Annotated in this window: 215 protein-coding genes, 1 tRNA gene and 1 other annotated feature (2 of these 217 cut by a window edge); of the genes, 170 read left to right on the top strand and 46 right to left on the bottom strand. The window is 41.2% G+C overall.

From position 1 onward, the window contains the following. The 11 genes from FZC79_RS03035 to pepF all read left to right on the top strand — a co-directional run. Nucleotides 1–1388, top strand: the 3' portion of a protein-coding gene (locus FZC79_RS03035; protein ID WP_148945382.1) for a peptide ABC transporter substrate-binding protein. It extends 301 nt beyond the left edge of the window; 1388 of the gene's 1689 nt are visible here — the last part of the coding sequence; the start codon falls outside the window, past its left edge; its stop codon occupies nucleotides 1386–1388. Nucleotides 1389–1569: 181 nt separating this feature from the next. Then, complete coding sequence (gene opp3b, locus FZC79_RS03030) at nucleotides 1570–2499, top strand: oligopeptide ABC transporter permease (RefSeq protein ID WP_148945381.1); 930 nt, start codon at nucleotides 1570–1572, stop codon at nucleotides 2497–2499. Further along, complete coding sequence (opp3C, locus tag FZC79_RS03025) at nucleotides 2499–3521, top strand: oligopeptide ABC transporter permease (RefSeq protein WP_148945380.1); 1023 nt, start codon at nucleotides 2499–2501, stop codon at nucleotides 3519–3521. Before opp3b ends, opp3C begins: the two co-directional genes overlap by 1 nt. A 17-nt stretch (nucleotides 3522–3538) precedes the next feature. Continuing rightward, nucleotides 3539–4609: an ABC transporter ATP-binding protein gene (locus FZC79_RS03020; RefSeq protein ID WP_148945379.1), complete on the top strand. Its 1071-nt coding sequence runs from the start codon at nucleotides 3539–3541 to the stop codon at nucleotides 4607–4609. Then, on the top strand, nucleotides 4609–5544 hold the full coding sequence (locus tag FZC79_RS03015) for an ABC transporter ATP-binding protein (protein ID WP_148945378.1): 936 nt from the start codon (nucleotides 4609–4611) through the stop codon (nucleotides 5542–5544). The genes FZC79_RS03020 and FZC79_RS03015 overlap by 1 nt, the downstream gene beginning before the upstream one ends. A gap of 227 nt (nucleotides 5545–5771) precedes the next feature. Next, on the top strand, nucleotides 5772–6971 hold the full coding sequence (locus FZC79_RS03010) for a putative glycoside hydrolase (protein ID WP_252183225.1): 1200 nt from the start codon (nucleotides 5772–5774) through the stop codon (nucleotides 6969–6971). A 408-nt stretch (nucleotides 6972–7379) separates the two neighbouring features. Then, the gene (locus FZC79_RS03005) at nucleotides 7380–7952 is read left to right on the top strand and encodes a GNAT family N-acetyltransferase (RefSeq protein WP_148945377.1); all 573 of its coding nucleotides are present in this window, start codon (nucleotides 7380–7382) and stop codon (nucleotides 7950–7952) included. 921 nt (nucleotides 7953–8873) lie between these two features. Further along, complete coding sequence (spxA, locus tag FZC79_RS03000) at nucleotides 8874–9269, top strand: transcriptional regulator SpxA (RefSeq protein WP_113930503.1); 396 nt, start codon at nucleotides 8874–8876, stop codon at nucleotides 9267–9269. Nucleotides 9270–9720: 451 nt separating this feature from the next. Then, entirely contained in the window at nucleotides 9721–10389 is a 669-nt protein-coding gene (gene mecA, locus FZC79_RS02995; protein WP_148945376.1) for an adaptor protein MecA, read from the top strand. A gap of 185 nt (nucleotides 10390–10574) precedes the next feature. Then, nucleotides 10575–11684, top strand: a complete 1110-nt coding sequence (locus FZC79_RS02990; RefSeq protein ID WP_148945375.1) for a competence protein CoiA — start codon at nucleotides 10575–10577, stop codon at nucleotides 11682–11684. Nucleotides 11685–11807: 123 nt separating this feature from the next. Next, nucleotides 11808–13625 (top strand): oligoendopeptidase F, encoded by a 1818-nt coding sequence (gene pepF, locus FZC79_RS02985; protein ID WP_148945374.1) that lies wholly within the window; start codon nucleotides 11808–11810, stop codon nucleotides 13623–13625. Nucleotides 13626–14639: 1014 nt separating this feature from the next. Here pepF and FZC79_RS02980 read toward each other — a convergent pair. The 4 genes from FZC79_RS02980 to FZC79_RS02965 form a co-directional block, all read right to left on the bottom strand. Next, nucleotides 14640–15506, bottom strand: a complete 867-nt coding sequence (locus FZC79_RS02980; RefSeq protein WP_252183224.1) for a ClpXP adapter SpxH family protein — start codon at nucleotides 15504–15506, stop codon at nucleotides 14640–14642. Then, nucleotides 15503–15901: a globin gene (locus tag FZC79_RS02975; protein ID WP_187442616.1), complete on the bottom strand. Its 399-nt coding sequence runs from the start codon at nucleotides 15899–15901 to the stop codon at nucleotides 15503–15505. The genes FZC79_RS02980 and FZC79_RS02975 overlap by 4 nt, the downstream gene beginning before the upstream one ends. A 360-nt stretch (nucleotides 15902–16261) precedes the next feature. After that, on the bottom strand, nucleotides 16262–16918 hold the full coding sequence (locus FZC79_RS02970) for a lytic transglycosylase domain-containing protein (RefSeq protein ID WP_148945373.1): 657 nt from the start codon (nucleotides 16916–16918) through the stop codon (nucleotides 16262–16264). Between the two features lie 31 nt (nucleotides 16919–16949). After that, nucleotides 16950–17576 (bottom strand): CYTH domain-containing protein, encoded by a 627-nt coding sequence (locus tag FZC79_RS02965; RefSeq protein WP_353733597.1) that lies wholly within the window; start codon nucleotides 17574–17576, stop codon nucleotides 16950–16952. A gap of 122 nt (nucleotides 17577–17698) precedes the next feature. On the opposite strand from FZC79_RS02965, the gene FZC79_RS02960 reads away from it, so the two are divergent. The 4 genes from FZC79_RS02960 (at nucleotide 17699) to FZC79_RS02945 (ending at nucleotide 20595) form a co-directional block, all read left to right on the top strand. Continuing rightward, nucleotides 17699–18079, top strand: a complete 381-nt coding sequence (locus FZC79_RS02960) for a hypothetical protein (protein ID WP_148945372.1) — start codon at nucleotides 17699–17701, stop codon at nucleotides 18077–18079. 116 nt (nucleotides 18080–18195) lie between these two features. Beyond that, nucleotides 18196–18846, top strand: coding sequence for a GTP pyrophosphokinase (locus tag FZC79_RS02955; RefSeq protein ID WP_148945371.1), 651 nt, complete (start codon nucleotides 18196–18198; stop codon nucleotides 18844–18846). Nucleotides 18847–18897: 51 nt separating this feature from the next. Continuing rightward, entirely contained in the window at nucleotides 18898–19695 is a 798-nt protein-coding gene (locus FZC79_RS02950; protein ID WP_148945370.1) for an NAD kinase, read from the top strand. Between the two features lie 12 nt (nucleotides 19696–19707). Next, nucleotides 19708–20595 (top strand): RluA family pseudouridine synthase, encoded by an 888-nt coding sequence (locus tag FZC79_RS02945; protein ID WP_148945369.1) that lies wholly within the window; start codon nucleotides 19708–19710, stop codon nucleotides 20593–20595. 120 nt (nucleotides 20596–20715) lie between these two features. Here the strand turns inward: FZC79_RS02945 and prpE are convergent, their stop codons facing one another. After that, nucleotides 20716–21462: a bis(5'-nucleosyl)-tetraphosphatase PrpE gene (prpE, locus tag FZC79_RS02940; RefSeq protein ID WP_148945368.1), complete on the bottom strand. Its 747-nt coding sequence runs from the start codon at nucleotides 21460–21462 to the stop codon at nucleotides 20716–20718. Nucleotides 21463–21861: 399 nt separating this feature from the next. Here prpE and mgtE point away from each other — a divergent pair, with 399 nt between their 5' ends. From mgtE to FZC79_RS02920, 4 genes are all read left to right on the top strand, one after another. Continuing rightward, nucleotides 21862–23238: a magnesium transporter gene (gene mgtE / locus FZC79_RS02935; RefSeq protein WP_148945367.1), complete on the top strand. Its 1377-nt coding sequence runs from the start codon at nucleotides 21862–21864 to the stop codon at nucleotides 23236–23238. A gap of 17 nt (nucleotides 23239–23255) precedes the next feature. Beyond that, nucleotides 23256–25118, top strand: a complete 1863-nt coding sequence (locus tag FZC79_RS02930; protein WP_148945366.1) for a monovalent cation:proton antiporter family protein — start codon at nucleotides 23256–23258, stop codon at nucleotides 25116–25118. A gap of 267 nt (nucleotides 25119–25385) precedes the next feature. Continuing rightward, a complete protein-coding gene (gene fabI / locus FZC79_RS02925; RefSeq protein WP_148945365.1) occupies nucleotides 25386–26159 on the top strand; it encodes an enoyl-ACP reductase FabI in 774 nt (257 codons plus the stop codon). Nucleotides 26160–26336: 177 nt separating this feature from the next. Next, nucleotides 26337–26885 (top strand): CotO family spore coat protein, encoded by a 549-nt coding sequence (locus tag FZC79_RS02920; protein WP_187442615.1) that lies wholly within the window; start codon nucleotides 26337–26339, stop codon nucleotides 26883–26885. A 53-nt stretch (nucleotides 26886–26938) separates the two neighbouring features. Here the strand turns inward: FZC79_RS02920 and FZC79_RS02915 are convergent, their stop codons facing one another. Next, nucleotides 26939–27436, bottom strand: a complete 498-nt coding sequence (locus FZC79_RS02915; protein ID WP_148945363.1) for a CotY/CotZ family spore coat protein — start codon at nucleotides 27434–27436, stop codon at nucleotides 26939–26941. Between the two features lie 468 nt (nucleotides 27437–27904). Here FZC79_RS02915 and FZC79_RS02910 point away from each other — a divergent pair, with 468 nt between their 5' ends. The 10 genes from FZC79_RS02910 (at nucleotide 27905) to FZC79_RS02860 (ending at nucleotide 35428) form a co-directional block, all read left to right on the top strand. Further along, the gene (locus FZC79_RS02910; RefSeq protein ID WP_148945362.1) at nucleotides 27905–28243 is read left to right on the top strand and encodes a DUF1360 domain-containing protein; all 339 of its coding nucleotides are present in this window, start codon (nucleotides 27905–27907) and stop codon (nucleotides 28241–28243) included. Between the two features lie 462 nt (nucleotides 28244–28705). Next, a complete protein-coding gene (locus tag FZC79_RS02905; protein ID WP_148945361.1) occupies nucleotides 28706–29176 on the top strand; it encodes a YhcN/YlaJ family sporulation lipoprotein in 471 nt (156 codons plus the stop codon). A 13-nt stretch (nucleotides 29177–29189) separates the two neighbouring features. Continuing rightward, nucleotides 29190–29660 carry a stage V sporulation protein AC gene (spoVAC, locus tag FZC79_RS02900; protein ID WP_148945360.1) on the top strand — a complete coding sequence of 157 codons (471 nt, stop codon included), beginning with the start codon at nucleotides 29190–29192 and terminating at the stop codon, nucleotides 29658–29660. Next, nucleotides 29660–30676, top strand: coding sequence for a stage V sporulation protein AD (gene spoVAD / locus FZC79_RS02895; RefSeq protein WP_148945359.1), 1017 nt, complete (start codon nucleotides 29660–29662; stop codon nucleotides 30674–30676). The genes spoVAC and spoVAD overlap by 1 nt, the downstream gene beginning before the upstream one ends. A 23-nt stretch (nucleotides 30677–30699) precedes the next feature. Next, entirely contained in the window at nucleotides 30700–31056 is a 357-nt protein-coding gene (gene spoVAE, locus FZC79_RS02890; protein WP_148940614.1) for a stage V sporulation protein AE, read from the top strand. 6 nt (nucleotides 31057–31062) lie between these two features. Continuing rightward, on the top strand, nucleotides 31063–31755 hold the full coding sequence (locus tag FZC79_RS02885) for a DUF421 domain-containing protein (RefSeq protein ID WP_148945358.1): 693 nt from the start codon (nucleotides 31063–31065) through the stop codon (nucleotides 31753–31755). A 74-nt stretch (nucleotides 31756–31829) separates the two neighbouring features. Then, nucleotides 31830–31949: a YjcZ family sporulation protein gene (locus FZC79_RS02880; RefSeq protein WP_148945357.1), complete on the top strand. Its 120-nt coding sequence runs from the start codon at nucleotides 31830–31832 to the stop codon at nucleotides 31947–31949. A gap of 655 nt (nucleotides 31950–32604) precedes the next feature. Then, nucleotides 32605–32868, top strand: coding sequence for a stage VI sporulation protein F (locus tag FZC79_RS02875; RefSeq protein WP_148940608.1), 264 nt, complete (start codon nucleotides 32605–32607; stop codon nucleotides 32866–32868). A gap of 1373 nt (nucleotides 32869–34241) precedes the next feature. Next, nucleotides 34242–34511 carry a hypothetical protein gene (locus FZC79_RS02865; protein WP_148945356.1) on the top strand — a complete coding sequence of 90 codons (270 nt, stop codon included), beginning with the start codon at nucleotides 34242–34244 and terminating at the stop codon, nucleotides 34509–34511. A 23-nt stretch (nucleotides 34512–34534) separates the two neighbouring features. Beyond that, nucleotides 34535–35428: an MBL fold metallo-hydrolase gene (locus FZC79_RS02860; protein WP_148945355.1), complete on the top strand. Its 894-nt coding sequence runs from the start codon at nucleotides 34535–34537 to the stop codon at nucleotides 35426–35428. A gap of 40 nt (nucleotides 35429–35468) precedes the next feature. On the opposite strand, the gene FZC79_RS02855 is transcribed toward FZC79_RS02860, so the two are convergent. From FZC79_RS02855 to FZC79_RS02840, 4 genes are all read right to left on the bottom strand, one after another. After that, nucleotides 35469–36143 (bottom strand): DUF421 domain-containing protein, encoded by a 675-nt coding sequence (locus FZC79_RS02855; protein WP_148945354.1) that lies wholly within the window; start codon nucleotides 36141–36143, stop codon nucleotides 35469–35471. Between the two features lie 122 nt (nucleotides 36144–36265). Continuing rightward, nucleotides 36266–36685: a GNAT family N-acetyltransferase gene (locus FZC79_RS02850; RefSeq protein WP_435873893.1), complete on the bottom strand. Its 420-nt coding sequence runs from the start codon at nucleotides 36683–36685 to the stop codon at nucleotides 36266–36268. 11 nt (nucleotides 36686–36696) lie between these two features. Further along, the gene (locus FZC79_RS02845; RefSeq protein WP_148945352.1) at nucleotides 36697–37212 is read right to left on the bottom strand and encodes a YjcG family protein; all 516 of its coding nucleotides are present in this window, start codon (nucleotides 37210–37212) and stop codon (nucleotides 36697–36699) included. A 280-nt stretch (nucleotides 37213–37492) separates the two neighbouring features. Further along, a complete protein-coding gene (locus FZC79_RS02840; RefSeq protein ID WP_148945351.1) occupies nucleotides 37493–38218 on the bottom strand; it encodes an alpha/beta hydrolase in 726 nt (241 codons plus the stop codon). A gap of 240 nt (nucleotides 38219–38458) precedes the next feature. On the opposite strand from FZC79_RS02840, the gene FZC79_RS02835 reads away from it, so the two are divergent. After that, on the top strand, nucleotides 38459–39013 hold the full coding sequence (locus FZC79_RS02835; protein WP_148945350.1) for a phosphatidylglycerophosphatase A family protein: 555 nt from the start codon (nucleotides 38459–38461) through the stop codon (nucleotides 39011–39013). 142 nt (nucleotides 39014–39155) lie between these two features. Here the strand turns inward: FZC79_RS02835 and FZC79_RS02830 are convergent, their stop codons facing one another. After that, complete coding sequence (locus FZC79_RS02830) at nucleotides 39156–39386, bottom strand: WYL domain-containing protein (protein ID WP_148945349.1); 231 nt, start codon at nucleotides 39384–39386, stop codon at nucleotides 39156–39158. 152 nt (nucleotides 39387–39538) lie between these two features. On the opposite strand from FZC79_RS02830, the gene FZC79_RS02825 reads away from it, so the two are divergent. Then, nucleotides 39539–39610 (top strand) — tRNA-Val (locus tag FZC79_RS02825). 322 nt (nucleotides 39611–39932) lie between these two features. Here FZC79_RS02825 and kynA read toward each other — a convergent pair. Continuing rightward, entirely contained in the window at nucleotides 39933–40775 is an 843-nt protein-coding gene (gene kynA, locus FZC79_RS02815; RefSeq protein WP_148945348.1) for a tryptophan 2,3-dioxygenase, read from the bottom strand. Between the two features lie 201 nt (nucleotides 40776–40976). Here kynA and FZC79_RS02810 point away from each other — a divergent pair, with 201 nt between their 5' ends. From FZC79_RS02810 to FZC79_RS02795, 4 genes are all read left to right on the top strand, one after another. Then, nucleotides 40977–42029, top strand: coding sequence for a M42 family metallopeptidase (locus FZC79_RS02810; RefSeq protein WP_148945347.1), 1053 nt, complete (start codon nucleotides 40977–40979; stop codon nucleotides 42027–42029). 243 nt (nucleotides 42030–42272) lie between these two features. Further along, nucleotides 42273–42665, top strand: a complete 393-nt coding sequence (gsiB, locus tag FZC79_RS02805) for a glucose starvation-inducible protein GsiB (RefSeq protein ID WP_148945346.1) — start codon at nucleotides 42273–42275, stop codon at nucleotides 42663–42665. Between the two features lie 165 nt (nucleotides 42666–42830). After that, nucleotides 42831–43856: a P1 family peptidase gene (locus FZC79_RS02800; protein ID WP_148945345.1), complete on the top strand. Its 1026-nt coding sequence runs from the start codon at nucleotides 42831–42833 to the stop codon at nucleotides 43854–43856. Between the two features lie 99 nt (nucleotides 43857–43955). Continuing rightward, entirely contained in the window at nucleotides 43956–45425 is a 1470-nt protein-coding gene (locus FZC79_RS02795; protein ID WP_148945344.1) for a UDP-N-acetylmuramoyl-L-alanyl-D-glutamate--2,6-diaminopimelate ligase, read from the top strand. 266 nt (nucleotides 45426–45691) lie between these two features. On the opposite strand, the gene FZC79_RS02790 is transcribed toward FZC79_RS02795, so the two are convergent. After that, entirely contained in the window at nucleotides 45692–46762 is a 1071-nt protein-coding gene (locus FZC79_RS02790; RefSeq protein ID WP_148945343.1) for an aromatic acid exporter family protein, read from the bottom strand. Between the two features lie 140 nt (nucleotides 46763–46902). Beyond that, nucleotides 46903–48120, bottom strand: coding sequence for a NupC/NupG family nucleoside CNT transporter (locus tag FZC79_RS02785; RefSeq protein WP_148945342.1), 1218 nt, complete (start codon nucleotides 48118–48120; stop codon nucleotides 46903–46905). Between the two features lie 481 nt (nucleotides 48121–48601). Here FZC79_RS02785 and FZC79_RS02780 point away from each other — a divergent pair, with 481 nt between their 5' ends. From FZC79_RS02780 to FZC79_RS02730, 10 genes are all read left to right on the top strand, one after another. Continuing rightward, on the top strand, nucleotides 48602–48838 hold the full coding sequence (locus FZC79_RS02780; protein WP_148945341.1) for a YueH family protein: 237 nt from the start codon (nucleotides 48602–48604) through the stop codon (nucleotides 48836–48838). Nucleotides 48839–48923: 85 nt separating this feature from the next. Further along, nucleotides 48924–50492 carry a peptide chain release factor 3 gene (locus tag FZC79_RS02775; protein ID WP_148945340.1) on the top strand — a complete coding sequence of 523 codons (1569 nt, stop codon included), beginning with the start codon at nucleotides 48924–48926 and terminating at the stop codon, nucleotides 50490–50492. A 282-nt stretch (nucleotides 50493–50774) separates the two neighbouring features. Next, nucleotides 50775–51674 (top strand): nuclease-related domain-containing protein, encoded by a 900-nt coding sequence (locus FZC79_RS02770; RefSeq protein ID WP_252183235.1) that lies wholly within the window; start codon nucleotides 50775–50777, stop codon nucleotides 51672–51674. 1079 nt (nucleotides 51675–52753) lie between these two features. Next, the gene (locus tag FZC79_RS02760) at nucleotides 52754–53773 is read left to right on the top strand and encodes an EAL domain-containing protein (RefSeq protein ID WP_148945337.1); all 1020 of its coding nucleotides are present in this window, start codon (nucleotides 52754–52756) and stop codon (nucleotides 53771–53773) included. Between the two features lie 388 nt (nucleotides 53774–54161). Further along, nucleotides 54162–57242: an efflux RND transporter permease subunit gene (locus FZC79_RS02755; RefSeq protein WP_148945336.1), complete on the top strand. Its 3081-nt coding sequence runs from the start codon at nucleotides 54162–54164 to the stop codon at nucleotides 57240–57242. A gap of 309 nt (nucleotides 57243–57551) precedes the next feature. Beyond that, complete coding sequence (locus tag FZC79_RS02750; protein ID WP_148945335.1) at nucleotides 57552–58634, top strand: SDR family oxidoreductase; 1083 nt, start codon at nucleotides 57552–57554, stop codon at nucleotides 58632–58634. 125 nt (nucleotides 58635–58759) lie between these two features. After that, complete coding sequence (locus FZC79_RS02745) at nucleotides 58760–59221, top strand: hypothetical protein (protein ID WP_148945334.1); 462 nt, start codon at nucleotides 58760–58762, stop codon at nucleotides 59219–59221. Nucleotides 59222–59628: 407 nt separating this feature from the next. Next, nucleotides 59629–60828 carry a DUF5667 domain-containing protein gene (locus FZC79_RS02740; protein WP_148945333.1) on the top strand — a complete coding sequence of 400 codons (1200 nt, stop codon included), beginning with the start codon at nucleotides 59629–59631 and terminating at the stop codon, nucleotides 60826–60828. A gap of 163 nt (nucleotides 60829–60991) precedes the next feature. Continuing rightward, the gene (gene sigI / locus FZC79_RS02735) at nucleotides 60992–61744 is read left to right on the top strand and encodes an RNA polymerase sigma factor SigI (protein ID WP_148945332.1); all 753 of its coding nucleotides are present in this window, start codon (nucleotides 60992–60994) and stop codon (nucleotides 61742–61744) included. After that, nucleotides 61741–62925 carry an anti-sigma-I factor RsgI family protein gene (locus FZC79_RS02730; protein WP_148945331.1) on the top strand — a complete coding sequence of 395 codons (1185 nt, stop codon included), beginning with the start codon at nucleotides 61741–61743 and terminating at the stop codon, nucleotides 62923–62925. Before sigI ends, FZC79_RS02730 begins: the two co-directional genes overlap by 4 nt. A gap of 48 nt (nucleotides 62926–62973) precedes the next feature. Here the strand turns inward: FZC79_RS02730 and FZC79_RS02725 are convergent, their stop codons facing one another. After that, nucleotides 62974–63165: an alpha/beta-type small acid-soluble spore protein gene (locus FZC79_RS02725; protein WP_148940557.1), complete on the bottom strand. Its 192-nt coding sequence runs from the start codon at nucleotides 63163–63165 to the stop codon at nucleotides 62974–62976. Nucleotides 63166–63345: 180 nt separating this feature from the next. Between FZC79_RS02725 and FZC79_RS22935 the strand changes: the two genes are divergently transcribed. After that, entirely contained in the window at nucleotides 63346–63522 is a 177-nt protein-coding gene (locus tag FZC79_RS22935; RefSeq protein ID WP_187442614.1) for a hypothetical protein, read from the top strand. Next, nucleotides 63509–63655 carry a hypothetical protein gene (locus FZC79_RS22930; RefSeq protein WP_187442627.1) on the top strand — a complete coding sequence of 49 codons (147 nt, stop codon included), beginning with the start codon at nucleotides 63509–63511 and terminating at the stop codon, nucleotides 63653–63655. The genes FZC79_RS22935 and FZC79_RS22930 overlap by 14 nt, the downstream gene beginning before the upstream one ends. 194 nt (nucleotides 63656–63849) lie before the next feature. On the opposite strand, the gene FZC79_RS02720 is transcribed toward FZC79_RS22930, so the two are convergent. Together FZC79_RS02720 and FZC79_RS02715 are read right to left on the bottom strand one after the other, a co-directional pair. Next, nucleotides 63850–65607, bottom strand: coding sequence for a B12-binding domain-containing radical SAM protein (locus tag FZC79_RS02720; protein ID WP_148945330.1), 1758 nt, complete (start codon nucleotides 65605–65607; stop codon nucleotides 63850–63852). 253 nt (nucleotides 65608–65860) lie between these two features. Beyond that, complete coding sequence (locus FZC79_RS02715) at nucleotides 65861–66913, bottom strand: acyltransferase family protein (protein ID WP_148945466.1); 1053 nt, start codon at nucleotides 66911–66913, stop codon at nucleotides 65861–65863. Nucleotides 66914–67347: 434 nt separating this feature from the next. On the opposite strand from FZC79_RS02715, the gene FZC79_RS02710 reads away from it, so the two are divergent. The 10 genes from FZC79_RS02710 to FZC79_RS02665 all read left to right on the top strand — a co-directional run bounded on the left by FZC79_RS02710 (nucleotide 67348) and on the right by FZC79_RS02665 (nucleotide 78232). Next, nucleotides 67348–69513, top strand: coding sequence for a PAS domain-containing sensor histidine kinase (locus tag FZC79_RS02710; protein WP_148945329.1), 2166 nt, complete (start codon nucleotides 67348–67350; stop codon nucleotides 69511–69513). Nucleotides 69514–69518: 5 nt separating this feature from the next. After that, complete coding sequence (locus FZC79_RS02705) at nucleotides 69519–69980, top strand: methylated-DNA--[protein]-cysteine S-methyltransferase (protein ID WP_435873885.1); 462 nt, start codon at nucleotides 69519–69521, stop codon at nucleotides 69978–69980. A 1003-nt stretch (nucleotides 69981–70983) separates the two neighbouring features. Further along, nucleotides 70984–71568, top strand: a complete 585-nt coding sequence (locus FZC79_RS02700) for a metalloregulator ArsR/SmtB family transcription factor (RefSeq protein WP_148945327.1) — start codon at nucleotides 70984–70986, stop codon at nucleotides 71566–71568. Between the two features lie 212 nt (nucleotides 71569–71780). After that, nucleotides 71781–71981 carry an aspartyl-phosphate phosphatase Spo0E family protein gene (locus FZC79_RS02695; RefSeq protein ID WP_148945326.1) on the top strand — a complete coding sequence of 67 codons (201 nt, stop codon included), beginning with the start codon at nucleotides 71781–71783 and terminating at the stop codon, nucleotides 71979–71981. Between the two features lie 470 nt (nucleotides 71982–72451). Then, nucleotides 72452–73408 carry a phosphate/phosphite/phosphonate ABC transporter substrate-binding protein gene (locus FZC79_RS02690; RefSeq protein WP_148945325.1) on the top strand — a complete coding sequence of 319 codons (957 nt, stop codon included), beginning with the start codon at nucleotides 72452–72454 and terminating at the stop codon, nucleotides 73406–73408. A 130-nt stretch (nucleotides 73409–73538) separates the two neighbouring features. After that, nucleotides 73539–74312: a phosphonate ABC transporter ATP-binding protein gene (phnC, locus tag FZC79_RS02685; RefSeq protein WP_148945324.1), complete on the top strand. Its 774-nt coding sequence runs from the start codon at nucleotides 73539–73541 to the stop codon at nucleotides 74310–74312. Then, complete coding sequence (phnE, locus tag FZC79_RS02680; RefSeq protein ID WP_148945323.1) at nucleotides 74309–75115, top strand: phosphonate ABC transporter, permease protein PhnE; 807 nt, start codon at nucleotides 74309–74311, stop codon at nucleotides 75113–75115. The genes phnC and phnE (FZC79_RS02680) overlap by 4 nt, the downstream gene beginning before the upstream one ends. Then, nucleotides 75115–75912 (top strand): phosphonate ABC transporter, permease protein PhnE, encoded by a 798-nt coding sequence (gene phnE, locus FZC79_RS02675; RefSeq protein ID WP_148945322.1) that lies wholly within the window; start codon nucleotides 75115–75117, stop codon nucleotides 75910–75912. Before phnE (FZC79_RS02680) ends, phnE (FZC79_RS02675) begins: the two co-directional genes overlap by 1 nt. A gap of 265 nt (nucleotides 75913–76177) precedes the next feature. After that, nucleotides 76178–77752, top strand: a complete 1575-nt coding sequence (locus tag FZC79_RS02670) for a bifunctional metallophosphatase/5'-nucleotidase (RefSeq protein WP_148945321.1) — start codon at nucleotides 76178–76180, stop codon at nucleotides 77750–77752. A gap of 21 nt (nucleotides 77753–77773) precedes the next feature. After that, nucleotides 77774–78232: a MarR family winged helix-turn-helix transcriptional regulator gene (locus FZC79_RS02665; protein WP_286365350.1), complete on the top strand. Its 459-nt coding sequence runs from the start codon at nucleotides 77774–77776 to the stop codon at nucleotides 78230–78232. A gap of 395 nt (nucleotides 78233–78627) precedes the next feature. Here FZC79_RS02665 and FZC79_RS02655 read toward each other — a convergent pair whose 3' ends face one another. Continuing rightward, the gene (locus FZC79_RS02655) at nucleotides 78628–80727 is read right to left on the bottom strand and encodes an ATP-dependent Clp protease ATP-binding subunit (protein ID WP_148945318.1); all 2100 of its coding nucleotides are present in this window, start codon (nucleotides 80725–80727) and stop codon (nucleotides 78628–78630) included. Between the two features lie 273 nt (nucleotides 80728–81000). On the opposite strand from FZC79_RS02655, the gene FZC79_RS02650 reads away from it, so the two are divergent. Further along, entirely contained in the window at nucleotides 81001–82041 is a 1041-nt protein-coding gene (locus FZC79_RS02650) for a YkvI family membrane protein (RefSeq protein WP_148945317.1), read from the top strand. 63 nt (nucleotides 82042–82104) lie between these two features. Beyond that, a complete protein-coding gene (locus FZC79_RS23530; protein ID WP_252183223.1) occupies nucleotides 82105–82230 on the top strand; it encodes a DUF6254 family protein in 126 nt (41 codons plus the stop codon). A gap of 125 nt (nucleotides 82231–82355) precedes the next feature. Here FZC79_RS23530 and FZC79_RS02645 read toward each other — a convergent pair whose 3' ends face one another. Then, on the bottom strand, nucleotides 82356–82535 hold the full coding sequence (locus FZC79_RS02645; protein WP_148945316.1) for a YkvS family protein: 180 nt from the start codon (nucleotides 82533–82535) through the stop codon (nucleotides 82356–82358). Nucleotides 82536–82815: 280 nt separating this feature from the next. On the opposite strand from FZC79_RS02645, the gene FZC79_RS02640 reads away from it, so the two are divergent. Both FZC79_RS02640 and FZC79_RS02635 read left to right on the top strand, forming a co-directional pair. Further along, nucleotides 82816–83010: a hypothetical protein gene (locus FZC79_RS02640; protein ID WP_148945315.1), complete on the top strand. Its 195-nt coding sequence runs from the start codon at nucleotides 82816–82818 to the stop codon at nucleotides 83008–83010. Nucleotides 83011–83129: 119 nt separating this feature from the next. After that, complete coding sequence (locus tag FZC79_RS02635; protein ID WP_148945314.1) at nucleotides 83130–83870, top strand: SDR family NAD(P)-dependent oxidoreductase; 741 nt, start codon at nucleotides 83130–83132, stop codon at nucleotides 83868–83870. Nucleotides 83871–84125: 255 nt separating this feature from the next. On the opposite strand, the gene FZC79_RS02630 is transcribed toward FZC79_RS02635, so the two are convergent. After that, a complete protein-coding gene (locus FZC79_RS02630) occupies nucleotides 84126–84503 on the bottom strand; it encodes a PilZ domain-containing protein (protein ID WP_187442613.1) in 378 nt (125 codons plus the stop codon). Between the two features lie 266 nt (nucleotides 84504–84769). Here FZC79_RS02630 and FZC79_RS02625 point away from each other — a divergent pair, with 266 nt between their 5' ends. From FZC79_RS02625 to FZC79_RS02585, 9 genes are all read left to right on the top strand, one after another. Further along, a complete protein-coding gene (locus FZC79_RS02625) occupies nucleotides 84770–85702 on the top strand; it encodes an AAA family ATPase (RefSeq protein WP_286365349.1) in 933 nt (310 codons plus the stop codon). Between the two features lie 2 nt (nucleotides 85703–85704). Next, nucleotides 85705–86898: a DUF58 domain-containing protein gene (locus tag FZC79_RS02620; protein ID WP_148945312.1), complete on the top strand. Its 1194-nt coding sequence runs from the start codon at nucleotides 85705–85707 to the stop codon at nucleotides 86896–86898. Beyond that, nucleotides 86868–88145 (top strand): hypothetical protein, encoded by a 1278-nt coding sequence (locus tag FZC79_RS02615; protein WP_148945311.1) that lies wholly within the window; start codon nucleotides 86868–86870, stop codon nucleotides 88143–88145. Before FZC79_RS02620 ends, FZC79_RS02615 begins: the two co-directional genes overlap by 31 nt. Nucleotides 88146–88373: 228 nt before the next feature. Continuing rightward, nucleotides 88374–89012, top strand: coding sequence for an ABC transporter ATP-binding protein (locus FZC79_RS02610; protein WP_148945310.1), 639 nt, complete (start codon nucleotides 88374–88376; stop codon nucleotides 89010–89012). Further along, on the top strand, nucleotides 89005–89787 hold the full coding sequence (locus FZC79_RS02605; RefSeq protein WP_148945309.1) for an ABC transporter permease: 783 nt from the start codon (nucleotides 89005–89007) through the stop codon (nucleotides 89785–89787). Before FZC79_RS02610 ends, FZC79_RS02605 begins: the two co-directional genes overlap by 8 nt. Before the next feature lie 119 nt (nucleotides 89788–89906). Next, nucleotides 89907–90161 carry a hypothetical protein gene (locus tag FZC79_RS02600; RefSeq protein ID WP_148940523.1) on the top strand — a complete coding sequence of 85 codons (255 nt, stop codon included), beginning with the start codon at nucleotides 89907–89909 and terminating at the stop codon, nucleotides 90159–90161. Nucleotides 90162–90760: 599 nt separating this feature from the next. Next, a complete protein-coding gene (locus tag FZC79_RS02595) occupies nucleotides 90761–91027 on the top strand; it encodes a phosphocarrier protein HPr (RefSeq protein ID WP_148940522.1) in 267 nt (88 codons plus the stop codon). Then, nucleotides 91027–92745, top strand: coding sequence for a phosphoenolpyruvate--protein phosphotransferase (gene ptsP, locus FZC79_RS02590; protein WP_148945308.1), 1719 nt, complete (start codon nucleotides 91027–91029; stop codon nucleotides 92743–92745). Before FZC79_RS02595 ends, ptsP begins: the two co-directional genes overlap by 1 nt. Nucleotides 92746–93214: 469 nt before the next feature. Further along, a complete protein-coding gene (locus FZC79_RS02585) occupies nucleotides 93215–94093 on the top strand; it encodes an NAD(P)-dependent oxidoreductase (RefSeq protein ID WP_148945307.1) in 879 nt (292 codons plus the stop codon). 580 nt (nucleotides 94094–94673) lie between these two features. Here FZC79_RS02585 and FZC79_RS02580 read toward each other — a convergent pair. Continuing rightward, the gene (locus FZC79_RS02580; RefSeq protein ID WP_148945306.1) at nucleotides 94674–95843 is read right to left on the bottom strand and encodes an aminotransferase A; all 1170 of its coding nucleotides are present in this window, start codon (nucleotides 95841–95843) and stop codon (nucleotides 94674–94676) included. Between the two features lie 370 nt (nucleotides 95844–96213). Here FZC79_RS02580 and corA point away from each other — a divergent pair, with 370 nt between their 5' ends. After that, nucleotides 96214–97209, top strand: coding sequence for a magnesium/cobalt transporter CorA (gene corA / locus FZC79_RS02575; RefSeq protein WP_148945305.1), 996 nt, complete (start codon nucleotides 96214–96216; stop codon nucleotides 97207–97209). Nucleotides 97210–98079: 870 nt separating this feature from the next. Then, nucleotides 98080–98985 (top strand): chemotaxis protein, encoded by a 906-nt coding sequence (locus FZC79_RS02570; protein ID WP_148945304.1) that lies wholly within the window; start codon nucleotides 98080–98082, stop codon nucleotides 98983–98985. A 148-nt stretch (nucleotides 98986–99133) separates the two neighbouring features. Here the strand turns inward: FZC79_RS02570 and FZC79_RS02565 are convergent, their stop codons facing one another. After that, a complete protein-coding gene (locus FZC79_RS02565; RefSeq protein WP_148945303.1) occupies nucleotides 99134–99601 on the bottom strand; it encodes a YkyB family protein in 468 nt (155 codons plus the stop codon). 299 nt (nucleotides 99602–99900) lie between these two features. On the opposite strand from FZC79_RS02565, the gene ppx reads away from it, so the two are divergent. The 7 genes from ppx to FZC79_RS02525 all read left to right on the top strand — a co-directional run bounded on the left by ppx (nucleotide 99901) and on the right by FZC79_RS02525 (nucleotide 110042). Beyond that, a complete protein-coding gene (gene ppx, locus FZC79_RS02560) occupies nucleotides 99901–101442 on the top strand; it encodes an exopolyphosphatase (protein WP_252183221.1) in 1542 nt (513 codons plus the stop codon). Between the two features lie 83 nt (nucleotides 101443–101525). Beyond that, nucleotides 101526–103625, top strand: coding sequence for an RNA degradosome polyphosphate kinase (locus tag FZC79_RS02555; RefSeq protein WP_148945301.1), 2100 nt, complete (start codon nucleotides 101526–101528; stop codon nucleotides 103623–103625). A 207-nt stretch (nucleotides 103626–103832) separates the two neighbouring features. After that, nucleotides 103833–104048 carry a hypothetical protein gene (locus FZC79_RS02550; protein WP_148940505.1) on the top strand — a complete coding sequence of 72 codons (216 nt, stop codon included), beginning with the start codon at nucleotides 103833–103835 and terminating at the stop codon, nucleotides 104046–104048. 904 nt (nucleotides 104049–104952) lie between these two features. Then, on the top strand, nucleotides 104953–105711 hold the full coding sequence (fadH, locus tag FZC79_RS02545; protein ID WP_148945300.1) for a 2,4-dienoyl-CoA reductase: 759 nt from the start codon (nucleotides 104953–104955) through the stop codon (nucleotides 105709–105711). A 1573-nt stretch (nucleotides 105712–107284) separates the two neighbouring features. Further along, a complete protein-coding gene (locus tag FZC79_RS02535; protein WP_148945298.1) occupies nucleotides 107285–108505 on the top strand; it encodes an EAL domain-containing protein in 1221 nt (406 codons plus the stop codon). A 64-nt stretch (nucleotides 108506–108569) separates the two neighbouring features. Beyond that, the gene (locus FZC79_RS02530; RefSeq protein WP_252183220.1) at nucleotides 108570–108812 is read left to right on the top strand and encodes a hypothetical protein; all 243 of its coding nucleotides are present in this window, start codon (nucleotides 108570–108572) and stop codon (nucleotides 108810–108812) included. A 579-nt stretch (nucleotides 108813–109391) separates the two neighbouring features. Then, entirely contained in the window at nucleotides 109392–110042 is a 651-nt protein-coding gene (locus FZC79_RS02525) for a DUF3993 domain-containing protein (RefSeq protein WP_187442612.1), read from the top strand. A gap of 24 nt (nucleotides 110043–110066) precedes the next feature. Here FZC79_RS02525 and FZC79_RS02520 read toward each other — a convergent pair whose 3' ends face one another. Both FZC79_RS02520 and FZC79_RS02515 read right to left on the bottom strand, forming a co-directional pair. Then, nucleotides 110067–110318, bottom strand: coding sequence for a glutaredoxin family protein (locus tag FZC79_RS02520; RefSeq protein ID WP_148945296.1), 252 nt, complete (start codon nucleotides 110316–110318; stop codon nucleotides 110067–110069). A gap of 3 nt (nucleotides 110319–110321) precedes the next feature. After that, entirely contained in the window at nucleotides 110322–111269 is a 948-nt protein-coding gene (locus FZC79_RS02515) for an MBL fold metallo-hydrolase (protein ID WP_148945295.1), read from the bottom strand. A 284-nt stretch (nucleotides 111270–111553) separates the two neighbouring features. Between FZC79_RS02515 and FZC79_RS02510 the strand changes: the two genes are divergently transcribed. The 4 genes from FZC79_RS02510 to FZC79_RS02500 all read left to right on the top strand — a co-directional run bounded on the left by FZC79_RS02510 (nucleotide 111554) and on the right by FZC79_RS02500 (nucleotide 114431). After that, on the top strand, nucleotides 111554–111811 hold the full coding sequence (locus FZC79_RS02510) for a YkuJ family protein (RefSeq protein WP_113928979.1): 258 nt from the start codon (nucleotides 111554–111556) through the stop codon (nucleotides 111809–111811). A gap of 200 nt (nucleotides 111812–112011) precedes the next feature. Further along, complete coding sequence (locus FZC79_RS22925; RefSeq protein WP_187442626.1) at nucleotides 112012–112167, top strand: hypothetical protein; 156 nt, start codon at nucleotides 112012–112014, stop codon at nucleotides 112165–112167. Nucleotides 112168–112425: 258 nt separating this feature from the next. After that, nucleotides 112426–112863 carry a cyclic-di-AMP-binding protein CbpB gene (cbpB, locus tag FZC79_RS02505; protein WP_148945294.1) on the top strand — a complete coding sequence of 146 codons (438 nt, stop codon included), beginning with the start codon at nucleotides 112426–112428 and terminating at the stop codon, nucleotides 112861–112863. Nucleotides 112864–112934: 71 nt separating this feature from the next. After that, a complete protein-coding gene (locus FZC79_RS02500) occupies nucleotides 112935–114431 on the top strand; it encodes an MDR family MFS transporter (protein ID WP_148945293.1) in 1497 nt (498 codons plus the stop codon). 465 nt (nucleotides 114432–114896) lie between these two features. Here the strand turns inward: FZC79_RS02500 and FZC79_RS02495 are convergent, their stop codons facing one another. After that, nucleotides 114897–115628 (bottom strand): sulfite exporter TauE/SafE family protein, encoded by a 732-nt coding sequence (locus FZC79_RS02495; protein WP_148945292.1) that lies wholly within the window; start codon nucleotides 115626–115628, stop codon nucleotides 114897–114899. A 160-nt stretch (nucleotides 115629–115788) separates the two neighbouring features. On the opposite strand from FZC79_RS02495, the gene FZC79_RS02490 reads away from it, so the two are divergent. From FZC79_RS02490 to FZC79_RS02480, 3 genes are all read left to right on the top strand, one after another. After that, on the top strand, nucleotides 115789–116655 hold the full coding sequence (locus FZC79_RS02490; protein ID WP_148945291.1) for a LysR family transcriptional regulator: 867 nt from the start codon (nucleotides 115789–115791) through the stop codon (nucleotides 116653–116655). A 95-nt stretch (nucleotides 116656–116750) separates the two neighbouring features. Beyond that, a complete protein-coding gene (dapD, locus tag FZC79_RS02485) occupies nucleotides 116751–117461 on the top strand; it encodes a 2,3,4,5-tetrahydropyridine-2,6-dicarboxylate N-acetyltransferase (RefSeq protein ID WP_148945290.1) in 711 nt (236 codons plus the stop codon). 303 nt (nucleotides 117462–117764) lie between these two features. Further along, nucleotides 117765–118886: an N-acetyldiaminopimelate deacetylase gene (locus FZC79_RS02480; protein WP_148945289.1), complete on the top strand. Its 1122-nt coding sequence runs from the start codon at nucleotides 117765–117767 to the stop codon at nucleotides 118884–118886. Between the two features lie 47 nt (nucleotides 118887–118933). Here the strand turns inward: FZC79_RS02480 and FZC79_RS02475 are convergent, their stop codons facing one another. After that, on the bottom strand, nucleotides 118934–119800 hold the full coding sequence (locus FZC79_RS02475) for a mechanosensitive ion channel family protein (protein WP_148945288.1): 867 nt from the start codon (nucleotides 119798–119800) through the stop codon (nucleotides 118934–118936). 570 nt (nucleotides 119801–120370) lie between these two features. On the opposite strand from FZC79_RS02475, the gene FZC79_RS02470 reads away from it, so the two are divergent. The 5 genes from FZC79_RS02470 (at nucleotide 120371) to FZC79_RS02450 (ending at nucleotide 127936) form a co-directional block, all read left to right on the top strand. Beyond that, nucleotides 120371–122125 (top strand): ABC transporter ATP-binding protein, encoded by a 1755-nt coding sequence (locus FZC79_RS02470; protein WP_148945287.1) that lies wholly within the window; start codon nucleotides 120371–120373, stop codon nucleotides 122123–122125. A gap of 8 nt (nucleotides 122126–122133) precedes the next feature. Next, nucleotides 122134–123957 (top strand): ABC transporter ATP-binding protein, encoded by a 1824-nt coding sequence (locus tag FZC79_RS02465; protein ID WP_148945286.1) that lies wholly within the window; start codon nucleotides 122134–122136, stop codon nucleotides 123955–123957. 834 nt (nucleotides 123958–124791) lie between these two features. Continuing rightward, on the top strand, nucleotides 124792–126132 hold the full coding sequence (locus FZC79_RS02460) for a cytochrome ubiquinol oxidase subunit I (RefSeq protein ID WP_148945285.1): 1341 nt from the start codon (nucleotides 124792–124794) through the stop codon (nucleotides 126130–126132). Nucleotides 126133–126197: 65 nt separating this feature from the next. Beyond that, nucleotides 126198–127211 carry a cytochrome d ubiquinol oxidase subunit II gene (locus FZC79_RS02455; protein WP_148945284.1) on the top strand — a complete coding sequence of 338 codons (1014 nt, stop codon included), beginning with the start codon at nucleotides 126198–126200 and terminating at the stop codon, nucleotides 127209–127211. Nucleotides 127212–127276: 65 nt separating this feature from the next. Beyond that, nucleotides 127277–127936, top strand: coding sequence for a potassium channel family protein (locus FZC79_RS02450; protein WP_148945283.1), 660 nt, complete (start codon nucleotides 127277–127279; stop codon nucleotides 127934–127936). 204 nt (nucleotides 127937–128140) lie between these two features. Here the strand turns inward: FZC79_RS02450 and rnjA are convergent, their stop codons facing one another. Together rnjA and FZC79_RS02440 are read right to left on the bottom strand one after the other, a co-directional pair. Next, nucleotides 128141–129808 (bottom strand): ribonuclease J1, encoded by a 1668-nt coding sequence (gene rnjA / locus FZC79_RS02445; RefSeq protein WP_148945282.1) that lies wholly within the window; start codon nucleotides 129806–129808, stop codon nucleotides 128141–128143. Nucleotides 129809–129812: 4 nt separating this feature from the next. Continuing rightward, on the bottom strand, nucleotides 129813–130022 hold the full coding sequence (locus tag FZC79_RS02440; RefSeq protein WP_148945281.1) for a DNA-dependent RNA polymerase subunit epsilon: 210 nt from the start codon (nucleotides 130020–130022) through the stop codon (nucleotides 129813–129815). A gap of 1989 nt (nucleotides 130023–132011) precedes the next feature. Here FZC79_RS02440 and FZC79_RS02435 point away from each other — a divergent pair. Next, the gene (locus FZC79_RS02435; RefSeq protein WP_148945280.1) at nucleotides 132012–132782 is read left to right on the top strand and encodes a Cof-type HAD-IIB family hydrolase; all 771 of its coding nucleotides are present in this window, start codon (nucleotides 132012–132014) and stop codon (nucleotides 132780–132782) included. A 247-nt stretch (nucleotides 132783–133029) separates the two neighbouring features. Here the strand turns inward: FZC79_RS02435 and def are convergent, their stop codons facing one another. Continuing rightward, nucleotides 133030–133584: a peptide deformylase gene (def, locus tag FZC79_RS02430; RefSeq protein WP_148945279.1), complete on the bottom strand. Its 555-nt coding sequence runs from the start codon at nucleotides 133582–133584 to the stop codon at nucleotides 133030–133032. Between the two features lie 448 nt (nucleotides 133585–134032). On the opposite strand from def, the gene FZC79_RS02420 reads away from it, so the two are divergent. From FZC79_RS02420 to lpdA, 5 genes are all read left to right on the top strand, one after another. Further along, nucleotides 134033–134692 carry a YkyA family protein gene (locus FZC79_RS02420; RefSeq protein WP_148945278.1) on the top strand — a complete coding sequence of 220 codons (660 nt, stop codon included), beginning with the start codon at nucleotides 134033–134035 and terminating at the stop codon, nucleotides 134690–134692. A 556-nt stretch (nucleotides 134693–135248) separates the two neighbouring features. Further along, the gene (gene pdhA / locus FZC79_RS02415) at nucleotides 135249–136364 is read left to right on the top strand and encodes a pyruvate dehydrogenase (acetyl-transferring) E1 component subunit alpha (protein ID WP_148945277.1); all 1116 of its coding nucleotides are present in this window, start codon (nucleotides 135249–135251) and stop codon (nucleotides 136362–136364) included. A 3-nt stretch (nucleotides 136365–136367) separates the two neighbouring features. Beyond that, entirely contained in the window at nucleotides 136368–137345 is a 978-nt protein-coding gene (locus FZC79_RS02410; RefSeq protein WP_148940463.1) for an alpha-ketoacid dehydrogenase subunit beta, read from the top strand. Between the two features lie 99 nt (nucleotides 137346–137444). Beyond that, the gene (locus FZC79_RS02405; RefSeq protein ID WP_148945276.1) at nucleotides 137445–138827 is read left to right on the top strand and encodes a dihydrolipoamide acetyltransferase family protein; all 1383 of its coding nucleotides are present in this window, start codon (nucleotides 137445–137447) and stop codon (nucleotides 138825–138827) included. 4 nt (nucleotides 138828–138831) lie between these two features. Continuing rightward, nucleotides 138832–140241: a dihydrolipoyl dehydrogenase gene (gene lpdA / locus FZC79_RS02400; RefSeq protein ID WP_148945275.1), complete on the top strand. Its 1410-nt coding sequence runs from the start codon at nucleotides 138832–138834 to the stop codon at nucleotides 140239–140241. Between the two features lie 98 nt (nucleotides 140242–140339). On the opposite strand, the gene FZC79_RS02395 is transcribed toward lpdA, so the two are convergent. Continuing rightward, nucleotides 140340–140720: a hypothetical protein gene (locus FZC79_RS02395; protein WP_148945274.1), complete on the bottom strand. Its 381-nt coding sequence runs from the start codon at nucleotides 140718–140720 to the stop codon at nucleotides 140340–140342. Between the two features lie 552 nt (nucleotides 140721–141272). Here FZC79_RS02395 and FZC79_RS02385 point away from each other — a divergent pair. Both FZC79_RS02385 and FZC79_RS02380 read left to right on the top strand, forming a co-directional pair. Continuing rightward, a complete protein-coding gene (locus FZC79_RS02385; protein WP_148945272.1) occupies nucleotides 141273–142142 on the top strand; it encodes a polysaccharide deacetylase family protein in 870 nt (289 codons plus the stop codon). A gap of 1083 nt (nucleotides 142143–143225) precedes the next feature. Continuing rightward, nucleotides 143226–143345, top strand: coding sequence for a GapA-binding peptide SR1P (locus tag FZC79_RS02380; RefSeq protein WP_113928954.1), 120 nt, complete (start codon nucleotides 143226–143228; stop codon nucleotides 143343–143345). 471 nt (nucleotides 143346–143816) lie between these two features. Here the strand turns inward: FZC79_RS02380 and FZC79_RS02370 are convergent, their stop codons facing one another. Further along, nucleotides 143817–145289, bottom strand: coding sequence for an aminotransferase class I/II-fold pyridoxal phosphate-dependent enzyme (locus FZC79_RS02370; protein ID WP_148945270.1), 1473 nt, complete (start codon nucleotides 145287–145289; stop codon nucleotides 143817–143819). Nucleotides 145290–145539: 250 nt separating this feature from the next. On the opposite strand from FZC79_RS02370, the gene FZC79_RS02365 reads away from it, so the two are divergent. Both FZC79_RS02365 and FZC79_RS02360 read left to right on the top strand, forming a co-directional pair. Further along, a complete protein-coding gene (locus FZC79_RS02365; protein WP_148945269.1) occupies nucleotides 145540–146511 on the top strand; it encodes an NAD(P)H-dependent flavin oxidoreductase in 972 nt (323 codons plus the stop codon). A gap of 80 nt (nucleotides 146512–146591) precedes the next feature. Then, nucleotides 146592–146861: a UPF0223 family protein gene (locus FZC79_RS02360; RefSeq protein ID WP_148945268.1), complete on the top strand. Its 270-nt coding sequence runs from the start codon at nucleotides 146592–146594 to the stop codon at nucleotides 146859–146861. 68 nt (nucleotides 146862–146929) lie between these two features. Here the strand turns inward: FZC79_RS02360 and FZC79_RS02355 are convergent, their stop codons facing one another. Then, nucleotides 146930–147550 carry a YktB family protein gene (locus FZC79_RS02355; protein ID WP_148945267.1) on the bottom strand — a complete coding sequence of 207 codons (621 nt, stop codon included), beginning with the start codon at nucleotides 147548–147550 and terminating at the stop codon, nucleotides 146930–146932. 182 nt (nucleotides 147551–147732) lie between these two features. On the opposite strand from FZC79_RS02355, the gene FZC79_RS02350 reads away from it, so the two are divergent. After that, nucleotides 147733–147927 carry a hypothetical protein gene (locus tag FZC79_RS02350; RefSeq protein ID WP_148940446.1) on the top strand — a complete coding sequence of 65 codons (195 nt, stop codon included), beginning with the start codon at nucleotides 147733–147735 and terminating at the stop codon, nucleotides 147925–147927. Nucleotides 147928–148190: 263 nt separating this feature from the next. Further along, a complete protein-coding gene (locus FZC79_RS02345) occupies nucleotides 148191–148997 on the top strand; it encodes an inositol monophosphatase family protein (protein WP_148945266.1) in 807 nt (268 codons plus the stop codon). Between the two features lie 72 nt (nucleotides 148998–149069). Here the strand turns inward: FZC79_RS02345 and FZC79_RS02340 are convergent, their stop codons facing one another. Further along, entirely contained in the window at nucleotides 149070–149255 is a 186-nt protein-coding gene (locus FZC79_RS02340) for a YlaF family protein (RefSeq protein ID WP_148945265.1), read from the bottom strand. A gap of 806 nt (nucleotides 149256–150061) precedes the next feature. Between FZC79_RS02340 and typA the strand changes: the two genes are divergently transcribed. Together typA and FZC79_RS02330 are read left to right on the top strand one after the other, a co-directional pair. Further along, a complete protein-coding gene (typA, locus tag FZC79_RS02335) occupies nucleotides 150062–151903 on the top strand; it encodes a translational GTPase TypA (RefSeq protein WP_148945264.1) in 1842 nt (613 codons plus the stop codon). A gap of 25 nt (nucleotides 151904–151928) precedes the next feature. Beyond that, nucleotides 151929–152240: a YlaH-like family protein gene (locus FZC79_RS02330; protein ID WP_148945263.1), complete on the top strand. Its 312-nt coding sequence runs from the start codon at nucleotides 151929–151931 to the stop codon at nucleotides 152238–152240. Nucleotides 152241–152360: 120 nt separating this feature from the next. Here FZC79_RS02330 and FZC79_RS02325 read toward each other — a convergent pair whose 3' ends face one another. Together FZC79_RS02325 and FZC79_RS02320 are read right to left on the bottom strand one after the other, a co-directional pair. Continuing rightward, nucleotides 152361–152807, bottom strand: a complete 447-nt coding sequence (locus tag FZC79_RS02325; RefSeq protein WP_148945262.1) for a hypothetical protein — start codon at nucleotides 152805–152807, stop codon at nucleotides 152361–152363. Beyond that, entirely contained in the window at nucleotides 152797–152997 is a 201-nt protein-coding gene (locus FZC79_RS02320; RefSeq protein WP_148945261.1) for a YlaI family protein, read from the bottom strand. The genes FZC79_RS02325 and FZC79_RS02320 overlap by 11 nt, the downstream gene beginning before the upstream one ends. A gap of 253 nt (nucleotides 152998–153250) precedes the next feature. Between FZC79_RS02320 and FZC79_RS02315 the strand changes: the two genes are divergently transcribed. Then, nucleotides 153251–153703, top strand: a complete 453-nt coding sequence (locus FZC79_RS02315) for a pyridoxamine 5'-phosphate oxidase family protein (protein WP_148945260.1) — start codon at nucleotides 153251–153253, stop codon at nucleotides 153701–153703. Nucleotides 153704–153886: 183 nt separating this feature from the next. On the opposite strand, the gene FZC79_RS02310 is transcribed toward FZC79_RS02315, so the two are convergent. Further along, nucleotides 153887–154516: a YhcN/YlaJ family sporulation lipoprotein gene (locus tag FZC79_RS02310; RefSeq protein WP_148945259.1), complete on the bottom strand. Its 630-nt coding sequence runs from the start codon at nucleotides 154514–154516 to the stop codon at nucleotides 153887–153889. Between the two features lie 178 nt (nucleotides 154517–154694). Here FZC79_RS02310 and FZC79_RS02305 point away from each other — a divergent pair, with 178 nt between their 5' ends. Continuing rightward, nucleotides 154695–156023 carry a PhoH family protein gene (locus FZC79_RS02305; protein ID WP_148940432.1) on the top strand — a complete coding sequence of 443 codons (1329 nt, stop codon included), beginning with the start codon at nucleotides 154695–154697 and terminating at the stop codon, nucleotides 156021–156023. A gap of 184 nt (nucleotides 156024–156207) precedes the next feature. Here FZC79_RS02305 and FZC79_RS02300 read toward each other — a convergent pair whose 3' ends face one another. After that, on the bottom strand, nucleotides 156208–156714 hold the full coding sequence (locus FZC79_RS02300) for a peptidyl-prolyl cis-trans isomerase (protein ID WP_148945258.1): 507 nt from the start codon (nucleotides 156712–156714) through the stop codon (nucleotides 156208–156210). Nucleotides 156715–156854: 140 nt separating this feature from the next. On the opposite strand from FZC79_RS02300, the gene glsA reads away from it, so the two are divergent. The 4 genes from glsA to pyc all read left to right on the top strand — a co-directional run bounded on the left by glsA (nucleotide 156855) and on the right by pyc (nucleotide 163563). After that, nucleotides 156855–157781 carry a glutaminase A gene (glsA, locus tag FZC79_RS02295; RefSeq protein WP_148945257.1) on the top strand — a complete coding sequence of 309 codons (927 nt, stop codon included), beginning with the start codon at nucleotides 156855–156857 and terminating at the stop codon, nucleotides 157779–157781. A gap of 547 nt (nucleotides 157782–158328) precedes the next feature. Beyond that, the gene (locus tag FZC79_RS02290) at nucleotides 158329–158610 is read left to right on the top strand and encodes a YlaN family protein (RefSeq protein ID WP_148940427.1); all 282 of its coding nucleotides are present in this window, start codon (nucleotides 158329–158331) and stop codon (nucleotides 158608–158610) included. Nucleotides 158611–158750: 140 nt separating this feature from the next. Continuing rightward, complete coding sequence (locus FZC79_RS02285; RefSeq protein WP_148945256.1) at nucleotides 158751–159971, top strand: FtsW/RodA/SpoVE family cell cycle protein; 1221 nt, start codon at nucleotides 158751–158753, stop codon at nucleotides 159969–159971. 151 nt (nucleotides 159972–160122) lie between these two features. After that, nucleotides 160123–163563, top strand: a complete 3441-nt coding sequence (gene pyc / locus FZC79_RS02280) for a pyruvate carboxylase (protein WP_148945255.1) — start codon at nucleotides 160123–160125, stop codon at nucleotides 163561–163563. A 47-nt stretch (nucleotides 163564–163610) separates the two neighbouring features. On the opposite strand, the gene FZC79_RS02275 is transcribed toward pyc, so the two are convergent. Beyond that, nucleotides 163611–164516, bottom strand: coding sequence for a COX15/CtaA family protein (locus tag FZC79_RS02275; RefSeq protein ID WP_148945254.1), 906 nt, complete (start codon nucleotides 164514–164516; stop codon nucleotides 163611–163613). A gap of 567 nt (nucleotides 164517–165083) precedes the next feature. Between FZC79_RS02275 and cyoE the strand changes: the two genes are divergently transcribed. From cyoE to FZC79_RS02235, 8 genes are all read left to right on the top strand, one after another. Beyond that, a complete protein-coding gene (gene cyoE, locus FZC79_RS02270) occupies nucleotides 165084–165998 on the top strand; it encodes a heme o synthase (RefSeq protein ID WP_148945253.1) in 915 nt (304 codons plus the stop codon). 99 nt (nucleotides 165999–166097) lie between these two features. Then, the gene (coxB, locus tag FZC79_RS02265; protein ID WP_148945252.1) at nucleotides 166098–167177 is read left to right on the top strand and encodes a cytochrome c oxidase subunit II; all 1080 of its coding nucleotides are present in this window, start codon (nucleotides 166098–166100) and stop codon (nucleotides 167175–167177) included. 28 nt (nucleotides 167178–167205) lie between these two features. After that, entirely contained in the window at nucleotides 167206–169077 is a 1872-nt protein-coding gene (gene ctaD, locus FZC79_RS02260; RefSeq protein ID WP_148945251.1) for a cytochrome c oxidase subunit I, read from the top strand. Continuing rightward, on the top strand, nucleotides 169077–169706 hold the full coding sequence (locus FZC79_RS02255) for a cytochrome (ubi)quinol oxidase subunit III (protein WP_148945250.1): 630 nt from the start codon (nucleotides 169077–169079) through the stop codon (nucleotides 169704–169706). Before ctaD ends, FZC79_RS02255 begins: the two co-directional genes overlap by 1 nt. A gap of 4 nt (nucleotides 169707–169710) precedes the next feature. After that, a complete protein-coding gene (ctaF, locus tag FZC79_RS02250) occupies nucleotides 169711–170043 on the top strand; it encodes a cytochrome c oxidase subunit IVB (RefSeq protein WP_148940412.1) in 333 nt (110 codons plus the stop codon). A 436-nt stretch (nucleotides 170044–170479) separates the two neighbouring features. Next, the gene (gene ctaG, locus FZC79_RS02245; RefSeq protein ID WP_148945249.1) at nucleotides 170480–171397 is read left to right on the top strand and encodes a cytochrome c oxidase assembly factor CtaG; all 918 of its coding nucleotides are present in this window, start codon (nucleotides 170480–170482) and stop codon (nucleotides 171395–171397) included. Between the two features lie 39 nt (nucleotides 171398–171436). Beyond that, entirely contained in the window at nucleotides 171437–171898 is a 462-nt protein-coding gene (locus tag FZC79_RS02240) for a DUF420 domain-containing protein (RefSeq protein ID WP_148945248.1), read from the top strand. A gap of 105 nt (nucleotides 171899–172003) precedes the next feature. Then, nucleotides 172004–173149, top strand: coding sequence for a GNAT family N-acetyltransferase (locus FZC79_RS02235; protein WP_148945247.1), 1146 nt, complete (start codon nucleotides 172004–172006; stop codon nucleotides 173147–173149). A 267-nt stretch (nucleotides 173150–173416) separates the two neighbouring features. On the opposite strand, the gene ytvI is transcribed toward FZC79_RS02235, so the two are convergent. Together ytvI and FZC79_RS02225 are read right to left on the bottom strand one after the other, a co-directional pair. Beyond that, nucleotides 173417–174475, bottom strand: coding sequence for a sporulation integral membrane protein YtvI (gene ytvI / locus FZC79_RS02230; protein WP_148945246.1), 1059 nt, complete (start codon nucleotides 174473–174475; stop codon nucleotides 173417–173419). A gap of 462 nt (nucleotides 174476–174937) precedes the next feature. Beyond that, complete coding sequence (locus FZC79_RS02225) at nucleotides 174938–175297, bottom strand: YugN family protein (protein ID WP_148940400.1); 360 nt, start codon at nucleotides 175295–175297, stop codon at nucleotides 174938–174940. Between the two features lie 225 nt (nucleotides 175298–175522). Between FZC79_RS02225 and FZC79_RS02220 the strand changes: the two genes are divergently transcribed. Next, nucleotides 175523–175939 carry a CBS domain-containing protein gene (locus FZC79_RS02220; protein WP_148945463.1) on the top strand — a complete coding sequence of 139 codons (417 nt, stop codon included), beginning with the start codon at nucleotides 175523–175525 and terminating at the stop codon, nucleotides 175937–175939. 816 nt (nucleotides 175940–176755) lie between these two features. Then, nucleotides 176756–177655: a CAP domain-containing protein gene (locus FZC79_RS02215; RefSeq protein ID WP_148945245.1), complete on the top strand. Its 900-nt coding sequence runs from the start codon at nucleotides 176756–176758 to the stop codon at nucleotides 177653–177655. Nucleotides 177656–177967: 312 nt separating this feature from the next. Here FZC79_RS02215 and FZC79_RS02210 read toward each other — a convergent pair whose 3' ends face one another. After that, nucleotides 177968–178456, bottom strand: a complete 489-nt coding sequence (locus FZC79_RS02210; protein ID WP_148945244.1) for a PaaI family thioesterase — start codon at nucleotides 178454–178456, stop codon at nucleotides 177968–177970. A 523-nt stretch (nucleotides 178457–178979) separates the two neighbouring features. Here FZC79_RS02210 and FZC79_RS02205 point away from each other — a divergent pair. The 4 genes from FZC79_RS02205 (at nucleotide 178980) to FZC79_RS02190 (ending at nucleotide 180642) form a co-directional block, all read left to right on the top strand. Continuing rightward, nucleotides 178980–179381 carry a YlbD family protein gene (locus FZC79_RS02205; protein WP_148945243.1) on the top strand — a complete coding sequence of 134 codons (402 nt, stop codon included), beginning with the start codon at nucleotides 178980–178982 and terminating at the stop codon, nucleotides 179379–179381. Nucleotides 179382–179395: 14 nt separating this feature from the next. After that, nucleotides 179396–179635, top strand: coding sequence for a YlbE-like family protein (locus tag FZC79_RS02200; RefSeq protein ID WP_148940393.1), 240 nt, complete (start codon nucleotides 179396–179398; stop codon nucleotides 179633–179635). Nucleotides 179636–179741: 106 nt separating this feature from the next. Next, entirely contained in the window at nucleotides 179742–180137 is a 396-nt protein-coding gene (locus tag FZC79_RS02195; protein ID WP_148945242.1) for a hypothetical protein, read from the top strand. 61 nt (nucleotides 180138–180198) lie between these two features. Continuing rightward, complete coding sequence (locus tag FZC79_RS02190) at nucleotides 180199–180642, top strand: YlbF family regulator (RefSeq protein WP_148945241.1); 444 nt, start codon at nucleotides 180199–180201, stop codon at nucleotides 180640–180642. A 517-nt stretch (nucleotides 180643–181159) separates the two neighbouring features. Here FZC79_RS02190 and FZC79_RS02180 read toward each other — a convergent pair. Beyond that, on the bottom strand, nucleotides 181160–181474 hold the full coding sequence (locus FZC79_RS02180; protein WP_148945240.1) for a hypothetical protein: 315 nt from the start codon (nucleotides 181472–181474) through the stop codon (nucleotides 181160–181162). Nucleotides 181475–181561: 87 nt separating this feature from the next. Here FZC79_RS02180 and FZC79_RS02175 point away from each other — a divergent pair, with 87 nt between their 5' ends. Continuing rightward, entirely contained in the window at nucleotides 181562–181837 is a 276-nt protein-coding gene (locus FZC79_RS02175) for a YlbG family protein (protein ID WP_148945239.1), read from the top strand. A gap of 290 nt (nucleotides 181838–182127) precedes the next feature. Here the strand turns inward: FZC79_RS02175 and FZC79_RS02165 are convergent, their stop codons facing one another. Then, entirely contained in the window at nucleotides 182128–182517 is a 390-nt protein-coding gene (locus FZC79_RS02165) for a DUF7147 family protein (protein ID WP_148945237.1), read from the bottom strand. A 1042-nt stretch (nucleotides 182518–183559) separates the two neighbouring features. Between FZC79_RS02165 and FZC79_RS02160 the strand changes: the two genes are divergently transcribed. From FZC79_RS02160 to coaD, 5 genes are all read left to right on the top strand, one after another. Next, the gene (locus FZC79_RS02160) at nucleotides 183560–184087 is read left to right on the top strand and encodes a sigma-70 family RNA polymerase sigma factor (RefSeq protein WP_148945236.1); all 528 of its coding nucleotides are present in this window, start codon (nucleotides 183560–183562) and stop codon (nucleotides 184085–184087) included. Then, nucleotides 184080–185408, top strand: a complete 1329-nt coding sequence (locus tag FZC79_RS02155; protein ID WP_187442611.1) for a DUF4179 domain-containing protein — start codon at nucleotides 184080–184082, stop codon at nucleotides 185406–185408. Before FZC79_RS02160 ends, FZC79_RS02155 begins: the two co-directional genes overlap by 8 nt. Nucleotides 185409–185570: 162 nt before the next feature. After that, nucleotides 185571–185792, top strand: a complete 222-nt coding sequence (locus FZC79_RS02150; RefSeq protein ID WP_148945234.1) for a hypothetical protein — start codon at nucleotides 185571–185573, stop codon at nucleotides 185790–185792. Then, nucleotides 185773–186324, top strand: coding sequence for a 16S rRNA (guanine(966)-N(2))-methyltransferase RsmD (gene rsmD / locus FZC79_RS02145; RefSeq protein WP_148945233.1), 552 nt, complete (start codon nucleotides 185773–185775; stop codon nucleotides 186322–186324). Before FZC79_RS02150 ends, rsmD begins: the two co-directional genes overlap by 20 nt. Before the next feature lie 179 nt (nucleotides 186325–186503). Then, nucleotides 186504–186986 (top strand): pantetheine-phosphate adenylyltransferase, encoded by a 483-nt coding sequence (gene coaD, locus FZC79_RS02140; protein WP_148940375.1) that lies wholly within the window; start codon nucleotides 186504–186506, stop codon nucleotides 186984–186986. Between the two features lie 152 nt (nucleotides 186987–187138). Here coaD and ylbJ read toward each other — a convergent pair whose 3' ends face one another. After that, the gene (gene ylbJ, locus FZC79_RS02135; protein ID WP_148945232.1) at nucleotides 187139–188362 is read right to left on the bottom strand and encodes a sporulation integral membrane protein YlbJ; all 1224 of its coding nucleotides are present in this window, start codon (nucleotides 188360–188362) and stop codon (nucleotides 187139–187141) included. 191 nt (nucleotides 188363–188553) lie between these two features. Between ylbJ and FZC79_RS02130 the strand changes: the two genes are divergently transcribed. Then, on the top strand, nucleotides 188554–189342 hold the full coding sequence (locus FZC79_RS02130; RefSeq protein ID WP_148945231.1) for a patatin-like phospholipase family protein: 789 nt from the start codon (nucleotides 188554–188556) through the stop codon (nucleotides 189340–189342). Next, nucleotides 189343–190380 carry a SepM family pheromone-processing serine protease gene (locus tag FZC79_RS02125; protein WP_252183219.1) on the top strand — a complete coding sequence of 346 codons (1038 nt, stop codon included), beginning with the start codon at nucleotides 189343–189345 and terminating at the stop codon, nucleotides 190378–190380. 624 nt (nucleotides 190381–191004) lie between these two features. Here the strand turns inward: FZC79_RS02125 and FZC79_RS02120 are convergent. Then, nucleotides 191005–192222, bottom strand: a complete 1218-nt coding sequence (locus tag FZC79_RS02120; protein WP_148945230.1) for a nucleotidyltransferase — start codon at nucleotides 192220–192222, stop codon at nucleotides 191005–191007. Between the two features lie 150 nt (nucleotides 192223–192372). Between FZC79_RS02120 and FZC79_RS02115 the strand changes: the two genes are divergently transcribed. From FZC79_RS02115 to FZC79_RS02100, 4 genes are all read left to right on the top strand, one after another. After that, nucleotides 192373–192915 carry a YceD family protein gene (locus FZC79_RS02115; protein WP_148945229.1) on the top strand — a complete coding sequence of 181 codons (543 nt, stop codon included), beginning with the start codon at nucleotides 192373–192375 and terminating at the stop codon, nucleotides 192913–192915. A gap of 63 nt (nucleotides 192916–192978) precedes the next feature. After that, entirely contained in the window at nucleotides 192979–193152 is a 174-nt protein-coding gene (gene rpmF / locus FZC79_RS02110) for a 50S ribosomal protein L32 (protein WP_148945228.1), read from the top strand. A gap of 499 nt (nucleotides 193153–193651) precedes the next feature. Next, nucleotides 193652–194413: an enoyl-CoA hydratase/isomerase family protein gene (locus FZC79_RS02105; RefSeq protein WP_148945227.1), complete on the top strand. Its 762-nt coding sequence runs from the start codon at nucleotides 193652–193654 to the stop codon at nucleotides 194411–194413. Between the two features lie 149 nt (nucleotides 194414–194562). Next, nucleotides 194563–195192, top strand: coding sequence for an RsfA family transcriptional regulator (locus FZC79_RS02100; protein WP_148945226.1), 630 nt, complete (start codon nucleotides 194563–194565; stop codon nucleotides 195190–195192). A gap of 79 nt (nucleotides 195193–195271) precedes the next feature. On the opposite strand, the gene FZC79_RS02095 is transcribed toward FZC79_RS02100, so the two are convergent. Continuing rightward, nucleotides 195272–195748 carry an N-acetyltransferase gene (locus FZC79_RS02095; protein WP_148945225.1) on the bottom strand — a complete coding sequence of 159 codons (477 nt, stop codon included), beginning with the start codon at nucleotides 195746–195748 and terminating at the stop codon, nucleotides 195272–195274. Nucleotides 195749–196002: 254 nt separating this feature from the next. Here FZC79_RS02095 and FZC79_RS02090 point away from each other — a divergent pair, with 254 nt between their 5' ends. The 33 genes from FZC79_RS02090 to ileS all read left to right on the top strand — a co-directional run. Then, entirely contained in the window at nucleotides 196003–197349 is a 1347-nt protein-coding gene (locus FZC79_RS02090; RefSeq protein ID WP_148945224.1) for an acetyl-CoA carboxylase biotin carboxylase subunit, read from the top strand. 26 nt (nucleotides 197350–197375) lie between these two features. Beyond that, entirely contained in the window at nucleotides 197376–197588 is a 213-nt protein-coding gene (locus tag FZC79_RS02085) for a biotin/lipoyl-binding carrier protein (RefSeq protein WP_148945223.1), read from the top strand. 445 nt (nucleotides 197589–198033) lie between these two features. Continuing rightward, nucleotides 198034–199572: an acyl-CoA carboxylase subunit beta gene (locus tag FZC79_RS02080; protein WP_148945222.1), complete on the top strand. Its 1539-nt coding sequence runs from the start codon at nucleotides 198034–198036 to the stop codon at nucleotides 199570–199572. Between the two features lie 441 nt (nucleotides 199573–200013). Then, nucleotides 200014–200907, top strand: a complete 894-nt coding sequence (locus FZC79_RS02075; protein ID WP_148945221.1) for a 2-dehydropantoate 2-reductase — start codon at nucleotides 200014–200016, stop codon at nucleotides 200905–200907. Next, complete coding sequence (locus FZC79_RS02070) at nucleotides 200908–201294, top strand: DUF3397 domain-containing protein (protein ID WP_148945220.1); 387 nt, start codon at nucleotides 200908–200910, stop codon at nucleotides 201292–201294. It abuts the gene before it with no gap. Nucleotides 201295–201515: 221 nt separating this feature from the next. Then, nucleotides 201516–203135, top strand: a complete 1620-nt coding sequence (bshC, locus tag FZC79_RS02065) for a bacillithiol biosynthesis cysteine-adding enzyme BshC (RefSeq protein ID WP_252183218.1) — start codon at nucleotides 201516–201518, stop codon at nucleotides 203133–203135. Nucleotides 203136–203745: 610 nt separating this feature from the next. Next, nucleotides 203746–204177, top strand: a complete 432-nt coding sequence (mraZ, locus tag FZC79_RS02060) for a division/cell wall cluster transcriptional repressor MraZ (RefSeq protein WP_148945218.1) — start codon at nucleotides 203746–203748, stop codon at nucleotides 204175–204177. A 79-nt stretch (nucleotides 204178–204256) separates the two neighbouring features. Continuing rightward, entirely contained in the window at nucleotides 204257–205189 is a 933-nt protein-coding gene (gene rsmH / locus FZC79_RS02055; protein ID WP_148945217.1) for a 16S rRNA (cytosine(1402)-N(4))-methyltransferase RsmH, read from the top strand. A gap of 27 nt (nucleotides 205190–205216) precedes the next feature. Beyond that, nucleotides 205217–205579, top strand: a complete 363-nt coding sequence (gene ftsL / locus FZC79_RS02050) for a cell division protein FtsL (protein WP_148945216.1) — start codon at nucleotides 205217–205219, stop codon at nucleotides 205577–205579. Further along, nucleotides 205576–207789, top strand: coding sequence for a penicillin-binding protein (locus FZC79_RS02045; protein ID WP_148945215.1), 2214 nt, complete (start codon nucleotides 205576–205578; stop codon nucleotides 207787–207789). Before ftsL ends, FZC79_RS02045 begins: the two co-directional genes overlap by 4 nt. A 275-nt stretch (nucleotides 207790–208064) precedes the next feature. Beyond that, nucleotides 208065–209981, top strand: coding sequence for a stage V sporulation protein D (locus tag FZC79_RS02040; RefSeq protein WP_286365347.1), 1917 nt, complete (start codon nucleotides 208065–208067; stop codon nucleotides 209979–209981). A 266-nt stretch (nucleotides 209982–210247) separates the two neighbouring features. Next, nucleotides 210248–211711 (top strand): UDP-N-acetylmuramoyl-L-alanyl-D-glutamate--2,6-diaminopimelate ligase, encoded by a 1464-nt coding sequence (locus FZC79_RS02035; protein ID WP_148945214.1) that lies wholly within the window; start codon nucleotides 210248–210250, stop codon nucleotides 211709–211711. Further along, nucleotides 211708–212154 (top strand): hypothetical protein, encoded by a 447-nt coding sequence (locus tag FZC79_RS02030; protein ID WP_187442610.1) that lies wholly within the window; start codon nucleotides 211708–211710, stop codon nucleotides 212152–212154. Before FZC79_RS02035 ends, FZC79_RS02030 begins: the two co-directional genes overlap by 4 nt. Next, nucleotides 212151–213125: a phospho-N-acetylmuramoyl-pentapeptide-transferase gene (mraY, locus tag FZC79_RS02025; RefSeq protein ID WP_148945212.1), complete on the top strand. Its 975-nt coding sequence runs from the start codon at nucleotides 212151–212153 to the stop codon at nucleotides 213123–213125. Before FZC79_RS02030 ends, mraY begins: the two co-directional genes overlap by 4 nt. Next, nucleotides 213126–214478, top strand: a complete 1353-nt coding sequence (murD, locus tag FZC79_RS02020) for a UDP-N-acetylmuramoyl-L-alanine--D-glutamate ligase (RefSeq protein WP_148945211.1) — start codon at nucleotides 213126–213128, stop codon at nucleotides 214476–214478. It begins immediately after the preceding gene. 110 nt (nucleotides 214479–214588) lie between these two features. After that, the gene (gene spoVE / locus FZC79_RS02015) at nucleotides 214589–215689 is read left to right on the top strand and encodes a stage V sporulation protein E (RefSeq protein ID WP_148945210.1); all 1101 of its coding nucleotides are present in this window, start codon (nucleotides 214589–214591) and stop codon (nucleotides 215687–215689) included. 939 nt (nucleotides 215690–216628) lie between these two features. Beyond that, complete coding sequence (locus FZC79_RS02010) at nucleotides 216629–217417, top strand: cell division protein FtsQ/DivIB (RefSeq protein WP_148945209.1); 789 nt, start codon at nucleotides 216629–216631, stop codon at nucleotides 217415–217417. Then, complete coding sequence (locus tag FZC79_RS02005) at nucleotides 217395–218102, top strand: DUF881 domain-containing protein (protein ID WP_148945208.1); 708 nt, start codon at nucleotides 217395–217397, stop codon at nucleotides 218100–218102. The genes FZC79_RS02010 and FZC79_RS02005 overlap by 23 nt, the downstream gene beginning before the upstream one ends. A gap of 47 nt (nucleotides 218103–218149) precedes the next feature. Further along, a complete protein-coding gene (locus FZC79_RS02000; protein ID WP_252183217.1) occupies nucleotides 218150–218866 on the top strand; it encodes a DUF881 domain-containing protein in 717 nt (238 codons plus the stop codon). A gap of 4 nt (nucleotides 218867–218870) precedes the next feature. Then, a complete protein-coding gene (locus FZC79_RS01995) occupies nucleotides 218871–219233 on the top strand; it encodes a small basic family protein (RefSeq protein WP_148940297.1) in 363 nt (120 codons plus the stop codon). Nucleotides 219234–219349: 116 nt separating this feature from the next. Continuing rightward, nucleotides 219350–220657 carry a cell division protein FtsA gene (gene ftsA / locus FZC79_RS01990; protein ID WP_148945207.1) on the top strand — a complete coding sequence of 436 codons (1308 nt, stop codon included), beginning with the start codon at nucleotides 219350–219352 and terminating at the stop codon, nucleotides 220655–220657. Between the two features lie 41 nt (nucleotides 220658–220698). After that, on the top strand, nucleotides 220699–221856 hold the full coding sequence (gene ftsZ / locus FZC79_RS01985; protein ID WP_148945206.1) for a cell division protein FtsZ: 1158 nt from the start codon (nucleotides 220699–220701) through the stop codon (nucleotides 221854–221856). Nucleotides 221857–222105: 249 nt separating this feature from the next. Beyond that, the gene (spoIIGA, locus tag FZC79_RS01980; RefSeq protein WP_148945205.1) at nucleotides 222106–223032 is read left to right on the top strand and encodes a sigma-E processing peptidase SpoIIGA; all 927 of its coding nucleotides are present in this window, start codon (nucleotides 222106–222108) and stop codon (nucleotides 223030–223032) included. Between the two features lie 55 nt (nucleotides 223033–223087). Further along, nucleotides 223088–223807, top strand: a complete 720-nt coding sequence (gene sigE, locus FZC79_RS01975; protein WP_148940292.1) for an RNA polymerase sporulation sigma factor SigE — start codon at nucleotides 223088–223090, stop codon at nucleotides 223805–223807. Nucleotides 223808–224105: 298 nt separating this feature from the next. Next, a complete protein-coding gene (sigG, locus tag FZC79_RS01970) occupies nucleotides 224106–224882 on the top strand; it encodes an RNA polymerase sporulation sigma factor SigG (protein WP_148945204.1) in 777 nt (258 codons plus the stop codon). Nucleotides 224883–224970: 88 nt separating this feature from the next. Continuing rightward, a complete protein-coding gene (locus FZC79_RS01965; RefSeq protein WP_113929821.1) occupies nucleotides 224971–225249 on the top strand; it encodes a YlmC/YmxH family sporulation protein in 279 nt (92 codons plus the stop codon). 71 nt (nucleotides 225250–225320) lie between these two features. Next, a complete protein-coding gene (pgeF, locus tag FZC79_RS01960; RefSeq protein ID WP_148945203.1) occupies nucleotides 225321–226139 on the top strand; it encodes a peptidoglycan editing factor PgeF in 819 nt (272 codons plus the stop codon). Nucleotides 226140–226144: 5 nt separating this feature from the next. Then, a complete protein-coding gene (locus FZC79_RS01955; RefSeq protein ID WP_148945202.1) occupies nucleotides 226145–226819 on the top strand; it encodes a YggS family pyridoxal phosphate-dependent enzyme in 675 nt (224 codons plus the stop codon). A gap of 14 nt (nucleotides 226820–226833) precedes the next feature. Further along, a complete protein-coding gene (locus FZC79_RS01950) occupies nucleotides 226834–227280 on the top strand; it encodes a cell division protein SepF (protein ID WP_148945201.1) in 447 nt (148 codons plus the stop codon). A gap of 5 nt (nucleotides 227281–227285) precedes the next feature. Continuing rightward, nucleotides 227286–227546, top strand: a complete 261-nt coding sequence (locus FZC79_RS01945) for a YggT family protein (RefSeq protein ID WP_148945200.1) — start codon at nucleotides 227286–227288, stop codon at nucleotides 227544–227546. Between the two features lie 455 nt (nucleotides 227547–228001). After that, on the top strand, nucleotides 228002–228778 hold the full coding sequence (locus tag FZC79_RS01940; protein ID WP_148945199.1) for an RNA-binding protein: 777 nt from the start codon (nucleotides 228002–228004) through the stop codon (nucleotides 228776–228778). A gap of 91 nt (nucleotides 228779–228869) precedes the next feature. After that, nucleotides 228870–229388 (top strand): DivIVA domain-containing protein, encoded by a 519-nt coding sequence (locus FZC79_RS01935; protein ID WP_113929827.1) that lies wholly within the window; start codon nucleotides 228870–228872, stop codon nucleotides 229386–229388. Nucleotides 229389–229423: 35 nt separating this feature from the next. Further along, nucleotides 229424–229656, top strand: a binding site (T-box leader). 159 nt (nucleotides 229657–229815) lie between these two features. Further along, nucleotides 229816–230686, top strand: the start of a protein-coding gene (ileS, locus tag FZC79_RS01930) for an isoleucine--tRNA ligase (RefSeq protein ID WP_148945198.1). 1892 nt of this gene lie beyond the right edge of the window; only the first 871 of its 2763 coding nucleotides appear in the window; it begins with the start codon at nucleotides 229816–229818; its stop codon lies off the right edge, out of view.

The raw sequence follows: 230686 nt of genomic DNA, 5'->3' as shown, positions 1-230686 counted from the left end.
CGGTGCTTGGTATGGCAGCTGAAGAGCCTACAGTCTCTGAAGATGGAAAAACATACACTTTCAAAATCCGTGACGCTGTTTGGTCCAATGGAGATGCTGTAACAGCAAACGACTTTGAATTTGCTTGGAAAAAAGCTTTGAATCCTGATACTGCTGCTGAGTATGCATACATCATGTATGACCTTAAAAATGCAGAAGCAGTTAACGCCGGCGATCTTCCTTTGGATGAGCTTGGTGTTAAAGCAATTGACGAAAAAACTCTTGAAGTTCAGTTGGAAACAGCTGTACCTTACTTCAAAGAATTGCTTTCTTTCGCAACTTTCTACCCGCAAAATGAAGCATACGTAACTGAGCAAGGCGATCAATACGGATTAGAAGCTAATACTTCTATCTACAATGGTCCTTTCGTTATGAGTGACTGGAAACATGAGCAAAGCTTCCAGGTTAAGAAAAACCCTGATTACTGGGAAGCTGATGCAGTACAGCTTGAAGAAATCAACTGGAACATTGTTAAAGACACTGCTACAGGTGTAAACCTTTATGAAACTGAGAAAGCGGATATCGCAGGACTTTCTGCTGAATTCGTTGACCAATATTCAAATGACGAAAACTTCAAAACACGTTCAGCTACTTCAGTATTCTTCCTTCGTTTTAACCAAGGAAATGAAACTCTAGCTAACGTTAATGCACGTAAAGCAATCGACATGGCTTGGGATAAGCAAGGTATGGTTGACGTTCTTCTTAACAACGGATCTATCCCTGCGTACTTCCTAGTACCACAAGAATTCGTTTACGGTCCTGATGGAACTGATTTCCGTGAAGCTAACGGCAACTTCAATGAAACTAACGTAGAAGCTGCTAAAGAAGCATGGGCTAAAGCTAAAGAAGAAGTAGGATTCGAAGAAGTTTCTCTTGAACTATTGAACTATGATTCTGAAAGCTCTAGAAAAATCGGTGAATACTTGAAAGAACAGTTGGAGACTAACCTTGAAGGTTTGACTGTAACTATCTCTCAACAGCCTTTCGCTCAAAAACTTGATCTGGAAACTGCAGGCGACTATGACTTCTCATTCGCTGGCTGGGGCCCGGATTATCCAGATCCAATGACATTTGTTGACATGTTCGTAACGGATGGCGCTCATAACCAAATGGGCTACTCTAACCCTGAGTATGACCAATTGATTGAAGATGCTAAGACTACATTGCTTGGTGACCCAGAAGCTCGTTGGGAAGCAATGCTTAAAGCAGAACAAATCTTGTTCGAAGATGCTGCGATTTCTCCAATGTACCAAAGAGGAAGTGCTTACCTAGAGCGCCCTTATGTACAAGGAATCCTTCGTCACGCTTTCGGTGCTGACAATTCTTACAAATGGGCACACATTGAGTAACATATAATCGCTCAATGAGACAAACTTTCAAAAGGAGAGTGTATGCATTGGCATATGCTCTCCTTTTTCCCTGATTACCTGAAAGAAATTGTAATTTAAGAAATAGATTGAAAATTTGTCGAAATAAGATATAATATGTAAGGTAGCCAAAAAAAATAAAAAGAAAAAGGGGGGCTAAAGAGTGATCAAATACACTTTAAAGAGACTAGCTTATATGTTTTTAACATTAATCATCATCGCAACAGCCACGTTCTTCCTGATGAAGCTCCTTCCTGGATCGCCGCTTTCAAACCAAGAAAAGCTGACACCGGAACAGCAGGAAATCATCCTGGAAAAATACGGTTTGAATGATCCTCTCCCAGTACAATACGTAACTTATATGACAAACTTAGCACAAGGTGATTTAGGTTTGTCATTCCAATACGACAACCGCCCGGTTACACAAATTATCGGTCAGCGTATTGGTCCTTCCGCACAACTTGGATTCCAAGCAATCGTACTAGGAACAATTGTTGGATTAGCTTTAGGAATTATTGCCGCACTTAGGCATAATTCATGGGTAGATTACGGTGCAACTACTTTGGCCGTACTCGGTATCTCGATTCCTGCCTTCGTTTTCGCAGGCCTATTGCAATATTGGGTCGGTGTAGAACTTGGCTGGCTGCCAGTAGCATTATGGGGAGGATTTGAATACACCATACTGCCTACACTCGCATTGACTGTTGGGGTCGTGGCTACGATTGCCCGTTTTATGCGTACCGAAATGCTGGAGGTTCTTGGCTCAGACTACATTCTTCTGGCCAAAGCTAAAGGTATCACAAAAACAGCGACAGTTTTAAAGCATGGAGTCAGAAATGCAATGATTCCAATTATCACAATTTTGGGGCCAATGACAGTTGGTATCATGACAGGTACGCTTGTAATCGAGCAGATCTTTGCTGTGCCAGGTCTTGGATTCCAATTCGTCAACTCAATCAACACAAGTGACTATACAGTAATCATGGGTGTAACTTTATTCTATAGTGCCTTGTTCATTGGAGTAATCTTCCTTGTGGACATCCTGTATGGAATAATTGACCCTCGTATTCGTCTGGCTGGAGGGAAGAAATAATGGATACTAACAATAGAAAAGACCTAGAAAACATTAACCCTGACCTTTTCCAACCACGACAAGCAAATGAGTCTGAATCAGAAGTCATAGGAAGACCCAGCCTCAGCTTTTGGCACGATGCATGGCTGCGCCTTTTCAAAAATAAAGGTGCTATAATTGGGTTAATTATTATGATCGTCATAATCCTTATGGCTATAGTAGGGCCTAATATGACTGAAATGTCTTATAAAGATCAAAATATCCGTCATGCTAAGCTGCCTCCTAAAATTGAAGCCCTTTCATGGTCTTCGTGGTTTGATGGAATTGATAAGAATGGAAACAATGTTTATGAACAGCGTCAAGTTGAGAAGAGTTACTGGTTCGGTACAGATGATTTGGGACGTGACATTTGGACCAGGACTTGGCAGGGCACACGTATTTCCTTATACATCGGAGTCCTTGCTGCCGTTATCGACTTAATTATTGGTATCGCGTATGGTGGAATCTCCGGTTACTATGGCGGCCGAGTAGATGATTTCATGCAGCGTATCATTGAGATACTAGTAGGAATTCCAAATCTGATTGTTGTAATCCTGTTTATCCTTTTATTTGAGCCAGGATTATTTACGATAACTATGGCGATGGTTATAACCGGTTGGACTGGTATGGCCCGGATAGTCCGTGGACAGATCCTGCAGTTGAAAAATCAGGAGTTCGTCCTGGCTTCCCGTACATTGGGTGCAACAAGCAACAGATTGATATGGAAACACCTGCTTCCTAACGTAATGGGACCTGTTATCATTACAACAATGTTCACAGTCCCTGGTGCAATCTTTACTGAAGCATTTCTGAGCTTTATCGGATTGGGTATCGCTGCACCTCAAGCATCTCTTGGTTCACTAGTAAATGACGGATACAGATCGATTCAATCATATCCGCATATGATGTTGATTCCTTCTGTCGTTATCTCACTAATTATTTTGAGCTTTAACTTGCTTGCTGACGGATTGCGTGATGCGCTCGATCCTAAGATGCGTAAATAGTGGAAGGAGTAGAAAATATGAATAGAGTATTAGACGTTAAAGATTTACAAGTCTCCTTCACGACTTACGGGGGAGAAGTTAAAGCCGTCCGCGGTGTGGATTTTCACTTGGATAAAGGTGAAACATTGGCAATCGTGGGTGAATCAGGTTCTGGTAAATCAGTTACAACAAAAGCCATCATGAAACTTTTGCCTCATCCTGCAGGATTCATCAAGAGTGGAGAAATTAATTTCGAAGGCAGAGATTTAGCAAAAATTAAAGAAAAAGATATGCAAAAAATCCGCGGAAAAGACATTTCAATGATTTTCCAGGATCCGATGACATCTCTTAATCCTACAATGACAGTTGGCAAGCAGATCATGGAGCCGTTGTTGAAGCATCAGAACATGAGTAAGTCCGATGCTAAAAAACGTACGATTGAATTATTAAAGCTTGTTGGACTGCCGAATCCTGAAGGCCGTTTCAAGCAGTACCCTCATCAATTTTCAGGCGGACAGAGACAGCGTGTTGTAATTGCTATCGCGCTTGCTTGTAACCCGAAAATTCTTATCGCTGATGAGCCGACTACTGCATTGGATGTGACCATTCAGGCGCAGATCCTTGAATTGATGAAAGATCTGCAAAATAAAATTGATACATCAATCATCTTCATCACCCATGACCTTGGCGTCGTGGCAAACGTGGCAGACAGGGTAGCTGTTATGTACGGTGGACAAATTGTTGAATCGGGTACAGTGGATGAGATTTTCTATGATCCAAGACATCCTTACACTTGGGGACTTGTAGCATCCATGCCGACACTGGACACAGAAACAGGGCAGCAGCTTCAGGCGATACCTGGTACTCCTCCTGATTTAATGAACCCTCCTAAAGGGGATGCGTTTGCTCTTAGAAGTGAGTATGCTCTGAAGATTGATTTCGAACAAGAACCACCGACTTATAAAGTGTCTGATACACACTTCGTCAAATCTTGGTTGCTGCATCCGAATGCTCCTAAAGTTGAGCCGCCGGAAGCTGTTAAAGTAAGACAGCGTACAATGCCTTCCAACTATGATGAGCCGGTATTATTTGAGGAGGTTCGTTCATAATGGCTGAAAAATTACTTGAAATCAGAAATCTAAAGCAATACTTTAATCCTGGGAAACCTAATATGGTTAAGGCAGTTGATGATATCTCTTTTGATATTTATAAAGGAGAAACATTAGGGCTGGTTGGTGAGTCTGGATGTGGTAAATCCACAACAGGAAGAACAATTATCCGCCTTTATGATGCAACTGATGGACAGGTTTTATTTGAAGGTGAAGATGTCCATGGTAAAAAATCGCGTAAAGAGCTTAAAAAGTTCAACCGCAAAATGCAAATGATTTTCCAAGATCCATACGCGTCTCTAAACCCTCGTATGAAGGTGGCGGATCTGATTGCAGAAGGAATTGATATACACGGATTGGCTGCTTCTTCAGAAGAGAGATTGAAAAAAGTTCATGACCTTTTGGAGACAGTCGGCTTGAATAAGGAACATGCCAACCGTTATCCGCATGAGTTCTCCGGCGGTCAGCGCCAGCGTTTGGGAATTGCCAGAGCTCTTGCCGTTGATCCTGATTTCATCATCGCGGATGAACCGATTTCTGCTTTGGATGTATCAATCCAAGCCCAGGTCGTTAACCTGATGAAGGAGCTTCAGAAAGAAAAAGGATTGACGTACTTGTTTATTGCTCATGACCTTTCAATGGTTAAGTATATCAGTGACAGAATCGGAGTTATGTACTATGGTAAGCTTGTAGAACTTGCTCCTAGTGATGCTTTGTATAAGAACCCGCTTCACCCTTATACCCAATCACTTCTCTCTGCGATTCCATTGCCGGATCCAGACTATGAGCGTTCTCGTAAGCGTAAAACCTACGACCCTGCAGTTCATAACTATACAGAAGATGACCAATTAGAACTTCGTGAAGTTGCTCCTGGACACTTCATCTATTGTTCTGAGAAGGAATTCGCTCAATATAAAGCACAATATAAAAACTAACACTCATAAGACCTCAGTATATTCTGAGGTCTTTTTTAGTTTTTCCCCTCATTAATACTGCTAAACTCTGCTAAACTCTGTTAAAATCATTTCCCTGGAAATTTCGACAATTTCCTAATTAAAATCCTTCCATTTTATGTACTTCCATTGTTAAAATAGGGTATAGAACATAAGAATAGAAGAAAAACATTTCTTATAGAATAATTGTCTAAGAGGAGAGGTTAATATTGAATTTCAGAAATGTACTGACTGCTGTTGGAATTTCAGCACTTTGTCTCCTTCCGGTCAATACTGCGGGCGCTGAAGAGGCACAGGACTCAAAAGTTCTAGAACATCACACATTGGATTTGAGTTTGAAAGAAAAGGTAATCCCTCAGCAGCTATCTCGTTTTTTTTATGACACTGGCTTGGAATTTACATATCCGGATGCTGTAAGAGGAATCTATGTGACGGGTCATTCAGCTGGCGGAAGCAGGTTTGAGAGCTTGATTGACTTAATGAATAAAACGGATTTGAATTCCATGGTAATCGATATTAAGGATGATTGGGGAAATATCACGTACCAAGATGACCAATCTCAGTACAAAGACATTGGCAAGTCCTATATTAAAGATCCCAGAGCAATGCTTGAAAGATTGGAAGAAGAAGAGATTTATCCTATTGCACGTGTAGTTGTGTTCAAGGACTCTGTGTTGTCTAAGGCTAAACCTGAGTTGTCGTACTTAGAGGGTAATGAGGTATGGGCAAATGGAAGCGGAGAATCTTTCGTTAATCCTTTCTTAAAGGAAGTATGGGATTACAACGTAGGCATTGCCATTGAAGCTGCAAAAATGGGTTTTCAAGAGATCCAATTTGACTATGTTCGTTTTCCCGAAGGATTTGAAAAGAGAGATACAGAATTAAAATATAGTATGGGTGAATACGCTGAGATGGATGAAGATAACGTTCAAAAAAGAGTTCATGCTGTTACGGACTTTGTTGCCTATGCCAAAGAACAGCTGAAACCATATGATGTTGATGTATCTGTGGATATATTCGGCTATACGGCAACATTGCCAGAAGCACCGGGAATCGGCCAGAACTTTACAAAGATTTCAGAGCACGTTGATGTCATCTCATCCATGATTTATCCAAGTCATTGGACTTCTTACTTTGGAATAGCAAAACCTGACCTCGAACCGTATAATTTAATTGCTGAATATGCCAAGCTGGAAAACAAGAAATTAGGTGAGTTAGAAAACCCTCCTGTTTCCCGTCCATGGCTGCAGGATTTCACAGCTTCATGGCTGGGCTCAGGAAATTATAAGCAGTATGGTAAAGCTGAAGTGGAAGCACAAATTAAAGCTCTTCAAGATCAGGGTATTAATGAATATCTACTTTGGAATGCGGGTAACAGCTACACGGAAAGTGCTGATTTTACACCTTAAACCATTAAGACAGCAGGAAGTCCTGCTGTCTTTCTTCGTATTCAAAACAGCTATTGAAGTTACAGGAAGTTGGCTTGCTTCATTGTAAAAAAGGTACAGTATATAACGAAGAGAAGTATCAAAGGTGTTATATGATGGGAAGGAAAAGCAGTACTTGAGGCAATGCTTCTCATTTGACTTTTGTTCTCACTACGATACAATTAAATTGGTAAGAATACCGCTTAACATCCACTTTTATCCACCTACGCTTTCGTAACTTCTTGGAAGCACTCTAATATCCCAAAAAACAATTAAGGACATGACTTAGCTGCTGTTGTTTATTAACTTTAAGGGCATAGTATGTATGATTCTAGTATGAAATTATATGGCGAAAATAGTTGACTTAATTGAAAACAAAGGAGTAGATCAATGCATTGGTATGAGAAGTTAAATCAATATTTCCCCGTAGAAGAAATGAAATCCAAGGAACACATGGAAACCCTGTTGAAAGAGCGCAGTGACATTTATCATAAGGATGAAGATGATCTTCATGTTTTGATGTATGCAGAGCTGGAAAAATTCATCTTTATTGATTATCTGTTTGTCTCTTCCAAAGCCAGAGGGCAGGGTTTGGGACATAAGTTGATCGAGAAGCTGAAACAGAAAGGCAAGGCGATCATTTTAGAAGTGGAACCAGTTGATTATGATGATACTGATACTGAAAAACGGTTGAAATTCTATAAAAGAGAAGGATTTGAACACGCTTCGAGCATTGGTTACCGCCGCAGGTCTCTTGCGACGAATGAAATTAATGAGATGGAGATCCTTTATTGGGCACCCGGCAATGAATCAGAGGAACTGGTATATGAGTCCATGGTAAAAACCTATGAACTGATTCATACCTATAAAGACACTAAATTTTATGGAGCTTCTTACCAGCCGGCTGAAGAAGTATTGAATATTGAAGACGATAGAAATAGGGATATACTGAAAGATATTTAAATGATTTTGGCCTTATTGTTCATAACAATAAGGTTTTTCGTATCTGCAGCAGTTTTTTAGAGAGCTGGAAATCTTGCAATAAATTTTTTGCTATGCATATCGCCAACCACTACCTTTACGCATAGCTCTTTTCGTAAACTTTGTTGCTATTTTTTATGAACTTCGTTAGAAATCCTTTACCAAAATATTCTGGTGAGCAAGAAGAAAAGAGCTGCTCCACAGTTTAGAGAGAAAAAACCTAATATCTGCGGGAAATCCTGTCATTGGGAGTTTCCTGAAATAAAAAATGAGTAAACCTCCTTTTATAGACTTTTTCTAAAAAATTATTACATTAGAATGTGAATTCGCCTTCACCCCAATTGCCGTAGGAGGATCTTCGCTGCAGGCGTACGATCTCCTGCGGGACTAGCGGGACAGGTGAGACCCCCAATCTAGTTCCAGCGCCTAGCCCCTCGGGGTCAAATAACCTCAAGAGAATAAAAGGAAAGATCGCCTTTTATTCTCTTGAGAACATTTGCCTGTCGGGGCTGACCTAGGCGCTTCCACTTCATATACAGGCGCAGCCGAGGAGGCTCACCGCCCGCCCCGCGGAGTCGTGCGCCTGAAGCGGAAATCCATTAGTACTCAAAAACCACAATCTTTGCCAAAACAGCCTTACGCAAACAAAGAAAAATAATCTTTTTCGTTTTTATGGTTTATATGTTTCAATAACGGGTATTTGTTAAGTAACACGATTTATTTGTTTAACTTTTGTATTAAAAGTTGACAATTTATTTAAAACTATATTCAACCAAATGTTTTTCATGTATAATACATAATAGAGATTTCTTCTTTAAACTAATTATTAAATGAGAAAGTTAATTAGGGAAAACTCTACTTGTGAATAAAAGTCTTAATAATATAAGGGAGTGTGAATGGTTCATGGTAACTTTGTTCACTTCACCTAGTTGTACATCCTGCCGGAAGGCGAAAGCTTGGTTAGAAGATCATGAAATTCCATATAAAGAGAGAAATGTATTCTCAGAACCATTGAGTATTGACGAGATTAAAGAAATTTTAAGAATGACTGAAGATGGTACGGATGAAATCATCTCTACACGATCTAAGACATTCCAAAAATTGAATGTTGAACTTGACGCTCTGCCTTTGCAGAACCTTTTCGAATTGATTCAGCAAAATCCTGGATTGCTCCGCAGACCGATCATCATGGATGAAAAGAGACTTCAAGTAGGATATAACGAAGATGAAATCCGTCGTTTCCTGCCTCGAAAAGTGCGTACCTTCCAATTGCTTGAAGCTCAACGCATGGTCAACTAATATATCAACCCATCTCCTTCATGCTCATGCATGGAGGTTTTTTTTATTCAGGGTAATTAAAGGTTTTAAACTGCTATTCTAAGGATATTCATTAATATAGGCAGAAACTAAAAACTTGAATTCTCAGTGTGTATGAGCTAAAATAACCAAAACACTGGAATGTATATTAGTATCTCTTGGAGTGAAAAATAGGCACATTTTTAATTCCATTTCTATATGTTTTATCATAAAATAGGAGTACAAGGTATAAACTAACTCAACATTCATTAGTCAGAAGCTTCTTTTATGGAAAGCTTTGCGGTAGATAGTCCATTATTTCTGCCGGAGAATAAGGAAAAGCGGTTTCTATATAAGAACAAGTATCATAGTGAACAGCCTACATCAATTATCAGAGCTAATGCTCAGGGGTGCAGTCCCTTCACCAACATTGAACAGAAGGGAGAGGTGTTTGATGGAGATAGAACGTATAAATGATAACACTGTAAAGTTTTATATTTCATATGGCGATATAGAAGAAAGAGGCTTTGACCGGGAAGAAATATGGTACAACCGGGAACGGAGCGAAGAATTATTTTGGGAAATGATGGATGAAGTTCACCAGGAAGAGAACTTTACTATAGAAGGTCCCTTATGGATTCAGGTACAAGCTCTTGATAAAGGACTTGAAGTCCTGGTGACAAGAGCCCAGGTCACTAAGGATGGACAGAAATTTGAACTGCCGATTCCTGAGGATAAGATCAAGGATCTCCCTGTAGATGAACGGATAGAAGACTTCCTGGATCAGCACTTCCAGATGAAGCAGGATCAGACCGAAGATGAAGGAGCATTGGAATTCACTATAAAATTTAAGGATTTCGAAGATGTTATCTCTTTATCACATAAAATGATCACTACAGATTATGAACATTTATCCACCAAATTGTTTTCCTTTGAAGGGACATATTACATCCATATTGAATTTTCTGATGAGCACTTTACAGAAGATGAAATCGATAATGTGTTAAGTATCATGCTTGAGTACGGAAATGAATCCACCCTCACAGTACATCGATTGAACGAGTATGGAACAACGGTCATGAATGAGAATGTCTTCCATACGGTTACTAAACATTTCAGTTAATTTTACAGACAATGCGCATTCTCATTTGAGGATGCGTTTTCTTACTATTAGCAGCTTTGATTGAGGCCATTTCATTTGTTTTTCTAACTAAATCTATAATCCTTTTAATTAATATTAATTTAAATTATTATAAAAAGGAATATAACCCTCCTGCACCGAAGAGTATGATTACAGGAGGTGACTAAATGCTGACCGCATTAAATAAACAACAGCAGTTGATTACATTAATCCGATATTCCGATGAAGAGGTGGCAGGTTTAAAGGGCAGTAAGTTCTATTGTCCTGTATGTCTGGCCCCCTTAATCATCAAAGCTGGCAAGATTAAGATACCCCATTTTGCACATGTCTCTAACATAGGCTGTAAAGGCAGCGGTGAACCAGAGACTGCTATTCATCTTAGAGGTAAAAAACTTCTTTTTCATCACTTTTCTTCATTAATCCCAACTGTTGAGCTGGAACATTATCTGCCGTCTGTCCAGCAGAGACCGGATGTTTATATCTTATTGAAGGATAAAAGGTATTCTGTTGAATTTCAATGTGCTGCTATCAGCATTGATGATTTTCTGGCCAGAACAATAGGCTATCAAAATGAGGGTATTGAACCAGTGTGGATCCTGGGCAGCAGAATTGATCAGAAAGGGATAGGTCCAAGAATTTCACTTACACATTCTCAGCAGCTCTTTATCCGATACAGTCCCCATGCCGGCTACTGGCTCTCCTACTTCGATACGGAGAATGAAAAGATGCACTTTTATTACAACCTTCATCCTCATTCCGCAAAACTCTTTTCTTCTGAAACATTTACTCTTACTCTCAATTCTGTTCCTTTTCCTTTTAAGCTTCCTTTAAAGATGAACAACCCTCCTAATAAGTACTTTAAAGCTTCAAATGATTCCTGGATAAAAAATAAACTCATGTATAATAACGGAGTAAATGACCGGTTTTTAAAAGCCCTTTATTTAAACGGCGACCATTTATTGAGCTTACCTGATTATATCGGCATTCCAACAGAACATATGCTTCTTTTCAAAAGCCACCCAATCGAGTGGCAGTACTTTATTTGGTATGATGGATTAAAAAAGAAGCCAGCAGGTTCCAGTGTCTCCTTCGCCGAAATATTTAACAGTCATCAAAAGAGAATAAGCACAGGTTTCATTCAATGCAGGATTCTCCCTCTTGTGAAGAAAGACCTGCTAGTGGAAGCACTGAAAGAATACTTAATGATTCTTCTCAAAAGAGACATAATAAAGGAGGTGAAATCTGAAGTATATTATGTAACAGGAAAGCATACTTAATAAAGTTAAAGGGTTTTTATTGATTTCATATTGAAAACATCCAATTCTTGCAGGATTTTCTTTTTTATTGGAGAATGTAAGAAGGAAAGATTAATTCGTATAACGAAAGAATGGAGGATACATATGACAAATGAAACAGCTGTAAAAAGTCTTCCGAACCGCAAGGATATCAAGGAAGAATTAACATGGAGACTTGAAGATATTTTTGCTGATGATAATGTGTGGGAAAAAGAGTACAAAGAGGTGCAGGAATTAATAAAAAGTGCCGGTGACTTTAAAGGTACGCTATCTGAAAGTGCTGAACACCTCTATAAAGCGTTGAAATTTCAGGATGAAGTTTCCGAGAGAATGGGAAAGCTGTATGCCTATTCTCACATGAGATATGATCAGGATACGACCAATTCCTATTATCAGGGGCTTGATGACCGAGCGAAAACTTTATATACTCAGCTTTCTAGTTCATTTGCATATCTTGTGCCGGAAATCCTTGCAATTGATGAAGACAGGCTGAGCAGCTTCCTGGAGGAAAACAAAGATCTTCATCTTTACAAGCATGCTCTTGAAGAAATCAACCTTCAGCGTCCCCATATTTTATCAGCAGAGCAAGAGGCACTCCTTGCGCAGGCGTCTGAAGTGCTGGGCGCATCAGCGAATACATTCGGAATGCTGAATAATGCAGACATGGAATTTCCGTCAATCACAGATGAAAATGGTGAAGAGGTTGAGATTACACACGGCCGCTATATCCGCTTCCTCGAAAGTGATGACCGCCGCGTAAGGGAAGAGGCATTCAAGGCTGTTTATAAAACCTATGGAAAGTTCCAGAATACTTTCTCAAGCACATTAAGCGGTACAGTGAAAAAAGATAACTTCAGCGCAGACGTAAGAAACTATGATTCTGCCCGCCATGCTGCACTGTCTGCGAATAACATCCCTGAAACGGTTTACGAAAATCTTGTTAAAACCGTAAATGATAATCTGCACCTTCTTCATCGTTATATCAAGCTGAGGAAAAAGGTACTGGGGCTGGAAAAGCTTCACATGTATGACTTATACACCCCGCTGGTTAAGGAAGTAAAAATGGAAATTCCTTACGAAGAAGCAAAGAACATGATACTAAATGGCCTTACTCCGCTTGGAGAAGAATACATGAACGTACTGAAAGACGGTTTTGAAAACCGCTGGGTAGATGTTGTAGAGAACAAAGGAAAGAGGAGCGGGGCCTATTCTTCAGGAACATATGGCACGAATCCTTATATCCTTATGAACTGGCAGGACAACGTCAATAATCTGTTCACGCTTGCACATGAGTTCGGACATAGTGTGCATAGTTATTACACGAGGAAGGCACAGCCTTATCCATACGGCAATTATTCAATCTTTGTTGCTGAGGTGGCGTCTACTTGTAATGAAGCGCTATTAAATAATTATCTAGTGAATAATATTGATGATGAGAAAAAACGTTTATACCTTCTAAATCACTACCTGGAAGGTTTCAGAGGCACTGTTTTCCGTCAGACAATGTTTGCTGAATTCGAACATATCATCCACAAGAAGGCTCAAGAAGGCGAAGCGCTGACGGCAGAGATGCTTTCAAAGGAATACTATGAATTGAACAAGAAGTATTTCGGGGAAGAAGACATTGAGATTGATGAAGAAATCGGTCTTGAATGGGCACGTATCCCGCACTTCTATTACAATTATTATGTGTATCAGTATGCGACAGGCTTCAGTGCGGCGACTGCATTGAGCAAACAGATTTTGGAGGAAGGACAGCCGGCAGTTGAAAGATACATTGAATTCCTTAAGTCCGGAAGTTCAGATTATCCGATAGAAGTATTGAAAAAAGCTGGAGTGGACATGACTGTTTCACAGCCAATCGAAGAAGCGATGAAGGTATTTGAAGAAAACCTGAATGAAATGGAAAAGATGCTTTCTTAAGCGTTTTGTTCACCAGACAAAACTAAAAGGCAGCCATGATTATTACATCATGGCTGCCTTTTCTGATCTTTTAAATTCATAGTGCTGCAAAGACTGCTTTGGTTGATTGAAAGCTGTATCTTATTAATAGGTAGTTTAAAGAAAAAATCAAACTGGGTTTCAGAAGCAATCAGAATCCTCTGAATCTTTTTCGATTATTAATATACTGCATTAGCAGCAGGAGCGATAGGAAGAGCAATGGAGAGGTCACATAAATGGGGTAAAGATACATTAACCCAAAAATATTTAGAATGAATGACAGGAGTATAAACGAGATTAATAAGATGAACTTGAGATTGGGTCTCATAATAATGAGCCTCCTTAAAAGAATATCTATAAATTATATGAGGAACATCGCTGAAAATACATGCTGTCTTCACTGAATATCTGAAAAATACTGAGTGGATGTACGTACAGCTTTCTCATAATTCTACTTAAACCTGAGTTTACTTGGCTATGAGAGCTTAATTTTGGGCTCTTTTCGTAACAGGAATAGAAAAGAGCTGTTCTCCCCGATTAGAAGGTAATACCTCAGTATCCAGGGGGAATAATCCAGCCCTTGGGATTTTCCGAAAGCAAGAATGTATGCGAAAAGAGCCTTTTTCTTAAGCGCCTTTCACAAAGAATATGGCTCCTTTAAAGGAAATGTATATCTCTCCAGCTTCACGGCTCGAAGGAGCAGGTCACAGGAGACCGATTGACCGCTGTCCCAATCCTCAGGCGTAAAGCACGTGAGAAATAAACTATATGACAATATTGTGAAATAATAAACAAACAACTTGCACATACAAGTTCCCTCATGCTATATTAAGTACAAGAAGTTGATCACAACAAACATATACCCCTTTGTTTGACCGTGAAAAATTTCTCCCATCCCCTTTGTTTGTATTAGAAAACCCGTTGTCCTCGGACAACGGGTTTTCTTTTTATTCTTATTTTAATATATCTTATTAGAGGATATCTCCATTATTACAATCAAGAAGAGAGATATCTCCAGAACGTACCGTGTTTGACAGATACTTTCTCAACTTTCTTTTGGAGAATCCACTTCTTCATATTCTTTTCAACTTGAAGCATGCTCATGTCATATACCACTGAAATTTCTTTAGTGGCAACCATTTGGTAGTATTCTAGAAAATGTTCCAAAGGCGGCAGAGGCTGCGGTTCCGGAATACTGGAAAGCATTTCTTCCAATATTTGAACATACACCTCGAAGGAGTACATTCCGGTCACTTTTATTCCTTCATCTTCAATGTTTTCATTAAAAAAGACAAGGGTCGGTATTTCTTCAACATCCATTTCAGCTGTAATTCTTAAATCGCATTGAAGGGCTTTAGCAGCTGATTCAGAATGGATGTCGCTCTGGAATTCCTTTAAGTCAAGCTTGCTGTTAGAGGCTATTTCGGTCAGCACTTCAAGATTGGATACATCTTGTTTTCCAAGAAAAAGAGTTTCCTGCAGTTTTCTGAAAAAACGGATACCTGCATGCCTTCCTTGCAATTCTGCAGCCTTAATGGCGATGGAAGCCAAATATGGAGAATCGATAGGGTTCTCATACCATAGATTACCGTCGCAGGACATTCCAGACCGGCTTGCGGTCTTTTCCCATTGGGTTGCGATGTTTTCCTGCTTCTTTTTATTGGACAAATTCAGAGAGGTCAATTTTCCGCTCAAAACATTCTTGATCCTGAAATACTGTCCATATTGAATCTGCAGCTTTTTAAGAATAGGTTCCAATGCCCAGCACTCGGGGCATAGAGGGTCGATGAACATATATATTTCTAAAGGCTTTTTATCAGGCTTGCATCCTTGAATGGTTTTATTATTATTCAGGCTGCTCAATTTTCTTCACCTTGCAGGTTGTCTGATGAGTTCACCATATGCCTGGCTGTCAGTACAAGCCTGGAAAAGAATTCTTCTCGGAATTGACCCTCAAGACCGATTTCATCCATGGACTCACTCATGCACTTCAACCATGCTTTTGCTCTTGTTGGCGTTATTTCAAAAGGTAAATGTCTTGCGCGCATCATTGGATGGCCGTGTTCTTCAGTATATAAAGGTGGTCCGCCCAAATACTGGGTAAGGAACTGCTTTTGTTTTCTGGCAGTTTCAGACAGGTCGTTTGGAAATATCGGAATTAAATCAGGATGGTTCCCCACTCTTGCATAAAAAGCATCTACAAGCATTGAGAGCTTTTCTTCGCCAATTGTTTCATACGGCGTCTTATGTTTCTCCATAAGTAGACTCCTTTTTGCATTGATTGTTTGTTTTATTTTAGCAATCGCTGAAAAATATCTCAAACAAATAGCATTCATCATACTCAATTTCAATTAGTATCTGCCAATGCAGGCGTAACATTCCGGTGAGGATTATGTTTTCTGCCATGGCGCAGCAAGAGTGCTTGAACAGAAATGAAAAGGATAATTATGAATTAAGCACTAAAAAAGCTCACATGGACTGTGAGCGGCTGAAGAATTCATTTGTTTAGGCATATTGCTCCCGGAGAAATCCCAAGAGCCGGATTTTTCCCTCGTTTATAGCTCTCGTTTTCGAATTTTATAAGAAATAGTAATTAAGCTTACGAAAAGAGCCATTATTTAAGAATAAAATCTTTCAGATACTTTTTGTACATACTGCATCGTTTCTTTAAAAGGGGGGATCCCATTATACTTATCGACGTTTCCTGGGCCGGCATTGTAAGCTGCAAGCGCCATTTCAAGGCTGCCGTTATATTTGTCCATCATTTGCCGAAGATATTTAGTACCCGCAAATACATTTTGTTCGGGGTCGAAAATGTCTGTTACTCCTAGTCCGCGGGCAGTGGCAGGCATGAGCTGCATTAAACCGGAAGCACCAGCATGGCTGACAGCATCAGGGTTGAAGCCAGACTCCTGGCTGATAACGGATGAAATTAATTTAACAGGCAGGTTGTACTTTTGGGCTGCCCTGCTGATAATTTGTTGAACCGAACTGTCAGGAGCCTTGCTTGACGAAACGGATGCTGCATTTGAGACATAAGATGCTGCATTTTTAGTAGCAAGACTATTTCCATTTGATAATAGGGGGATCATTTGGCTGACAGAGCCAAGTTTTGAAAGCTGAGGATGATTCGATTGGCTCACAAGGGTTTCGGTAAGCAATTGCTGAAACAAGGAAGAGCCGGTGCCTGTTACCGGCTGATCAGATTTTGAATTTGAATTGAGCCCCTGCAATGCTTGTAATTCCATCATCGTTTTTAACGCTTGCACGTTCATTGCTGTATGTCTCCTTTATAAGAACCGTTTATTAGTCTGTTTTTACAGTTCTTAAAAATCTTTTTATTTTATTATCGGCATGGCGAATTGGAATGTTCATGGTCTTAAGAAAATCGAGGAATATTACCTGTCCGGATTCTCTCTCCTTCACTTCATATTCTAACTCAAAATCTTCATTGTTTAAATAAAAACTGTAATCGAGCACCATTAATCCATCTTTATAAAGTGATTCCGCCCTGTTGGTAGAAAGAGTTCCGAAATGGCGGAATTTTTTTGTCTCAATGCCCAATTTTTGGAGTGCTGATTCTACCTCTCCTGGTGGAAGAGAGCCTTCAGCCAGCATCTTCTTGGTCTCCTCCTCCGTCACGGCCTGGTTAGTTTCGAGTAACCCCTCATCAGCAGGTTGTTTCAAAGTAAATTCAAATTTTTCATTCTTTTCTCTGATGCGGAGAGCACACTGCTTCTCCCTCAAATCATTAGCAGGGGTATCAAAGTAATGATTTTTTTGCAGGGTGAAGTCTTTATCTGTAAAGGAGAAATGTTCCTTAATGCAGTTAAATTCTCCTTGAGTGAGCATGTTTTTAAATTCTATTTCAAGTTCTTCCGGCATAGCACTCTTCCTTTCCAAGGTTAATGTGATATTTTTCTCTTCAATCAAAGGATTTCTGCTTCCTTATACATTATCTCCTTCTCTCCGGCTTACTTCAATCTTTAGATAGTTGAGGGGATAGTGTGTTAAAATAGGAGGCATAAAGCAGTGAAAGGAGCACCACACTTCATATGAGAAAAAATATATATTTAACGAAAGCTGAACTTCTTGAAGATTCATTAATATTACATAGCAGCGAAAAATCCAGTGAACAAAATTTACAGCCTGCCGGTCAGGTAATTGTTGACTCAGAAAATTATTCATTCGTGTATTTGGCGGAATCTCACGATGATTATGTACTGCTTCACATTCAAGAAGGGTGCTGGCCCGCATTGAAGGAAGGGATCAAGCAGAATATCAAAGTAGTTGCAGACCTTGGGGAGACAAACTTCGAATTAGAAGGGCTTCACCATGAACTGGCCTTCCTGATTGAAAACATAGAAGGCAACAGCAACTATGGAGATGAGATGGTTAAAAAAGTAGAATCGATTTTTTTAGAAAAAGCGGAGTAGGTTAGAACATAAGCGATGACGTATCTAACTTCCTAAGCTGAAAGAACCTTTCTAAAAGACTTTGATCAATAGCTTTTAACTTACCTGATAAGCCATCGTAAGAAGAGGTGAACGTTGTGAATCATTGGGAACAATTTTTGGGACCGTATAAACAGGCTGTAGATGAACTGAAGATCAAACTAAAAGGAATGAGAGGACTATACGAACTTGAGCGGGAGCATTCTCCGATCGAGTTTGTCACCGGAAGGGTCAAGCCTATTGCGAGTATATTGGATAAAGCGAACCAAAAAGGAATTCCGCTGGATAAACTGGGAACAGAGATGCAGGATATTGCAGGCATCCGGTTAATGTGCCAATTTGTGGAGGATATCCATGCTGTTGTAAACTTACTGAGGGCGAGAAATGATTTTCACATAGTGGAAGAAAGGGATTACATATCACATAAAAAACCGAGTGGATACCGCTCTTACCATGTTGTGATTGAGTATCCTGTCCAGACCGTTCATGAGGAGAAAATCATCCTCGCTGAAATACAGATAAGGACCCTGGCCATGAATTTTTGGGCTACAATCGAGCATTCGCTTAATTATAAATACCGCGGCCAATTTCCTGAAGAAATCAGAACCAGATTGATGAGAGCTGCGGAGGCGGCATTCAGACTTGATGAAGAAATGTCCCTCATCAGGGAAGAAATCCAGGAAGCTCAAAGGTTCTTCTCAAACAAGAAAGATCAGGATGAAAAAAGCCGGAAACCCAAAGGCCCGTAAGTTTTGGTCTTGCGGGAGAGGGAAAAGAAACTAAAAAAGGGTGTATCCTATATGAAATTTGCCATCACTTCTAAAGGAGATTCAAAGTCAAATACACTTATGCATAAGATGCGTACATATCTTCAGGACTTTGAGTTGGTTTATGATGAAGAGGAACCGGATATTGTCATTTCAGTTGGCGGAGACGGAACACTGCTGTATGCATTTCACCGCTATAGTTCAAGGCTTGATAAGACCGCTTTTGTTGGAGTGCATACAGGCCACCTTGGATTCTACGCAGACTGGGTCCCTGAGGAAATAGAAAAGCTTGTCATCGCCATAGCGAAGACGCCTTACCAGATTATTGAATATCCCTTGTTGGAAACGATCATCCGTTATCAAAATGGCGGAAAGGAAACAAGATATCTTGGGTTGAACGAATCAACGGTTAAAAGTGTGGAAGGAACACTTGTCATGGATGTTGAAATCCGAGGCCAGCATTTTGAACGGTTCAGGGGAGACGGCCTCTGCCTTTCCACCCCATCGGGCAGTACCGCTTACAATAAAGCACTAGCAGGAGCGATACTGCATCCATCCATTCCTGCCATACAGCTTGCAGAAATGGCATCCATCAACAACCGGGTTTTCAGAACAATCGGATCCCCTTTAATTCTGCCGGCACATCATACATGTATGCTTAAACCGGTCAGAGTACCGGATTTCATGATTACGATCGATCATTTAACGCTGCTTCACAAAGATGTGAAATCGATTCAGTACAGGGTTGCTGATGAAAAAATTCGTTTTGCGAGATTCAGGCCGTTTCCTTTTTGGAAAAGAGTCAGAGATTCCTTCATCGCTGATGATTGATATATTCTAATCATGTACAGAATGGAATGGAACATCCCAAAGAGCGAATCAGATAAAGATATCAAAACGTTTTTGAATGAGAAGAACATTTCAAAGCGTATGCTGACAGACATCAAATATGCTGGTGGAAAGATCATGGTGAATCAAAAGGAAGTCACTGTCCGCTATGTCCTTCAGCAAGAGGACCATCTGCTGATCGTTTTTCCTCCTGAACCTAAAAGCTCAGCTTTAGTGCCGGAAAACCTTCAGTTGGATATCATTTTTGAGGACAAAGATGTCCTGGTTGTCAATAAACCCTCAGGCATGAGCACAATTCCTTCCAGGGAGCATCCTGAGGGAAGCCTTGCTAATGGCATTCACGGATATTATCTGAGGCATGACATAGATACTGCCATTCACATTGTGACCAGGCTTGACAGGGACACCTCGGGGCTGGTCTTGGTTGCCAAGCATAGGCATGTCCATCATTTGATGAGTCTTCAGCAGAAGAAGCGGGAGATTAAGAGATCATACCAGGCATTGGGCCAAGGAGTTTTTGCAGTAAAGGAAGGAACGGTAGATGAACCTATTGGAAGAAAAGAAACGTCAATTATTGAAAGGGAAGTAAGGAAGGACGGGAAACCTGCGGTTACTCACTACAGTGTCATTAATCAGTATGCCGGTTTTGCACACCTCCGACTTGACCTGGAGACTGGGAGGACGCATCAGATCCGGGTCCATATGTCTTATTCGGGGCATCCGCTGCTTGGTGACACTTTATATGGAGGAAATACAACGGAAATTCGAAGGCAGGCCCTTCATTGTTTTTCCCTTTCATTTCTTCATCCAATGACAAATGATCCGCTTCATTTTGAAGTCCCGCTGCCTGAAGATATGAAAAGGCTTCTCAGAGAAACTTAAAAACAGCCGGCTGCCTGTACAGCCGGCTGTTTATTTAGAGGTGGATGACAGGTATGAGATAGTGCCTGCATTCTTTGTGGGCACTTTTCTAAGTGACTGAGGTAAAAGAATTTCCTGCTTTTATTTATCAGGATTTACATCCCGGAATTTTTCTGCCACAAAAGGCATCCTTGACTTAACACTTTCTGTTGTCATCTCAGGGTATGAAAGCGCGGACAGTTTTCCGCCGAATACGGCACCGGTATCAATATTATACGTCCGGTTAATGTTTCTTACTTCTGAAAAGGGTGTGTGGCCATACACAATATAGGCTTCTCCTTTGTAATTGAATGCCCAGTCCCTTCTGACAGGGGTACCGTCGTCATTTGTTTCCCCGGTAATGTCTCCATAGAGAACAAAGGTCTTCACTCTCTTACTCTGCTTGCCAATGAGCTCCTCCGTAATCCCGGCATGGGCAATGATTAAGTTTCCTGAATCCAGCTGCTGGTAGAGGGGGGAATTTTCATAAAGCTCAATGAACATCTTCTTGTATCTCTTCATTTCTATTTCCGAAAGCCGGCCTAATTCTTCGACGGTAGTCTCAAGTCCGTGAAGAATCTTGACTTTGTTACCAAGGAAATAACGATACAATTTGTTGCAGTGATTTCCTGGAACGTAGTAAGCCAGTTCGTTTGTAACCAGCTTCCAAACGGTTTCAATTACTTTTAGGGATTTCGGGCCGCGGTCTGTTAAATCTCCGACAAAACCCAGCAGCCTTCCCTCAGGGTGGATTGGGATTCCAAAATCCCAACGGTATCCAAGTTTGTCTGTCAGCTCCTTGAATTCATCGAAACACCCGTGAATATCACCGATAATATCGATTTTCATAAGTCCTCTCCTTTCTGATGAAACAAAAATTATTAATATTTTTAATTCAGCGAATAATCTTTTGGGGGCGACATTTTTTTTAGAATTTGCTAGTATAATTAGGACTGCTGCCGTAACCCTTTAAGAATTCACAGTACAGAAGTACTAAAAGAGATGTGAGTGAGACTTCTCTTATAATAATTCTCTTATCAAACATTTTTAAACAGCTCTTTTCTTTATTTATACCTTTCAGCCTGCTCGTAAATAAAAGAATAATCGCATCCTGAATGAAAAGTAATTGGAACGTATGCTGAAGTTTTATTTTTTTAAAATTAATACTTTTTTAACTGAATCATAGAATCGAAAATTTATAAAAAAACACACTAAAAGGATGGAAACCGCAAGAAGGAGGGTATGCCGATGGCTGCAGAAAACCAAGATAACCGAGAAGTCCAGCTTGATGAAGAGTACTTGACCTCTGCCCTTCAAAATGAAGAATTGGAAAACTTTCGCGAAGAATTCAATTCGCTTCACTCGTATGACCGGGCTAAATTCTTTGAAAGAACAGATGATGTTCTGCGATTAAAAATGTATCAATATTTATCTCCTGAAGAAATGGCTGAGTTATTTGAAAGCCTTGATAATGATGAAACAGAATATCAAGAGATACTTGCCGAAATGAATCCGGCTTATGCTGCGGACATGCTGTCTAATATGTATGCTGATGATGCTGTTGATGTTCTGAATGAATTGGATAAAGACCAAGTGGCAAGTTACCTGACCATCATGGACCAGGAATCCGCTCAGGAGATCAAAGAGCTTCTTCACTATGAGGAATATACAGCAGGAAGTATCATGACCACCGAGTTTGTAGCCATTTCCGCCAACCAGACGGTTCGTTCCGCAATGACCATTTTAAAGAATGAAGCTCCTAACGCTGAAACTATCTATTATATCTTTGTTGTTGACGAAACAAAGAGGCTGGCCGGGGTCATTTCCCTGAGGGACTTGATCATCAGTGACGATGATGTAATGATTGCCGAAATCATGAGTGACCGGGTTGTATCTGTTTCTGTTGGTGAAGACCAGGAGGCGGTTGCCAGGACGATGAGAGACTATAACTTCCTTGCGCTGCCTGTTGTGGATTTCCAGCAGCACCTTTTGGGAATCATAACAGTCGATGACATCATTGACGTCATTGATGAAGAAGCTTCTGATGACTATTCAAAGCTTGCAGGTATATCGGATGTTGACTCAGTGGACCGCAGCCCATTCACTGCAGCTAAGAAGCGGCTTCCATGGTTAATTGCGTTGTTATTCCTGGGCATGTTCACGGCGAGTTTGATAGGAAGATTTGAAGAAACCCTTGATAAGGTAGCCATATTGGCTGTATTTATTCCTTTAATAGCAGGTATGGCAGGAAATACAGGGACACAGGCACTCGCAGTGGCGGTAAGAGGAATTGCTACAGGAGATTTGGAAGAAGAAAGCAAATGGAAGCTGGTTATCCGTGAAGCCGGAACAGGGGTGATAACTGGAACTGTTTGTGGAATAGTTGTCATGATTACTGTATACGTATGGAAAGGGCAATTATTTTTAGGGTTTCTTGTAGGTGTATCCATCATGGTCTCCTTGATTGTTGCAACTTTGGCAGGATCGCTCGTTCCGCTCCTGATGCACAAACTAAAGGTAGATCCTGCAGTGGCTTCCGGTCCGTTTATCACAACTATAAATGATATTATCAGTATCATGATCTATTTTGGCATGGCCACACTATTCATGAACTATTTAGTATAGAAGAGGGGGAGAAGGGTATGGAACATGGTGCATCAGTAGCATCACTTGTTATTGTAATTCTTGCAGCATTTATTACACCGATATTGCTTCATAGACTAAAGCTTAACTTTATTCCGGTAGTAATTGCTGAAATCATTGTCGGCCTGATTATTGGAAGGAGCGGTTTTGACCTCGTTCACCAGGACATGTGGCTGGAGACTCTGTCCACTCTTGGTTTTATTTTTCTGATGTTTCTAAGTGGATTGGAAATTGATTTTACTGCTTTTTCCAGTAATGGAAAGAAGAAACAGATCCTTCCAAACGGAAAGCCTGAACCGAATAGACTCAAGGTATCAATGTTAATCTTTGCAGGAATCTTTTTTGTTTCATTGGGATTATCTTATATGTTTGTTTTGGCGGGCTTAATTGATAATGCATTCTTAATGACACTAATCATCTCAACAATTTCTCTTGGCGTGGTCGTTCCTACGTTAAAAGAAGCCCACATCATGAAAAGCAACATCGGACAGATCATCCTGCTGGTTGCGGTTATCGCGGATTTGGTGACGATGATCCTGCTTGCAGTATTTGTGTCACTTTACGGGGAAGGCCATGGAAACATGTGGCTTCTGCTGCTGTTATTCGGAGCAGGGGTACTGCTGTACTTCCTGGCTAAACGATACAAAAATAATGCTCTAATGAAGACACTCTCAACCGGTACGACTCAAATCGGTACGAGAGCCATATTTACACTGATCATTTTACTAGTCGCTGTCTCAGAATCCGTTGGTGCCGAAAATATCCTCGGTGCGTTCTTGGCAGGAGTGCTGGTATCGCTTCTTTCTCCTAATCAGGAAATGGTTCACAGGCTCGATTCCTTCGGTTATGGATTCCTGATTCCGATTTTCTTTGTCATGGTTGGAGTTGAATTGGAATTATGGTCCTTGTTGAGCGATCCTAAAATGCTCATATTGATTCCGTTGCTGATGCTGGCATTCTTATTGTCTAAACTTCTGCCGGTCTTCCTTTTAAGGAAATGGTATGATAACAAAACGACGATTGCTTCAGCATTCCTGTTGACATCAACCTTATCACTAGTCATCGCTGCAGCAAAAATTGCTGAGCGAATGGGAATCATTACAGCACAAATGAGCGGTACGTTGATATTGGTTGCTGTTATTACTTGTCTAGTGACACCGATTGTATTTAAGAAGCTTTTCCCTAAAGAAGCGAGTGAGGAAAAGCAAATAAAAGTATCCTTCCTGGGAGCCAACCAAATGACGCTTCCAGTGTCCAGGGAGTTAAAATCATCTCTATATGTGCCTGTTTTGTATCATACAAAGCAGGAAAAATCGAACAGAAGCATATCTGACTCTTTGTTCGAAATCAATGAAATAGAGAATTTCAGCTTGAAAACGATTGAGGAACATAAAGTTTTTGAAACGGATATCATTGTCATTTCCACAGGTGATGAAGAACAAAATGCTACACTTGCGATAGCAGCGAAAGAATACGGTATCGAACGTGTAATCGTTCGAGTGGAAAGTCCTGATCTTGAGGAAATGCTGAGAGAGAACGAAATAGAGGTATTTTCGGTCATGCTTTCTACGAAGGCGCTGCTGAAAGCTCTTATTGAGTCTCCTTCCGTAATGAATATCTTTACGAACCAGGAAACATCACTTTATGAAATCAAAATGATGAACATCCAGTTTGAAGGGATGACATTGAGGGAATTTCCTTTTACCGGGGACGTCATCTTTGTACGTATATTCAGAGGAAAAGATTCAATCGTCCCGCATGGAGATACAGAACTGCACATGAATGATCGATTGATCGTCACAGGCTCCAAAGAATATGTTGATGAACTGAAACGTGAATTGGAATTCTGTGAGTATTGCTGATTAAGTTTAGTCGTATAGTGTGGGTGCCTTCCCAGCCTGCTTGAAAAAAGGGTACTGGTACACTAAGTTTACTATCGCGTATTGGCAATGATAATTGAGATTGAATGAGACAACAATTAGAGGACGAAACCAATTATGGTTTCGTCTCTTTTTTTATCGATATGAAAAGTAAATATATTTTTACGGTAATCACTTTCTTTCCAGAAAGAAATGGGATAAAATTAGTATCAGGTACTAATAACATGTAATAAAATCAGGAGGATGAATATGACTCTTTCATTACAGGGAAAAACATATGTGGTAATGGGTGTAGCGAATAAACGAAGTATTGCCTGGGGCATAGCAAGAAGCTTACATCAGGCTGGAGCGAGATTGATTTTTACATATGCAAGTGAAAGATTTGAAAAAAGTGTTAAGGATTTGGCCGGAACGCTAGAGGGAAGCGATCATCTCTTCCTTCAATGTGATGTCACTGATGATGAGGATATTGATAAATGCTTCCAGACAATCAAGGAGGAAGCAGGCATCATTCATGGAATTGCACATTGTGTCGCTTTTGCTAAAAAAGAAGAATTAGCCGGTGATTACCTGAACACGACAAGGGACGGTTTCCTGCTTGCACATAATATCAGTTCTTATTCACTGACTGCTGTTGCAAAAGCCGCGAAAGACCTAATGACTGAAGGCGGAAGTATTGTAACGCTTACGTATATTGGCGGAGAACGAGTTCTCGAGAATTATAATATCATGGGCGTTGCAAAAGCTTCCTTGGAGGCAAGTGTTAAATACCTTGCGAGTGACCTTGGGAAATCCGGTGTACGTGTTAATGCTATATCGGCAGGACCAATCAGGACTCTTTCTGCAAAAGGAGTAGGGGATTTCAATTCAATTCTCAAACAAATCGAAGAGAGAGCACCACTGCGCAGGAATACAACACAAGAAGAAGTCGGGGATACAGCTGTATTCTTGTTCAGTGACATGAGCCGGGGCATTACAGGAGAAAACATCCATGTGGATTCAGGATATCATGTACTAGGTTAACAACCGATAAAAGTAAAAACACACAAAGTTCAAAGGCAGCCGCCTTTGGACTTTTTTATTTTGAAAGACAGTTTTTATTAAATGAAAGCTCAGCAAAATAATTCGGAAACATTCATGAAACCTATAGGCATTTGCTGCATACATTGTAAAAGGAATGAACCTCTGGAGGTGCAGCTTATGAAAAAAAATTCTAAAGAACCTAAAAAAACACCCTTATTATATATCCAGCAGCCTGCTTTTAAAGAATCAAGAGCCAATATGCAGCAATCCTATTCTTCAAGGGATGTGAAAACCACACCTGTAGAAAAACCATTCGCTGAAGCTGGAGTCAAAAAGCCAAGAAGAAAGAAACGTTCATATTTTGAAGATGAACTTGGGACTTTGTATGGAGAAGATGGGGCCCAAGAGAATCATGATGCCATTGAAGGCACAAAAGCTGAAACAACAGAGACGGTTGATAGTATTCAAGAACATAAGGAGAAAACATACTCTTTCAAACCGCTGAAACCATTCAGAGATATGGAACTGGATGAGAAGATTACTTATCTTTCACGTTATATTAACGGTAAAGCTCCTTTTCCTTGTGAATTTATTACTGCAGAAGAAAGGTATAAGGGGATTTTGCTGAGTAGTGAAGGAGACCTGCTGGTGTTAAAGACTTTTCAGGGTGATGAGATAGAGATTAATCGCAATTCTCTCCGCGGCATTAAGATTATAGGTTTATGATCAGCAAAAGAAAAAAGCCGGCCGGATGGAAAATCCGGCAGGCTTTCTAAGAATTATTCACAGATATCAAGGTCAACATCGGCGATACATTGAATAGCACAGAAGCAGTTCAGGTCAACAGTGATACAGTTGTTTGTTCTGAACCATTCGTCCACCTTGCAGATTGCACCATAGTCCAATTTTCCATAGTCATTGATGATATCTTTGTTCGGTCTTAGTGCTCTCAATGTTGCACAGCAGTTATCAAAGATTTCTTCCACACGGAAATAAATAGTCACACAGTTTGCATCACACTGGCCATCTTTTTGTTTGAACAACGCTTTGAATAATTCACCGTTTTTATTAGTAAGGGTGAACACGCGCGTGTCTGCACGGCGTCTCATAGCAGGACTGTTCAAATCGCCAAGCGGCTCAAGGAAACAGCTGGTAGTACAATCCAGACAATCATCAGCTACTGCAGCATCCTGGATGTCTTTGATTGCGCGTACTACTTCACATACACAGTTATCTGTACGGATTCCACCTACATCATCTCTTTTTCCACAACCCATATTAGAAAATCCTCCTTTTAATTGTTTATCGCTACACTAATAACATATTGTAGCCAAGGAGTTTAAGTTACGGATAATAGCCCTTTTTTCGTCAAAATAGGCGAGGTATCATATATGTGATGATGCTGTTATTCTGGGAAAACATTAAGGACAACTTTGTAAACACTGCGCTAGCCAAGTACAGCTTCAGCGTGAGTCTTTTCTCCTTATTGACGTCTGCTTGCCGAAGCTGTAATAGCCATTTTACGATTTGATCAAAAGAGAAAAAATTTAATCAGTTGAAAGTAGGGAGCATCTCTGAATCATCCAGCTTCAGCGTTTAGGATGCTTATCACGAGAACTGAGTTAGCCTTAATGTATGGAAAAACCGCCTTTTTTTCTCTCAGGAACATTTGCCTGTCGGGGCTGACCAAGGCGCTTGCGCTTTTGTTCATTAAAATTCCAACTCAACGAAAAGGAGCTAAAGAAGTGGATCTGACTTTCATGCAAATGGCCGTATTAGGAGTAGCTGTATTCCGTCTGACACACTTAATTGTATATGACAAAATCACGGAGTTCTTGAGGGCTCCTTTTTTTGAGGAAGAGGAAGAGAAAGATAAATCAGGGAATGTAGACGTTTATTTGGTCCCGAAAAACTGGATTGGCGAACTTCTCAGCTGCCACTGGTGCACAGGCATATGGGCAGCTGGAGGACTTTATGGGTTGTATTTTTTCTTTCCTGGCATTGCTTATCCGCTAATTACAATTTTAGCGGCAGCAGGTGTCGCTTCCATTATTGAAACCTTGATACAAAAGTGGATTTCTTGAAATAAGAGAACAAGCGTATTTCCTGCTGCATAGAATGGTATATATATCTGCTTTGTGAACATTTGTCAGAGGGAAACGCTGCTTTCTGAATTTCCATCATTAGAGGAGGAAGAATTGTGATGATGAAGAAATCCGCTTCACAAATTAAACCTGTAAAAACGAAAAGAAAGAAAAAAGGCTGCAGCTGCGGCAAAAATAAAAAACAAAAATAAAAGATCCATTTTACTGTAAATTTTTCCAAAAAAATATATAAAGGCTGTGAGCTCATTAGATTAAGGAATTATAGTTAATGAGCTTCAGTCTTTTTTTATTCATAAAACGAACCCTCTTTGCAGAATATAAGACTACATATAAGTAACTTGTGAAGAAATGGCCCAGTGCTGATTCCCAGAGGGCGAAGATTCACATGTTCATTCGCTGCTAACTATGGTTCAGAGGCATATTAAAAACAGAGGGGATACTATGAACAAATTATTGGTCGGTCTATTAGTAATAACAGTATATCTATCCGCCTGCGCGGCAAACAAAGAAGATGGTGCAGACAGCAGAGGAGCATTGATTAAGGTAACAGATCCTCCTCCAGTTGAACTGATGGAAAACCCAGAGACAGATAGTATTGGACATGCAGTCAAAAAAGAAATTGCCAAGCTGGAAGAACTGTACGATGTGGCAGTCATACAAGGAAAAGAAGAAATTCTTGTATCTTACAAGGTAAAGCATTCCCACCGGTTTCATATGAAAAAGATTGAGAAAAAAATGACAAAGAAACTGGAAAAGAAATATCCGAATGAAAAATTCATAGTTTCCAGTGATTATAAGATTTTTCTGGAAACAGTCAGGCTTAAAGATAAAATGAAGAATAAAAATATCTCCAATAAAGAGGCTGAAAAAAGATTTCAGGAAATCATTAAGCTGAAAGAGGAGCTAACCTAGAAAGGAGCATTATATGGGAAAGAAACCCAAAACCCCGCAGCAGAAGAAATATGAACAGCTTGAGCAAAAGCATGAAACAAAAAGGCCTGTGCTTATCAATTGCGTTAAGGCTTTTTTCGTGGGAGGTCTTATTTGTCTATTTGGCCAGGCGGTAACCTATTTCTATATCTACTTTTTCAACTTTACAGAACAGACTGCAGGAAATCCCACAGTGGCAACCATGGTCTTTTTTTCAATGCTGCTGACCGGGTTTGGCATCTATGATCATCTTGGACAGTTTGCCGGTGCAGGAAGTGCCGTTCCAGTGACGGGATTTGGTAATGCGGTTATATCTGCTGCCATTGAACATAGAACAGAGGGACTTGTTCTTGGAGTGGGAGGAAATATATTCAAGCTTGCAGGTTCCGTCATTGTGTTTGGTGTGTTTTCTGCTTTCGTTATAGCACTTATCAAAACTCTTCTTATAAAATGGGGGGTGATCTAATGTTACAGGGTACGCAGTCTTGGGAATTTCAAAAAAAGCCAGCCATCCTTTCTACCGGAGTTGTAGGAGGGCCATTTGAAAAAAATGGCAGGTTATCTGAAGACTTTGACCACTTCTATGATGATTTATGGATGGGGGAGGATACTTATGAGAAAGCGAACCGCTTAATGATTGAAGATGCCGTTAAGCTGACCCTTGAAAAAGCCGGTCTGCAGGAAAATCAAATTCAATTTTTTCTCTCGGGAGATTTGATCAATCAGATCACACCTTCATCTTTTGCAGCCAGGACGAATGAAATACCTTATCTGGGAATATTTGGGGCATGCTCCACTTCTATGGAAGGGCTGGCGTTAGCTTCTTATTTGGTTGATTCAGGGGGAGCAAACTATGTCATGACGGGTGCCTCAAGTCATAATTCCGCCGTTGAAAAGCAGTTTCGTTATCCAACAGAGTATGGCGGCCAAAAGCCTCCTACCGCTCAATGGACGGTCACTGGAGCAGGGTATTCGGTAGTAGGAAGTGGTACAGATGTACAGGGCCCTGTTCCAAGGGTCACCTCTGCAACGATTGGGAAAGTCATTGATATGGGGCTCTCAGATCCGTTTAATATGGGAGGGGCAATGGCACCGGCGGCAGCAGACACGATTGCCTCCCACTTTCAAGACTTAGGAAGAGATCCGTCATACTACGATTTAATCATTACAGGAGATCTTGCTAAAATCGGCCGAAAAACCGCTCAGGAGTTACTTCAGCAAAAAGGGTTCCACCTGACGGAAAGCCAGTTTCAGGACTGCGGTTTGCTGATTTATGGACAGGATCAGCCAGTACAATCGGGTGCAAGCGGACCAGGCTGTTCTGCAACGGTATTTTATGGACACCTGCTTAACCAGATGAAGCAGGGAGTATACAAAAGAATTTTGATGGTTGCGACTGGTGCACTATTGTCTCCGCTGACGTTTCAGCAGGGTGAGTCAATTCCATGTATAGCCCATGCAGTTTCAATTGAATACAGCTAAGTCGTTGAAAGGAGGAAAGCACCATGTTGGCAATGTTTTTTTGGGCATTTTTAATAGGGGGGAGCATCTGCGTAATTGGTCAGCTCTTATTTGATATAGCTAAATTGACACCTGCTCATACATTAAGTCTGCTGGTAGTGATCGGTGCAATTTTAGCTGGATTTGGTCTCTATGAGCCATTGATTGACTTTGCCGGAGCAGGGGCAACGATTCCGATCACATCTTTTGGTAATGCATTGGTCCAGGGCGCTATGCAGGAAGCGGAACAGCATGGTCTGGTAGGAGTTCTTACGGGAATGTTTGAAGTGACAAGTTCAGGTATTTCAGCAGCCATCATCTTCGGGTTTATTGGTGCCTTAATTTTTAAACCGAAGGGATGAGGGTATGTGTCGGAGTATACTGAAGTAGCCCTTAGAAGCCTTTTTGTTCTGATTGCCTTATTTCTTATCACAAAATTACTCGGAAAAAAGCAGCTTTCACAGCTATCTTTCTTTGAATACATTACCGGCATTACCGTGGGAAGCATCGCCGGGACCCTTTCAATGGATCTTGACGTGAAACTGCTCGAAGGATTGATGAGTATTCTCCTGTGGTTCTCTGTGCCATTCATTTTCTCTTTCATATCCCTCAAAAGTGTAAAGTTCAGGCATTTTGTCGAAGGAACCCCGACAGTGTTCATAGAGAATGGAAATATCATAGAGCAGGCGTTGAAAAAAGAAAAGTTTTCCTCGGACGAGCTGCTTGAACAGCTGAGGAAAAAGAACATTTTCAGGGCCTCTGATGTGGAATTTGCGACTCTTGATACAAATGGAGAACTGAGTGTCATGCTTAAAAAAGAAAAGCAGCCATTACTCTACGAAGACATCTTTCAAACGTCCTTAAACATATATCCAATCCACTCTGTCATCAGTGACGGAAAAATTGAAAGAAAGGGTTTGAAAAGTGTGGGAAGGACAGAAGAATGGCTGGTGAATCAGCTAAAGCAGCGGCACATCAATTTAGACAATGTATTTTTTGCCCAGGCAGACACATCCGGCAAACTAACTATTGATTTATATGATTGGCAGCCATCAAGGTGAACACTCAAAGCCCATACATAGGTAATCATCTCGACATATACTGTAGCATTCAATTATAAAGAGAGGTGATAACTATGTATGGATATGGTTATGGCTGTGGAAATCAAGGATACGGCGGGGGATATGGATCAACATTTGTGTTGATTGTTGTTCTATTTATCCTTTTGATTATCGTCGGCGCAAGCTTTTGCTAATTGCCGGATAAGCAGGTTCCCAAGGGAGTCTGCTTTTTTGATGGTCTTGAAAACCCTAGGGCAGGGGTTCCAGAGAGCTTATAGCGTGGTATAGAACACCCTCTTTCTATAGAAAAAGCCGGTTCCTTAGCACTACATGCCAATACAGCAGGAGGGGAGGTATCCTTGCTGATAGGCATTAAAAAACCTAAAATAAGCGGAATTTTTCCGGTTAAGCTTAAAAATTGAATGTGATTTAGGGTATATAAGCGGAATTTTTCCGCTTAAGCACAGCGAAACGAACCATTTTCGCATCTTTTATACAAATAAGCGGAATTTCTTCGCTTATTCTAGCTGTTTTTCGAGCTAAGACTTTTATAAGCGGAATTTCTCCGCTTATTTCTCCATGTTTTTTCAGCGGAATAAATAGCCAGAGAAAATAATCTATTGGGTCTTTTAGGCCGAGGCTGGTAAGGAAGGCTTCCAGCTGCAGAGCAAACCACCAGTTTAATCTGGTAGTTTTAATTAGTACTTTAAAGCACGACAAGGGCCAGTCCCTCTTCGTGCTTTCAAGAACTTAAGAGTAATCTCATGAAATGAAACCTCATCCCTGGGCCATGCACCATTTTTTGACCGCCTCATACAATATATTAGCTGTAAAGGAGGCGTTTACCCAATGAACAATAATAACTTCTTTAAAAACATTGAAAAGAAAACCGGTGTCAATATGAACGATGTTATGGAATTGGCTACCTCTTTGCAAAATGCCAATTTCAAAGATGAAAGCACTGTGCGCGGGGTAATCAAGAGGGTATCTCAAATTGCTAACAAACCAGTAAACAAAGAGATGGAAGATAAGATCGTCAAATCAATTGTAAATGATGGTAAACAATTGGACTTTGGAACGATATCAAACATGATTAATAATGGTAAAAAATAATAACACCATGACCATTGGGAATGCTTACAATAAAGCAGGCCTGATGGTTTGTTTTTTTGTTAATTTTTAAAAGTCTGTTCTCGTAAAGATCTTGGCTGTTTTAAACGAAATGGATCTCCGCTTCAGGTGGACGACTCCGCGGGGCTAGAACTAGACGTCCCCCTAGTCCCGCAAGATATCATCATACGCCTTCCGCTTCAATCCTCCTACATAAAGAGGATGGAGGTGAAATCGCATTCTAAATCAGCAATTAATCAGAAAAAAGCCTATTAAATAGTAACGGGTTCTGTTCTGAAGTACAAACTCCTATTTAGCTAAAGAAATGGTTGAGTGATTCGCCCCAAAATACAAAATGTCTATTGATTTCCACTCCAGGTGCGTGACTCCGCGGGGCGTGCGGTGAGCCTCCTCGGCTTCATAAAAAGCGGAAGCGGCCGTTCAGCGACGTACAGATTTTAGGGCTCTCGTATGAGATAAAGGAATCACGAAGAGCGTAAGCGATTCGATGATGACTTATCGCAAGGAGAGAGACCGAAATCTGCTAGTCGCTGGCCGCAGGAGCTAGATTCGCCTGCGGGGTCTCACCTGTCACGCTAGTCCCGCAGGAGGTCACGCTCCTTCCGTTCCAATCAAATCATTGTTACATTTTTAATAAACAACTCTCCTTCATATTAATATTTGGATTGAAAGTGTATAAGAATTTGTGCCACTAATTTTGAAGAACAAAAAGTTCTGTCACTTGTCAATTAGGGTGCATTTTGTATTACCAATTGAACAGATTCACCAGGGAAAATACTATTAAATCAAAAATAGGAGTGTCAAAAGCGAGATGATTTAACACTCCTTTTGATGAGTAATTGTTAATTTGTATTCGAAAGCAGAACCCGTTAATTAAATAGAATGTTCTCTCATTATTTTTGCATTCAGCAGTATTTCCCCTCCAGTACTAAGACTTTTCTCTCTATACGGGGAGCAATTTATTTATTTTGGCTAAGCAGTATATAAACCGTGATCTTACGAAATTATTATAAAGTAGCAACATAGTTTACTTAAAATGTCTTTTAAAAAGATTGTGGTTGATGAAATAATCGATTTCCGCTCCCGCACCACGTGTCTGCGGGGCAGGCGCTTTTGCTTTTGATTCGTCCAGCTTCAGCGCCTAGCCCCTCGGGGTCAAATAACCTCAAGAGAATAAAAGGAAAGGCCGCCTTTTTTTCTCTTGAGAACATTTGCCTGTCGGGGCTGATCAAGGCGCTTACGCTTTTGATTTCACCCCCTTAAAAGCATATTTTTCATCGAAATTAATAGTATTACAGTCAAGTGTTTACAATTTTTACTGCAGGGGAAATGGTAAGAAAAGAGAGGTGAACAGTATGGGATATATTGCACCCGTCCCGCATTATCAATATATGCAGTACGCCGAACGTGAAGCAAATAAGGATTATGATCCTTTTAAATTTGTTCCGGTCAACCGGATTCAGCCCCTTTTCAATCAAGAACGGTTTGCAGAAGAGGACATTGAAACAGACGTCAATTCATTAAGATACAATAAAAGAAAAAAGTTCAGTGGAGCGGATACTGTTTCTGCTGAATTTTTAGCGGATATCACAGGAAAAGGGAAGTACATTAACGAATATGTATAAAAAAAGGAAAGGATGTATTTCCCTTGGAACTAAAAAAAATTAATGATAGCTGCTTCTACTTTTCCTCTGCTGTCAATGTCGGATATTTAATGACACAGGGAAAGGGATTACTCATAGATACTGGAATTGATGACTCTTCAATTAAAAAGATCATTAGAATCCTTGAAAATGAGAATCTGCCTTTAGATTACTGCATCATTACACACGCACATACAGACCATTTTGGCGGAGCATCCTTCTTAAAGAAAAAGGCCGGCATTAAGCTGTATGCTCCCAAGTTGGAAAGAGCTATCATTGAAAACCCAATCCTGGAGCCGGTGTATTTATGGAATGGAGCTTATCCGCTGAAAGAATTAAGAAATAAATTTTTGGAAGGAAAACCGGTGGATGTGGATGTCTCGATAGTACCTGGTTTCTTGGAGGTTGGACCTTTCGCTCTGGAAGTAGTTTCTCTACCCGGACATTCAGTGGAACAGGTGGGAATCATCCATAATGAACTCCTTTATACAGCAGATGCTTATTTTGGTAAAGAAGCCTTAAAAAAACATCTAGTTCCATTTATAACAGATGCAGAACAGACCTTACAAACCTTTGAAAAATTAAAAAATATTGCTGTGAAAGGTTCTGTACCCGGACATGGGGAGTTTGAAGAGGATTTTTCAGAAAGCATCGCAGCCAATATTGAGGTACATATGAAAAAGATAAAACAGATTGTTAAAATATTGAATGAAAATCAGGGCAGGATGCCATTTGACCTTCTGCTCCAAGAATTCCTTAATGGGAACGGCATTGAATCGCGTTCAATTGGCCAGTTTCTTTTGTTTCGGACAAGTTTTACAGCGTACATAACAAAACTGGTACATGAAGGATCAGCCAAGGCAGTGATGGAAAATAATCAGCTCTATATTACCTGCTGAAAAGGGCCTGAGAGGCCTTTTTTGCATTCTCGCTTTTAGATCAATATCCTTGCAGCAGTAATTCCTCTCCATCTGTCCACTCACCAAATAATATCTCTTTTGAGGAAGAAAAGCCTTTTTTACTGATTTCATTTAACAGCCATTTTTCATCTAGTTCAATCATTTTCAAATTATCATAAATGATTTCTCCATCCATTATGATAGATATGGGGATGGAGGCAGGTGCGGGAGCAATATTAAGGTCCTGCTTTTGAACGGCAGCATAATTTGGTTTCTTTATCACACTGAGGCTGCCGTCTGTCTCAAGGATGGCATATTCACACTCCCTGATAGAGAAGATATCCTTCGCTCTCAGCAGCTGCTGCATCTGGTTTAAGTCCAGATGATTATTTTTGATTGCTTCGTATTGAATTTGTCCCTTTCTGATGATAATGGAAGGGGTGTTTTCAAGAAAGTGTCTCACCCTTCGTGAGCGCTGGGTCATGATTTCTGTAAAAAAGATTAAAGCTCCCCATAGGGATATGGCGAATAGAATCTCTAATACTCCGCTTTTATCATCATATAATGAGTTTCCTACTAATTCCCCAAGGATGATGGCGGAAATAAAATCAAATGGCGTTATTTGCGAGATTTGGGTCTTCCCCAATATCCTGGTTAAGATAAGCAATGCTGCAAAACCTACAATTAATTCAGAAGCGATAGCCAAAAAGTTCATAATATTTCTCCTGCAATTCATAAGAATGGTATTAATCCATTCTAAACAAGATAAGGAAGAATTATTCTTTTTCAGCCAGACGAATAAAACCGTCTCCACGAAAGTCTGGAGACGGTTTTCGGTTATTTCAATATTTTTTTCATGGATTTGTGAGGGATGCCTGCATCAAGGAACTCATCAGATGTGACCAAGTAGCCCAAACTCTCATAAAAAGGGATAGCATGAGTCTGTGCATTCAGAATCAACGCCGGAACATCTTTACTGCGGGCATGCTCCTCAATGTAATTCATGATGATCTTTCCAGCGCCTTTACCCCGGGCCTTTGCCAATACACAAATTCGCTCGACCTTTCCAAGGCCATCTTTCAAGCGGAATCGTCCTGCGCCAGCAGGTTCATTTTCATCGTATAAAACGAAATGGTCAGATATATTTTCAAATTCATCTATTTCTTCTTCGAGTGGGACGTTTTGTTCTTGTACAAAAACTTCTTTACGCACATCCATTGCCTCTTGAAGTTGTTTATCAGTTTCAGCCAGGATCATTTTCAAAGCAATTATTCCTTTCCTAATCGGAATGTTTCATAGACAGTCCAAGAGCCATTTTCAAGCTGATAGAGCAGGTGGAAACGGTCCACTGTTTCTTCATGGTCTATGCCTAACATGCGCAGAGACCCAAAAACATCCGAATGTTCGTCATCTGAAAGATTTTGAGCAACTGTTATATGAGGCACAAATGCATATTCGGGTTCCTGTTCATTGAATTCAGCCGTATGCATGGCTTTATGCAGACCTTCCAGTTCAGGGTTAGGCTCAACTTTAAAATAGATTACATTATTGACAGGCTGAAATGAACTGATTTTGTAAACTTTCATATTGAATGGATCATATTGTTTGGCAATCTGCCTAAGCTTGTCTGCAATATCCTTAATTCCACTGTCATCTGTGGTAAAAACATTCTTCAGAGTCAAGTGGGGCGTGATCAAAGCATAATGGGGATCGTAACGCTTACGATAAGCATTTGCTTTATCTTGGAGCGATTTAGATGGAAAAATAACGATACCATAATTCATATAAATGTTACCTCCCTAGTCATGAAGTTCGATAAATTCAAAATAATTAAATATATCAGTTATTATAGCACAAAAAAAGATGAGATGCCTTGAATGGATTTTCTGAATTAGGCTCATTCCGCCAGTGTGAGAAGCTGCCAGAAGCAAATTCATTTGCTATAGAGCTGCTTCTCACACTGGCTGCTTTTCAGCATAGCTGAAAAGCGGGAGAAACCCGAGGGTTTCTCCCGAATGAGCCAAAATAACGAGTTACCTTCTATTATGCCATATTTCGGTTTTCCTATGAGAACATATGCCTCAATGCCCGCTTCAAGTCAGGCTGCCAATATTTCCATGTGTGGCCGCCGTCGAATTCCTCATAGAAAGAAGAAAATCTTTCTTTTTCAAACACCTCGTGAAGCTCTCTATTCGGTGTGAGGAAATCAGCTGTTTCCCCATTAGTCGTTTTAACCTCGGTTTCCCCTTTGCCGATAATATGGTAAAGGTTCAGCAGGTGAGGCTGGCCATTCCGTTTCACTGCTTCAAGAACCCTGTCATTGACAAAAGGAGACTGCATGATAACCTTGCCGAACGTATTAGGGTACTTCAAGGCTGTCATCAAAGATACAGAGGCGCCTAAAGAACTTCCCATTAACGCTCTCCCCATTCCCATATGGTAAACCGGGTATTGATCGTCCAGGAAAGGCACAAGTTCGTGAGCGAGGAAGCGGATATATGCAGCATTCTGCTCGCCTTCGGGATGATATTTTCTTCTCCGGTCCTGAACATCCTTATAAGGAATCCCGACAATGATCATATTTTCAACTTCCTGATCACCGATTAATTCATCAGCCAGCCGCGGAAGTCTTCCAAGCTGAAAGTAATCCTTGCCATCCTGACAAATTAATAAGGCGTGCTTATAGAGTGGTGAATAAGAGGGGGGCAAATAGACAAGCATATTAATTTCTTCATTCAATTCCTTGCTGAAGAGGCTGATTTCGTTGATTGTTCCTCTAGAAGAAGTCATTTTAATACCTCCAATGATTAAATTGTCCATATTTCAATTGCGGCTAATAAGCCTTCCAAAAAAGATTGTACCATACTCTTTTTCTAAAATCCCTGCAACCGCTCACAATTGAAAGTATTCGAGCGGACAGGTTTCAAAACCCCTCAGCTGGAGAAAACAAAAGAGACAGATAGTTTAATAATGGGTTCATTGTCAGTATAATATGAAAAAAGAGATTCGCAGACTTAGGAGGAGAGAAAAATGTCAAAAATTGTACATTCGAAAGATGTTACATATGCAGCCAGACAAAAGCTAGAAGAACGAGGGGTATCGATACAAGATATAGCAGAGATCGTCTACCAGATGCAGTTCCCTTATCATCCAGAGCTGGAAATGGAAGACTGCACTGCAAGTGTTGAAAAAGTCCTGCTTAAGAGGGAGATCCAGCATGCGATCCTCGTCGGTATCGAGCTTGATGTTCTTGCAGAAAATAAGCAGCTTTCAGAACCGCTCCAATCCATCGTGGAATCGGATGAAGGTTTGTTTGGGGTCGATGAAACCATTGCCCTTGGAGCTTCATTGGGATATGGAAGCATAGCCGTAACTACATTCGGACACCTTGATAAAAATAAGATTGGTGTCATACGGAAGCTGGATACAAAAAACGGAAACGGTGTGCATACCTTCCTCGATGATATGGTCGCAAGTATTGCAGCCAATGCAGCATCAAGGATTGCCCACCGCCTGCGTGACATTGAAGAACAGTTTACAGATGAGGAAATTAAAGCCCATGATGAGGAAGAGATCATCGGGTAGAGGTCATCCCGCTAATGGATAGCGGGATTTTTTTATCTTTTCAACACTGTCTTGAATTCTCTATTAAACAGTACAATAGATTTCTGCGGCGTAAAGAGTTTGTTGCTGAGAAGGCAGGGCACTTGCCGTAAACGGTATTGACTTATGAGGAGATGTTTCGAGTGGAGGAGCAGCTGCCGGCAGGATGGGCGGCTAAAATATTTTCTATGTTAAATGTCCGGAACTGTTTTCTGAAATAACAATAGGCAATAATATAATTGCTCTCTTCTCTGATAATGAATATGGTTCTTTTGCTGAATTCTTCAAGTTCTGATTGATAAATGATTGTAACAGGAGTACGGTTTTTATAAGCTTTCTGTAAAATCTTTTCCATACAGCCTTCTCCTTTAAAGGGATTTAATAAAAGTAGTATACGCGAACGTTTGTTCTTTTATACTTATTTTTTTAAAAAAAGTTTCTTGTGTTATTGACAAGCTATGAATTTTTCATATAATAGAATATGTAGCTTAAATACATTGACTTCGTGATCTGATAGTTCAGCGGGAGAATACATCCTTGACAGGGATGGGGTCGGGGGTTCGAATCCCTCTCAGATCATACAAAAAAGCGCTGCTTCTTGTGAAGCAGCGCTTTTTATTGTTATGAATTAATAATAATAAAGCCATGATTAGCTTTAACTTTGTTATCCTCATCCAGCTTCAACAACAACCCTAAGAGATCAAAGGAGAATCCCCTTTATTCTCTTGTTAAACATTAGCTTTTCTGGGCTGAGCAGACTGCTTACGCTTTTGATGCGTCCAGCTTCAGCGGCCAGCCCCTCGGGGTCAAATAACCCAAAGAGAATAAAAGGAAAGAGCGCCTTTTTTTCTCTTTGGAACATTTGCCTGTCGGGGCTGAACGGGCCGCTTACGCTTTTGGTTTATAATTTCGTCCTGACATCCCAAAGCTCAGGGAAAAATCGATGATCTAATACCTTCTTTAGATAGCCTACTCCTGAAGACCCTCCTGTACCCATCTTATGCCCAATGATTCTTTCGACTGTTTTCATATGGCGGAAACGCCACTGCTGAAGCCAGTCTTCAATATCAATCAGTTTCTCGGCCAATTCATAAAGGTCCCAGTATTCATCAACATTTTTATACACTGTAACCCATGCATCCTCAACGGAAGGATGAGAACCATAGGGAGCAGTGTAATCCCTATTCAGAACTTCATCTGGAATTTCGAGGCCGGCCCGGGCTAAAGCATTGATGGATGCATCATAAATCCCAGGCTTCTGGTATGCATCAAGGAGATCCTTATGCAGTTTGGGATCCTTTTTATAGATTTCCAGCACATGTTTGGTTTTGTATCCCAGCATGAATTCAATCATGCGGTACTGATAGGACTGAAATCCTGAAGCTTGTCCCAGCTTTTCTCGGAACTCCATATATTCAGCGGGGGTCAAAGTGGACAGTACGTCCCACGCCTGGATGATTTGAGATTGTATTTTAGATACTCTCGACAGCATTTTAAAAGCCGGTGACAGTTCGCCTTTTTGAATCGAATCGATACTTGCATCAAGCTCATGCAATATAAGCTTCATCCACAATTCACTCACCTGGTGAATGATGATGAATAACATTTCATCGTGATGTCCCGACAGCCTTTTTTGACTGGACAGCAGGGAATCCAATTGCAGATAATCCCCGTAGGTCATTTTTTCAAGAAAGTCCATATGAATATCCTTATCAAAAATATCTTTATTCTTTTTATCTCCCATGTTGTACCCTCCTGATTTGGTGAAATCTTAAGTTTGGTTCCTTTATTAACAACTTTCGATTAAAACCTTGGAACTCCTTTAAAAGATTGAATTAATTACCTGGTGAACCAGAGTGCTGTAATGCTGTAAGAAGGCTTAGAGATTTATACCGGACTGCATTTAAGCTATAATAAAACAAAAGGGGAAAGGAGATTGAAAAATATGAATACATATCCGAACACAAAAAATACAATGGAACTCATTAAACAGCTCGTATCCATTCCAAGTCCTTCAGGAAATACGAATACAATTATTTCTTTTGTCGAGGACTACTTAAAAGAAACAGGCTATCATATGTACAGAAACAGAAAGGGCGGTTTGATCCTCACCATTCCAGGAGAGGATCACAGCAGGCATCGGATGCTGACTGCTCATGTTGATACATTGGGGGCAATGGTAAAAGATATTAAAGCTGACGGCCGCTTGAAGTTGTCCATGATCGGAGGTTTCCGCTGGAATGCAGTGGAGGGAGAATATTGCACGATTGAAACTGCATCCGGGAAGACATTTTCCGGTACCATCCTTATGCATCAGACCTCTGTCCATGTTTATAAAAATGCAGGCGAGGCTAAGCGTGATGATGTGAATATTGAAGTCCGCATTGATGAGAAAGTTTCAAATGCAGCAGAAGTAAGAGAACTGGGAATTGAAGTAGGGGACTTTATTTCCTTTGATCCCCGTGCTGAAATTACAGAGAGCGGCTATATTAAATCCAGACACCTAGATGATAAAGCAAGTGTAGGGATGCTTCTCCAATTAATCAAGAAAGTTAAGGAAGACAACATTAAATTACCATACACTACCCAATTCCTTATCTCCAACAACGAAGAAATCGGCTACGGAGGAAACTCCAATATCACTCCTGAGACAGTTGAATACCTGGCAGTGGATATGGGCGCATTGGGAGATGGACAGTCCTCTGATGAATATACCGTTTCCATTTGTGCAAAAGACTCAAGCGGTCCTTATCATTTGGGATTAAGGCAGCATCTGGTCAATCTGGCTAAACAAAATGAGATCGAATACAAGGTAGATATCTATCCTTATTACGGATCTGATGCCTCTGCAGCAATCCGTGCGGGCCATGATATTGTCCACGGACTAATCGGTGCGGGAATTGATGCATCACATGCTTATGAACGAACACATGAATCTTCTATATACCATACCGAAAAACTGCTTTATCATTATGTTCAGTCTTCAATGGCAGAATGATCAATTGAATGACGAAAAATATGGAGGGAGCCCGCTAATGAGGGCTTCCTCTTATTTAGTTCCGCTGGTTCTTCGGTTTTTCAATCGACAAATTCCGGGGCGTGACTGTCACTGATGGGTGGTAAAACCTTGAAATCAGCAATTTTTCGACATATTTTGTTTATATCTGTTTAAGAAGGATAATACATTAATGTAAGCTTCTTAAAGCTAAATACTAAACTTTTTAAAAGGAGAGTGTTTAGAATGGCAAATAACAATAATAACTCTAACAACAATGGCAAGATGTCACGCGAGGAAGCTGGACGAATGGGCGGTAATGCGACAAGCCGCAATCATGACAAAGAATTCTATCAAGATATTGGTGAAAAAGGCGGCGAAGCAACAAGCAGCAGCCACGACAAAGAATTCTATCAGGACATCGGCGAAAAAGGCGGCGAAGCGACCAGCCGAAGCCACGACAAAGAATTCTATCAGGACATCGGCGAAAAAGGCGGCGAAGCAACAAGCAGCAGCCATGACAAAGAATTCTATCAGGACATCGGTGAAAAAGGCGGCGAAGCGACCAGCCGAAGCCACGACAAAGAATTCTATCAGGAAATCGGCAGAAAAGGCGGAAACCGCAACAGCGGGTCCTGATGGATCGTTCAACTAGTGAATGAAATAAAAATATTCCAAACTGAAGTGATCTCTGCCAGTATTGGCAGAGATCTTCTTATTAGAACTAAATGAAGGAAAAAAAGGGTTTGTGCAGAAATAGTAAGAAGATGGAAATATACCGTAAAGGCATAAAGGGGTGGCAGCATGAATAATCTGTTTTCAATAGGTGATTTACCGAAAGGCAAAAATAATTGCATTACTGATGTCCATGGTGTGAGAGTTGGGCATGTCACTTTAGTGAAGGCTTATGAAGACGGAGAAAAAATACAAACAGGCGTGACATCCATCCTTCCACATGGAAAAAATTTATTTTGTGAAAAAGTACGCAGCGCAAGTTATGTGATTAATGGGTTTGGTAAAACCACCGGCCTCATCCAAATCGATGAGCTGGGGCTGATCGAATCGCCAATCATGCTGACGAATACATTTTCAGTAGGAAGTGTATGGCAGGGCACCCTGCAATATATGCTGGATCAAACTCCTGAAATTGGGGAGAGTGCCGGATCTGTTAACATTGTGGTTGGTGAATGTAATGACAGCTATCTTAACTCAGTAAGGCTTCAGGCCGTGCAGCCAGCCCATGCCGTGCAAGCCATTGAATCGGCAAGCACAGCTCCTTCTGAAAATGGAGCCGTAGGCGCAGGGGCGGGAACGCTTTGTTTAGGTTTTAAAGGGGGAATCGGAACTTCTTCAAGAGTTATTGAAGAAGAGGGAGAGACTTTTACTGTAGCCAGCCTTGTACAAACCAATTTTGGAAGAAGAGAAGAAAATAAGTTTCTGAATGAACCTCTTATTCCAAGTCTAGAAAAGTTTCCCGACGGATCCATTATAATTATTCTTGCTGTTGATATCCCTATGTCAGACAGACAGTTAAAAAGATTAGCCAAAAGAGCTGTTGTAGGGCTCTCCAGATCAGGAAGCACTATCCACCATGGAAGCGGGGATATTGTCATTGCTTTTACTACTGAGAACAAAGTAAAACATCGGCAAGAAGGGCTTTTTGATACAGTGAAAATGATCAGGGAAGATCATCCAGTTATGAATAAGATTTTTCAGGGAGCCGCAGAAGCAGTTGAAGAAGCCATTTTTTCATCTCTTTATTTCGCGGAAGAAACTGGTGGAAGGAAAGGCAGGAGTGCTTCTTCTTTTAACAAGTACTATAATGGCTGAAAATGCCTCTAGGAAAGAGTGCTCTTTTTCTTCTCAATTTCCCGATGGTAATATACAATAGTAGGTAATTGATTTCAACACATTGTGAGGTTAGTAGAAATGAATACATATGAATTATTATCAACTTTAAAAGTGAAGACGATTTATGGTGAGCTTCCTTCAAATATATCTAATTTGCACGTTGATTCACGCAAGGTCCAGGCGGGCGATATTTTTATTTGTACCAGGGGCTTCACAGTAGACGGCCATGATTATGCTCTGGATGCCGTTGAAAAGGGTGCTGTATTGATTGTTGCTGAGAAGCAGCTTGATATCAATCTGGAAAAAGCAGCACTGGTAGTTGTAAAAGACACATTTAAAGCGATGGGACAGCTTGTTAATAAATACTATGACTATCCTTCAATGAAAATGAATGTTTTTGGTGTGACAGGGACGAATGGAAAAACATCTGTGACAAACCTAATTCATTCCATCTTGAGAAAAGACGGCCAGAGCTCAGCCCTTTCAGGAACAATTGGATTTGACCTGAATGGTGAGCTGTTCCCGAGTGAAAACACGACTTGTGATGTCATGACCAATCAAGAAATGATCCAGAAGGCATTGGACAGGAATATAGAGAATATGGTGCTTGAAGTCTCCTCACATGGACTCACACTTGGCAGGCTTTGGGGAGTGGATTTTGATGTGGTCACTTTCACCAATCTCAGTCACGATCATCTCGATTACCACCAGACAATGGAGCATTATGGATATGCGAAAGGCTTGCTTTTCTCCCAGTTAGGCCAAGATCTATCCAGGCCTAAATATGCTGTTCTCAACAGCGATGATGAGTGGTATGAAAGATATTCCAAAATGACAGCTCACGAGATCATCAGCTACGGACTTGAATCTTATGCAGACTTTAAGGCTGAAAAAATCAGCTACTATAATGATTTGACTGCTTTTACGCTTCATTCCCCTGAAGGGACATTTGCGGTGGAATCCAAGCTTCTTGGTAAATTCAATGTGTATAATCTTCTTGCTGCCATGGCGACACTGTTCGCAAAAGGGATGTCAGTAGAGAAACTGGTGAAAATCATCAAGGAACTTCCTCCTGTCAATGGACGGATGGAAAAAGTAACTTCGGAAGCACCGCTGTCCATATATATTGATTACGCACATACTCCAGATGCAATTGAAAATGCGATTCAATCTGTTCTGCCATTCAAGGAGAATAAGATTATCTTCCTAGTCGGAACCGGAGGAAATAGAGATAAGTCCAAACGACCGGCAATGGCTGAAAAGGCATCCATAGCTGATTATGTGATCCTGACAACGGATGATCCGCGCTATGAAAGCTATGACAGTATTGTCAATGACCTTGGAAAAGGGATGATCCATAACGACTTTGCTTTGATTGGTGATCGAGAAGAAGCGGTTAAGCATGCGATCGATGTGAGCGAACCGGGCGATATCATCATTTTTGCCGGAAAAGGCCACGAGGATTATCAAATCATTGAAAATACAAAATATCCACACAGCGATAAGGAAATTGCGATTCAGCGCTGTAAAGAAAAATACAACTTATAAAAAAGCCAAAGGATTAGCTTCCTTGGCTTTTTCTCTTGTTTCTTTTTAAAGGGCTCTATTAGTAGTTGCTATTCCATACCAATTTCGAAAAAATTCACATGAATAACCTGGTAATCATGCAAAGAAAAGAGCTGCTCTCTCCGATTTGTGAATAGCCTTAGTATCTGGGGAAAATTCGGCTCTTGTGATTTTTTAAACCCACGATGTCTTTTAACTAGAATGGTGCCCGTAATAGGGGTGTGCTGTTGCTGCACAGTACTGTTTATTTAACTGTGGTCTTGTATCAAAGCAGTATCATTTCTATGCTGCATGGCATGGATATGTGATAACTCCTCAGTTAAATCCTGAATAGAGAGCAATTCATAAAGAAGTACAGTTTCAGTCGAGAAAAAGTGGTGATGGTCTGTTTCTTTGACTTCCTTTAATTGAGAACGGATATCCCAGAATTCTTCCAGAAGATCCTTGTATTTATGGTAGTGTTCATTCGATATGAAATGCTTAGGATCCTGAATAATTTCCACCAGTGATTGTACAGCTGCAGTGACCTTTTTCTGCTTCTCCTCATCCCAATTAATATTGTGCTGAGGGAGAAGGATGAGATTGCCGAGATGATAATGAATTTGTCTAAGGATACTCATTTTTTTATTCTCATAATGGAATATTTTCATATCCTTCCGGCTGTGGCGGTGGTATTTCCACTCTTTGCGCTGATACCGGCAGAGCTTTTCGATAGTATCCATTGATTTATTCACTTCCTGAAAAGATTGACGGGACTTGGCTTCCGTCTGTTTATCAAGAACAAGCTCGATGACCCTTGTTTCAAGAAGGTTACCTGTTTTTACGAATAAATTATGTACCATCGTAGTGATCCGCGGAGAATAATTTGGAGGAAGAACAAAGATGTTGACAAGTGTGGAAATGATAAGACCGATGCTGGTTGAACCCAATCTTGATACAAATGAGAGAAAGTAATGGTCATTTGTAGTGGGAATCATTGCGACGGCAGTCAATGTCGCCACAAGCATGCCGTCTTCCAGGCGCAGTCTATGGCATATGACAATGGTAAACAGGGTAGCCAGAGTATAAGTTACCGGGGTATCGCCAAATAGAAACGTAAAGAGAATGGCCAGTGCAGCCCCTATTGCGGAAGCAGGAAAACGCACAAGACCTTTTCTAATGGAATCCGCAGCGGTTGGTTCAACGGTGACAATGGCTGTTATCACGGCAAATGCAGCTGGGAGGTTAAACCAATAGCAGATGAGAGCTGTCAAAAAAACAGCGATGGCCGTCTTGATCACCCGTCCGCCAATAATATTGAATTTCTTTATTTTAAGCATATAAAATCTCCTTTTTCTCCTGCTTTCAGTATAGAAAAAGTTATGATAGAAAGCAAAAAAACGAAAAAAGAATCACAGCAGGCGCTGCGATTCTTTTTGAACTTCATGGTTTGATTGATCTGTGTTTCAATCAGCTATAATTAGACAAACATTCCCGCGATTGCCGCGCTCAGCAGTGAAGCAAGTGCTCCAGCTGCGATGGCTTTCAAGCCGAGCCGTGCAATATCTTTCCGGCGGTTTGGAGCAAGGTTTCCAAGTCCGCCAAGAAGGATGCCAAGTGAAGAAAGGTTGGCGAATCCGCATAGTGCAAAACTGATGATGGCAACGGTTTTAGGTGATAGATCCTCTATTTGAGGAGCGAAGTTCGAATAAGCAACAAATTCATTGATGACGAGCTTCTGCCCAATGAAGTTTCCTGCGATAACTGCCTCACTCCATGGCACTCCGATAGCAAAGGCCAGTGGAGAGAAGACATAGCCTAGAATCAATTCAAGAGAAAGGCTGTCTATTCCGAAGAATCCGCCAAGAAAGCCTAGAATACCGTTGATCAATGCTACGAGTGCGATGAAAGCAAGAAGCATGGCTCCTATATTTAAAGCCAGCTGAAGGCCGACAGAAGCACCTCTTGCCGCAGCATCGATTACGTTTGTGGACTCAGAGTCCATCTCCATTTCAAACTCTTTAGGCTCAGGCTTATCATCCGTTTCAGGTATAAATAGCTTTGCCATGACCAATCCGGCAGGAGCTGCCATGAAACTTGCGGCAAGCAAGTATTCCAGAGGTACGCCAAGCAATGAATAACCGATCAGAACTGAACCCGCTACTGAAGCTAATCCTCCAGTCATGACGGCAAACAATTCGGATTCTGTCATTTTAGGAAGAAATGGACGTACCACTAACGGAGCTTCCGTCTGTCCGACAAAAATGTTGGCAGCGGCAGACATGGATTCCGCTTTCCTTGTTCCAAGAAGCCAGGAAAGCCCTCCCCCCAAAATGTAAATGAACACCTGCATGATTTTCAGATAATACAAAACTGAAATTAGTGATGAAAAGAAAATGACTACAGGCAGAACGTTGAACGCAAACACAAAGGCAATATTGGAATCATCTGTAAACAGTCCGCCGAAGAGGAAGTTGATTCCTTCATTTGAATAGTTGATAATATTATTGACTACTTTTGTAAATTCTTCCAATACCGTTTGTCCCCAGCCGGTTTCCAAAACGATAAAAGCAAAAAACAGCTGAATAGCTAGACCGCCAAAAACCGTCCTCCAGTTGATGGAACGTTTATGTGTTGAAAAGCCGAATGCTATGGCCATGACGACCAAAATACCTAAGATACCCCAAATAAACTGCAAACTCTCTCACCTCTTATGTAATATTCTTGCTAGGATAGTAAGATTACTTTAAAATTTTCATCATGTAAACCCTTTATCTGCACTTTCTGCTGAAATCCTTCTTAGTATGATGAATTTAATGGATTTTATCCCAGACGTTGAATAATATGAGTCTAAATCTGGAAAGCGGCAGTCATCTTAAAGGAAGCAAGTTGAAAACAGGAAGCTGATACATATTATTCTTTACCCATATAAACAATTAAAAACACAAGGCTTTTTTCGAAAACTTTGTTGCTATTTGATACTAATTCCGAAAAAATAACCATATTAAGAGGTGTGAAAACTGGTAACACCGAAAAGTAAAGAGCTGCTCTCCCTCGATAAGAGATAAAAGTCTTGTTATCCGGAGAAAAAACCGGCTATTTGGGATTTTGCCGCAAACAACAAGATATGCCAAAACAGCCAAATACTAAGAATCTTAAAAAAGAAAGGAAGATGCACAATGAAAATAAGAAAAAGCTTAGCTGGAGGCAGGGAACGGAAGGTTTTTATATACGAAAATAAAAAAGAAGAGTACTTCATGGTGGCCATTCCGGACATTGGCTGGTCAATCGATTTTACATACGAAACTGACAAACTGCAGGAAAAACTCGCGGACTCGCTTGAAACAAGCGGGATGACAGTTGAGGAAACTTCTGAAATAGCCTCCGGGATTTATCATTGGACAAGAGAAATGTAGTTTTGATTTCAGTTTATATTGCAAACCACAGCAGGAAAGAATATGATGAAGAGTGAGATTTTAAAGATGAGAGGGTTATATTTTCATGACTAAATTAAAGGATGAAGTTCTTTCCAGAAGAACGTTTGCTATTATATCGCATCCCGATGCAGGGAAAACCACTTTAACTGAACAGTTGCTGCTATTCGGCGGTGCCATCAGGGACGCTGGTACAGTTAAAGGAAAAAAAACAGGAAAGTTTGCGACCTCCGATTGGATGGAGATTGAGAAGCAAAGAGGGATATCCGTCACATCTTCCGTTATGGCTTTTGATTATGATGGATACCGGGTCAATATCCTGGATACTCCTGGTCACCAGGATTTCAGTGAAGATACATACCGCACACTGATGGCTGTAGACAGTGCAGTTATGATCATTGATTCGGCAAAGGGGATAGAAGCCCAGACAATCAAGCTGTTTAAAGTCTGCCGGATGAGAGGTATTCCTATCTTCACCTTCATTAATAAACTTGACCGCCAGGGAAGGGAACCTCTTGAAATTCTTGAAGAATTAGAAGAGGTACTGGAGATCGATTCCTATCCTATGAACTGGCCGATTGGAATGGGGAAAGAGTTTCTTGGTATTTACGACAGACATTATAATCGGATCGAGCAATTCAGGGTAGAAGAAGAGGAAAGATTCCTTCCGCTTGATGAAAACGGTGAACTGATTGGAGATAAAGAGCTGAAGTCATCAGGACTTTATCAGCAGGCCCTGGAAGATGTTCAGCTTTTGAATGAAGCAGGAAACGACTTTTCAAATGAGAAGATTGCCAATGGAACATTGACACCTGTCTTCTTCGGAAGTGCATTGACCAACTTCGGTGTCCAGACATTCCTTGAAACTTATCTGCAGTTTGCTCCTTCACCTCAACCGAGGAAAGCGGACGTCGGGCCTGTGGATCCGGTAAAAGAAGAATTCTCAGGGTTCATTTTCAAAATCCAGGCCAATATGAATCCTGCCCACCGGGACCGCATCGCATTTGTGCGGATCTGTTCAGGCAAGTTCGAAAGAGGCATGAGTGTCACACTTTCACGGACCGGGAAATCAATCAAGTTGTCGCAGTCCACTCAGTTCCTTGCGGATGACCGAAGCACGGTGAATGAAGCGGTCAGCGGGGATATCATCGGACTGTACGATACAGGCACATATCAGATTGGCGACACAATTGTAGAAGGAAAAGAGCTGCTTCAGTATGAAAAGCTCCCTCAATTTACGCCAGAGCTGTTCATGCGGGTAACAGCCAAGAATGTCATGAAGCAAAAACACTTCCACAAAGGAATTCATCAGCTTGTCCAGGAAGGTGCCATTCAGTTATACAAAACATTGAGAACAGAGGACATCATCATTGGTGCCGTTGGGCAGCTTCAATATGAAGTATTTGAACACCGCATGAAAAACGAATACAATGTTGACGTCATTATGGAGAACATCGGAGGAAAAATTGCGCGCTGGATTGAAAACGAAGCAGATGTAAAAGATTCTATGTCCAGTTCCAGAAGCCTTCTTGTTAAAGACAGGCATGACCGTCTGGTATTCTTGTTTGAAAATGATTTTGCCATGAGATGGTTCCAGGATAAGAATCCTGAAATCAAGTTGTACAGTTTGTTATAAGTGTCAGTGGTTAGAAGCAGAGGGAGATTGTTTGCCCTCTGTTTTTTTGTTGTGTTTTAAGTGAGAGATGGGATCCGGTGATATTGTTAGGACCCATCTTGCTTTTTCCGAATCCAGGGAGAGTTAATGTCCAAGAAACCTTTCAAGTTCAACGGCATACCTCCCCTGCGCAATAGTATTTAATCAACCGTCCAAAAATAATAAAATTTTTATGAAGAAAGCCATATGAAGAAAAATGAAGATGTTATAAAATAGACAAGAAAGGAGAGATGCTATTTGATAATGAAGGGCCGAGTTGAATCTGATGAACTAAGATTGCTGAAAATACTGAATGCCAGAACTACACTCCCTGAAAAAGACTTGAAAAATTTAATTGCTTCAGAAAAAGGATACCTGGGAGAATTGAAGTTTGATGAATGGGCCATCCCTCTGGTAAATGAGATGGTTTTCTTGAATGATTTGATGCTGGAACATCAAGGTTCAAAATTTCAAATTGACTCCTGCGCCTTAGCCTCTAAAACAATCTTCCACTTTGAAGTGAAAAACTTTGAAGGAGACTACCAGATTAAGAACGGCAACTGGATCAGCCCATCCGGAGAAGAGAAGAAAGATCCCTTGATTCAATTGAAGAGAACTGAATCCCTTATTCGCCAGTACACCCAGCAACTTGGATTTCACTGTAATGTGGAGTCATACCTCATTTTTATTAACCCCGAATTCTATCTTTATAACCCACCGAATAACCCATTCATCATCTATAACCCACAATTAAACAGATTCATGAAAAAATTTCAGAACAGGTCTCTAAAGTTAAATAAATTTGACCTCAAACTGGCTGAAAAATTGTGTTCGCATCATATTGAGGAATCTCCGTATTTGCGGCTTCCCCATTATAGTTTTGAGGATCTGCGTAAGGGGATTCTCTGTACTAAGTGTCATGGATTTTATGAAGCATCGTTAGGGAAATCGCTTGTTTGTAAGTCATGTGGTGGGAGCGAACTAAAATCGCCGGCTATTTTAAGGACAGTAGAGGAATTCAAGCTGTTATTTCCCGATGAAAAAGTGACGACAAAGAGGATTCAGATAATGTGTGGAGGTATTATCGATATAAAAACTATTAGAAGGAATCTCTCTGGTCACTTTATAATGAAAGGTTTTGGAAAACATTCATATTATGTATGAATTTATTTTTACTACTGAGTGGTTGGTGGATAAGTATAAGGAGCAAGAGCCTCTAAAGGCCAGCGTGCAGTTAAATTTACAAAGAAGTGGTGCCAAGGAAGCTTCTAGAGACCAAAAAGCTTTTGGAATTGAGCCGAAGTGGTGTCAAGGAAGCTTCTAGAGACCCAAAGGCGTTTGGAATTGAGCCGAAGTGGTGTCAAGGAAGCTTCTAGAGACCCAAAGGCATATGGAATTGTGCTGAAGTGGTGCCAAGGGAGCTTTTAGAGACCCAAAGGCGTTTGGAATAGCAGTGAAGTGGTGTCAAGGGAGCAGAGACCCAAAGGCGTTTGGAATTGTGCTGAAGTGGTGTCAAGGAAGCTTCTAGAGACCCAAAGGCGTATGGAATTGAGCCGAAGTGGTGTCAAGGAAGCTTCTAGAGACCCAAAGGCGTATGGAATATGCGCTGAAGTGGTGTCAAGGAAGCTTCTAGAGACCCAAAGGCGTATGGAATTGCGCTGAAGTGGTGTCAAGGAAGCTTCTAGAGACCCAAAGGCGTATGGAATTGCGCTGAAGTGGTGTCAAGGAAGCTTCTAGAGACCCATAGGCGTATGGAATTGCTCTGAAGTGGTGTCAAGGGAGCTTTTAGAGACCCAAAGGCGTTTAAAATTGCGCCGAAGTGGTGTCAAGGAAGCTCTTAGAGACCCAAAGGCGTTTGGAATGGCGCTGAAGTGGTGCCAAGGAAACTCTTAGAGACCCAAAGGAGATTGGAATGGCAGTGAAGTGGTGTCAAGGGAGCTTTTAGAGACCAAAAGGCGATTGGAATGGCGTTGAAGTGGTGCCAAGGAAGCTCTTAGAGATCCAAAGGCGATTGGAATGGCGTTGAAGTGGTGCCAAGGAAGCTCTTAGAGACCCACAAACAGTAGAATATGCGCTGAAGTGGTGTCAAAGAAGCTCTAAAAAACCCAAAGTCACTCATCCACTAAAAAAATTAAAAAACTTAAGGGAATATATTATGTCTACTCAGCACATTAATGTTAGACTAAATAGGTAAAAAGTAGTATGAGCACATTATAAATTGACTGGACAGGAGAAGAGTGCTGATGAAAAACACATGTGTCAACTGCGGAATTTCGATTCCTTTCTATGAACGAGGATTTCTGGCAATCCAGGGAGAAACAGAACTCAATATTGGCAATCTCTCCTTTTCTGGTGAAAAAACAGGAATATTTACATATCATTTCAATTTCAAGGAATTTAAAGAGCTGCTGGAAATGCTGGAGGAACTGGAGAACGCTATTTCTGAAGGAGAATGGAATGCAGGAGTTTCGGCTAGACGCCAAAATATCAGGATGATCCCGTTTGCAGATTTAAAAAAGCGGATGGATAAGCGTGATGAGGTAGAATTCATTCAAAATGGAAAGTTGGTCAGTTACTTCCAGCCTATAATTGAATTGAAGAACGAAGAGCTTTTTGGTTATGAATCTCTGTTAAGGTCCGGAGACCAAGAGAAGGAAATTTCCCCGGGATCCTTATTTCAAACAGCGGATGAGACAGGACTTCATTCATTTTTAGACCAAAGGGCAAGAGAGACAGCAATCAGGTGTCGGAAAGACCACCTTCAAAGAGGTATCAAAAGCTTTATCAATTTCCTTCCGTCTACAATTTATAACCCGGAGTTCTGTTTACAGCATACCTTCAGTTACGTGGAAAAATATGATGTGGATCCTGCAGATCTGGTCTTTGAGGTAGTGGAAACCGAACAGATAAAAGATGTGGCTCATTTGAAAAAGGTTTTTGATGTATATAGGAGAGAAGGCATGAAAGTGGCACTGGATGATGTAGGTGCAGGATTCTCTACCTTGGAGATGCTGAGCAAGTTGAAGCCGGATTATGTGAAGATTGACCGTTCTTACATTCAGAACTGTGACCATAACAAAGCCAATCAGTCATTCCTCAAAGATGTTACCCGAATATCCAGGGAATTGGGGATCAATGTGCTGGCAGAAGGAATAGAAAGAAAAGAAGAGCTTCAATATTGTAAGTCATTGGGCGTAGAACTTGGACAAGGTTATTATATTGGCAAACCATTGAGTGAACCAAAAGTTCCTGTAATGGTATGACCATTTTTTATGGAAGAGGCATATTTTACAGCCTCTTCTTTTTTTGACCTTTTATGAACTGCTCTTCATTAAATTATGGGTGGTCTGAGAACAGTGTTCCTTTATTGGCGGGGGCACCTCCATCATCAGTAATAGTATCCAAAGGGGTTCTCTTGTCAGTTTAGTTCCAGTCCAACAAAGCAGCCCATATCGAGCCGGCGTTCACAAAATCATGATTGAGAATGACTGGTATCTTTTTCTAATTTTTTTCCGATACTAATCAGGCTTAGAACACTTGAAAAGCTTAAATGTTGATACTCAATGGGACAAGAATTATAGTAAGTGTAACTAAAAAAGTCAGCTGTGTTTAAGGATGGAGCTGCCCGTTAGTCAGGGAAGGAGAAAATGGATGAAATTAAGTGATTTTTCTATAAGAAGACCGGTTTTTACTATAGTTACAATGTTTTTGATACTGATTTTGGGAGGGGTTTCTCTGCTGAGGATCCCCCTTAAGCTGATACCGGATATCAATCCGCCAGTTGGGGTTGTGGTGACTACATATGAAGGAGCCAGTCCGACTGAGGTTGTGGAAAAGGTGACAAAGCCATTGGAAGATACCTTGGCAACCCTGCCGGGAATCAAGAGCATCCAATCAACCTCCAGGGAGGGTTCCAATTTTATCTTGCTGGAGTTTTCCTGGACCACTTCCATAGATGATATACAAGATGAGGTCCTGCAAAGGCTGAATGGAGCACCTCTTCCGGATGATGCACAGGATCCGCGTTTTTTAAAATTTGATCCTTCTCAGTTTCCGATTATCCAAGTGTCGATAAAGGAAACAGGAAGTGAGGAGAATCTGCAGGACCTTGCTCAGGATTTGGAGCTGGAGTTGACTAAAGCTGAAGGCGTAGCAAGTGTCAATGTATCGGGTGTGAATGAGCAGGAAATAGCCATCGACCTGGATCAGGAAGAGCTGAAAAACTTCGGACTGACCCAGAACGACATCGTCAATAGCATAAGAGCTAATAACATAACTATGCCGGGGGATACCATCACAACGGGTGAAAAAACCCTGACGACAAGGGTAGTAAGCCAGCTGCAGGATGCAGAAGAAATTGCAGGATTAGTGATCGGAAAGAATCCCCGGACTGGCGATAATATTGCTCTTGAGGATGTTGCCAATGTAGAGCAAAGGGAACAGGAAAGCAACACGATTACAAGAGCTGACAGACAGGATGCGGTCCTTCTTAGTGTCCTCCAGGAATCTGATGCGAACACCGCGGACGTTTCTACTGCTTTTCAGGAGAAGCTCAATCAGCTGCTGGATCAGGAACGGTATCAAAACATAGAGGCAGATATCCTTTTTGACCAGGGAGATTATATTAAAGATGCTATCGGCAATATTGCAACCTCGCTGGTCCTTGGTGGAGCATTTGCCATGCTCGTATTGTTTTTGTTCCTGAAAAACATCAAAAGTCCGCTGATTATCGGGGTTGCCATACCTTATTCCGTGATTGTCACTTTCGTCCTCATGTATTTTGCAGATTTTGCATTGAATATCATGACGCTTGGGGCACTGGCACTGGGTATAGGTATGCTCGTGGATAATGCCATTGTGGTAATTGAAAATATTTACCGCCACCTTTCCATGGGAAAAGACTCCAAACAGGCAGCAAGGGATGGCGCTAAGGAAGTAGCTGCAGCAATAACCGCTTCAACTCTGACAACTGTTGCTGTTTTCCTTCCAGTTGTATTTATTTCAGGGCTGATTGGACAGCTGTTTACAGAGTTTGCCTTAACGATTTCATTTAGTTTGTTTGCATCGCTGGCGGTCGCCTTGACGGTCATCCCTATGCTCGCAAGCAGAATGCTGAAAACACCTAAAGGAAACCATGAGGCCATAAGAAGGCGCTCTAAATCAATGAATTCTTTTGAGAGGAGCATTCATTGGTCTCTGAAACACAGATGGGCGGTTCTGTTGATTACAACGATTTTCCTGGCAGGGGGTGCATTCGGTCTTACGACAGTCGGCACTCAATTCCTGCCGCCGACCGACGAAGGGTTTTTCAATATGAATGTTAAGCTTGAAAATGGTTCTTCTTTAGAAGAGACGAATAGTGTCGTAGAAGCAATAGAGGATGAATTAGAGAAGGAAGAAGCAATTGACGTTTACGTTTCATTGACGGGCACTAACCAGGAACAATCCTCCCGGGGCCAGTCTAACAGGAATATTGCTGAAGTGTATGTGAAGTTGAAGCCTCTTGAAGAGAGGGACATTTCCGTCTTTAAACTTGTGGATGATTTAAAGCCGAGGCTGGAGGAAGCTGCGCTCGCTCAAAATGAAACAGCGAGTATAGGTTTCAATCTGCAGTCGACATCAGGCCAGAGTCCCCAGACCCTGACTTTCAGTGTGAGAGATACTGACAGTACAAGGCTTGAGGAGGCTGTTGGGAAAATTGAGGAAGGACTTCAATCCGCTCAATACGTAACAGATGTGGAGACAGATCAAAATGAGTTGATTCAGGAAGTTCAGATGAAAGTGAATCGTGAAGCTGCCTTAGATGAAGGGTTGATGCCGGCCGGGATAGCACAGACCGTCAACGATATTACCCGAGGCGTTCCGGCAGCTCAAATTGTGGCTGAGAATGATGATGTCTATACGATATTTGTACGATATGACAGGGAAATCACAGAGAATCTTGACAGTTTAAAAAAGTTACAATTAAAAAATGCGCAAGGAGAATATATTGCGCTTGATGAAGTTGTGGATTTCAGTATAGAAGATGGGCCTGTCAGCATTCAAAGAATAGACCAGCAAGGATCTGTGCAATTCACGTTGAAATATTCATCTGAGACAAACCTTGGATCCATTTCTGAAATAGTCGATGAGGAGATTGCCTCTCTGGATCTTTCTCAAGAGACCCAGGTAGTATTTTCAGGAGACAGGGAGCTTCTTGAAGACTCAATAGATGACATGATACTTGCGATCGGTCTTGCCATCATCCTGGTATATATTGTGATGGCGGCTCAATTTGAGTCGTTTAAGTATCCATTCGTCATCATGTTCACAGTCCCATTGATGGTTATTGGAGTAGCGTTGGCGCTGGCACTTACAAGGACACCAATCAGTATCTCGGCTGTCATAGGGGTGATTGTTCTGGCGGGTATTGTTGTTAATAACGCGATAGTGATAGTGGATTATATCAACCAGAAGAAGGAAAGCGGAATGGATAGTTATGAATCCATTGTTGAAGCTGTAAAAGACAGGGCAAGGCCAATACTTATGACGGCCTTGACGACGATCCTTGGGCTGCTTCCGCTGGCACTGGGGATCGGTCAGGGAACAGAAATCAATCAGCCTATGGGAATTACAGTCATAGGTGGGCTGGTCAGCTCCACCCTTTTGACACTTTATGTCATTCCTGTTGTCTACAGCCTTTTTGATAAAAATACTAGAAGAATGAAGAGAAGACGAAGAGCATATAAATAAGTATGAATTAACACTCATGATTTTTCACCACCTCAAGATTGGACACTTGCCGTCCGTTCAGTCTTGAGGTTTTTTGTTTTCTTTTAGGCTGTTTCGTAAACTTTGTTGCTATTTGATACTAATTCCAAAAAAACTAATCATAATTCATCTGAATAACCTTGTGATCATGAAAAGCAACGAGCTGCTTTTCCCGATTAGAGAGAAATCCCTTAGTATCCGGTGGAAAATCCGGCTCCTGGTATTTTTCCCGAAAGCAACAATCTATGCGAAAACAGCCTTTTAAAAAAATGTGAGAAAAGGAGCGGGAGCATGGCAAACTATTTTATAACAGGTTTTCCAGGGTTTATATCCAGTCAATTAATCAAGGAAATGTTAAGCGGTAAGGATACCTTTTATTGTCTTCATGTACCATCCATGAAGGAAAAGGCATTCCTTGAGGCGAGTAAGATTGAAAAAGAAAAGGGAATCAGCGGGAGGATCATTTTAATTGAAGGAGATATCACACAAGAAGGATTGAATTTATCTTCTTCTATTGTGGCAACATTAGAAGCGGAAATTGAATATGTCTGGCATTTGGCCGCGATTTACGATCTTTCTGTTGCCTATGAGGCAGCTTATAAAGTGAATGTAATAGGAACTGAAAATATGAATCGTTTTTGTTTGAGTCTGCCTCACCTGAGAAGATATGTGTATTTCAGTACAGCTTTTATTGCCGGAGACAGGGAAGGCAATCTCTTGGAAACAGAATTGATAAGACCAGGGACCTTTCACAATCATTATGAAGAAACAAAATATGAGGCAGAATGCCTCGTGGACTCTCTTAAAGAAAGGCTGCCCATCACCATTTTCCGTCCAGGTATTGTAAAAGGAAGATCAGATTCTGGTGAAACAAGTAAGTTTGACGGACCTTATTTTATTATGAACATGCTTAGCCGGCTTTCTTTTTTACCGATCATTCCCTCTATAGGAAAAGGTCAAAGTTTTGTGAACATCGTTCCGGTAGAATATATCACAAGTGCTTCCATTTATCTTGGGCATTCACCTGAGGCGGCCGGCAAAACCTATCATCTGACGGATCCCCGCCCATACAAAGTGAAAGAGATTTACAGCTCTATCCTATGGGAGTTGAACAGAAAAAAACCGGTAGGGACTTTCCCATTAAGCTTGGCTTCAGCGTTACTGCAAATCTCATCTGTTAGAAGATATTTGAGAGTTGAAAAGGAAGCACTCGATTATTTTAGTTGGAATGGATTATTTGACTGTACAACTGCATTGAAGGATTTAGGGCCTGCAGGAATCGTCTGCACTGACTTTTTGGAAACGATGGGGAGCATGGTCAAATTCTACAAAGAGAATCGAGATGACCAGAAATATCATGTGGCGGTGGATTAGAAAATAGAAAAAGGATTAAAGGGACATTTTCTTTCTCTAATAATTGTAAATAAAAGTAATAAGACTTCCATCTCTGTGCAAACTATGGATAGTGAAACATTTTGGAGGAGATGGAATGAGAGTGGATGCCTAATAAAACGATAAGTAAGCTCGAAGCCATCTTATGGAGTATTGCACTTCCAGGTTTTCCACAGCTATTAAAAAATTCACTCATCAAGGGAATTTTCTTTGTGGCACTGGAATTTTTAATTAATGTGCAAAGCAATTTTAATGAAGCTATCCGGCTAAGTTTTCTTGGGGAAACCCGCTTATCTGCACAGGTCGTTGATTACCAATGGCTTATGTTTTATCCATGTTTATATATGTTTGCCATGTGGGATGCCTTTAAGAGTGCTGAGGGAGCAAGAGGGAAGTATTCTTATCTGCCTTTTGTATTTACAGCTTATACGGTCACCACAGGGTTGATGGTATCGCCTAAGGTCTTCATCAACGAAATTTTTATCGGACCGATCTTTTTTCCAATGCTTTGTGTATTGCCGGGTGTAGGGGCAGGCTTGCTGCTAAAATACTTTCTGCTTCGAACCTGAAGATAGTACTGGAAACGATGAGAAGCTGCTTTTATAAGACTTAATTACCATAGGTGAAGGTGTCATTATACTGCAGCTGCACCGATAAAGAATGAAAGCCTACGACTTATGTCTGAAGTGGACATAGGTCTTTTTTCTTGCCTCAAACCCTAAAAAAAACAGCTGCTGTTTTTGCGTAACCCTGGTTGTACTAATTTTAATAATCACTACAGGCTATTTTTGAGATTACTCTAAATGCTTCAAGCAAGAAAATCCTAAGAGTAATAAATAGCTGCGGAAGTGTAAACGGCCATCAGACTAACTGCCCAAAACAAAGTAATGCAGAAAAACACCCCCACAAGTTACCTTCTGTTTCCGTAACCTTGTAATGAAGCGATCGCTCGAAAACAATCTATGAGGTGAACACATTGTCAAAACAATCTAAAGTAAGAAGAACGTCATTAGCTATTCTCACAGCAGGAACCCTATCATTTTCCAGTACATACGCGAATGCAAACGAAAATGATACTGAAACTTTCGAAACAGTTGATTTTCAAGACGTTTCTAAGGAACAACCCGATACCATTATGAATGATGAAGCTGTTATGGGTTCAGTCCAAGAAAAACGGAAGTCTTTGGATGATGTAAAAGAGTCCCCGTCGCTACTGCCGGGAGATTTCTTTTATTTTACTAAGGTTGTTTTAGAAAAAATACAGCTTGCTTTTACAGCGGATGATGTAAAAGAAGCTAAACTATTAGCTGGATTTGCTGCGGAGCGCCTGTCAGAAGCCCTGGCATTATTAGAAGAGGGTGAAGAAGAGAAGGCGATAGAAATGATTGAAAAAGCACTTCAAGGAATGGAAGATGCTGATAAGGATGTAGACGAGCCTGCTGAACTAGAGGCCGAAGAGGACAGACAAAAGGATGAAGTAACTGAGAATGCTGGACAAGGTGAAGAAGCTGAATCAGATGACACTCTTGTTGAGCTGGAAGAAATCATGGCTCGAAACATCATTGCCCTCAAAGCAGCGATGGAAAAAGTGAAAAATCCTACAGCGAAAGCGGCACTTAAGAAAAATATAGGAAAAAGCTATGCGAAGCTGGCAGAAAAAATCGCAGAGTCAGCAGAAATAAAGGAAGATGAAGAATTGGGCCTTGAAGAAGAACCTGAAGCAGTAACAGAGCCAGAGACTGTTGAAACAGAGGTTACAGAAGAGGCAAGCGAAGAACCAGCAGTTGAAGAAGAAGATACAGCAGCAGTAGATTCAACAGAAGAAACACAAGCTTCAATACCAGTTCCTTCTGTGAAAAAGGCAGAAAAAGAGCAGAAAAAAGCCCATCAAAAACAAGAAAAAGCACAGCAGAAAGCTGATAAAGAGAAAAATAAAGCAGAGCGTGAAATGGAGAGAGTAAGGCTCAAAGCAGAACGTGAAGCAGAAAAAGAAAAAATCAAGGCAAACCATGGAGCACAGAAAGAAAAAGTGAGAGCAGAACGGGAGAAACAAAAAGCTGAGCGTAAAGCGGCAAAAGAGGCAAAAGAGGCAAAAGAGGCAGGCAAGAAGGAAGATAAAGAAAATAAAGGCAAGGGCCATGGAAACAAAGAGAACAAAGGCAACGGCAATCAATAAAGGTTATCGCATCACTATCCAGAATTTACTGCGCAGACATTAGTCCAGGAAGACTGCCTGCCCCTGCTGGTAATCTGTGGCGGCAGGCAGCTTTTTCCATAACCAATTGCCTTCAGCTTTGCTTTTGACATGATATAATAAAGGCCGGAGCGGGGTGAGGCTAATGCTGAATGTATTATTGATCTTTTCGGCAAAAAGAAATAAAAAAGAGACATTGGAAGCTTCCGCAGCACAAATTCAAAATGGGAACGAAGAATTATTGAATCAGGTGCTGCGAGATTACAAACCATTTATAAAGAAAACGGTGTCTTCTGTGTGTAAAAGATACATATATGAAAGTGATGACGAGTTCAGCATTGGTCTTATAGCCTTTCATGATGCTATTTACAAATATAACAGCGAGCGCGGAACATCGTTTCTAAGCTTTGCAGAAGTAATTATAAAAAGAAAAGTCATTGACTATATCAGAGCCAATGGCAGGCATCAAAACATCAGTGTGGATGCAAACGTCGAAAGTGATGAAGGAGAAACCCGGAACACAATTACTGACGCGTTGTCCCTTGAGGAGTATACCAGGGGAAAAGAAGCTTGGGATAGAAAAGATGAGATTGCAACTTTTACAAAAAAGTTAAAAGAGTATTCCCTCAGCTTTGATGATCTTGTCAGCCATTCTCCAAAACATGAAGACGCTAGAATCAATGCCATATCAATAGCTAATACAGTGGTGTCCACACCCGCATTCATCCAATATCTGCAAGAAAAGAAGAGGCTGCCGATAAAACAGCTGGAGAAACAGGTCGGCTTCAGCAGAAAAACGATTGAGAGAAACAGAAAATATATTATTGCTATTTCCATAATCATCAAGGAGGACTTCTATTTTTTAAAGGACTACTTAAAAGGGCGGATGAATCAATGAAAAAAGGGATTGTTATGGAGGTTAAACCTAATACCATAGTCATGATGACGCCTGAAGGCGAGTTTATCAAAACCAAGAAGCAGCCATCTGTACAGTATGAGCTCGGTGAGGAATTGACCTTTTTTCCTCAAACCTGTGAGGGAAGCAGCCCCGGAATTTTTAAAAAATTGAAAGAGATTCGAATGCAACCCGTTATCTCTGGTGCGGCAGCTTTATTGATGCTATTATTCATTTTTCTACCAATTTTAAAAGAGCCGGATGTCTATGCCTATGTCTCGGTTGATATCAACCCCAGTTTTGAATTGAGCATAGATCAAGACAAAGAGGTGGTGGATGTCAAAGCATTTAATGAAGAAGCCCGGAAAATGCTGCAGCAAATGACTGATCCCGAAGGAAAGTCAATCGTCGCTGTTACAGACGAAATCATTGATCTCAGCTCTCAGGAAGGGTATATGGATGACGATAAAAAGGTAACTGTAACGACAGTATTTACTAAAGAAGCAAAGACAAGGGATAAGAGTTCCATTGAAGAAGCAATCAAGCGCTTTTCTACAGAAAAATTAAAAGAAGACACTGTCGCGATTTCTCTAATCGACTCCAATTTTGAAGTGAGAGAAGAAGCAGCAGCAGCGGGTATGACGGCCGGGCAGTTAATAAAGAAAAAAGAAGAAGCACAAATGAAAAAAGTGCCTAAAGAAGTAAAAGAAAAAGCTCCCGCTACTCCTTCTAAGACAGAAAATTCAAAAGTGGAAGACCGTAAAGAGCTGCCGAAAGAAATACCATCAAAAGAAGATAAAAAACCCCCTCATGCTAAAGAAAAACAAGCAGAGAAGGGGAAAAGCGGAGCAAATCCTGCGGCGAAGGGTACTAAATCCAATAACGGAGCTTCTGAAAAGAAGAAAGAGGATAGTAATAAAAATAATGGCAGTGGCAAAGGACGTAACCCTAATGCTTCTGAAAGCAAAGCTTCCCCTCCTTCTCATAACGAAGAGAAAAGAGGCAATGGCAGTTCACATAATCAAAAAGAACAGCAGAAAAGCAATGGAAGTTCCAGCAGCCACCCAAAACAGAAAGAAGAGCAGAGAGGCAAGGGAAAAGAGAATCGAAATGAGCGGAATAATGATGGAAATGAACATCACGGTCCCTCTAAAAATGATAAGGAAAAAGGAAATCGAAACTAAACAAGGCTGCCAGCGCAGCCTTGTTTTTCTATCCACATCTATATTGAATTATTGACCTTTAAGCTGTGTTTGAGCTTGTTTTACAAGACGTTTAGTAATTTCGCCGCCTACAGAACCATTTGCACGGGAAACTGTATCAGAACCAAGTGTTACCCCAAATTCTTCAGCGATTTCATACTTTACTTGATCCATGAATTGTTCTACACCAGGAACTAATAATTTATTTGAATTTCTAGCCATTATGGATTCCCTCCTCACTAATTTATTTTGTTTCTATCATTATCTTTTCTAAAAGTTCAAAGAAAATGAGTGGTAATTTTTCGCATGTCTATCTTATAAGGGTGGGCGGTTTCAGTTTGCATGAAAAAAGGCCGAACGGAAAAACTAAACACTAGTTCACAAATAAAGGAGCTGACCATAATGGCTAAGAGAAAAGCTGAATACGATGCTGCAGAGAAAAACAATAAAACACCGAGAAAGAACCTGGCAGAACAGAAGGACTTCAGCGCTGAGTTTGCACAGGAAGAGAATCCAGCAAAAGCGAAAAACAGAAATTCAAAGCATGGAAGAGAAGGCAGGATGAATGATGAAAGATAACAGTAAACCGAAATCATCTGAAAAGCAAAGTTTTCAAGAGGAATTCGGAATGGAGTTCGGCGATTTCAATGCAGCCAAACATTTTGAAATTCCAGAGGCAAATAAGAAACAGGAAAACAAGAAGAAGTGCTAGGTAAGCAGGTACTCCTGAGCTGGTAGAAAGGCATGTGAAGATTCTAAACTGAAATAGCTGGTTTAACTTTCGTGCGCTAAAGCACTAAGAGGGACTGTCCCTTTCAGTACTTTAAAGTGGTAAAGAATATACGTTTTGTTATACAAAAGCCCCGCAATCAACCGAAAGAAGAGTGCGGGGCATTAAATGATATATTATTTTTGTTCTTGAAGCAGTGAAGATTCATGGGCAGTAAAAAGTTGTGCCGCTCCTGTGGCTGGATTATAGTAAGCCAGAAGGTAGCAAGGCTCAGGCTTAAACCCGGAAACTGCAGGTGTAACAGGAAGCTTTTCAAGAAGGGTATGCTTATGCAAATCTTTCTCATTAAGGTCCAATGTAACGAATTCGCTTCCGAATGCAGATGGATCCCTCAGGATCAACTGATAAATCTCAGAGCGGCTGCGTTTATCCAGCTGTGACTGCCACCATGCCTTTCTTGGTTTATAACGCTGATTTTTTAAATAATCGTATTTCATGATCGCTTCGAGAGTCGGAAGTGACTCTGGATTATTCACCGAAAGGAATTCCTGCAGCCTCTTAAACAAGTCCTCAAGCTGGTGCCCGATTCTGGACCAACCCTGCTCCTCCCAATACGAACCAAAGCTCTGGAATAAATCAAAAGGAGTCTCGAACACATGAGTGACAAGATATTCGATTGTTTGATCCATACGATGGTCATTCCAGTACTTTTCTAAAACATCTTCCACTTGTTTGATCCTCACAATATCATCGAAGCTGAGAACATTATTGCCAAGTATTTCATATGGAGCATTGTCCATATAAATATAGTCATGCTTATCAGCGTTGATCCTTAAGCCTGTCCCGCGGAGCATCTTAAGAAAACCAAGCTGAAGTTCTTCCGGCCTCATAGCAAACACATCATTGAAGGTTTTGCGGAAGGACTGGTAATCTTCCTCAGGAAGCCCCGCAATCAGATCAAGATGCTGATCGATTTTCTCCCCTTCTTTTACCATGGTCACCGTTCTGGTCAGCTTGCTGAAATTCTGCTTTCTCATAACGAGGTCATTTGTCTCATCATTAGTTGATTGGACGCCAATTTCAAATCGGAACAAACCAGCTGGTGCCTCTTTATTTAGGAAATCAATGACTTCTGGACGCATGATATCTGCTGTAATTTCAAATTGAAATACAGTTCCAGGAAGATGTTCGTCAATCAGAAAACGGAACATTTCCATCGCGTAACTTCTGCTGATATTGAACGTTCTGTCAACAAATTTAATAGTCTTCGCGCCATGTTCCATCAAGAACCTGATGTCCTCTTTGACTTTTTCTCTATCAAAGTAGCGGACGCCTACTTCAATGGAGGAAAGGCAGAATTGACAGCGGAAGGGACAGCCTCTGCTCGTTTCAATATATGTGACACGCTTCGAAAGGTCTTTCAAATCTTCCTCGAACCTGAACGGGGATGGCAGTTCTCTTAAATCCAGCTTATTTCGCTGCGGATTAATTTTCACTTTGCCATCTAATAAATAGCCGATCCCATTGACTTCAGTCCAATTTTTTTCTCCATAAATCTGATGCAGTAACGTTTTGAACGTTTCTTCACCTTCTCCGATTACAAAGAAATCAACTTCTGGCAGCCGTTCAATCCAGTAAGGCACATCATAAGATACCTCGGGACCGCCGAAAATAATGACCGTTTCAGGTGCTATTTTTTTCAGCATTTTAACCACAGCTATCGTCTCTTCAATATTCCATATGTAACAGCTGAATCCAATTACATCTGCATTTCTTGTATAAAGGTCAGACACGATGTTCATGAGAGGATCTTTAATGGTGTATTCTGTGATTTCCACATGGTGTTCGGGCTCAGCAAATGCCTTGAGGTTTCTGATGGCAAGATTCGTGTGGATGAACTTGGCATTTAACGTACTTAATACAGCTTTCTTCATTTATAAACTCCTTTATAGATCAACTATTTCATCAATTTTTTATCATTAATTGCAAATCATAGAGGCGGCGGGCGCAGCCTGTCGCCAAAAGCTACTTTAACATTGTACCCAAGCATGAACCCAAACTCAATGTTATTCAGTATTTTGTCCTATTTCCAAAATATATGAAGGAATTTGGGAGGGAGAATGAGAATATGTATAAAAATAAAGACCGGCATAGGCCGGTCTTAGTTTGATGCTGCTGAAAGGACAATTAATATTTCATGTCCTCAGTATATTTCTTTTTATTGTTCTTAAGGTCATTCAGCAGCCGGGAGAGTTTACTGGTTTCCAATTCTATCAGCGGCTGGGTTAAAGAGGTTAAAGGCCTGCTTGATAAAAGGATGGTCAGTATAAATGATGCGGCTGTAAGCAGGAAAATCGACTGGATCGGAGGCAACAGGTCCGTATAAGGGCTCTCTCTGAAAAACTTAACGAAAAAGCCGTGTATCAGATAAACATAAAGCGTGCTTGCGCCCCATTTAGTAAAAAAGTGCCTGCTCTTCGGAACAAATGAGAAAAAACTGAAAGCCATGATGATATTTAGGAGATAGACACCTGATCTTGACAATGGACTGAAAATATCTTTTCCGCCAAGCTGCTCGTATGATTTTGAGCCCAGCAGCCACTTATCTGAAAACTCCGGGACTGCGAACATGAAAATGAATACCGCTGCCGGTATGATTGCCGAAGCAATTCGGACTTTATTCGACCTGAGCATTGTAAAGTGCTCTTTCTTCAAATAGTAGCCGACGAGAAACATCGGAAAGAGTACAAAAGTCCTTGAAAGGCTGAGGTAATTTGAGATGTTATCAATAAATCCTATGGCAATCCCGACGGCGAAAGCTATAAATAAAGCATTGTTTCTGGTTAAGTTTAACTTCCGGACAAAGAGATACAGGAGGATGTTCCAGCAGAATAAGCTCAGAAGAAACCACAGGGACCATTGAGGGTCATAGATATCAATAGTCAGGCTGTTCCTATTGTATAGGAAGTAATAATAAATAGAATAGATTACCTGAAAAAGCAGATAAGGCAGTATCAGTTTTTTAAACAGCTTCGGTATATAGCCCTTTTTATAAAATCCTTTGGCAAAGAAGCCCGAAACAATTATAAAGGCTGGCATGTGGAAGGTATATAACGTTTTATATAATGCCAAAACATAGGGATCGTTCTCAATGAAAGAACGGATAAAATGGCCGAATACGACCAGGAAAATCAGGATGACTTTGGCATTATCAAAGTAATAATTTCTGGTTGTCTGCATGCTGTTCACCAACTTTGAAGTATTTAGGCTCTTTTCATATTTGCTGCTATTTGATACTCATTCCAAAGAGATATCTGTATCCAGAAAGAAAAACACTGTACTATCGAAAAGAAAAAGTACTCAATAAGATAAAACTCTAAGTATACGGGGATATCCGAAAGCAGCAATATATGCGAAAACTGCCATTATTTGAAGAATGATTTAATAGATGTTTTTAGTTATTCCACTCTGGATATCAAGCAAAGTGCGCTTGGTAAGAGAAAACTCCTTCATAACGATACCAAAAATATAACTAGAAAATACCCTTTCAATCCTTTCTTAAACTATTAATAATGCAATCGATATATTCTGAAATTCCCTTGTAAACTAACTGACACAGAAGAAAGATACTATTATTGAAGGTAAAGATGTATGGTAAATAGGAGGAAAGAGCAATGACCAACAAACAAACATTCAAATCTGATGAAGAAATAAGTCCGCTGGATACAATAAACTTCAGGGGAATACTGGCTGCATCCCCCAACCCGATACTGATAGTGAACAGTGATTTAATTATTATAGAAGCTAACTCATCAGCACTGGATTTATTTGAAATGGACCGAAGCGGTCTTCTTCATCAATCGTTCATCAGATTTTTTCAAGCGGTTCCGTCTCCTATCCTTTCACATTATGAAAATGCTGTGAGGGAAGGAGGGGAGATAGAAGATGAAACCTTGATGACGACAGAAGAAGGGATCATTAAACATATCGAGTTGAAAATAACCAAAATCAAACAGAGTGATTTTGCCTTCTTTTTTCTCAGAGATATAACCAGTGAACGAGAGAAGCAAAGAAATGATCATATGAATCTGCACATGTTAAATAATATCTTCCAGCAGGCAGCAGAAGGAATCATCCTTTTTGATAAGGAGGGAAACATAAAAGAAGTCAATCAGGCATTCTGCAAGCAGGTGAAACTCCAAAAAAGAGATGTCCTGAATAGAAGGGTTGCCTCTTTTATTCCAGAAAACTTTCACTTTAAAGTTGTAAAAATAAAGGAACTTCTAGACTCAGGGAGGCAGGCACGGGGCGAGATGCCAATAATACATTCCGAAGGTGTATCTGTTGTAGAGTTTACAACGACTCCTTATGTGAATCACGAGCTTCATATGGCAATTCTGCGGGATATTACAGAGAAGAGACAGATGGAAATTCAGCTGAAACGCAGTGAGGAATTGTTTAAAGATCTGTTTGAAGAAGCAATTGATGCCATCGTTCTTTGGGATCATGATGGCAGGGTACTCCGTGCCAACCGTTCGGCTTTGAAGATTTTTGAATGTACACTCTCTGAAATTTTGACGAAGAAAATCGAGGATTTTGTCTACCCCCTGGAAATGGACAAGTTTGAATCAGTCACCCATGAACTGAAAGCAAAAGGAGCTGTCCGTGATGAGATTTTGTTCTTAATGCCCAACAACCAATTGAAGCACCTGGAATTCACTTCAAAACTTCATTCGGTGGATGGATATAATATGACCATATTCCGGAATGTTAGTGAAAGGCATCAGATGGAGAAGAGTCTCAGAGAAAGTGAGGAAAGATTCAGGAAAATTTTTGAAGGGACTCTGGATGGAATGGTGCTTACCAACCATTCGGGCCAAGTGGTCGATGCCAACCCGGTAGCCTTGGAAATTCTTTCTATAGGGAAAGAAAGACTGATCGGAAGTGATATTAAAGATATTTTTATGATAAAAGAGAATGAAGACGAAGAATATCTTGACTATCAGTTAAAGTTGAAGGAAGAAGGCCATGCAAATTATATCAAATTGATTAAGATAGATGAGGAACGACTTCAACATTTAGAGCTTTCTTCCAAATATAATTTGCTTTCCAACTTGAATCTTACCGTTATAAGAGATATAACAGAAAAAGTGGAACTTCAGGACCAGCTGAGAAAATCGGACACTCTGTCTGTTGTTGGAGAACTTGCCGCAGGGATCGCACACGAAATCAGAAATCCTATGACGGCATTAAAAGGCTTTATTCAGCTTCTCGAAAGCAGTATGGGAAAAGACCATGAAATGTATTTTCATGTTATTAAATCAGAACTTCAAAGAATTGATTCCATCATTACGGAATTTTTAATTCTGGCCAAGCCTCAGGCTGTGCAGTATCAGGAAACAGACCTTGCGAAGATCATGAGGGACACGTTGGAACTTCTCAATGCACAGGCAGTTATGCATAATGTTCAATTCAAGGAACGGTATAATACTGAGATTCCAAGCATTTTTGCAGAACCCAACCAGTTAAAGCAGGTATTTATCAATATCGTGAAGAATGCGATCGAGGTGATGCCGAAAGGCGGGACTATTTCCATTGCTATTTCAGAAATAGACGAAAATAAAGTGCGAATTTCCATTTCCGATGAAGGAATTGGTATACCCAAAGAAAAAATCAAGAAACTCGGAGAACCATTTTACACCACAAAAGAGAGGGGCACGGGTCTCGGATTGATGGTGACCTTCAAGATTGTGGAAGAGCATGAGGGTACAGTGGAAGTGGAAAGTGAATTGGGAAAAGGAACAACTTTTCACATTGACTTTCCTATCAAGAAAGGATGAGTTTGTTGAAGTCGGAAAGCATGGTGGTTTCAAGCCCCATCGGTAATTTAAGGATTACATCAGAAGAAGATTTTCTTGCAAAAGTAGAATTTGTTACTGATAAGGAATCCAACAGCGGGAATAAAATTCTCCAAGAGACAGCAGAACAATTGAGGCAGTATTTTGCCGGAAGCAGGCAGACATTTGATTTGCCTGTTAAACTGAACGGGACGCCTTTTCAGGAAGCGGTTTGGGCAGCTCTGCTCGAAATTCCATTCGGAAGTACCTGCACCTATAAAGATATTGCAGATAAGATTGATAATCCAAAAGCTGTAAGGGCTATAGGACAGGCCAACAAGGCTAATAAACTGCCAATCATTATCCCATGCCACAGGGTGATTGGAAAGAATCGGACACTGACTGGCTATGCGGGGAAACAGGTGGACAAAAAAGAAGTATTGCTGCAGGTTGAAAAGATTATATTATAAATATTGTAGGCTCTGAAAAAAAAAAGACCTACGAAATCTAAAAGGCAGAATCGTTCATTTCAAAGAACGATTCTGCCTTTTTCTCGTCAGGTATTATTTAAAGGTGTTGGTTTCCGTTGAGATGCACGACTCCACTGGCTGGCTCACAATGGTGTGGGATTTCTGGTGATAGCGGCTTGTCATTTTCTTAATTAAGTATCCAGCGGTAAAAATAAGGGGAGTTTTTCCCGTTAATGGCACTTTCTAAGCTCATGTTAGAGTAAATAGAGGGAGCTTTTCCCCTTATACGAAGAAACAGCACCTATTTTCTAATGTTTTAAGTCAATTAAGGGGAAATTCTACCGCTATTCAAGCTATTTACACATACATTTTAGTAAATAAGGGGAATTCTTCCCTCTATATTACTAGCCAAAGTGCTGAAAATGGCTGTTCGTTACCGCTGGTCCCTATTCTAAATCCTGCAATCGACATCTTTCCAACCACTAGTTGAGAAAGTAACTTCCAAGGCCCGGCAGACGAATGTTCCAAAAATCAGTAAAAGACTCTAAGCCCAATGGGATAAAAAGAGTAACAAATTCAGTGGGTTTTAAGAATAAAATCAACCCTTCTTCCGATTTATGGAAGTGGAATTGATTTTTTCTTTGTAAAAAAGAATCCAATACTAAAATCGGTATATTTTCAGTCTCCTTCAGATGATTAAGTCTCTTTTAGAGGCTTTTTTTATTTCTTCACTATGATCTTAAAGCTGCGCCTTGCAGACTATTCTCTTTCCCGCTGCCCTAAAAAAAGTCCTTTATTTATCGTGCATCCAGCCGCACCAGCCAAAACGAAAACATTGTTTAATTTAGTTCTGTTCTAACGGGAGAGAGATCGGTGTTCCTGGATGAAAACTCTGTTAGGGTAATTGTCACTGGTTTAAAAGTAAGAAGAAAATCATTGACAATTTCATCTAATTAGATGAGTATTGAATTAGATAAATATCTAATTAGATAGGGGGATTATGTTGCAGCTTGATAAACAAGTTTCTTTCTATAAAACAATGGGAGATCCAACAAGGCTTAAGATCATCACACTTCTTAAAGAAGGGCCTCTTCATGGTTTGGCGATTGCCGGCAAGCTGGGGCTTACTGCGCCGACAATTTCACATCACTTAACAAAATTGAGGGAAATCAACCTCGTATATTCTCTCAGGGACAAAAATTCTCTGTATTATCACTTGAATAAAAAGGTCATCAAGCATCATGGAAATGTGCTAATGAATATGGCCAAAGAAAAAAAGGGGGATGAAGAAGAAATGGAGAAGAGGCAAAAAGAAAAACAAAAGGTCTTAAATAACTTTTTTATGAATGATGGAACATTAAAGGGAATTCCTGCTCAGAGGAAAAAGAAATTATTTGTATTTGAGCATCTGATGGAAGGATTAAAGCCTGGTGTAAAATATGAAGAAAAGGAGATTAATGAGTACATTAAAAAATTCCACGAAGATTATGCGACCATTAGAAGGGAATTTATTATAAATCATTATATGTATAGAGAGAATGGTATCTATGAAGTGAATCCCAAGGAAATGTGGGCAACTATTGACTGACTGTTTGAATCCTCAATCTGAGAAATGATTGAGGATTTTGTCGTTTATCGTCATATCGATGCTCCCCAGACGAAGAAGACTGGGGATTTTTGTCTTGTTTTAGCGATTCTATTTACTTTTATCCCTGAAGTTGGCATACTTCAAAAGTACATTTAATTATGAATAGGAATTCAATTTGTGAAAATTCATAGAGAAGAAAGGTGAGAAACTCAATGATTACTACCCGTGAAACAGCCTCTGAAAAAGTTATTTTACATAAAATTTCCATAAAACAAAAAACCATGTTGAGAATAGGTGCCCGTTATGGATTGAACGATTATAGAACAGTTAGGATCAGCCAGGAGCTGGACAAGCTGATCACTAAGTATCAGGAGTTAAATATTATTAAAAGTGCGGAATGTCCCCAAAGATAAAAGTGGGGACATTTTAATTTGCATAAAAATTCAGCGGTTATTCTCCTAATAAATAAAGAGCATCTATCACTGGATATTGAGGGCAAGTGAGTTACTTGAATATTCTCTCGCATGAAATTTCTTCAATCTGGAAGGTGGCAGATTCACTGCTTACAAAGAATCTTTAAAAAACTTCATAACTTCTTTGTGGCAAGCCTAGCCAACGAAATCAGAAATCTCTCTATACTTTTCAATGAATCATTCTCTGTTTTAACCTTCTCCCTAATAATGTAAAGAAAATATGAAGGCTGCGTAAAAATAGATCGAAATAATTGCATTAAACTGTAGTTTTTATCGGCATAAACCTATATCTCGACAAAAATTATAAAGAAATTGTAAAAAAAATCAAAATAGTATAGCGGAAATTACAGTTGTAAGTCATAATAAATTTGTAACGTGATAGAAAAAGTTTTCTAGGGAGGAAAAAGAGAATGAAAAAGCTTTTCAGTTTTTTGCTAGTACTTTTGTTGGCTGCAGGACTAGTTGCTTGCGGAACTAACAACGGCGGTAACAATGCTTCAAATGAAGGCAGCACTGGGAACAGCGGTGAAGGTGATACAGCAGGCCAGGAAACTCCAGATAGTATAGTTATGGGATTTGTGCCTTCTCAGGACTCTGAAACCATCGCGGATACCGTTCAACCTTTAGCTGATCGTTTAGGGGAAGAATTGGGAGTAGAAGTAGAAGGAAAAACGATGACTGATTACACTGCTCTTATCGAAGCAATGGGTTCTAACGAAGTTCAAGTTGGATTCATTCCAGCTTTCGGATATGTTTTAGCCAATGAGCAATATGACGTAGAAGTTATTCTTAAATCAGTTCGTCATGGCAGCGGAACTTACAAAGCACAATACGTTGTTCAAGCTGATTCTGGAATTGAATCTCTTGAAGATTTGGAAGGGAAAATCTGGGCTTACCCTGATGCTGCATCCACTTCTGGATTCTTATTCCCTGCTGCACAATTGATGGAAGAATTTGATATCGAAAGTGCTCAAGCGTTACAAACAGAATTCTTCTCTGACGGAATTCAAGCAGGCGGACATGATTCAGCAGCTATCGCTGTTTATGAAGGTGATGCTGATGTTGCCACTACTTTTGATGATGTTCGTACGACTTTAACTGAAGAATATCCTGATATCGAGGAAAAACTTAAAGTTATCGGACATACAACTGATATTCCAAATGATACAATTTCCGTTACTAAAGAGTTGGATGATGAGTTCCAACAAAAAATTAAAGAAGCATTCCTTTCATTTAACGATGATCCGGAAATGATCGAAATCATGAATGAAGTATACAGCTGGGATGAAATCACGGAAGCTAGTGATGAAGAATATCAAGTAGTTAAAGACACTTACGAAAAATTCAAAGATTCTATCTCATTCTAATATAGAATCTTCAACTTAATAGAATTGCAATCTAGGGGGAGGTTGCTTCCCCCTTTTTTATGTCTAAAACAAGCACTTATACTATATTACTCATATTACTCTATTTTTCAGGATTGAAGGGGGTCTCATCATGATTGAGTTCAAAGACATTTCACTAGTGTATCCAAATGGAACCAAAGGGCTTAAGAATGTTAATGTCAAAATCAATGAAGGTGAATTTGTAGTGATTGTAGGTCTGTCCGGGGCAGGAAAATCTACATTCATTCGAAGCATCAATAGATTGGTTACACCTACAGAAGGTGAACTCTTGGTAGATAAACAGAACATTCTAAAGTACAAGGGCGGAGATCTCCGAAAGCTTAGAACAAAAGTAGGCATGATCTTTCAGAATTATAACTTAGTGAAACGCTCGAATGTTTTGAAGAATGTTATGGCAGGCAGATTGGGATATACAGGGACACTTCGTTCCATCTTCAATCTATTTAAAAAAGAAGACCTCGCGCTTGCTTATGAAAGTCTTAAGCGTGTCAATATAGAAGAAAAACTATATAATCGAGCTGACGAATTGAGCGGCGGCCAGCAGCAAAGGGTAAGTATTGCGCGTGTTCTTACGCAGAAGCCAAAGTACATCCTGGCTGATGAGCCAGTCGCTTCACTGGATCCTCCTACTTCTCATCAGGTAATGACTTATTTGAAGAAGATCAATAAAGAGGATAATATCACGACTATCGTCAACCTTCACTTTATTGATATGGCAATGGAATACGCTGACCGTATCATTGGTATGAGGGCCGGGGAAGTAGTATTTGACGGTCCGGTTTCAGAAGTAACGGAAAAAACCTTTGAGCAAATTTATGGTCGTGCGATTCGCGAGGACGATTTGCGCGGAGGTGTAGAAGAGTGAAAAATGTTCAGGAAAAAGGAACTTTTTCGCCTTCTCTTCTTCCGGGAAAGGCAAAAGCACGTTTAACTGCCATCTTTGCAGTCATATTAGGGTTTTATATCCTAAGTACAATTAAGACAAATGCGACATTACCTGATTTAATTGAGGGAATCCCTAATATGGGAAGGGTTATCGCAAAGTTCTTCCCTCCAAATTTTGCTGTGTTCGAACATATTGTCGAACCTATGGCAGAAACCATACAAATGGCAATTGTAGCTACAACAGTAGCAGCAATCCTTTGTGTGCCTTTGAGCCTGCTTGCTGCCCAGAACATTACGACGAATAAAGTTCTTTATACATTCGTAAGAAGTGTTTTGAATATCTTGCGGACGGTTCCGGATATGGTCCTCGCTGTCATTTTTGTTGGATTATTCGGAATAGGAATCTTCCCAGGGATTGTAGCACTAATCATTTTCTCCTTGGGCATCCTTGCTAAATTGATCAGTGAGACAATTGAGTCTGTTGATATGAATCCGATTGAGGCTATGCAGGCATCCGGAAGCAATACTTTACAAAGTATAGCTTTCGCCCTTGTTCCGCAGGTTCTTCCTCAATTTACGTCATTCGTTTTGTATGTGTTCGAAATTAATATAAGGGCTTCGGTAGTATTAGGCCTTGTAGGGGCTGGAGGTATCGGTCTGGTGCTCAGCCAGCAGCTTAAGTTTTATAATTATCCTAATGCAATGTTGATCATCCTGGTCATCTTTGCAGTGGTAGTTATTATTGAATACATTAGTACCAAGATTAGGGAGGCGATTGTGTAATGGAAATGATATTACCTCCTAAGAAAAAGCGTTCGCCTGTAAGTTTGATTAAAAAATGGGCTGCCTTTATAGCAGTTGTTCTTCTATATGTTTGGACTTTCATGGGAATCGACATCGATTGGGGAAGAGCATTTGAGCGTATGACCAGCAATTTCACTAGAGTCATACCCAAGCTTTTTAATCCCGATTGGTCTGCAATAGGGAAAGTATGGACAGCGATGGTTGAAACATTATACATTGCTTTCGCTGGCTCTTTGATGGCTGCTATCATAGCCATTCCCCTTGGATTCCTTGCTGCTTCCAATATGACGAACAGCAAGGTTCTTACAACAATAGGTAAATGGATTCTGAGTGCAATCAGGGCTTTCCCTGACTTGATTCTGGCGATTCTATTTGTAGTAGCGGTAGGGCCGAATCCGTTTGCAGGGGTCCTTGCCATCGCAATCGGCTCTACTGGGATGCTGGGCAAGCTGTATTCAGAAGTGTTAGAATCAATCGATTTCAATATCGTTGAAGCTATGGAAGCAAGCGGAGCCAATAAAATTCAGATTTTATTTCATGGAATCATTCCGCAAATCATTCCTGAGTTTCTTTCCTATGCTATCTACCGATTTGAAATCGACGTTCGTGCTTCTACGATCCTTGGAATTGTAGGTGCAGGCGGAATCGGTACGTTGATTCAATTTGCCCAGATGAACAGAAACTGGGAACAAATGGGTCTGATACTGCTTGTCATTATCATTGTGGTTACCATCATCGATTTTGTTTCGTCAGCCATCAGGAGACGAATCGTTTAAGAATAAAGGCTGTCCAAAAAGGGTAAACCTTGGGCAGCCTTTTTTATATTGGTGCTATTGAAATTGGTATTATTAATAATGGACTCTATCTTCAGCTTGCAGTTTGTTTGTAGATGGCTCTTTTCCCTAGAGAGTGAACTCTTAGTAAGCGGGGTTACCCGAAAGAAGTAATATATGTGAAAACAGCTTTTAGATCCAATTAGCTGTATAGTACAATCGGGGAGAAATTTGATACAATATGATTATGAGAGAATGCTGGAGGTAAATGATGTCACAAATAACCTTAACGATATTAGAAACAAGTGATGTTCATGGGAATATTTTTCCTGTTAATTATGGTACAAATGAAATTCAGCCTCTGGGCTTGGGCAAGGCAGCAGCAATTATTAAAAAATTTAGAAGTAGAAATGATCACGTTTTAACTATAGACAATGGTGATATCATCCAAGGGACTCCGCTTACCTATCATTATGTTAAATATAGGAGTTCTGAACCTAACCCTATGATAGAAGTACTTAACCATCTTCAATATGATGCAGCAGTAATCGGGAATCATGAATTTAATTACGGACTTCCCATCATGCAAGGAGCTGCCGAACAATCTTCCTTTCCGTGGCTTTCTGCAAACATCCTCGATAAGTCTACAGGAAGGCCGTACTTTGGGACGCCCTATATCATAAAGGAATTCGGCAGCGGGCTTAAAGCAGCAGTACTCGGTGTAACCACTCACTATATACCCAATTGGGAAAATCCAGAGCATATTCCAGATCTGGATTTTGCGGACGCATTTGAGACAGCAAAGAATTGGGTGAATCATATAAGGGAGAAGGAAAACCCCGACGTGCTCATTGTTTCCTATCATGGAGGTTTTGAAAATGATCCTCAATCAGGAAAGCCCACTGAGTCACACACGAGTGAGAATCAAGGTTATAGGATGTGTACAGAGATAGAGGGCATTGATGTCCTGTTAACCGGGCACCAGCACCGCCAGTTAGCAGGAACGATTAATAATGTTTTAATCCTGCAGCCAGGGTTTAATGGTGAATATGTGGGTAAAGCAGATATAACATTTGAAAATAGTCAAGGCAGATGGCATATTGTTGAAAAAAAATCAGAGCTTCTTCCAGCAGGGTATGAAGAAGAGGACGAAGAAGTACTTCAACTGGTGAAAAAGTATGAAACCAGCACCCAGGAATGGCTCGACCAGCCAATTGGCTTCATAGAAGGTGATATGACGATCAAAGATCCTCTTCAGGCAAGAATGGTTGAACATCCGCTTGTCGAATTTATCAATAACGTTCAAATGGATGCTCTGGGTGTGCAGATTTCCAATACAGCGTTGTTTAATAACTCGGCAAAAGGGCTTCCGAGTACAGTCACCATGAGGGATATTGTATCAAACTATGTATACCCCAATACATTGACCGCTATCGAAATCAGCGGGAAAGATATGAAGGAAGCTTTGGAGCGTTCCGCTTCATATTTTCTGGTTGGCGAAAATGGAGAAGTCATTGTGAATCCTGCATTCTCAGTGCCAAAGCCACAGCATTATAACTATGATATGTGGGAAGGTATTGAATATAGAATCAACATCAGCAATGAAATTGGAAAACGGATAGAAGGGCTGCAGTATAATGGCAAGCCGGTTGAGATGAATGAAAAATACGAAGTAGTTATGAATAATTATCGTGCAGGCGGCGGAGGAGAGTATCCTATGTTCAAAAACCGGCCAATCACAAAGTCCAGCCAGATTGATATGGCGGAAATGCTTGCGAACTATTTTCTGAAGCACAAGACAGTCAAGGCGGCTGTAAACCATAACTGGAAAGTAGTAAAATAGGTACAACTATAATAGAAGGAAATGATAGCTATGGAAGACAGAAAAGATATTGAACAATCATTAAAGCTTTTCATTGTATTGTCACGTGCCTATAAGGCGATCAATGAGGATGTACAGGTATTCATACAAAACAATGGGTTGAACATGACGGAATTTGCCGTTCTGGAATTGCTTTACCATAAAGGGGATCAGCCTCTTCAGCAAATCGGCGGAAAAATCCTTCTGGCAAGCGGGAGTATCACTTATGTAGTGGATAAGCTTGAGAAGAAAGGGTTAATCAGGCGGGTGGCTTGCCCCAATGACCGCCGGGTGACCTATGCCCAGATCACAGAAGAGGGGAAAAAATTCATCGGAGAGCTTTTTCCTCGCCATGAACAGCAGATTCATAAGCTCATGTCCGTTCTTGACACAGGAGAAAAGGACACGGCAATCGAGCTGCTGAAACGAGTAGGCCTATCTATTAAAGACTTATCTTATTAAAAGAGGCTGTATTATCAATGAAAGATATAAAAGAGGTACCTCCCATTGAATTGGGAGGTACCTCTTTTGTTAAAAAAGTTAATAAATCAGTGTTCACGGCTAACTTCAACTATCGCCTCTGCGTTCCGTTTCAGCACCCTGGGGTCCGTACTGGAACGCACTTAGCCCCTCGGGGTCAAATAACCCCAAGAGAATAAAAGGAAGAGCACCTTTTTTTCTCTTGAGAACATTTGCCTGTCGGGGCTGAACAGGGCGCTTCCGCTTTTGTTGCATCCAGCTGCAGCGCCCAGCCCCTCGGGGTCAAATAACCCCAAGAGAATAAAAGGAAGAGCACCTTTTTTTCTCTTGAGAACATTTGCCTGTCGGGGCTGAACAGGGCGCTTCCGCTTTTGTTCTTACCTTACGATTATTTCACCTTGTTCCAGGACTGCTTTCATTTGTTTTTTGTCAGGGTGATCCAATATAAAGTCTGCAATTGCATCTTCGAGCTTTTCCTGGATGATCCTGCGCAGTGGACGGGCCCCGAAGTCAGGGTGATAACCATCTTCCACAAGCTTTTCTTTAACTTCATCCGTAACCGTTAGAGTAATGCTTTGTTTTGCAAGAACAGAGTAAAGCTCATTCAGAAGGATATCGATAATTTTCATAAGAGACGAGGTATCCAATGAATTGAACTCCACGATATTGTCAAATCGGTTCAGAAACTCCGGTTTAAAATAATCTTTTAAATTATCCAGAATGGAAGTTTCCTTCATGGTGTGGCTCGTAAATCCTACGTGTTTTTCTTTGAATCCGACACCTGCATTGCTTGTCATAATGATCACAGCATCTTTGAAACTGACAGTTCTGCCTTGGCTGTCTGTTAATCGCCCATCTTCAAGGATCTGCAGGAACATGTGCTGGACATCAGGGTGTGCTTTTTCAATTTCATCGAGAAGAATGATGCTGTATGGATTTCTGCGCACCTTCTCTGAAAGCTGCCCTGCCTCTTCATGCCCTACATAGCCAGGAGGAGAACCTATCAGTTTGGATATACTGTGTTTTTCCATGTACTCACTCATATCCAGCCTGATCATACTGTCGGAAGTGCCAAACAATTCCTTGGCGAGCGTTTTGGATAATTCCGTTTTACCAACCCCTGTAGGGCCGATGAACAAGAAAGAGCCAATCGGACGGTTTTTGTTTTTAAGGCCGGCTCTGCTTCTCCTGATGGCTTTCGCAACCGTTTTTACAGCTTCCTCTTGGCCTATGACCTGGTTATTAAGATGCATTTGTAATTCTTTCATCTTTTGCTGTTCATCTTCTTGAAGCTTGCCCACGGGAATCCCTGTTTTCTTTTCAATCAATTCATGAATCAATTCTGCTCCTACAACAGAATAGCCCTTGTTGTCCTGTGCTTCTAAAGATTTTTCCAAGTCCAATTCTTCATCTCTTAACTTGGCTGCAAGCTCATAGTTTTCTTTTGAAAGAGCCTTTTCTTTATCTGCTGCTATTTGAGAAAGCCTGAGGCGGACATCATCATTGTCTTTTTTCCCCTGGCGAAGGTTCTCATGCGAGCCGGCTTCATCCAGCAGATCTATGGCTTTATCAGGTAAGAAGCGGTCCTGGATATACCTTTTTGAGAGAACGACGCAGCTCTCAATGGCTTCATCGCTGTATTCTACTTCATGAAAGTCTTCATATTTATTTTGAAGTCCTTTAAGTATCTTGATTGCCTCTTCAGCAGAAGGTTCTTTTACTTGAATAGGCTGGAAGCGTCTTTCTAAGGCTGCATCTTTTTCAATTTGTCTATATTCCTTGAGAGTTGTAGCTCCAATTAATTGCAATTCACCACGGGCCAAAGCAGGCTTAAGGATATTTCCTGCATCCATGCTTCCTTCAGCAGATCCGGCTCCAACTATCAGATGAATTTCATCTATGAACAGAAGAATATTTTTTCGGTTTTGAAGTTCTTCAATCAGAGCTTTAATCCGCTCTTCAAACTGACCTCGGATGCCTGTGTTGGCCACTAAAGAGGCAACATCTAGAAGAAAAACTTCCTTATTTAGCAGTTTAGACGGAACCTGACCTTTGGCAATTTTGATGGCAAGTCCTTCAGCTATTGCTGTTTTTCCGACACCAGGTTCACCGATTAAAACTGGATTATTTTTATTCCTGCGGTTTAAGACCTCTATCATTCTATCCAGTTCTTCATTTCGTCCAATTACCGGGTCGATAAGGTCTGCCTTGGCGAGGTGTGTTAAGTTTCTGCCGTATTGGTTCAGGAAAGATTCCTCTTGCACCTTTTTAGAAACGGCAGGATTGGTAGATCCCTTGTGATTTTCACCCGATCCTTGGCTTCCAAAAAAGTTATGGAAAGGGCTGTGGCTCGAATTAATCAATTCTTTCTCTTGTGAGTAGCATTCGTGACAGAGAAATAAAGACTTTTGATGTCCATTTACATTAAAGTGCAGATTCACTTTTGCGGTGTTTTCGTTACAATTTTGACAAATCATAAATTATTCCTCCTGTATGAAAATTTGGATTAAATATCTATATAAAAAAGTAATGAGTTAAAAGTGTTTGATCATTTCTGACCTTAAACAGATTATACTTTGACTATTTTTGACTTTCAAGAGTTATGCTTTGGAAATTATCTCCTTCAGCGTGGATTTAGTACTTCTTAATCAACCTGCTTGTACATAAGGTTAAATAGCGACCTAAGGTTGGACAAGGAGCGTCCATGAAATCTTTTAGAAGTACAGCAAAGTAAATGTGGGGTGGGATAAATGAAGAGAGGGAGCGGCATTTTTCAATTGGCTGCCGTATATGTAGGAACTATTATTGGAGCGGGTTTTGCTACCGGGAGGGAAATCGTCGAATTTTTTACAAGGTTCGGCTTCATAGGCCTGGTAGGAATTTTGATAAGCGGTTATTTGTTTATTTTTCTCGGGGCAAAGATTATGGTGAAGGCGCATCAAATTAAAGCTAAATCTTATGAAGAATTCAATGAGTATCTGTTTGGAAAATGGTTTTCCAAGTTCATGAACATCCTGATGATGCTTATGCTTCTTGGCGTCACGGCGGTCATGTTATCCGGGGCAGGGGCGGTTTTTGAAGAGCAGCTTGCGATGAGTAAACAAACAGGGGTGCTGCTATCCATTTTCCTGGGGTTCATCGTTATGATGATTGGCATGAAAGGGTTATTTGCAGTTAATACCCTTGTAGTACCAATTATGATCCTATTTAATATTTCGATCATGCTTGCAAACATTTTTCAGCCTGGTTTCCTCGAAGCCTTACTAAAAATACCTCACGCAGATGATGGCTGGAAAGCAGTCATAAGTCCTTTTTCTTATGCAGCGTTCAACCTTGCTATGGCGCAGGCGGTTCTGGTACCTGTCGCAGCAGAAATCAAGGATATTAAAACCGTTAAGTATGGCGGCATCCTGGGCGGAGTGCTTCTTACCATTATCTTAATATCAAGCCATTTTACTCTCGTTATGATACCGGATGTTACCTCGTATGAAATTCCCATGGCTATCGTTATGAAAAGCATGGCTGGCAGTTTGTATGGGATTTATATCTTCATTATTTTTGGTGAGATATTTACGTCTATTATTGGAGGGGTATTTGGTTTAGAGAAACAGATGGCCAATTATTGGAATGGAAGAAGAATTTTCATCACTTTCGTTATTTTCATTATCATTTATCTCCTCAGTTTCTTTGAGTACAGCCAGCTGCTGTCTTACTTATACCCGCTGTTTGGCTATTTAAGTCTGCTGTTCATCATCCTGCTGTGGATGAAGCCGTCAGGGAACAAATCTTAATGTTTTGTATGAAATCTCAGAGAAAAAGCCACTCTATAGGAGAATAAAAAGGAGGAAGAACACATGACAAAATCTAAGCATGAAAAGGAAAGACAATGGAATGTAAGAAAACAGGATCAGCATTCTCACGGGAAAGTTGAGTCTTTCAAGGAATTAGAAGGTGATAGCATTTCGAAGAATAACAAATAGAAGAGTGAATATTTTATCACTGGTCCTGAACAATATCCTATAATACTATTGTTCAACGAAAGAGAACTATAGCTGGGAAACACAGCCTGGTATTTAACTCGGGTATACCAGGCCTTTTCATTACTCTATGCCTCAAGGATTTTATAATTTTTGTGGTTAACTACAGTTTTTTCTTCCAGTTCCAAATCACGGAAGTTTTCCATGAAAGTCAAATCGACAATGACGGAGTTTTCATTCACTTTCTCAACGACCCCTTTTAGTCCATTTTTAAATTCTATTAAGTTACCTACTTCTGCTTTTTTCACAAATCTCTCTCCTTTGTCAAAAGTTTCAGAAACAATTAATTACAGTTTGCCTTAAAACAGCGAAAAGGTAAAGAACTTTATCAAAATATTATAATAATAGTCTGTTAACGGGTATCACGCTTTTTCTTACAAAACCGCAGATCTTGAATTCATCAAAATGAAATAAACAGGAACTTCCCCAAGTGAATTTTCCGTGCTACTATATTATTTGTGTAAAACTATATCAGACTAACAGTTGGCAATCCGGAAAAAGCGGTTTGTCGTTTGAAAGGGGATTTGTATGGAAGAACAAGAAATAGCAGCGGTTCTGGATGAATTAAGAAACAAAGGGATTGATGAATATAGGGTCAGTAAGTCGGATTTCCTTCAATTCAGGAATGTCTTAATTACACAAGATGATTTTAAGTTCTTTCGCGGGATAGCCCAGCAGGGTGGAGACATCATTTATACATATATGGAAAAACCGAGAAGTTAAGTCTGCCCATTCAGGCAGGCTTTTTTATTAACCGCAATTCGCTTATTCAAAGCTGAAAATAAGGACAAAGTTTAGCGGGTAAATTATTTGGAAAGATTACTCTAAAAGGAGGAATATAAATGGAGGAGAATAAAATTGCTATTGTGACCGGAGGAGCGAACGGAATCGGAAAAGCTATTGTCAATAGGTTTTGCAGGGAAGGCTATACCGTGATACTGGTAGATAAAGAGGAAGAAGAAGGGATTAGAGTATGCCGGGAACTTACAGATGAAGGGAAGTCTGTCATTTTTAAGAAATGTGATGTAGGCAATTATCAGGAAGTGAAAACACTTTTCACAGAAATAAAAAGCAGTTACCCAAACGTGGATGTCTTGATCAACAATGCAGGCATTTCAAAGTTCAAGAATTTCTGGGACATGGAAGCAAAAGACTGGGAAGAAGTGATTTCCACCAATTTAAGCAGTGTGTTCTACCTTTCCAAGGAAGCTGCGGTGCTCATGAAAGATTTCGGCGGAAGCATCATCAATATGGCTTCGACCAGAGCAGCGATGTCTGAGCCCCATACAGAGGCCTATTCTGCAAGCAAAGGCGGGATTGTTTCATTGAGTCATGCTTTAGCAATTACGCTCAGTGATTACAATATCAAGGTGAACAGTATCAGTCCTGGCTGGATAGAAACGGGTGATTATGGCAGCCTGAGGGAAAAAGATCATTTCCAGCACCCTTCTAACAGGGTCGGCACCCCTGATGATGTGGCAAGGGCCTGCCTGTTTTTATGTCATGAAGAAAATAACTTTATCAATGGTGAAAATTTGGTAATAGACGGCGGAATGACAAGAAAAATGATTTATGAACATTAATCAGCTACTGTTTTTTGAGCAGGATGATATTAAAGGTGCCGATCACGGCAACATAAATGATGCATATAACAATATTCCAAAACATATTGAGTTCCTCCTATGATGGTTTATTACATCATATAGAAGGAATGTTTATGGAAGTGCATAATTGTTTTAATACTTTGTAAATTATAACAATACCTAATCTTTCCTTGATTAGTGTTAAATTAGCAGCAAAGTTTACGAAGAGAGCCTAATAAAAAGAAGCAGCTGTCCTTACTGCTTCTTTTTATCTTTTTTTGAGTATGATTTCAGAGTCTCTATAATCAGCTCCTCTGTTTCAGCATCTTCCACCGAAGTAAACCCATAATATATGTCCTTCCCCGCACCCTTTCTCCAAATTGGGCGGCCTGCCATAGTGATCTGCTGGTCCATTAATTCAAAATGTATTTCCATTTCAAAATCAAGCCGGTCAACGGGCAAAGTGTATTCTGTCCTGAACCGCATGCCTTTTGGACTAATGTCCTTAATAAGTAAAGCACCTTCTTTTGTTGAAGCACGTTCCTTTCCTTGATCCATATGTAACTTAAATCTGCCTGGAAGAGGGTTCTTAAATGTGTAGCGGAATGATTCCCCGCGTTTAAAAGGTTTCAATTTTATCACCTGCTTTATCTAGTACTTAGTGTGTTTTATTGGGAATTTTTGCTTTTGAAAATACCTGGACAGGGAGTGTCTCTCTGTACAGTGAAACCAGCTCTTTTCGCCATATTCTGATGAAATGTTTAAGGAAAGTCAATACTTAAGTCCATTCTAACGAAACATTTTTTTCCTGTATAGAACTGTTTCGAGGATTTAGAATATTATGTAATCATTAATGCTCTTTTGATATAATGAAAGAAAGATAGAAATGGGGGAGTAATGTGTTTGTCAACAAGTTGAAAGAAGAAATGGGAAAAGTAATGATCGGTATGGATCATGAAATTGAATTGTTAAGTATCGCTCTCCTGCAGGGTGGACATGTACTATTTGAAAGTGTCCCGGGAACGGGGAAAACCATGCTGGCGAAAACGTTTGCGGCCTGTATTCAGTCAAGTTTCTGCAGAATCCAGTTTACACCTGACGTGCTGCCGAGTGATGTGACAGGTATCCACTATTTTAACCCAAAGGAAAACGAGTTTGAACTTCGTCCGGGCCCGGTAGTGACGAATGTGCTTCTTGCCGATGAGATCAACAGGGCAACTCCGAGGACTCAATCAAGCCTTCTGGAAGTCATGGAGGAAAAGCAGGTGACCATCGAAGGTAAAACTTTGAAGCTGGAGGAGCCGTTTATAGTCCTTGCTACACAGAATCCCGTCGAATCACAGCAAGGGACCTTCCCACTGCCTGCAGCGCAGCTTGATAGGTTTCTAATGAAGCTGCCCATTGCCTACCCAGAGTTTGAAGATGAGAGAGAAATACTGAGAAGATTCAAGGGAAAACAGCCTCTAAATGATCTGCGTCCTGTTATTACTCCTGAAGAACTAAAGAAATGTGCAAGAGAGGTCAAAGGAATTCACGTCTCAGAAGACATAGAATCTTACATATTGCAGATTTCGAGGAAGACCCGTGACCATGAGATGATTGAATTGGGAGTGAGTCCCCGCGCAAGCCTTGCTCTAATGCGTGCTTCTCAAGGAATGGCTTATGTCCACGAAAGAGAATATGTAACACCTGGTGATATAAAAAAGGTTGCCAAATTTGTCCTCAGCCACAGGATTTCTTTGACTCCGGAAGCTTCTTTGACTAAAACAAATGAACGTGTCATGGAAGAGCTGATAGAAGAAATAGTGGTTCCTGTCGAATCGAGGGTGTGATTGTGGAGTGGAAAAAGGAGACGACTGAATTACAATCAATAACAGTTTGTACCTTCATAAGCCTGATACTTGCATTACTTGGGCTCTTTTTTCAAAATTTGCTGCTGCTGCTGATCTTCCTAGTCTCGTTTCTATTATTCTATAGTGCACAATTATACATAAATAAAGCAGGAGAGAAGCTTACTTTTCAAAATAAAAGATCCAGAGAGAGGCTTAATAAAGGAGACTGGAATGAGTGGTCTTTCACCTTCAAGAATAGCGGGCTGCCTATTTTAAATGGGTCATTGATTCTGCGGTTTAATGATGTGGTCCATCCGGCAGGAGTCGACTATGATGTGTTTCCAGGCGGTATCATAGAGATGAAAATTCCATTTTCCATTGATAAGAATGAATCCGTATGCATTAAATTTCCTGTAGAAGCGCAACGGAGAGGGCTGGCGAAAATTGATAAGATGTTCGTGGAGATACCTAATCTGTTTGGAAGCGGCGAGGTTCACATGCAATATACTAAACCTGTCAAAGCAGAACTGCTAGTGTTTCCACAGAAAAAAGCAGTGGATGGTTTTAGTTCCGCCCATACCAAAACCCAAGGTGTATTTGCTGTTCATGACTCTCTTTTCAGGGATCCATTTCAGCCTGTTGGAACAAGAGATTACTCACCAGGCGACAGCTTTGCAGATATCAATTGGAAAGCGACGGCAAGAATGCAGTCTCTGCAGACAAAAGTCAACTCTCCCGCAACAAGCAGGAATTGGCTGATTACCCTTAATATATCTTCAAAGTATTCAATCACTGGAGAATTGGAAGAACTGATTGAACGGACAGCGTTTATCATTGAAACGGCAGCCAAAAACGATATCCCTTATTCTCTAGCCATCAACGTTCGTTCATTGAACAGAACACCTTTTTACTACCTTCCGATTGGAGAAGGCAAAAAGCAGCGGCAAAGAGCGCTGGAAATGCTTTCAGTCCTTTCAGTTGAGGATGTAACTTTTCCATTCAGCATCATGTATCAATATTTGATTCTGCATCATCAAATTCCTCCGGTGCTCATCTCTGCCGGAATACAGGATAAAGAAAGTGAAAAGTTATTATCGATAATTAGCCATAAGGATGTTTCAGTCTTCCTATTGGAAAATACACATGACCAAGGAGTTTTGAGAGCATGGAAGCAGCACAGCAGGAAATTCGCGTAAAGGAAAAATCAGCTTACGTTACCCGGGTTTCAGTGAAATTACTGGCGGATACTTTGTTGCTGCTGGCAGTTCTCACTTTTTTTACAACCCAGAGTTCTTTTTTGGGACGAGCACTTCCTTTCCTATCACTAGCTATTGTAATAACGTTGCCTTTAGTTTGGGCAGGGATTGAATCGAGTAGGAAATTTAATGGCATCTTCCTTGGGATAGGTGTTACTTTATTCCTGACCGCGCAGTTTTTTTTAGGCCTGCCGTGGTGGTCCTCGCTTTTACTGTTGTTCTTGCTGCACTGGAGAATTTCGACCCATCTGGAGGAGGAAAGAGACTCACGTTATGAGGTGAGCGGCGGGTATATGCTCTCTTTCTTGATTATCACTCTTTCTTCTTATGTTTTTCAAAATATTTATGATAGACAATCTCCAGCAATCATTCTGTTCCTCTTTATGAGCGGAATGATTCTTTACAGTGGAGGTACATATATAGTAAGGTTCGCAGAAAGTGCAGTGCATTCTAAGAAGGCGGCTAGATTTAAATCGGCTAAGCTTCCCCTGCTTTTTACTGTACTCCTAGCCGGATTGGCCGCTTTGCTTGCTGCAGTGAATGATACAGTTTACGGGTCCATCAATTACGTGATGGGCGGTGTATTTTGGTTATTGTCTTTTCTGGTAACTCCAGTATGGCAATTGATCAATTGGTTTTTGGGACTGCTGCCCAAGGATATCTCAGAAGGTCTTCAATCTATAGGGAGACCGGATATGCCATACGACATAACGTCAGAACAACTTGAAGATAGCAGCAGCAGGCTCTTCCTTTCGTGGTGGAATGAAGTGCTGATTGCTGTCTTGGTTCTTATCATTCTGGTATATGCATGGAAGCGTTATAAGGACAAAGGGTGGGTGGCTGAAGAAGGGCCTAAGAGGTTCGCGGGCTTTTCATCCTTTAAAGCATCCGGCATAGCAGAGAAAGCTATTCAATCGACCAACACAAAGTATTCAGCGGCAGACAGTGAAATAAGGAAGGATATTTTTTCATTGGAAAAGCTGGCTGAAAAGAATAGAGTGTCACGGTTGAATGGTGAAACTCTTGAAGAGTGGCTGTGCAGACTTGGTGTTCAGGAGGATAAGGAATTCTATCGTCTTTATGAAGAGGTCAGATATGGAAACAAGGATATTGCGATTGATAAAACAGCCTGGTTCAAGCAATCCGTAAAGCAAGTAGAAGCCAAGATCACTGGTAAAAAGCCATGAAGGAATGAATTGCTTAAAATCTGAGTGTGCCCCGTCCGCATATCCAGTTTATTTGAGCAGGGTTAGGTAACCCGGGGGACTTTGCCGGCGGGGGCAGTTGGTAATCGGTGTACAGTGCAGCTGACTAATTCCTTACCAACATACTTTAATTTCTTATCATTCAAAAAAAGAGCATAACTGCTCTTTTTTTTGGGTAAATTTTCATTTAAGTGTCCAGGAGGCGAGTAAATGTTCAGATTAGAAAATGTTTCATATTATTCTATACTGAATTCCATTAACATGGAATTTGCAGAAGAAAAAGTTACTTGCATTACTGGTAAAAGCGGTGCAGGTAAATCAACCATTCTTAAATTTCTCAATAAAATGCTCATTCCTACAGAGGGCCGGATATTTTATAAAGAGAGGCCCTTGGAATCAATTGATTCAGTAGAGCTGCGAAGGAAGGCCGTCATGCTTCAGCAGGATCCAGTCTTATTTGATGGAAGCATTGAAGAAAATTTACAAATCGGTTTGAAGTTTTCAAAGCGAGCCCCGGCTCCGCCTGAAAGGTTAAAAGAAGCTTTGGAAATTGTCCTCCTTGAAAAAGCTTTGAGTGAGCCTTCTGAAAAACTATCGGGCGGTGAAAAACAGCGCCTGGCATTGGCAAGGGTCCTCTTAATGAATCCTTCCGTTTACCTTCTTGATGAACCGACATCAGCATTGGATACAGAAACTGAAGAGGCAGTGATGGAAAGATTCATCCAATCGGTGAAGGAGAGGAACGGCACTGTCATCATGGTCACTCATTCCGAAAGCGTCGCTGACAGGTTTGGAGAGGATAAGATTCACTTACCATACAGAAAAAAAGCAGGTGAACACATTGAATGAAGGCATAATAGATATTGAACTCACTAGGTTGATCGCAGCTTATATATTTGTTCTTGTTCTTATTTTTATTGTTAAAGTGAGGAAGATATCCAGGGAAAAACAAATTGCCATCGCCACTATGAGAATGACTATTCAATTGATACTTGCTGGTTATGTCCTCACATATATATTTGACAATCCCCATCCACTTCTTACGGTATTGATCATACTGATCATGGAAATTTTTGCGATACGAAATGTGTTCAAGCAAGTCAGGGAGAAGCTTTCTATGCAGATGAAAAGTATCATCACCGTCTCCATGTTATCAGGGAGCCTGGCGAGTCTCTTATATTTCAATATGATCGTCATCCATTTCTCTCCATGGTATGATCCACGCTACTTTATCCCCATTGCGGGAATGATCATCGGAAACTCCATGACAGGTATCACACTGGGTGTTAAAACGTTGATACAAGGGTTTTCTGCCAGCAGAGCCAGAATCGAGGGAGCCCTTATGCTCGGGGCAGAACCGCAGGCGGCAGCAAAGCCATATGTAGATAATGCATTTGATTCTGCAGTTCTTCCGACCATCAATAATATGCTGGGAATGGGGATTGTCTTTCTTCCGGGTATGATGACAGGGCAGATTCTTTCCGGTGTCAGTCCTCTTCTCGCGATAGAATATCAAATAGCCATTCTTCTTGGGATATTGGGAAGTGTGTCACTCACTGTAATCATATTCATTCTGCTGGGGTACAGGACCTTTTTTACAAAAGACAGCCGGCTTCTCGATTGATATTCTGAATGATTTCTGACGTTCAGGCATTGGGTCACTAATCTATCTCTATCAGTTCTATTTTTCTATGCGGGCACATAGGCTTTAGTAGAATCGATTGATAGGAAGGGGCAGGAAGAATGAAAATTGAAATGGAGCAGGCATTGAAAGTGAAGAGCATCGCACTGGATATAATAGAGGAATTATTGAAAGATGATGTACATTATAAAGAAAAAGATTTGAAGCATACTGCAGAGATGCTTTCCAGATGTATTTGTGATCTAGTTAATGTTTATACCGGTATTACAGACGCTCATGAATCCGCATTACAAGGAACCATTTCCAAAGCGAAAATCAGCTATAATGCAATCCTTGCCAATAAGCAGAAGGTATAAATTCCAAGGAAGAAAATCGAACCTTAAAAAAACATCATGAATAAAAAACAGGTTCTGTTCCCGTATATAAACTTCTGCCAGTGGAACGAAGTACTGGCAAAAATACCGTTAAATCAAGAAAAAGAAAAAAGGAGTGACAAATCGATGCGGTTTGGCACTCCTTTTTATGTGGAATTTTAAAATATGAACTCGATAACAGATCCTGTACTGAATGAACTTTTTTTATAAGCTTTCACAAGCGTTTAATTCAGGCTTTTGAGGGAAATCTAAATATAGACGTGATGAGAAGCAAAAATCGTACAGGATATGGACAAAGGGAACAGCCGCTGCAAAACAATACATCCTATAGCGGAATGCTTTATGGAGCTGAAAAAAGATTTAAAATATAGCCGGCAAAATGCCTGATTTTGGACATAAGATGTCTAATTTATGAAAATAATAAAAATATCATGCTTTACAATTGTTAAACTTTAAATTGCATGCTATTCTTTTAAATTGAAAAGGCTTATATCATTCCGTACTATCGCGGTATTTAATTGGGGATTTTCCACCCGGTTAAAAAGCTGAAAAATAAACCTATGTTAAGGAGTAGATTAATTATGGCACAAAAACAATTTACAGTAATAGCTGATACAGGGATTCATGCCCGTCCGGCAACACTTCTTGTTCAAACAGCAAGCAAATTCGATTCTGAGGTTCACTTGCAGTATAAAGAGAAGAAAGTCAATCTTAAATCAATCATGGGTGTTATGTCTCTAGGTGTAGGCAAAGGTGCTGATATCACAATCATCACTGAGGGAAGCGATGAAGAAGAGGCATTGAACAGCCTTGAAGAAACACTGAAAAAAGAAGGACTTGCAGAGTAATGTCTAGTATGCTTAAAGGAATAGCAGCTTCAAATGGCATTGCCATCGCAAAAGCCTACCGCCTCGTGGAACCTGACCTTTCTATTGAAAAAAAGGAAGTAGTGGATGTTGACGCTGAGGTAAACCGTTTCAGTGAAGCCCTCTCGACTTCAAAGTCTGAATTGGAAGCAATCAGAGAGAAAGCACATGAAGACCTCGGTGCCGACAAAGCAGCGATATTTGATGCTCACTTACTTGTTCTCAGTGATCCTGAGTTGATATCACCTATAGAAGATAACATCAAGAATGAAAAAGTTAATGCAGAGGCTGCTCTGAAAAACACTGCAGATATGTTCGTTTCCATGTTTGAAGGAATGGACAATGAGTACATGAGAGAGCGTGCAGCAGATATACGTGACGTAACGAAACGTGTACTGGCACATCTCCTTGGTGTTCAAATCTCCAATCCGAGCATGATTTCAGAGGAAGTCATCATCATTGCAGAAGACTTGACTCCTTCTGATACAGCCCAGCTGAACAGGGAGTTCGTAAAAGGATTTACGACCGACATTGGAGGAAGAACTTCTCACTCAGCCATCATGGCGAGGTCAATGGAAATTCCTGCGGTTGTAGGGACGAAGGATGTTACTTCAGAAATCAAAAACGGAGATCTTGTTATTGTAGATGGGTTGAATGGGGAAGTACATATCAATCCTACTCCTGAAGTGGTAGAGCAGTACAAGAAAGAGCATGAGCAATATGAAAAGCAGAAACAAGAGTGGGCAAAACTTGTCAATGAGAAGACGGTTTCTGCAGATGGTACTCACGTTGAGCTTGCTGCCAATATCGGTACACCTAAAGACTTGGAAGGTGTAAGAAATAATGGCGGTGAAGGAATCGGTCTTTACCGGACTGAATTTCTTTACATGGGCAGAACAGAATTGCCCAGCGAGGATGAACAATACGAAGCATACAAGGCTGTTCTGGAAGGAATGGGCGATAAGCCTGTAGTTGTCAGGACATTGGATATCGGAGGAGATAAAGAGCTTCCTTATCTTGACCTTCCAAAAGAAATGAACCCTTTCCTTGGTTATCGTGCAATCCGTCTCTGCCTTGATGAACAGAGCATTTTCCGTACTCAGTTGAGAGCACTGTTAAGAGCCAGCATTTATGGAAACCTAAAAATCATGTTCCCGATGATTTCCAATCTGAATGAATTCAGAGAAGCGAAATCTATCTTGGAAGAAGAAAAATCAAACCTCGTCGAAGCGGGCGAACAAGTATCACAGTCCATTGAGCTGGGTATCATGGTCGAAATTCCATCAACAGCCGTAATGGCCGATGTGTTTGCTAAAGAAGTCGACTTCTTTTCAATTGGAACAAATGATTTAATCCAATATACGATGGCTGCGGATCGTATGAATGAACAGGTCTCTTACCTGTACCAGCCATACAATCCTGCAATCCTTCGTCTAGTCAAGATGGTTATCGATGCAGCTCATAAAGAAGGTAAGTGGGCCGGAATGTGCGGTGAGATGGCAGGAGATGAAATTGCCATACCTATCCTTCTTGGCCTTGGCCTTGACGAATTCTCAATGAGTGCCACTTCAATCCTGAAGGCGCGTTCTCAAATCAGGAATCTGAATAAATCGGATATGCAAGCCCTTGCTAATGAAGTATTAGCGCTTGACACGAACGACAGTGTCATGGAAGCAGTAAAAAAAGTTATTAACTCTTAAAAATATGATTCAATGGGGGAAATGAGGGTATATAAGTACTACATCAGCGGTGACTTACTCAGCCTTTTCATTCTCATTTCCCCCTATTAGCCAGGTGTTCACGCACCTGGCTTTTCTTTATTGCATAAGAAATTCATCTAATCCATCTGAGTGGTAACTCTTAAATGTATTATCAGCAGCGCCCCCGGGTTTGACCAGGGTACTTACGTTATGATGCGGCCATTAACCATTATAAAACATGTAAGCGCTTTTTTAAAGGGTGAAATTCATAAAATCTTTTTCGAAATAGAGGTTTAATCATTATAAAAGAGGGAATCCTATTATTAAGCATAAAGTTGGAGATTCTCTTTTTACAACCCCCTTTTCTTTGAGGGCCTGCATAGCAGGTCCTCTTTTTTTTCGTACCAGACAATAAAGTATTGTTAAAGCAGAAAATTTATTATAATGGCAGTAAACTATATGAAGGGGAATGGTAAGAATGAATATATTAAAAGCAGGTTTCATCGGAACAGGAGTAATGGGTAAAAGCATGGCTCTTCACCTTTTGCAGAAGTACGAAAATTTATCTGTCTATACTAGAACGAAAGAAAAAGCAGGAGAGCTGTTGAAAGCTGGTGCGACGTGGAGCGAGTCTCCAGGAGAACTGGCCGCAAAGGTAGATATTCTATTCTCGATTGTGGGCTACCCTCATGATGTATCAGAAATTTATTTGGGAGAGAACGGGATACTTCATAATGGCAGAGAAGGCTTGATTGCGGTGGATATGACAACTTCTAAACCTGCTCTTGCGCAAGAAATATATAATTCCGCTAAACTAAATGGAATACATACACTCGATGCCCCGGTCTCGGGAGGGGACACGGGTGCGAGAAATGGAACTCTTTCGATCATGGTGGGTGGAGATGAAGGTGTTTATGAAAAAGCCCTGCCTTATATGAAGGCGTTTGGTTCTAACATCAGATATCATGGAGGAGCTGGTTCAGGACAGCATACCAAAATGGCCAATCAAATCGCCATCGCCAGCAATATGATTGGAGTATGTGAGGCCCTTGTCTATGCAAGGAAAGCGGGATTGGACTTGGAGGCAGTCCTTAAGACCATTTCAGGAGGAGCTGCCGGCAGCTGGTCACTGTCCAATCTTGCGCCAAGGATGGCTGCATATGACTTTGAGCCAGGCTTCTATGTTAAGCACTTCATTAAAGACATGGGAATCGCTCTGGAAGAAGCTGAGACTATGGGATTGGCACTGCCTGGATTATCCTTGGCAAAAGAACTGTATGAAGAACTTAGTTCAGCTGGTGCTGCTAATGATGGGACTCAGGCTTTGATAAAAATATGGAATGAATAATTATGTTCCTACCTGCGGGAGATACTATCTGCTGCTCTTAAGGTTTTTGTTCCCGGGAGAATTTTACAAGATAAGTGTGCTGTCCGGGAATTCATCTCAAAAGTGGAAGCACCTTGATCAGCCCCGACAGGCAAATGTTCTCAAGAGAAAAAAAGGCGGTCTACCTTTTTATCTCTTGGGGTTATTTGACCCCGAGGGGCTAGGTGCTGGAACTAGACGCACGCTAGTCCCGCAGGAGGTCACGCACCTTCCGTTCCAATCGAATCATTGCTAGATTTTTTATAATTAACTATGATTAACAACTCTCCTTCAGATTAATATTAGGATTGAAAGTGTATAGGAAATTGTGTCACAAATTTAGAAGAACAAAAAGTTCTGTCATTTGCTATTCAGGGTGCATTTCGTTTAACCAATTGAACAGATTTACCAGCAAGAATACCGCTAAAACAACCAAAAAAGGAGTGTCAAAATCAATGCGATTTGACACTCCTTTTGATGTGTAATTGTTATTTTTGTACTTCAAAACAGACCCGTTACATTGTCTGCTCCTTTGTCTATATTTGCAGACGATGAGAACTTCCTACTTCTTTATAAAGGCTTGAGCATCTCGCACGTATGCTTGAATTCTGTTCATACCTTTTTGAAGTTCTTCCATCGAACATGCATAAGACAGGCGGAAGAATCCTTCTCCAAAAGAAGAAAAACTATTGCCGGGAACCACGCCTGCTTTGTACTTTTTAGCCAATGTAAGAGCAAATGTAAATGAATCCTCGTTAAAAAAGTCTGGAATTTTAACAAAGAAATAAAAAGCCCCATCGGGAAGGATCACGTCAAATCCCATTTCCTTTAATTTTTCAGAAACATAATCCCTTCTGATTTTATATTCATCCCTCATGATATCTGAATCATTAATTCCCTCTGTTAAAGCTTCAAATGCAGCTTTTTGTGATATTGATGAAGCACATGAGACATTATATTGATGAACTTTAAGTATATGTTTAGCGATATTTTCAGGTGCAAAGACCATGCCTATTCTCCAGCCTGTCATGGAATGGGACTTGGATAAGCCATTAATAACAATGGTTTGGTCTTTAAGGAATTCCGAAATGGAAGTATGATTCCGGTCGTAAGTCAGTTCGCTGTAAATCTCATCAGCCAGTATAAATATATCCTTCCCTTTAATAAGGCTGGCAATTTCTTTTAACTCACTGGCTGTCAAACTTACTCCTGTCGGGTTTGAAGGATAGGGCAGAATGATGCACTTGGTTTTTTCTGTTATGTATCGGCTTATAGTTTCAGCATCCATTTTAAAGCCATTTGACACCGTATCGGCAAAGACAGGTAAAGCGCCGCACAATTTTATGATTGGTTCATATCCGGGATATACCGGCCCCGGTAGAATCACTTCATCCCCGGTACTCAAAAGGGTCCTTAGAGTGGAGTCAATTCCTTGTGAGGCTCCATTTGTAATGATAACTTCATTTGCCGGGTCAAAAGAGACATTATACTTTTTTCTATAAAAATTGGCGGCGGCTTCTCTTAATTGGGGGAAACCTGCATTATGGGTATAGTTTGTGTAACCCGCATCAATTGCCTTTTTGGCAGCTTTCTTAATATGGCCGGGAGTCGGAAAATCGGGCTGGCCAAGGGTAAGGGATACCATATCTTCAATATCTGAAACCATATTGAAAAATTTACGGATCCCTGATATTTCGATATTTTGAACTTGTTGATTAATTAAATGGTCCATTATTTATAACACCTTCTCTTTCTAACTTGCTTCATATTTTACCATGTTATCGGCATTAAAACGACATTAGGAGATTAGCTTGTTTGGAGAAGGGGTAAAAATATAAAAGCCCTCTTAGCCTGGCTGCTTTTGTATATGCTGCCGCTTTCGGATTTCCCTAATACTAAGGTTGTCCCTCTACGGCGAGAGCAGCTTATAAGGGTATCACCGCTCAATTATGGTGTTATTTTTGGGGGGATTGTATGGAATAGCAGCAGTTTACAAAAAGCCCGCATAAAAAGTGGATCAGTTCCTGTGATAAGCAATAAATCGTACTGGTGAAGGGCAAGTGAATTCTACAAAAGAGAACACGGAGTCTGGGGAGAACGTTATGATAAGGACTATAGTTGTGAAGGAAAATGGGGATGTAAGACGCGATATTCCCTTAGAAGAAGTAAGCAGAGAAGATAATCAATGGTTTTGGGTGGACTTTGTCCAGCCAGACAGCAATGAAACTCAACAGCTGCATGATTTTTTTCAATTCCATCCTCTGGCCATAGAGGATTGTATAGAAGAGTTCAGTGAACGACCTAAACTTGATTTTTATGATGATTACTTTTTCCTGCTCATGCATACGATTGATCATAAGACACTCGACTTTCATGAAGTGAATATGTTTGTCAGTGATAAGTTCATTGTCACTTTCCATAAACAGCCTGTTGATATTGTGGAGAGTACTTGGAACAATACAGATAAGATGAAAAGCGGGAAGTATACTACATATAATATTATGCATGAAATAATAGATGGCCTGGTGGATGACTTCTTTCCGCTTGTTTACAAGATTGAAGACAGCTTGAACCAAATTGAGGATGTTCTCGAAAATACGAATACTTCAGCAATCATGGAGCGCCTTTTTGATATCAGGCATGATATGTCCAAACTTCGCAGATCACTCGTTCCAATGAGGGACTTGATGTACAGGATCTTGAACACAGGTAAGCTGAACTTTCTTAAAGATCACCATCTTTATTACAATGACGTTTACGATCACTTGTTGAAGCTGGTGGAAATGCTTGAGTCATACAGGGAATTTTCATCCGATATCCGTGATAATTACCTTTCCATCAATTCAGATAAAATGAATAATATAATGATGACCCTTACTGTCATCACAACCATTTTTATGCCGTTAACATTTATTGCGGGCCTGTACGGCATGAATTTTGTTTATATGCCTGAACTGGAAGAGAGGAATGGCTATTTTGTTGTTCTTGGAGTAATGGGATTAATAGCAATGGGGATGTTTCTATTTTTCGTAAAAATTGGCTGGCTTCACTTTGGTATAAGAAAAAGGAAGAAAAGACGTAAAATACGTTTGAAGTAATGAAATATGCATTAACGTTCCTTAAAACTATTTGGTTCAAATAGCAGGGATGGTTATATTCCACTGACGAAATCAATTGTAGATTTCGTCTTTCTTATTGACTGTTTTCGTAAACTTTTGGGATTTTAAAAGGAAATACATAATGTATTAGGAATTTTCTGGTTTGCAAGAGAGAAAAGAGCTGCTATTCCTAGAAGAATCCAGCTTTTGCTTTTTTCCAATAGTAAAAATTTATGCGAAAAAAATCTTTAGAAGATAGCTTTTTAAATAGTGGAATAAACCTCCCTTAATTACTAAATAGCACCCATAATAGCTTTAATAGAGGAAAAATCCTCTTTTAATAAGTTATAATTCCAAAAAAGGAGGCTTTTTTCAAGTAAGGGAAAAATCTTCTCTTATTCATCAGCAAAATGAGCTGAAGACTGCATCTAAAGGTAAAATGTTCCCTTATTTAAAACCCTCTGGTTCTTGTAGTAAGGATTGGGCCTTCAATCCCGCTTTTTTTATAAAGGTTGTTGGGTAATACCGCCCTCGTGTGAGCAGAGTCATCCAATTCTTGAAGTTTTTCTGAAAGCAACAATATATGCGAATACAGCCTTTTCAATTTATGCTTATGTCTTCAAGAGCACTATTTTTCTGTATCACGAAATTAACTTTACAAAATGCAGCTGCAGCCTTTAGAAAAAGGGGTCTGCTGCCGATATACTTATAGAGAATCATCGCTGTATTGAATTTTTCGTCAGCAGTACCGTCTTCTGTAAAATCAGTTGAAAGAAATCTGCTGCCACACTAATCTAACAGCGATAAAAGGTCTTAAAGATGTACCTGCAGTCTTGTACAGTATCGACAAAAGGAAAGGATGCTGAAATTATGAATGAAGATAAAGGAATCCTGCTGGAATCAGGTACCAACGAATTGGAAATCGTCGAATTTGAAGTAGGCAGAAATAAATACGGAATCAATGTGATCAAAGTGAAGGAAATTATACAGCCCTTGCCGGTCACATCAATCCCGCATGCTCATCCATTCATGGAAGGGATCATCCAGTTAAGAGGGGAAGTCCTCCCTGTTATTGATATGAAAAAAGTGCTTGGTGTAGAGGATGGAGTACAAAATAAACAAGATAAATACATAGTAGCGGAATTCAATCAATTAAGAGTTGTATTTCATGTGGAAAATGTTACTCAGATTCACCGTATTTCATGGGAGCAAATTGAAAAGCCCTCGAATATGTACCAAGGAGGCGGCTCCCAGGTCCTAGGAGTCATCAAAAAAGGAGAAGACATGCTGCTTCTGCTGGATTTTGAAAGCATCATGGCTGAAATAAACCCTGACTCAGGGATACAGGTTGAGCAAGTAAGGAAATTAGGAAAGAGAACCAGGTCGGAAAAAAGGATCGTGGCTGCGGAAGATTCACCTCTTCTAAGAAAATTATTGAATGATACTTTGTCAGAAGCAGGTTATGATCAGGTTGAGTTTTTTGAAAACGGAAAAGATGCCTATGATTTCCTTGAGTCTCTGGCTGTTTCCAAGGGAAATATAGAAGATGCTGTTAATCTTGTATTAACAGATATCGAAATGCCGCAGATGGACGGGCATCACCTTACAAAACGCATCAAAGAGCATCCAGGGTTGAAAAAGCTGCCTGTCATCATCTTCTCTTCGCTGATTACAGATGATTTAAAACATAAAGGGGCAAGAGTAGGAGCGGAGGACCAGGTGAGTAAACCCCAAATAAATGAACTGGTTTTAAAAATAGACAAGTATATTTTATAGAGCTGCCAATCATGTGCAGACTGAAAAAGAAGCAAAGCTGAGTTATTGTTCAGCCTTGCTTCTTTTTACAGAGAATATATCAAATTGATTTCCAGTATGCACTGCGTTCAGTTACAATGCCCTTGCCAGGGAGCTTACGATTTCATTCTTAATAACTATCACCAAGTTTTTTAAATACAGGTTTCTGGTAACTGCGTCCGTAGGCACCCTGTGAAGCTTCTTTCTTCTCTTTCATGCCCGTATATTTTTCCAGGATCACTTTGGCTTCCCCCAGGCTCATTCTGCACTTGGGATTACGGGTTGTTTTATCCAGCGTTCCAAGGTGTGGAAGGTTTTCAAAATCGGATTTAGCAGGAGGAATATGGAAAGTATACATCCCGCAATCAACCAGGACATCGGACTGCTGTTGACTGAAACGTGGATTATTGGAAAAGTGCAATCCTACTTTCATTGCTTTACCTTCATTAATCATTTTTTGGAGGGCTTGTTTTTTCAATGAATATAAGTACTTCGGATTGATAGCAGTTTTGGCGTGGCGATTCACCGTAAAAACAGCTTGGGAGAGGCTTTCTACTGTAGTAGTATGGGGGGATGAATCTTGGGATTTTCGCAAAATATTGACTCCTTCCTTAAGTTGGGAATAGGTTTATTCTATTATACCTTTTTTTTCTGTGATTGGAAAGTTCGGAAAATATAAAATGGGTAAATGAAATGAATGAGAATAACTAATTTTCAACATATATATATATCCTTGTAACTTTTAAGATTAAATTTACCCTAAATCAGGTAAATAATATATGGTATGGATAGTAAGTTTCAATTAAGATTATCAAGATAAGCATGGTACATAAGCAAATAAGGAATACTTGGGAAAAAAATGACAGCCATACTATAATTTTAATTAGGATGATGAAAATGAGTAAAAGCGCAATAGTAGATATAGGGTCTAACACAATCCGCCTGGTTATTTACAGCCACTATTCAGATGGCAGGTATAAAGAGATAGAAAATGTTAAAGCCGTGGCGAGATTAAGGACCTATTTAGGGGAAGACATGAATTTATCCAGCGGGGGAGTTAATAAACTCCTTAAGATATTAAAAAGTTTCAGTGAAATCCTCGAGTTTCATGAAATTCCTGCAGCAAGGTGTGTCGCAACGGCCACTATCAGGCAGGCTCGTAACAGGGAAGAGATTATTTCTGCAGTCAAGAGGGAAACGGAGATGGATATCGAAATATTATCAGAAGAGCAGGAGGCTTTTTATGGGTATCTCGCTGTTATTTCCACAACCCCTGCCGATACAGCCCTTACAATAGATATTGGGGGAGGAAGTACTGAAATCACTTTTTTTGAAGATAGAAAACTGAAGCAGTCACACAGTTATCCTTTTGGTGTCGTTTCATTGAAACAACAGTTTATAAAAGGTGATTCTATCACAGAAGAGGAAAGAAGAAATCTTATCCAATTTTTACAGGGTGAATTCTCTAAACTTCCCTGGCTGAAAAATAAAAGAGTCCCAATCGTTGGGGTTGGGGGAAGTGCAAGGAATATCGCTCAGATCGATCAGCAGCAAAGGGACTATGAAATAGCAGGGGTGCATCAGTATATCCTCTCAGGCAATACCATCACATCCATACGTGATCAGCTTTTTCCCTTGAACTATCAAGAAATTGAAAAAGTTGAAGGACTTTCAAAAGACAGGGCTGATATCATACTTCCTGCTGCAGAAGTTTTCCATCAGCTGTTCAACTATACAGATGCCTCTTATTTTATGGTCAGCAGGAAAGGACTCAGAGATGGCCTGGTAATAGAGATGGCAAATGAAACCGGTGAGAAGATGCTGAACCGCGATAGTGTCATTGAATTGAGCATAAAAGAACTATGCCATGAGTTCGGCATCAACGAATCTCATTCAAAGCAAATGATTTTCCTGGCGGGAGAAACATGGAAACAGCTGTCAAAATCAGGTTACTGGCAGCTTGAAGCGGAAGATCTAAAAATACTTCAGTATGGTGCCGCTTTATATTACCTGGGTGAATATATTGATTCTGAGTCCAGTTCACAGCATACATTCTATATCATGGCGAATCGATCGATCAATGGGTTTTTTCACAAAGAAAGAGTGCAGCTTGCAAGCATTTCTTCTTTTAAAAACAAGTTATCCCTAAAGCAATACCTTAAGTTATTCTCTGAATGGTTCACAAAAGAAGAAATGAAGAAGATAAGAGAAATGGGTGCTGTGCTGAAGCTGGCCTACAGCCTGAATGCGACGAAAAGAAATATTGTTAGAGAACTGAATATCACGAAAATCGGCGGCTCTCTAAACTTCTCTGTGCATTGTCAAGGTGATTTTCTTGCAGAACAATATCAGACAGAAAAGCAAAAGAGGCATTTGGAAAAAGCTCTTAGAACTGATATAAACATTGACTTTAAAAAGACTAACTTAACAAAAATTTAACTGTTTCTTAATAAATGCCAATTCTGCATTTGCTAGGATAAAAAATGATAGATAAAAAAAGTAAGAGAGGGGGAGACGACGAGATGAAGGCAGAACAATTTGATTCGCCTCACTATTATAATAACAGGGAACTGAGCTGGCTGGCTTTTAATGAAAGGGTATTGGAAGAAGCTTTGGATGACCATAACCCCCTTCTGGAAAGAATGAAATTCCTGGCGATTTTCAGTTCCAATCTAGATGAGTTCTTTATGGTCAGAGTAGCCGGGTTAAAGGATCAGGTGAAAGCCAACTATAATAAACCAGAAAATAAAGCGGGATTAACGCCGAAACAACAGCTTGAAGCGATTTCAACCAAGAACCATGAGCTGGTGGAACTTCAGGATGAGACATTTACCAACCTGATCATTCCTCAGTTGAATGATGAGAAGATTCACCTCATGAATATTGAGGACTTGAACCTTGAACAGATGACTTTCCTGGAAATCTTTTTTGAGGAACAAATCTTTCCTGTTCTTACTCCCATGGCAGTGGATGCCTACCGTCCATTTCCCATGCTATTGAACAAGAGTCTTAATCTTGTGGTGATCCTGGAGAATCCAGAAGCGGAAGATGAGGAAGAGAGGGAAAAGGTTGCGCTTGTTCAAGTGCCTTCTGTACTGGACAGAGTAATCTCCCTTCCTTCCGAAGCTGGGGAAGAAATGTACATTTTGCTGGAGAAAGTGATCATCCATTTCATTGATAAAGTTTTCAAGGGGTATAACGTCAGATCAGCAAGTGCTTTTAGAATCACCAGGAATGCGGATATGACGATACACGAAGAAGGCGCCAGAGATTTGCTGCTGGAGATTGAGAAAGAGCTGAAAAAAAGGAAATGGGGAGCAGCGGTACGCCTGGAGGTTCAAGAAGGAACCATGAATGAAAAAGTCCTTAAGTACCTGCTGGAGGAGCTTGAAATCCACAGCAAGGATGTCTATAAGGTCAAGGGGCCTCTTGATTTGACATTTCTATTCAGTTTTATCAGCAAATTAAAGAAAAAGAGGGATAACTTATCCTTTGAAGTATTTATTCCCCAGCCTCCAAGGGATTTGCAATCTTACGAAAATCTTTTCGAAAAAGCCTTTCATGAAGATCTGTTCTTCCATCACCCCTATGAATCTTTTGAACCGATTGTTGATTTTGTTTCATTGGCTGCAGATGATCCCAATGTACTTGCAATAAAGCAGACATTATACAGGGTCAGTGGCGATTCCCCTGTCATTGATGCATTAAAAAGGGCAGCGGAAAATGGAAAACAAGTAACAGTACTGGTCGAGTTAAAAGCCAGGTTTGATGAGGAGAATAATGTTCAATGGGCTAAAGAGCTTGAAAAAGCGGGATGTCACGTTATCTATGGAATGAACAACCTGAAAACACATAGCAAGATCACTCTTGTTGTCAGGAAGACCCATGGAAGAATTGACCGATTCGTGCATTTGGGTACTGGAAATTATAATGACCAGACAGCTAAACTATACACGGACATGGGCATTATCACATCGAAGAGAAAGTTTGGAATCGATGCCACAAACTTCTTTAATTATCTCAGCGGTTATACTGATAAACCCGAGTTTCATCACTTGGTTGTTGCGCCTTTTGATATAAGAGATGAATTCATCAGACTGATCGACCAGGAAATTAGATCTCATAAGACTTATGGAAACGGCCGGATCATTGCCAAAATGAATTCATTGACCGATAAAGAACTTATTATGAAAATGTATGAAGCTTCAGCAGCCGGGGTGAAGATCGACCTGATAATCAGGGGAATCTGCTGTCTGCGCCCAGGTATTAGAGGAGTCAGTGACAATATTCAAGTCCTCAGTATTGTAGGGAGGTTCCTGGAACACAGCCGGATTTATTATTTTCATCATAATGGGGAAGGGAAAATGTATTTATCTTCTGCGGATATGATGACCCGGAATATGATTAAAAGGGTAGAGATCTTGTTCCCGATTTATAGAGGAAGCATTAAGAAGAGGCTTCTGGAAATCCTGGATTTATCATTGTCAGACAATATGAAAGCCAGAAAACAGGATTCAGAGGGGAATTATCATTATGTGCAGCGAAAGGATGGGACACCTCCAATTAACAGTCAGCTCGAATTAAAAGAAGAAGCATACAAACATCTTTATTTGGAAAGCTGATCGAGAGATTTTTAAGACCATCACGGTCTTGCTTGTCAGACAGATTAATGAGTGCATAGAGTTCAATGGTTAATAGGGTTAGACAAACTCTCCTATATGCTGAGGAAGAAAACTATAAGTTGACAAAAGGCAGGAGGATAATTTACTTTTAGTGTAATGGTACTTAGCGTTGCTTGCCCAGAGTTTAACAGCAAAGGAGTATGTTTTATGACGAAGCATGAACAAATGGAAATGATCATCCTGCCAACAGATCAGGGTGAGGTGAAGGTTTTCGTTTACGGATTTAAGCCATTTGGATCGTGGGGACAAGTAGTTGTACAATTAAACGACATAACCGTCGATTCTAAAGGATACAACCGTAAAAAGACAATCATTCGGACATTGGCCCAGCTTCATCAGCTGCTCGTAAATAGTCAGGATTAAATTTAAGCTTTTAATTTTATATAGACTGAAAGCCGGTGTGAACTTAATTCACGCCGGCTTCTTTGTTTGTTGGTCTTGAAAACCCCTGGCTATGCCCGGAGTTCCAGAGAGCTTATAGCGTGGTATAGAACATCCTCTTTCTAAAGAAAAAGCCGGTTCTTTATCACTACATGTCATTCAAGCAGGAGGGGAAATACCCTTGCTGATTGGCATTAATAAAGCTTAAGATAAGCGGAGTTTTTCCGGTTAAGCTTAAGAATTGAATGTGATTTAGGGTATATAAGCGGAATATTTCCGCTTAAGCATAGTGAAACGAACTATTTTCGCATCTTTTTTGAAAATAAGCAGAATTTCTTCGCTTAATATAGCTATATTTTCAGCTGTGACTTAAATAAGCGGAATTTCTCCGCTTATTTCTCCACGTTTTTTAGCCGGAATAAATAGCCATAGAAAATAATTCATTGTGCCTTTTGATTTTAGGAAGTGAAAGAAATTCAACCTATGCGGATAACTTTTAACTATGCTTTCCCGGGGATTCCCCGCTCACTTTATATAGATAAGTCATCTTCGAATCGCTATCGCTCTTCGTGATTCCTTTATCTCATGCGAGAGCCCTAAAATCTGTACGTCGCTGAACGGCCGCTTCCGCTTTTGCTTCACCGCCCGGCCCGCGGAGTCGCCCGCCTGGAGCGGAAATCCATTTCGTTTAAAGCAGGCACAATCTTTGCGAAAACAGCCTTCTCTATAGAAATATTAAATTTAGAGACCGGAACTCCCTGTAATATGATTAATTCAAAAAAGCAAAGAGTTTTTTCTGCTGTAAGTGTTTTCATAAAGACTAAATTGTTATATAATTCTGACATGAATAAAATGAGTGATCATTCATTTATTGGGAGGATTAGAGATGAAAACAGTGATAGTAACTGGCGGATCAAACGGCATGGGGAAATATATGGCGAAACACTTTTTGGAGAAAGGAAATAATGTGGTCATTACTGGACGGGACCTTGGAAGGCTTGAAAAGACTAAAGAAGAATTTGCTTCTTTATCTGGAAAAATGGAGGTCTTCCAAATGGATGTCAGGGAGCCTGAACATGCAGCAAAGATGATTGAATTTACAGCAGGAAAATTCGGCAGCGTTGATACTTTAATTAATAATGCAGCAGGGAATTTCATTGTGCCTGCTGAAAAATTGACTCCTAACGGATGGAAATCGGTCATCGACATTGTATTGAACGGCACATTTTTCTGCTCTCATGCAGCGGCCAATTATTGGAAAGAGACTGGAACGAAAGGGAACATTATCAATATGGTAGCTACATATGCTTGGAATGCCGGTGCAGGAGTTGCCCATTCAGCTGCAGCAAAAGCCGGAGTACTCTCTTTAACAAGAACATTAGCTGTCGAATGGGGTCATAAATATGGGATTAGAACGAATGCTATTGCACCAGGTCCAATTGAAAGGACTGGCGGGGCCGAAAAGCTGTGGGAATCAGAGGAAGCGGCCAAAAGGACAATTGACAGTGTGCCGTTAAAACGATTGGGTACTCCTGAAGAAATAGCTGAACTAGCCTATTTCCTGGCTTCAGACAGCGCAGCCTATATCAACGGAGAATGTGTTACAATGGACGGGGGACAGTGGCTTAACCGCTTTCCATTTTAAGTATATCTCAACCAGTCAGCTTCATGGCTGGTTTTTTTTATTGCCTGTTTTCGTAAACTTTGTTGCTAATTAATCTATTTTTATAAGAGAACTCCATTATTCACTGTTAATAACCGGATAAGCAAGGGAGTAAAGAGCTACTCTTTCTGTTTAGAGAGAAATTGTATCCTAAAAACTCCAGGTGACCGTTTTTCGCTGTTAGGTTTCCCTCAAGAGCGGTTTGAGTGATACCAGGAGTCTGTTTTTCGCTGTTAGGTGTCCTTCGAGAGCTGGTTGAGTGACAGCAGGAGTCGTTTTTCGCTGTTAGGTGTCCTTCGAGAACTGGTTGAGTGACACTAGGAGTCTGTTTATCTGTGTTAGGTGTCCCTCGAGAGCGGTTTGAGTGATACCAAGAGTCTGTTTTTCGGTGTTAGGTGTCCTTCGAGAACTGGTTGAGTGACACCAGGAGTCGTTTTTCTATGTTAGGTGTCCTTCGAGAGCTGGTTGAGTGACAGCAGGAGTCTGTTTTTCGCTGTTAGGTGTCCTTCGAGAGCTGGTTGAGTGACAGCAGGAGTCGTTTTTCGCTGTTAGGTGTCCTTCGAGAGCTGGTTGAGTGACACCAGGAGTCTGTTTTTCTGTGTTAGGTGTCCTTCGAGAGCTGGTTGAGTGACACCAGGAGTCTGTTTTTCTGTGTTAAGTGTCCTTCGAGAGCGGTTTGAGTGACACCAGGAGTCTGTTTTTCGGTGTTAGGTGTCCTTCGAGAGCGGTTTGGGTGACACCAGGAGTCGTTTTTCTATGTTAGGTGTCCTTCGAGAGCGGTTTGGGTGACACCAGGAGTCGTTTTTCGCTGTTAGGTGTCCYTCGAGAGCKGKTTGGGTGACACCAGGAGTCGTTTTTCTATGTTAGGTGTCCTTCGAGAGCTGGTTGAGTGACAGCAGGAGTCTGTTTTTCTGTGTTAGGTGTCCCTCGAGAGCTGGTTGGGTGACACCAGGAGTCGTTTTTCTATGTTAGGTGTCCTTGCCCGTGTAGAATTATCCCGCTTCCCTAAGTATTTCCCTTGGAGGAAGCTCTTTTCTTTCTTGAGTGCTTAGATATTTGGGATGGGATAAGGCTGCACCTTACCCAACAACAATCTTTGCGAAAACAGCCTTTTACAAACTCCTCTTTTGTGGATTACATTATCCGCGTCCTGCTGCAGCGCCTAGCCCCTCGGGGTCAAATAACCTCAAGAGAATAAAAGGAAAGACCGCCTTTTTTTCTTTTGAGAACATTTGCCTGTTGGGGCTGAAAGAGGCGCTTCCGCTTTTGTTCTTGACTGCTTTAATAGATCCTTCTCCAAGAGCCTGCTTTTTATATAATATGGTAAAAAGGGCCTGCCAGCAGTTACTTCTGTTTGGATAAACGGAATTAACGGAAAAACGCTCTTACTTAATCTGTAAGCCGCTGAACAGCAGGCTCTGTTTTTTAGTTTACCACTCCATCAGTCACAATCATGGCTGAAAGCTAAATAAAAAAACCAGTCATCATTTCTCTCTCTGAAGCATCAGGATATGATATACTCAATAATATTTTATCGTATGGGAAGTGGTTGAAGATGGATCCATTGGAAGTTATAGCGAATTTGAATAGGGCTTTTCCTTATTTTCAACCGGTATTCAGTGCAGATGAACATACCATTATGGGATATGAAATATTGGGAAGATATCAGTCTGACCAAGGAATCATCAGCTTGGGGCCATTTTTCCTTGATGAGGACATTCCTGATGAATATCGGATAGAGGCGGATAATTATATTTTGTCACAGGCTTTAGAGAAATCCTTGAACGAGGGCATTTCCACAAGTTTTTTTGTAAACCGGGATGCTAACCTGCTAATGGCAGATAGAGGGCAATCACTTCTAGAGCTTTTACTGCGCTTTTGTTCCAAAGGGTTAGAATTAGAGAGAATCGTTCTCGAGATATCAGAGAAAACGTTCAGAGGGGATTTTGAGCAGTTATTTCATTTAATTCAGTATTATAAAACGTATGGAATCAAAATTGCCATAGATAATATAGGTGGAGACAGCGATCAGTGGGAAAGGCTTGCCAAAGTCAGCCCTGATATTATGAAGGTTGATCTTCAGCACTTGCGGAAAGAAGCAGGCAACACTGCATTTCACAATATTTTATACAGCCTGTCGATGCTGGCCAGAAAAATTGGTTCGACACTTCTTTTTGAAAATATTGAATTGGACTATCAGCTTCACTTTGCCTGGAAGAATGGCGGAAGGTATTATCAGGGCTTTTATCTCCAGGAACCGTCAGCCCATTTTCTGAAAAAAGAAATCCTGCGGGAAAAGTTAAAGACCAAGTGTCAGGAGTATATAGAACATGAAAAGAGACATTTAAAAGCAGTCCATGGTCTTGCGCAGCTTCTTCAGAGGGAAACCAATGAGCATATCAACCAACTAAAAAAACAAATGAATAATTTAGACAGCTTGATTATCAGCCTCTCCAAGATCGTTGGGGATAAATTCTTCCGCCTGTACATTTGCGACGGAAACGGTTTTCAGTTGACGGAGAACCTGATCAGGGAAAATAGCGGGTGGGAAGCACTTGACGGTTTTAAAGGGAAAAACTGGAGTTGGAGGCCGTATTTTCTTGAAAACATCATGAGGATGCAAAATAAGAATGCAGGATTGCTTTCAGATTCTTACAGTGATATTGAAACGGGTGAGATGATCAGGACTTTTTCCTACCCATTAGGCGAGAACCACTATCTTTTTATGGACTTGGCCTATGATTTCTTGTATGACCAGGATGGAATACATTATTAGAATACAGAATAGTTGATGCTTCAGTGGGCACCTTAACCTTAAAAGCTTATTAAGGGGTGGTATGATGAGCAGTTTTATTATGGTCCTTATGCTGATTAGTGCAGGCGTGCTTGTTCTGTCCTTTTTATACACACTTAAGGTGGCTCGTCAGCAGAAAGCATTAAAAAATGAACTTGATACAGATCTGCCGGATAAGGTACAGGAGCATCCCTATACAAGGAATCCAATTTTTCTAACGTATTTAATTGCTGCTGTACTTGTTATATTATTTATCATTTATAAAGCGGTTGATTTATACGCTGTGTGAATATTTGTAAATATTAGAGGGTGTATTCGTTTAGATTGTCGTTTTCGGGAAGATTCCAAGAGCTGGATTTTTGCCGTGGTACTGGGGCTTTTCTCTCTGCAGGAGTAGAGCAGCTCTTTGCTTTCTTGCTATGATATTTTCGATGAAGTATGGTGTTATTTTACGATTTTTATGTTAATAGCAGCAAAGTCTGCGAAATGAGCCTTATAAAAAGAGAAAAGAATAAGCAGGATTCAGAGGAGAAGAGTGTATCATGTGCTGATGCAGTCTTCTTCTTTTTGTGGAATGTTAAAAGCCCGATTTTCGCCTGTATACTAAGGTTTTCACTCTGAACGAAGAGAAGCTCTTCCAGTTCCAGCATCCAACCCTTTCCTCAGAGAGAAAACTTGACATTAAAAAACTGGTAAATTATTCTTTACTGTCTTTTTAGTTTTACAAATATGACAAAAGGGAAACAGAATAAATGAAATTAATAAATGAATCTGTCTGCTTTTGTTAGTAAAATGCGAATGATTTACATACTATCGACATGCAAGGGTTGCTACAATGGAAAAGAAATCCAAAGGAGAGAAGATAAAGATGATGAAAAAATTTAAGAAACTAACCGCAGTATTGATTTCAGCTATTTTTTGTATCATATTCATTGAACCTGCGACCGCCCTGGAGAAAGATGGAATTTTTGAAAGGGTTGAAACTTCATTTAATAAGCAGGTATCTTTGAGTGAAAAACCGAGGGAAATGAACGAAATTGACGCTATCTTAAATACTCATTTTACGGAAAGTTTCAAGAAGAAATTCGTATTGGAAAATGTCATTGAAACGGATGAAGGCTTCCAGACTTTCGGCTCAGACTTTGCCTCTTATTATATTCCCAATTTCAGCTATACAGACAAAACAGAAGCTGTTAAGAAGGGTGAAACTGTCTACCTGTATGAATATATTACTTATGAAGAAGGACCTGTTTACTTTGAGGACGGGTATCAGGGGGTTAAACTGGTAACAGAAAATGGCGATTTGAAAGTGGATGATATTTTCTTTACACTCCCAAAAGAACTGGAAATGAGAGAGAACGGAAAAGAAGCTTCCTCGACTGAAGAAGTTCAAGAATTGGAAACGGCAGAAGGGGAGGGTGTTTCATCTCCCCTTTCTGTTTCCTATAGAAACAAACTGTACATTATTTTTCAAGGCTATTTCCTTGATGACAGCCGGTACTTTTCAAATATTATCTGAGAATGCAATTTGACACAAGATGTGTCAATTTTTTTTGTTTATTTTCAGCAATTCAGCAAGTTGTGCTAGATCAGAGCTGTATAATACTTCATCATCTACCAGTACCAAAGGAGTTGACATTGCTTTGTACTTCTCTAATAATTCTTTTCTGAAGACAGGATCTTTTTTGATATCCTTTTCTGTGTAAGGAATACTATGATGGGCTAAAAGTTCCTTGACGAAAGTGCATGGAGGGCAGTCTGGCTGCGTATACACCGTGATGTTTCTTTGCTTCAATCTTCACACTTCCTTTTTAGATTGGGTTTTATTAAGGTAGTCGATAAGGCCCATGGCTGAAACCTTCATATCCAAATCCAGCAGACGGAGGAAATCCTCATTTCCTCTCAGCCTGTCATCTGAATTCAGGACTTCTTTTTTTAGTGCTTCTGTCAATGCAGGAAGCTGTGTTTCTGGTTTGTTTTCTTTAGTGATTCGAATAGCAGTATCCATAAATATTTTCAACCATTTTTTTATCTCTGTCAAAACTTTTGCCGGCTCTTCAGAAATACCAAAATGTCCGAAGTAAATTCTGTCCAATTCTAATTCACTGTAAAGAGCAAGTGATTGAATCATCTCCTCGGGGTTGAACTGATTAGGAGAAGTGGACGGCAAATAAAGAGCTTCCCCTTCCAAGGTGTATCCATAATTGATTCCCGCAGTGTCCCCAGTGAATATTCCTTTGGATTTATTATCATATATACTAAAGTGATGCCGTGAATGACCCGGCGTATCGAAAAAGGTCAAAGTACTGTCAGGGCTTAGTGGAAGTTGTTCATTGTGTTTTTTTATGATGACCCTTTCTGGGGGTACAGGGGTGATAGGATGGAATAAGCGATCAAAATCCTTTCCATATACCTGTCTTGCACCTGCTTCAAGTTTTTCTGGGTTTATCAGGTGTCTCGCTCCTTTTTCGTGGACAATAATCGAGGCATTCCGGCATTTTTCAAGAAACAGACCTGCACCTCCAGCATGATCTAAATGAATATGGGTTACAATGATATTTTTTATTCTGTCCAATGAAATCCCCATTTGTTCCAGTCCCTCAATCAAACGGGGAATAGAGGGGCTGGCAGAAGTTTCAATTACTGTCACTTCTTCTTCTTTGATGATATATGCACCCGTTCTGAAGCGTTCGTTCAGATCAAAAAGGTCAATAATGGATATTCTATCTTCACTGTTTATAATCATTTTACTGTCTCCTTTTGAGGAAAAGGCATTAATCTTCAGGTGCCCTTTCTATAGCTTCTTTTGAGGTTAATTATAGCTGATTCAAAATCAAAATCAAAAAATTCTGTTTTTTTCTTGAGAAGGGAAAGTGGTGGTGTTATGTTAAAAGGTGTGATAGAGTTGTATGTGTTTTTAAAAAGGAAACCTTTCAGCCAGATGGCGGTTTATCTCATCTTTTGAAAGGATAGAAATTGTGATAATGTAAAAGATAAGACAGAATGAAGTGAAGAAAGGAGAGACGGTCAATGTCTCAGCTTCTGGGGATCATTCAGCGTTTAAAATCATTGCAGGATGGTACAGATACAGGTGAAACACAACAGCGTTTTTTTGAAGTGAATGGTAAAAAGCTATGTCAGGTAAAGTATTTTTCTAATACGGATACATTTGAATTAGAAGTTTACACTGATGATAAGAAAGCCAACAAGTTTCCATTCGATGATATCGATATTACAGCTATCGAGATTTTTGAATTGCTTCAAGAAGAGAAGGAAAACTCCCAGTAACCGGGAGGAACGTCCTCAGCAGAAGAGAAGGTGGTCACATCGATGTGACTGCTTTCTCTTTTTTTATGCTCCTTTTGTGAAATTTGTTGTTAATTTGCTTGTCTTGCTTTTCTGCTATTTTACGCTGGTCCCCGTATGAAAAGGAGAGTGGGGGTATAGAAATAACAAGCATGACGAAAATTAATGATAGAGGTGATAGAATGAATACTGAAAAAAATCCTGAAATCATTTGTCCTGCATGCGGCCAAATAAACGTTATGGAAGATGTCCTGACTGCTTTATCAAATCAAAATGTAATGTTCGACTGCTCTTTCTGTGGACATCATAAGAAAAATATAGAGACGAAAAAGGGCTGAACAGTCTTTTAAACCCAACATATTCCTTAAAGTATGATACAATATAAGTCGGCCTTTATTTAGCTTTTTTCGTAAACTTTGCTGCAGATAAGAAGTCAATTCACCTGTGCTCTTCCTATCTAAAATAGCTTCTTCTTGTTATCAGACCATGTGTCGGGGAGTGGAGCTGCAGGGTACGGGTATAGGGGAACGGTCATTTTTCCTCGAGGCAGCAATTCATTCGAGAACAGCTTTTAATACGAGAGTGAGGGGTTCATAATGTTTTCGTTACACAGCAAGGATTTCCTGGAAGCGAATATTGCCGACTTTATAATACCGTCAGAAAAAGTTGCTCATGTTCAGAAAGCTAATACACTGGAACACGCTCTGCTCGTCTTGACGAAGAGCGGGTATTCTTCCATTCCAGTGCTCGATGCACAATTTCACCTAGAAGGATTAATCAGTTCAAGCTTGATTACAGATTCAATCCTAGGTCTTGAGCATATCGAATTCGAAAAATTGGATGAGAAAAAAGTAGAGGAAGTCATGGACGTGAATTTTCCTACGATTTCACTTCGAACCAAATTCATTAAAGCGCTTCAGCTTCTAATTGATCATCCGTTTCTCTGTGTAGTGGATGAAGACGGTCTTTTTGAAGGTATCATGACCAGGAGAGTTATCCTTAAACAGCTAAACCGTAATATACATAATGCATGATATCTGGAGCTCCCTATAACGGGGGCTCTTATTACTGATAATAGATGAATACTGGAAGAGGGGGAAGTGAGATGTCGAAAGAGGATGGCAGTTCAATCGGACAGGCTCCTAAAAGGACAAAAAGGCCTTTCGTACTTGCAGCAGTCATGCTTGCCATGTTCATGGGTGCAATAGAGGCAACGATTGTTTCCACTGCCATGCCGGCTATTGTAGGGGATTTGGGAGGCTTTTCTTTATACAGCTGGGTATTTTCAGCTTATTTGCTGATGAATGCTGTAACGGTATTGATCTATGGAAAGTTATCTGATTTATTTGGAAGAAAACCCATTATTACATTCGGCATTGTGTTATTCATGGCAGGGTCCATACTATGTGGTTTTGCGCAGTCAATGGAACAGCTGATCCTATACAGGCTGATTCAGGGATTTGGCGCAGGAGCTGTTCTTCCAATGGCGACTACCATTGTCGGTGATATTTATACTAGGGAAGAAAGAGCGAAAATACAAGGGTATTTGTCTTCTGTCTGGGGTATCTCTGCTGTCAGCGGCCCGGCAATTGGAGGCTTGCTGGTAGAGTATGTCAGCTGGCATTATGTGTTCTGGATCAACATTCCTCTTGGGGTATTGTCCATTGCTGCCCTTTGGCTGTTTCTCCATGAAGACGTAAAGAAGGAAAAGCATAAGATTGATTACCTTGGGGCTTTATTGCTGACAGTTGCGATTTCCACATTAATGTTCATCCTTGTGGAAGGGGGAGTCCATATCCCATGGGATTCACCCGCAGCTATAGCTTTGATTGCTGCAGCCATCCTTTTTTTTACAGGGTTCATTTTTCAGGAAAGAAGAGCTCCGGAACCAATGATGCCGTTCAGTATCTGGAAGGAGCGGTCTATCTTTATAGCAAATATTGTTTCACTCACTACAGGAGTGATGTTAATAGGAATCTCCAGTTTTCTTCCTGCCTTTGTTCAGGGAGTCATGGAACGAAGCCCCACAGTGGCTGGCTTCACTCTGACTACAATGTCCATCGGCTGGCCGATTGCAGCAACGGTTGCAGGAAGATTACTGCTGAAAATAGGATACTATAAGACTTCGCTGATAGGCGGATTCTCTCTGATCATCGGGAGCATTTTCTTTGTCACCATGGGTGCTGAGTCAGGGCCTTTATGGGCAGCAGCAGGTTCCTTCTTTGTGGGAGCAGGTATGGGGTTGACTTCTACATCCTTTATCGTATCCATCCAGAGTACAGTTGAATGGAAGCAAAGAGGGATTGCCACTGCTGCCAACATGTTCATGAGAAACCTGGGAAGCACCTTGGGAGCGGCGCTGCTCGGCGGGATACTGAACAGCTCTATTAAGCAGTATTTAGAGAACAAGGATAATACGAAAGCTGACATTGATGTAGTTAACATGCTTCTTGACGAGGAGAAGAGAAGTGAACTCAGCGGTCCATTAAGAGAAACCTTGCAGTCTGCCCTGACTTTTTCTCTTCATTGGGTATATATTGGGGTGTTCTCCTTCGCTCTTATCAGCCTTCTGCTTATTTTATTTCTTCCTAAAAAAACCTGAATGGGAGACGTCAGGAAGTTCACTTTGATTGATTAACGCAGTCAATAAGGAGGAGGCCGGCACAAACTAGGAACCGAGGTATTTAGAGATGCTCCCAGACAGGTCGAATTAAACAGGATGACGGTGTTCAAATAGGGGTGTAATAGATGCAGGCAGGTGATCCTGTGCGCGGCGCAAGATCCTAATGAATTTTCAGTTCAGTGGAAAACGAGGCTGAGAAGGTACTTAACGAAATTCAAAGTCTTCAGAGTGCAAAAGGCATCCAGTCTTGATTAAATGCTGGATGCCTTTTAAATTCCGATAATGGTTGATTATTTGAAGGTTTAAAGAATGATCAACAGCTCTTTACTTGAAGTTTCCTGTGAGGGGTTGAGTGTGCAAGAGCCAGATTCAGACTAAGCGAAAGTCCTTTCAGACACATATGGGAATTCAAAAAGAAAAACGAAGAGCATGGTTTTTAAACTTCTAGAACAGTAAGGAATGAACCAACTTAACGATCAAGGTGAGAGTCATAACATTTAAAACGGTTTTTGCCAGCTGCAAGGGGACCTTTCCGGCGATTCTTACAGCTATTTGTGCACCCAGGAGGCTGCCAAGACAAAAAGCCAAGCCTGCCTGCCAGATGAAATGTCCGTTGTAAAGGTAAGCTGTGAAGGCAGCTGAACAGGAAATAAAGGTTTGGAATCTTGTAAAAGCAATGGATTTGATAAAAGAGGCCCCTTTGTAAATGAAAGTGTGCATCAGCATAGTTGCCTGACCTGGTCCGAACATACCATCATAGAAACCTATCGCAGTTAAAAATGGACCGATGCCTTTAAGATTTTCGGTATCCCCTGTCTGGGAGGGTGAGGACTTCTTAATGAAATTTAGTGAAAATGCGGTCGATAAAAAAATAATGGCCAGTGCTTCCAAGGTTGGCTGAGAAAGCAAACCTGCTGTCAGTCCCCCAGCAATCCCGCCGCCAAATGAAAATGGAAGGATGGAGAAAGCTTCTTTCCACCGTATTTCTCTTTTTCTGAGCAAATAAACGAAGCTGGAAAATGAGCTGATCGTATTTGAAAATTTGCTCGTTGCAATAGCTGAATGGATAGGCAGGCCGGCGAGGAGCATGACCGGAAGGCCGATCAAGCCGCCGCTGCCTGCGATAGTTCCTATGAGAGCAGTGAAAAATCCTGCCAGCAAAAGGAGAATGAACATGTTATCACCTCTCATTTATCTTCTGTCAGCCACAATTACTTTCTGTTTAAAGTATATTCTCTTAAAGGTCATAATGAAATTACATAAAAACTAAGATATAATATAAGTAAAACTTATTGAAGGGCGTGAAGGCTCTGTGGCTTTTTCAGAATATCAATTAATGTCTGTTCTTGCTCAGGAAATGAATATGAGAAAAGCAGCAGAAAGGTTGTTTGTTTCTCAGCCTGCTTTATCTCAAAGGCTTCAGAACATTGAAAAGGAGTGGGGAACCAAACTGTTTATCAGGTCCCAGAAAGGGTTGTCTCTAACACCTGCTGGAGAGCTTGTCGTTAAGCTGTCCCAGGAAATGCTGCAAAAGGAAGAGAAAGTGAAAGAAGAAATTCAGGCCCTGCAGTCCAAAGTACATGGAACTCTGAAGATTGCATGCGCATCCATAGTAGGACAGAATTGGCTTCCCCAAGTTCTTAAGAAGTTTGTAGATGCTTATCCGCATGCTAAAATCTCCTTGATCACCGGGTGGAGCAGTGAAATACTGGAAGCGTTATACGAGGATCAGGTGCATATAGGAATCATACGGGGAACCGCGGACTGGAAAGGTCCCAAGTACCACCTTTTCACTGACAGGCTGTACTTAGTGGACAGGGAGATTCAGAAGGTGGAAGAGGTTTTGGAAACAGACCGTCCTTTCATTCAATTCAAAAGTGATTCAAACTACTATCAGGAAATACAGGACTGGTGGCACCGGCAATTTCAATCAGTACCTAAACGCACAATAGTAGTCGATCAAATAGAGACATGTAAACAGATGACATTCAATGGGATAGGATATGCGATTCTGCCGGCAATTACGTTGAACGGGGCGGAGGAAAATCTTTATAAAATTCCCCTGATGGATGAAAAGAAAGGTTCGATTCACCGGGACACCTGGCTTATTGGGTATGATTCTGCTTTCCAGCTGAAGCAGGTTCAGGCTTTTGTGAAAATAGTAGAAGAGTTTTTAGAGGAAAACAGCACATCCATTTTTTAAAGGTTAGAATAGAGAATTCTTGTCTTTCATCCTTTAATTTGTTAAAGTGGATAATAGATTTCTGAATATATACATATTAATAGGGGGTTACTCAAATGAAACAAATGGATGCAAATGAGATCATCTCATTTATTCAAAATAGCACGAAATCTACACCTGTCAAAGTATATGTGAAAGGAAACCTTTCGGATATTAACTTTGGCGCTAATACAAAAAGCTTTATTAATGGCGAATCCGGTGTGGTGTTCGGAGAATGGGCAGAGATTTCTGAAGCACTTGAAAACAATAAAAACGATATAGTGGATTACGTAGTGGAGAACGACCGCCGCAATTCGGCTATTCCTCTGCTTGATATGAAAGGCATTAAAGCCCGTATCGAACCTGGCGCCATTATCAGGGATCAGGTGGAAATCGGCGATAATGCTGTCATCATGATGGGAGCTTCCATCAATATCGGTTCTGTGATTGGTGAAGGTACAATGATTGATATGAATGTTGTACTTGGCGGACGTGCAACTGTGGGCAAGAATTGCCATATCGGTGCCGGCTCTGTCCTTGCTGGTGTCATTGAGCCCCCATCTGCAAAGCCGGTTGTAATCGAAGACGATGTAGTGGTTGGAGCGAATGCAGTGGTTCTTGAAGGCGTCACGGTAGGAAAAGGTGCCGTTGTGGCAGCGGGCGCAATTGTGGTAGAAGATGTACCTCCCTACACTGTTGTAGCAGGTACCCCGGCCAAAGTCATTAAAGAAATTGATGAAAAAACGAAATCAAAGACTGAAATCAAGCAAGAGCTTAGACAACTGTAATTTTTGCCGGTCATCGGTTGATTGGATAAAGGACTGAGGGCCATACGGCATCAGTCCTTTTCACATGGCTGTTTTCGCAAATAGTGTTGCTTTCGGAAAAATCCTAAGAGCCGGATTTTTCCCCGATTTCTAAGAGTTTAATCTCTTATCGAGGGAGTGCAGTTCTTTTCTTTTCGCTGATACCAGTTTTTACACCCTCATAATACGGTTATTTTTCTGAATTAGTATCAAACAGCAGCAAAGTTTACGAAAAGGGCCTTTCACATAGAGTCAATGCAGGAGCATATGAAAGGAGGCATAACCATGCCTGAAAGCAACACATTCATTGAAATCAGAAGAGATCTCCATAAGATTCCTGAGCTGGGATTTAAAGAGCATAAGACACAAGAGTATCTGCTTTCGTATATTGAAAGCCTGCCACAGGAAAGGCTTCAGGTGAAAAAGTGGAAAACAGGCCTGTTCGTAAGGCTGGAAGGCACTAATCCAACAAAGACGGTCGGCTACCGCACAGATATTGACGGCCTGCCAATCGAAGAAAACACCAGCCTTCCATTTCGCTCGGAACATGAAGGGAGAATGCATGCATGCGGACACGACTTTCATATGAGTATTGCGTTGGGGATACTGACCCATTTTGCAAGAAACCCTATGGAAGACCATCTTCTGTTTGTTTTTCAACCGGCAGAAGAAGGTCCTGGGGGCGCAAAACCTATGCTTGAAAGTGAGGTCATGAAAGAATGGAAGCCTGACTTCATTATTGGTCTCCATGTCGCGCCAGAGTATGAGGTAGGGACGATTGCCGTTAAGGAAGGCCTGTTGTTTGCCAACACCTCAGAACTGTTCATCGACTTGAAAGGAAAAGGAGGTCATGCAGCTTATCCTCACCATACCAAAGATATGGTAGTGGCAGCGGCCATGCTCGTGAGCCAGCTGCAGACGGTTGTCTCCAGAAATATTAACCCGCTGGACAGTGCGGTTGTGACTATAGGAAAAATCACAGGAGGAACCGTCCAGAACATAATTGCGGAAACAGCAAGACTGGAGGGAACCATCAGGACATTATCAGCTGAGTCAATGGATAGTGTGAAACAACGGATTCAGGCCCTGGTAAAAGGGATTGAAATCGGTTATGACTGTGAGGCTGTCATTGACTACGGCAGCATGTACCGCCAGGTTTTCAATGAAGAAAAGGCGACAAGAAGGTTCATTGAATTTCTGCGGACGAAAGAGGATGTAGACCTTGTTCTATGTGATGAGGCTATGACAGGTGAGGACTTCGGCTACATGCTTGAAGAAATTCCCGGTTTCATGTTCTGGCTTGGGGTTAATTCTGAATTCGGGCTTCATCATGCTAAATTAAATCCTGATGAAAAGGCGATTGAATTTGCGATTTCCACTGTGACGGATTACATCAGTACTTTATAAGGAACTAAATAAAAAACAACGTCCTGGAATCGGACGTTGTTTTATTATTATTGTTCTTTCTTTTCGATGTACACTTGATGGGGATATGGAATTTCAATGCCATTTTGATCAAGTGCTTCTTTAAGAGCTTTGCGCAGTTTGCGTTCCACGCCCCATTGCTCCATATTTTTTGTTTTCCCGATCACTCTGATGACCACATCTGATGCTCCAAGCGTCTGGATGCCGATTACATTAGGGCCATCCACAATATTTTCATCTTCGGCTGCTACCTTGTCACAGACCTGCTGAAGGACCGTGATGGCTAGATCAATATCATCATCATAAGAGATCCCTATATCAACAAGTGCCCTCATGTTACCTCTGGAATGATTGCTCAATGAGGTTATTTCCCTGTTAGGGAGGAAGTTCAATGTGCCGTCAAAGCTGCGTATCTGTGTCGTTCTTAGTCCTACAGCCTCAACAATTCCTGAATAACTCCCTGCTGTGACATAATCTCCTACATCAATTTGTTTTTCCAGCAGAATGAAGAAGCCGGTTACCACATCGCTGACCAGTCCCTGTGCACCAAAACCGACGGCAAGTCCAATAATACCGGCACCTGCAAGAATGGCTGTTACCTCTATTCCGAAGATTTGAAGAATGGTAACGAAGAAAATAAAAATCAATACGTAGGAGAAAATGTTTTTTGCCAGGCTCTCCAAGGTTTGTGCTCTCGCCGCAGAGACACTGTTTCTCTCGCTATATTTGCTGAATGCCCTATGCAGAACTTTGTTTCCAAATCCTCTTACTAACAAAAAAGCAATATAAATAGCAATAATCTGCATGAAGGAAATTCCTATTGTGATTAAAAGCCCTGTCCAATCAAAGTCATTTATTCTTTCTGTAAATCCATTCAAGCCTAATATAAAGCCCATCTTAGTCATTCCTTTCATATTAAGGTTATATGTACAAGCAAAAAAGACCTTATAAGTATAAACATAACTTCATTAGTGTTGTCAAAAACCAGACTGTTTTATTCGACAATCATTGCGGAAAATCCTTTTGGTGAAGGTTGATTCTTATTAATTGCTGCTTACAGAAAAATCACAAGGGCCGGATTTTCCTCGGAATTTCTCTCTAAACAGGGAGAGCAGCTCTTTTCTTTCTGGCTTACCAGGTTATCCCGTATTAAGGCGGTAGTTTTCGAAATTTTATTTGGAATGGCAAATTGGTGGAAACGGGACGAGCTGCCTGAAAAAAGTTTCAATCGGGCACTTGAATAATTGAAAAAAGGGAGTAAGCAACTAAAGTGGTAGAAGAGATCGGCCAAATGGCCGATCTCTTCTTATGCTTAGTTAAGTAAAGTATTGATAGTAGTAAAATCAGAATTGATGAAGGATTCTTAAAAAAGTAAAAAATTCAAATAAAAAGGTGGAAAAATATTTCGAAACCCGATATATTAAATAGTACATGAATTTTTTGCATCAAAGAGAGGGGGAAAATAAGTGGATACATTTAAAAAGTTAAAGCAGTTTTACTGGCCTTACAAAAAATTCTTTTTCATTTCGATTATTTTCTTGGTTTTCGTAACAGGTATCACAGTGGTTTATCCGATCATCCTGCAGAGGACAATCGATGATGTGATATTGCAGAGGGAGTTTGGCCTGGTACCTTATTTGGCATTCGGTTTCATCTTTATAATGGTCATAAAAGGTGTCACCACTTTTATTCATCAATATAACGGGGATATGTTTGGGATCACAAGTGTGTACAGACTGCGAAATGAGCTGTATGAAAAGCTTCAATATCTTCCGTTCCGGTACTATGATAATGCTAAAACAGGAGATCTAATGTCAAGGCTGACAGCGGATGTTGAGGCATTCCGGTTTTTCCTATCATTCGGGATTTCCGAATTGATCCGCTTCGCCCTGCTTGTCACCCTCAGTTTCGGAGTCATGTTCTACTATTCTCCGTCACTTACGTTCGTGACATTGTCCACTCTGCCGTTTCTCGCTGTGTCAGTTTATAAGTTTGATAAAGCAGTGCATCCGGCTTTCCGTGGAATCAGAAAGTCTTTCGGAAAATTGAATACAAATGTACAGGAAAACATCAGTGGTATCAATACGGTGAAATCCTTATCAAGGGAAGACTTTCAAATCGATAAGTTTAACTCATCGAATGGAGATTACAAGGATAAGTACCTGTTAACATCGGATGTTTGGGCAAAGTATTTCCCCCTTATGGAGTTTCTGGGGAATGTCAGTGTTGTCCTCCTGCTTTCATATGGCGGATTCCAGGTCATGAACGGCAGCTTATCACCAGGTGAGCTGGTGGCCTTCTACAGCTTGCTGTGGTACATCATTTGGCCGATAATGAACCTTGGATTCACAATCAACCAATTCTCGCAATCTAAGGCATCTGGTGAGCGCCTGCTTGAAATTCTCGAAGCGAATGAAGACATTGTCGACAAAGACGATGCTGTCAAAGTCGACAGAATGAAAGGTGACGTAGAATTCAAAAATGTTACTCTGAAATATACAAAGGATGATGAAGAGGCGCTCGAGGGAATATCATTCAAGGCTGAGCCAGGGAAAGTCATCGGCTTGATAGGCGGGACTGGATCCGGGAAAACCAGTATCACTAACCTGATGACCCGGTTTTATGAGCCAAGTGAAGGCGAAGTGCTGATTGATGGAAGACCGGTTCAGGACTATGCCATTAAATCGTTAAGAAAAAATATTGGGTTTGTTCTGCAGGAATCCTTCTTGTTTTCTTCTACAATCAAGACGAACATTTCCTATGGAAGGCCTGAAGCTACTATGGAAGAAATCATCGATGCCGCCAAAAGGGCACAGGCTCATGACTTCATTGCAGAACTTGAAGACGGCTACGATACAAAGCTGGGGGAAAGAGGCCTCGGCCTTTCCGGCGGGCAAAAACAGCGTATTGCTATCGCACGTGCGATCTGCACAGATCCAAGTATCCTCATATTGGATGATGCAACAAGTGCAGTTGATATGGAAACAGAGTTCAAGATTCAACAAGGCTTCAATGAGGTGATGGCTGGTCGAACGACCTTCATAATCGCCCATCGTATTTCTTCTTTGAAACATGCAGATGAAATCCTTGTGCTCGAAAACGGAAAAATCGTTGAGCGCGGGGTCCATGACTTCCTGCTCAAAAACAATGGACCATATCAACGAATTTATGATATTCAATATAAAGATCAGAAAAAAATCCTTCAATCACAGCAAGGGTAGGTGAGACGATGAAAAATAAGGAAAAAACAAATCAGAAAATCTTAGAAAGGTTTTATTATTCAACCGACCAGGTGATTGATAAACCTTTTAACTGGAAACAGCTCTGGAGGCTGCTGACCTATTTGAAGCCTTATTCAAAGAGCCTGCTGCCGCTTTCGGTCATCATGGTGTTGATCACCACAGGGGTCAGATTGGTCATTCCTATCTTGATCGGTGTCTATACTCTCGATAAAGCAATCATTGAAAGGGACAGCTCCATGCTGACCACCTTGGTGATTTCAATTGCCGGCCTCTATATACTTAGTTACATAGCCAACGTGCTGAGGATCCGGTGGATGAACATGCTTGGCCAGGGGGTCATTTATGATCTGAGAAAGCACTTGTTCTCACATGTACAGCGGCTTTCACACAGATTTTTCGATCAGCGCTCGGCCGGTTCCATACTTGTCAGGATCATGAATGACATTAACTCACTTCAGGAACTGTTCACTAATGGAGTCATTAATCTCCTCATGGATATGATCCTGCTGATCGGAATTATTGTCATCCTGTTTACTTTAAGTCCGCCTTTGACTCTTGCGGTACTTGTGATTCTCCCGCTCATGTTCTTCATCTCAACGAGCTTGAGAAAGAAAATAAGAAGATCATGGCAGATGGTCCGCTTGAAACAGTCTAAATTGAATTCACATCTGAATGAAAGCATTCAGGGCATCCGTGTAACCCAATCGTTCACACAGGAAAAAGAAAATATGCAATTCTTCGATGGTGTCAATACAGAAAGTTTTGACAGCTGGAAGAATGCGACAAAAAAGAGTGCGATGTTCAGGCCGCTGGTCGAATTGACAAATGCTGTTGGTACTGCTGTCCTAATTTGGTTTGGTGCCATCTTGATTCAAGGAGATTCACTTACATTGGGTGAATTCGTTTCTTTCGCCTTCTATCTGGGAATGTTCTGGGAACCAATCTCACGCTTAGGAATGGTATATAATCAACTTTTAGTTGGAATGGCCTCATCTGAAAGGATTTTTGAATTCCTTGATGAAAAACCGAATGTGGGTGAAAAGCCAAATCCTAAAGAGTTGAAGGATATCGATGGACTCATCCAGTTTGAGAATGTTGATTTTGCTTATGACAGCAAACGGAAAGCACTCAATAATATATCCCTTGAAATGAAAGCCGGGGAAACCGTTGCGCTTGTCGGCCATACAGGGTCCGGTAAAACAACCATAGCCAACTTAGTCAGCCGTTTCTATGATCCTACAGGAGGGTCAGTCAAGATTGACGGCCATGACCTCAGGGACGTTTCTTTAGCGAGTCTGAGAAGCCAGATCAGTATTGTGCTTCAGGATACGTTTATCTTTTCAGGTACTATCAAAGAGAACATACTCTTTGGTAGGCCGGACGCCTCTGATGAGGATGTATTGGAAGCAGCCAAGGCTGTTGGAGCCCATAAATTCATCGAAAAACTTCCGCAGGGATATGAGACGGAAGTTGAAGAAAGAGGAAACATATTGTCTGTAGGTGAACGACAGCTGATCTCCTTTACAAGGGCGCTGCTGGCCGATCCTAGGATCATCATTCTGGATGAGGCTACTGCTTCTATTGATACAGAAACGGAAGTCCAGATTCAGGAAGCGCTGAGAACGCTGCTGAAGGGCCGTACAGCTATCATGATTGCCCACAGGCTCTCTACAATCAGGGAAGCGGATAATATCTTTGTACTCGACCACGGAAACATCATCGAACATGGTAACCATGATGAATTGATGGATCAGCAGGGAGAATACTTCCACTTAGTGAAAGCTCAATTTAAAATGTTAGAAGTTATTTAAATAAGGCTCTTTTCGTAAACTTTGCTGCTAATTGATACTAATTCCGAGAAATTTCAATCGCAAGAAGGAAAAAATAGAGATAAAACTCTTAGTATCCGGGGGAAAATCCGGCTCTTGGGATATTTCCGAAAGCAACAATATATGCGAAAACAGCCTTAAATAAACAGAACCGTCCTTCAAAGAAGGGCGGTTTTGTTTGAGGGTCTTGAAAACCCCTGGCTATGACGGGGGTTCCAAAGAGCTTATAGTGTGGTAGAGAACGCCCTCTTTCTATAGAAAAAGCCGGTTCCTTATCACTGCATGCCATTCCAGCAGGAGGGGAGGTATCCTTGCCGATTGGCATTACAAAAAAAGCCTAAAATAAGCGGAGTTTTTCCGGTTAAGCTAAAGAATTGAATGTGATTTAGGGTATATAAGCGGAATTTTTCCGCTTAAGCACAGCGAAATGAACTATTTTCGAATCATTTTTACAAATAAGCGGAATTTCTTCGCTTATTATAGCTATTCTTTCTCACTATGACTCAAATAAGCGGAATTTCTCCGCTTATTTCCCCACTTTTTTTCAGCCGGAATAAATAGCCAGAGAAAATAATTTATTCGACCTTATAGGCCGAGGCCGGCAAGAGAGGCCTTGAGCCGCGGAGCACACCACCTGTTCACACTGGCCGCTCTGAATAGGTTGAAAAATAATGGCGGTCTCACAATAAAGAAGACATAGAAATACCAAATTCTTTTCGCTGGATAATGCTCATTACTTCACAAACTCATCCAGAGGTTTTATAATGGTGAAAAAGTGATATCTATAAGTATAGTAGATTGATAGGGGGGATACGTATGGAGCTGGATAGTGTCATGTTGAGCAGGATGCTCACTTCAGTGACCCTGGCATTTCATATAATTTTTGCAACAATCGGTGTCGGGATTCCTGTGTTGATTTCGATTGCAGAGTTCATAGGAATCAAAAGAAATGACGGACATTACATATTACTTGCAAGAAGGTGGGCCAGAGGCTTCACCATTACGGTTGCTGTGGGTGTTGTTACAGGTACAGCGATAGGTTTGCAGTTATCCTTGCTGTGGCCTTCTTTTATGCAGGTAGCGGGACAGGTAATCGCGCTGCCATTATTTATGGAAACCTTCGCGTTCTTTTTTGAAGCGATTTTCCTGGGGATTTATTTATACACTTGGGACCGGTTTAAAAACAGAATGACCCATTGGCTGCTGACTATTCCGATCATCATCGGATCTTCAGCTTCTGCCTTGTTCATCACAATGGTGAACGCATTTATGAATACTCCTCAGGGGTTTGATCTCGAGGGAGGGAAAGCGGTCAATATTGATCCAATCGCAGCGATGTTTAATCCGGCTACACCGACAAAAGTGTTTCATGTTCTCACTTCAGCTTATCTTACTTCGGCCCTGATTTTGGCGGCCATCACTGCTTTTGCGATTCTACGGAAAAAAGGCAGTGCATATCATAGGAAAGCTTTGCGCCTAACCATGGTCTGCGGATTGATATTCGCTGTAGGAACAGCAGTAGCCGGAGACGTATCAGCCAAGTTCCTTGCCGAATATCAGCCTGAAAAACTGGCTGCCGCGGAATGGCATTTTGAAACAGAGAGCAATGCTGATTTGATCATTTTCGGAACACTAGATGAAAACAATGAAATTCACAATGAAATAAGAATCCCTGGCTTCCTCAGCTTCCTGGCAGGAAACTCCTTCGATACCGAAGTAATCGGCCTTGAAGAATTTCCGGAAGATGAGCTGCCGCCATTAGTTGTGCACTATCTGTTTGATTCGATGGTTTCAATAGGAATGTTCACGCTGTTTATTACATCGCTGTTTGTCCTTTTTTGGAAATGGAAGAAGCGGAATGAGTGGAACAAGCCTCTTCTTTGGGGAATTGTAGCCAGCGGCCCTCTGTCAATGCTGGCGATTGAATTTGGATGGATATATGCAGAAGTAGGGAGGCAGCCTTGGATTTTGCGAGGGTATATGAAGGTGGCGGATGCTGCAACCAAAGCGGATGGAGTAGGACTTTCCTTTGCGCTCTTCGTGATTTTGTATATTATTTTAGGGATATTCTGTGTGACTGTTTTAATTAAAATGTTCAAGAATAAACCGCCTGAAGTCGAATATGAACAAAGGTTTAAAAGCGGAAAACTCCAATAGGCAAAGAATTGCCATGAACTACTTTGGGGTACGAGAAAGAAGCGACTGAAAGAGGAGGGAAACTAGTGAGTCTTGAGGTATTAGGGATTACAGTGCTTTGGGTTTTCCTATATGGTTACCTGATTGTTGCTTCGATTGATTTTGGGGCAGGCTTCTTCGCCTTCTATGCGAAGGTGACGAAAAAAAAGCATACTGTCAATGATTTAATAAGCAGGTATCTATCTCCTGTCTGGGAAGTTACAAATGTATTCTTTGTATTTTTCTTTGTAGGCCTTGTAGGATTTTTTCCAGATACCGCCTACTATTATGGAACCGCGCTGCTTCTCCCTGGAAGCATCGCTCTAATCCTTATAGCGATCAGGGGAGCCTTTTATGCTTTTGGCAATTATGGGTCAAAAGATAATGTATTTTTCTTGTTTTTATATGGAGCTACGGGACTGCTGATTCCTGCCGCCCTGTCAACGGCGCTGACAATTTCAGAAGGAGGATTCCTTAAAGAGACTGAGGACAGGGTTGTTTTCCTTGCCGGTGAATTATTTACCAGCATGTATTCTTGGAGTGTGGTCCTGCTGGCTATAGTCTCTGTACTATTTATTTCCTCAGCATTTCTGACATATTATGCTGACAAAGCACATGATCTGGAAGCGAGGGAGGTCGTAAGAAAATTCGCCCTGTTTTGGAGTCCGCCGACTATTTTAGCTAGTCTCCTGGTATTCGCAGGACTAAGGGAACATAATCTTGAACATTTTCAGAACGCATTGGATATATGGTGGATGTTTGGATTATCACTCTTATTTTTCCTGGGAGCTTCGGGACTTATCTATAAACGGACGAAACTAGGCATTGCTTTCATCATGGTCATGCTTCAATTCTTTTTTGCTTTTTTCGGATATGGTGCATCGCATCTGCCTTATATTCTGAAGCCGTTCATCACAATTGAAAGCAGTGTCACAAGTCCGGTTATGGGGACGTCGCTGGTAGTTGTGTTCATCGCAGGTCTGTTTCTGTTGATTCCTTCTTTGATCCTTTTGATGAAACTGTTTCTTTTTGATGCTGATTATGTAAAAGGAAAGAAATAATCTGATTTCATCAACTTTATGGTAAAATTAAGCTATAAGCATTCTCTTATGGTGGTGGAGTTATAGTGAAAAAAGAATTTGTAGTGATAGGTTTAGGGCGTTTTGGGGGAAGTATAGTTCACTCATTGGCTGATCAAGACTTAGAAGTCATGGCAATTGATAAAGATGAAGATAAGGTGAATGAATTTGCTTCTATCGCCTCACATGCCGTGGTTGCGGATACGACAGATGAAGCCGTTTTGAAAAGCCTTGGAATCAGGAATTTTGATCATGTAATCGTTGCAATTGGCGATAATATACAAGCCAGTATTCTGACAACCCTTATGCTGAAAGAAATCGGTGTAAACAACATTACGGTAAAAGCACAAAATGATTATCATGAAAAAGTGCTGAGGAAGATCGGCGCCACTCATGTAGTACACCCTGAAAGAGATATGGGCAGAAGGATTGCCCATAATATCGTTTCTAACAATGTTCTTGATTATTTGGAATTATCTGATGAACATTCTATCGTCGAGATCGTCGCCAATGATCATTTAGATGGAAATTCATTGATTGATCTGGACATACGAGCCAAATATGGGATTAATATTGTTGCAATCAAAAGAGGAAAGGATATTCTTGTATCGCCTCAGGCTGATGAAACGATCCAGGCAGGAGATATTCTGATAGTGATTGGGGCAGATTCTGACATTACCCGTTTTGAGAAGAAAGTGCTGCTCTAATGAATAGTAAAAAGCAGGCTGAATCATATTCAGCCTGCTTTTTTGGTTTGTTCAGGGTATTGTTTATCCCTCGATATCAATAACTTTTAAAAGAGGTCATCATCGAGCTGCTCAGTGCCCGATGGCCGTAACAGCGGGAAAATACAAAGCCCCCGGGGTTTTTAGACTCCGAGGGGCTGGGTGCTTGCACTTTGTTCTGCTGTATTAAACTTCCATGATGATCGGCAGGATCATTGGACGGCGTTTAGTTTTTTCATATAGGAATGGTGCTAATGTATCAGTGATTTCATTCTTGATTTCTGACCACTGGCTTGTCCTGCGCTCAAGAAGTTTGGTTAAATGTTTATTGATGATATTTTGAGCTTCATTGATCAAATCACCAGATTCTCTCATATAGACAAAACCTCTTGAGATGATGTCAGGGCCGGAAGCAATTTTGAAGTCGCTCATGTTGATGCTGACGACAACAATGACCAATCCTTCTTCAGAAAGGATTCTTCTGTCGCGGAGCACTATATTGCCGATATCGCCAATACCGCTTCCATCAATATATACAGATCCGGATGGGATCTTGCCTGCAACCTGGGCAGTATCATTGCCAAGGGCCAGTACTTCACCGTTATCCATGATGAAACAATTGTCCGGTTCAACTCCACAATCTACAGCAAGCTGGTTATGCATTTTCTGCATCCGGTACTCTCCATGGATTGGCATGAAATATTTAGGCTTAATGAGCCTAAGCATAAGTTTCTGTTCTTCCTGGCTTCCGTGGCCGGAAGTATGGATATCATTCAAAGAGCCATGAATTACATCAGCACCTGCACGGGACAACATGTTAATCGTGCGATTTACACTGATAGTATTTCCGGGAATCGGTGAAGATGAAAAGATAACCGTATCTCCAGGGTGAATCTGGATTTGTCTGTGTGTACCGTTGGCAATTCTGGAAAGAGCTGCCATAGGCTCTCCCTGGCTTCCAGTACAAAGGATGGTCACTTCTCCCGCAGGCAGTCTATTGATTTGGTTTGATTCAATAAACGTACTCTCTGGTGCCTTGATGTATCCCAATTCTTGTCCGATACGGATATTGTTCTCCATGCTTCGGCCGAATACCGCGACTTTCCTTCCGTGCTTAACCGCAGCATCTATAACTTGCTGCAATCTGTAGATGTTAGAAGCAAAAGTAGCAAATATGACCCTTCCTTCTACTTTCCGGAAGATATCATCAATGCTTTCTCCGACTTTTCTTTCAGACATAGTAAAGTTAGGTATTTCACTGTTAGTGCTGTCAGATAGGAGGCAGAGAACACCTTCCTTGCCGATTTCTGCCATCTTGGTCAAATTGGCCGGTTCGCCAACTGGGGTGAAATCAAATTTGAAGTCTCCTGTATGGACCACATTTCCTGGAGGTGTCTTCACGACAACTCCATAAGAATCGGGAATACTGTGAGTCGTTCTGAAAAAGCTGACTGCTGTTTTTCTGAACTTAATCACATCTTCTTCCTGAATGACATTAAGCTTTGCAGTGCGTAACAATCCATGTTCTTCGAGTTTGTTTTTCAATAATCCAATCGCCAGCTTACCGCCGTATATCGGGATATTGATTTCTCTAAGTAAATATGGAATTCCGCCAATATGGTCCTCATGGCCATGTGTGATGAAAAGGCCTTTGATTTTATCAGCATTTTTCACTAAATAGGTATAATCCGGGATAACATAATCGATTCCCAATAATTCATCTTCCGGAAACTTGATTCCTGCATCAATTAAAATGATTTCGTCCTGAAATTGTACACCGTAAGTATTTTTACCGATTTCGCCCAAACCGCCAAGTGCGAAAACAGCTGTCTGATCATTTTTAACAAATTTCATAATATTAGTAACTCTCCACCTTATAGTTTTCTGATTGCTTCTCATATTCAAGATGTGAGTTATCAAGCAATTGAACAAATTCGATATTATACGGTTTATCTTTCAATTTCAGGCGGACATCACGTTCTGAATCAGCTTCCACATACAGGGTCATCGTGCATTCGCGCACAGGGATTTCCTGTTTTGTTTCCTGATAGTAAACTTTGTAAATCATTTTTCTCTCTCCTTATCCGTAATCAAAATGTAACTTTTTCTATTATATAAAAAGTTTTAAAAGTTTTCATGCATTCAACATAATAAGAACCCTCTATGTATAAATGCTGATAGTATGTTGAAAGAATACCGGCTTTTCATTCCGTCCTGCCGAATTCATTCTTTACTATCATTAAACAAAGAACAGCCCTCCTAAACGTGAGGGCCTGCACATTTAAGCGATTGTTTTTTTTCTGAGTACATCCTTCCATTGTTTCAAGAGCTTCTTTCTAAGCTTCTTTAACATCTGGATCACTCCTTAATAGTAGTTTACCTAGAATTGGTCTTAAAGTAAAGTTTACCCGCTAGGCTCCTGTCTCTTTTTTCGATTTTAGTATATGGAATTTTTGACAGATTTTACGTGGATAAGATTGGAAGAGTATAGTTTTAGCCTGTTTTACTTTATTCTAAAAGCCTGCTTTCGCTAAGATTGTGGATAGGTAAATGTTCCGAAGAAAAAAAGGCGGTCTTACCTTTTCTTCTCTGCGGGTTACTTAATTCCATGAGCCTGCGAGCTGGTAGGGGACACCTGCTAGTCCCACAGGAGGTCGCACTCCGGGAGCTGAGATTCTTCTAAGTAAAATGGGGGGCAGAGGATAAAATAGAATACCAAAGCAACAATCCTTTAGAAAAGAGCCTTCTAAAAACAGAGGCTTTCCATTGTAGACACATTCCACGATTGAAGTGTGAGTTGTATTGCAAACTGGGCTCTCAGGATGGAAGGGCCAACTCTTCAGCTAAATGATTCCCGCTGCACTCTGGTGGTTAAATGCAGTCATCAGTGAATTCTGCCTCTTTTACGAGATCGCAATGTTTCTTAAAGAACTCCCGAGTGACACCAGAGCGCCTTTTCCAGACTTCAGGTGTTCTTCAGGAAACTCAAGAGACTCTTTTTTGGACCTTGTAGTGTCCTTCAAGAAACTCCCGAGAGACACCGAGGTCACTGAAAAAGTCCTGCAAAGATTTAAAATTGTTGAAACGTACCTTTTCCGCTTCCAATATGATCAAAGAGTGTTGGCTTCCGTCCAAAATTACCCGGCTTCGCTGGGCCGGAGCCTGATCTTATAGAGAAAGCTCCTGTTAGTGCCATAATTAAGTGCCCAGCAGTAAGAATAAGGGAACTTTTTTCCCTTATTCTTAAAACTAAGGATTCTGGCATAAATGGAGGAAATTTTTTCTCTTATTTGATTAAAAAGCACATTTTTTAGTGGGTGAACTTATATAAGGGAATTTAATTCCCCTATTTAAGCTTTTTTTTAATGTTTTTTAATTTGGCTCTTTTCGCAAAGATTGTGGCTATTTTAAAAGTAATGGACTTCCGCTCCAGGCGCGCGACTCCGCGGGGCGGGCGTTGAGCCTCCTCGGCTTCGCCTGCGGGGTCTCACCTGTCCCGCTAGTCCCGCAGGAGGTCGTACGCCTTACGCTCCAATCCTTCCCCGTGAAATGAGGAGGAGATAAAATAGCATTCAAAAGCAACAATCTTTTAGAAAAGAGCCTTTAATTTATAAGGGAACTTTTTTCCTCTATTTACTACCCAACCTACTGAACAGCTTGGATAAGTGCCACCGGTCACTGCCATGAAACAGCTTCTTTGCATCGACTAGTTATGGAAGATCCTTACCAGCTCCTACAGCAAAATGTTCTAAAAAAAAGAACAAAGAATTCTAACGCTATGGAGTAAAGAGAGCAACATATTCATTATTTTTCTGTGTGAATAAAAAGTACATTCTAATATCTGGTAGATTTTCAGCGCCCTCTTGACACAAGTGTTCTTTTTTGGACCTTGAAGTGTCCCTCAGGAAGCTCCCGAGAGACACCAAAACCCATGTCTTAGTGGCAGGGGAGTTAATTGACATTTAAAATGGAGAGGTTTAAGTTAATGAAGGAGAATGACAGAGTATTTCAATTGAAGTACCGTCCTAAAACCTACGATTGAAGGGAGATAGAATAGATGTCGAAAATAGTATTTTTTGATATAGATGGCACTTTGCTTGACCATGAAAAAAAATTGCCTGATACAACTAAAAAGGCAATCAAGCAGCTTCAGGATAATGGTACATATGTAGCAATCGCAACTGGCCGGGCGCCTTTTATGTATGAAGGTCTGAGAGAGGAACTTGGAATAGAATCCTTTGTCTCTTTTAATGGCCAATATGTTGTTTTTGAGAATGAAGTGATTTATAAGAACCCTCTTGACAGAGATGAACTGGAAAATTTATTGAGCAAGGCTGAGGGCCTCAATCATCCAGTTGTCCACTTGAATGAGAAGACAATGAAGGCTAATATCCAACATCATCCTTTCATTGAAGAAAGCATGTCCAGCTTGAAGTTCCCCCACCCGGATTTTCAGCCTGATTTTTATAGTGATAAGGAAATTTATCAATCCCTGCTGTTCTGCCGTGATGCAGATGAACCCATTTATCGGGAGATGTATTCAAAATTCAATTTTATCAGGTGGCATGAGTATTCCATGGATATTTTGCCAAGAGGCGGCTCAAAAGCAGAGGGAATTAAAAAAATGATTGAAAAAATGGGCTTCGATATCAGCGAGGTATATGCGTTTGGAGACGGCTTGAATGATATAGAAATGATTGAAGCGGTGGGTACTGGTGTGGCCATGGGGAACGCAGTGCCAGAAGTAAAGGAACATGCAGACCTCATTACCAAATCGGTGGATGAAGATGGGATTTATCACGGTCTTAAAGAACTGTCCTTAATATAAGGAACTTTACAGAAAAAAAGGAAGCTCAGTTCAGCTTCCTTTTTGGCTTTTTATCCGGGCTCTATTCGTAAACTTTGCTGCTGGTTACTAACTAATTCCGCTAAAAACAACCTACCTTCACCGGAATAACCTAGTTAGCATGAAAAGAAAAGAGCTGCTATCCCGATTAAAGAGAAAACCCTTAGTAAAGGGGAAAAATCCAGCTCTTGGGGTTTTTCGAAAGCAACAATCTATGCTAAAACAGCCTTTATCTATCTACCGGTGTTGCATCCGGAATTGGAGCCATAGGATTTTCGGCATCGATATGATCATAGAACATAATGCCGTTGAGGTGGTCCAGTTCATGTTGAAAGACGATAGCGGGCATTCCTTTCAGTCTGACTTTTACTGGATTGCCCTCGATATCGATTCCCTTGACGGTTATCCTGGCATAGCGGGGAACGTATCCGGGAACATGGCGGTCTACTGATAAGCAGCCTTCACCGCTTGTCAGGTATGCTTTTTCAACAGAATGACTGACGATTTTCGGATTGAATAATGCATAGCTGTATAGATTCCCTTTTAAATCGGTAACATGCACAGCAAGCATTCTTTTCAACACATCAATTTGAGGAGCTGCCAGTCCGATGCCGGTCCTCAGCCCGTACTTCTGGGCAGTTTCCGGGTCCTGGCTGTTTTTAACATACTCAAGCAGGCTGCCAAGAATTTCTTTATCTTCTTCAGAGGGCGGCATTGCTACTTCTGCGGCAGCTTTCCTTAAGGATGGGTGTCCCTCGCGTATAATATCTTCCATAGTGATCATAGAGTTTTCCTCCCAGTATTGCTCAGCGTGATTTTTCAAAAGATAAGAAAGTATAAAGTTTTTATTCTAAAATTAAAGAGCGTTTCTGAATCCAGCGCCCAGCCCCTCGGGATCAAATAACCCCTGGAGAATAAAAGGAAAGACCGCCTTTTTTTCTCCAGAGAACATTCGCCTGTCGGGGCTAACGGGGCGCTTGCGCTTTTTTATGATTATAGTCTAACAGACCCCAAATAAAAAGTTAACTACATTTTCAAAGGGATATTCCTTGACATACATTTTCACTTTTATCATAGTTATTAATTGAGGACAGGCAATATACCCAGTATCATTATTATTACTATTAAAAGGGTTAATGTTCCTGCAAGAGATCGTTGGAAGAACTTTCGATTGTCAAAGGTTAAAAGTGGGGATATAGTAGTAAATGTCATTAATATAAGGGGGACTTAGAGTGTATAGACTTCGAGGAGTTTTGGCTGCTGCAGGTGCCGCTGTCCTGCTTACGGGATGTATGGGCGGAAGTACACCTCAAGAAATGGTATACAACACTTTGGAAGATACAGTCAAAAAAGAAGAAACGCTTAAAGAAACGCAAGAGCCATTGACCAAGCTGGAAGAAGAAGAGCAGGAGCTGTTTGATAAAGCGATCAGCTTGAGCATGGAAGAAATTGAAGAAATCAGGAAGATAGCGGATCAGGCACTTGAGAATATCAGTGAAAGAGAAAGCCTGATTAATGAAGAATCCGAAGCGATTGCTGATGCAGAAGAAGCTTTCGAGGCAGTCGAGTCTTCAATTGAAGAAATCGAGGATGAAGAGTTGAAAAAAGAGGCTGATAATCTTTCTAATCTTATGAATGAGCGTTTTGCTGCTCATTCAGCGATGGCAGATTCTTATTTGCAATCTCTATCGAGCGACAGGGAACTTTATGAGTTATTGAAAAAGGAAGACCTGACAATGGAAGAGCTGCAGTCTCAAATTGAAAAAGTAAACGCCAACTATGAAACAACAATGGAACTTAATCAGACTTATAATCAATTAACAGAAGAAGTTAATGGATCAAAAGTTTCTTTCTATGAAAATGCAGAAATAGATATTGATACAGAGGCTTAATGCTAATCACCCGGTTAAGTGGAATTATCCACGAAGCCGGGTGATTTTTACGTTTAAGGCAAGATCGGCTTTACGAAATCACCTTACACGCACAGTTATAGACATTACTCCTTCAGACGGCAGGGAGGACAGGCAGAGAAGACCAAGACAGGTACTGTGATTAATGTATAACAGTTATAAGAATGTTGTTCTGTTTTATAATACAGGGGTGAGTATTCTATTAATACAGATTACTTTTACGTGAAGCTACCGAGTATTTCACCTTTTCAAATCAGGTTGATTTTATAAGTATTACTCGTTGACTTCTATAAAAACAGTGGTGTAAACTATTAGAGGTAATGACACAGTGTATTAGTTTTATTAAGAAAATGACTAGTACAGTTTATTTTTTAAAAAGCTGATTAAAGAGTTTTCTTTTATGTGAATTGTGGAAACATATGTTTAAAGATGTGTATTTACCAAAATTATGGTTGTCACATACATTTCTGGACACCCTAATCACTGTATGTAAAAAAACTCTAAAATATTAGGATAAAGAAAGGAAGAGGTGACTTCGATGGCTTCTAAATCTAAGAAGGCACAATTCGATGCGAAAAAAACGCTTGAGAATATTGAAGCGCAATTCGAAATGGTACAAATTTTAAACGAAGAAGGCGAAGTGGTTAATCAGGATGCAATGCCTGATTTAAGCGATGAGCAATTGCAAGAGCTTATGCGCCGCATGGTTTACACTCGTATTCTTGATCAAAGATCAATTTCCCTTAACCGTCAAGGCAGATTAGGATTCTACGCGCCTACTGCAGGACAGGAAGCGTCACAAATTGCTTCTCATTATGCATTGGAGAAAGATGACTGGATTCTTCCAGGATACCGTGATGTACCTCAGATCATCTGGCACGGTCTGCCATTATACCAGGCTTTCTTATTCTCCCGCGGACATTTCAAAGGAAATCAGCCTCCTGAAGGTGTGAATGTATTATCACCGCAAATCATCATCGGTGCACAATACATCCAGACAGCCGGTGTGGCCCTTGGATTGAAAAAACGCGGCAAGAAGTCTGTTGCGATCACTTATACTGGTGACGGCGGATCTTCCCAAGGTGACTTCTATGAGGGAATCAACTTTGCCGGAGCATTCAGTGCACCAGCGATTTTTGTTGTTCAGAACAACCAATTTGCAATTTCCACGCCTCGCGACAAGCAGACAGCTGGTAAGACAATTGCCCAAAAAGCTGTTTCCGCAGGGATTCCTGGAGTGCTCGTGGATGGAATGGACCCGCTCGCAGTATATGCTGTTACGCGTGAAGCACGCGACCGCGCAGTGAATGGAGAAGGCCCGACATTAATCGAAACGCACTGCTACCGTTACGGTCCTCATACAATGGCAGGTGACGACCCGACACGCTATCGTTCTTCTGAAATGGATACTGACTGGGAGAAAAAAGATCCTCTAGTACGTTTCCGTAAATTCCTTGAAGGTAAGGACCTTTGGAGCGAAGAAAAAGAAAATGAAGTAATCGAACAAGCGAAAGAAGATATCAAGGAAGCAATCAAGAAAGCAGATGGAGCTCCAAAACAAAAAGTGACGGATTTCATCAATAACATGTATGAGAAGCTTCCTCATAACTTGCAAGAGCAATTAGAAATCTATAAAGAGAAGGAGTCGAAATAAGCCATGGCGCAAATGACAATGATTCAAGCTATCACTGATGCAATGCGCACTGAACTGCGCAATGATGAAAATGTGCTTGTTTTCGGTGAAGACGTAGGATTGAATGGCGGTGTTTTCCGTGCAACAGAAGGTCTTCAAAAAGAATTTGGGGAGGACCGTGTATTCGATACACCCCTTGCAGAATCAGGGATTGGCGGATTGACTGTCGGACTTGCCCTTGAAGGCTTCCGTCCTGTACCTGAAATCCAGTTCTTCGGTTTCGTATACGAAGTAATGGATTCAATCAGCGGTCAACTGGCTCGTATGCGTTACCGTTCCGGTGGTACTTATACTGCGCCTGTAACAATCCGTTCACCATTTGGAGGAGGAGTACATACGCCTGAGCTCCACGCTGACAGCCTTGAAGGCCTTGTCGCTCAGCAGCCTGGCCTTAAAGTTGTGATTCCTTCCACTCCATATGATGCCAAGGGTCTTTTGATTGCTGCAATCAGGGACAATGATCCTGTTATTTTTCTTGAGCACATGAAATTGTACCGTTCATTCCGTGAAGAGGTTCCTGAGGAAGAATACACAATTGAAATCGGGAAAGCGGACGTTAAACGTGAAGGAACTGACCTGTCCATCATCACTTATGGTGCGATGGTACATGAATCTCTAAAAGCAGCTGAAGAACTTGAGAAAGAAGGACATTCCGTTGAAGTTGTAGACTTAAGAACGGTTAGTCCTCTTGATATTGACACAATCATCGCTTCAGTTGAGAAGACAAACCGTGCAATCGTTGTTCAGGAAGCCCAGAAGCAAGCGGGTATCGCTGCTAATGTGGTTGCTGAAATCAACGACCGTGCAATCTTGAGCCTGGAAGCTCCAGTTCTGCGTGTAGCTGCACCAGATACTGTATATCCTTTCTCTCAAGCGGAGCCGGTATGGCTTCCTAACTTTAAAGATGTTATTGAAACAGCAAAGAAAGTACTAAACTTCTAAGAACAGCAGGTGGCAGAGCAGAAGGGGGAAAAAACTCCCTTCTCTTTTCCAATCCCGCCAAAAACTATAAGCGAAAACAATAACAGGAGGTATAAACCTATGTCATTTGAATTCAGGCTGCCGGATATCGGTGAAGGTATTCATGAAGGTGAAATTGTAAAGTGGTTTATTAAACCCGGAGATAAAGTGGAAGAAGACGATGTATTGTGTGAAGTGCAAAATGATAAAGCAGTGGTGGAAATCCCTTCACCGGTTGCAGGAACTGTAGAGGATCTTCTTGTAGAAGAAGGAACCGTTGCAGTAGTAGGCGATGTGCTGATCAAGTTTGACGCGCCAGGATATGAAGACCTTCAGTTCAAGGGCGACCACGGTGATGAAAAGAAAGAAGAACCAAAAGCGAATGAAGTGACAGAAGGACAAGTTCAGGGAGTTGCTGAACAAGGCCAGGCTGTAGGAAAAGAGCCTTCTCAATCTAACACTGATGAACAGACAATCAGTTCCGGTGAACAAGGTGGACAGCAAGGTGAAGAAGTGGATCCTGACCGCCGTGTCATCGCGATGCCTTCTGTACGTAAATTAGCTAGAGAAAAAGGCGTTGACATCCGTAAAGTGTCCGGTTCAGGTAAAAATGGCCGTGTGACAAAAGATGATATACAATCCTTCCTTGAAGGCGGAGCTTCACCAGCCCCTGCTGAGCATAAGGAAACAGCGCCGGCAGCGGAATCTGCAAAAGAGGAAGCACCTAAAAAGGCTGCAGGCCAAAAAGTTCCTGAGGGAGAATACCCTGAGACTCGTGAACCTATGAGCGGAATGCGTAAGGCTATTGCCAAGGCTATGGTGAATTCTAAGCATACTGCTCCACATGTTACCCTGATGGACGAAGTGGATGTTACAAAGCTATGGGCACACCGCAAAAAGTTCAAAGAAGTTGCTGCGGAAAAAGGCGTAAAGCTTACATTCCTTCCATATGTGGTAAAAGCATTAACAAGTGCTCTTAGAGAATTCCCTGCACTAAACACTTCTCTTGATGACAGCACCAGCGAGATCGTTCACAAGCATTACTATAATATCGGTATTGCGGCTGACACAGATAAAGGTCTGCTTGTCCCTGTGGTGAAGAATGCAGATCGCAAATCTATGTTCTCTATCTCAGACGAGATCAATGAACTGGCAGGTAAGGCTCGTGACGGCAAACTTTCAGGAGATGAGATGAAAGGTGCTTCTTGCACTATTACTAATATCGGGTCTGCCGGCGGACAATGGTTCACACCAGTTATCAACCATCCTGAAGTTGCAATCCTCGGTGTTGGACGCATTGCTGAAAAACCTGTGGTTAAAAATGGTGAAATTGTAGCGGCACCTGTGTTAGCATTATCATTGAGCTTCGATCACCGTATGATCGACGGAGCTACCGCTCAACATGCACTTAACCATATTAAGCGTTTGTTGAACGATCCAGAACTTTTATTAATGGAGGCGTAATGCGATGGTAGTAGGAGATTTCCCAATTGAAACAGATACTATAGTAGTCGGTTCAGGTCCAGGAGGATATGTTGCCGCAATTCGTGCAGCTCAGCTTGGCCAAAAAGTTACAATCATTGAAAAAGAAAATATGGGCGGCGTATGCTTGAACGTTGGATGTATTCCTTCAAAAGCACTGATTACAGCCGGTCACCGTTTCCATCAGGCGCAGCATTCTGATGATATGGGAATTGTTGCAGAGAACGTTAAAGTTAACTTCGATAAAGTCCAGGAGTGGAAAGCAGGAGTTGTCAAGAAGCTTACGGGCGGTGTTGAAGGCCTGCTTAAAGGCAACAAAGCGGAAATCGTCCGCGGCGAAGCCTATCTTGTGGATGAGAACACTTTACGTGTAATGGATGAAAGTTCTGCACAGACTTATAAGTTCAAGAATCTCATCCTTGCCACAGGTTCACGCCCAATTGAGATCCCGAGCTTCAAGTTTTCAAAACGTGTATTAGATTCCACTGGTGCATTAAATCTTTCAGAAATCCCTGAAAGCATGGTTGTTATCGGCGGAGGTTACATCGGGACAGAACTTGGAACTGCATATGCTAATCTTGGTACAAAAGTGACAATCCTTGAAGGTGCTGATGATATCCTTAGCGGATTCGAAAAGCAAATGACTCAAATTGTCAAAAAAGGCCTTAAGAGCAAAGGTGTCGACATCGTAACAAAAGCGATGGCCAAAGGCGTTGATGAAACGGACAGTGGAGTTACTGTAAAATATGAAGTCAATGGCGAGGAACAAACTGTTGATGCAGAATACGTCCTTGTAACTGTTGGCCGCCGTCCGAACACAGATGAAATCGGCCTTGAAGAGGCTGGTATCGAAATGACGGACCGTGGTGTAATCAAAATCGATAAACAGTGCCGTACGAATATTTCCAATATCTTTGCAATTGGTGACATTGTTGATGGCCCGCCGCTTGCTCATAAAGCATCTTACGAAGGCAAGATTGCAGCAGAAGTAATTTCTGGCGAGCCTTCTGAGATTGATTATATGGGTATCCCGGCTGTATGTTTCACAGATCCTGAATTGGCGACTGTTGGTTACACTGAAGCACAAGCTAAAGAAGAAGGACTGGAAATCACAGCTGCTAAATTCCCATTTGCAGCAAACGGCCGTGCGCTGGCATTGAACGCTACAGAAGGATTCATGAAGCTGATTACCCGTAAATCAGATGGATTGATCATCGGCGCTCAAATTGTCGGTTCTGGTGCTTCTGATATGATTGCTGAACTTGGTTTAGCAATTGAGTCAGGAATGACGGCAGAAGATGTAGCAATGACAATCCATGCTCACCCAACACTTGGGGAAATTTCCATGGAAGCTGCAGAAGTAGCTATGGGAAGCCCTATTCATATCATGAAATAATTACTAAAAACCTCTTGGATGATCCAAGAGGTTTTTTTCTTTAAAGTTTTTATTAAAAATTAATTCTAGGGTAAACAACTATATCCGTACTGAATTAACTACTTCCAGGTGTCAAGAGTATTGCTGATGGGTGTCAGAATTTCCTTTTTGGGAATGTTTCCAACAACCTTGCAAATAACTTCATTGTCTTCAACTACAAGTAAAGCAGGATACGTATCATTAAGAAAAGCAAAAGAGGAAGCGTGATTTTTATTTTTTGCTACTATAACATAATTATCGAAATGAGAAGGGTAGGTCTCTTTCAGTTCAATCAAAGCCTCGTAATAAGAATCCTCTTCATTAATATTGCTCTCATCTGAGTAAAAAAGGATGCCTTTCTCAATATTGAGCCCGGCTGCCGTCCCGTCATTCTGCAAACTGCACGATGAAAGGAACACGATGTTTCCAAGCAAAAGGACAAACAAAAAAGAATATTTCATTTATTAGCCTCTTTTCAATAGTGTATTTAAAAATTATGCTGTCCAAATGGCTGGTTAGCAGCCTTTTTTATTTAAACTGTAAAATAATTACTAATTTATTTATTTCCATAATTCTAACATATTACTAAATTTTATAGGCCATAATCATCAAATTGTTACAGAATTGAAAAATCTTATAAAAATTTAAGTTTTAAACGGATTCCCAACGTGAATATAATGGTATAAATCCTATTTACAGGGTGAGTGAATGAAAAATTATATTGCTTTTCTATTACAACTCATAATTTGGAGTGCTTTTTCTATCGCACAATGGCTATCAGCTAAAGATCATATAGAGTATAAGTGGATCATGTTCATTGTATTTTTCTACCTCGGCTTTCTGATTGCGAAAAAAATCTTGCAATCTTTCAGAGTAACTTTCATTATTACTCTGATAAGCCTTTTTACATTTTTTTCTTTGAAAATGTTCTTTGAACAAATGATTATCTCTAGTTACTTTTAAAGTTAATGTTATAATTGCAACAGACAACCTATCAGAGGAAGGGGAACAATATGAAAAAATTGATTTACTGCAGTGCACTGCTCCTATTTATCGCAGGCTGTTCCCAACAGCAGCCATCAGAAACAGCAGGTGACAACGAAGGGCAGGGAGAAGTCATCAACGAAGCTGTTGCAGCGGAAGACACTGAGAGTGAAAACACGCAGACAGAGACAGACACATCGACAGAAGAAGAGCCTGCAGGCAATGACGAAGAAGATAAGGAATCCTTGGAAGAAGAAGTCAAGGAACCCCTCTATACGATAAATGAGGCAAATTGGTCTGTACAGCCCATCGGTGATGCCAACGAGAAAGTCGCATTGCTGACTATTGACGATGCACCGGACAAGCATGCTTTGGAAATGGCAGAAACTCTAAAAAGTCTTGACGCACCGGCGATATTCTTTGTGAATGGACATTTCCTTGATACTGATGAAGAGAAGGAAATTCTGAAGAAAATACATGAAATGGGATTCCCTATCGGTAATCACACTGCTACTCATGCGTCTCTGCCAGACTTGACTGAAGAAGAGCAGCGAGCTGAAATAGTAGAGCTGAATGAGTTGATTACCTCTGTCATTGGAGAGAAACCGAAATTTTTCAGGGCTCCCTTTGGTCAAAATACAGATTACTCTAAAAGTCTTGCCAAGAGTGAAGGAATGACTCTGATGAATTGGACGTATGGTTATGACTGGGAAGCTCAATATCAGAATAAAGAAGGAATAGCTGATATTATGGTCAATACTGAATTGCTGAGCAATGGCGCCAATTTGCTTATGCATGACAGAACCTGGACCAATGAAGCGATGGCTGATATAGTAAACGGTCTAAGAGATAAAGGATTTGAAATTCTTGACCCTGAACTGATTCAAACACCGCAATAATATAAAAAGCCGGCACTCGGATATCCGTTTGCCGGCTTTTTTAATTTAAGCTGTTTTCACATAGATTGTTGCTTTCGGAAAAATCCCAGCAGCCGAATTTTTCACCGAATACTAAGGGATTTCTCTCTAAACGGGAAAAGCAGCTCTTTTCTTTTCATAATTACCAGGTTACTAAAGCGAAATTTGATCAGTTTTTTTGGAATTAGTATCAAATAGCAACAAAGTTTACGAAAAGAGCCTTAATTTAATGGTCTTGAAACCCCCTGGCTATGCTGGGGGGGGGGCCAGAGAGCTTATAGCGTGGTATAGAACACCCTCTTTCTATAGAAAAAGCGGGTTGGTTCCTTATCTCTACATGCCATTCCAGCAGGAGGGGAGGTATCTTTGCTGATTGGAATTAATAAAGCCTAAAATAAGCGGAGTTTTTCCGGTTAAGCTTAAGAATTGAATGTGAATTAGGGTATATAAGCGGAATTATTCCGCTTAAACACAGCGAAACGAACTATTTTCGCATTTTTTTTACAAATAAGCGGAATTTCTTCGCTTATTATAGCTGTACTTTTACACTATGACTCAAATAAGCGGAATTTCTCCGCTTATTTTCCACGTTTTTTCAGCCGAAAAAAATAGCCAGAGAAAATAATTCATTCGACCTTTTGATTTTAAAATAACCCTGCAGGGGTGGAAGCCTCTGTACTTCTGATCAAGCCTACCGGCGGAAGATAGCCAGCTTATTTATCTTTCTATTAAGCTGATGTACATACCATTTGTCATTGCAGACACTGACAAGTTCTTAAACCGTTTATCAGCATTGTTTGTATTTGCATGTGTTTGGTCTAATGTTGTGCTGGCGGGCAATGTGCAGCGATTTTATGAAAGGGCCATGAAGAAATAACAACTCCATTTAAAAAGCCGAGATATAAAGACAAATAGAATCTCATATACTAATGAAGGTAAAAGAATAACTTGAAAAAAGTATATGTGACATACAATTTAGGCTTGATATTTTAATTGTGTTATATTATTATTGATTTATAGGAAGTAAACGCTTTCAAATTACTGCATAATGGGAGGAGTTTTAAGATGGGTACAATTGTTTGTCAGTCCTGCTTAAACACTATTGATCACTTTGAAGATGAGAAGGTATCGGTTTTATTCTCCAGCAGCTGTGATTGTAACAATGAAAACGAATTAGACGATTAAAAGGATATAGCATTCAGGGCCCCGTTTTTTTACGGGGCTTTTTTCATTGCTTGGAAAATTATAATCACCCCTTGTGTTACTTTTAGCTATATTATCCACATCCAGCTTCAGCGCCCAGCCCCTCGGGGTCAAATAACCCACAGAGAATAAAAGGGAAGACCGCTTTTTTTTCTCCTTGGAACATTTGTCTGTCGGGGCTGGACAAGGCGCTTCCGCTTTTGATGCGTCCAGCTGCAGCGCCCAGCCCCTCGGGGTCAAATAACCCAAAGAGAATAAAAGGGAAGACCGCCTTTTTTTCTCTTTGGAACATTTGCCTGTCGGGGCTGGACAAGGCGCTTCCGCTTTTGATATCCCGGAAAGCGAGCGGGGCAGACTCAACAGGTTGAGCGCGGGATATAAAAAAGCAGCCATAAAACAAATCACCACTTCAATTGAAGTGGTGATTTGCTCTGTTATATCTTAAATGGGTTATTACCTGATTGCCTTGTGCTCCTTTATAACCCTGAGGTGTTTAAGGTCAAAGTCCTCAGGCCCTTGGACAGGCAAGCCTGCTTCCACATTTTTGTGAATATAAGTGATGTTTTCTGCGGTAATGATTTCCCCAGGAATAAAGATAGGGATTCCTGGAGGATATACCATGATGAACTCGGCAATGATACGGCCGACACACTCTTCCATCGGAATGACTTCTGTCTCAGCATAAAACGCATCTCTAGGCGTCATGGACAAAACAGGGATATCTGGCAGCAAGACTTCAGCGATTTCCAGCAATCCTTCTTTGCTGGAAAACTGAAAGGACATCTCTGTTAATGCCTCCACCAATTTATCGCCTTCTTTAATAGTGTCTCCTGGTGTAATGATGCAGAGGATGTTGTACATATCTGACATCTCAACCTCAATGTTGTAGACTTCCCTTAACCATTTTTCAGCATCAAATCCGCTGATTCCGAGTTCCTTTACTGAAACAATCAACTTGGTCGGGTCATAATCGAAAGTTGCTTTGGTGCCCAATATTTCTTTTCCAACGCAATAAAGGTCTTGTATTTCATTAATCTGATTTCTTATGCTTTCAGACAGCTCGATCGTTCTTTCTATCAGTTCCTTTCCTTCGGTAGCAAGTCTTTTTCTTGCTGCATCCAAGGAAGCAAGCAGAAGATAGGACGTGGAAGTCGTCGTTAGCATGCTGAGTATAGTCTGTACCCGTTTTGGAGATACAAGGCCCGTCTTCATGTTCAATACAGAGCTTTGGGTCATTGAACCACCAAGCTTGTGGACACTCGTTGCAGCCATATCAGCTCCGGCCTGCATCGCTGACATTGGCAGATCCTCATGAAAATGAATGTGAACCCCGTGGGCTTCATCGACCAGTACAGGCACTTCATAAGAATGGGCGATTTCTACTATCTTTTTCAAATCCGCAGAAATCCCAAAGTAGGTAGGATTAATGACCAGGACTCCTTTGGCATCAGGATGCTGCTCAAGAGCTTTTGCAACCGAATCGTTCGTGATGCCGTGAGAAATCCCCAGAGTTTCGTCGACTTCCGGATGGATAAAAATAGGTGTAGCTCCGGAAAATACTATAGCGCTCATGACCGATTTGTGAACATTTCTCGGAACGATTATTTTTTCTCCCGGTCCACAGACAGACATGACCATCGTCATAATGGCTCCGCTCGTACCTTGTACTGAGAAGAAGGTATAATCAGCGCCAAATGCTTCTGCCGCCAGTTCCTGAGCTTCCTTGATCATTCCTTTGGGCTGATGGAGGTCGTCCAGCGGTCCGATATTGATTAAATCAATCGAAAATGCATTATCACCGATGAAGTTCCTGAATTCTGGATCCATTCCAGTTCCCTTCTTATGGCCGGGAATATGAAACTGTACGGGATTTTTTCTGCTATGTTCTACTAAGCCGGTAAATAAAGGAGTTTTGTATTGAGACAATTCATTCGACACCTCTTTAAAGTCTTTTATATCTAAGCCTTTCCCTTAAAGATAAGGAATTAGTCATTAGGTTCATTAAGATTCTTGATAAAGCAAGCTGTAAGAAGCAGGATTGCTCTTATCGATAAAGAATTATAGCATTTAGCCTTTTCTTTGCATAGTGTAATCAGCCCGCACTTTTAACATTTTGTCGAATTTGAAAGGATTTCATTAGTGAAGGATAGAACTAATTGGTGAAAGGGTGATAATCATGAATTGGAAAACGAGAGTTTCAGAACTGCTGGAAATACAGTATCCAATCATACAGGGAGGTCTTGCCTACCTTGCATATGCAGAATTGGCCGCAGCGGTCAGCAATGCAGGAGGACTTGGGCAGATAACTGCGATGTCGCTTGAAACTCCTGAAAGATTAAAGGAAGAAATACATAAAGTCCGGGAACTTACTGATAAACCCTTTGGAGTTAACTTTGCCATAGGGCAGCACGGCCGTCCTTACAAGGAATTTTTGCAGACAGCCATTGATGAGAACGTTCCTGTTGTGTCGATGACGGGAGGGAACCCTTCTCCAATGTTTGAAATGCTGAAAGGAAGTGCTATAAAAAAACTGGTGCTTGTAGCAGCTAAAAGGCAGGCGGTAAAGGCGGAGGAACTAGGCGCAGATGCTGTCATGGTGGTAGGTGCAGAAGGAGGCGGCCACCTGGGAAAAGATGATATCGGGACCTTTGTGCTGATTCCCCAGGTGGTTGATGCAGTTTCCATTCCGGTCATTGCATCAGGAGGGATAGGAGACGGAAGAGGAATGGCAGCCGCATTATGCCTCGGAGCAGAAGGGGTAGAGATGGGTACCAGATTTATCGCTACTGAAGAATGCATCCATGCATCTCCTGCATATAAGCAGGCGTTGATAAGAGGTTCGGAAAGTGATACAGTGGTCATCAAACGATCGCTTGGCTCTCCTGCACGTGCCATTTCAAATAGCTGGACAGATCAAATACTGACACTTGAAAAAGAAGGTGCGGGATATGAAGGACTTAAGAATCTTATAAGCGGCGAAGCAAATAAGAAATTCATCTATGACGGCAAGAATGAAGAAGGGTTCGGATGGGCAGGACAGGTAATGGGTATGATTGATGATATCCCGCCTGTAAAAGAACTTATGGACCGGATGGTTAAACAAGCTGCAGAGGCCGGTTCTATGTTTGCAAATAAGGAGAACGAATGATCAGCTTGGTGTTATGATAGAATGGAACGCCTTAGGCAGGCAAAGAAAAGGTAAACACTTAAGAAAGCAAGGTGAATGGCATGGAATATCAATATCCTTTTTCGTTGGACTGGTCAACAAAAGAAGTCATAGATGTTGTCGGCTTTTTTCAAAATATTGAAAAGGCCTATGAGCAAGGTATTGAACGGGATAAACTGATGGAGGCTTATAAGCGATTTAAAGAAATTGTTCCCGGTAAAGCTGAAGAGAAAAGAATCTGCAATGAATTTGAGGAATCAAGCGGTTACTCTTCTTACCGGGTAGTGAAGAAAATGAAAGAGTCTGACAGCAATATTGTAAAAATGAAATAGCAGTACGAAAAAGAGGAAAGCCCATATATTACAGGGGCTTTCCTCTTTTTGCATGCTCAGCTCAATGTTTATTTCAGTTTGTAAAGGGGTAATAATTTTACAAACGCATCACTTATTATTTCAATTGTTTCATCCCCTGAGAGCTTGACGGCTTGTTCTCTCGGAATGCGGATTCCGCAAAGGATTTCAGCTTTTTTAACGGTTTGCAGCCGTTGGAATAAAGAGGATAACTCCTGTTCGTCCATCTCAGATAAAGCTCGCGACTCAGGTTTGGTGTGATCTCCCGACCATACGAAATCTTGTGGAATGATCTTTTGAATACGTTCCAGGTTTTGTTCCAGCTTACTTCCAAACTGCTCTTTGCCGGGAGCTTCATAAATCACAGCGAACCAAACGAATACATGGGTTTCCCAAAGGCCGATTTGAAAATGGGGGTGCTTCTTATAGCCTCTTTTATTATTGGCAAATGCAACCCAGGTATCATCCGGCGGGTTCACTGAGCGCCTGGCATGCTTAGCTACATGGGGAAACATTTCATCACCAGTCATGGTGCTGAGGGCAGGGGAGAAATGCTGTCCCAGAATTTCAAGTTTAGGTCGGACGGTCTCTATCAAAGCTTCCATTCGCTCATCCAGACCATCAATGGTGAAGATGTTAAAGTCATTTTCTGTAAAACCAGTAAAGTTCATTTTGTTCCTCCTTATGCTGATGCCATTATTTTATCACAGTCATTTAGGGGAAGGAAAAATGCTGATTCAGGATGAATGGGTGAATGCACATTTTAGTTACGTGTTTCTTAACCTTCACATAGAATGTACTAGATAAATTCAGAAAATTAAGAATAATATTATCAGGAAAGGGTGTACTGTCCATGAAGCAAGTTATGAGTACGACAAGGAAAAAGAATGTCCAGCAACAGCGTATGGCGGTGCTTAAGCTGGAAATGGATTATGAGTTAGCTGTCCTGTTCGAGGCCATGGAAGACAAAAACACTGCAATCCAGGTAAAGACGAAAGAGAAGTTAATGAAAATCAGAGAAGAGCTCCTGAAACTGAAGGCACTTTAAGTTAGAGAAATAATCTTAATCAACATAAATAGCTTTTTAAGCGGACTCTGAAATAGACTTTCAAGGGTTCGTATTTTTGTGGCTGCATGCAAGATGCTTGAAGGGTTTGTCAATATACATTAAGCTTGAAAAAAGTTAGTACATCTTAGTTGGTGAATTGCAAATAATACATAAGACCTTCTAAGCGCTGGTTACGGCCATGGCTTAAAGGACTGGACTCTTACCAGCAATCAAAGAACTGATATATAGAAGGAGGACATCGAATGTCTAACTGGCGGGAAGTTGATACATATGTTAAGCAATGGATTAAAGAAGCTGGTGAAAGAATCCGGCAGTCGTTTCAGACACAATTAAATATCGAAACCAAATCGAACAGAAATGACCTTGTCACAAATGTTGATCAGGAAACAGAACAGTTCTTTATTGAAAGGATCAGAAAGACTTATCCTGAACATAGAATCCTGGGTGAAGAGGGATTTGGAGATGAACTGAAGGATATGAAAGGCACAATCTGGATCATAGATCCAATCGACGGCACCATGAACTTTGTGCATCAGCAGCGGAATTTTGCTATATCCATTGGTATTTATCAGGATGGAGAAGGTCTGCTCGGATACATTTATGATGTTGTTCATGATGAGTTATACCACGCGCGAAAGGGACATGGAGCTTTCGTGAATGAAACGAAGCTTCCTCAGCTAGAAGAAGTGGATGTAAGGGACAGCATAATAGGAGTGAATGCCCTTTGGGTAACAGATAATAAAAAAATTGACAGGGAAGTTCTTGGGCCGCTTGTAAGAGATGTTAGAGGAACCAGATCATATGGGTCTGCCGCTATGGAAATGGCTTATGTAGCATCTGGAAGGATTGACGGCTATATGACCATGAGACTTGCTCCTTGGGATTTTGCTGCTGGAAAGATCATCATTGAAGAAGTAGGCGGAGTCGTAACAAGCCTGGATGGCGGGAAACTGAATATGCTTGAAAAGAGTTCGGTATTCTCCTGTAAGCCCGGCCTTCATCGAAATATCATTGAGACCTATTTGAAAGATGTTAAGTTAAAGAAATAAGGTACTAAAAAAGCTGGCCGATTCTGGCCAGCTTTTTACGTTGAAAAGACTAATGCTCACTAGAGACACAGACTATAATTTTCCTTCTTCTCTATACTTTTTCTTCGTTTTAAAGCCCATTCCCATGACAACTGCCCAAGCAGTAACAGACAATGCAGCGAGGGATAAACTTTTTTCACTTACCGCAATTCCGATGGCCATTATACAAGCGGCTGCAAGAACCGCATACAGAACGAAAACCCATTTAATGTTTTTCACCAATCATTCTCCTTTTAATGAAAAGTTTTACTTGTCTAAAATCTTATCAATGAATGTACATGATAACAAGTATATTTCTCCTGGAAGTAAGCGCATTAACATTTTATTGCCGGGAAACTTTCATTAAGTTAGTAGCCCTGCTTTTCTCCGTGATGAGTTTATAATCCTCTGGGAAAGCCGATATAACTGGAAGCCGCTGAACGGATGCTGACTTCACAACTCCCCTGCGGAGAGGTGCCCCTGGAACGGCAATCAACGTTGAGATTAAAAGCAGTAAGGCTGTCTTCGCAAATATAGTGGCTTTAGGACACCCCCGGATACAAGAGGTTTCTTCTCTAATCGGGGAGATCAGCTCTTTTCTTTTCATGGTTACCAGGTTATTCTTTTTTGGAATTATTATAGAATAGCAGCAAAGTTTACATAAAGAGCCTACATAAAAGCACTACAAACGCCTTCCAATTAAAGGGAATATGCAAAGGGAAATAACTCAATTACTTTACGTAATTCAGTAATGATAAGCATTTCGAGGTGTTTAACTTACCCAAATCATTACTGCAGCAGCAATATTTACAGAAATCTGTTTTTGCTTTTCTGAATGCTGTGATATAATGTCTTAGTTGTTGTTTTTTCAAGCCAACTAGATGCTCTGTACATTTTCAGGTTAGAAGAAAAAACGAGATGCGATATAAAAGAAGGTATCAGAAGCAGGCCGCTTATAGCTGAATTTTATGAAGGAACACATGAAGACAGTTCATAATGTTTGTTTAATATAAATCTAATACGATCAACAATCAGGAGTGAATACATTGAATAAGAGAGACGATTTAAGAAATATAGCAATCATTGCCCACGTTGACCATGGTAAAACGACTTTAGTAGATGAATTATTAAAACAGTCAGGTATTTTCCGTACTAATGAGCATGTTGAGGAACGTGCGATGGATTCCAATGATCTTGAAAGAGAAAGAGGAATCACCATCTTAGCAAAAAACACGGCAATTCAGTATAAAGATACCAGAATCAACATCTTGGATACACCAGGACATGCTGATTTCGGCGGTGAAGTTGAACGGATCATGAAAATGGTTGACGGTGTACTTCTTGTTGTCGATGCATATGAAGGATGTATGCCTCAAACTCGCTTTGTTCTTAAGAAAGCACTTGAACAGAACTTAACACCAATCGTAGTAGTAAATAAAATTGACAAAGACTCAGCACGTCCTGAAGAAGTCATTGATGAAGTTCTTGAGCTCTTCATTGAACTTGATGCCAATGAAGACCAGCTGGAATTCCCGGTAGTATATGCATCTGCAATCAATGGTACGGCATCTGTTGATCCTGATCCAGCTAACCAGGATGAAAACATGCAGTGCCTTTATGAGTCCGTCATTGATAATATCCCTGCCCCAATCGACAATCGCGAAGAACCGCTTCAATTCCAGGTAGCTCTTCTTGATTATAATGATTATGTAGGACGTATCGGTATCGGCCGCGTATTCAGAGGGACGATGAAAGTAGGACAGCAAGTAGCACTGATGAAAATTGATGGAAGTGTGAAAAACTTCCGTGTATCGAAAATCTTTGGCTTTATGGGCCTCAAGCGCGTTGAAATTCAAGAAGCACATGCAGGGGATTTAATTGCAGTTTCCGGAATGGAAGATATCAATGTCGGTGAAACAGTTTGTCCAATCGATCATCAGGATCAACTTCCTGTGCTTCGTATTGACGAACCTACACTTCAAATGACGTTCCTTGTAAACAACAGTCCTTTCGCGGGCCGTGAAGGTAAATATGTCACTTCAAGAAAAATTGAAGAAAGATTGCTTGCACAGCTTCAAACAGATGTGAGTTTACGTGTCGAAAACACAGATTCCCCAGATGCTTGGACAGTTTCCGGCCGTGGTGAGCTTCATCTTTCTATCTTAATTGAAAACATGCGCCGTGAAGGATTCGAACTGCAGGTTTCAAAACCGGAAGTTATTGTACGTGAAATTGATGGAGTGAAATGTGAGCCTGTAGAACGCGTTCAAATCGATGTTCCTGAAGAATATACAGGAAGCATCATTGAATCCATGGGAACACGTAAAGGCGAAATGCTTGATATGATTAACAATGGCAGCGGCCAAGTAAGATTGATCTTCATGGTGCCTGCCCGCGGATTGATCGGCTACTCTACTGAATTCATGACATTGACTCGCGGTTACGGAATCATCAATCATACCTTTGATAGTTACCAGCCTATGCAAAAAGGCCAAGTCGGCGGACGCAGACAAGGTGTTATTGTTTCAATGGAAACAGGTAAATCTTCTCAATATGGTATCATGGGTGTAGAAGACCGTGGAACAATTTTTGTTGAGCCTGGTACAGAAATTTATGCGGGTATGATTGTTGGGGAACATACGCGTGAGAATGATATCACGGTAAATATCACCAAAACAAAGCAAGCGACTAACGTCCGCTCTGCTAATAAAGATCAAACTGTAACAATCAAGAAAGCCCGTATCATGACTCTTGAAGAATCATTAGAATACTTGAATGATGATGAGTACTGTGAAGTTACTCCTGAATCAATCCGTCTTCGTAAAAAGATTCTTGATAAAAATGAGCGTGAAAGAGTTACTAAGAAGAAAAAAGTAGAAACAAACTAGTTAACAGTTTAGGAGTGATCAGGAAATGGATGTAACAGATCGTTTATCCTTTTTCCCATCCCTTTACCGGGTCGAGGAAAATACGGAGCTCGGTATGTGGCTTCTTTACCTTACTATCGTTGCTTTATCAGTATTGGTATACAAGCTGGGGTTCGCAAAAAAATTGCCGTTATTGAAGTCGGCGGTCATTTATTTTTTCCTCGCTGCGGGTTCAACTGTACTGACCTTCTTGGGAATATTTCTTCCTGTAGCTGAAGGACTGGTGGTCGCTGCCTTGATTTTGATTATCTATAAAGTCAGGCTGCGCAGCCATAAAAACGAAGAAGCAAGTTCATAAGAAAAAGCAGAGGACCGAGGTCCTCTGCTTTTTTTAGTCTTTTTTGTGAATAGCCGTTACAATATTTCCCCTGCCTGTATTTCGAGAGACAGACAAATCATTTACACTTTTTTAAAAGGATCAAATTTTCCATTTCTCTAAAACGGGATATAGGTGGTTCAGGGAGAAGGCAAACAGGATATGTGCCAAGCTCCAATATAAAAAGGCTTCCCAGTTATCAACCGCCGGAACCTCTTTTCTGGCCAGGACCGAGAGAGGGAAGTATAAAAAAAGGGCAGGCAGCGTAAGAGCTGCAGCTAATCCCAGCCTCTTCCCATATCTGAGTTTCCATTTTTGTGTCAGGTAATAAAAGACAAGACCTAACAACAAAGAAACAAGCAAGTGGAAAATGAACTCAATCAGCTCCGGCCACTGAATCTTGCCAATGACAGGAATGAAATCAACGTTCAGCAGCAGAATATAGACTTTCTGCCCGGTCGCATTCTCAGCCAACTTTAAAGATAAGCCCATTATGATACCGGAAATGATACCTGCCAGACTTCCTTTTAGAATTGTGCTAGAAGTCATTTTTCGATTTCACAGAACGGTACAGCCTGAAATTTCCGGTGTCTGCCCGTTCTTTTGTTCTATTTGTGATCCGTTCACGACAGCTGTCACACATATAAGTATGGATTGGGCGGTTTCTTAGCCGCTTTGCTGTCAATGATTCATCATTTATAGACTCAATCACATCACACAGAGTGCATTTCACTCTCATATTTAGACACCTCCATGTCTTGATGAGTATGGGTATGTATTCCATTCTAAGTATATCATGCAGACAAGAGTATTTCTTCTTTTAGCAGCCGGCATTCCTAAAATGTTTGCTGGAATGGTGCTGTGAAGAGACCTTTAAACGTCCCTTGGGGAATGATTTGTTTACTTAATAAACTTCTTCTGTAAATGCTTCATTTGTTTTCTTTTCTTTCTTTTTCTGATGTATACTATAGTTAATTAGGGGAGGGATATCAATGAATAGAATTGAAACCAAATTAATTCCTGCTTTGTTTGAAGAACTCCAGAATGAAAAACTCATCTCGGTTTCTACCGTTGATCATGAAACGGGAGGACCTAACTTGAGTGCGATTTCATGGGTTTATGCTGAAAGTGAGGAGAGTATCCTGTTTGTTGTCGACAGCCGTTCCCGAATCATTAAAAATGTGGAGGGGAATCCTCGCGTTGTGCTGAATATCATAGCAAATGAATCCTCCTATGCCATTAGCGGAAAAGCCAAAATGAAAACTGAGAAACTGCTGAATGTTCCTCTTAATCTGTCCCTGATTTCTCTGGAAATTGAAGAAGTGAGAGATGTCATGTTCTATGGGTCCAGGATTTCCGTTGAACCTCAATATGAGAAAACGTACGATAAAGAAGCTGCCGGCAGATTGGACCGGCAAGTGATAGAAGCCATGAAAAAAGCTTAATTCTATGCTTTTCCAAGGCTTCTTTTGTTTTTTTCAGGCTCTTATTGAAAACTTTGCTGCTATAGGTTACTAATTCTAATGAACCTTAACTCGTTGGAATAACCTGGTTAGCAATCCCGCTTAGAGAGAGCCCTAGTATCAAGGGATATCCGAAAGCGGCAAGATATGCGAAAACATCGTTCTTTATTGATTGTTATTTTGATTTCTGTTCATATAATTGTTTGATTGATCCTGCTGTTCTTCCTCAAGCTGTCTCTCTTCCTGTCCATCTGCTTTATCTGTGGATTGTTCAGGAGCATTATCAGGATTATTCTGCTGTGTGTTCTTAGGAAGTTCAGGCATCAATCGCCCAGCGATATCCGATAGTTCGTTCAGCACACCTTGGACAGGCCTTCCATTTTCGATGTCGCTGCCGACTTCCTGCAGTCGTGCATAAAGATCCGGATCAGCCACAATCATGGCTCGTGCTCCGTGAGGGTCGTCTTTCAAGGCCTCTGCAACTGAATACTTTATTGTACCTACTTCAGATCTTTCAACAGCTGAATTGACATCAATGCCAACAAAGGCATATTTTCCTAATACAACTGCTGTGGCATCTTCAACATCAGGTACGGAAGTAGCGATTCTGACCAGATTTTCCGATATTTTCTGGCTTGATTCATTTTGCTGCTCATTCTGTATTTCACTGTTTTCTACATTAATCGGGCGTGGATTATCGCCATTTCCTTGATTATCGTAAGCGGTCTGATTGTTCTGCTGATTACACCCTGAAATCAGGATGATGAGTGAAATTACTGTTAGCCATTTTTTCATTATGCAACCTCCGATTAGTATATCTGTATTTCTTATTGTGTAATCTTCTTCTATATTTATTCCTTAGTTCATATATTTTAGCAACGGGCCGTCCTATTTAAGTGGACTCTTTAGTAATAACCGGATGAAGAGGGTCTACATACAATAGTATAAGAATAGAGGAGCAGGAGGCATCGATTTGAAAAAAATTTATGTATTGGATACCAATGTCTTATTGCAAGACCCGCAAGCAGTTTTTTCCTTTCAAGATAATGAAGTAATCATTCCCGCAGTAGTATTGGAAGAAGTGGACAGCAAAAAACGTTATATGGACGAAATTGGGCGCAATGCAAGACATGTATCAAAAATAATTGATAGCTTACGGCAGCAAGGAAAGCTCCATGAAAGTATTCCGCTTTATAATGGCGGAACTTTGCGTATAGAGTTGAACCACCGGTCCTTTCATCAGCTGCAGGAAATTTTTGTAGAGAAAACAAATGATAACCGTATATTGGCTGTGGCCAAAAATTTATCACTCGAAGAAGAGACAAAAGAAGATGGAAGACAAGTTATATTGGTCAGCAAGGACACCTTGGTCCGGGTCAAGGCAGATGCACTGGGTCTGCAGGCGGAAGATTTCTTAAGCGACAGGGTAGTAGATGTAAGTGATATATACAGCGGTTTCATTGAAATTTACATTCCAAAGGAGCTGCTTGATAAATTTTATGAAAAGGGTGAAATACCATTAGCAGATATCACTCAGCACCCTTTTTACTCTCACCAATTCCTCCTGATGAAAGATTCATTGGGGAGTTCTGCTTCAGCCGTAGGTGTCGTGGATATTACAGGCAGATTTGTGAAAAAGCTGGTGTATGACCAGGATCATATATGGGGAATCAAACCGAGAAATGTACAGCAGACAATGGCAATAGAACTGCTTTTAAGGGAAGACATCCCTTTGATTACCATGGTGGGCAAGGCAGGAACCGGGAAGACTCTTTTAGCTCTTGCTGCTGGCTTGCTGCAAGCCGAAGATCTTCAAGCTTATAAAAAGCTTTTAGTTGCAAGGCCGATTGTTCCTGTGGGAAAAGATATAGGATATTTACCTGGTGAAAAGCAAGAAAAGCTGAGACCTTGGATGCAGCCGATATTTGATAATCTGGAGTATTTATTCAACACGAAAAAACCAGGTGAATTGGACGACATACTGGCTGGCATGGGCTCAATAGAAGTAGAGGCGCTGACTTATATCAGGGGAAGAAGCATACCTGAGCAATTTATCATTATTGACGAGGCCCAGAATCTTACAAAGCATGAAGTAAAAACCATCCTGACCCGCGTGGGAGAAAAGAGTAAAATCGTTCTTATGGGGGATCCCGCGCAAATCGATCACCCTTACCTTGATGAATATAATAATGGCCTGACGTATGTGGTTGAAAAATTCAAGGATCATCCTGTTGCTGGTCATATCAAGCTGATGAAAGGAGAAAGGTCCGGACTGGCTCAGCTGGCAGCCGATATACTGTGAGCAGCTGAAAAATACATTATTACCATATGAAAAAACGATTCAGTTGTTGCACGCTGAATCGTTTTTTTATGAACAATTATCTCAATGTGATGTTAACGAGTTTTCCAAAACCGTTTACACTCATTTCCTCAGCAAGCTCAGGGATGAAACCCGCATAAAAGGAATTATTATCTTAAGTTATAAGTTACTTAACTTTAATTCCCCGCACACTCTTGATAGGATTATCAAGGTTAGAGCCATCTTTGAAGAAAACATGGACCGGTCCGTCCTCCTTCAGTGGTTTGCCATCTTTTGAGAAGCCGAAGATGATTTCACTGCTCTTGGCAAGAGGGAAACTAACTTCATTACCGGGGTCTTCGGTCAGGATAATGAGTGTATCAGCATCCTTATCAGGCTGGGCGTTTTTCAAGAACGGATCCAATGGAATGCCAAAAGTTCCTGTCATGATCCTTTCTTTTTCATATTTCTTCTCCGTTTTTAAAGTAGGGGGTGAAGTTGCGCCTTCCTGGATTTCCCTTGTCCAGTTTTTGGACATATTTTTGGTATACTCATCCAGCTCATTCTTCGCTTTTTCTTCATCTTGAAAATATGTATTTAGATCGACTTTTCTGTCATCGAAAATCCAGACACCTGGATCTAGTGTGATTTGATATTTCACCTTTCCTGTCAAAGGTACAATTGAAGTATCCATCTGCTTCCCTCCATCTGTGTTATACCCTTAGTATATCAGATAATATACCGCTTTCACATCTATCCTGCCCTCCCGATGAGTAACGGTCATCTATGTTGGGAAAAGATAAAAGATAACAACCTTGGGATAGGAGGTTTCTGATGTATATAAACGATGATATCTTAACAAAAATGGTCGAGGAAGCACGGCCGATATCTGCCAAAGGAAAACTGATAGATTATATTCCTGCGTTAAAAAAGGAGAATAAAGGTAATCTTTCTGTCTCTGTCTGTTTTTTGAACGGCGAATTCTTCTCAGCAGGAGATTACCTGGAAAAATTCACTTTGCAAAGCATCTCCAAAGTGATTACCCTTGCACTTGTGCTTATGGATTATGGAGAAGAGGAGGTCTTTTCAAAGGTCGGGATGGAGCCCACAGGTGATCCTTTTAACTCCATTGTGAAATTGGAAACAAATAAGGTGTCCAAGCCGCTGAATCCGATGATCAATGCCGGGGCACTTGCGGTGACAGATATGATCAAAGGTTCCACAAATGAAGAAAAGTGGGAGAGGCTGCTTGCTTTTGTCAGGGTACTGACCGGAGATAATGAAGTAACTTATAACTCTGAAGTAGCTCAGTCTGAATTTAATACAGCGTTTCTGAATCGTTCCCTGGGGTACTTTATGAAACAGCATGGTGTTATACAGGGGGATATTGAACATTTGATTTACCTTTATACTAAGCAGTGCGCAATCGAGATGAATTGTCAGGACCTTGCTAAAATTGGTGCAGTCTTCGCCAATGACGGAATCGATCCTGTAACCGGCAGGCAGTTGATTACAAGAGATGTTGCCCGTATTTGCAAAACGTTCATGGTGACGTGCGGGATGTATAATTCGTCCGGTGAGTTTGCTATAAAAGTAGGAATTCCCGCAAAAAGCGGTGTGTCCGGGGGGATCATGGGATCTGTTCCAAGAAAGTGCGGAATTGGGATTTTCGGCCCGGCTCTTGATGAAACCGGAAATAGCATTGCAGGATTAAGGCTGCTTGAACTGATGGGTTCCGAATATAAATGGAGCATCTTTTAAATTTGATGGACGCGCAGGCGGTTTTTAGACGGAAGTATGAATAAGACGTTAAATCAGCTAAATTGGCTGGTTCGTCCGGAAGCAGTCATGATGGAAGGTGGAAAAACCTGCCACTGTCCAATTAATTAGGAAGCGCAGTAACTAAATAAGAAAAGAGATATGGCACTTATGATTAAACAAATTACCGGCTTCAATAATATCCTGGAGAGCCGCGAACAAGTGATTGTTCCATTCCCGGAAGTCTTTTCATTCTACCTCCAGCTTCACGCTGATCCTTCCTGAAAATCGCCGCGAATTCCTATTCTCAAATTCATTCTGAAATAACACGGGAAACCCTTATTAATTTCAGCCTCCTATTAATATGAATCCCTCATACTCAAAAAAGCATTTCGTCAATGGTTCTCCTCTATCCCAGGAGGGCAGCATACAATTTAAAAACTCTCTGCCCGGCCGCTTCCTCTTTTCTTTTTTCCTTGCAATTTACTCGGTTTAGCGATAAAATTTTAAGATAAGAGAGTCGCTATTTGTACGGAATGGGGGGATCATTATGGCGTCTGAGATGAAAATCGACCATCGTGAAAAAGCCTATCAGCTGCTGAAGGCTGACGCAGAGAAAATATTAAAGCTTATAAAAGTACAGATGGATAATTTAACGATGCCCCAATGTCCTTTATATGAGGAAGTGTTGGATACTCAAATGTTCGGATTATCCCGTGAAATAGAGTTTGCTGTCCGCCTGGGATTAGTAGACGGAACAGATGGAAAGACCCTTATGGATTCTTTAGAAAGAGAGCTTTCTGCCCTGCATGAAGCTTCTACTAAAAAATAAATAATAGTGAAAACTCAAACAAAAGCATGCGGTTGTTTGGGTTTTTTTACTAGCCCGTCAATAATGTTTCTATTTAAAGAGAATAGCAGGATTTTAACTATTTAAATAGAATATTTCTAAAAAAGGGATAGGAAGAGACTATGCTTATAAAAAAAATATTAAAATCGTACGATTACTCGTTGATAGCAGTTTATATTTTCTTATGCTTTTTCGGATTGATTATGATTTACAGCGCCAGCATGGTGACAGCTGTAGAGTTCTATGAAACCAGCAGTGATCACTTCTATAAAAAACAGTTGTTTAATATTTTAGTCGGGCTCTCGGCTTTCTTATTGGCAGCTGTTTTCCCGTACAAAGCGTTTACGAGGTTTAAGTTTCCTCTAAAGGCAGTGCTGTTCGGCACAATCGGACTTCTGCTGGCTGTCCATTTCGTCGGGGTTGAAGTGAATGGTGCTCAAAGCTGGATCAACATAGGCATCATGCAGATTCAGCCCTCTGAATTTGCCAAGTTATCGGTCATCATTTATCTCTCTGCAGTTTATGCTAAGAAGCAGGACTACATAGATCAATTGAATGTGGGAGTTATGCCGCCATTACTGATTTTTGGCTTTATCTGTTTCCTGGTCTTTCTTGAACCTGATTATGGAACAGCTGGTATCATCTTTGTGATTGGCTGTTTCGTGATTTTATGCTCAGGCATAAGCCTTAAGATGCTTTTAAAGCTTGGTGCCTTGGGTGCGGGTCTGCTCGTTGTGGTCTCGCCTTTCATATATCTGGCCAGAAATTATATTTTCACGACAGAAAGAGTGGGGAGGATACAAGCCTATCTTGATCCCTTTCAATATGCACAGGGTGACGGATACCAGCTTGTCAATTCCTATTTGGCTATAGGCGCAGGGGGACTTCAAGGTCTTGGACTGGGACAAGGCATCCAGAAGCTCGGTTATCTGCCTGAATCCCACACCGATTTCATAATGGCCATCATAGTAGAGGAACTTGGGCTCCTGGGAGTTGCTTTTGTCATTCTGGGGCTTTCATACATCGTACTTCGGGGCATATACACTGGAGTGAAGAGCCGGGATCCTTTCGGCACTATGCTTGCTGTCGGAATTTCAAGTATGATCGGCCTTCAGGCATTCATCAATCTTGGAGGGGTATCCGGTGTGATACCTATAACCGGTGTCCCGCTCCCATTTGTCAGTTATGGAGGTTCATCCCTTCTGGTGCTTTCGCTTTCTATGGGTGTCCTGGTGAATGTATCGATGTTTGTTAAATATGATGAAAAATACCGAGACAAAAAAGAAAGTTCTGCTGCCAACACCAGCAGTGAAGTGAAAAATGTTTATAATATCCATCATTAGAAAGAATGGGCTGGTTATTTAAGAAACTCCTTAGTGATCAGCCCTTCTATATAAGCAGATTTGTTTGAAAAATTAAAAATTTCCTATTTGGTTTTTCTGCAGCTGCATGTTTATTTACATACAAGATTATTGCTAAAAGGAGAGGTATAATTTGAGGAAATTTAACAAAGTTCTAGTGGCCAACCGCGGAGAAATAGCAATTCGAGTTTTCCGTGCATGTACAGAATTAAATCTTAGGACCGTTGCGGTTTATTCTAAAGAGGATTCGGGTTCCTACCACCGTTATAAAGCAGATGAAGCCTACCTTGTTGGGGAGGGAAAAAAACCGATTGACGCCTATCTTGATATCGAGGGAATCATTGAAATTGCCAAAAAGGCGGATGTAGATGCCATTCACCCCGGGTACGGCTTTCTGTCTGAGAATATAAATTTTGCAAGAAGATGTGAAGAAGAAGGCATTACCTTTATAGGTCCCCATTCCAACCATCTCGATATGTTCGGAGATAAGGTAAAGGCCAGGCATCAGGCCCAGCTTGCCAATATACCGGTTATACCGGGCAGCGACGGACCGGTCAACGGACTTGAGGAAGTAGTCCAATTCGGGAAGGCACACGGTTATCCTATCATCATTAAAGCTTCACTTGGAGGCGGCGGAAGAGGAATGAGAATCGTCCATGGACCCGACCAGGTGAAAGAGTCCTTTGAGAGAGCCAAATCAGAAGCAAAAGCAGCTTTTGGAAATGATGAAGTGTATGTAGAAAAGTTTGTGCAGAATCCAAAGCATATAGAAGTTCAGATATTAGGGGATGAGCAGGGAAATATCATCCATTTATTTGAGAGAGACTGCTCGGTTCAGCGCAGGCATCAAAAAGTGGTGGAAGTTGCACCGTGTGTGTCACTGGATGAAGAGCTTAGGGACGAGATATGCAATGCGGCAGTTCAATTGATGAAAAATGTAGACTATGTGAATGCGGGTACAGTTGAATTCCTTGTAGCAGATAACCGTTTCTATTTTATTGAAGTAAATCCAAGGGTGCAGGTAGAGCATACAATTACTGAAATGATCACCGGTGTGGATATCGTACAGTCTCAAATCATGATTGCTGAAGGAAATGAACTGCATGGAAGTAAAATCGGTATACCGGCACAAGAGAAAATTTCGATTCACGGCTATGCCATTCAATCAAGGGTAACTACAGAGGACCCGTTGAATAACTTCATGCCGGATACAGGAAAGATTATGGCCTACCGTTCAGGAGGCGGTTTTGGTGTAAGGCTCGATGCTGGTAACGGGTATCAAGGGGCGATTATTACCCCATTCTACGATTCACTGCTTGTTAAGGTATCTACATGGGCTTTATCGTTTGATCAAGCCGCATCGAAAATGGTCCGCAACCTTCAGGAATTCCGGATTAGGGGCATCAAAACGAACATTCCTTTCCTGGAAAATGTGATAAAACATGACCAATTCCTGACGGGGCAGTATGATACGTCCTTTATTGATACAACACCTCAGCTATTCATATTCCCTAAAAGGAAAGACAGGGGAACAAAGATGCTTTCCTATATTGGAAATGTTACCGTCAATGGTTTCCCTGGGATTGAAAAGAAGAAAAAGCCGGTGTTTGATAAGCCGAGGATCCCTCATTTAAAAGAACTGCCTGATTTACAGGAGGGGACCAAGCAAATTCTTGACAGGCAAGGTCCTGAAGGTCTGGTTAACTGGATCAGAGAACAAAAAAATGTACTTCTGACCGATACAACTTTCAGGGATGCACATCAATCCTTGCTGGCAACCAGGGTGAGAACCACTGATCTGAAATCCATTGCTGAACCTTCAGCCCGTTTGATGCCTGATCTCTTCTCTTATGAAATGTGGGGAGGAGCGACTTTTGATGTGGCATACCGCTTCCTTAAGGAAGACCCATGGGACAGGCTCATTTCACTGCGGCAGAGAATTCCGAATGTTCTTTTTCAAATGCTGCTCAGGGCTTCGAATGCGGTCGGTTATAAAAATTATCCTGATAATGTCATCAAGGAATTTGTGGAAAAATCAGCTTTTACTGGTATAGATGTTTTCCGGATTTTTGATAGTCTTAACTGGGTTCAGGGAATGGAGACAGCGATTGACGCTGTAAGGCAGAATTGCAAGATTGCAGAAGCGGCTATCTGTTACACAGGTGATATCCTTGATCCGTCCAGACAAAAGTACGATGTACAGTATTATAAGAATTTGGCAAAGGAACTGGAAGCTCAAGGCGCCCATATCCTTGCTATCAAAGATATGGCTGGACTGCTGAAGCCTCAGGCAGCTTATCGACTGATTTCCGAGCTGAAAGAAACCGTTGATCTGCCGATTCACCTTCACAGCCATGATACAAGCGGAAACGGGATCTACATGTATGCAAAAGCAATAGAGGCTGGGGTGGATATCGTTGATACTGCTCTAGGCTCCATGTCTGGGTTAACTTCCCAGCCAAGTGCAAATTCGCTGTATTATGCAGTTGATGGAACGGATAGAGAACCAAAAGTGAATGTACAGTCACTTGAAAAACTTTCCCACTATTGGGAGGATGTCAGGAAATATTATAGTGATTTTGAGAGCGGCATGATGTCTTCCCATACAGAGGTGTATGAGCATGAAATGCCAGGCGGCCAATACAGCAACCTTCAGCAGCAGGCAAAAGCAGTGGGGCTCGGAGACCGCTGGGAAGAAGTCAAAGAAATGTACTCAAGGGTGAATCACCTGTTCGGTGACATCGTCAAAGTGACGCCTTCCTCTAAAGTAGTAGGGGATATGGCTCTATTCATGGTTCAGAATGATTTAACCGAAAGCGACGTGATAGAGCGGGGAGAAAAAATCGATTTCCCTGATTCGGTAATTGAGCTGTTTGAAGGGTATCTGGGACAGCCTTATGGAGGGTTTCCGGAAAATCTGCAAAAAGCCATTCTTAAAGGAAAAGAACCAATCACGGTCAGACCCGGGGAACTGCTTGATGATGTAGATTTTGACAAGTTGAAAGAAAAATTGTTCAAGGATCTTGACCGTCAAGTGACAAGCTTTGATGCCATAGCTTATGCCCTTTATCCTAAAGTCTTCATGGAATACAGCAAGACTGTCGAAGCATTTGGTGATATTTCAGTCCTTGATACACCGACTTTCCTTTATGGAATGAGGCTGGGCGAGGAAGTAGAGGTTGAAATAGAAACTGGTAAGACTTTGATCGTCAAACTGATTTCTGTCGGCCAGCCTCAAGCAGATGGAACTAGGATTGTGTATTTCGAACTTAATGGACAGGCCAGGGAAGTGGTTATCAAAGATGAAAGCATTAAAGCTTCGGTAGCCTTGAAGCCGAAAGCGAACCCGAAAAACGAGAACCATATAGGAGCTACCATGCCGGGAACGGTCATTAAGGTAATCGCTGGAAAGGGAGAAAAAGTCAGTCAGGGAGACCACCTTCTCATCAACGAAGCAATGAAGATGGAAACCACTGTACAGGCGCCTTTCACTGGAACTATAAGAGATATCCATGTAAAAGGCGGGGATGCAATTGCTCCGGGAGATTTACTTATAGAAATAGATCGAATCTAACAAAAGATGCCGTCCCATTAGGGACGGCATCTTTTGTTGCCAGAACATTACTGACGGAGCTTGCTGCGGGAGGCAAGGAGAATCAAATAGCATAGCAGCCCGAACAAGCAGGAGATGATCAATGCATGTGCAAGAGCAATCACAAGATTCAATCTTGTGATGACCGTCAAGGCACCTGTAGTAGCCTGAAGGGTTACAAGAATAAAGGCAATGATCCAACCCCAGTAGATCACTTTCTGGTCTTTATAATTCTTGACTGCGAGGTATGCGGCGTAAGCAATCCAGAAGAAAATGATGGCAGCCGCAAAGCGGTGGCCCATTTGAATCCATTCATACATATTCCCAGGCAGCCCTGGGCTGTCGTTCAGGCATAAAGGCCAGTCCCTGCAGACCAGACTTGAGTCTGTATGCCTGACTAAAGCGCCGGTATAGACGACAATGTAACTGTAAAGGGTGATGCCAAGGATATGAAACCTCATCTTGCGGTCGATGACCACCTTGTCGGCGTCGAATCTTTTGTCCACTTCAAAAATCAGCAAGGTTAATAGTAAAACAGCCGCGAAAGAAATCAATGAGATCCCAAAATGAAGTGCCAGTACAAAATCAGATTGTGACCAAATAACAGCCGCAGCTCCTATAAGCGCCTGTGCCAGCAGGAAGAAAAAAGATAAGGCAGCTAGAAGCTTTGTTTCCCTTTTATACCCGATGGCTTTCCATGACCAGACAGCCAGTACAAGTACGAGGATCCCCACACTTCCGGAAACCAGCCTGTGGGATAATTCAACGAGCAGTTCAAAGGTGATATCACTTGGAACAAACTCTCCATGGCACAGCGGCCAGGACCGGCCGCAGCCCATTCCTGAGTCGGTTTTGGTTACCAGGGCACCGCCGAGTAAAACGAAAAGCATTCCAAGGGTTGTAATAACGCTTAACCATTTTAAACCTTTATGCAATCTATTCACCTACTTTAATTAAACTCTGAAACTAATAATCAACCTGAATTAACTTATCAATACATTATAAAACACTAGAAATTACGTCTAAAAAGGTATACTGCAAAAATGTACGCCTCTAAGATGATACCGAATAAACCATCAAAAAACAACAGATAAAATGTTACAGAAAATAGAGAGTTATGCTCCTCCAGGTGCTTATTCCGGAGATAGGCAGTTAAAGAGGATTAATGAATTGTTATAAAAACGTTGAATGTCTGTAAGCGTTTCAAAGGAAACTATGATATGATGTTTCTGTGAAATAAACTATAATGTTGAAAGGAAGCTGGATGACACAATATCGCCATATTTCATTCCGTTCTAATTCCCATTTAGAAAAAAATCTGTGGTTTAATATAATATTGACAGCTGGAATTTCAAAAAATTCTCAGGCTGTGCAGATCTTTTTTTCAGATTTTAGTGAGGAAATCTATTAAATTCCCGCATGGTTATAGAAATGGTTTTGAAATTCCTTTATAGTATAGAGGTGGGGAAGCCTCTGTTATTTAAAAGAGAGGAGGGGAAAAGATGTCTAACAGCAGAGTAATTGCAGATATGAAAGATACAGATATTAGAGTTACTACAGCCTGGAAAGACTTTTTGGCCCTTATAAAAATTGGTATTGTTAATTCCAATTTAATTACAACATTCACTGGTATGTGGTTAGCCTTTTATTTTACTAATACACATTTTCTTAATTCACTTGATACAATGTTTCTTACTTTGGCAGGATCAGCTCTTGTCATGGGTGGAGCTTGCAGCATCAATAATTTTATTGACCGCGATATTGATCATTTGATGGAGAGAACCAAAGGACGCCCTACTGTTACCGGTAAGATAACAGGAAGCAGAGCTCTATTGATTGGTCTGCTTATGATTGCGTTAGGGACAGTCTTTTTATTTATGACTACTGTGACTGCTGGTGTTATAGGAATCATCGGTATCTTCAGTTATGTTGTTCTTTATACCATGTGGTCCAAAAGACAGCATGTCAGCAACACGGTTGTTGGAAGTATTTCGGGTGCGGTGCCCCCGCTTATTGGATGGGCTGCAGTTGATGCTGATCTTAGCCTGATGGCCTGGATGCTGTTTGCGATAGTATTTATTTGGCAGCCTCCGCATTTCTATGCCCTCGCTATGAAACGCTGTGAAGAATACAGGGCTGCGAACATCCCTATGCTTCCAGTTGTTAAAGGGTTCAAAGTCACTAAACACCACAGCGTCGCCTGGGTAGCTGCACTGCTTCCGATTCCGTTCTTTTTATGGGATCTCGGCCTACCCTTCTTCATTTTAGCTACAGCATTCAATCTTGGATGGTTAGCTCTGGCGCTTTCAGGATATAGAATGAAGGATGATTTAAAATGGGCAAGGCTCATGTTTGTTTATTCTCTAAACTACTTGACTATCCTTTTTGTAGCGATGGTCATCGTAACAGTCATTTAATGAATTCGGGAATTCTTTCTATAGGAAATCCATATAAAATAAGTTTCAGTCCTTGTTTTACCAAAAGTACATTACACGAAAGAGGGGTTTGATTAAGCTATGAAAGCAAGGCTATCTAAATGGCGTCTATTATCGCTTTTCACGCTGATGGCGCTCGTTCTTTCCGGCTGTGGAGAGCCATTTGTTTCTACATTACAGCCAGCCGGTGAAGTGGCACAGATGCAATACGATCTTATGATCTTATCTACCGTAATCATGGTTCTCGTTATACTGGTAGTTGCAGTTGTCTATTTTATTGCTATTACACGTTTCCGTCGAAAAAAAGGCGACGAAAACAGAATTCCTAAGCAGGTGGAAGGAAGCCATACATTAGAGGTAATCTGGACGACTGTCCCAATTATCCTTCTATTGATATTGGCAGTTCCTACTGTTTCAGCTACATTCAAACTGGCTGATACAGAAGCTATGGAGAAGAAGGATGCGGAAGGTAACCGTGAAGCGCTTGTGGTTAATGTCCGCGCCAACTTGTACTGGTGGGAATTCGAATATCCTGATCAAGGGATCATCACATCCCAGGATCTAGTGGTGCCTACTGACAGAAAAGTATACTTTAATGTTACAGCTTCTGATGTCAAGCACTCATTCTGGATTCCGGCAGTAGGCGGTAAGATTGATACAAATGTTGATAATGTCAATACGTTCTTCCTGGAGTTTGACAGCGAAGCTGCGGAAAATGTTGAAAATGTATTCTATGGAAAATGTGCTGAACTTTGCGGACCGTCACACGCTTTGATGGATTTCAAAGTAAAAGCGATCTCCCAAGATGAATTCGGCAGCTGGGTATCAGCTATGCAGGAAACAGAAGCGCCTGCTCCTACAACTGAACTGGCGCAGCAAGGACAGGAAATCTTCAATCAAAAATGTTTGAGCTGCCACGCGGTATCAGGTCAGGATGACAGACCTGAACAGGCCCGTCTTGCGCCAAACCTTGCCAACTTCGGTGAGCGTACACGTATAGCAGGTTTTCTAACACATAATGAAGAAGAATTAAAAAACTGGCTGAAAGATCCAGAACAATATAAACCCGGCAATAAGATGACGGGAACGTATGATGAACTGGATGAACAGCAATTAGACGCCCTGGCAGAATATCTAATGGGCTTAAAAGTACAAGATTAATTGGGGAAAGTAAAAGGGAGGTTTAATCGTGAGTAGCTATGCACAAAAGAAAGGCTTCGGCGCCACTCTTTGGGACTACTTGACAACAGTGGACCACAAGAAGATAGCTATACTCTACCTGGTGTCAGGGGGATTCTTCTTCTTGCTGGGTGGACTAGAAGCCTTGATAATACGTATTCAGCTTGCTGTTCCTAATAGTGATTTTATCAGCGCAGGCTTATACAATGAAGTTTTGACAATGCACGGGACAACCATGATTTTCCTGGCAGCCATGCCGCTCATATTCGCATTTCTAAATGCAATTGTTCCTTTGCAGATAGGCGCGCGTGATGTTGCATTTCCATTTTTGAACTCACTGGGTTTCTGGCTCTTCTTCTTTGGAGGAGTATTCTTAAACTTATCTTGGTTCCTTGGTGGAGCACCTGATGCAGGGTGGACATCTTATGCATCATTATCACTGCACTCAGAAGGGCATGGAATCGACTTCTATGTACTCGGCCTTCAGATTTCGGGTGCCGGTACGCTTATAGGCGGTATCAACTTCCTGGTAACCATCATTACTATGCGTGCTCCAGGTATGACTTATATGCGTATGCCTTTATTCACTTGGACAGCATTCGTAACATCAGCTCTAATTTTATTCGCATTCCCGGCTCTTACTGTCGGACTGTTTTTAATGATGTTCGACCGTATGTTCGGTTCTAACTTCTTTGATTCTGCAGCAGGTGGAAATACAATTATCTGGGAACACTTCTTCTGGATTTTTGGGCATCCTGAGGTATATATCCTGATCCTGCCGGCATTCGGTATCTTCTCGGAGATTATACCAACATTTGCAAGAAAGCGTTTGTTTGGTTATTCTTCAATGGTTTTTGCTACTGTACTTATCGGTTTCTTAGGATTCATGGTATGGGCTCACCACATGTTCACTGTTGGACTGGGGCCTATCGCAAACGCAATCTTTGCTGTAGCTACAATGGCTATTGCTGTTCCTACGGGAATCAAAATTTTCAACTGGCTGTTAACGCTTTGGGGCGGAAGCATCTTATTCACTACTCCGATGCTGTATGCTGTTTCGTTCATTCCATCTTTTACAGCAGGTGGAGTAACAGGTGTCATGCTTGCATCAGCAGCAGCTGACTATCAGTTCCATGATACTTACTTCGTAGTAGCTCACTTCCACTATGTAATCGTGGGCGGGGTAGTATTTGCACTATTGGCAGGAACACATTTCTACTGGCCGAAAATGTTCGGTACAATGTTGAATGAATTCTTAGGAAAGATTTCTTTCTGGTTATTCTTCATTGGTTTCCATTTAACATTCTTCATCCAGCATTTCCTTGGTCTTATGGGGATGCCCCGTCGTATTTGGAAATTCTTGCCTGGTCAAGGTTTCGAAACAGGAAACCTGGTAAGTTCCATTGGTGCTGCATTTATGGGAGTGGCAGTTCTTGTATTGCTTTATAACATCATTATGACTCAGGTCAAAGGTGTGAAAGTCGGCAATGATCCTTGGGGAGACGGCCGTACATTGGAATGGGCAATTCCATCTCCTCCTCCATTCTATAACTTCAAGCAGACACCGCTTGTACGCGGACTTGATGCTTGGTGGCTAGAAAAGATGGAAGGGAAGAAAGAATATACTCCGGCAGAACCGCTTGGTGATATTCATATGCCTAACAATTCAATACTTCCATTTGTAATGTCTCTTGGACTATTCATAGCCGCTTTTGGAGCTATGTACAGAGTGGACGACAAGGCATGGGCTATTCCTGTGCTTGTAATCGGTATGCTGGTCACTCTCGGAGCAATGTTCTTTAGATCCGTTATTGATGATCATGGTTACCACGTTCATAAAGAAGACCTTCTTGATGATTCTGACAAAGGAGGTAATGCATAATGCATACTGAAGAAAAATTTACACCTAAAACTTGGCCGGCAGCCCCTGAAAAGGCCACATTGGAAGCCAAGAACAAGTTCATGGGATTCTGGTTTTTCCTTGGTGGGGAGACAGTATTATTTGCTTCGCTGTTTGCTACTTATTTAGCTTTGAAAGACAGTGTTCCAAGTCCTGATCATGCACTTGCGAAGGATATATTTGATCTTCCGCTTGCCTTTATCGCGACTATGCTTTTATTGACCAGTTCATTAACAAGTGTATATGCTATGTATCATATGAAAAACTATAACTTCAAGGGTATGCAGGCGTGGCTTCTAATCACAGTATTGCTGGGATTAGCTTTCCTTGGACTGGAAATTTATGAGTTTTATCATTATGTTCACGCCTATGGTCATACATTTACAAGCAGTGCGTTTGGTTCCGCCTTCTATACTTTAGTCGGCTTCCATGGCGCCCACGTTGCTTTCGGATTAATGTGGATTATTGCATTGATGGTCCGCAATGCCAAACGGGGATTAAGCTTGTACAATGCACCAAAGTTTTATGTAGCGAGTTTATACTGGCACTTTATCGATGTCGTGTGGGTGTTCATCTTCACGGTAGTATATCTAATGGGAATGGTGGGATAAACTGATGGCGAATGTACAATCAAATTCAGGTAACCCAAGTGTAGATTACGAATATCGCCGCAAGAAAAATGCAGAAGACATGAGAATGCAAGTTGTTTCCTTTGCTCTGATGATCTTCTTGACTTTAACAGCTTTCGTTGCAGTAGCAGGTGGATTTTCTAAATGGTTCGTTATACCATTTATTCTTCTCCTTGCAGCTGTGCAGCTGATTTTCCAATTGTATTATTTCATGCATATGAGCCACAAAGGACACGAAGCCCCTGCATTATTCCTATATTCAGGAGCATTCGTTGGATTCATAACCATTTTGGCTTTTATGACGATCGTCTGGATTTAATGAATGAACCCTTGAGAATTGCTATAGCAGACTCAAGGGTTTTTCTTTTGCTCTAATATGGCTGTCTTCGCAATATTTGTCACTTTCGGATATCCTCAAATATATAGGAGTGACCTCTCTAATTGGGAGAGCAGCCCTTTTCTTGACAGCCTGGTTATCTCGTTGAGTTAGAGTCTTTTTTTTAAAAATTTATATTTAATCTCAACAAAATTAATAAAAAGAGCCTTTAGTAATGCCAGAACTAGAAAACAGCTTGCAATAATGCCGCACTTTTAAATAGCGACAAGAAGGATGAAAACTGGCAATCTGTAGATTTTCAGCAGGAAGAGTCTTCGCTGAGGGCAAATGTCATGAACTTGTCATGAGCATACATTGAACTGTAGAGAGGGTCGACGTATAATATAGATGAGCATTCCTAAGAAATGAGGTATTCATTATGCATTTAGGTATATTCGGATTTTTTGCACTGTGGAGTCCGTTATTTATAATCACGATATTATTCATAACAGCGTTATATTTCCTAATCACTATTAAGTGGAGAGACAGTTTCGAAGAGAGTGAACCGCTTACTGTTAAACAAGCAGCCTATTTTATAATCTCGATGCTTCTACTATATGCTATCAAAGGTTCTCCTGTGGAAGTGATGAGCACTATGCTGTTTTCCGTCCATATGACTCAGATGGCAACTCTTTACCTAGTATTCGCACCACTGTTTATTCTTGGAATTCCTTCATGGGTGTGGAAGAGTGTGGTTAAGCTTCCGGTAATCAGATCGGTAATGTCATTCATGACCAAGCCGCTTATCGCCCTTGTTTCATTCAACATTTTGTTTTCTGTTTACCATATCCCGGGGGTTTTCGATAATGTACGGACGGATGTTACCCTGCATGGCTTGTTCACATTCATCTTATTTATCCTGGCAGTCTTCATGTGGTGGCCGCTGCTGAACCCTGCAGACAATAAAATTGACTTGCATGGCTTGAAGAAAATCGGCTATATACTTGGAAGTGCAGTACTGTTGACGCCCGCATGCGGATTAATCATCTTTGCAGATAATCCTCTTTATGCAACTTATTATGATCCTACAGAGTGGTTAAAAGCATTGGCACTGTGTGTTCCGGCCAACACTTTATCGGGTTTGAACTTAAGCGGTCCTGAACTTTTTACTTCCATGTCACTTGAACATGATCAGCAGCTCGGCGGTGTTATTATGAAAATTATCCAGGAAATTGTATTTGGGTTTGTGCTGGCCAGCTTATTTTTCCAATGGTACAAAAAAGACCAGGCAGAAGCAGATCAAACGATGGAGCACTATGAAAATGGAGGTTTCATTAATCCGAAACCTGTTGAATAATAAGCGATTCCTACCATAGAGAGAAGAGAGGAAGAAACCATGTCTTTACCTATTTTACCGACTATCAGCACGACATTCATCGTTTTAAGTGCCATCACTGTGGCAATAGGATGGTGGCAGATTAAGCAGCGAAAGATTGAAGCACATAAAAAAACGATGTTTTTAGCAGCTGTTTTCGCCTTGACTTTCTTTATCATTTATGTAAGCCGCACCATCTTTGTAGGTAATACGGCCTTTGGCGGTCCTGAAGATATAAAAATCTACTACACTTTGTTTTTGATTTTTCATATCACCTTGGCTACAACTGGAGCGGTCTTTGGTCTGGTGACTTTATGGACAGGTTATAAAGCGAATTATGAAAGACATAGAAAATTGGGACCTATAACAAGTATCATTTGGTTCTTCACTGCTACTACTGGAGTGGCTGTATATTCCTTATTGTATGTTCTTTATAAAGGCGGAGAAACAACCTCTGTCATAAAAGCAATTCTAGGTTTTTAAGAGCAAGCTAAAGGAAAGGAGCCGGTATAATTACCGGCTCCTTTTTGTATGGGATGAAGGAATACAACGCTTTCCTATAGAATAGTAAACGATGAGGTGAATGGGATGACAATCAAGAGGCTTGATAAACAATATTATGATGAAACTTTAAACTTATCGATGTATGCCTTTCAATACAAGATTCCAGAAGAGGAACTAGAAAAAAGGTATAAGCAATTGGACTCCCACGAGTTATATGGCATTGAAATCGAAGATAAGCTTGCTGCTAAACTCCATCTGCTATCGCTGGGTGTATTTCTGGGAGACACGGAATATAAAATGGGAGGGATAGCAGGAGTAGCAACCTATCCGGAATACAGAAGAAAGGGATTGGTAAAAGATTTATTAACCTTTACTTTGGAACGGATGAGGGAAAAAGGACAAACTCTTTCAATGCTTCATCCATTCTCGATAGCATTTTATCGAAAATATGGCTGGGAACTGTTTGCACAATTAAAAAAGGTAAAAGTACCAAAGGCAGAATTGAAAATGTTTGAGCCTGTATCCGGGACGATAAAGAGATTCAACAAAGATACCTATCCTAATAAATTAGAAGAAGTCTACAGGCAATATGCCAAAGGGCATTCTGGTATGCTGGCAAGGGATAGTGAGTGGTGGAAAGAAAGAACGATAACCACCCTGTGCGTTGCAGTATACTCTGACGATAAAGGCGAAGACACTGGATATATTCTATATGATATCAAAGACCAGAAGATGAAAGTAGAAGAGTTTATTGCACTGAATGCAGAGGCTAGAAATGGTTTATGGAATTTTATCTGCCAGCATGACTCCATGCTGGCAGAAGTTGAATTGGTCTTGCATCCGGATGATCCTTTGCCATATCTAATGCATAACCCGAAAACCACAACAGAGCTTCAACCATATTTTATGGCAAGAGTAGTGGATGTCTTTTCATTTTTTAACTTATATTTTCATTCCTTTGAAGGGGAATTATCAATGAACATCTCTGACGATTATGCGCCTTGGAATAATGGGAAGTTTCTTCTTGCTAATAAGAAAACAGAGAAACTGTCATCTGACTATGAGGTAGATATGGAGCTGGACGTCAATGTTTTAATTCCGCTTATCTTCGGGATTTATTCCGCCACAGAACTTTACAACATGGGGCTTATTAAGGGAGATCAGCAGAAAATCCGGGTCTTAACAGAAAATGTGCAAGTAAAACCTGGTTTCTTTATTGATTTTTTCTAAAGGCTGTTTTCGCATATATTGGTTATAGATATCCCTTGATACTAAAGGTTTTTCTTTAATCGGGGAGAGCAGCTTTTATCCTTCAACATTACCAGGTAATTCCGCAGAAATAGGGTTTTTTTACGAAAGTAGTATCAATCAGCCGCAAAGGTTTTGAAAAGAGCTAAAAGAAAAGAGGCAGGTCGATAATCGACCTGCCTCTCTTATATTTAAGGTTAAGGTATTGAAAGGTACAGAACCCGCATCAAGTCCTTAGTCAGTGTAGAATTAAATTTTGAAGTTCATCTTAATAATTCCCGCTTCTTTAGCAGAATTAAACACGATTAAAATTAATGGTCCCAAAATGAAACCGAGAACACCGAGCAGTTTTAAGCCGAGATACATCGCAATCAGGGTTGCCAGAGGAGAGAGGCCGATATGGCTTCCCATGACTTTAGGTTCAACGGTCCTGCGGATGATCAGAAGGACAGCAGCAAGTATTGCAAGCTCCGTTCCCAAAGTAAGATTTCCTGATAGTAAGTGGAATATGGCCCAAGGGGCGAGCACCACGATAGATCCAATCAAAGGAATGAAATCAATGATCCATATGATGATTGACATGACGACGGCCACTTCAGGAGAAATAAACAGAAGGCCGATTAGTGCAGCTACAAAAATTATAATACTAACAAGAAATTGTGCTTTAAAGAATCCGAAAATCACATAAGAAAGCCTCGAAGTCATAAAATTTACTTTCTCAGCTGTTTTTTCTGTCAGATGGTTGAAAATTGTCTGCTTTATCCTTGGAAGGTCAAGCATAAACATGAACAGTGCTATCAAGAATACAAGAAAACTGACTAAATAGTTAGGGATATACGCGAGGAATGCACTTATTTTCTCTATATCCAAATATTCTTTCAAGCTGCTTTTGAAGCTGTTTAAAAAATCCTGAACCTCTCTGCTTGTTTCTTTAACAATTTCAATTGGCAGGTCCTTTGCAGCATTAGTAAATTGTTTTTCGTAAGACAGCCAGATATCGCTTAGCTGATTGATATATAAGGGAATATCCTCTACCAGTTTGACACCCTCACCAACGACTTTTGTAATCACGAAGTAAGAAATCACACCGATTGATAGTATAAAAATAATAAAGACGACTAAGACAGCAAGCTTTCTTTTGATCTTAAATCTTCTTTCAAGCATTTTCACCGCAGGGTCCAGTAACAGTGCTGTGACTATGGCAGCTATAAGCGGGATAGAAACAGGGAGGATATAATACAGCAATAAAATAGTGAAAATGACTGTGATACTGATCATGATCATTTTCTTGGAAAGAAACTTTGTCAATTTGGTGCCCCTTTCTTCTTATGTACCTATATAACTATTATATTACAATATGTCCTAAACTGAACAGAGCACAGCTTCCAATTCTAAAGTTTTTTCACTTTAAACTATCTTCGCCGAGCACAAAGCTTATTATCCACAGACTCAAAACATGAATCCTCACGAAATATCTAAGTGCACTCTGCATAAAATTACTTGAAAACACCTTACCGAATTTGCATACAGGTTAGAAAAAGTCATCAGTTTTTTTAAAATGCTCTTTTTAGACTCTGCTGCTCTTCAACTAAATTCGAAAAACGATTTCCATAATTTAACGGAAATAACCTGTTAAGCAAGAGAAACCACTTCGATTCAAGAGAGGAAATCCTGGAATAGGGATTTTTCGGGAAACAGTATGTATTAGAAAACAACTTTTATAAAAAAACAGGCAGAAAGGTAATTCCTTTCTGCCTGCGGAGTTATTCATTATTCAGCAAATCCTGACACTTCTGCTTTAATTTCGCCCAACAGCTTCTCACACGTTGTTACAAGGTGTGCAGGGAAGTGTTCTCCTTCACCATATTCGATGCCATGCGGGTAATAATGTTTTCCCAGCAGTGGTGTCATAAGTTGGATGATTGCATCATGTTTCCCAATGTCACCATTTACCGTATGACCTTGAATTCTAAGGTAGAATGTACCCTCTTTGATTTCAAACTTTTTGTCATATGTGACGCGCTCATAATCCCATTGACCATCACGATGCATTCCATGTGAGCTCATCACTTCATCAAGTCTGTTTAAATCCGCTTTCATTTTATCGACGCCAGAAGTTTCAAAACGCATATATATCCCTCCAATATCTTCAACGCATTCTTTTCTTGTGATTTTCTGCAGAATGCAAAATTCCTCATTCTTTATAATAGTGTAATTTTTCAATTGATGCAACGAATACATTGTGACGAAAATAGTAATTACGGGGTTGCAGGAGAATACTTCTCTTTTAAAAGAGAATGATAATAGCAGCATCTATCTGGAAGGGAGGGAATCAGCTTGAATGTAAAAGATATCATGACCACTAAAGTCGAAACTTGCACATTGCTTGATAATGTATTTGAAGTGGCTGTCAAAATGAAGGAGTATGATGTCGGTGCGATACCGATTGTTAATGGAGATCTTTTGGCAGGTATGATCACAGATCGGGATATTGTCATCAGAGGGGTAGCAGAAAAGCATCCAGGGTCTTCTAAAGTAGAACAAGTGATGAGTGATGAACTGGTCACCATTGGAGCAGAAGCTCCGATCGAGGAGGCGGCATCACTAATGAGCCGTCATCAAATCAGGAGACTGCCGGTGGTTGATGGACAAAAGCTTGTAGGTATAGTCTCTCTTGGAGACCTGGCAGTGAGGGACAAGCTGGATCATCAAACCAACTTGGCTATAGAAAAAATATCTCAACACGAAATCAGCTCCAACAAACCTTGTTAATTTAAGCTAAGAACTTAAATGATCGGCGCAGATTTGATTTCATGATTTGAATGGTCGATAGATAACAGTCACTTCGGTATTGATCAGAAGTCGTCCTTTATTTGAGGACGGCTCTATTTATTTTCCAAGGCTCTTCCAAATTAGAGCTGTTTTCTTAAAAGCTCTTTTCTAGCTATTTAACGTGAAATACGCAGGTATCATGGTAAATCACGAAATAATGGTAAGAAAGAAGAGAGCTGAACACTGCGATTAGAGAGAAAAACCTTAGTCCGAAAGCAGCAATTTATGCGGAAACAGCCATTCTTAAAGATTGTTGAATTTGAATGCTAGCTTTTCTCTTCCCATTTTTACGTAGAATAGTGATAAATTGTCCGGAACAAGGATTTTTCAAACTGTTTATTAAAGCGGTTCAATGCTAAATAAATCAAGTGCCCGGTGAATAGTATAGGTAATAAATAAACAAATCGAAATGAATACGCATTTCAGAAAAAATTTAAAAGGTCTTACTGTAAAAGGAATTACAAGTAATGCTATACTAATAATAGTTATATATACATAAGGTCTTTATCCGGATGTGTAAATCAACGATATTTCTTAAAGGATTTAGATAAATTTTTTATACCAGCATACTAAGAGAAAGGAGGATAACTCCTGAAAACTTTACTTCGTATCTTAACGGTTCTAGCTATTATAATTTTTGTCGGTGTTTATTCAAATGGAAAGCAGGATGATACCCCTATATTACAAGGGCCTGCAACAAATGAACCTCAGGAAGATCAGAACGACTCTCTCAATGGAACAGAAGAAAATCCCAATATGGGTGCTCCTGCTCTGGGGATGGCCTCCTTTATTAATAAGAGTGCTGAAGAACTGGTTGCCCAATTAGGCGAACCTGACCGTATTGATCCATCAGCATATGGGTATGAGTGGTGGATTTATCATATTTCTGACCAGAAGTACTTTCAAGTTGGCATACTTCGAAGTAAAATCGTTACTATTTATGCAGCTGGCGATGAGGCAGAAATAGAACCTTTCAAGGTAGGGCAGACGATAAAAGAAATCTATCAGACTTCTCCAGTGGAATCAGAAATTGTCGTAAATGTTGATGAAGGTACCTACCGATTTGAACTTTCTGAAGAAGACTTAAATACAAGGATGCTGACCTCACTAGGGGATGTATATGCCCAGCTTTACATTGATAAGTATACAGGAAAACTTGTCAGTATACGCCTGTTCAATAAAGAGGCACTAATTGAACAAAGGCCATATGAGATGGTGTATAGAGGGGAATTAATGGAAGAAAGCGATATTCCCCAAGAAAAGTGGGATGAGATAGCAGAAGGCAGTGAAAAGCAAATATTTGAAATCACTAACATTATTCGTTCAAGCTATGAAGCAGGTGAGGTGGAATGGGATGAAGAAACAGCCTCTGTTGCAGAGCAGCACAGCAAAGACATGTTTGAACAGGATTATTTTTCCCATGAATCCCCTACCTCCGGAACACTTGCAGACCGTTTGGAAAGCGGTAATATTGCCTTTGGCATGGCAGGGGAAAATATTGCGGCCCAGTATGCTGACGGCCCGGCAGCTGTACATGGATGGCTGAACTCGGAGGGACACCGGAAAACGTTATTGGAACCGGATTTTACTCATCTTGGAGTGGGAGTATATAGAAAGTACTTTACTCAAAATTTCATCCAGCAATTCGTACCATAAGCTTTGAAGGACCAGTCACAAATGGCTGGTTCTTTTTTTGTTCACCAGGAAGGATTAGCTAAGGGATTATGCATCAAAGTTAAGAGCAAGTGCTATGTGCAATGAATTCCAGAAAGGTTAACGTGTTAGGAACCTGTTCTCTTAAGCTCTTTTCTCAGGCCTGATTTTGCTTAGAGTTTTCTTTTGAATTTTTTACTGTAGGTTCTCTGAAAAGGATGTGCAGCTGTTGTCTTTCTTGACAGCCAGGATAGTTGCAATGGAAAGAAGCGAGGAAAAAAGCCCGTCTTAAGATGACAGGCTTCTTAAATGAATTTAAAATCTTTTCTTAACCACAAAAAAAGAGCCTGTACAATGAGCAACTGTTTTTCCATCGTCTGACACTACTTTGCCATCGATGACCAGCGTTTTGGAGCCTTTATGAACAAGAGAAGCTTTGGCAGTTAAGCTTCCAGTCTTCCCAGGTGCTAGGTAATGAATAGTCAAGTTGGTGGTGACTGCACCATATCCTTCGGGAAGGAGAATATTAGCCAATGTTCCCATAGCGGAATCCACTAGTGTGGCCGTGATCCCTCCATGTACTATTTCCAGGGAGTTATAGGTAAGAGGGGTGACAGGTATGGTCACTTCACAGGTATCTTCTCCGTTGGTTCTTTCCATCGCCAAGGCTGCGCCTATATAAGATCCGTTGTGTTGATCCTGCTTTCTTCTGACTCCTTGAAGCATTTGTTTTAATACTATAAAATCTGCTTCGTTACCGTTCTCTACACATTCGTTCAAAAGTTCTGTCAGTTCTTCTTTCATCTTAATACATCCTTCATCTTCATTTTTTGTTTCAATTACTATATTTGTATAAATGATTGATTGCTGTTTGTTCTCTTGAAATCCTCTAATAGCGGTTATCAGAAGCTATGGGAGGTTTCATTCCTTTTATCAGACTTTTTAATCATATCATGAAATAATTTTCCGGGGAATTTTTTGGGTTCTTTACGGCATTTTTTAGAGATTTAATACTGTTTATGTTAAATGAAATTTATCTTCTTAAGGAGATATTACTTTATTTAAATATTAAATAGGAGCAAGATTTGGAAAAGATCATAAAAAAGTGAGATACAACTTCAGCGATTGAAGTGAGAATAAAACAGTATTTATTTAGCTGCTCTCCCCGATTAGAAAGTAAAACTTTAGTATCCAGGGGGGAAATCCGGATCTTGGAATTTTTTCGAAAGCAACAATGTATGCGAATACAGCCTTTTGGTCATTCACATTTAGGGATGATTTTCATATGTTGTAGTAGGTATATGCCCCGACTTAGGAGGTGAAGGATATGGCAAAACAGCTGCATCCTAAAGTGAAAGAATTCAAGGAATTTGTGCAAAAACACCCTAAAATGTCTTCAGAAGTGAGGAAGGGGACTGCCACTTGGCAGGAATTATTCGAGGAATGGTACTTATTAGGGGAAGAAGATTCGCGGTGGGATGACTTTAAAGAAGATAAAGACAAAGAAGAAAAGAAGGAATCAAAGGGATTCATGGATCAAATCGGCGGAATGCTTAAAAATATGGATCCTGCCCAGATGGAACAGCATATAAACAGTTTAAGCCAGGCGATTGGTGCCGTCCAAGGAGTATTGTCGCAATTTCAGTCGTCTGATACCACGACGTCACCGTCTAAAACAACTGAAGCGCCAGAGCGTCCCAGGCATCCGTTTTCATTCACAAAAGATTAAGGGAAGTGGATTGTATGAGAAAAGAAGTGGTGGACTATATCCATTCTAAGCAAGATCTGAAAAATTTTATAAGGGTCCAGCCGGCATGGTATCGAATTCTTAGTAAAAATCCACATCAGCTTGATAAGTTTGAAGCTGCCTCCATCAATCATTATGAAAAAACGGTCCACCATCAGGTTCAACGGTTTTCTAATGGAGTTCAAATGGCCTCGATGATGATGCAGATGTTCCAGGCGATGAATGATTCGCAATAGTATTATCTCCGTGTAAACACAACAAAGGTCGTCCAGGCGGATATGGCTTATTTTTTTGGTTAAAAACTCTCTTGCCTGCAAACGCTAATGGCAAGGAGTGGTTATAATGAAAAAATGGATATTTTTAATGGCCATAATATGTTTGGCGGGGTGCAGAGAAGATATACCCGAACCGGAATCTTTCGGAATGGAGCATGAAGCAGAGGCGGCGACGCTTAACTCCCGGGACAACAAAGAGGTAACAGTAAGACATATCGTTCAGGGCAGTCAAGTTTATGTGGAGTGCATTGTTCCAGGAGTTACATTTTCAACAGGAAAGAAAGGCAAAAAGGGAAAAATAGTGGTTAGTGTTGATGGAAAGAGATATGACGAATATCATACTGCCGCATTTGTGATTAAGGGTCTGAACAAAGGTATTCACCATGTGAAGGTGGATATTGTCGGAAAAAATAACCAGCAATCATTAGGGTTTCAAAAACAATTTTACATTACCATTCCCTAAAAACAACTATTAGCTTACTTTCCTTAAACGTGTTAAAATGGCGTTATGGAGGTGAGCGTTTTTGCTTGCTACACTAGAAAGATTGGAAATTCAGGAATCCGCAGAAGAATTGGCAGCTCAGATCCTGCAGTCTGATATTGCAGAAGAGTACCGCCGTTGTTTATATATGTTAAAGTCAGATAAAGGCACACAGCTCAAAATACAGGAATTCAGCAAAATGAAAGAACTGTATGAAGAGGTTCAGCGCTTTGGCCGTTATCATCCCGATTATAAGAGGGTGATGAAGGAAATCCGTGAGCTGAAACGTGATATGGATATGGACGAAAATGTGGCAAGTTTTCGCCGTGCAGAAAAAGATCTGCAAAGCCTGCTGGATGAGGTCAGTGTTTTAATCGGCCGTTCAGTATCTGAAAATGTTAAAGTGCCGACCGGCAATCCCTTCTTTGACTCAGGCTCTGCTTGCGGAGGCGGTTGTGGAAGCGGAGGAAGCTGCGGCTGCTCTTAAATGCGGGGAAATCCCCGCATTTTTTTGTTGGGAATTTTAAAACATTTGCCTGTCGGGGCTGATCAAGGCGCTTACGCTTTTGATCCGTCCAGCTTCAGCGCCTAGCCCCTCGGGGTCAAATAACCCTCTGAGAATAAAAGGAAAGAGCGCCTTTTTTTCTCAGAGGAACATTTGCCTGTCGGGGCTGATCAAGGCGCTTACGCTTTTGATCAATCCAGCTGCAAGGCCCCAACGGCTAGCGTACTGCCCGTCCCCTCCTTTGCGAATCCAGTCCGAGGTCCCAACGGCTAGCAGATTTCGGTCTCTCTCCTTGCGATAAGTCATCATCAACTCACTTTGTTCGTTGTGATTCCTTTATCTCATACGAGAGCCCTACAATCTGTACGCCGCTAAGCGGGACCTCTCCACTTTAAAAGATAAGTCATCATCGAATCACTTCGTTCTTCGTGATTCCTTTATCTCAATGCGGGGCCGGTGCAGTCCGTACGCCGCTGAGCGGGGCCTTTCCGCTTTTTAATCACCCCCGCAGTCTTATGCAATCGACACACAGGTTGCCGCAGCAGAACATTTTTTCTTGAGGTACATAGAAACGGTGACGGTAGACGTAATGTTGCTCCCTTTTCCTTACATATACAGTTTCTGAGTGCAGCCGCTTCCCCCGGATTGATTTTGCGGTGGCCCGTTTGATTAAATTTTCGATTTCTTCCTTAGAAAGCACAGCATCTACATATATGAAAGGAATGCCGGCAATTTTCTTCATTTCATAGTCTTCAATGCCTTCGAAGGATTGCAAATGTTCTGCGAATTTACTCCAAATCACTGCGAGATCCATGCTTCTCATCCCTTCTTTTGTTGATTTATAGTCATTTCTTATGCTAGACTTATGAAAAACAGAGTGTTATTTAAGGGGAAAATAAAGATGTTCACCGATAGACAAGGAATTACAGTATGGTTATACAGTTTGAAACACGCCAAGTCGATGAGAAGGTTCGGCAATGTACAATATGTTTCCAGAAAGATGAAGTATGTTGTATTGTATTGTAATCAGAACGAGACGGATTCGATTGTTGAAAAGCTGTCTTCTTATTCTTATGTGAAAAAAGTGGAGCCTTCCTATAAGCCTTTCATCAAGACAGAATTCGAAAACTCAAAACCGGATAAAGCGAAAGAGTATGATTATAAAATGGGTATTTAAGAAAAGAAAACAGGTGGCAGGCACCTGTTTTCTTTTTTTTGCTTAGGAAATGCTTCAGAGGCGAGCCCCTCGGGGTTAAATAACCCCGAGAGAATAAAAGGAAAGAGCGCCATTTTTTCTCTCGGGAACATTTGCCTGCCGGGGCTGAGGAGGCAAATGTTCCGGCCAGCTTCAGCGACCAGCCCCTCGGGGTCAAATAACCCCAAGAGAATAAAAGGAAAGAGCGCCATTTTTTCTCTTGGGAACATTTGCCTGTCGGGGCTGAGCAGGCCGCTTACGCTTTTGTCTGTCTACTGCAAAGGTGATATATAGTGATTCAGGCGCAGAATAGCGATCAGGTGCGCATAATACAATTCTTTCTCGGCAAACACAGAGGAGGGCTTTACGTCCATCTGGATGACTTCACGTCCCTGAGCCTTTGCTGCTTCCTCGAACAGCTGGTATCTTTTATTGGGCAGGTGGTTTGGGTCGGGAACACCTTCCCTGCATATATACAATGGTTGAAACTTACTTTCACCGGCAGGTTTAAGGACAACTGCCAGCGAAGTTACAGGACGTTCTTTCACGACAGTGTGAAACGCCATGAAATGAAGCATTCTGGGTTCATTGTAACGAGCCAATTCTATAAGTTCATATAAATCTGAATACCCTTCTCCTAGTTCAATAAAACGCTGGATCATATATACTACTTCCTTTCAACCCTCATTGATATCATCTTTTCCAACTTTTAATTATTCCAAAAGGACTCCAAGAAGTAAAGAGTATTATTAGAAAACGAATTTCGACTTTTTAACCCGTTCTATAATCCAGGTTTTTTTGGGGGTCTTTAAATCTTAATGTTTATTTAATATGAATTTAAAAGGCTGTTTTCGCAAAGATGTGGCTGCCTTAAATGAAATGGATTTCCGCTCCAGGCGGACGACTCCGCGGGGCGGGCGGTGAGCCTCCTCGGCTGCGCCTGCGGGGTCTCACCTGTCCCGCTAGTCCCGCAGGAGATCGTACGCCTTCCGCTTCAATCCTCATATGTAAAGGGGGGGGAAGGTAAAATCGAATTCTAAATCAGCAATTAATTAGAAAAAGCCTATTATATAGACTGTTTTCGCATTAATTTTGCTCTCGGCAATACCACCATCTGGACACTAAGAGTTCTCTCTCTAAACGGGGAACAGTTCATTTCTTTTGGCTTAGCAGAATATAAAGCTGTTATCTTACGAAGTTAATATAAAATAGCAACAAATTTTACGAAAAACTCCCATGACGGCACCGACACCATCGATCATAATATGGTTAAAATATTCATTCCCACAGTATAAGTTTGATTAAAAGTGGATATGCTTATAGTTTTGTAAAGCTTAAATATGCCTTTTTCATATAAAGAGCCATTTAAAAAGATAGCACCATACCTAACCGGGATTATCATGATATGCAAGATAGAAAAGAGCTGCTCTCCCTGGCTAGAGAGAAAGGCCTTATGTCTTTTGATCTCCTATTATATATCAGTGCTGCTATATAATTTACATAGCGGCCTTCAGGGAGCGTTCAAAGTGGGAGGATACCACAGCTGAAAAGTACAGCAGTCGAGGCTTAGTTTACTTTACACAGCAAGAGTCACGCCCTGTATATTTATCATTGAATTAGTGAAATCAACTGCGGAGAAAAAATTATGATTTATTAAAACTTTTTCCTGCTTTATAAGTCTAACGTACAGGAAAGGAGAATCTCATGAAAAAAGAAAATGAACTATTAGTCAAAAAAGCAAAAAAAGGCGATAACAATGCTTTTTATCAGCTTATTACATTACATAAAATGCAATTGTATCGAATAGCAATCTCCTATTTCCGAAATGACCATGATGCTTTGGAAGCCATTCAAGAGACGACATTTCGGGCTTATAAGTCTATCGGAAAGTTGAAGAACCCAGAATTCTTCTCCACATGGCTGGTCAGAATCCTAATGAACTACTGCCATGACGAGCTTCTGAAAAAAAAGAGGATCATTTATAATGATGAAATTCTTCAGTCTAAAGAAGCTAGGGGCACGGGGTCCAACTTGGAAATGGATGAGGCGATTCAGCTTCTCGATGAAAAGTACAGAAGAGTCATTATCCTGAAATATCTGGAAGGGATGAAGATTGAGGAGATAGCAGCCTTGCTGGAGCATCCGCAGGGGACAATCAAAACTTGGCTTCACAAGGGGCTGAGAGCTTTAAGAATACAATTCACTGAAGATGAGGAGGATTCCAATGCCTAACCGCGAAGAAGAGCGTCTTAAGGAATTGAAATTGAAGATAAATGAAAGAGAGTATCCCGAGAGAGCAATCGATGAAGCGATCCGGATGGGAATCCAAAAAGCCAACCGTTCAAAGAAACCTTCTTATTTATGGAAGACAGCGCTGGCTGCATCCTTGATCTTTCTAGTTTTATTCATCAGTTCCCTAAGGGTTTCCGAGACCTTTGCTTCTTATGTAAGTAACATACCGGGCATGGAGCAGATTGTTGAGATGGTTAGACAGGACAAAGGGATGGTCTCGGTCATTGACAATGATTTTGTGCAGGAAGTGAACAACTCAGCAGCCCATCAGGGAATAACGATTACGCTGAATTCATTCATAGCCGATCAGGAACAGCTCGTCCTTTTTTATAATGTCGACTCAAGTTCATCATCATTTGAAAACCTGAGGATCGATAAGATTCAGGTGGTAGATGAGTACGGTGAAGAGGTCGCTTTCGACAGCTTATCCATTGACGCAATTGATTCGAAAGAAGAGGATATGTATCAGTCTAACTACGGCTTGAAAGAAACTTTAAACAAGGAGAACTATACCATGGAAATTGAGTTGAGCAATGGTGATGCACCATTAGGAGACACATGGGAAATTCCTTTCAAGGTCAATCAAAACAAAGTGGGTAAAACCAAAGACATACATCTCAATCAGGAGTTTCTAGTAGAAGGACAAAAGATCTTAGTAAAAACAATAAAGGCTTCTCCAACAAGGGTCGGAATCCAGATGGAATTTTCATCGGAAAATACTAAACGGATATTTGATATAGAGGATCTGAGGCTGGTTGATGAAAATGGTGAAACCTGGTCCCGCATCTCCAACGGCCTCTCAGCCAGCGGAGATTTTGAAGAAAAGACCTACTATCTTCAAAGCAACTACTTTGAGAATCCGAAAGAACTTTACTTGGTCTTCAGTAAAATCAGGGCATTAGAGAAAGATAAGCTGGAAGTCAAGGTAGATACCGAAGAGCTGAAAATACTCCGGGCACCTGATGAAAGGCTTGCCAAAGTAGAGTACGAGGAAATTTATGATGAGACAGGCGCCTTACTCTTTTCGTGGGATGTGCGATATGAACAGGCTAATCATATGTCGCCAATTCAGTCGTATAAGGACGCCGGTGGTGAAGAGCATAAATTATCTTCACAGTATCATGAGGGAGGCGGTTCAGAAGGGCTGCCGCGTTTTGGCTTTCCTTATGACAGAGACAAAGTTTCCGGTGTGATAACTTTCGAACTTCAAGATTATCCTTCATGGATTGAAGGAGAGGTTAAGATACCGGTAGAACAGTGATAATTTCTAAGTTAAGATCGGCAGGTAGACACTAACACACCGAAATGTAAGAGAACATTAAGTTGCTGAAATAAAAAATACCCTGCAGGACTTCCTGCAGGGTCCTTCTACTTCCACAAAGGAAAGAAGGCAAAGGGAGAGGAGAAACCGGAGGAAGAACTTATGGGGAAACGTAAGTCTTCTCCGCGGTTGGCAACAACACCAGAAAAGATGTTGTTACTAGCATTATCACCAGTGAAGAACCTTTTATACATCAGGCGAGAAATTTTAGGCGGATTTTCCCGGAATTCGGCGATTGATAGAAAAGAATGTTTATATATGGTAGGATATAAAAGAAATAAATACATATTCAGTGGTGAATTAAATGAGAGTTATATCGGGTGAATGTAAAGGCAGGCCGTTGAAAGCGGTGCCGGGAAGCGGAACGCGGCCGACAACTGATAAAGTGAAAGAAGCAATCTTCAATATAATTGGTCCCTATTTTGATACCGGAACCGGTCTCGATTTGTTTGCAGGCAGCGGCGGCCTGGGAATAGAAGCTCTAAGCAGAGGCTTGGAAAAGGTCATTTTTGTGGACAAGGATTTCAATGCCATTAAGACCATTAAATCGAACTTGGACTTCTGCGGATACAGCGAAAGAAGCGAAGTATACCGGAATGAAGCGGGAAGAGCCCTTAAAGCTGTAATAAAAAGAGAGTTAACCTTTGATTATATTTTTCTGGATCCTCCGTACAAGAAGCAGAAACTTCAGCAATTGCTGGAAGATATCGACGAAAACGGCTTATTGAATGAAAGCGGTTACGTTGTTTGTGAACACGCATCCGAGATTGTACTGCCAGAGGAAGCTGGTACATTGAAAACCATCAGGGCAGAATCATATGGAATTATTGGAATCACAATCTATAAAAAGAGCTGATTTATGCTTTTGCCGGCCTTATATCCCTGAGATAGGCTGGAATCTGTGGAGTTGTGCACACGGAGCGGAAATCAACTGCTCTTTACATAGAATAATACTTACGAAAACAGCATGTTAAAAGATAAACCGAACTATTTCCAGGGGATTACCCCTCTTAAAAGAAACGGAGGCTGCAAGAAATGGGAAGTATAGCTGTCTGTCCAGGTAGTTTTGATCCAATTACCTATGGTCATCTGGATATTATCACGCGCGGAGCCAAAGTATTTGATAAATTGTACATCACGGTATTGAACAATTCATCGAAACAACCGATGTTCTCTGTGGAAGAAAGAATGCAATTGATCAAGGAAGTGACTCAGGACATACCAAACATCGTAGTGGACTCGTTCCAGGGTCTTCTCATTGATTATGCTAAAAGTGTGAACGCAAATGCTATCATCAGGGGCTTGAGAGCCGTTTCTGATTTTGAATATGAAATGCAAATCACTTCCATGAACAGGGTGCTGGATGAAAACATAGAGACTTTCTTTATTATGACAAACAATCAATATTCTTTTTTGAGTTCATCGATTGTCAAAGAAGTGGCCAAGTATGATGCTGACATTTCAGAACTTGTCCCCAAACCTGTCGAGATCGCTTTGCAGGCCAAAAATATTGGCTGAACAGATAATAAATGCAAACAAGCTGCACATTGATGTGCAGCTTGTTTTTGCAGCTCAGGAAATCATGAAGCTGACTAGAGGTAATGGCTGCTGGAAGAGAAAAACGGCTCTCCTAATCAATATCCATGTCATCCCCATAGCAAATGAATGCCCTAAAGCCTTCTGCCCGTTTTCATTTTTTGAATATATAACAATATATAAATAATCAGAGAGGCAAGGGTGATGATTGGCCCCCAGTGTTTCAGCCATAGAAGTGCCCATTCCCAGAAAGTCCAGTCAGGCTGGTTAAAAACAGGTACGGAATTTGAGGGTTTATCTCCATAAAAGTTCACATAAACCGGCTTCCAAATAAGCAGGGTAATGATAGCAGAGGCAGTACCATGAATAAATCGGGCTATAAAAAACGGGCGAAAGCGGATATCTGTCTGGGCCAGTATACTGGCCACTTGGGCCTGTACGCTGAAGCCGCTGAACCCAAGTATGAAACTTGTGATAATGGCTTGCTGAAGAAGGGTGGCTTCACCTGCTCCGCTGGTCATTTGACTTCCTAATGTGATTTCGAATAAACCTGATATGAATGGCAAGGTCAGTGCTTCCGGCAAAGTCAGCATCTTTAAGAAAATATTTAGCGCATCGGCAGCAAATGTAGTCACCCCAAGGTGAAAGAGCAGCTTATTGATCACTGAAAATAAAATGATAAAACCACCAATCATAAGCAGGGTCTGAATAGACGAATTCACTGCATCTCCCAGCTGCTTCCCGATTGGCCTTTTTTCTTTGACCCTTGTTCTGTGAAGAGCCGCCAAAGCACTCCTGATCGAAAAAACTTTATTGGATACCGTTTTACTCTGGCTTTCTTCTTTTCGTCCATAGAAGCTCATTATCAACCCAACACAAATATTGCCAAGATAATGGGCGCAAGCAAGTATGACCCCTAAATGCGGGTTATAAAAAAAGCCGATTGAAACCGCTCCAAATATAAAAAGGGGGTTGGAAGAGTTCGTAAATGAAACCAGTCTTTCTGCTTCAATCCTGGTCAGCTGCTTTTCCTGCCTGAGCCTGGCTGTCAGCTTTGCGCCCGCAGGGAAACCAGAAGCCATTCCCATGGCCCAAACAAAGCCTCCTACTCCCGGAACCCTGAAAAATGGACGCATGAGCGGTTCTAAAATGACACCAATAAACTTAACCACCCCGAACCCTATAAGCATTTCGGAGATGATGAAAAAAGGAAGCAGCGACGGAAAGACAATCTCCCACCACATATTCAGCCCCCTGATAGATGCTTCAAAGGATTCTTGAGGAAATATAATAAGAGAGGCTGCAAGTGTAGTAACGGAAAGTGCTAAAAAGATTGTTTTTAATTGTGAAGCATTCAATCTATTCCCCCCCGGAGTCTATATGGATGATCCATTTCCTTACCTTGTAGATAGTGGAAAAAATGGTAGAATGAAATTAGGCAGTGCTATAACAAGCAATCACACCTTGTCCTCATATTATTGAAATATACTCATAGTCACTCAAAATAGACCATAGAATAAACCAAACGGTGAAAAAAGGGGGAGGCCAAGTGAACAAGCCTAAAGTCGGCTTAGCTCTCGGTTCAGGAGGAGCAAGAGGGTTTGCCCACCTGGGAGTGCTGAAGGCCTTTAAGGAAGAAGATATCCCTGTTGATATGATTGCGGGAAGCAGCATGGGGGCGCTCGCTGCCTGTTTGTACGGAGTCGGCCATAATATGGAAGATCTTTATAAGTTGTCGACCGCTTTTCGGAGAAAGTACTACCTGGACTTTACCGTGCCAAAAATGGGGTTCATCGCGGGCAAACGGATCAAGCAGTTTGTGAGGCTGTTTACCCATAATAAAAACATAGAAGATCTCAGCATTCCTATAGCGGTGGTTGCCACTGATCTAACCAAGGGAGAAAGAGTGATTTTTACTGAAGGCCCCATAGCCGAGGCAGTCAGAGCAAGCATCAGCATACCGGGAATATTTGTGCCAGAGAAAATCAACGGCAGGCTGCTTGTCGATGGAGGAGTAATCGACCGGGTGCCTGTTTCTGTCGTTGAGGAGATGGGAGCGGATATTGTCATAGGGGTGGATGTTGCACAAGTGAAGCAAAATGCAGAAATTTCGACTGTGTATGATGTTATAATGCAAAGTATTGATATACTACAGAAGGAAATCATCAGAAATCGTGAGCTCAGCGCTGATTTTATGATCAGGCCGAATGTGGAACAATACAGTTCGCGAGCATTCACCAATACAGAAGAAATCATTGCAGCCGGTGAAGAAGAAGCCAAGAAAATAATTCCTTCAATTAAGCAGGCAATTGAAGAATGGAAGGGGAACAAGCAGTAAGTGTCACAAAAAAAATGGATTCGCATTTTAGTCATCATGACGATTCTTATAATAGGAAGTTCCTTTTATTATTTGCCCTACTATGTAACCAAACCAGGAAGCGCAAAAGACCTTGATACAATCATTAAAGTGGAGAACGGATATGAGGATGAAGGCCGGCTGATGCTGACAACCGTCAGAATGGGAAAGGCAAATATTTATACCTATCTCATCGCTTCTTTGAGGAAATACGAGCATATCTATCCGGCGGGAGAAATAAGAAGCCCTGAAGAAACGGATGAAGAATACAACGTCCGGCAGCTTCACTTAATGGAAACATCAAAATTGAATGCCATAGAAGTGGCATTCGATCACGCTGAGCAACCTTATTCATTTGACTACAACGGGGTATATATCCTGAACGTTTATCCTGGCATGCCCGCAGAGGATGTTCTTGAACCGGGGGACATGATCACAGCCATAGATGGAAATGAATTCAGTTCTTCCCAGGAATTCATTGACTATATCAGCCAGAAGACAGTGAATGACACTGTAAATATCACTTTCACCAGAGAAGGGGAAGTATACGAAAAAGAAGTTCCTCTCGCAGAGTTTTCGGCCAGTGATGGGAAAGTCGGACTTGGGATCGGACTGGTGGATGACAAAGAAATTATCACGGAAACAAAAGTAACAATGAATACCGAGAAGATCGGAGGGCCGTCTGCAGGCTTGATGTTCAGTCTGCAGTTATATAACGGGTTGGTTGAAAGAGATATTACCAGAGGACTGGATATTGCCGGCACGGGTACAATTTCTTCAAATGGGACCGTCGGAAGGATCGGGGGAATAGAACAAAAGGTCATTGCGGCAGATAATGCAGGTGCCGAGGTGTTCTTTGCCCCTATGGATATTATTCCTGAAAACCTGAGGAAATCCAATCCGGATTTAAAACCTAATTATGAAGAAGCTTTGCAGACTGCTGAAGAGATCGGGACGGATATGGACATCGTGCCTGTCAAAACGTTTGAAGATGCTTTGAGCTACCTGGACTCTATATAAAAGGCAGCTCTTATACCTTTCTGCCGCTTACTGATGGGGAAATTCTGCAGGCAAGAACAGAGAGAAGTCCCCTGATACCCTTGGGATATCCGAATGCTCAAGTAAAATATAAAATTAACTTATAACGACATAACAAAACACACTGGAATCCACATGGAATTCCAGTGTGTTTTTTATTTATTTATGGTCCTGTAAACCCCTGTCAATGACGGGAGTTCCAGAGAGCATAAGCATGGTGAAAAAATTTCGCCCTTCATGAAGAGGTAACAGGCTTTCCTATCACTGTATTTCATTGAGCAGAATGTATGCCCTGCGAAGGACATGAATAATCACATGTAAAATAAATGGAAATTATCAGGTTAAGCACAGCAAAATAAATTATTATCGCATCATTTTAAAAAAAGAAAAATTCTTCCTTTTAATTAGGTGTTTTTGTACTTTTTCTTAAATAGCGGATTTCTCCCCTAATTTTTTAAAATTTTCAACGGTAATAAATCGCTAAGGTAAATCTTTCAGTGGACCTTTTAGGACTAACCCGCTAATAGAGGCTTCCAGCCGCAGAGTAAACCAGCAGTTCTCATTGGTGGTTTTTTCATTTCTCAACATATTGGCTGGCTTTAACTTTTATTTTTTCAGGTAGATCGGAGGCTGCTTAAATTCCTGTTCCAGCAGTTTTCTTTGATGGCCGGGTTCCACAGCACCAAGAGAGAAAATCTCGGCAGCCTTCACATCCAGGGATATCTCGTCTCTGTCTGCAGAGCTTAGTTTACTGATCAATGGCAGGCTAAGTTCCTTCTTTATGTTGTTAAGGTACTGCCTGCCTGTCTCCGTCATGCCAAGCAGCCGGATATATGCAGGAGATTGATGTGTAATCATCTCTTCCTTGGTTGTGTTTGTCAGAATATGCAGGGCCATTCGCTGCAAGCGTGTCCAGGTGTATCTCTTAGTTTTAACCGTTTCCATGAATTCCAGAAAACTTGAACAGGAGCGTGCCGCATTTTTAAATCTGTTTTCGATTCCTTCTTCCATTTCATAGATGCGCGCGAGTTCCTCACTGGAAGATGATACTATTTTAAATTTGAGAAGACTCCAGTAAAGTTCCCAATCATGAAGGATGCCGTATGTATACTGATAATCTTTCAATTCATCCAAGGTTGGTTCTGTAATGAAAGAATGGACAGCTTCCACTTTTCCTTTCTTTTTCTTTAATTCTTTTCGGATGCTTGTAGCGCTGGCAATGTTCTCATCGCTAAAATGTTCATCGTGGTAATTTGCATTTTTTCTTGCAAGAGTATAAGCTTTCATACCGGAGCCTATTTTATTACGTGCCTGGATATAGTGGTACCCAAGAATATTGTTGGGCAATGAGAGGTCAACCAGGCTTCCATCAGGATCCAGGCTCTGGAAAGCTTTTGACAGTGCAGAGGGATAACTCATTCCCGTCTTAACGAACTCCTGGACTAAGGCGTTATAGTGCTTATCATGTTTATGAAGATATTCTACGGTTTTTTCAAACGCGGCAATGTTACCTGATTCACTTCCAAAGCAAAAAGCCGAACATTTCATACTTTCCAATAGAGCGACCGAGCCAGAGGCGAAAATTTCCGCATGCTGGGTGGCAAATGCGTAGGGAAGTTCGATGACTATATCGGCTCCTGATTTCAGGGCCATCCTTGCACGGGACCATTTAGAAACAATGGCAGGTTCTCCGCGCTGCAAGAAATTTCCGCTCATGACCGCAATGATCAGGTCGGCATCAGTCATTTTTCTGGTCTCAGAAAGATGGTGAAAATGACCATTATGGAATGGATTATATTCTACAATAACGCCCGCTGCTTTCATTTCTTTTTCACATCCTTTAAAATGGGTGGTAAATACTTATAAATACAAGTTATAATTACAACACTATACTTGTAAAGAGTGTAAAGAAAAAATATTGACAAAAGGTATTATGAAAGCTATAATTACCTTTGTTGCCTTGAGGTGATTACAATGAAATGGTCAATAATTCAATTGCAAAAGTTTCGTGACAGGGGAATGCCCCTCGATGAAACAGTCGATGCGAGTGAAGTGAAAGCACTTGATCCTCAGATACGTGATGTTTCTCCGATCCATGTCACAGGAAGAGCAGACATCAGTTCTGATAAAGTAACCTTCCATCTGCATATTGAAGGCCAACTTGTTCTTCCTTGCTCAAGAACGCTGGAAGATGTCCATTTTCCGGTTGATATTGACACGGTCGAAACATTCTTATTAAAAGCAAAAGACTATGATCAGTATGAAGAGGAAGAAGTGCACAGGATGCAGGGGGATGTCATTGATTTGATGCCTGTCATCAATGAACTGCTTGTCCTGGAAATTCCTATGCAAGTTTTCAGCGAAAAAGCGAAAGACGATGAAAACCTTCCATCCGGCAAGAATTGGGAAGTCATTACGGAAGAGCAGGCCATTCAGGCGGAAGAAGAAGAGGAAAAGAAAGTCGATCCTCGGCTTGCCGGTCTTGCTAAGCTTCTTGAACAAGACAAGAACTCTTAAAGCGTCGTGAACCAGCTCGTTCTGGCTTCATCATAACATATCTCTGTAAGGAGGTGGGAAGAAATGGCAGTACCTTTTAGAAGAACATCTAAAACAGCAAAGAGAAAACGCCGTACACATTTCAAGTTAAATGTACCTGGTATGGTTGCATGCCCGAATTGCGGGGAAATGAAACTAGCTCACCGTGTATGTAAAGAGTGCGGTACTTATAAAGGAAAAGAAGTTGTGAGTAAATAATTTTATTCTCAGCAAAAAGCGTGAAGAGACCATGGCTCTTCGCGTTTTTTTGTTGTTTTTTTTCTTTATTATAGTACCCGTTTCAAGCAGGGGACAGACATTAATATAACTCTTTTACCCTTTTACTTAATCTTAAGGGGCATTATTTTTTGGGAATTTTATTTTTGATGCAGTGCACTTCGCCAGTGTGGTACATCATACTTATAATTTTCTCTTTTGATATATCCAGTCAGTCTCAATTGGGTGAGAGATCACAAACTCGATTTCTCTCCCCGTAACAGGTGCATTCGGCAGTACACAAGCTAGTGAAACATATAAGGGTCAGATAGATGAGGGGGAACTGCCCTCATCACATAGACTTTCGACACCAAAAAATAAGGAAACTCCGCCTCCATTTTTCAAAAAACTTCCCCCTATATCTGTAAAACTATGGTATAAAAATAAGAAAGAGATACAATTTTTACTACATATTTAATACTTACTGCAAAGGGGATTGAAGATGGAAGATTACATAATGGAAAGAACTGAAGACGGTGTTCTTATCTTTACTATTAACAGGGAAGAGAAGCGGAATGCTATCAATTACGAAGTGATGGATGGATTGCAGAAAGCTATTGATGAAGCCGCTTCAAATGATGATGTTAAACTTCTGGTAATAACAGCTGCTGGAGGAAAGGCATTTTGTTCTGGTGGGGATCTGGATACCTTTCATGGGTTAAAGACAGAAGAACAAGCCTATTCTATGCTGAAAAAGATGGGGGACATACTCTATCAACTGGCCACACTTCCAAAGATTACAGCTGCCCTTCTAAACGGGAGCGCGGCAGGAGGAGGATGTGAGATCGCTGCAGCATGCGATTTCCGCGCTGCCCAAAAAGGAGCAAAGATGGGATTTATTCAAGGGAGACTTGCAATTACAACAGGCTGGGGTGGAGGCTCCTTGCTATTCGAGAAAATAGCATATGGAAATGCCCTCTATCTATTAGGGACAGCAGATCTGTACTCTGCTGAGAAGATGCATGACCTTGGTTTTATAAACTTTCTTCTTGAAAGCCGGGATATTTCTTCGCTTATACAACAAATGGAAGGCTTTCTGAATAAAGATGTAAATGTCCTGGCTGCCTATAAGCAAGCTGTTAAAGAAAAATGGGAATCGGCTAATCTCTATCAAAGAATTGATAAAGAAATCCGCTCGTGCGCCAAATTATGGGAGAAAGATGAACACCACCAAGCGGTAGAAAAATTCTTATCCGGAAAGTGAGTTGGAAGAATCTTCATGTCAGCGGCTTTTGCAGCAGAATAAGAAGCAAATCACTTCAAAAAGCATTAAAACTTACGTAATATATTCTATCTTTTCTACTATAAACATAAGTATGGATTAATAAATAAATTCATACAGGAGGGATGGAAGTGACTTCTAATAGACAAGATGCATGGAGTCAAGATGAAGATTTATTGCTTGCCGAGGTGGTGCTTCGTCATATCAGAGAAGGGGGGACGCAGCTGCAGGCGTTTGAGGAAGTTGGCAGGAAATTGTCAAGAACAGCTGCTGCCTGTGGATTTCGCTGGAATTCATTTGTGCGCAAACAGTATAAATCGGGGATTGAATTGGCAAAAAGACAGCGGAAGGAAAATAAAAAACAATCTGTCCATGCTGGTTATTCTGAACCACTGCAGTCTGAAAGAGTATTGGAAAATCAATCATCAAAAGAAGTTGAGGAAACCCGCTCAGACACGCTGACTATTGAGGGAGTCATCGATTTTTTGGAGAATTTGAAAGGCAACTTGAACGAAGATATAGAACTGCAGTCTGCTTATAAAAAACTTGAAGAATACACAGAAAAGCTTGAGCATCAAGTAGAGCGGTTGAATGAGGCAAATGCTGCCTATAGAGATAAGCTGGAGCTGCTTGAAGAAGATCATCAATCCCTGCTGTCTATATTTGAAAAAGCCCGGAAAATGGCATTGCTGCAAGAAAATGAGGATAAAGTAAAGTTTCAAATGGATAAGAATGGTAACCTGCAGCGGCTTCAAAAATGAACCTTGAAATTTGGCAAGTTTCTTTTAACATACAAAAGGCTGACTAGACGTCAGCCTTTTGTATTGGTTTTATCAACTCTTAAGAATGTTTTTGCTCATGGACACCTTCCGGAAGCCAGATGAGCGGATTTTGTCCCAAGTCTCTTTCCATATCGTAGGTAACCTTTTCGAAGCCCATTTTTTCCCAAAAACCATGAGATTGAATTCTCGGATTTGTTTTGATTGCTACATTAAAGCTTTTGGCAAAATCCACCAGAACTTCCCCGTATCCTTTTCCCTGATGTGCCGGAAGGACTTCCAACTTCCAGAGTTCAAGGTAATTTTGCCGGGGATCAAAATATTGGTCATTGCTCGAATCTCTCTGATAGAGGCTCATGCGCGCGATAAGAGTGTCTCCGAAGTAAATTCCGTAGAAGGGAGACTCACTGTTATTTTCGATGATATTGGACTCCAGGTCTTCCATCATAGATAGCTCCTGAACACCATACTCTTTAAATTTCTTGAATTCTTCCAGAGTTTTGTAATTTACTTTTAGTTTCTCAACTTTTACTGTCATATACGGTACCTCCTGAGCAATTGAATTAGGTGTTTAGCTTCTTTGCTGAACGAATATGATCAAACGGAAAGAGGATAATATCTCTTTTCATTTGATACTATATGAGAAGATTATGATATTATCATTATATAACAAAAATACAAAAAATTCTGCACTTAATAAAGAAAGCGTTTGCAGATTAAGAAGGAATTTTTGGTTTTTTGTAGAAAACTAATACTAGAATACTCATTCATGGACAAGAAAGGGGATATGTTGTGCAGAAGATTTTAGTGGCAAACAGGGGAGAAATTGCTTCAAGAATCATTCGGACGTGCAAAAATATGGGGATCGAAACTATAGCAATCTATTCAGATGCTGATAAAGATATGCCTTATGTGGCTGAAGCAGACAGTGCATTCCGTATAGGAGAACCGCCTGTAAATAAATCATACTTGAAAAGCGATGCCATTCTTGAAATTGCTGAAAGGGAAGAAGCAGATGGGATTCATCCCGGGTATGGGTTATTATCTGAAAACAGTGATTTTGCGAGAAAGACTAGGGACAGGGGCATAACATTTATCGGACCGTCAGCGGAAGTGATGGAAATGATGGGAGACAAGGTTGCTGCAAGAAAAACAATGATTGCGGCGAATGTACCTGTTGTTCCCGGAAGCGAAGGTGGAGTAGCTTCCATCGAAGAGGCTAAGACTGTGGCGGAATCTATCGGCTATCCTGTCATGTTGAAAGCCAGCAGCGGCGGGGGCGGCATCGGCATGATCCGGTGCAGTGATGAGCAAGCGCTCGTTCAAAGCTTTGATTCTACAAAAAACAGGGCCAAGGCATATTTCGGCCATGATGAAGTTTTTCTGGAAAAATGTATAGACAATGCAAGACACATAGAAGTCCAAATATTCGGAGATGAAAAAGGTAACATCATTCATTTATTCGAAAGAAATTGTTCAGTTCAAAGGCGGAACCAAAAAGTCATCGAAGAAGCACCTTCTCCACAATTATCAATTGGGGCTAAGGAGAAAATGTTCGATGCTGCTATAAGGGCAGGAAAGGCAGTAAATTATGTGAACGCCGGAACAGTCGAATTCATTGTGGATAATGAAGAGAATTTCTATTTTCTTGAAATGAACACGAGGCTGCAGGTTGAGCACCCGGTTACGGAAAGTATCACAAATCTGGATTTGGTTAAATGGCAGATTCTTGTCAGCAGGGGAGAGGAACTTCCTATTTCAAGTCAGGAAGGTGTAAGAAACGAGGGGCATGCGCTGGAGTTTCGTGTGTATGCAGAAGATCCCAAAACCTTTTTCCCTTCACCCGGCAATATTTCGTCCATCAAATGGGGAACTGCTGAAAATGTCAGGATAGACAGCGGATATGAGCAGGGAAATAACGTAACACCTTTTTACGATCCAATGATTTCGAAAGTCATCATTAGTGGAAGCACACGTGAAGACTGCATTGAGGAAGCAATAAAGTTTTTTGAAGACACAGATATTCAGGGTGTCAAGACAAACATTCCTTTATTCAGGGATGTACTTAAAGAGGAGAGTTTCCAAGACGGGTCGTATAATACGGCGTGGCTGAGCTCTAGGAAACCTGTAAATAACTAACATCGATTTCTGAGGAGGAACAGAATATGAAAGAAATTACAGCATCAATGGCAGGAACAGTATTAAATGTGTTGGTTGAAAGCGGTGCGGAAGTCAGCAGCGGGGAGGCCGTCCTTATGCTTGAATCCATGAAAATGGAAATTCCGGTAGAAGCCGAAGCAGCGGGCAAGGTTGCTGAAATAAAAGTAAATGTCGGGGACTTTGTCAACGAGGGAGATGTTCTGATTACATTCGAATAAGGTTGGGTGTAAGGGTGATGAGGATATGAAGGCTGTTTTCCAGGAAAAATTTGTATCAATATGCAGCTGAGCTCTACTATTCTTACGTCGCTAAGAGGCTGCCGGGTATGGGTTCAACGCCCTCCCGGCTCAGCCCTTGCGCTGGAAGAAAGTTCCGTTCAATATAAAGCAGCCGCAGCCCTTGTAAACAGGGGGTTAGGTATACAGCCTTTTGCTGCTACTTGAAACTAATTCCGAAAAAATAACCAATAATTAACATGAATAACCTGGTATTCATGAAAAGAAAAGAGCTGCTCTCCCCGATTAGAGAGAAAACCTTTAGTATCCAGGGGAAAATCCTGCTCTGTGGATTTTCTAAAAAGCCACAATGTATGCGAAAACAGCCTGTTCTTTAAAACAATAATTACTGAAAAAGCAGCGCAAATGAAATAAAGGGGGATTTTCTATGTCTCAGAAAACATACGAACATGTACTGGAAGAGAAAAGGGAGAAAATATCCAGCGGCGGACAGCCGAAATATCATGAAAAGCTTAAGGAGCAAAATAAACTATTTGTAAGAGACCGATTGAATCTGCTGTTCGATCATGGGGAGTATCAGGAAGACGGCATGTTTGCCAATTGCCAGGAAGAAGGGCTTCCTGCTGATGGTGTAGTGACAGCAACTGGTAAAATCGGCGGGAGAACTGTTTGCGTGATGGCGAATGATTCTACAGTGAAAGCCGGTTCATGGGGAGCGAGGACTGTAGAGAAAATCATCCGTATCCAGGAGACTGCCCTGAACTTGAAAGTTCCGATTCTATACTTGGTCGACTCGGCTGGGGCCAGGATTACGGATCAGCTTGAAATGTTTCCTAACCGAAGAGGAGCGGGGAAAATTTTTCACAATCAAGTAAAAATGTCAGGTATGGTGCCGCAAATCTGTCTATTATTTGGACCATCCGCTGCAGGCGGAGCATACATACCGGCTTTCTGTGATATCGTCATTATGGTGGACGGCAATGCCTCTATGTATCTTGGATCGCCACGGATGGCGGAAAAGGTCATTGGTGAAAAAGTGACACTTGAAGAAATGGGCGGTGCCAGAATGCACTGTTCCATCAGCGGAGTGGGTGACATGCTCGCCTATTCAGAGGAAGAGGCAATCGAAGCTGCTAAAGACTATTTGACTTACTTCCCGTCAAACTATCTTCATAAGCCTGCTGCAGGCGAAGGGGTAAAACCAAAAGAAGGCAGGACGCTGGAGCAGATCATTCCGGAACATCAAAATGCACCATTTGATATGTACGAATGTATTGATGCTCTGATTGATGAAGGAAGCTTTTTTGAGATGAAGAAGTTATTTGCACAGGAGCTTGTGACCGGTTTTGCCCGTATCGATGGGAAACCGGTTGGAATCATTGCCAACCAGCCGAAAGTGAAAGGCGGAGTGCTTTTTGTGGATTCAGCTGATAAAGCAGCAAAATTCATTACATTGTGTGATGCCTTTTCGATCCCGCTTCTTTTCCTGGCGGATGTACCGGGCTTCATGATCGGCACGAAAGTAGAAAGAGCAGGGATCATCAGGCACGGAGCGAAGCTGATTGCTGCAATGAGTTCCGCTACGGTTCCGAAAATTTCCGTAATTGTCAGAAAAGCATATGGTGCAGGTCTTTATGCAATGGCTGGACCGGCATTTGAGCCGGATGTCTGTATCGCCCTTCCGACCGCACAAATAGCTGTAATGGGCCCGGAAGCTGCTGTGAATGCAGTGTATTCAAATAAGATTCAGGCAATCGAAGATCCGAAAGAACGTTTTGCTTATGTTCAAGAAAAACAGAAAGAGTATAAAGAGCATATTGATATTTACAAACTCGCGTCAGAAATGATTGTTGATGAAATTACAGGACCTAATGAATTACGCAGTGTCCTTATCGAGCGCTATAAAATTTATGAAACAAAAGAAGTGGAATTCAGCTCAAGGAAGCATCCGGTATATCCGGTTTAACGGCCAAGGGTTAGCCTTCAGATTATGATCTGGGTTAACCCTTTTTTTGATAGACATTTGGAAAAATCATAATGGGCGAATTTATCACTCCATATAACGAACTTATCATTTGAAGAGGTTCTTTTTGTAAAGCTCTTTTCGTAAACTTTGTTGCTATACCAGGCTAATTCCGAAAAAATCATATTAAGAGGTTTAAAAACTGGTAACACCGAAAAGAAAAGAGCTGCTCTCCCTTTATAAGAGATATAACTCTGAGTATCCGGGGATGTCTGAAGAAACAATATATGCGAAAACAGCCCTTGAAAGAGTGATTTTTATGTTTGCGGAGATTTTAAGTTTCAAAAATGTGTAAGAATGGCCTAAAGCTATTTTCTCACCAATGACACAATGGTAGAATGTTATTAGTAATATTAACCAGAATGAACGGATAGAGGAGATTGGATGAGAGTTGGAATTATTGGCGGAGGGGCAATCGGCCTGCTCTTTGCAGCCTATCTTGGTAAAAATAACGATGTTACCCTTTATGTGAAGAGACAAGAACAGGCTGAGGCCATTAATAATAAGGGCATTACTCTTCATGAAGGAGATTCCTGTGCATCTACCTTTATTAGGGCTTCGTCAAAAATGAAGAACATGACTGAACAGGATCTAATTATTGTCGCTGTCAAACAATATCACTTAGATGATTTATATGAAGTATTAAAGAATATTCCTTCCGGGATCTCCCTGCTGTTTCTTCAGAACGGAATCGGCCATTTGAAACTCCTGGATAAGCTGCCCCATGAGCAAATTTATGTTGGGACAGTGGAACATGGTTCTCTTAAGGAATCGGATCATGCAGTTGCCCACAAAGGGAAGGGCAGGACAAACGCAGCTGTTTACAGGGGAAGCGGAAAAAGGCTGATGGAGCTTTCCCGCTGCAGCGGTGATTTTCCAGTCGAGATGCAGCCGGATTATGAAGTGATGCTCTTGGAAAAGCTTGCCGTCAATGCGGTTATTAATCCACTGACAGCTGTGCTGGGGGTCAGAAATGGGCGTTTATTAGAAATTACTGAGTATGAGGCTCTTGCTAAAGCAGTCTTCGAGGAGATCCTCCTTATATATCCAAAGCTCAATGGAGTCATCGGATTTGACGAAATAAAAGCAATCGCCTGCAGGACGGGGGAAAACACATCTTCCATGCTGGCGGACATCAGCGCTAAGAGACAGACAGAGATAGAAGCTATATTGGGTGCGGCTTTAGAAAAAGCAGAGCACTGTGGAATTCCGCTGAGTGTAATGCCAGTTCTTTATAAAATGGTTAAAGGGATTGATCATGAAAGGAGGAAAGAATAGTTGTCTACGATATTCTCCAGTTTTGTCGCTGTGTTTACTCTTATTCCTTTTCTGGGGTATTTTTCCTCTTTCGTGATTATGAAACAATTAACTGGCAGCCATAGAAGAGCTGTGAATACAGCTGTCAATTTAACGACCTTCCTCTTGATTTTCTCGGTCCATTTTATCATCCAGGCCATCTGGGACAAATCGCTGTTTTGGATCCTTATTCTTGTCCTGCTGATCAGTACAGGCATTCTTTCGGTAATTCATTGGAAAATTAAAGAGGAAATTGTGTTTCTGCATGTTCTCAAAGGCGGCTGGAGACTTAACTTTCTGCTGTTCTCAACAGCCTACGTTCTCCTGCTTTTTTACGGTGTAGCTTCAAGGATTATCCAAACCTTTTAATGGGGTATGAAGCAGCTGGATTCAGCAGGAGGTTCTATCACATCATACATAAGAAGGGAATAGGCTCATTTAGGCAGCTCTTTTCTCAGGCACGTCAGGTATGAAAGACAACTCTGATAAAAAGCTTTAACAACAAACCATTCAGGCAAGTTTTTTCCTTTTACTGTTGTGGAATGCTATACTACGAACAGTAGAAGATGGAAGAAAAGGAGTCATTTAATATGGAACTGGAAAGCTTATATATTCCAGCAACAAATCGTTTTGCTTCATTATACATACAACAGGAACCACCGGTTACTTCTTTTTTTCATTACAACCTTGATGAACCCGGGCTGTATGCTGACAGGGTCAAAGATATTAACCTAAGGGATTTCCCTCGGGAAGCTTTAGTGGAAGTGATTGAAAGGTACATGAAACCCTTCCCTTCGAGCGGCGAAGTTGAAAGATCTATGAAAAAGCTCAAAGAAGACGCCGTTGTGGTCATCGGCGGCCAGCAGGCTGGATTGTTGACGGGTCCCCTCTATACTATACATAAGGTCATTTCAATAATAAAACTCGCGAAGGAACAGGAAGAAAAAATGAACTATCCGGTTATTCCTGTTTTCTGGATTGCCGGCGAGGATCATGATTACCAGGAAATCAATCACGTGTTCGTTGAACAAAATGGAAAGATGGATAAAACCGGTTATCCGGAAAGAGCGACTGATAAGAGAATGGCCAGCGAGTTCACTTTTAATAAAGAAACGATGCGCAAATGGGTCAATCAGGTTATCCGCCATTTTGGCGAAACAGAGTTCACGAAAGGACTATTGAGGGATCTGGAAGACGCAATTGAGCGCTCTGAAACCATTGTAGACTTTTTCAGCAGCATCATTATGTCTCTTTTCAAGGACTATGGCCTGCTTATTATCGATTCAGCCTATCCTCTATTAAGGGAGTTGGAGAAACCTTATTTCCATCACCTGATCGAAGGCAGCGAAATCATATCAGAAAAAGTGAGAGAACAACAAAACATCATCTCCGAAAACGGTTTTCCTCTTACCATAGAGATGAAAGAGGATGCTGCCAATCTTTTCATTAATGAAAATGGTGAACGGATTCTCCTGGAACGGGAGGGGGATGTTTTCAGGGGTAAAAATGGCGAGATACACTATACCCTTGGCCAGCTTGAAGAGATTCTTGATTCAGAACCGCATCGCTTCAGTAACAACGTGGTCACCCGTCCGCTGATGCAGGAGTGGCTCTTTCCTACCCTTGCTTTTATAGCCGGTCCTGGTGAAATTGCCTATTGGGGTGAATTGAAACAGGCCTTCGACTGGGCGGGAAACAAAATGCCGCCTATTGTTCCTCGTTTGAATCTGACTATCCTGGAGAGGGATGTTAAAAGAAACGCTGATGAACTCAGCCTTTCTCTCGATGCTGTCCTGAAGGATGGTGTAGAAAGAGAGAAACTTCAATATTGGGAATCAGTAAAGGATACTGACCTTGAAAGCAGGATAAATGAGGCTGAAAGAATGCTTATGGCTTCCTATGAAGGCATCTTGCCGAAAGCTGCCGCTATTGATAAGGGCTTGGAGAACATCATTGAAAAAAACCTGTCATTTCACAAGCAGCAATTTGAATATCTCAGACTCAAAACCAATCATTCCCTTCAAAGCAAATATCAGTTGCAGCTGGGCAAATATGAAAGGATAGAGGCTTCCCTTAAACCTGGGGGAGCTCCTCAGGAACGCTTATGGAATCTTTATTATTTCATGAATCGATATGGAGAGGGTTTTGTAAAAGGCTTGATGGATCTTCCGATGGAGTTTGATGGAAAACACAAAGTCATCTCATTATAATTGAACCCGAAAGAAAGCGATGCTGTTCCAGCGTCGCTTTCTTCTTTTTGTATGACACAATATTTGCGAAAAAGGGTATCAGCTGTCTTTCGAGAGCGTGTTGAGAGAAACTTGAAGGGAGTGATTGGATCGCAGGTGTGGTAGACGTCCCGAGAGACACCAGAAGGACCGAAAAGTGTCGTAGGTGTCCCTCGAGCGAGTCATGAGAAACACCAGAAGGACAAAAAAGTGTCGCAGGTGTTCCTCGAGCTCGTCTTGAGAGACACCAGAAGGACCAAAAAGTGTCGCAGGTGTCCCTCACTCGTAAGCACCCTTTAGAGAATATCCGAAAAAGTTCGGATAGGTTATTCCTTTTATCCCCGCTAGTTAAAATTGAAGTCATTATTAACACTGCGTCAAAGGACAGGCAAATTAAAAAGAACTATAGCCTGTATTCCGTCTTTAATCCCGCCATAAAAGTCCCTCGAATAGTGGTAATGCAAGGGATTCAATAAATAATACAAAAAAGTTAAAAAAGCAGGAATTATTGTATTCAAAAAGAAATTAATATATGTGTGGAGAAAAGTGGGGGAATGTGGTACATTTGTGTTAGAAAGTGGGGGCAGTGGACATGTTCATGGGCGAATATCAACATAACATTGATAATAAAGGCCGTTTAATCGTCCCCTCTAAATTCAGGGAGCATCTTAGTGATGCCTTTGTATTGACCAGAGGGCTTGATCAATGTTTATTTGGATATCCCATGGAGGAATGGAGGGCTTTAGAAGAAAAGCTGAAGACTCTGCCGCTGACCAAGAAAGACGCACGTGCTTTCACTCGGTTTTTCTTTTCGGGTGCTACAGAATGCGAATTGGACAAGACCGGGAGGATCAATATCCCCTCCACACTTACGGATTACGCGAAGCTGGATAAGGAATGTGTAGTATTGGGAGTTTCCAATCGAATTGAGATTTGGAGCAAGCCTTTATGGGAAGACTATTTCTCACAGTCAGAGGATTCCTTTGCAGAAATTGCCGAGAATATGATTGGTTTTGATATCTAATCAATTCTGCAATACAACCAACTATTCAGAAATAGACTTTGCTTAAATGAATGCAGCTCGATTGGAAAGGTGAATCAGAATGTTTGAACATACAACAGTATTATTAAAAGAAACAGTGGATGAACTGAACATCAAGGAAGATGGCATCTATGTGGATTGTACTCTGGGCGGAGCCGGCCATAGTGAATACCTGGTCTCGCAGCTCGGGGAAAACGGCAGATTGTATTGCTTTGATCAGGATCAGACAGCAATAGACCATGCAAAAAATAAGCTTAGTCCCTACCTTGACAGGGTAACGTTCATAAGGTCCAATTTTCGCTATATAAAAGAAGAACTTGCAGATCAAGGCGTTAATCAAGTGGACGGAATTTTGTTTGATTTGGGAGTCTCATCTCCGCAGCTTGATACACCTGAGAGGGGATTCAGCTATCATCATGATGCTCCTCTTGATATGCGAATGGATATGGAAGGCGAATTGACAGCTCATGAAGTGGTGAACGAATGGTCGTATGAAAGCCTCGTCAGGATATTCTTCCGTTACGGAGAAGAAAAGTTTTCCAAGCAGATTGCCAGAAAGATTGAGGCAGCCAGAGACATCAAGCCTATCGAAACAACCGGTGAGCTGGTTGATTTGATCAAAGATGGAATTCCTGCTCCTGCGAGAAGAAAGGGAGGGCATCCCGCTAAACGGGTCTTCCAGGCAATAAGGATCGCTGTCAATGATGAGCTGGATGCGGTCGAAGAGGCACTTGAAAGATCAATTGAAATCCTTAAACCGGGTGGAAGAATTAGTGTGATAACCTTTCACTCTCTTGAAGACCGAATTTGTAAAACCATTTTTAAAGAAAAGGCTTCAGGCCCTGATCTTCCGCCAGGCCTCCCAATCATTCCGGACGAGTATAAGCCGGAACTGAAATTGGTGACGAGAAAGCCGATTCTGCCAAGTGAAGAAGAATTAGAAAATAATAATAGAGCCCGTTCTGCCAAACTGAGAGTTGCAGAAAAGGCGTAGATAAAATAACAGAAGGGAGCAGAGAGAGTGAGCAATTTAGCAAGGAAGTACCGTGAGCAGACAGTTCAGCAGCCGCAGCGGCAACCAAAAACCATCCCGGTAAGGGAAGAAAGGCCCCTCATCACCCCGGGGGAAAAAATTCTGGTTGCGCTTATTGGGGTAGTGTTTTGCTTTATGGCGGTGAACATAATCTCAACCCAGTCTTCAATCTATAAAGCCAATAAAGAAATTCAGGTTGTACAGTCTCAAATTGATGTTCAGGAAAAAGCAAATAATGATCTTAAACTGCAAGTCAGCGAGCTGAGTACATACGAAAGAATCTTGGAAAAAGCGAAAGAGCTGGGTCTTGATTTAAAAGAACAGAATGTTAAGGTTGTGCAGAATCAATGAAAAAGAGACCGGGAATGAGAATCGGAGCAGCCATCCTTTTTGGATTTTTCGGCCTGCTCTTTTTTGTTTTGATGGTTCGCTTTGTGACAATCCAGGTTACCGGGGAAGCGGATGGAAAGGTTCTGGCTGCACAAGCGGCCAAAAAGTACCTGAAGACAGGGGTTCTTGAAGCAGCAAGGGGTACAATCTATGATCAAAAAGGTGAAGTGATTGCCGAAGATACATCCGCCTATACCCTTGTAGCAATTCTTGACGAATCTGTGTCCCAGGATAGCGAAAAGCCTAAGCATGTTCAAGACATCAGAAAGACCGCTGCAGTTCTGGCTCCTTTACTGGAGGCGGATGAGTCTGACCTGTACGCCCGGCTCTCCAAAGGAGTGGAGGAAAAAAGATTTCAGGTGGAGTTTGGCAGTGTGGGGAGAGGCATATCACATCGTTTGAAGCTCGCTATTGAAAAAGAAGCCCTTCCTGGTGTCAATTTTGTAAAAGAGTCTAAGAGATTTTATCCTAACGGTGTATTCTCTTCTCATTTGATAGGCTTTGCCCAAAAAGAAGAAAAAGAAGATAATACTACTGAGATTGTCGGCAAGATGGGCATAGAGCAAAGCCTGAATGACTACCTGACCGGAAAAAACGGAAAGGTAAAGTATGACAGCGATAAGTGGGGATACATTCTCCCGCAGACAGAAGAGCATGTCACACCTCCGCAAAATGGTAACGATGTGTACCTGACGATTGATAAAAAGATCCAAACCTTCTTAGAAGAGACGATGAGCAAAGTTGATCAGCAATATAAACCTGAAAACATGCTGGCGGTGGTTGCCGACCCGAAGACCGGCAAAATCCTTGCCATGGCTCAGAGACCCACTTTTCATCCTGATACAAGAGAAGATCTTCAATCTTGGCAGAATGATATTGTCGAGACTTCCTATGAGCCAGGATCCACCATGAAAAGCTTCTCTTTGGCCGCAGCAGTCGAAGAAGGTGCTTTTAATCCTAATGAGTATTATGAATCTGGAAAATACTTTCTGGAAGGAAATTCGGTGCCAATCCGCGACCACAATAATGGTGATGGGTGGGGAACGATCACCTATCTTGAAGGTGTCCAGCAATCCTCAAATGTAGCTTTTGCAAAGCTTCTTGATAAAATCGGAGAGGACCGCTTCAGGGAGTATCTTGATGCTTTCGGATTTGGCCGGAAGACAGGTATTGACCTTCCAAACGAAACAACAGGGCAAATCCTTTATCATTATCCAATTGAGAAGTATACAACAATCTTTGGGCAAGGTACCACCGTCACTCCGCTGCAGATTATACAAGCCGAAACAGCTATAGCGAATGATGGAAAAATGATGAAGCCGTATATCATTTCTGAAATCGTTGATCATAATACCAATGAGACGATAAAGAAAACAGAACCCGAGGTTGCGGGGACACCTATTTCGGCTGAAACAGCTAAAAAGGTGAGAGAATACCTTGCGACTACAGTTACTGCTGATGATGGAACAGGCCGCAGATTTGCTATAGATGGTTATGATGTTTCAGGGAAATCCGGTACTGCTCAAATTCCAGATTATGAAAATGGAGGATATGAAATAGGAAAAGAAAACTATTTATTCTCCTTTCTCGGAATGGCACCAGCCGATGACCCGCAGCTGATTGTGTATGTAGCTATCAAAAAGCCTAGTTTGAAAACTAGTGAAATCGGTTCAGACCCTGTTTCAGGTGTCTTCAACCCGGTAATGCTCAACAGCTTGAAATATCTTAATATTAAACCGGAAGAGAATAAAAGCCTGAAAAAAGCTAAAGCAGCCGATCTTACGGGAGTTCCTGTAGAGAAGGCGAAGAAACAGCTGAAAGAGTCAGGACTCAATCCAATTATCCTCGGGGAGGGTTCCAAGGTTCAGAAACAGTCTGCCTCACCTGGTGAAGAACTCCTGCAAGGGGAAAGAATCGTTCTGCGTACCGATGGGAACCTGACTATTCCGGATATGAAAGGCTGGTCAGTCAGGGATGTGCTGAAGGTAACTAAAATGGCCAACTTGAAACTGAACATGGTAGGCACTGGGTATGTTACCAATCAAAATATTACGCCCGGTACAGCGATTAATGAAGCTGAGCCTCTTGTAGTAACATTCGAGACCCCGGAACAGCAGCTGGAAAAAGAGAAGAATGATAGTGAGACCGACGAAGAAGCCCCATTGAACTAGCAGGAAGGCCGGAGAGATGAATCTCCGGCTTTTTGCTGTTTAGAAAAGATTGAAGTTAAGAAAAGCAGAAAGCAATAGCTGTTTAACTTGCTGATCTAATGTGATACTACTTTTCTTTCACGCAGCCAAATTCTTTACTTCTAACAACACTCCATTTTCTTCTGAGATCAGTTCCCCGGGAAATGTTGCCCGTCTTCTCTGAAGTGTTATTCCTATCATACTTCCACTTGTACAGGCATATAATTGAACGAGCCAAATAAGGGGAGGTTCTACGTGTGAAGAGAGTATCGAATGTAACGGTGAGGAAGAGGCTGGCGTTTGCTCTGGTTATGGGGATTTTAATATTTGCGATTATAGATGTGAGACTAGGGTATGTCCAGTTTTTTATGGGGGACAAGCTGACAGGCCTGGCGAAGGATTCCTGGAGCAGGAACATTCCTTTCGAACCTGAAAGGGGAAAGATATTGGATAAAAACGGTGTGGAGCTTGCAACCAACCAGAGCGCTCCGACTGTCTTTGTTGTTCCCAGGCAGATAACGGATCCCGCCAAAACAGCAGAAAAGCTGGCAGCCGCGCTTAATCTGCCCTTGGAGGAAATCTATAAATATGTAACAAAATCCGCATCTATGGTAAGAATCAACGAAGCGAGGAAGATTTCCTATGAAAAAGCTAAGGAAATCAGAGACCTGAACCTCAAAGGAGTTTACATAGCTGAGGATTCCAAGAGGTATTATCCTTTTGGAAGTTATTTGTCACATGTGCTCGGTTTTGCAGGGGTCGATAATCAGGGATTAATGGGCCTGGAACTTTTTTATGATAAAGAATTAAGCGGGGATGGCGGTTCGGTGAAATTCTTCTCAGACGCTAAAGGGAAACGTATGCCGGATATGGCTGATGATTATGCTGCCCCGGTGGATGGACTGGACCTCAAATTGACCATCGACACCAAAGTCCAGACTATCATTGAAAGGGAGCTAGATATTGCAGAAGCGGCATACAATCCAGATGGGATTATCGCCATTGCAATGAATCCGAATAATGGAGAAATATTAGCAATGTCAAGCAGGCCGACCTTTGACCCGGCCAACTTCAGGAACGTCCCTCAGGAGATTTACAATCGAAACCTGCCTATATGGAGCACTTATGAGCCGGGCTCCACTTTTAAAATCATCACGCTGGCAGCGGCTCTTGAAGAGAATAAAGTAGATCTGACTAAAGAAAAGTTCCATGATCCAGGACACGTCGAGGTTGCGGGTTCCACCCTCCATTGCTGGAAGAGAGGGGGACATGGGACTCAAACCTTCCTGGAAGTTGTCCAGAATTCCTGTAACCCTGGGTTTGTAGAACTGGGCGAAAGGCTTGGCAAGGAAACGCTGTTCAAGTATATCAAAGACTTTGGGTTCGGCCAGAAGACTGGAATCGATCTGCAAGGTGAAGGGAAGGGGCTTCTATTTAATCTGGACCGGGTAGGGCCGGTTGAACAGGCAACCACCGCTTTCGGCCAGGGTGTTGCGGTTACACCTATACAGCAGGTTGCAGCCGTTTCGGCGGCAATCAATGGAGGGACTCTTTATCAGCCGTATGTGGCAAAAGAACTCGTGGATCCGAAGACAGGAGAAGTGGTTATGAGAAATTCACCACAGGCAAAAAAGCAGGTCATCTCTAAAGAAACCTCAGAAGAAATCCGGTATGCCTTGGAGAGTGTAGTGGCACAAGGAACTGGAAAAGGTGCATTTGTTGATGGATATAGAGTGGGCGGTAAAACCGGGACAGCGCAGAAGGTAAAAGACGGACGTTATATGGAAAATAATCACATCGTTTCCTTCCTCGGGTTTGCTCCTGCAGATAAACCGGAAATTGTTGTTTATCTTGCGGTGGACAATCCAAAAGGAACTGTGCAGTTCGGCGGGGTGGTGGCTGCTCCTATTGTTGGGAATATCATTGGAGACAGCCTGCGGGCGATGGGAGTCCCTCCTCGGGAGGATCAAATTGAGAAAAAAATGACATGGCTGGATACTCCTTTGCTGGAGACACCTGATCTTATAGGATTTACTAGAAAAGAATTGCAGCAGCAGCTCATCAATTTGAAGCTGGACATCAGCGGCGAAGGAAATAAGGTTGTAGCGCAGTCTCCTGATCCAGGAGTGAAAATTAAAGAAGGCGGTACCATAAGAATTCAAATGTCAGAGTGATTCACCAGGAAGAAGAGTTTGCTGTCAGCCTGAAGCCGAAACTGAACTCGGTTATCGGTTTCGGGCATATTCCCTGATAATCACTCATTTCTTTTGTTTTCTGAACATAATCTAAAAATGAAGGGTCATTTTGACAGCTGTTGAATCCAAGTTGCCGTGTTATCTTGGGAAAATGTCAAAAACTAATCTAACTGGTTAATAGATTTCGGCGGTGTTTTTCTGTAAAATAAAAAATGGTTGCTTTACATACATGAGGAGTTGAAAAGATGAAATTGCACACTTTGCTGGAAGTATTGCCGTTCTACACAATCAAGGGCAATGACAATCCTGAAATTGCAAACTTAAAAAACCATCATAAAAAAGTTCAAAATGGTGATTTATTTTTTTGTATAAAAGGGTCTGATGTGGACAGCCATACTCTAGCAAAAGAAGCAGTTATCTCCGGCGCAGCAGCTGTTGTTTCCGAACAGGAGCTGGATGTGGATGTTCCGGTGGTCATTGTGAAGAATTCCAGAAGGGCGATGGCGGTCCTGTCATGCCGGTTTTATAACGAGCCTTCCAAGCAGCTGAAGCTGATTGGAGTCACCGGTACGAATGGAAAGACTACGACCACCCACCTTATCGAAAGGATTTTCAGCACTAAGGGTGATAAAACAGGTTTAATCGGCACCTTATATGTGAAAACAGGAGATGAAGTGGCAGCAAGCAAGAATACGACACCCGACAGTCTTACTTTGCAGCAGATTTTCCATGATTTTATCACGTCAGGGGTCAAACAGGCAGTCATGGAGGTATCATCTCATGCTCTGTATCAGGGACGGGTGCACGGGTGTGACTTTGATATAGCCGTTTTTACCAACATCACACAGGATCATTTGGATTATCATCGAACTATGGAAGAATATAAGAGTGCCAAAAGCCTGCTGTTTTCCCAGCTTGGGAATTCATTTGTGGAGGGGCAGCCCAAATATTCCGTCATTAATCTCGACGATCCTTCTGCTGATTTCTTTATTCATTCAACGGCGGCTCATGTTATTACATACGGTCTCAATTCCAAGGCAGATTTTCATGCCAAGGATATTAACCTGCGCCACAATGGATCTTCCTTTACAATGGTCACGCCTAAGGAAAGCATCGACATGAATATTCAATTGGCCGGGGAATTCAATATTTACAATGTTCTTGCCGCCTCTGCCTCGGCTTATATCTCTGGAATTTCGTTAAAGGAAATCAAGTCATCCATTCAATCCATCAAAGGGGTGAGCGGAAGGTTTGAACGTGTGGAAGCAGGCCAGGATTTTTCTGTGATTGTTGACTATGCCCATACGCCTGACAGCCTGGAAAATGTTTTAAAGACGATTGAAAGCATAACCGATGAAAAGGTGATTGTTGTCGTGGGGTGCGGAGGCGACAGGGATAAAACCAAAAGGCCGGTTATGGCACAAATCGCTTGCGATTACGGAGATAGAGTTATTTTCACTTCGGATAATCCCAGGAATGAAGACCCCATGGAAATCCTATCAGATATGACCGAGGGTTTAAAGCACTCAAATTATTGTGTCCTGGCTGACCGGAAGGAAGCTATAAACCATGCTGTTTCCATAGCGGGCAAGGGAGATGTGATCCTCATAGCAGGCAAGGGCCATGAAGCTTATCAAATCATTGGAGACAGTGTTACGCATTTCGATGACAGAGAAGCTGCAAGGGCTGCAATTAAGAGGCTTCAATGATGCTGAGCTATGCAGATGTTGAGAATTTCGTCTCTGAATCAAGGGGGATTAAGGAAAGCGGTCTTAATTTCTCCATTGTGACTGGAGAAACAACGGAAGATATGCCTATGGGCCTCTTTATCCCTTCTTCGGACAGGGACCTGTTTGAGGCCATACATAAAGGAGCAATAGGATCTCTATGGATGAAGGCGGCTGAATTGCCTGCCTGGCTGCCCAATCATTTTCCGTTATTCCTGACTGACAATCTAACAATTGCTGCACTAACGATTCTCGATCATTACTACTACAATACGAAACAAGAAGAGTGGGGAACGATGACAAAATTTATCTTTAGAGACAAAGAAAAGAATGAAACTTATACAATTACCAATCGATTACAATATTCAGAAACCAGGGATCTTGCTTATAGATCACTGCTGACGAAGGGAGGGGACTTCAGATAATGGAGAATGTTATTTTTTATACAATCCTTATGGGATTCCTTGTAACGGTCGTGCTCTCTCCCGTCTTCATTCCGTTTCTAAGAAGGTTGAAATTCGGCCAGAGCATTAGGGAAGAAGGGCCGAAATCACATCAGAAGAAGTCCGGAACCCCAACAATGGGAGGGCTTGTGTTCCTGTTGTCTATCATTATAACAACGTTATTCATAACAAGCAGATATTCAGAAATTGGTGCAGAAACCTTCCTGCTGCTTCTCGTAACAGCCGGCTTTGGTATTTTAGGTTTTCTTGATGACTTCATTAAAGTGGTGATGAAGAGAAATCTCGGCTTGACTTCTAAACAAAAACTTGCCGGGCAAATTGTGATTTCAGCCATTTTCTTTTTTATTTATCAGCAAAATGATTTTGCTTCGACTGTTTCCATTCCGTTGACTGATATCAGTGTCGATCTGGGGTGGTTTTATGTGTTCTTCATCATTTTCTGGCTTGTCGGTTTTTCGAACGCAGTAAATCTAACAGATGGATTGGATGGACTGGTTTCTGGTACATCGGCCATTGCTTTCGGGGCACTTGCTGTGCTTGCGTGGAATCAATCTCAATATGATGTTTCCATATTTGCGGTCGCAGTAGTCGGCGCTGTGCTTGGCTTCCTCGTCTTTAACGCGCATCCCGCAAAGGTATTTATGGGAGATACAGGGTCGCTTGCTCTGGGAGGGGCAATTGCAGCCATAGCTATCCTGACCAAGCTTGAAATTCTGCTGGTATTGATAGGCGGAGTTTTTGTAATTGAAACACTATCTGTCATAATTCAGGTAATTTCTTTCAAGACTACAGGGAAGCGGGTATTCAAAATGAGTCCGCTTCATCACCACTATGAACTGGTGGGCTGGTCTGAATGGAGAGTCGTCGTGACTTTCTGGACGGTAGGACTGCTTTGTGCAGTATTAGGAATTTATATCGAGGTGTGGATCTAATTGAAAAAAACACAAAAATTCAAACATAAAAAAGTATTGGTATTAGGGCTGGCAAAAAGCGGGGTCAGTGCGGCTTCGCTGCTGCATAAATTGGAAGCATTCGTAACTGTCAATGACAGGAAGCCTTTTTCCGAAAACCCTGAAGCTCAAGGTCTTTTGCAGCAGGGGATCAAAGTCATCTGCGGGAGCCATCCGATAGAACTGCTGGATGAGGGGTTTGACTATATTGTCAAAAATCCCGGTATCCCTTATGACAATCCGCTTGTAAGCGGTGCTGCTGCAAAAGGTATTCCTGTGCTTACAGAAGTGGAACTTGCCTACCTGGTATCAGAGGCACCTTTTATCGGGATCACAGGGACAAACGGTAAGACAACCACAACGACGCTGGTATTTGAAATGCTGAACAAAGGCGGCAAACTGCCGTTAATTGCGGGGAATATCGGGACGGTTGCTTCTGAAGTAGCTCAGGAGGCTGATGAAGAAAATAATATCGTCATTGAACTTTCTTCCTTTCAACTGATGGGGATAGAATCTTTCCGTCCGAAGATCAGTATTTTCATTAATCTCTATGAAGCGCATTTGGATTATCATGGCTCAATTGAAGATTATGCCAAAGCAAAAGCAAATATCACCGCTAATCAGACAGAAGAAGATTTCCTTGTCATCAATGCGGACCAGCCTGGGCTGGAAGAACTTCTAAGTTTCTCAAAAGCAGAAAAAATTTACTTTTCCACCAAGATGGTTCTTGAAAAAGGGGCAAGCATCATAGATGGTGCCATTTACTATAACAATGAAAGAATCATGGATACAGACTCAATCGCCCTCCCGGGAAAACACAACTTGGAAAACATTCTTTGCGCTGTTATAGCGGCAAAATTAAGCGGTGTAGGAAACGCAGAGATAGAAGAGGTCCTGAAGACATTTACTGGTGTGAAACATAGAACCCAATTTGTACGTTCTTTGAATGGCAGATCTTTTTACAATGATTCAAAAGCAACTAATGTTTTGGCTGCGAAAAGTGCCCTGGAGGCTTTTGAACAGCCGACGATCCTGCTGGCAGGCGGACTGGACAGAGGAAACAGCTTCGATGAACTCATTCCTTATATGAAAAATATAAAAGCTCTGATTACTTTTGGGGAAACAGCTTCAAAATTGATGGAGACAGCGGAAAGAGCAGGGATACAAATAGTAAAACATGTCGATAATGTGGAGGCTGCAGTACCTGCCGCTTATTCAATTTCCGAAGAAGGTGATGTGATCCTGCTCTCGCCTGCCTGCGCAAGCTGGGATCAATACCGTACTTTTGAAGTCCGCGGTGACATTTTTATAGATGAGGTGCATAAGCTTAAATAAGGGCTTGTCTATTTTGGAGCAATAAGAGGAACAACATTTTGTCTTGACAGCGAAAATCAAAGGTTTTGATTGCTCGAAACGGCTCAAATAAGTCTATCGAGGTGTTAGGATTGCCTTTGAAAAAATCAACTCCCGACTTCATTTTGATTGTTGTAACACTATCACTGCTGGCCATTGGGCTTATTATGGTATACAGCGCGAGCGCTGTGTGGGCGGATTACAAATTCGACGATACCTTCTTCTTTGCCAAACGGCAGATGCTGTTCGCCGGAGTGGGAATATTGGCCATGTTTTTTATCATGAATGTTGATTACTGGACATGGCGGACTTGGGGGAAAGTGATCATTATTGTCTGCTTTGTCCTTCTTGTTCTGGTTCTGATTCCAGGTGTAGGGGTTCTCCGTAATGGTTCAAGAAGCTGGATTGGCGTCGGAGCATTCTCCATACAGCCTTCTGAATTTATGAAACTTGCCATGATTGCTTTTCTTGCAAAGTTTTTATCTGAAAATCAGAAGTACATAACCTCATTCCGTAAGGGTCTTGTCCCTTCGCTGTTCCTGGTATTTATGGCTTTTGGCATGATTATGCTTCAGCCGGACTTAGGTACAGGGACAGTCATGGTCGGAACTGCAGTCGTTATGGTTTTTATCGCAGGCGCAAAAATCAGCCATTTTGCCATGATGGGACTTGCTGGACTTGCTGGATTTGCAGCTCTGGTGCTGTCCGCTCCGTATCGAATCAAACGAATAACATCCTTTCTTGATCCGTGGGAAGACCCATTGGGCAGCGGGTTTCAAATGATTCAGTCTCTGTATGCGATAGGCCCAGGTGGACTGCTTGGTCTGGGCCTGGGAGAAAGCAGGCAGAAATTCTTTTATTTACCAGAACCTCAAAACGATTTCATCTTTGCGATTCTGGCAGAGGAATTGGGATTTATCGGCGGCAGTCTAGTCCTCTTGCTCTTCTCACTCCTTTTATGGAGGGGAATCAGAATTGCACTGGGAGCTCCTGATTTGTACGGAAGTTTCCTCGCTGTCGGAATTGTTTCGATGATTGCCATCCAGGTCATGATTAATGTCGGGGTGGTCACCGGCTTAATGCCGGTAACTGGTATTACCCTTCCGTTCCTGAGTTATGGCGGATCTTCTTTAACACTGATGCTCCTGGCGGTGGGGGTCCTTTTAAACATCAGCCGGTACGCCAGGTATTAACAGAAGCCTTAATTAAGAACAATGAGTTTACCCATCGTTCACTGAGCTTTTAAGAAACAGGGTGACTGGAATAATTCACCAAAGTAAAGCCATACCATAATCGCTAAACTATCTTAAAAGAACCGAAACTCAGATGATTCTGGGTTTCGGTTCTTTTTCGGAGATTTGTAATACAAGATAATCTCTCCGGCAGATTAATCATGTAACAAAATACATTAGCTAATTTACAGTTCAATGACATTCTAAAAATCAAAGCCCGCTGACGTTTAAAGTATAGTAGTATAGGGAATACGCTGTAGAGCCTTGCTTTTGTAAGGCTGAGCTGGTTATGATGACATTATCAGGAAAATTATGGAGGTATTTATCGCATAAGTTCATCTTCAAAGGGGATAGTGCATCCCAAAATACAAAAAATAGAAAAATATTGCGAAAATAATGGTCTAACCTCTTTAATCATCTTTTCCCTTCATATAGAATATAGTTATTGAATTAGAATATTTGCAGAGTTGATTCCATTGTCTGGGTCAATTAATAATAAGCATATATTAACATAGGGCTGTTTTCGCATATGTGCGGCTTGTTGAAAGTGTTCCAAAAACCGGAAATCACTTTGGGATACCAAGTTTCGCACTGAAGAAGAGATAAACTCTTTGCTCACTTGCTTAACAGAATTTTTCCGGTTACTTATGGCGCTGTCTTTCAAAATAAATAACAACTAGCCGCAAAGTTATGGATAGAGCCTTACATAAAGAGAAAAGGACATCCCTTTTCCAGTCAGTGCAAAAAGAGTGGCAGGTTTTCTAAATCAGTTGGAAATAAATGCTGTTCCCGGCAGGGGCCATCAGGTGCTGATAAGATGAGCAGAATAGATCTGCATGGTCTTGATGGAATGCCTGCCTTTTTGCTTCATGGTGAGATTATTGGAGGGGAAAGAAAAATATGGACAAAGGAAAAATTGTGTCCTTGGAGGAACGGATACCAAAACTGAAGCAGCACCGTAAGAAAAAGGCTAACCGGAGATTAACTTTTTTGTTATCACTATTTCTTCTTTTAGTGCTGGCGGTTGTGTATTTTCAGTCCTCTTTAAGTCATGTGAAGGAAATAGTATTATCAGGAAACCAATTAGTTTCTGATGACTCCATACTTAAGGAGGTCTCAGTAGAAGAAGGCATGAATGTCTGGAGTGTTGACAGGTCTAAGGCAGAAGAAGAGCTGAGAGCCATTGCCGAGATAGCTGGAGCAGAAGTAAAGCTTAAGCTCCCTAACACAGTAACAATCCACGTCAATGAATATGAAAAAGCCGCATACCTGATCAATGAGAGCCGGTTCTATCCTATACTAGAAAATGGAGAGCTTCTGGATTCAAGGACCTTGGATGCACTGCCAACGGACGCACCGATTCTGAATGGTTTCAAAGAAGATAAGATATTAAAAGAAATGGTTAGTGAACTTAACATTCTCCCTTCTGAGATCAAGAATTCAATTTCTGAAATCGTCCTTGCACCTAAGAAAACGGATCAGTACCATGTTTCATTGTATATGAATGACGGTTTTGAGGTCAGTGCTTCAATTAGGACTTTTTCTGAGAAAATGATCCATTACCCTTCCATCGTAAGCCAGCTCGATGAATCAGCCAAAGGAGTTATCGACTTGGAAGTCGGCTCTTATTTCAGAGAATATGAAAAGGAAGGAGATCCTGCGGCCGATGAAAATGAAAGTGAAAGTTAGGCACGTCGTCCTCTCGCTGGTATGCCTGGTTCTAGGGTTCATCCTTGCCTTCTCTTACAGTATTGCAAACTCTGAAAGGAAGGAAGGAACACGGATTACTGATGGGCAGTGGGAAAGGGAAGATGAGCTCCGCAGCCAGCTTATCGACCACCAGGAAAAAAATTCAGAATTACAGAAAGAAATTTTTGATAAACAGCAAAAGGTCGTTGACATTGAAAAGGAATTGTCCCAGGAGAAACAGATTTACTTCAATCTTGCAGAGGACACAGAGAAGTACAGAATGTTTTTGGGAAAAGTGAAAGTAGAGGGACCGGGTGTCAGTGTGACTCTTTCCGACTCTCAATATAATCCTGATGATCCTAATGTGAACAACTATATCGTTCATGAGCATCATGTATTTAAAGTGATTAACGAACTATATATTGCTGGAGCATCGGCTGTCGCAATCAACGGCCAAAGGCTTAAGCATGATTCTTATATCCTTTGCACCGGACCGGTTATCACAGTTGACGGAGTGGCCTCTGCTGCTCCATTTGAAATTACGGCTATCGGGGACACTGAAGTATTAGCATCAGCTTTGAACTTAACAGGCGGTGTGAAAGACCAATTAGTAAACGACAACATAGATTTCAGCCTCAGAAAAGAAAGTAAATTGATACTGGAGCCTGTGATCAGTGAATCGTGAACATAGTAACTCCTGTGCCGGGAACAAAGAAAGCAAGGTGAGCAAGAGTGGGCAATAAAGTGAGCTTTACTCTAATTACTTTGATTATCGGATTCATGGTGGCTGTCCAATTCCAGACTGTTCAAGAACCGGTGATCAGGGATACCAGGGATATTTGGGAATTAAGAGAAGCGATACAAAATGAAAATGACGCGGCGGGCAGCCTTCTGCAAGAACTTCAGTCAATTAATGAAAAGCTGGAGAAATATGAAACGGAAAGACAGACGAGCCGGGAGCAGGCTTTAAGGGAGACATTAGATGAACTTAAGCAGGAAGCGGGCCTTCTGGAGAAAAGCGGGCCTGGATTGGTGCTGACAGTAGAACCTTCCACCGAAGAAATGCTGCTTGGCGTTAAAGTTCAATCGGTCTCCCCGGAACTTCTTGAAAGGTTGATCAATGAGTTGAATCGTTATGGTGCACAGGATATCTCCATTGACGGACACCGTCTAATCAATACATCTGTAATAAGGGATATCAACGGCGAAACCAAAATAGATGGTTACCCGATCAATTCCATTCCGTTTGAAGTAAAGGTTCTGACATTGAATCAGGAGAAAGCGGAAGATTTATATAACCGCATGCAGGTTTCCCGGGCAATAGAAGATTTTTTCATTGATAATCTCAGGGTCAATATCGGTCCTCCAAGGGAAAACCTGACCGTTCCGGCTTACGGAGACACCATCAGGGTCCGCCATATGGAGCCTGTTATAGAAGGAGGGAGTTAACAGCATGTGGCTGCCCGTTTTAGGGTTGCTGCTAGGAGTGATCCTTGGATTGCTTACCGATATCAGGATTCCAGATGAATATTCGAATTACTTATCCATTGCGGTATTAGCAGCTCTCGATACATTGTTTGGTGGGATCAGAGCCCACCTCCAAAATATTTATGATGATAAAGTATTTGTCTCTGGTTTTTTCTTTAATATCATCTTGGCTGCAAGTTTGGCTTTTCTAGGTGTCCATCTTGGTGTAGACTTATATTTAGCAGCTGTTTTCGCTTTTGGTGTCAGGCTGTTCCAGAATATCGCGGTTATCCGCAGGATTTTGATAAGCAATTGGAGTGCTAATAGCGAAAAAAAAGAAAAAAATTGAAAATTTAAAAGGGAATCTTTTAAAAGCGACGAATATTTTTATAAGATATATTCAAAATTCAACTTTTGTAAAGTTGTTGTTCTATAATGAATACTATTTGAAGGAGGTGCCACAGAGTGAACAGCAATGAAATTTTCGTAAGTCTAGACATCGGTACATCCACAGTGAAAGTGATCATCGGAGAAATGTCGAATGATTCCCTGAATATTATCGGTGTTGGAAATGTCAAATCTCAAGGAATCCGAAAAGGATCCATCGTAGATATCGATGAAACTGTTCAATCAATCAAAAAGGCCGTCGAGCAAGCGGAAAGGATGGTCGGAATAAATATCAACCAGGTAATCGTCGGGATCCCTGGAAACGGAGTCGCCCTCCAAACGTGCCATGGTGTAGTGGCTGTATCAAGCGAGAACAGGGAAATTACAGATGAAGATGTGGCACGTGTCATGGAAGCTGCACAAGTCATCTCTATCCCTCCTGAAAGGGAAATTGTCAATGTCATTCCTAAACAATTCATTGTAGATGGCCTGGACGAAATCACTGACCCAAGAGGGATGATTGGTGTAAGGCTGGAAATGGAAGGAACAATCATAACAGGATCCAAAACACTTTTACATAATACACTGCGCTGCGTGGAAAAAGCAGGACTGGAGATTATGGATATTGTTCTGCAGCCGCTTGCCTCAGGCTCCATTGCCCTCTCCAAGGATGAACAAAGCCTTGGAGCGGCTTTAATCGATATTGGCGGAGGCTCGACAACTATTGCAGTCTTTGAACAAGGACATATCAAAGCGGCTTCTGTTCTTCCAGTAGGCGGGGAGCATATCACTAAGGATTTATCGATCGGATTAAGGACTTCCACCGAGGATGCCGAGATGATTAAAGTAAAATATGGTCATGCCTTTTATGACCATGCTTCCGAAGATGAAGTGTTCAGTGTACCGATTATCGGCAGTGATCAGCATCAACAATTTAACCAGCTTGAAATTTCTGATATCATAGAAGCTAGATTAGAAGAAATTTTCGATATAATTGGGCAGGAGTTAAGAAGGATGGGTGTCCATGATCTGCCTGGCGGCTATGTGCTCACAGGCGGTATTGCCAACCTTCCAGGAGTGCTCGAGCTGTCACAGCTGGTCTTCCAGAACCGTGTCAGAGTAGCTGTCCCTGATTATATTGGCGTTCGTGAACCACAATATACAACGTCTGTCGGGCTGATTAAATATGCTCATAAGAATGCTAGATTGCAAGGCAGAAGCGTCAGTACGTCCCCTGTTCCTGCAGAACCTGCTGAAAAGCGCAATACAAAGAAACCTGAACAGACAGAAAAGCCAAAACCAAAACCAAAACCAAAAACGGACAAGCCAGACGATGAAAAAGTGTCATCAAAAATGAAGAAGTTTTTCGGCTACTTTTTTGAATAGTTTCAAATAGGTTGAGAATCGAGGAATTAGGAGGATGTTTCATGTTAGAGTTTGATACAAATTTAGATTCATTAGCCACCATTAAAGTAATCGGAGTAGGAGGCGGCGGAAACAATGCCGTCAATCGAATGATTGAGCATGGTGTACAAGGAGTAGAATTCATAGCGGTCAATACTGATGCCCAGGCACTTAACTTGTCCAAAGCTGAGATTAAAATGCAAATCGGCGGCAAACTGACAAGAGGACTTGGAGCAGGGGCTAATCCAGAAGTCGGCAAGAAGGCTGCCGAAGAAAGCAAAGAGCAGATTGAGGAAGCACTGAAGGGGGCGGACATGGTTTTCGTAACTGCAGGAATGGGCGGCGGTACAGGAACTGGTGCAGCTCCTGTCATTGCAAGTATCGCACGTGAAATCGGTGCCTTGACTGTCGGTGTTGTTACTCGCCCGTTTACCTTTGAAGGCCGCAAACGTTCCACGCAAGCAAGCGGGGGAATCGGAGCAATGAAAGAAGCAGTGGATACTTTAATCGTCATTCCGAATGACCGTCTGCTTGAAATTGTCGATAAGAGTACTCCAATGCTTGAAGCGTTCCGTGAAGCTGACAATGTTCTACGACAAGGTGTTCAGGGTATTTCCGATCTGATAGCTACACCAGGACTGATCAACCTCGACTTTGCTGACGTGAAAACCATCATGTCCAATAAAGGATCTGCCTTAATGGGGATCGGTGCGGCATCTGGTGAAAACCGTGCTACCGAGGCAGCGAAGAAAGCCATCTCGAGTCCATTGCTGGAAACGTCTCTCGATGGCGCTCAAGGTGTCCTCATGAATATCACAGGTGGAACGAACCTTTCCCTGTATGAAGTTCAGGAAGCGGCGGATATCGTAGCATCTGCATCAGACCAGGAAGTGAATATGATCTTCGGTTCTGTCATCAATGAAGAATTGAAAGATGATATCGTGGTTACTGTCATTGCAACTGGTTTCAATGAAGAAGCTGTCCAGCCAAAACCGTCAAGACCATCTTTCGGCGGTATGAAACCTTCCAGCAATAATAATAATACAAGCCAGCCAGCACCAAAGCGTGAGCCGAAGAGGGAGGAACCTCAGCAGCAAGAGCCTTCCCGTTCAAGCGGACAGGGAGTGGAGGAAACATTGGACATTCCAACGTTCCTAAGAAATCGCAACCGCCGCAGATAAACTAATGTATTCTAAAGACCCAAGGAAACTTCCTTGGGTCTTTTTGTGTTTTGAAATAGTTTCTGCGTCGATTGCTAATTTCCATATAGAACGAACAAGAGCCATATTTTTATAAAAGTATTTAGACAATATTCGAACGAGAGTATGAAAAGTTTCACTTCATTCCTTACAGAAAGTGACACACTTCATGAGAGTATGTACGATATACTTCTCGTAACAGTAGGAAATAGAACAAAAGGAGGGAAGAGATTGGTTCTGTATTTAGATGTCATTTGGCTATTAAATTTTTTGATAGACAGCATTCTGCTGGTAATGACCGCAGTGTTTTTAAAAAGACATCTAATATGGTGGAGGATTATTTTAGGAGGTTTCTTCGGGTCATTAATCGTGTTATTTTCCTTTACATCTTATGCCCATATAAGCGGACATCCGCTGATGAAACTCTTTTTTTCAATGATAATGGTTTTTACTGCTTTTGGCTTCAAGCGGTTTCGATTCTACGCAGGAAACTTGCTGATGCTCTATTTTTCCACATTCCTAACCGGTGGAATATTGATTGGCGTTCATTACTTTCTGAGGTTCGATAACAGTCTTCAGTCCTCAATGTTCCTGGCGAGCGTAAAAGGTTTTGGTGATCCAATCAGCTGGGTCTTTGTCATGTTCGCCTTGCCTGCTTCCTGGTATTTTGCCCGCAATCGCATAAATAGTATCGAAACCGTTAAAATCCAATACGATGAGCTTGTGGAAGTCGAAATCGAGATTGATGGGTTGAAACTTCAATTAAAAGGTCTCGTAGACAGCGGTAACCAATTATATGACCCATTAAGCAAGAGCCCTGTCATGCTGATTTCTACTGAAAAGCTTGAAGGAAGAGTACCTGATGATATTCTTCATTTATCTGAAGATAATGATCGCTTTATGAGCGGGGATCATTCTCTTCCTCCCCAATGGGAAGAGCGGGTGCGGTTTGTTCCGGCCCAATCAATTGGAAAAAAGAATCAGCTGCTCATTGCCTATAAGCCGGATTCAATCAGAATTAGAAAAGGAAAAGATGTCTGGAGGTGCCCCAAAGGCCTGATAGTCTTTCAAAGAATTGCCTTCTCTGCTGATGACAGCTTCAATTGCATAGTACATCCTAAGATGCTGTCTTCATCGCCGCTTCAGAACGTATCTTAATACATTGCCACTATTACTATACTCACAATTCACCAAAATAGAAGGGGGAACTACATTGAAAAATTTACGGCTGAGACTTACATATTACTGGTATAAGCTTCTGATAAAATTGGGGCTGAAGACAGATGAGATCTACTACATTGGCGGCAGTGAAGCTTTGCCGCCTCCTCTGACAAAAGAAGAAGAAGAGGTTCTCCTGAAAAAGCTTCCTAACGGTGATAAGACAGCACGTTCACTTCTCATTGAGAGGAATCTAAGGCTGGTTGTGTACATTGCAAGGAAGTTTGAAAATACAGGGATTAATATTGAAGACCTCATCAGCATAGGCACAATAGGGCTGATTAAGGCGGTGAATACTTTTAACCCCGAAAAAAAGATCAAACTGGCCACTTATGCTTCCAGATGCATTGAAAATGAAATCCTCATGTACCTCAGGAGAAATAATAAAATCCGTTCTGAAGTATCCTTTGATGAACCATTGAACATTGACTGGGATGGAAATGAACTTCTCCTCTCCGATGTTTTGGGGACGGAAGAAGATATCATTACCAAGGACTTGGAAGCTACGGTTGACAGAAAGCTTCTGTTTAATGCGCTTACTGAACTATCGGACAGGGAAAAGCAGATCATGGAACTCCGTTTTGGGTTGATGGGTGGAGAAGAAAAAACACAAAAAGATGTTGCAGATATGCTGGGGATTTCTCAATCGTATATTTCCAGGTTGGAAAAACGAATCATTAAGAGGTTGAAAAAGGAATTTAATAAAATGGTATAAACATACCTTGGCAGCGATTCTTATTAGAATCGCTTTTTTTAATGGAGATTTCATTCCTCATTCGTAGAAAAGCTCCTGGACCTGTTACATAGGGTACTGCCCTCTTTTTTATTTATTTATCCTAAAGATCAAAAGAGTGAAATGTTGTATTCCCAAAAAAAATTTAGCTCTTTCAACACTTGTCCTGTCTGGATTGGAGGTATTTCCAAGTCTTGGAGGACGATTCTAATATGCATATTTTTTCCTGCTGCGGAGATACTGATTTTTGTACAGCAGCTCCTGCAAGGAGGGAAAGAATTTGACTCGAAATAAAGTAGAAATCTGTGGTGTGGACACCTCGAAACTTCCTGTTCTCAAGAATGAAGAGATGAGGAAACTCTTTCGGGAAATGCAGGCTGGAGATTTATCAGCCAGAGAGAAGCTTGTAAATGGGAACCTTCGGCTTGTCCTTAGTGTCATTCAAAGGTTCAATAATCGCGGAGAATATGTAGATGATCTTTTTCAAGTAGGATGTATCGGATTGATGAAGTCGATTGACAATTTCGACTTGGGGCAAAACGTCCGATTTTCTACATATGCCGTGCCAATGATCATCGGCGAAATCCGTCGTTATCTGAGGGACAATAATCCAATAAGGGTCTCAAGGTCACTTAGGGATATTGCCTATAAAGCTCTGCAGGTACGGGAGAAGCTGATGGGCGAAACATCTAAAGAACCGACTGCAGAAGAGATTGCCAAGGTGCTTGATGTCCCTCATGAGGACATAGTTTTTGCAATGGATGCAATCCAGGATCCTGTTTCATTGTTTGAGCCGATTTATAATGATGGCGGCGATCCTATCTTTGTAATGGACCAGTTAAGTGATGAAAGAAATAGAGATCATACATGGATAGAAGAGATTGCCCTTCAAGAAGGTATGAGAAGACTCAATGACAGGGAAAAAATGATCATCCGCAAGAGATTCTTCCAAGGGAAAACCCAGATGGAAGTGGCAGAAGAAATAGGTATTTCTCAAGCTCAGGTTTCCAGGCTTGAAAAAGCAGCAATCAAACAAATGAATAAAAATATCCAGTAAAGGGTCATGCCCCTTAAGCAAGACGGGGCATGACCCCATTTTATTTTGCATATATTGACTATAAGACTTCTAGGAAAGAGGGAGAGAGATGGTCAGGATATCAGAATTTCAAGTGAAGGATGTAGTCAGTATTTCAGACGGCCGTAAACTGGGAAATATTGCCGATATAGAGATTAATCTGGACACAGGGAGAATTGAAGCCATCGTTATAGGAAGAAATGGAAAGCTGCTCGGTTTCTTTGGCAAGGAAGAGGATGTGGTAATCCCTTGGACCTCCATTGTCAAAATCGGTGAAGATGTTATCCTCGTCCGCCATAAAGATAATCATTATCTTCAGGCTCAATTGGAGGAACCCAAAAAACAATAAGCTGACGGATGAATTATGACGGTATAGAGGGTTTTATGGTAGACTATAGAAAAAGGAAGGAGACTTTTGCAATGACAGATAGTTTTATCAAAGCAGATGATCTACTATTCTCCCTTCCTCATTGGGAAAGTCTCCTGCCGGGGCTTAAAGCGGGAATTACAAGCAAACAAAGCGGATTCAGCAAGGGTGCATATCAATCATTGAATATGGGCCTTCATGTCTCTGATGATAAGGATGATGTCCTCAAAAACCGGCAGAAAACAGCGGAGAGGATCGGCTTCCCTTTACACACATGGGTTTGTTCGGAACAAACCCACGGCAGTAATATCCAGTGGGTAACAGAAAACCATGGTGGAAGCGGCACGCTCAATTATTCAGACAGCATCAGGGATACGGACGGCCTGATTACGAATGTGCCCAATCTGCTGCTGACAATGTGTTACGCCGACTGTGTGCCGATTTATTTCCTTTACCCAGAGGGCAGACTTATTGGGGCTGCCCATGCAGGGTGGAAAGGAACTGTGCTGAATATAGCCGGTAAAATGATTGAAGAGTTTAAACGAGCAGGGGCAGACCCTGCTGACATCCAAGTGGCAATCGGTCCTTCGATTTGCAGAAAATGCTACCAGGTGGACGACAGAGTTATTGACAAAGTTGAAAAACTGCTGGAAGATTGTGATGAAAAGCCATATAATCTTAAATATGAGGGGCAATATGAATTGGATCTGAAAAAGGCTAATGAACTTGTCCTCCAAAACAACGGAGTTCCCTCAGAAAATATTTCAATTTCACAGCTTTGTACAGTGTGTGAACAAGAGGAATTCTTTTCCCACAGGCGGGATAATGGAAAAACCGGCAGAATTATGAGTTTTATTGGCTGGAAGGAGTGACTTCTATGGACGTAAGAGAAAAACTTGAACTCCTCAATGAAAAAATAAAGACAGCTTGCGATGCTTCCGGCAGAACCCCGGAAGATATTACAGTCGTTGCCGTTACTAAATATGTCTCCAATAAGAGGGCTCAGGAAGCTTTGGAAGCCGGGCTTAACCATCTTGGCGAAAATAGGGATGAGGGTCTTGCCTCAAAATGGGAGCACTTAAAGGACAAGCCTGTATGGCACTTTATTGGCAGCCTCCAATCACGCAAGGTGAAAAATATTATAGACAAGGTCACATACATACATTCGCTGGACCGTAAGTCTTTGGCAAAAGAAATCGATAAACGTGCAGAAAAACCTGTATCCTGTTTTGTGCAGGTCAACATATCGGGTGAAGAATCGAAGCAGGGACTTCCCCCTCAAGAGGTGGCTTCCTTTATCGAAGGTTTAAGTCAATATGAAAACATTAAAGTTGCCGGATTAATGACCATGATGCCGAATATAGACGACGAAGTGGAGTTGAGGGGATACTTCAGGAAAATGAAGAACCTGCAGACAGAGATTGCTGAAATGAAACTGACACACGCACCATGTCAGGAACTTTCAATGGGGATGTCGAATGATTTCATGATTGCTATTGAAGAGGGAGCCACCTTTATACGGGTAGGCACAGCCCTTGTAGGAGAAGATTAAAAGGAGGCAGACAAGTGGGGATGAAGTCTAAGTTCAAGAACTTTTTTCTGCTGGACGAGGAAGAATATGACCAGGAACAGAGTCATAACGAAGATCAATATGAGGAGACGCTGCCCTTGAAGCAGCAACAGCCTTCATCATCGAAACAAAATGTTGTCAGTCTGCAAAGTGTACAAAAGTCATCAAAGATGATTATTGTAGAGCCGAGAGTCTATGCAGAAGCTCAGGAAATTGCGGATCATTTAAAGAACAGAAGAGCAATTGTTGTGAATCTGCAAAGAATTCAGCATGACCAGGCAAAGCGTATTGTCGACTTTTTAAGCGGGACCGTTTATGCCCTCGGCGGCGATATCCAGAGGATTGGCAGCAACATCTTCCTATGCACTCCGGACAATGTCGAAGTTGCAGGGAATATCTCTGAGTTCCTCCAAGAAGAAGATAACCATAATACAAGGTGGTAGTGTGAATGGAATTTATTTTTTTAGTACTCTACAAATTAGTGGAATACTACTCTTATGCTTTAATTGTTTATATACTTATGTCATGGTTTCCGAATGCTCGGGAAACTGGTATTGGAAAATTTTTAGCCACTATTTGTGAGCCTTATCTTGAACCTTTCCGTAAAATTGTCCCTTCAATTGGGATGATTGATATTTCTCCAATTGTTGCTTTTCTAGTACTGGGAATGGCTAGAACAGGAATATGGCAGTTATCCATGTGGTTTTAGTCATTTTTTATTTAACTAGGAGGGGGTCTTAAGAGACTCCCTTTTTCAATGTTTATAATTTACAAAGGCTTTTTTCTAAAAGATTGTACTTTCGAATGCCATCTTTCCCTCCTTCCCTTTGCCGAAGGAGGATTGGAGCGGAAGGCGTCCGACCTTCTGCGGGACTAGCGGGACAGGTGAGACCCCGGAGGCTCACCGCCCGCCCCGCGGAGTCGGGCGGCTGGAGCGGAAATCCAATACTTTAAAACATACAAAAATTTATGCGAAAACAACGTTAAAAAAAGAACTGTCGATGTAATTTCTCCGTGGCTCCGTGTCTAACATTAGCGACAGAGGGTCCTTTCGAATAGTACGGCGAGCCTGAAGGATCATTGAGGGTTGGACGTTTTGGGCGGTGCGGGTTTGTTCTTAAAAAGTGATTCTTATTGTTTCCATAATAAAAAGAAGGTGTAAAGGTGACATCCATTTATCAGCACTTTAGAAAAGACGAGAAAGAATTTATTGATAACGTTATTGGGTGGCGTGAATATGTAGAGAATTCATATTCTCCTAAAGTTACGGACTTTTTAGACCCAAGACAGCAGCATATTCTAAAAGCTGTAATAGGAACAAATAATGATATTAAAATTAGCTTCTATCCTGAACTGGCTGCCGTAGAACGGAAGAGAGCGATTTTATATCCTGGCTATTATGAGCCTTCCGATTCCGACTACGCAGTGACTCTGTATGAAATCGAGTATCCCAAGAAATTTGTAACTTTGGAGCACCGCCAGATCCTTGGTTCTCTGATGTCTTTAGGATTAAAGAGAGAAAAATTCGGGGATATCCTGATGGATGGAGACAGAATACAATTAATGACTGCTTCTGAAATTGGAGATTATGTAGACATGAATTTCAATGAGGCTGGCAGAAGTAAGATAGCCCTGCAGAAAGTTCCTTTTGAGAATATGATTACTTCTTCAGAAGAATGGCGGGAAGTCATCACGACGGCAAGCTCCCTGCGCCTTGATGTGATACTTTCCGCTTTATACAACATTTCCAGGCAGAAAGTCCAGACCTTGATTACAGGTGGAGCCGTAAAGGTGAACTGGAGAGTAATAGAGGCGGCGGCTTTTGAAGTTGGCGAAGGAGATGTCTTTTCCATGAGAGGTTTCGGAAGAAGCAAACTGCTTTCGATAGAAGGCAAGACAAAAAAGGACAAAATTCGGATTGCTGCAGGCATCTTAAAATAAATTTTCGAAAAATAAAGGGAAATTCCCACAAACTGTCGAAAATTCAGTTATAATAGGAAAAGCAATACTACTTAGAGATGGAGGTGGCATTATGCCTTTAACGCCGTTGGATATACATAACAAAGAATTCAGTCGCGGTTTCCGCGGTTATGATGAAGATGAAGTGAATGAGTTTCTTGATCAGATCATTAAGGATTACGAGATTCTCCTTCGCGAGAAAAAAGAGCTGGAAGAAACTCTTGGATCGATGAATGAGCGTCTGGGCCACTTCACTAACATTGAAGAGACATTGAACAAGTCAATCGTCATCGCTCAGGAAGCAGGCGAAGAAGTCCGCCGCAATGCTTCTAAAGAAGCAAAGCTGATTGTAAAGGAAGCAGAGAAGAATGCTGACAGAATCGTCAATGAATCACTTTCCAAGGCAAGAAAAATCGCCATGGAAATCGAGGAATTGAAAAAACAGTCGAAAGTTTTCAGAACCCGCTTCAAGATGCTCATCGAGGCGCAGCTGGATCTGCTGAGCAGTGATGACTGGGACCAAATCATGGAATTTGAAATCGATGCTACAGATTTAAAGACATTAAAAGAAGAAGATTCCTTGACGAAATAAGATTATATTTCATATAATGGATTTTACAATTATACTGCAGCGCAATGAAAGGGACAGTACGTTTCTTTAACTTACAGCCTTAATACAGCGAGTCAAGGATGGTGGAAGCTTGGCACAGGCAAAGGAAGCGGAATATCACCCTCGAGCACCGGATTTGAACGCGAACAGCAATTAGCTTCCGGCGTGTCATTCTCGTTACGAATGTCAGAGTGGGCAAACTTATTTGCCTATTAGGGTGGTACCGCGGGTTAGCTTTCTCGTCCCTTTCCAGGGATGAGAAGGCTTTTTTTATTGGTTTATTTTTTTCACTATGTATCAAGGAAAGGCAAACCGATAATCCTGTTACAGTCAGAAGTTGCGCGTCCAGAACGTAATAAAAGAGCCAGGGCCAGTATCCAGATACTGCTTCCGGACAGGAGGAAATACATTGAATTATAAAGACACTTTATTAATGCCAAAAACAGAATTCCCTATGCGCGGCAACCTGCCTAAGCGGGAACCTGAAATGCAAGAAAAATGGGAAGAGACCAACATTTACAAAAAAGTACAGGAACGAAACGATGGAAAGCCATTATTTGTCCTTCATGACGGCCCTCCATATGCCAATGGTGATCTTCATATGGGGCATGCGCTCAACAAAGTATTGAAAGACTTCATCGTCAGATACAAATCCATGAGCGGTTTCAATGCTCCTTACGTTCCCGGCTGGGATACCCACGGGCTGCCAATCGAGCAGGCTTTGACGAAGAAAGGTGTTAACCGTAAAGAAATGACAGTCGCTGAGTTCCGTAAGCTTTGTGAAGAGTATGCTTACGGCCAAATCGACAGCCAGCGCAGCCAATTTAAACAGCTGGGGGTACGCGGTGATTGGGTTAATCCTTATATCACTATGAAGCCTGAATATGAAGCGGAGCAAATCAAAGTGTTCGGCGATATGGCGAACAAAGGCTATATCTATAAAGGGTTAAAGCCGGTATATTGGAGCCCGTCAAGTGAATCGGCTTTGGCAGAAGCGGAAATCGAGTATCAGGATAAACGTTCTCCGTCCATCTATGTAGGTTTTTCAGTAAAAGAAGGAAATGGAGTCCTTGAAGAAGGAACGCAGATCATCATCTGGACTACAACTCCTTGGACTATTCCTGCAAACCTTGCTATCACTGTCCATGCTGATCTTGCTTATGTTGTTGTGGATGTTGAAGGCAGTAAATATGTCGTGGCAGAAGACTTGCTGGAAGAAGTCACTTCCGTTCTGGAATGGAACGAACCGAAAGTCGTAAAAACAGTCAAAGGATCGGAAC

It is taken from the genome of Rossellomorea vietnamensis (assembly GCF_008180615.1).
Taxonomy (GTDB): domain Bacteria; phylum Bacillota; class Bacilli; order Bacillales; family Bacillaceae_B; genus Rossellomorea; species Rossellomorea vietnamensis_D.
The sequence above is the reverse complement of the archived record's forward strand: the minus strand, read 5'-3'. Positions and strand labels throughout refer to the sequence as shown.

Coding starts and splice junctions, on each gene's coding strand:
- opp3C (WP_148945380.1), top strand. CDS start 2,499: ATGGATACTAACAATAGAAAAGACCTAGAAAACATTAACCCTGACCTT.
- FZC79_RS03020 (WP_148945379.1), top strand. CDS start 3,539: ATGAATAGAGTATTAGACGTTAAAGATTTACAAGTCTCCTTCACGACT.
- FZC79_RS03015 (WP_148945378.1), top strand. CDS start 4,609: ATGGCTGAAAAATTACTTGAAATCAGAAATCTAAAGCAATACTTTAAT.
- FZC79_RS03005 (WP_148945377.1), top strand. CDS start 7,380: ATGCATTGGTATGAGAAGTTAAATCAATATTTCCCCGTAGAAGAAATG.
- spxA (WP_113930503.1), top strand. CDS start 8,874: ATGGTAACTTTGTTCACTTCACCTAGTTGTACATCCTGCCGGAAGGCG.
- mecA (WP_148945376.1), top strand. CDS start 9,721: ATGGAGATAGAACGTATAAATGATAACACTGTAAAGTTTTATATTTCA.
- FZC79_RS02990 (WP_148945375.1), top strand. CDS start 10,575: ATGCTGACCGCATTAAATAAACAACAGCAGTTGATTACATTAATCCGA.
- pepF (WP_148945374.1), top strand. CDS start 11,808: ATGACAAATGAAACAGCTGTAAAAAGTCTTCCGAACCGCAAGGATATC.
- FZC79_RS02975 (WP_187442616.1), bottom strand. CDS start 15,901: ATGGAGAAACATAAGACGCCGTATGAAACAATTGGCGAAGAAAAGCTC.
- FZC79_RS02970 (WP_148945373.1), bottom strand. CDS start 16,918: ATGAACGTGCAAGCGTTAAAAACGATGATGGAATTACAAGCATTGCAG.
- FZC79_RS02960 (WP_148945372.1), top strand. CDS start 17,699: ATGAGAAAAAATATATATTTAACGAAAGCTGAACTTCTTGAAGATTCA.
- FZC79_RS02950 (WP_148945370.1), top strand. CDS start 18,898: ATGAAATTTGCCATCACTTCTAAAGGAGATTCAAAGTCAAATACACTT.
- FZC79_RS02945 (WP_148945369.1), top strand. CDS start 19,708: ATGTACAGAATGGAATGGAACATCCCAAAGAGCGAATCAGATAAAGAT.
- prpE (WP_148945368.1), bottom strand. CDS start 21,462: ATGAAAATCGATATTATCGGTGATATTCACGGGTGTTTCGATGAATTC.
- mgtE (WP_148945367.1), top strand. CDS start 21,862: ATGGCTGCAGAAAACCAAGATAACCGAGAAGTCCAGCTTGATGAAGAG.
- FZC79_RS02930 (WP_148945366.1), top strand. CDS start 23,256: ATGGAACATGGTGCATCAGTAGCATCACTTGTTATTGTAATTCTTGCA.
- fabI (WP_148945365.1), top strand. CDS start 25,386: ATGACTCTTTCATTACAGGGAAAAACATATGTGGTAATGGGTGTAGCG.
- FZC79_RS02920 (WP_187442615.1), top strand. CDS start 26,337: ATGAAAAAAAATTCTAAAGAACCTAAAAAAACACCCTTATTATATATC.
- FZC79_RS02915 (WP_148945363.1), bottom strand. CDS start 27,436: ATGGGTTGTGGAAAAAGAGATGATGTAGGTGGAATCCGTACAGATAAC.
- FZC79_RS02905 (WP_148945361.1), top strand. CDS start 28,706: ATGAACAAATTATTGGTCGGTCTATTAGTAATAACAGTATATCTATCC.
- spoVAC (WP_148945360.1), top strand. CDS start 29,190: ATGGGAAAGAAACCCAAAACCCCGCAGCAGAAGAAATATGAACAGCTT.
- spoVAD (WP_148945359.1), top strand. CDS start 29,660: ATGTTACAGGGTACGCAGTCTTGGGAATTTCAAAAAAAGCCAGCCATC.
- spoVAE (WP_148940614.1), top strand. CDS start 30,700: ATGTTGGCAATGTTTTTTTGGGCATTTTTAATAGGGGGGAGCATCTGC.
- FZC79_RS02880 (WP_148945357.1), top strand. CDS start 31,830: ATGTATGGATATGGTTATGGCTGTGGAAATCAAGGATACGGCGGGGGA.
- FZC79_RS02875 (WP_148940608.1), top strand. CDS start 32,605: ATGAACAATAATAACTTCTTTAAAAACATTGAAAAGAAAACCGGTGTC.
- FZC79_RS02865 (WP_148945356.1), top strand. CDS start 34,242: ATGGGATATATTGCACCCGTCCCGCATTATCAATATATGCAGTACGCC.
- FZC79_RS02855 (WP_148945354.1), bottom strand. CDS start 36,143: ATGAACTTTTTGGCTATCGCTTCTGAATTAATTGTAGGTTTTGCAGCA.
- FZC79_RS02850 (WP_435873893.1), bottom strand. CDS start 36,685: ATGATCCTGGCTGAAACTGATAAACAACTTCAAGAGGCAATGGATGTG.
- FZC79_RS02845 (WP_148945352.1), bottom strand. CDS start 37,212: ATGAATTATGGTATCGTTATTTTTCCATCTAAATCGCTCCAAGATAAA.
- FZC79_RS02840 (WP_148945351.1), bottom strand. CDS start 38,218: ATGACTTCTTCTAGAGGAACAATCAACGAAATCAGCCTCTTCAGCAAG.
- FZC79_RS02835 (WP_148945350.1), top strand. CDS start 38,459: ATGTCAAAAATTGTACATTCGAAAGATGTTACATATGCAGCCAGACAA.
- FZC79_RS02830 (WP_148945349.1), bottom strand. CDS start 39,386: ATGGAAAAGATTTTACAGAAAGCTTATAAAAACCGTACTCCTGTTACA.
- kynA (WP_148945348.1), bottom strand. CDS start 40,775: ATGGGAGATAAAAAGAATAAAGATATTTTTGATAAGGATATTCATATG.
- FZC79_RS02810 (WP_148945347.1), top strand. CDS start 40,977: ATGAATACATATCCGAACACAAAAAATACAATGGAACTCATTAAACAG.
- gsiB (WP_148945346.1), top strand. CDS start 42,273: ATGGCAAATAACAATAATAACTCTAACAACAATGGCAAGATGTCACGC.
- FZC79_RS02800 (WP_148945345.1), top strand. CDS start 42,831: ATGAATAATCTGTTTTCAATAGGTGATTTACCGAAAGGCAAAAATAAT.
- FZC79_RS02795 (WP_148945344.1), top strand. CDS start 43,956: ATGAATACATATGAATTATTATCAACTTTAAAAGTGAAGACGATTTAT.
- FZC79_RS02790 (WP_148945343.1), bottom strand. CDS start 46,762: ATGCTTAAAATAAAGAAATTCAATATTATTGGCGGACGGGTGATCAAG.
- FZC79_RS02780 (WP_148945341.1), top strand. CDS start 48,602: ATGAAAATAAGAAAAAGCTTAGCTGGAGGCAGGGAACGGAAGGTTTTT.
- FZC79_RS02775 (WP_148945340.1), top strand. CDS start 48,924: ATGACTAAATTAAAGGATGAAGTTCTTTCCAGAAGAACGTTTGCTATT.
- FZC79_RS02770 (WP_252183235.1), top strand. CDS start 50,775: ATGAAGGGCCGAGTTGAATCTGATGAACTAAGATTGCTGAAAATACTG.
- FZC79_RS02760 (WP_148945337.1), top strand. CDS start 52,754: ATGAAAAACACATGTGTCAACTGCGGAATTTCGATTCCTTTCTATGAA.
- FZC79_RS02755 (WP_148945336.1), top strand. CDS start 54,162: ATGAAATTAAGTGATTTTTCTATAAGAAGACCGGTTTTTACTATAGTT.
- FZC79_RS02750 (WP_148945335.1), top strand. CDS start 57,552: ATGGCAAACTATTTTATAACAGGTTTTCCAGGGTTTATATCCAGTCAA.
- FZC79_RS02745 (WP_148945334.1), top strand. CDS start 58,760: ATGCCTAATAAAACGATAAGTAAGCTCGAAGCCATCTTATGGAGTATT.
- sigI (WP_148945332.1), top strand. CDS start 60,992: ATGCTGAATGTATTATTGATCTTTTCGGCAAAAAGAAATAAAAAAGAG.
- FZC79_RS02730 (WP_148945331.1), top strand. CDS start 61,741: ATGAAAAAAGGGATTGTTATGGAGGTTAAACCTAATACCATAGTCATG.
- FZC79_RS02725 (WP_148940557.1), bottom strand. CDS start 63,165: ATGGCTAGAAATTCAAATAAATTATTAGTTCCTGGTGTAGAACAATTC.
- FZC79_RS22935 (WP_187442614.1), top strand. CDS start 63,346: ATGGCTAAGAGAAAAGCTGAATACGATGCTGCAGAGAAAAACAATAAA.
- FZC79_RS22930 (WP_187442627.1), top strand. CDS start 63,509: ATGATGAAAGATAACAGTAAACCGAAATCATCTGAAAAGCAAAGTTTT.
- FZC79_RS02720 (WP_148945330.1), bottom strand. CDS start 65,607: ATGAAGAAAGCTGTATTAAGTACGTTAAATGCCAAGTTCATCCACACG.
- FZC79_RS02715 (WP_148945466.1), bottom strand. CDS start 66,913: ATGCAGACAACCAGAAATTATTACTTTGATAATGCCAAAGTCATCCTG.
- FZC79_RS02710 (WP_148945329.1), top strand. CDS start 67,348: ATGACCAACAAACAAACATTCAAATCTGATGAAGAAATAAGTCCGCTG.
- FZC79_RS02695 (WP_148945326.1), top strand. CDS start 71,781: ATGATTACTACCCGTGAAACAGCCTCTGAAAAAGTTATTTTACATAAA.
- FZC79_RS02690 (WP_148945325.1), top strand. CDS start 72,452: ATGAAAAAGCTTTTCAGTTTTTTGCTAGTACTTTTGTTGGCTGCAGGA.
- phnC (WP_148945324.1), top strand. CDS start 73,539: ATGATTGAGTTCAAAGACATTTCACTAGTGTATCCAAATGGAACCAAA.
- phnE (WP_148945322.1), top strand. CDS start 75,115: ATGGAAATGATATTACCTCCTAAGAAAAAGCGTTCGCCTGTAAGTTTG.
- FZC79_RS02670 (WP_148945321.1), top strand. CDS start 76,178: ATGATGTCACAAATAACCTTAACGATATTAGAAACAAGTGATGTTCAT.
- FZC79_RS02665 (WP_286365350.1), top strand. CDS start 77,774: ATGATAGCTATGGAAGACAGAAAAGATATTGAACAATCATTAAAGCTT.
- FZC79_RS02655 (WP_148945318.1), bottom strand. CDS start 80,727: ATGATTTGTCAAAATTGTAACGAAAACACCGCAAAAGTGAATCTGCAC.
- FZC79_RS02650 (WP_148945317.1), top strand. CDS start 81,001: ATGAAGAGAGGGAGCGGCATTTTTCAATTGGCTGCCGTATATGTAGGA.
- FZC79_RS23530 (WP_252183223.1), top strand. CDS start 82,105: ATGACAAAATCTAAGCATGAAAAGGAAAGACAATGGAATGTAAGAAAA.
- FZC79_RS02640 (WP_148945315.1), top strand. CDS start 82,816: ATGGAAGAACAAGAAATAGCAGCGGTTCTGGATGAATTAAGAAACAAA.
- FZC79_RS02635 (WP_148945314.1), top strand. CDS start 83,130: ATGGAGGAGAATAAAATTGCTATTGTGACCGGAGGAGCGAACGGAATC.
- FZC79_RS02615 (WP_148945311.1), top strand. CDS start 86,868: ATGGAAGCAGCACAGCAGGAAATTCGCGTAAAGGAAAAATCAGCTTAC.
- FZC79_RS02610 (WP_148945310.1), top strand. CDS start 88,374: ATGTTCAGATTAGAAAATGTTTCATATTATTCTATACTGAATTCCATT.
- FZC79_RS02600 (WP_148940523.1), top strand. CDS start 89,907: ATGAAAATTGAAATGGAGCAGGCATTGAAAGTGAAGAGCATCGCACTG.
- FZC79_RS02595 (WP_148940522.1), top strand. CDS start 90,761: ATGGCACAAAAACAATTTACAGTAATAGCTGATACAGGGATTCATGCC.
- ptsP (WP_148945308.1), top strand. CDS start 91,027: ATGTCTAGTATGCTTAAAGGAATAGCAGCTTCAAATGGCATTGCCATC.
- FZC79_RS02585 (WP_148945307.1), top strand. CDS start 93,215: ATGGTAAGAATGAATATATTAAAAGCAGGTTTCATCGGAACAGGAGTA.
- FZC79_RS02580 (WP_148945306.1), bottom strand. CDS start 95,843: ATGGACCATTTAATTAATCAACAAGTTCAAAATATCGAAATATCAGGG.
- corA (WP_148945305.1), top strand. CDS start 96,214: ATGATAAGGACTATAGTTGTGAAGGAAAATGGGGATGTAAGACGCGAT.
- FZC79_RS02570 (WP_148945304.1), top strand. CDS start 98,080: ATGAATGAAGATAAAGGAATCCTGCTGGAATCAGGTACCAACGAATTG.
- ppx (WP_252183221.1), top strand. CDS start 99,901: ATGAGTAAAAGCGCAATAGTAGATATAGGGTCTAACACAATCCGCCTG.
- FZC79_RS02555 (WP_148945301.1), top strand. CDS start 101,526: ATGAAGGCAGAACAATTTGATTCGCCTCACTATTATAATAACAGGGAA.
- FZC79_RS02550 (WP_148940505.1), top strand. CDS start 103,833: ATGACGAAGCATGAACAAATGGAAATGATCATCCTGCCAACAGATCAG.
- fadH (WP_148945300.1), top strand. CDS start 104,953: ATGAAAACAGTGATAGTAACTGGCGGATCAAACGGCATGGGGAAATAT.
- FZC79_RS02535 (WP_148945298.1), top strand. CDS start 107,285: ATGGATCCATTGGAAGTTATAGCGAATTTGAATAGGGCTTTTCCTTAT.
- FZC79_RS02530 (WP_252183220.1), top strand. CDS start 108,570: ATGAGCAGTTTTATTATGGTCCTTATGCTGATTAGTGCAGGCGTGCTT.
- FZC79_RS02525 (WP_187442612.1), top strand. CDS start 109,392: ATGATGAAAAAATTTAAGAAACTAACCGCAGTATTGATTTCAGCTATT.
- FZC79_RS02515 (WP_148945295.1), bottom strand. CDS start 111,269: ATGATTATAAACAGTGAAGATAGAATATCCATTATTGACCTTTTTGAT.
- FZC79_RS02510 (WP_113928979.1), top strand. CDS start 111,554: ATGTCTCAGCTTCTGGGGATCATTCAGCGTTTAAAATCATTGCAGGAT.
- FZC79_RS22925 (WP_187442626.1), top strand. CDS start 112,012: ATGAATACTGAAAAAAATCCTGAAATCATTTGTCCTGCATGCGGCCAA.
- cbpB (WP_148945294.1), top strand. CDS start 112,426: ATGTTTTCGTTACACAGCAAGGATTTCCTGGAAGCGAATATTGCCGAC.
- FZC79_RS02500 (WP_148945293.1), top strand. CDS start 112,935: ATGTCGAAAGAGGATGGCAGTTCAATCGGACAGGCTCCTAAAAGGACA.
- FZC79_RS02495 (WP_148945292.1), bottom strand. CDS start 115,628: ATGTTCATTCTCCTTTTGCTGGCAGGATTTTTCACTGCTCTCATAGGA.
- FZC79_RS02490 (WP_148945291.1), top strand. CDS start 115,789: ATGTCTGTTCTTGCTCAGGAAATGAATATGAGAAAAGCAGCAGAAAGG.
- dapD (WP_148945290.1), top strand. CDS start 116,751: ATGAAACAAATGGATGCAAATGAGATCATCTCATTTATTCAAAATAGC.
- FZC79_RS02480 (WP_148945289.1), top strand. CDS start 117,765: ATGCCTGAAAGCAACACATTCATTGAAATCAGAAGAGATCTCCATAAG.
- FZC79_RS02475 (WP_148945288.1), bottom strand. CDS start 119,800: ATGGGCTTTATATTAGGCTTGAATGGATTTACAGAAAGAATAAATGAC.
- FZC79_RS02465 (WP_148945286.1), top strand. CDS start 122,134: ATGAAAAATAAGGAAAAAACAAATCAGAAAATCTTAGAAAGGTTTTAT.
- FZC79_RS02460 (WP_148945285.1), top strand. CDS start 124,792: ATGGAGCTGGATAGTGTCATGTTGAGCAGGATGCTCACTTCAGTGACC.
- rnjA (WP_148945282.1), bottom strand. CDS start 129,808: ATGAAATTTGTTAAAAATGATCAGACAGCTGTTTTCGCACTTGGCGGT.
- FZC79_RS02440 (WP_148945281.1), bottom strand. CDS start 130,022: ATGATTTACAAAGTTTACTATCAGGAAACAAAACAGGAAATCCCTGTG.
- FZC79_RS02435 (WP_148945280.1), top strand. CDS start 132,012: ATGTCGAAAATAGTATTTTTTGATATAGATGGCACTTTGCTTGACCAT.
- def (WP_148945279.1), bottom strand. CDS start 133,584: ATGATCACTATGGAAGATATTATACGCGAGGGACACCCATCCTTAAGG.
- pdhA (WP_148945277.1), top strand. CDS start 135,249: ATGGCTTCTAAATCTAAGAAGGCACAATTCGATGCGAAAAAAACGCTT.
- FZC79_RS02410 (WP_148940463.1), top strand. CDS start 136,368: ATGGCGCAAATGACAATGATTCAAGCTATCACTGATGCAATGCGCACT.
- FZC79_RS02405 (WP_148945276.1), top strand. CDS start 137,445: ATGTCATTTGAATTCAGGCTGCCGGATATCGGTGAAGGTATTCATGAA.
- lpdA (WP_148945275.1), top strand. CDS start 138,832: ATGGTAGTAGGAGATTTCCCAATTGAAACAGATACTATAGTAGTCGGT.
- FZC79_RS02395 (WP_148945274.1), bottom strand. CDS start 140,720: ATGAAATATTCTTTTTTGTTTGTCCTTTTGCTTGGAAACATCGTGTTC.
- FZC79_RS02385 (WP_148945272.1), top strand. CDS start 141,273: ATGAAAAAATTGATTTACTGCAGTGCACTGCTCCTATTTATCGCAGGC.
- FZC79_RS02380 (WP_113928954.1), top strand. CDS start 143,226: ATGGGTACAATTGTTTGTCAGTCCTGCTTAAACACTATTGATCACTTT.
- FZC79_RS02365 (WP_148945269.1), top strand. CDS start 145,540: ATGAATTGGAAAACGAGAGTTTCAGAACTGCTGGAAATACAGTATCCA.
- FZC79_RS02360 (WP_148945268.1), top strand. CDS start 146,592: ATGGAATATCAATATCCTTTTTCGTTGGACTGGTCAACAAAAGAAGTC.
- FZC79_RS02355 (WP_148945267.1), bottom strand. CDS start 147,550: ATGAACTTTACTGGTTTTACAGAAAATGACTTTAACATCTTCACCATT.
- FZC79_RS02350 (WP_148940446.1), top strand. CDS start 147,733: ATGAAGCAAGTTATGAGTACGACAAGGAAAAAGAATGTCCAGCAACAG.
- FZC79_RS02345 (WP_148945266.1), top strand. CDS start 148,191: ATGTCTAACTGGCGGGAAGTTGATACATATGTTAAGCAATGGATTAAA.
- FZC79_RS02330 (WP_148945263.1), top strand. CDS start 151,929: ATGGATGTAACAGATCGTTTATCCTTTTTCCCATCCCTTTACCGGGTC.
- FZC79_RS02325 (WP_148945262.1), bottom strand. CDS start 152,807: ATGACTTCTAGCACAATTCTAAAAGGAAGTCTGGCAGGTATCATTTCC.
- FZC79_RS02320 (WP_148945261.1), bottom strand. CDS start 152,997: ATGAGAGTGAAATGCACTCTGTGTGATGTGATTGAGTCTATAAATGAT.
- FZC79_RS02315 (WP_148945260.1), top strand. CDS start 153,251: ATGAATAGAATTGAAACCAAATTAATTCCTGCTTTGTTTGAAGAACTC.
- FZC79_RS02310 (WP_148945259.1), bottom strand. CDS start 154,516: ATGAAAAAATGGCTAACAGTAATTTCACTCATCATCCTGATTTCAGGG.
- FZC79_RS02300 (WP_148945258.1), bottom strand. CDS start 156,714: ATGGATACTTCAATTGTACCTTTGACAGGAAAGGTGAAATATCAAATC.
- glsA (WP_148945257.1), top strand. CDS start 156,855: ATGTATATAAACGATGATATCTTAACAAAAATGGTCGAGGAAGCACGG.
- FZC79_RS02290 (WP_148940427.1), top strand. CDS start 158,329: ATGGCGTCTGAGATGAAAATCGACCATCGTGAAAAAGCCTATCAGCTG.
- FZC79_RS02285 (WP_148945256.1), top strand. CDS start 158,751: ATGCTTATAAAAAAAATATTAAAATCGTACGATTACTCGTTGATAGCA.
- cyoE (WP_148945253.1), top strand. CDS start 165,084: ATGTCTAACAGCAGAGTAATTGCAGATATGAAAGATACAGATATTAGA.
- coxB (WP_148945252.1), top strand. CDS start 166,098: ATGAAAGCAAGGCTATCTAAATGGCGTCTATTATCGCTTTTCACGCTG.
- FZC79_RS02255 (WP_148945250.1), top strand. CDS start 169,077: ATGCATACTGAAGAAAAATTTACACCTAAAACTTGGCCGGCAGCCCCT.
- ctaF (WP_148940412.1), top strand. CDS start 169,711: ATGGCGAATGTACAATCAAATTCAGGTAACCCAAGTGTAGATTACGAA.
- ctaG (WP_148945249.1), top strand. CDS start 170,480: ATGCATTTAGGTATATTCGGATTTTTTGCACTGTGGAGTCCGTTATTT.
- FZC79_RS02240 (WP_148945248.1), top strand. CDS start 171,437: ATGTCTTTACCTATTTTACCGACTATCAGCACGACATTCATCGTTTTA.
- FZC79_RS02235 (WP_148945247.1), top strand. CDS start 172,004: ATGACAATCAAGAGGCTTGATAAACAATATTATGATGAAACTTTAAAC.
- FZC79_RS02225 (WP_148940400.1), bottom strand. CDS start 175,297: ATGCGTTTTGAAACTTCTGGCGTCGATAAAATGAAAGCGGATTTAAAC.
- FZC79_RS02220 (WP_148945463.1), top strand. CDS start 175,523: ATGACCACTAAAGTCGAAACTTGCACATTGCTTGATAATGTATTTGAA.
- FZC79_RS02215 (WP_148945245.1), top strand. CDS start 176,756: ATGGGTGCTCCTGCTCTGGGGATGGCCTCCTTTATTAATAAGAGTGCT.
- FZC79_RS02210 (WP_148945244.1), bottom strand. CDS start 178,456: ATGAAAGAAGAACTGACAGAACTTTTGAACGAATGTGTAGAGAACGGT.
- FZC79_RS02205 (WP_148945243.1), top strand. CDS start 178,980: ATGGCAAAACAGCTGCATCCTAAAGTGAAAGAATTCAAGGAATTTGTG.
- FZC79_RS02200 (WP_148940393.1), top strand. CDS start 179,396: ATGAGAAAAGAAGTGGTGGACTATATCCATTCTAAGCAAGATCTGAAA.
- FZC79_RS02195 (WP_148945242.1), top strand. CDS start 179,742: ATGAAAAAATGGATATTTTTAATGGCCATAATATGTTTGGCGGGGTGC.
- FZC79_RS02180 (WP_148945240.1), bottom strand. CDS start 181,474: ATGGATCTCGCAGTGATTTGGAGTAAATTCGCAGAACATTTGCAATCC.
- FZC79_RS02175 (WP_148945239.1), top strand. CDS start 181,562: ATGTTCACCGATAGACAAGGAATTACAGTATGGTTATACAGTTTGAAA.
- FZC79_RS02165 (WP_148945237.1), bottom strand. CDS start 182,517: ATGATCCAGCGTTTTATTGAACTAGGAGAAGGGTATTCAGATTTATAT.
- FZC79_RS02160 (WP_148945236.1), top strand. CDS start 183,560: ATGAAAAAAGAAAATGAACTATTAGTCAAAAAAGCAAAAAAAGGCGAT.
- FZC79_RS02155 (WP_187442611.1), top strand. CDS start 184,080: ATGCCTAACCGCGAAGAAGAGCGTCTTAAGGAATTGAAATTGAAGATA.
- FZC79_RS02150 (WP_148945234.1), top strand. CDS start 185,571: ATGGGGAAACGTAAGTCTTCTCCGCGGTTGGCAACAACACCAGAAAAG.
- rsmD (WP_148945233.1), top strand. CDS start 185,773: ATGAGAGTTATATCGGGTGAATGTAAAGGCAGGCCGTTGAAAGCGGTG.
- coaD (WP_148940375.1), top strand. CDS start 186,504: ATGGGAAGTATAGCTGTCTGTCCAGGTAGTTTTGATCCAATTACCTAT.
- FZC79_RS02120 (WP_148945230.1), bottom strand. CDS start 192,222: ATGAAAGCAGCGGGCGTTATTGTAGAATATAATCCATTCCATAATGGT.
- FZC79_RS02115 (WP_148945229.1), top strand. CDS start 192,373: ATGAAATGGTCAATAATTCAATTGCAAAAGTTTCGTGACAGGGGAATG.
- rpmF (WP_148945228.1), top strand. CDS start 192,979: ATGGCAGTACCTTTTAGAAGAACATCTAAAACAGCAAAGAGAAAACGC.
- FZC79_RS02105 (WP_148945227.1), top strand. CDS start 193,652: ATGGAAGATTACATAATGGAAAGAACTGAAGACGGTGTTCTTATCTTT.
- FZC79_RS02095 (WP_148945225.1), bottom strand. CDS start 195,748: ATGACAGTAAAAGTTGAGAAACTAAAAGTAAATTACAAAACTCTGGAA.
- FZC79_RS02085 (WP_148945223.1), top strand. CDS start 197,376: ATGAAAGAAATTACAGCATCAATGGCAGGAACAGTATTAAATGTGTTG.
- FZC79_RS02080 (WP_148945222.1), top strand. CDS start 198,034: ATGTCTCAGAAAACATACGAACATGTACTGGAAGAGAAAAGGGAGAAA.
- FZC79_RS02075 (WP_148945221.1), top strand. CDS start 200,014: ATGAGAGTTGGAATTATTGGCGGAGGGGCAATCGGCCTGCTCTTTGCA.
- bshC (WP_252183218.1), top strand. CDS start 201,516: ATGGAACTGGAAAGCTTATATATTCCAGCAACAAATCGTTTTGCTTCA.
- mraZ (WP_148945218.1), top strand. CDS start 203,746: ATGTTCATGGGCGAATATCAACATAACATTGATAATAAAGGCCGTTTA.
- rsmH (WP_148945217.1), top strand. CDS start 204,257: ATGTTTGAACATACAACAGTATTATTAAAAGAAACAGTGGATGAACTG.
- FZC79_RS02045 (WP_148945215.1), top strand. CDS start 205,576: ATGAAAAAGAGACCGGGAATGAGAATCGGAGCAGCCATCCTTTTTGGA.
- FZC79_RS02035 (WP_148945214.1), top strand. CDS start 210,248: ATGAAATTGCACACTTTGCTGGAAGTATTGCCGTTCTACACAATCAAG.
- FZC79_RS02030 (WP_187442610.1), top strand. CDS start 211,708: ATGATGCTGAGCTATGCAGATGTTGAGAATTTCGTCTCTGAATCAAGG.
- FZC79_RS02010 (WP_148945209.1), top strand. CDS start 216,629: ATGGACAAAGGAAAAATTGTGTCCTTGGAGGAACGGATACCAAAACTG.
- FZC79_RS02005 (WP_148945208.1), top strand. CDS start 217,395: ATGAAAATGAAAGTGAAAGTTAGGCACGTCGTCCTCTCGCTGGTATGC.
- FZC79_RS01995 (WP_148940297.1), top strand. CDS start 218,871: ATGTGGCTGCCCGTTTTAGGGTTGCTGCTAGGAGTGATCCTTGGATTG.
- ftsZ (WP_148945206.1), top strand. CDS start 220,699: ATGTTAGAGTTTGATACAAATTTAGATTCATTAGCCACCATTAAAGTA.
- FZC79_RS01965 (WP_113929821.1), top strand. CDS start 224,971: ATGGTCAGGATATCAGAATTTCAAGTGAAGGATGTAGTCAGTATTTCA.
- pgeF (WP_148945203.1), top strand. CDS start 225,321: ATGACAGATAGTTTTATCAAAGCAGATGATCTACTATTCTCCCTTCCT.
- FZC79_RS01955 (WP_148945202.1), top strand. CDS start 226,145: ATGGACGTAAGAGAAAAACTTGAACTCCTCAATGAAAAAATAAAGACA.
- FZC79_RS01945 (WP_148945200.1), top strand. CDS start 227,286: ATGGAATTTATTTTTTTAGTACTCTACAAATTAGTGGAATACTACTCT.
- FZC79_RS01935 (WP_113929827.1), top strand. CDS start 228,870: ATGCCTTTAACGCCGTTGGATATACATAACAAAGAATTCAGTCGCGGT.